This is a genomic window from Bacillus sp. JK62, assembly GCF_053663455.1.
In genome coordinates this window covers 803,967-1,014,698 of the sequence record NZ_JBSJQA010000001.1, presented here as the reverse complement: position 1 = coordinate 1,014,698, position 210,732 = coordinate 803,967, and the positions used below count along the sequence as shown (strand labels likewise).

General features: G+C 47.2%; 217 protein-coding genes, 1 tRNA gene, 1 rRNA gene, 4 pseudogenes and 2 riboswitches (1 of these 225 cut by a window edge). Of the genes and pseudogenes, 72 read left to right on the top strand and 151 right to left on the bottom strand.

Annotated elements, in window-relative coordinates:
- A 16S ribosomal RNA gene (locus ACWJJ4_RS05095) occupies window positions 1-90 on the bottom strand; the annotation flags it as partial.
- 430 nt (window positions 91-520) lie between these two features.
- A riboswitch (TPP riboswitch) is annotated at window positions 521-621 on the top strand.
- Between the two features lie 100 nt (window positions 622-721).
- Here ACWJJ4_RS05095 and thiT point away from each other — a divergent pair.
- A complete protein-coding gene (gene thiT, locus ACWJJ4_RS05090; protein ID WP_007410163.1) occupies window positions 722-1,303 on the top strand; it encodes an energy-coupled thiamine transporter ThiT in 582 nt (193 codons plus the stop codon).
- Window positions 1,304-1,333: 30 nt separating this feature from the next.
- On the opposite strand, the gene ACWJJ4_RS05085 is transcribed toward thiT, so the two are convergent.
- Both ACWJJ4_RS05085 and ACWJJ4_RS05080 read right to left on the bottom strand, forming a co-directional pair.
- A complete protein-coding gene (locus ACWJJ4_RS05085) occupies window positions 1,334-2,863 on the bottom strand; it encodes a flotillin family protein (RefSeq protein WP_024085720.1) in 1,530 nt (509 codons plus the stop codon).
- A gap of 19 nt (window positions 2,864-2,882) precedes the next feature.
- A complete protein-coding gene (locus ACWJJ4_RS05080; protein ID WP_326358903.1) occupies window positions 2,883-3,413 on the bottom strand; it encodes an NfeD family protein in 531 nt (176 codons plus the stop codon).
- Between the two features lie 146 nt (window positions 3,414-3,559).
- Between ACWJJ4_RS05080 and ACWJJ4_RS05075 the strand changes: the two genes are divergently transcribed.
- On the top strand, window positions 3,560-4,048 hold the full coding sequence (locus tag ACWJJ4_RS05075) for a DinB family protein (protein ID WP_070082256.1): 489 nt from the start codon (window positions 3,560-3,562) through the stop codon (window positions 4,046-4,048).
- Window position 4,049: 1 nt separating this feature from the next.
- Here the strand turns inward: ACWJJ4_RS05075 and ACWJJ4_RS05070 are convergent, their stop codons facing one another.
- The 3 genes from ACWJJ4_RS05070 to betB all read right to left on the bottom strand — a co-directional run bounded on the left by ACWJJ4_RS05070 (window position 4,050) and on the right by betB (window position 7,400).
- Window positions 4,050-4,631 (bottom strand): MOSC domain-containing protein, encoded by a 582-nt coding sequence (locus tag ACWJJ4_RS05070; RefSeq protein ID WP_103526677.1) that lies wholly within the window; start codon window positions 4,629-4,631, stop codon window positions 4,050-4,052.
- A 71-nt stretch (window positions 4,632-4,702) separates the two neighbouring features.
- The gene (gbsB, locus tag ACWJJ4_RS05065; protein WP_003152181.1) at window positions 4,703-5,911 is read right to left on the bottom strand and encodes a choline dehydrogenase; all 1,209 of its coding nucleotides are present in this window, start codon (window positions 5,909-5,911) and stop codon (window positions 4,703-4,705) included.
- A 16-nt stretch (window positions 5,912-5,927) separates the two neighbouring features.
- Window positions 5,928-7,400 (bottom strand): betaine-aldehyde dehydrogenase, encoded by a 1,473-nt coding sequence (betB, locus tag ACWJJ4_RS05060; protein WP_003152180.1) that lies wholly within the window; start codon window positions 7,398-7,400, stop codon window positions 5,928-5,930.
- A 200-nt stretch (window positions 7,401-7,600) separates the two neighbouring features.
- Between betB and cudC the strand changes: the two genes are divergently transcribed.
- The 3 genes from cudC (at window position 7,601) to ACWJJ4_RS05045 (ending at window position 9,686) form a co-directional block, all read left to right on the top strand.
- Window positions 7,601-8,155 carry a choline uptake/conversion transcriptional regulator CudC gene (gene cudC, locus ACWJJ4_RS05055; RefSeq protein ID WP_071392220.1) on the top strand — a complete coding sequence of 185 codons (555 nt, stop codon included), beginning with the start codon at window positions 7,601-7,603 and terminating at the stop codon, window positions 8,153-8,155.
- Window positions 8,156-8,314: 159 nt separating this feature from the next.
- Window positions 8,315-8,854 (top strand): biofilm surface layer hydrophobin BslA, encoded by a 540-nt coding sequence (gene bslA / locus ACWJJ4_RS05050; RefSeq protein WP_070082729.1) that lies wholly within the window; start codon window positions 8,315-8,317, stop codon window positions 8,852-8,854.
- Between the two features lie 163 nt (window positions 8,855-9,017).
- Window positions 9,018-9,686, top strand: coding sequence for a potassium channel family protein (locus ACWJJ4_RS05045; protein ID WP_058906302.1), 669 nt, complete (start codon window positions 9,018-9,020; stop codon window positions 9,684-9,686).
- Window positions 9,687-9,719: 33 nt separating this feature from the next.
- On the opposite strand, the gene ACWJJ4_RS05040 is transcribed toward ACWJJ4_RS05045, so the two are convergent.
- Entirely contained in the window at window positions 9,720-10,565 is an 846-nt protein-coding gene (locus ACWJJ4_RS05040) for a glucosaminidase domain-containing protein (protein WP_070082259.1), read from the bottom strand.
- A gap of 141 nt (window positions 10,566-10,706) precedes the next feature.
- On the bottom strand, window positions 10,707-11,882 hold the full coding sequence (gene hmpA / locus ACWJJ4_RS05035) for an NO-inducible flavohemoprotein (RefSeq protein WP_094247926.1): 1,176 nt from the start codon (window positions 11,880-11,882) through the stop codon (window positions 10,707-10,709).
- Window positions 11,883-12,098: 216 nt separating this feature from the next.
- Between hmpA and ACWJJ4_RS05030 the strand changes: the two genes are divergently transcribed.
- Window positions 12,099-12,740: a cupin domain-containing protein gene (locus tag ACWJJ4_RS05030; protein ID WP_454021482.1), complete on the top strand. Its 642-nt coding sequence runs from the start codon at window positions 12,099-12,101 to the stop codon at window positions 12,738-12,740.
- A 67-nt stretch (window positions 12,741-12,807) separates the two neighbouring features.
- Here ACWJJ4_RS05030 and ACWJJ4_RS05025 read toward each other — a convergent pair whose 3' ends face one another.
- Both ACWJJ4_RS05025 and ACWJJ4_RS05020 read right to left on the bottom strand, forming a co-directional pair.
- Window positions 12,808-13,128, bottom strand: a complete 321-nt coding sequence (locus ACWJJ4_RS05025) for a hypothetical protein (protein WP_454021481.1) — start codon at window positions 13,126-13,128, stop codon at window positions 12,808-12,810.
- 1,090 nt (window positions 13,129-14,218) lie between these two features.
- On the bottom strand, window positions 14,219-15,346 hold the full coding sequence (locus ACWJJ4_RS05020; RefSeq protein WP_377802808.1) for a response regulator aspartate phosphatase: 1,128 nt from the start codon (window positions 15,344-15,346) through the stop codon (window positions 14,219-14,221).
- A gap of 320 nt (window positions 15,347-15,666) precedes the next feature.
- Between ACWJJ4_RS05020 and ACWJJ4_RS05015 the strand changes: the two genes are divergently transcribed.
- The 3 genes from ACWJJ4_RS05015 (at window position 15,667) to ACWJJ4_RS05005 (ending at window position 16,525) form a co-directional block, all read left to right on the top strand.
- Complete coding sequence (locus ACWJJ4_RS05015; RefSeq protein WP_015387806.1) at window positions 15,667-15,870, top strand: hypothetical protein; 204 nt, start codon at window positions 15,667-15,669, stop codon at window positions 15,868-15,870.
- Window positions 15,871-15,996: 126 nt separating this feature from the next.
- Complete coding sequence (locus ACWJJ4_RS05010) at window positions 15,997-16,122, top strand: hypothetical protein (RefSeq protein ID WP_265737371.1); 126 nt, start codon at window positions 15,997-15,999, stop codon at window positions 16,120-16,122.
- Window positions 16,123-16,276: 154 nt separating this feature from the next.
- A complete protein-coding gene (locus tag ACWJJ4_RS05005) occupies window positions 16,277-16,525 on the top strand; it encodes a hypothetical protein (protein ID WP_454021480.1) in 249 nt (82 codons plus the stop codon).
- A 129-nt stretch (window positions 16,526-16,654) separates the two neighbouring features.
- Here the strand turns inward: ACWJJ4_RS05005 and ACWJJ4_RS05000 are convergent.
- The 3 genes from ACWJJ4_RS05000 to ACWJJ4_RS04990 form a co-directional block, all read right to left on the bottom strand.
- Window positions 16,655-16,727 (bottom strand) — tRNA-Ala (locus ACWJJ4_RS05000).
- Window positions 16,728-16,855: 128 nt separating this feature from the next.
- A complete protein-coding gene (locus ACWJJ4_RS04995) occupies window positions 16,856-17,686 on the bottom strand; it encodes an undecaprenyl-diphosphate phosphatase (RefSeq protein WP_454021479.1) in 831 nt (276 codons plus the stop codon).
- A 91-nt stretch (window positions 17,687-17,777) separates the two neighbouring features.
- Window positions 17,778-18,938, bottom strand: a complete 1,161-nt coding sequence (locus ACWJJ4_RS04990) for an AI-2E family transporter (RefSeq protein WP_014305691.1) — start codon at window positions 18,936-18,938, stop codon at window positions 17,778-17,780.
- A 179-nt stretch (window positions 18,939-19,117) separates the two neighbouring features.
- Between ACWJJ4_RS04990 and ACWJJ4_RS04985 the strand changes: the two genes are divergently transcribed.
- Window positions 19,118-20,104, top strand: a complete 987-nt coding sequence (locus tag ACWJJ4_RS04985) for a Gfo/Idh/MocA family protein (protein ID WP_063637073.1) — start codon at window positions 19,118-19,120, stop codon at window positions 20,102-20,104.
- A gap of 31 nt (window positions 20,105-20,135) precedes the next feature.
- Here ACWJJ4_RS04985 and ACWJJ4_RS04980 read toward each other — a convergent pair whose 3' ends face one another.
- The 5 genes from ACWJJ4_RS04980 to tlpB (ACWJJ4_RS04960) form a co-directional block, all read right to left on the bottom strand.
- Entirely contained in the window at window positions 20,136-20,660 is a 525-nt protein-coding gene (locus tag ACWJJ4_RS04980; RefSeq protein WP_003152143.1) for a type 1 glutamine amidotransferase domain-containing protein, read from the bottom strand.
- Window positions 20,661-20,725: 65 nt separating this feature from the next.
- Window positions 20,726-22,732: a methyl-accepting chemotaxis protein TlpB gene (tlpB, locus tag ACWJJ4_RS04975; RefSeq protein WP_454021478.1), complete on the bottom strand. Its 2,007-nt coding sequence runs from the start codon at window positions 22,730-22,732 to the stop codon at window positions 20,726-20,728.
- Between the two features lie 115 nt (window positions 22,733-22,847).
- Entirely contained in the window at window positions 22,848-24,833 is a 1,986-nt protein-coding gene (gene tlpB / locus ACWJJ4_RS04970; protein WP_094247551.1) for a methyl-accepting chemotaxis protein TlpB, read from the bottom strand.
- Window positions 24,834-24,960: 127 nt separating this feature from the next.
- Window positions 24,961-26,949: a methyl-accepting chemotaxis protein TlpB gene (gene tlpB, locus ACWJJ4_RS04965; RefSeq protein ID WP_173612853.1), complete on the bottom strand. Its 1,989-nt coding sequence runs from the start codon at window positions 26,947-26,949 to the stop codon at window positions 24,961-24,963.
- A gap of 184 nt (window positions 26,950-27,133) precedes the next feature.
- Entirely contained in the window at window positions 27,134-29,119 is a 1,986-nt protein-coding gene (tlpB, locus tag ACWJJ4_RS04960; RefSeq protein WP_025650348.1) for a methyl-accepting chemotaxis protein TlpB, read from the bottom strand.
- 141 nt (window positions 29,120-29,260) lie between these two features.
- Here tlpB (ACWJJ4_RS04960) and ACWJJ4_RS04955 point away from each other — a divergent pair, with 141 nt between their 5' ends.
- The gene (locus ACWJJ4_RS04955) at window positions 29,261-29,998 is read left to right on the top strand and encodes a protein-glutamine gamma-glutamyltransferase (RefSeq protein WP_070082268.1); all 738 of its coding nucleotides are present in this window, start codon (window positions 29,261-29,263) and stop codon (window positions 29,996-29,998) included.
- A 17-nt stretch (window positions 29,999-30,015) separates the two neighbouring features.
- On the opposite strand, the gene ACWJJ4_RS04950 is transcribed toward ACWJJ4_RS04955, so the two are convergent.
- From ACWJJ4_RS04950 to ACWJJ4_RS04920, 7 genes are all read right to left on the bottom strand, one after another.
- Window positions 30,016-30,267 carry a hypothetical protein gene (locus ACWJJ4_RS04950; protein ID WP_070082269.1) on the bottom strand — a complete coding sequence of 84 codons (252 nt, stop codon included), beginning with the start codon at window positions 30,265-30,267 and terminating at the stop codon, window positions 30,016-30,018.
- A gap of 25 nt (window positions 30,268-30,292) precedes the next feature.
- On the bottom strand, window positions 30,293-31,324 hold the full coding sequence (locus ACWJJ4_RS04945; RefSeq protein WP_070082270.1) for an NAD(P)H-dependent flavin oxidoreductase: 1,032 nt from the start codon (window positions 31,322-31,324) through the stop codon (window positions 30,293-30,295).
- The gene (locus tag ACWJJ4_RS04940; RefSeq protein ID WP_070082271.1) at window positions 31,321-31,737 is read right to left on the bottom strand and encodes a secondary thiamine-phosphate synthase enzyme YjbQ; all 417 of its coding nucleotides are present in this window, start codon (window positions 31,735-31,737) and stop codon (window positions 31,321-31,323) included. Before ACWJJ4_RS04940 ends, ACWJJ4_RS04945 begins: the two co-directional genes overlap by 4 nt.
- Before the next feature lie 121 nt (window positions 31,738-31,858).
- Window positions 31,859-33,517, bottom strand: coding sequence for a glycoside hydrolase family 13 protein (locus ACWJJ4_RS04935; protein WP_070082272.1), 1,659 nt, complete (start codon window positions 33,515-33,517; stop codon window positions 31,859-31,861).
- Window positions 33,518-33,606: 89 nt separating this feature from the next.
- Window positions 33,607-34,896, bottom strand: a complete 1,290-nt coding sequence (locus ACWJJ4_RS04930; protein ID WP_007408640.1) for a hemolysin family protein — start codon at window positions 34,894-34,896, stop codon at window positions 33,607-33,609.
- A 42-nt stretch (window positions 34,897-34,938) separates the two neighbouring features.
- Entirely contained in the window at window positions 34,939-35,616 is a 678-nt protein-coding gene (locus tag ACWJJ4_RS04925; RefSeq protein WP_003152125.1) for a zinc metallopeptidase, read from the bottom strand.
- Window positions 35,617-35,662: 46 nt separating this feature from the next.
- Window positions 35,663-35,926 (bottom strand): hypothetical protein, encoded by a 264-nt coding sequence (locus tag ACWJJ4_RS04920; RefSeq protein ID WP_014305698.1) that lies wholly within the window; start codon window positions 35,924-35,926, stop codon window positions 35,663-35,665.
- Window positions 35,927-36,058: 132 nt separating this feature from the next.
- On the opposite strand from ACWJJ4_RS04920, the gene ACWJJ4_RS04915 reads away from it, so the two are divergent.
- Both ACWJJ4_RS04915 and ACWJJ4_RS04910 read left to right on the top strand, forming a co-directional pair.
- Window positions 36,059-36,313, top strand: a complete 255-nt coding sequence (locus tag ACWJJ4_RS04915) for a protein mistic (RefSeq protein ID WP_003152123.1) — start codon at window positions 36,059-36,061, stop codon at window positions 36,311-36,313.
- The gene (locus tag ACWJJ4_RS04910) at window positions 36,310-37,296 is read left to right on the top strand and encodes a potassium channel family protein (protein WP_015240465.1); all 987 of its coding nucleotides are present in this window, start codon (window positions 36,310-36,312) and stop codon (window positions 37,294-37,296) included. Before ACWJJ4_RS04915 ends, ACWJJ4_RS04910 begins: the two co-directional genes overlap by 4 nt.
- Here ACWJJ4_RS04910 and ACWJJ4_RS04905 read toward each other — a convergent pair.
- Genes ACWJJ4_RS04905 through ACWJJ4_RS04895 form a run of 3 tightly spaced genes read right to left on the bottom strand, consistent with a single transcriptional unit; the run spans window position 37,293 to window position 39,492 of the window.
- Window positions 37,293-37,697 (bottom strand): YugN-like family protein, encoded by a 405-nt coding sequence (locus ACWJJ4_RS04905; protein ID WP_077722753.1) that lies wholly within the window; start codon window positions 37,695-37,697, stop codon window positions 37,293-37,295. The genes ACWJJ4_RS04910 and ACWJJ4_RS04905 overlap by 4 nt on opposite strands.
- Window positions 37,698-37,719: 22 nt before the next feature.
- Window positions 37,720-38,118, bottom strand: a complete 399-nt coding sequence (locus tag ACWJJ4_RS04900; RefSeq protein ID WP_454021477.1) for a transporter — start codon at window positions 38,116-38,118, stop codon at window positions 37,720-37,722.
- A gap of 21 nt (window positions 38,119-38,139) precedes the next feature.
- The gene (locus ACWJJ4_RS04895; RefSeq protein WP_077722755.1) at window positions 38,140-39,492 is read right to left on the bottom strand and encodes a glucose-6-phosphate isomerase; all 1,353 of its coding nucleotides are present in this window, start codon (window positions 39,490-39,492) and stop codon (window positions 38,140-38,142) included.
- A gap of 397 nt (window positions 39,493-39,889) precedes the next feature.
- Here ACWJJ4_RS04895 and ACWJJ4_RS04890 point away from each other — a divergent pair, with 397 nt between their 5' ends.
- Window positions 39,890-40,456 carry an NADPH-dependent FMN reductase gene (locus tag ACWJJ4_RS04890; RefSeq protein ID WP_003152115.1) on the top strand — a complete coding sequence of 189 codons (567 nt, stop codon included), beginning with the start codon at window positions 39,890-39,892 and terminating at the stop codon, window positions 40,454-40,456.
- 124 nt (window positions 40,457-40,580) lie between these two features.
- Window positions 40,581-41,225 carry an isochorismate family cysteine hydrolase YcaC gene (gene ycaC, locus ACWJJ4_RS04885; RefSeq protein ID WP_003152112.1) on the top strand — a complete coding sequence of 215 codons (645 nt, stop codon included), beginning with the start codon at window positions 40,581-40,583 and terminating at the stop codon, window positions 41,223-41,225.
- 301 nt (window positions 41,226-41,526) lie between these two features.
- Here the strand turns inward: ycaC and ACWJJ4_RS04880 are convergent, their stop codons facing one another.
- Together ACWJJ4_RS04880 and ACWJJ4_RS04875 are read right to left on the bottom strand one after the other, a co-directional pair.
- On the bottom strand, window positions 41,527-42,699 hold the full coding sequence (locus ACWJJ4_RS04880) for an iron-containing alcohol dehydrogenase (protein WP_003152109.1): 1,173 nt from the start codon (window positions 42,697-42,699) through the stop codon (window positions 41,527-41,529).
- 85 nt (window positions 42,700-42,784) lie between these two features.
- A complete protein-coding gene (locus ACWJJ4_RS04875) occupies window positions 42,785-43,948 on the bottom strand; it encodes an iron-containing alcohol dehydrogenase (protein ID WP_326358872.1) in 1,164 nt (387 codons plus the stop codon).
- A gap of 230 nt (window positions 43,949-44,178) precedes the next feature.
- Here ACWJJ4_RS04875 and ACWJJ4_RS04870 point away from each other — a divergent pair, with 230 nt between their 5' ends.
- Window positions 44,179-44,415 (top strand): DUF378 domain-containing protein, encoded by a 237-nt coding sequence (locus ACWJJ4_RS04870; RefSeq protein WP_003152104.1) that lies wholly within the window; start codon window positions 44,179-44,181, stop codon window positions 44,413-44,415.
- A gap of 47 nt (window positions 44,416-44,462) precedes the next feature.
- Here ACWJJ4_RS04870 and yugI read toward each other — a convergent pair whose 3' ends face one another.
- The 3 genes from yugI to ACWJJ4_RS04855 form a co-directional block, all read right to left on the bottom strand.
- Window positions 44,463-44,855 carry a S1 domain-containing post-transcriptional regulator GSP13 gene (gene yugI, locus ACWJJ4_RS04865; protein ID WP_003152102.1) on the bottom strand — a complete coding sequence of 131 codons (393 nt, stop codon included), beginning with the start codon at window positions 44,853-44,855 and terminating at the stop codon, window positions 44,463-44,465.
- A 195-nt stretch (window positions 44,856-45,050) separates the two neighbouring features.
- Window positions 45,051-46,220 (bottom strand): aminotransferase, encoded by a 1,170-nt coding sequence (locus tag ACWJJ4_RS04860; protein ID WP_003152100.1) that lies wholly within the window; start codon window positions 46,218-46,220, stop codon window positions 45,051-45,053.
- Window positions 46,221-46,721 (bottom strand): Lrp/AsnC family transcriptional regulator, encoded by a 501-nt coding sequence (locus tag ACWJJ4_RS04855; protein WP_003152098.1) that lies wholly within the window; start codon window positions 46,719-46,721, stop codon window positions 46,221-46,223.
- Between the two features lie 152 nt (window positions 46,722-46,873).
- On the opposite strand from ACWJJ4_RS04855, the gene ACWJJ4_RS04850 reads away from it, so the two are divergent.
- Entirely contained in the window at window positions 46,874-47,695 is an 822-nt protein-coding gene (locus tag ACWJJ4_RS04850) for an alpha/beta fold hydrolase (protein WP_003152096.1), read from the top strand.
- A gap of 25 nt (window positions 47,696-47,720) precedes the next feature.
- On the opposite strand, the gene ACWJJ4_RS04845 is transcribed toward ACWJJ4_RS04850, so the two are convergent.
- On the bottom strand, window positions 47,721-47,981 hold the full coding sequence (locus tag ACWJJ4_RS04845) for a DUF1871 family protein (RefSeq protein WP_003152094.1): 261 nt from the start codon (window positions 47,979-47,981) through the stop codon (window positions 47,721-47,723).
- Between the two features lie 86 nt (window positions 47,982-48,067).
- On the opposite strand from ACWJJ4_RS04845, the gene ACWJJ4_RS04840 reads away from it, so the two are divergent.
- The 3 genes from ACWJJ4_RS04840 (at window position 48,068) to ACWJJ4_RS04830 (ending at window position 51,071) form a co-directional block, all read left to right on the top strand.
- Entirely contained in the window at window positions 48,068-49,231 is a 1,164-nt protein-coding gene (locus ACWJJ4_RS04840; RefSeq protein ID WP_448197455.1) for a MalY/PatB family protein, read from the top strand.
- A gap of 122 nt (window positions 49,232-49,353) precedes the next feature.
- Complete coding sequence (locus ACWJJ4_RS04835) at window positions 49,354-50,637, top strand: sensor histidine kinase (protein WP_003152088.1); 1,284 nt, start codon at window positions 49,354-49,356, stop codon at window positions 50,635-50,637.
- Window positions 50,638-50,684: 47 nt separating this feature from the next.
- Window positions 50,685-51,071, top strand: a complete 387-nt coding sequence (locus ACWJJ4_RS04830; protein ID WP_003152087.1) for a kinase-associated lipoprotein B — start codon at window positions 50,685-50,687, stop codon at window positions 51,069-51,071.
- Between the two features lie 24 nt (window positions 51,072-51,095).
- Here the strand turns inward: ACWJJ4_RS04830 and kapD are convergent, their stop codons facing one another.
- Window positions 51,096-51,713, bottom strand: coding sequence for a 3'-5' exonuclease KapD (gene kapD, locus ACWJJ4_RS04825; protein WP_003152084.1), 618 nt, complete (start codon window positions 51,711-51,713; stop codon window positions 51,096-51,098).
- 150 nt (window positions 51,714-51,863) lie between these two features.
- Here kapD and ACWJJ4_RS04820 point away from each other — a divergent pair, with 150 nt between their 5' ends.
- The 3 genes from ACWJJ4_RS04820 to ACWJJ4_RS04810 all read left to right on the top strand — a co-directional run bounded on the left by ACWJJ4_RS04820 (window position 51,864) and on the right by ACWJJ4_RS04810 (window position 55,507).
- A complete protein-coding gene (locus ACWJJ4_RS04820) occupies window positions 51,864-53,108 on the top strand; it encodes a multidrug efflux MFS transporter (RefSeq protein WP_032862488.1) in 1,245 nt (414 codons plus the stop codon).
- Between the two features lie 89 nt (window positions 53,109-53,197).
- Window positions 53,198-55,072 (top strand): transglycosylase domain-containing protein, encoded by a 1,875-nt coding sequence (locus ACWJJ4_RS04815; RefSeq protein ID WP_454021476.1) that lies wholly within the window; start codon window positions 53,198-53,200, stop codon window positions 55,070-55,072.
- 21 nt (window positions 55,073-55,093) lie between these two features.
- A complete protein-coding gene (locus ACWJJ4_RS04810) occupies window positions 55,094-55,507 on the top strand; it encodes a thiol-disulfide oxidoreductase DCC family protein (RefSeq protein ID WP_003152080.1) in 414 nt (137 codons plus the stop codon).
- Window positions 55,508-55,521: 14 nt separating this feature from the next.
- Here the strand turns inward: ACWJJ4_RS04810 and ACWJJ4_RS04805 are convergent, their stop codons facing one another.
- Window positions 55,522-56,079, bottom strand: coding sequence for a YufK family protein (locus ACWJJ4_RS04805; protein ID WP_003152079.1), 558 nt, complete (start codon window positions 56,077-56,079; stop codon window positions 55,522-55,524).
- Window positions 56,080-56,253: 174 nt separating this feature from the next.
- On the opposite strand from ACWJJ4_RS04805, the gene malK reads away from it, so the two are divergent.
- From malK to nupQ, 6 genes are all read left to right on the top strand, one after another.
- Window positions 56,254-57,855, top strand: coding sequence for a malate sensor histidine kinase MalK (gene malK, locus ACWJJ4_RS04800; protein ID WP_003152078.1), 1,602 nt, complete (start codon window positions 56,254-56,256; stop codon window positions 57,853-57,855).
- Window positions 57,848-58,555, top strand: a complete 708-nt coding sequence (locus ACWJJ4_RS04795; RefSeq protein ID WP_003152077.1) for a response regulator — start codon at window positions 57,848-57,850, stop codon at window positions 58,553-58,555. The genes malK and ACWJJ4_RS04795 overlap by 8 nt, the downstream gene beginning before the upstream one ends.
- Window positions 58,556-58,956: 401 nt before the next feature.
- Window positions 58,957-60,030, top strand: coding sequence for a BMP family lipoprotein (locus tag ACWJJ4_RS04790; RefSeq protein WP_454021475.1), 1,074 nt, complete (start codon window positions 58,957-58,959; stop codon window positions 60,028-60,030).
- 141 nt (window positions 60,031-60,171) lie between these two features.
- Entirely contained in the window at window positions 60,172-61,704 is a 1,533-nt protein-coding gene (locus ACWJJ4_RS04785; protein ID WP_278269278.1) for an ABC transporter ATP-binding protein, read from the top strand.
- Window positions 61,697-62,743 carry an ABC transporter permease gene (locus ACWJJ4_RS04780; RefSeq protein ID WP_012118308.1) on the top strand — a complete coding sequence of 349 codons (1,047 nt, stop codon included), beginning with the start codon at window positions 61,697-61,699 and terminating at the stop codon, window positions 62,741-62,743. Before ACWJJ4_RS04785 ends, ACWJJ4_RS04780 begins: the two co-directional genes overlap by 8 nt.
- Entirely contained in the window at window positions 62,744-63,703 is a 960-nt protein-coding gene (gene nupQ, locus ACWJJ4_RS04775; RefSeq protein WP_003152071.1) for a guanosine ABC transporter permease NupQ, read from the top strand.
- Between the two features lie 44 nt (window positions 63,704-63,747).
- On the opposite strand, the gene ACWJJ4_RS04770 is transcribed toward nupQ, so the two are convergent.
- Entirely contained in the window at window positions 63,748-63,966 is a 219-nt protein-coding gene (locus ACWJJ4_RS04770; protein ID WP_070082282.1) for a hypothetical protein, read from the bottom strand.
- Window positions 63,967-64,208: 242 nt separating this feature from the next.
- Here ACWJJ4_RS04770 and ACWJJ4_RS04765 point away from each other — a divergent pair, with 242 nt between their 5' ends.
- From ACWJJ4_RS04765 to mnhG, 7 genes are read left to right on the top strand one after another with little or no spacing between them, the layout of a single operon-like run.
- Window positions 64,209-66,611, top strand: a complete 2,403-nt coding sequence (locus tag ACWJJ4_RS04765; protein WP_454021474.1) for a Na+/H+ antiporter subunit A — start codon at window positions 64,209-64,211, stop codon at window positions 66,609-66,611.
- Window positions 66,608-67,039, top strand: coding sequence for a Na(+)/H(+) antiporter subunit B (locus ACWJJ4_RS04760; protein ID WP_007613424.1), 432 nt, complete (start codon window positions 66,608-66,610; stop codon window positions 67,037-67,039). Before ACWJJ4_RS04765 ends, ACWJJ4_RS04760 begins: the two co-directional genes overlap by 4 nt.
- On the top strand, window positions 67,039-67,380 hold the full coding sequence (locus tag ACWJJ4_RS04755) for a Na(+)/H(+) antiporter subunit C (RefSeq protein ID WP_003152063.1): 342 nt from the start codon (window positions 67,039-67,041) through the stop codon (window positions 67,378-67,380). Before ACWJJ4_RS04760 ends, ACWJJ4_RS04755 begins: the two co-directional genes overlap by 1 nt.
- Window positions 67,373-68,854, top strand: coding sequence for a Na+/H+ antiporter subunit D (locus tag ACWJJ4_RS04750; protein WP_454021473.1), 1,482 nt, complete (start codon window positions 67,373-67,375; stop codon window positions 68,852-68,854). The genes ACWJJ4_RS04755 and ACWJJ4_RS04750 overlap by 8 nt, the downstream gene beginning before the upstream one ends.
- A gap of 5 nt (window positions 68,855-68,859) precedes the next feature.
- Window positions 68,860-69,336, top strand: coding sequence for a Na+/H+ antiporter subunit E (locus ACWJJ4_RS04745; protein WP_077722767.1), 477 nt, complete (start codon window positions 68,860-68,862; stop codon window positions 69,334-69,336).
- The gene (locus ACWJJ4_RS04740) at window positions 69,336-69,620 is read left to right on the top strand and encodes a Na(+)/H(+) antiporter subunit F1 (RefSeq protein ID WP_012118311.1); all 285 of its coding nucleotides are present in this window, start codon (window positions 69,336-69,338) and stop codon (window positions 69,618-69,620) included. Before ACWJJ4_RS04745 ends, ACWJJ4_RS04740 begins: the two co-directional genes overlap by 1 nt.
- Window positions 69,604-69,978: a monovalent cation/H(+) antiporter subunit G gene (mnhG, locus tag ACWJJ4_RS04735; protein WP_003152056.1), complete on the top strand. Its 375-nt coding sequence runs from the start codon at window positions 69,604-69,606 to the stop codon at window positions 69,976-69,978. Before ACWJJ4_RS04740 ends, mnhG begins: the two co-directional genes overlap by 17 nt.
- Window positions 69,979-70,017: 39 nt before the next feature.
- Here the strand turns inward: mnhG and ACWJJ4_RS04730 are convergent, their stop codons facing one another.
- The 5 genes and pseudogenes from ACWJJ4_RS04730 to degQ all read right to left on the bottom strand — a co-directional run bounded on the left by ACWJJ4_RS04730 (window position 70,018) and on the right by degQ (window position 74,865).
- On the bottom strand, window positions 70,018-70,401 hold the full coding sequence (locus ACWJJ4_RS04730) for a hotdog fold thioesterase (RefSeq protein ID WP_007613430.1): 384 nt from the start codon (window positions 70,399-70,401) through the stop codon (window positions 70,018-70,020).
- 21 nt (window positions 70,402-70,422) lie between these two features.
- Window positions 70,423-71,067 carry a response regulator transcription factor gene (locus ACWJJ4_RS04725; protein WP_003152052.1) on the bottom strand — a complete coding sequence of 215 codons (645 nt, stop codon included), beginning with the start codon at window positions 71,065-71,067 and terminating at the stop codon, window positions 70,423-70,425.
- Between the two features lie 80 nt (window positions 71,068-71,147).
- Window positions 71,148-73,455: pseudogene (locus tag ACWJJ4_RS04720) on the bottom strand (histidine kinase).
- Window positions 73,456-73,607: 152 nt separating this feature from the next.
- Window positions 73,608-74,540, bottom strand: coding sequence for a class 1 isoprenoid biosynthesis enzyme (locus ACWJJ4_RS04715; protein ID WP_025650217.1), 933 nt, complete (start codon window positions 74,538-74,540; stop codon window positions 73,608-73,610).
- 184 nt (window positions 74,541-74,724) lie between these two features.
- Window positions 74,725-74,865 (bottom strand): degradation enzyme regulation protein DegQ, encoded by a 141-nt coding sequence (degQ, locus tag ACWJJ4_RS04710; RefSeq protein ID WP_003152043.1) that lies wholly within the window; start codon window positions 74,863-74,865, stop codon window positions 74,725-74,727.
- 464 nt (window positions 74,866-75,329) lie between these two features.
- Between degQ and ACWJJ4_RS04705 the strand changes: the two genes are divergently transcribed.
- Window positions 75,330-75,671: a hypothetical protein gene (locus ACWJJ4_RS04705; RefSeq protein WP_014305721.1), complete on the top strand. Its 342-nt coding sequence runs from the start codon at window positions 75,330-75,332 to the stop codon at window positions 75,669-75,671.
- Between the two features lie 6 nt (window positions 75,672-75,677).
- On the opposite strand, the gene ACWJJ4_RS04700 is transcribed toward ACWJJ4_RS04705, so the two are convergent.
- The 11 genes and pseudogenes from ACWJJ4_RS04700 to essA all read right to left on the bottom strand — a co-directional run.
- Window positions 75,678-76,898 carry an EAL and HDOD domain-containing protein gene (locus ACWJJ4_RS04700; protein ID WP_070082287.1) on the bottom strand — a complete coding sequence of 407 codons (1,221 nt, stop codon included), beginning with the start codon at window positions 76,896-76,898 and terminating at the stop codon, window positions 75,678-75,680.
- Window positions 76,899-77,027: 129 nt separating this feature from the next.
- On the bottom strand, window positions 77,028-78,494 hold the full coding sequence (locus ACWJJ4_RS04695; protein WP_014305722.1) for a nicotinate phosphoribosyltransferase: 1,467 nt from the start codon (window positions 78,492-78,494) through the stop codon (window positions 77,028-77,030).
- A 17-nt stretch (window positions 78,495-78,511) separates the two neighbouring features.
- The gene (locus tag ACWJJ4_RS04690) at window positions 78,512-79,063 is read right to left on the bottom strand and encodes a cysteine hydrolase family protein (RefSeq protein ID WP_025853916.1); all 552 of its coding nucleotides are present in this window, start codon (window positions 79,061-79,063) and stop codon (window positions 78,512-78,514) included.
- Window positions 79,064-79,159: 96 nt separating this feature from the next.
- Window positions 79,160-79,558 carry a YueI family protein gene (locus tag ACWJJ4_RS04685; protein WP_003152031.1) on the bottom strand — a complete coding sequence of 133 codons (399 nt, stop codon included), beginning with the start codon at window positions 79,556-79,558 and terminating at the stop codon, window positions 79,160-79,162.
- A 65-nt stretch (window positions 79,559-79,623) separates the two neighbouring features.
- Window positions 79,624-79,872, bottom strand: a complete 249-nt coding sequence (locus ACWJJ4_RS04680) for a YueH family protein (RefSeq protein ID WP_003152028.1) — start codon at window positions 79,870-79,872, stop codon at window positions 79,624-79,626.
- A gap of 72 nt (window positions 79,873-79,944) precedes the next feature.
- Window positions 79,945-80,166, bottom strand: a complete 222-nt coding sequence (locus ACWJJ4_RS04675; protein ID WP_003152026.1) for a spore germination protein — start codon at window positions 80,164-80,166, stop codon at window positions 79,945-79,947.
- A gap of 61 nt (window positions 80,167-80,227) precedes the next feature.
- Complete coding sequence (locus ACWJJ4_RS04670) at window positions 80,228-81,334, bottom strand: AI-2E family transporter (RefSeq protein WP_014305723.1); 1,107 nt, start codon at window positions 81,332-81,334, stop codon at window positions 80,228-80,230.
- Window positions 81,335-81,469: 135 nt separating this feature from the next.
- Entirely contained in the window at window positions 81,470-81,706 is a 237-nt protein-coding gene (locus ACWJJ4_RS04665; protein ID WP_003152023.1) for a DUF2642 domain-containing protein, read from the bottom strand.
- Window positions 81,707-81,843: 137 nt separating this feature from the next.
- Entirely contained in the window at window positions 81,844-82,374 is a 531-nt protein-coding gene (locus tag ACWJJ4_RS04660; RefSeq protein WP_003152022.1) for an HD domain-containing protein, read from the bottom strand.
- 164 nt (window positions 82,375-82,538) lie between these two features.
- Entirely contained in the window at window positions 82,539-83,270 is a 732-nt protein-coding gene (locus tag ACWJJ4_RS04655; protein ID WP_007408685.1) for a (S)-benzoin forming benzil reductase, read from the bottom strand.
- Between the two features lie 60 nt (window positions 83,271-83,330).
- Window positions 83,331-83,474 (bottom strand): annotated as a pseudogene (gene essA / locus ACWJJ4_RS04650) (type VII secretion protein EssA); the annotation flags it as partial.
- Window positions 83,475-83,556: 82 nt separating this feature from the next.
- On the opposite strand from essA, the gene ACWJJ4_RS04645 reads away from it, so the two are divergent.
- The 3 genes from ACWJJ4_RS04645 to ACWJJ4_RS04635 all read left to right on the top strand — a co-directional run bounded on the left by ACWJJ4_RS04645 (window position 83,557) and on the right by ACWJJ4_RS04635 (window position 86,814).
- Complete coding sequence (locus ACWJJ4_RS04645; RefSeq protein ID WP_070082292.1) at window positions 83,557-84,786, top strand: PucR family transcriptional regulator; 1,230 nt, start codon at window positions 83,557-83,559, stop codon at window positions 84,784-84,786.
- Between the two features lie 103 nt (window positions 84,787-84,889).
- Window positions 84,890-86,020, top strand: a complete 1,131-nt coding sequence (gene ald / locus ACWJJ4_RS04640; RefSeq protein ID WP_070082293.1) for an alanine dehydrogenase — start codon at window positions 84,890-84,892, stop codon at window positions 86,018-86,020.
- A gap of 116 nt (window positions 86,021-86,136) precedes the next feature.
- Window positions 86,137-86,814 (top strand): DUF2278 family protein, encoded by a 678-nt coding sequence (locus ACWJJ4_RS04635; RefSeq protein WP_454021472.1) that lies wholly within the window; start codon window positions 86,137-86,139, stop codon window positions 86,812-86,814.
- Window positions 86,815-86,858: 44 nt separating this feature from the next.
- On the opposite strand, the gene ACWJJ4_RS04630 is transcribed toward ACWJJ4_RS04635, so the two are convergent.
- The 8 genes from ACWJJ4_RS04630 to ACWJJ4_RS04595 all read right to left on the bottom strand — a co-directional run bounded on the left by ACWJJ4_RS04630 (window position 86,859) and on the right by ACWJJ4_RS04595 (window position 100,606).
- Complete coding sequence (locus ACWJJ4_RS04630; protein WP_039254037.1) at window positions 86,859-87,074, bottom strand: MbtH family protein; 216 nt, start codon at window positions 87,072-87,074, stop codon at window positions 86,859-86,861.
- Window positions 87,075-87,092: 18 nt separating this feature from the next.
- Window positions 87,093-94,220, bottom strand: a complete 7,128-nt coding sequence (locus ACWJJ4_RS04625) for an amino acid adenylation domain-containing protein (protein WP_454021471.1) — start codon at window positions 94,218-94,220, stop codon at window positions 87,093-87,095.
- A gap of 14 nt (window positions 94,221-94,234) precedes the next feature.
- Window positions 94,235-95,161, bottom strand: a complete 927-nt coding sequence (locus ACWJJ4_RS04620) for an isochorismatase family protein (protein ID WP_454021470.1) — start codon at window positions 95,159-95,161, stop codon at window positions 94,235-94,237.
- Window positions 95,162-95,179: 18 nt separating this feature from the next.
- Window positions 95,180-96,805 (bottom strand): (2,3-dihydroxybenzoyl)adenylate synthase, encoded by a 1,626-nt coding sequence (locus ACWJJ4_RS04615; RefSeq protein WP_353575229.1) that lies wholly within the window; start codon window positions 96,803-96,805, stop codon window positions 95,180-95,182.
- Window positions 96,806-96,823: 18 nt separating this feature from the next.
- Window positions 96,824-98,020: an isochorismate synthase DhbC gene (gene dhbC / locus ACWJJ4_RS04610; RefSeq protein ID WP_101562390.1), complete on the bottom strand. Its 1,197-nt coding sequence runs from the start codon at window positions 98,018-98,020 to the stop codon at window positions 96,824-96,826.
- A 23-nt stretch (window positions 98,021-98,043) separates the two neighbouring features.
- Window positions 98,044-98,829: a 2,3-dihydro-2,3-dihydroxybenzoate dehydrogenase gene (locus ACWJJ4_RS04605; RefSeq protein ID WP_160249221.1), complete on the bottom strand. Its 786-nt coding sequence runs from the start codon at window positions 98,827-98,829 to the stop codon at window positions 98,044-98,046.
- Window positions 98,830-98,964: 135 nt separating this feature from the next.
- Window positions 98,965-99,834, bottom strand: coding sequence for an alpha/beta hydrolase (locus ACWJJ4_RS04600; protein ID WP_160249220.1), 870 nt, complete (start codon window positions 99,832-99,834; stop codon window positions 98,965-98,967).
- A gap of 175 nt (window positions 99,835-100,009) precedes the next feature.
- Window positions 100,010-100,606, bottom strand: coding sequence for a sulfite oxidase-like oxidoreductase (locus tag ACWJJ4_RS04595; RefSeq protein ID WP_070082300.1), 597 nt, complete (start codon window positions 100,604-100,606; stop codon window positions 100,010-100,012).
- Window positions 100,607-100,705: 99 nt separating this feature from the next.
- Between ACWJJ4_RS04595 and ACWJJ4_RS04590 the strand changes: the two genes are divergently transcribed.
- On the top strand, window positions 100,706-101,299 hold the full coding sequence (locus ACWJJ4_RS04590; RefSeq protein WP_003151994.1) for a biotin transporter BioY: 594 nt from the start codon (window positions 100,706-100,708) through the stop codon (window positions 101,297-101,299).
- A gap of 45 nt (window positions 101,300-101,344) precedes the next feature.
- On the opposite strand, the gene ACWJJ4_RS04585 is transcribed toward ACWJJ4_RS04590, so the two are convergent.
- Window positions 101,345-102,673: a Na+/H+ antiporter NhaC family protein gene (locus ACWJJ4_RS04585; RefSeq protein ID WP_003151993.1), complete on the bottom strand. Its 1,329-nt coding sequence runs from the start codon at window positions 102,671-102,673 to the stop codon at window positions 101,345-101,347.
- 132 nt (window positions 102,674-102,805) lie between these two features.
- Window positions 102,806-104,296 carry a leucyl aminopeptidase gene (locus ACWJJ4_RS04580; protein ID WP_003151992.1) on the bottom strand — a complete coding sequence of 497 codons (1,491 nt, stop codon included), beginning with the start codon at window positions 104,294-104,296 and terminating at the stop codon, window positions 102,806-102,808.
- Between the two features lie 147 nt (window positions 104,297-104,443).
- On the opposite strand from ACWJJ4_RS04580, the gene ACWJJ4_RS04575 reads away from it, so the two are divergent.
- On the top strand, window positions 104,444-104,920 hold the full coding sequence (locus ACWJJ4_RS04575) for a divergent PAP2 family protein (RefSeq protein WP_003151991.1): 477 nt from the start codon (window positions 104,444-104,446) through the stop codon (window positions 104,918-104,920).
- Window positions 104,921-104,948: 28 nt separating this feature from the next.
- Here ACWJJ4_RS04575 and ACWJJ4_RS04570 read toward each other — a convergent pair whose 3' ends face one another.
- The 4 genes from ACWJJ4_RS04570 to ACWJJ4_RS04555 all read right to left on the bottom strand — a co-directional run bounded on the left by ACWJJ4_RS04570 (window position 104,949) and on the right by ACWJJ4_RS04555 (window position 107,600).
- On the bottom strand, window positions 104,949-105,590 hold the full coding sequence (locus ACWJJ4_RS04570; RefSeq protein ID WP_003151990.1) for a 3D domain-containing protein: 642 nt from the start codon (window positions 105,588-105,590) through the stop codon (window positions 104,949-104,951).
- 100 nt (window positions 105,591-105,690) lie between these two features.
- A complete protein-coding gene (locus ACWJJ4_RS04565; RefSeq protein ID WP_003151989.1) occupies window positions 105,691-106,011 on the bottom strand; it encodes a YuiB family protein in 321 nt (106 codons plus the stop codon).
- 68 nt (window positions 106,012-106,079) lie between these two features.
- Window positions 106,080-106,205 (bottom strand): YuiA family protein, encoded by a 126-nt coding sequence (locus ACWJJ4_RS04560; protein WP_007408708.1) that lies wholly within the window; start codon window positions 106,203-106,205, stop codon window positions 106,080-106,082.
- A gap of 174 nt (window positions 106,206-106,379) precedes the next feature.
- A complete protein-coding gene (locus tag ACWJJ4_RS04555) occupies window positions 106,380-107,600 on the bottom strand; it encodes an NAD(P)/FAD-dependent oxidoreductase (RefSeq protein WP_007408709.1) in 1,221 nt (406 codons plus the stop codon).
- Window positions 107,601-107,911: 311 nt separating this feature from the next.
- Here ACWJJ4_RS04555 and yumC point away from each other — a divergent pair, with 311 nt between their 5' ends.
- Window positions 107,912-108,907, top strand: coding sequence for a ferredoxin--NADP reductase 2 (gene yumC / locus ACWJJ4_RS04550; protein WP_003151984.1), 996 nt, complete (start codon window positions 107,912-107,914; stop codon window positions 108,905-108,907).
- A gap of 40 nt (window positions 108,908-108,947) precedes the next feature.
- Here the strand turns inward: yumC and ACWJJ4_RS04545 are convergent, their stop codons facing one another.
- Window positions 108,948-109,091, bottom strand: coding sequence for a hypothetical protein (locus ACWJJ4_RS04545; RefSeq protein WP_003151982.1), 144 nt, complete (start codon window positions 109,089-109,091; stop codon window positions 108,948-108,950).
- 217 nt (window positions 109,092-109,308) lie between these two features.
- Here ACWJJ4_RS04545 and guaC point away from each other — a divergent pair, with 217 nt between their 5' ends.
- Window positions 109,309-110,289, top strand: a complete 981-nt coding sequence (guaC, locus tag ACWJJ4_RS04540) for a GMP reductase (RefSeq protein ID WP_102422009.1) — start codon at window positions 109,309-109,311, stop codon at window positions 110,287-110,289.
- Window positions 110,290-110,351: 62 nt separating this feature from the next.
- On the opposite strand, the gene ACWJJ4_RS04535 is transcribed toward guaC, so the two are convergent.
- The 6 genes from ACWJJ4_RS04535 to ACWJJ4_RS04510 form a co-directional block, all read right to left on the bottom strand.
- Window positions 110,352-110,573, bottom strand: a complete 222-nt coding sequence (locus ACWJJ4_RS04535; protein WP_003151978.1) for a DUF5970 family protein — start codon at window positions 110,571-110,573, stop codon at window positions 110,352-110,354.
- 16 nt (window positions 110,574-110,589) lie between these two features.
- A complete protein-coding gene (locus ACWJJ4_RS04530) occupies window positions 110,590-111,117 on the bottom strand; it encodes a stage II sporulation protein M (RefSeq protein WP_070082304.1) in 528 nt (175 codons plus the stop codon).
- Window positions 111,114-111,818: an ABC transporter ATP-binding protein gene (locus ACWJJ4_RS04525; RefSeq protein ID WP_003151975.1), complete on the bottom strand. Its 705-nt coding sequence runs from the start codon at window positions 111,816-111,818 to the stop codon at window positions 111,114-111,116. Before ACWJJ4_RS04525 ends, ACWJJ4_RS04530 begins: the two co-directional genes overlap by 4 nt.
- Window positions 111,811-113,466, bottom strand: a complete 1,656-nt coding sequence (locus tag ACWJJ4_RS04520; protein WP_003151974.1) for a hypothetical protein — start codon at window positions 113,464-113,466, stop codon at window positions 111,811-111,813. The genes ACWJJ4_RS04525 and ACWJJ4_RS04520 overlap by 8 nt, the downstream gene beginning before the upstream one ends.
- 82 nt (window positions 113,467-113,548) lie before the next feature.
- Entirely contained in the window at window positions 113,549-113,884 is a 336-nt protein-coding gene (locus ACWJJ4_RS04515; protein WP_003151973.1) for an uberolysin/carnocyclin family circular bacteriocin, read from the bottom strand.
- Window positions 113,885-113,951: 67 nt separating this feature from the next.
- A complete protein-coding gene (locus tag ACWJJ4_RS04510; protein ID WP_014305740.1) occupies window positions 113,952-114,524 on the bottom strand; it encodes a hypothetical protein in 573 nt (190 codons plus the stop codon).
- 379 nt (window positions 114,525-114,903) lie between these two features.
- Between ACWJJ4_RS04510 and ACWJJ4_RS04505 the strand changes: the two genes are divergently transcribed.
- The gene (locus ACWJJ4_RS04505) at window positions 114,904-115,260 is read left to right on the top strand and encodes a MerR family transcriptional regulator (protein WP_274596864.1); all 357 of its coding nucleotides are present in this window, start codon (window positions 114,904-114,906) and stop codon (window positions 115,258-115,260) included.
- Window positions 115,261-115,298: 38 nt separating this feature from the next.
- On the top strand, window positions 115,299-116,060 hold the full coding sequence (locus ACWJJ4_RS04500) for an SDR family oxidoreductase (protein WP_454021469.1): 762 nt from the start codon (window positions 115,299-115,301) through the stop codon (window positions 116,058-116,060).
- A 143-nt stretch (window positions 116,061-116,203) separates the two neighbouring features.
- Here the strand turns inward: ACWJJ4_RS04500 and ACWJJ4_RS04495 are convergent, their stop codons facing one another.
- From ACWJJ4_RS04495 to ACWJJ4_RS04480, 4 genes are all read right to left on the bottom strand, one after another.
- Window positions 116,204-116,566: a HesB/IscA family protein gene (locus ACWJJ4_RS04495; protein ID WP_454021468.1), complete on the bottom strand. Its 363-nt coding sequence runs from the start codon at window positions 116,564-116,566 to the stop codon at window positions 116,204-116,206.
- Between the two features lie 77 nt (window positions 116,567-116,643).
- The gene (dapF, locus tag ACWJJ4_RS04490; protein ID WP_012118345.1) at window positions 116,644-117,498 is read right to left on the bottom strand and encodes a diaminopimelate epimerase; all 855 of its coding nucleotides are present in this window, start codon (window positions 117,496-117,498) and stop codon (window positions 116,644-116,646) included.
- A gap of 123 nt (window positions 117,499-117,621) precedes the next feature.
- Window positions 117,622-118,839: a NupC/NupG family nucleoside CNT transporter gene (locus ACWJJ4_RS04485; protein ID WP_024085753.1), complete on the bottom strand. Its 1,218-nt coding sequence runs from the start codon at window positions 118,837-118,839 to the stop codon at window positions 117,622-117,624.
- A gap of 134 nt (window positions 118,840-118,973) precedes the next feature.
- Window positions 118,974-119,210 (bottom strand): YuzB family protein, encoded by a 237-nt coding sequence (locus ACWJJ4_RS04480; protein WP_007408721.1) that lies wholly within the window; start codon window positions 119,208-119,210, stop codon window positions 118,974-118,976.
- Between the two features lie 266 nt (window positions 119,211-119,476).
- Between ACWJJ4_RS04480 and ACWJJ4_RS04475 the strand changes: the two genes are divergently transcribed.
- Window positions 119,477-120,544 (top strand): NAD(P)/FAD-dependent oxidoreductase, encoded by a 1,068-nt coding sequence (locus ACWJJ4_RS04475; RefSeq protein ID WP_454021467.1) that lies wholly within the window; start codon window positions 119,477-119,479, stop codon window positions 120,542-120,544.
- A 37-nt stretch (window positions 120,545-120,581) separates the two neighbouring features.
- Here the strand turns inward: ACWJJ4_RS04475 and ACWJJ4_RS04470 are convergent, their stop codons facing one another.
- Window positions 120,582-120,908 carry a YuzD family protein gene (locus tag ACWJJ4_RS04470; RefSeq protein ID WP_173612837.1) on the bottom strand — a complete coding sequence of 109 codons (327 nt, stop codon included), beginning with the start codon at window positions 120,906-120,908 and terminating at the stop codon, window positions 120,582-120,584.
- 79 nt (window positions 120,909-120,987) lie between these two features.
- Between ACWJJ4_RS04470 and ACWJJ4_RS04465 the strand changes: the two genes are divergently transcribed.
- Window positions 120,988-121,323, top strand: a complete 336-nt coding sequence (locus tag ACWJJ4_RS04465; RefSeq protein WP_169510385.1) for a NifU family protein — start codon at window positions 120,988-120,990, stop codon at window positions 121,321-121,323.
- A 40-nt stretch (window positions 121,324-121,363) separates the two neighbouring features.
- Here the strand turns inward: ACWJJ4_RS04465 and ACWJJ4_RS04460 are convergent, their stop codons facing one another.
- From ACWJJ4_RS04460 to yutH, 5 genes are all read right to left on the bottom strand, one after another.
- Complete coding sequence (locus ACWJJ4_RS04460; protein ID WP_454021466.1) at window positions 121,364-123,340, bottom strand: S9 family peptidase; 1,977 nt, start codon at window positions 123,338-123,340, stop codon at window positions 121,364-121,366.
- A gap of 103 nt (window positions 123,341-123,443) precedes the next feature.
- A complete protein-coding gene (gene thrB, locus ACWJJ4_RS04455; RefSeq protein WP_003151940.1) occupies window positions 123,444-124,373 on the bottom strand; it encodes a homoserine kinase in 930 nt (309 codons plus the stop codon).
- Entirely contained in the window at window positions 124,370-125,428 is a 1,059-nt protein-coding gene (gene thrC / locus ACWJJ4_RS04450) for a threonine synthase (RefSeq protein WP_015387765.1), read from the bottom strand. The genes thrB and thrC overlap by 4 nt, the downstream gene beginning before the upstream one ends.
- Complete coding sequence (locus tag ACWJJ4_RS04445; protein ID WP_326375015.1) at window positions 125,428-126,729, bottom strand: homoserine dehydrogenase; 1,302 nt, start codon at window positions 126,727-126,729, stop codon at window positions 125,428-125,430. Before ACWJJ4_RS04445 ends, thrC begins: the two co-directional genes overlap by 1 nt.
- 201 nt (window positions 126,730-126,930) lie before the next feature.
- Entirely contained in the window at window positions 126,931-127,947 is a 1,017-nt protein-coding gene (gene yutH / locus ACWJJ4_RS04440) for a spore coat putative kinase YutH (RefSeq protein ID WP_156735736.1), read from the bottom strand.
- A gap of 154 nt (window positions 127,948-128,101) precedes the next feature.
- Here yutH and ACWJJ4_RS04435 point away from each other — a divergent pair, with 154 nt between their 5' ends.
- A complete protein-coding gene (locus tag ACWJJ4_RS04435; RefSeq protein WP_003151934.1) occupies window positions 128,102-128,602 on the top strand; it encodes a phosphatidylglycerophosphatase A family protein in 501 nt (166 codons plus the stop codon).
- Window positions 128,603-128,628: 26 nt separating this feature from the next.
- Here the strand turns inward: ACWJJ4_RS04435 and ACWJJ4_RS04430 are convergent, their stop codons facing one another.
- The 4 genes from ACWJJ4_RS04430 to lipA all read right to left on the bottom strand — a co-directional run bounded on the left by ACWJJ4_RS04430 (window position 128,629) and on the right by lipA (window position 131,283).
- Window positions 128,629-129,399, bottom strand: coding sequence for a TIGR01457 family HAD-type hydrolase (locus ACWJJ4_RS04430; RefSeq protein ID WP_003151932.1), 771 nt, complete (start codon window positions 129,397-129,399; stop codon window positions 128,629-128,631).
- A gap of 33 nt (window positions 129,400-129,432) precedes the next feature.
- Window positions 129,433-129,867: a DUF86 domain-containing protein gene (locus ACWJJ4_RS04425; protein WP_003151930.1), complete on the bottom strand. Its 435-nt coding sequence runs from the start codon at window positions 129,865-129,867 to the stop codon at window positions 129,433-129,435.
- A gap of 25 nt (window positions 129,868-129,892) precedes the next feature.
- A complete protein-coding gene (locus ACWJJ4_RS04420; protein WP_003151928.1) occupies window positions 129,893-130,168 on the bottom strand; it encodes a YutD family protein in 276 nt (91 codons plus the stop codon).
- Between the two features lie 218 nt (window positions 130,169-130,386).
- A complete protein-coding gene (gene lipA, locus ACWJJ4_RS04415) occupies window positions 130,387-131,283 on the bottom strand; it encodes a lipoyl synthase (protein ID WP_003151923.1) in 897 nt (298 codons plus the stop codon).
- A 201-nt stretch (window positions 131,284-131,484) separates the two neighbouring features.
- On the opposite strand from lipA, the gene lytH reads away from it, so the two are divergent.
- Complete coding sequence (gene lytH, locus ACWJJ4_RS04410; protein WP_003151918.1) at window positions 131,485-132,462, top strand: L-Ala--D-Glu endopeptidase; 978 nt, start codon at window positions 131,485-131,487, stop codon at window positions 132,460-132,462.
- A gap of 37 nt (window positions 132,463-132,499) precedes the next feature.
- Here the strand turns inward: lytH and yunB are convergent, their stop codons facing one another.
- The 6 genes from yunB to ACWJJ4_RS04380 form a co-directional block, all read right to left on the bottom strand.
- Complete coding sequence (gene yunB / locus ACWJJ4_RS04405; RefSeq protein ID WP_039253993.1) at window positions 132,500-133,258, bottom strand: sporulation protein YunB; 759 nt, start codon at window positions 133,256-133,258, stop codon at window positions 132,500-132,502.
- Between the two features lie 126 nt (window positions 133,259-133,384).
- Window positions 133,385-134,779 (bottom strand): bifunctional metallophosphatase/5'-nucleotidase, encoded by a 1,395-nt coding sequence (locus ACWJJ4_RS04400; RefSeq protein ID WP_326375016.1) that lies wholly within the window; start codon window positions 134,777-134,779, stop codon window positions 133,385-133,387.
- A gap of 17 nt (window positions 134,780-134,796) precedes the next feature.
- On the bottom strand, window positions 134,797-135,618 hold the full coding sequence (locus ACWJJ4_RS04395; protein ID WP_003151913.1) for a sulfite exporter TauE/SafE family protein: 822 nt from the start codon (window positions 135,616-135,618) through the stop codon (window positions 134,797-134,799).
- A 19-nt stretch (window positions 135,619-135,637) separates the two neighbouring features.
- Window positions 135,638-136,489 (bottom strand): DUF72 domain-containing protein, encoded by an 852-nt coding sequence (locus ACWJJ4_RS04390; RefSeq protein ID WP_326375017.1) that lies wholly within the window; start codon window positions 136,487-136,489, stop codon window positions 135,638-135,640.
- A 26-nt stretch (window positions 136,490-136,515) separates the two neighbouring features.
- Window positions 136,516-136,857, bottom strand: coding sequence for a YunG family protein (locus ACWJJ4_RS04385; protein ID WP_070082315.1), 342 nt, complete (start codon window positions 136,855-136,857; stop codon window positions 136,516-136,518).
- 73 nt (window positions 136,858-136,930) lie between these two features.
- The gene (locus tag ACWJJ4_RS04380; RefSeq protein WP_454021465.1) at window positions 136,931-138,295 is read right to left on the bottom strand and encodes an allantoinase; all 1,365 of its coding nucleotides are present in this window, start codon (window positions 138,293-138,295) and stop codon (window positions 136,931-136,933) included.
- Window positions 138,296-138,474: 179 nt separating this feature from the next.
- Between ACWJJ4_RS04380 and ACWJJ4_RS04375 the strand changes: the two genes are divergently transcribed.
- A complete protein-coding gene (locus tag ACWJJ4_RS04375; RefSeq protein ID WP_204529920.1) occupies window positions 138,475-140,070 on the top strand; it encodes a PucR family transcriptional regulator in 1,596 nt (531 codons plus the stop codon).
- A gap of 108 nt (window positions 140,071-140,178) precedes the next feature.
- Here ACWJJ4_RS04375 and ACWJJ4_RS04370 read toward each other — a convergent pair.
- From ACWJJ4_RS04370 to allC, 5 genes and pseudogenes are all read right to left on the bottom strand, one after another.
- Window positions 140,179-140,313: pseudogene (locus tag ACWJJ4_RS04370) on the bottom strand (XkdF-like putative serine protease domain-containing protein); the annotation flags it as partial.
- A 61-nt stretch (window positions 140,314-140,374) separates the two neighbouring features.
- Window positions 140,375-140,653 (bottom strand): hypothetical protein, encoded by a 279-nt coding sequence (locus tag ACWJJ4_RS04365; RefSeq protein WP_077722787.1) that lies wholly within the window; start codon window positions 140,651-140,653, stop codon window positions 140,375-140,377.
- A gap of 1,285 nt (window positions 140,654-141,938) precedes the next feature.
- Entirely contained in the window at window positions 141,939-143,135 is a 1,197-nt protein-coding gene (locus tag ACWJJ4_RS04360) for an MFS transporter (protein ID WP_007410110.1), read from the bottom strand.
- A gap of 121 nt (window positions 143,136-143,256) precedes the next feature.
- The gene (locus tag ACWJJ4_RS04355; RefSeq protein WP_217365457.1) at window positions 143,257-144,468 is read right to left on the bottom strand and encodes a pyridoxal-phosphate-dependent aminotransferase family protein; all 1,212 of its coding nucleotides are present in this window, start codon (window positions 144,466-144,468) and stop codon (window positions 143,257-143,259) included.
- 60 nt (window positions 144,469-144,528) lie between these two features.
- Window positions 144,529-145,770 carry an allantoate deiminase gene (gene allC / locus ACWJJ4_RS04350; protein WP_326375019.1) on the bottom strand — a complete coding sequence of 414 codons (1,242 nt, stop codon included), beginning with the start codon at window positions 145,768-145,770 and terminating at the stop codon, window positions 144,529-144,531.
- A gap of 220 nt (window positions 145,771-145,990) precedes the next feature.
- Between allC and ACWJJ4_RS04345 the strand changes: the two genes are divergently transcribed.
- Complete coding sequence (locus ACWJJ4_RS04345) at window positions 145,991-146,860, top strand: endonuclease I family protein (protein ID WP_204529923.1); 870 nt, start codon at window positions 145,991-145,993, stop codon at window positions 146,858-146,860.
- Window positions 146,861-146,908: 48 nt separating this feature from the next.
- Here ACWJJ4_RS04345 and ACWJJ4_RS04340 read toward each other — a convergent pair whose 3' ends face one another.
- Window positions 146,909-148,015: an ABC transporter ATP-binding protein gene (locus tag ACWJJ4_RS04340; protein WP_043867399.1), complete on the bottom strand. Its 1,107-nt coding sequence runs from the start codon at window positions 148,013-148,015 to the stop codon at window positions 146,909-146,911.
- Between the two features lie 155 nt (window positions 148,016-148,170).
- Between ACWJJ4_RS04340 and ACWJJ4_RS04335 the strand changes: the two genes are divergently transcribed.
- A complete protein-coding gene (locus tag ACWJJ4_RS04335; protein ID WP_012118372.1) occupies window positions 148,171-148,899 on the top strand; it encodes a GntR family transcriptional regulator in 729 nt (242 codons plus the stop codon).
- Between the two features lie 24 nt (window positions 148,900-148,923).
- Here the strand turns inward: ACWJJ4_RS04335 and ACWJJ4_RS04330 are convergent, their stop codons facing one another.
- From ACWJJ4_RS04330 to ACWJJ4_RS04310, 5 genes are all read right to left on the bottom strand, one after another.
- Window positions 148,924-149,778, bottom strand: a complete 855-nt coding sequence (locus ACWJJ4_RS04330; protein ID WP_014305764.1) for a PfkB family carbohydrate kinase — start codon at window positions 149,776-149,778, stop codon at window positions 148,924-148,926.
- Window positions 149,779-149,791: 13 nt separating this feature from the next.
- A complete protein-coding gene (locus tag ACWJJ4_RS04325) occupies window positions 149,792-150,676 on the bottom strand; it encodes a carbohydrate ABC transporter permease (RefSeq protein ID WP_003151895.1) in 885 nt (294 codons plus the stop codon).
- 3 nt (window positions 150,677-150,679) lie between these two features.
- Window positions 150,680-151,570, bottom strand: coding sequence for a carbohydrate ABC transporter permease (locus tag ACWJJ4_RS04320; RefSeq protein WP_415873121.1), 891 nt, complete (start codon window positions 151,568-151,570; stop codon window positions 150,680-150,682).
- A gap of 24 nt (window positions 151,571-151,594) precedes the next feature.
- Window positions 151,595-152,860: an ABC transporter substrate-binding protein gene (locus ACWJJ4_RS04315; RefSeq protein WP_071392604.1), complete on the bottom strand. Its 1,266-nt coding sequence runs from the start codon at window positions 152,858-152,860 to the stop codon at window positions 151,595-151,597.
- Window positions 152,861-152,932: 72 nt separating this feature from the next.
- The gene (locus ACWJJ4_RS04310; protein ID WP_070082323.1) at window positions 152,933-153,919 is read right to left on the bottom strand and encodes an SIS domain-containing protein; all 987 of its coding nucleotides are present in this window, start codon (window positions 153,917-153,919) and stop codon (window positions 152,933-152,935) included.
- A gap of 196 nt (window positions 153,920-154,115) precedes the next feature.
- On the opposite strand from ACWJJ4_RS04310, the gene ACWJJ4_RS04305 reads away from it, so the two are divergent.
- On the top strand, window positions 154,116-155,042 hold the full coding sequence (locus ACWJJ4_RS04305) for a MerR family transcriptional regulator (RefSeq protein ID WP_454021464.1): 927 nt from the start codon (window positions 154,116-154,118) through the stop codon (window positions 155,040-155,042).
- Between the two features lie 33 nt (window positions 155,043-155,075).
- Here ACWJJ4_RS04305 and ACWJJ4_RS04300 read toward each other — a convergent pair whose 3' ends face one another.
- From ACWJJ4_RS04300 to ACWJJ4_RS04290, 3 genes are read right to left on the bottom strand one after another with little or no spacing between them, the layout of a single operon-like run.
- Window positions 155,076-155,666, bottom strand: a complete 591-nt coding sequence (locus ACWJJ4_RS04300; protein ID WP_007410098.1) for a sporulation delaying protein family toxin — start codon at window positions 155,664-155,666, stop codon at window positions 155,076-155,078.
- Window positions 155,659-156,603, bottom strand: coding sequence for a sporulation-delaying protein SdpB family protein (locus tag ACWJJ4_RS04295; RefSeq protein ID WP_146275453.1), 945 nt, complete (start codon window positions 156,601-156,603; stop codon window positions 155,659-155,661). The genes ACWJJ4_RS04300 and ACWJJ4_RS04295 overlap by 8 nt, the downstream gene beginning before the upstream one ends.
- Window positions 156,600-157,130: an SdpA family antimicrobial peptide system protein gene (locus ACWJJ4_RS04290; RefSeq protein WP_025285231.1), complete on the bottom strand. Its 531-nt coding sequence runs from the start codon at window positions 157,128-157,130 to the stop codon at window positions 156,600-156,602. The genes ACWJJ4_RS04295 and ACWJJ4_RS04290 overlap by 4 nt, the downstream gene beginning before the upstream one ends.
- Window positions 157,131-157,253: 123 nt before the next feature.
- Between ACWJJ4_RS04290 and ACWJJ4_RS04285 the strand changes: the two genes are divergently transcribed.
- On the top strand, window positions 157,254-157,526 hold the full coding sequence (locus ACWJJ4_RS04285) for a DUF1648 domain-containing protein (protein WP_007410095.1): 273 nt from the start codon (window positions 157,254-157,256) through the stop codon (window positions 157,524-157,526).
- 38 nt (window positions 157,527-157,564) lie between these two features.
- On the opposite strand, the gene ACWJJ4_RS04280 is transcribed toward ACWJJ4_RS04285, so the two are convergent.
- The 3 genes from ACWJJ4_RS04280 to ACWJJ4_RS04270 all read right to left on the bottom strand — a co-directional run bounded on the left by ACWJJ4_RS04280 (window position 157,565) and on the right by ACWJJ4_RS04270 (window position 159,860).
- Window positions 157,565-157,939: a nucleotide excision repair endonuclease gene (locus ACWJJ4_RS04280; protein WP_007410094.1), complete on the bottom strand. Its 375-nt coding sequence runs from the start codon at window positions 157,937-157,939 to the stop codon at window positions 157,565-157,567.
- Between the two features lie 66 nt (window positions 157,940-158,005).
- Window positions 158,006-159,121: an NAD(P)/FAD-dependent oxidoreductase gene (locus ACWJJ4_RS04275; protein WP_326375022.1), complete on the bottom strand. Its 1,116-nt coding sequence runs from the start codon at window positions 159,119-159,121 to the stop codon at window positions 158,006-158,008.
- Between the two features lie 37 nt (window positions 159,122-159,158).
- On the bottom strand, window positions 159,159-159,860 hold the full coding sequence (locus ACWJJ4_RS04270; protein ID WP_094247516.1) for a class I SAM-dependent methyltransferase: 702 nt from the start codon (window positions 159,858-159,860) through the stop codon (window positions 159,159-159,161).
- Window positions 159,861-159,937: 77 nt separating this feature from the next.
- On the opposite strand from ACWJJ4_RS04270, the gene ACWJJ4_RS04265 reads away from it, so the two are divergent.
- Together ACWJJ4_RS04265 and csn are read left to right on the top strand one after the other, a co-directional pair.
- The gene (locus ACWJJ4_RS04265) at window positions 159,938-160,399 is read left to right on the top strand and encodes a DUF2691 family protein (protein ID WP_173612831.1); all 462 of its coding nucleotides are present in this window, start codon (window positions 159,938-159,940) and stop codon (window positions 160,397-160,399) included.
- A 135-nt stretch (window positions 160,400-160,534) separates the two neighbouring features.
- The gene (gene csn, locus ACWJJ4_RS04260) at window positions 160,535-161,371 is read left to right on the top strand and encodes a chitosanase (protein ID WP_173612830.1); all 837 of its coding nucleotides are present in this window, start codon (window positions 160,535-160,537) and stop codon (window positions 161,369-161,371) included.
- 35 nt (window positions 161,372-161,406) lie between these two features.
- Here csn and sufB read toward each other — a convergent pair whose 3' ends face one another.
- The 19 genes from sufB to ACWJJ4_RS04165 form a co-directional block, all read right to left on the bottom strand.
- Window positions 161,407-162,804 (bottom strand): Fe-S cluster assembly protein SufB, encoded by a 1,398-nt coding sequence (gene sufB / locus ACWJJ4_RS04255; RefSeq protein ID WP_003151878.1) that lies wholly within the window; start codon window positions 162,802-162,804, stop codon window positions 161,407-161,409.
- Window positions 162,805-162,823: 19 nt separating this feature from the next.
- Window positions 162,824-163,267 carry a Fe-S cluster assembly sulfur transfer protein SufU gene (sufU, locus tag ACWJJ4_RS04250; RefSeq protein WP_007613601.1) on the bottom strand — a complete coding sequence of 148 codons (444 nt, stop codon included), beginning with the start codon at window positions 163,265-163,267 and terminating at the stop codon, window positions 162,824-162,826.
- A complete protein-coding gene (sufS, locus tag ACWJJ4_RS04245) occupies window positions 163,257-164,477 on the bottom strand; it encodes a cysteine desulfurase SufS (protein WP_173612829.1) in 1,221 nt (406 codons plus the stop codon). The genes sufU and sufS overlap by 11 nt, the downstream gene beginning before the upstream one ends.
- Window positions 164,477-165,790, bottom strand: coding sequence for a Fe-S cluster assembly protein SufD (gene sufD / locus ACWJJ4_RS04240; RefSeq protein WP_003151874.1), 1,314 nt, complete (start codon window positions 165,788-165,790; stop codon window positions 164,477-164,479). The genes sufS and sufD overlap by 1 nt, the downstream gene beginning before the upstream one ends.
- Before the next feature lie 17 nt (window positions 165,791-165,807).
- Window positions 165,808-166,593: a Fe-S cluster assembly ATPase SufC gene (sufC, locus tag ACWJJ4_RS04235; protein ID WP_003151872.1), complete on the bottom strand. Its 786-nt coding sequence runs from the start codon at window positions 166,591-166,593 to the stop codon at window positions 165,808-165,810.
- A 176-nt stretch (window positions 166,594-166,769) separates the two neighbouring features.
- Window positions 166,770-166,922, bottom strand: coding sequence for a hypothetical protein (locus tag ACWJJ4_RS04230; RefSeq protein ID WP_003151857.1), 153 nt, complete (start codon window positions 166,920-166,922; stop codon window positions 166,770-166,772).
- 192 nt (window positions 166,923-167,114) lie between these two features.
- Window positions 167,115-167,492, bottom strand: coding sequence for a carboxymuconolactone decarboxylase family protein (locus ACWJJ4_RS04225; RefSeq protein ID WP_031306536.1), 378 nt, complete (start codon window positions 167,490-167,492; stop codon window positions 167,115-167,117).
- Window positions 167,493-167,583: 91 nt separating this feature from the next.
- A complete protein-coding gene (metQ, locus tag ACWJJ4_RS04220) occupies window positions 167,584-168,399 on the bottom strand; it encodes a methionine ABC transporter substrate-binding lipoprotein MetQ (protein ID WP_012118382.1) in 816 nt (271 codons plus the stop codon).
- A 13-nt stretch (window positions 168,400-168,412) separates the two neighbouring features.
- Window positions 168,413-169,081 (bottom strand): methionine ABC transporter permease, encoded by a 669-nt coding sequence (locus tag ACWJJ4_RS04215; protein ID WP_003151851.1) that lies wholly within the window; start codon window positions 169,079-169,081, stop codon window positions 168,413-168,415.
- Entirely contained in the window at window positions 169,074-170,099 is a 1,026-nt protein-coding gene (gene metN / locus ACWJJ4_RS04210) for a methionine ABC transporter ATP-binding protein MetN (RefSeq protein ID WP_003151850.1), read from the bottom strand. The genes ACWJJ4_RS04215 and metN overlap by 8 nt, the downstream gene beginning before the upstream one ends.
- Before the next feature lie 105 nt (window positions 170,100-170,204).
- A riboswitch (SAM riboswitch) is annotated at window positions 170,205-170,311 on the bottom strand.
- A gap of 110 nt (window positions 170,312-170,421) precedes the next feature.
- The gene (locus ACWJJ4_RS04205) at window positions 170,422-170,772 is read right to left on the bottom strand and encodes an SCP2 sterol-binding domain-containing protein (RefSeq protein WP_003151848.1); all 351 of its coding nucleotides are present in this window, start codon (window positions 170,770-170,772) and stop codon (window positions 170,422-170,424) included.
- A 96-nt stretch (window positions 170,773-170,868) separates the two neighbouring features.
- Complete coding sequence (locus tag ACWJJ4_RS04200; RefSeq protein ID WP_003151847.1) at window positions 170,869-171,189, bottom strand: thioredoxin family protein; 321 nt, start codon at window positions 171,187-171,189, stop codon at window positions 170,869-170,871.
- 2 nt (window positions 171,190-171,191) lie between these two features.
- Complete coding sequence (locus tag ACWJJ4_RS04195) at window positions 171,192-171,557, bottom strand: toprim domain-containing protein (protein WP_007410083.1); 366 nt, start codon at window positions 171,555-171,557, stop codon at window positions 171,192-171,194.
- 69 nt (window positions 171,558-171,626) lie between these two features.
- A complete protein-coding gene (locus ACWJJ4_RS04190; protein WP_003151845.1) occupies window positions 171,627-171,863 on the bottom strand; it encodes a YusG family protein in 237 nt (78 codons plus the stop codon).
- A 54-nt stretch (window positions 171,864-171,917) separates the two neighbouring features.
- Window positions 171,918-172,301: a glycine cleavage system protein GcvH gene (gcvH, locus tag ACWJJ4_RS04185; protein WP_003151844.1), complete on the bottom strand. Its 384-nt coding sequence runs from the start codon at window positions 172,299-172,301 to the stop codon at window positions 171,918-171,920.
- Window positions 172,302-172,360: 59 nt separating this feature from the next.
- On the bottom strand, window positions 172,361-172,717 hold the full coding sequence (locus ACWJJ4_RS04180; RefSeq protein ID WP_454021463.1) for an arsenate reductase family protein: 357 nt from the start codon (window positions 172,715-172,717) through the stop codon (window positions 172,361-172,363).
- Between the two features lie 113 nt (window positions 172,718-172,830).
- On the bottom strand, window positions 172,831-174,615 hold the full coding sequence (locus ACWJJ4_RS04175; RefSeq protein ID WP_182069480.1) for an acyl-CoA dehydrogenase family protein: 1,785 nt from the start codon (window positions 174,613-174,615) through the stop codon (window positions 172,831-172,833).
- A gap of 19 nt (window positions 174,616-174,634) precedes the next feature.
- Entirely contained in the window at window positions 174,635-175,810 is a 1,176-nt protein-coding gene (locus ACWJJ4_RS04170; protein WP_003151841.1) for an acetyl-CoA C-acetyltransferase, read from the bottom strand.
- A gap of 10 nt (window positions 175,811-175,820) precedes the next feature.
- Window positions 175,821-178,190 carry a 3-hydroxyacyl-CoA dehydrogenase NAD-binding domain-containing protein gene (locus tag ACWJJ4_RS04165; protein WP_454021462.1) on the bottom strand — a complete coding sequence of 790 codons (2,370 nt, stop codon included), beginning with the start codon at window positions 178,188-178,190 and terminating at the stop codon, window positions 175,821-175,823.
- Between the two features lie 190 nt (window positions 178,191-178,380).
- Between ACWJJ4_RS04165 and ACWJJ4_RS04160 the strand changes: the two genes are divergently transcribed.
- Window positions 178,381-178,521, top strand: a complete 141-nt coding sequence (locus ACWJJ4_RS04160; protein WP_003151836.1) for a YuzL family protein — start codon at window positions 178,381-178,383, stop codon at window positions 178,519-178,521.
- Between the two features lie 29 nt (window positions 178,522-178,550).
- Here the strand turns inward: ACWJJ4_RS04160 and ACWJJ4_RS04155 are convergent, their stop codons facing one another.
- The gene (locus ACWJJ4_RS04155) at window positions 178,551-179,459 is read right to left on the bottom strand and encodes a proline dehydrogenase family protein (protein WP_077722805.1); all 909 of its coding nucleotides are present in this window, start codon (window positions 179,457-179,459) and stop codon (window positions 178,551-178,553) included.
- An 89-nt stretch (window positions 179,460-179,548) separates the two neighbouring features.
- Here ACWJJ4_RS04155 and ACWJJ4_RS04150 point away from each other — a divergent pair, with 89 nt between their 5' ends.
- The 4 genes from ACWJJ4_RS04150 (at window position 179,549) to ACWJJ4_RS04135 (ending at window position 182,364) form a co-directional block, all read left to right on the top strand.
- Window positions 179,549-179,806 carry a hypothetical protein gene (locus tag ACWJJ4_RS04150; RefSeq protein ID WP_003151832.1) on the top strand — a complete coding sequence of 86 codons (258 nt, stop codon included), beginning with the start codon at window positions 179,549-179,551 and terminating at the stop codon, window positions 179,804-179,806.
- Window positions 179,807-179,817: 11 nt separating this feature from the next.
- A complete protein-coding gene (locus tag ACWJJ4_RS04145; protein WP_003151830.1) occupies window positions 179,818-180,150 on the top strand; it encodes a spore coat protein in 333 nt (110 codons plus the stop codon).
- Between the two features lie 137 nt (window positions 180,151-180,287).
- Window positions 180,288-180,749, top strand: a complete 462-nt coding sequence (locus tag ACWJJ4_RS04140; protein ID WP_003151828.1) for a MarR family winged helix-turn-helix transcriptional regulator — start codon at window positions 180,288-180,290, stop codon at window positions 180,747-180,749.
- Between the two features lie 19 nt (window positions 180,750-180,768).
- The gene (locus tag ACWJJ4_RS04135; protein WP_007410079.1) at window positions 180,769-182,364 is read left to right on the top strand and encodes an MDR family MFS transporter; all 1,596 of its coding nucleotides are present in this window, start codon (window positions 180,769-180,771) and stop codon (window positions 182,362-182,364) included.
- Window positions 182,365-182,469: 105 nt separating this feature from the next.
- Here ACWJJ4_RS04135 and ACWJJ4_RS04130 read toward each other — a convergent pair whose 3' ends face one another.
- Window positions 182,470-183,357: a LysR family transcriptional regulator gene (locus ACWJJ4_RS04130; protein ID WP_173612828.1), complete on the bottom strand. Its 888-nt coding sequence runs from the start codon at window positions 183,355-183,357 to the stop codon at window positions 182,470-182,472.
- Between the two features lie 121 nt (window positions 183,358-183,478).
- Here ACWJJ4_RS04130 and ACWJJ4_RS04125 point away from each other — a divergent pair, with 121 nt between their 5' ends.
- Window positions 183,479-184,225 (top strand): acetoacetate decarboxylase, encoded by a 747-nt coding sequence (locus ACWJJ4_RS04125; protein WP_454021461.1) that lies wholly within the window; start codon window positions 183,479-183,481, stop codon window positions 184,223-184,225.
- A gap of 13 nt (window positions 184,226-184,238) precedes the next feature.
- Complete coding sequence (locus ACWJJ4_RS04120) at window positions 184,239-185,279, top strand: ketopantoate reductase family protein (RefSeq protein ID WP_454021460.1); 1,041 nt, start codon at window positions 184,239-184,241, stop codon at window positions 185,277-185,279.
- Window positions 185,280-185,455: 176 nt separating this feature from the next.
- Here ACWJJ4_RS04120 and ACWJJ4_RS04115 read toward each other — a convergent pair.
- From ACWJJ4_RS04115 to ACWJJ4_RS04100, 4 genes and pseudogenes are all read right to left on the bottom strand, one after another.
- Window positions 185,456-185,723: pseudogene (locus ACWJJ4_RS04115) on the bottom strand (YusU family protein).
- Between the two features lie 2 nt (window positions 185,724-185,725).
- Window positions 185,726-186,550 carry an ABC transporter ATP-binding protein gene (locus tag ACWJJ4_RS04110; RefSeq protein ID WP_003151820.1) on the bottom strand — a complete coding sequence of 275 codons (825 nt, stop codon included), beginning with the start codon at window positions 186,548-186,550 and terminating at the stop codon, window positions 185,726-185,728.
- Window positions 186,551-186,705: 155 nt separating this feature from the next.
- Window positions 186,706-187,143 (bottom strand): YusW family protein, encoded by a 438-nt coding sequence (locus ACWJJ4_RS04105; RefSeq protein ID WP_070082336.1) that lies wholly within the window; start codon window positions 187,141-187,143, stop codon window positions 186,706-186,708.
- 119 nt (window positions 187,144-187,262) lie between these two features.
- On the bottom strand, window positions 187,263-189,044 hold the full coding sequence (locus ACWJJ4_RS04100) for a M3 family oligoendopeptidase (RefSeq protein WP_412838378.1): 1,782 nt from the start codon (window positions 189,042-189,044) through the stop codon (window positions 187,263-187,265).
- Between the two features lie 132 nt (window positions 189,045-189,176).
- Here ACWJJ4_RS04100 and ACWJJ4_RS04095 point away from each other — a divergent pair, with 132 nt between their 5' ends.
- Both ACWJJ4_RS04095 and ACWJJ4_RS04090 read left to right on the top strand, forming a co-directional pair.
- Window positions 189,177-190,019 carry an oxidoreductase gene (locus ACWJJ4_RS04095; RefSeq protein WP_154303082.1) on the top strand — a complete coding sequence of 281 codons (843 nt, stop codon included), beginning with the start codon at window positions 189,177-189,179 and terminating at the stop codon, window positions 190,017-190,019.
- An 88-nt stretch (window positions 190,020-190,107) separates the two neighbouring features.
- A complete protein-coding gene (locus tag ACWJJ4_RS04090) occupies window positions 190,108-190,572 on the top strand; it encodes a Dps family protein (protein WP_007410071.1) in 465 nt (154 codons plus the stop codon).
- Between the two features lie 46 nt (window positions 190,573-190,618).
- Here ACWJJ4_RS04090 and ACWJJ4_RS04085 read toward each other — a convergent pair whose 3' ends face one another.
- On the bottom strand, window positions 190,619-191,980 hold the full coding sequence (locus tag ACWJJ4_RS04085; protein ID WP_454021459.1) for a S1C family serine protease: 1,362 nt from the start codon (window positions 191,978-191,980) through the stop codon (window positions 190,619-190,621).
- A gap of 276 nt (window positions 191,981-192,256) precedes the next feature.
- Here ACWJJ4_RS04085 and ACWJJ4_RS04080 point away from each other — a divergent pair, with 276 nt between their 5' ends.
- Together ACWJJ4_RS04080 and ACWJJ4_RS04075 are read left to right on the top strand one after the other, a co-directional pair.
- On the top strand, window positions 192,257-192,934 hold the full coding sequence (locus tag ACWJJ4_RS04080; protein WP_007410069.1) for a response regulator transcription factor: 678 nt from the start codon (window positions 192,257-192,259) through the stop codon (window positions 192,932-192,934).
- Window positions 192,931-194,286 (top strand): ATP-binding protein, encoded by a 1,356-nt coding sequence (locus ACWJJ4_RS04075; RefSeq protein ID WP_436335198.1) that lies wholly within the window; start codon window positions 192,931-192,933, stop codon window positions 194,284-194,286. Before ACWJJ4_RS04080 ends, ACWJJ4_RS04075 begins: the two co-directional genes overlap by 4 nt.
- Before the next feature lie 27 nt (window positions 194,287-194,313).
- Here ACWJJ4_RS04075 and spxO read toward each other — a convergent pair whose 3' ends face one another.
- Window positions 194,314-194,478, bottom strand: a complete 165-nt coding sequence (gene spxO, locus ACWJJ4_RS04070; RefSeq protein WP_003151811.1) for an anti-adapter protein SpxO — start codon at window positions 194,476-194,478, stop codon at window positions 194,314-194,316.
- A 178-nt stretch (window positions 194,479-194,656) separates the two neighbouring features.
- Between spxO and ACWJJ4_RS04065 the strand changes: the two genes are divergently transcribed.
- The gene (locus tag ACWJJ4_RS04065; RefSeq protein ID WP_454021458.1) at window positions 194,657-195,532 is read left to right on the top strand and encodes a TetR/AcrR family transcriptional regulator; all 876 of its coding nucleotides are present in this window, start codon (window positions 194,657-194,659) and stop codon (window positions 195,530-195,532) included.
- Between the two features lie 36 nt (window positions 195,533-195,568).
- Here the strand turns inward: ACWJJ4_RS04065 and fumC are convergent, their stop codons facing one another.
- Window positions 195,569-196,957: a class II fumarate hydratase gene (gene fumC / locus ACWJJ4_RS04060; RefSeq protein WP_077722815.1), complete on the bottom strand. Its 1,389-nt coding sequence runs from the start codon at window positions 196,955-196,957 to the stop codon at window positions 195,569-195,571.
- A gap of 67 nt (window positions 196,958-197,024) precedes the next feature.
- The gene (locus ACWJJ4_RS04055; protein ID WP_003151806.1) at window positions 197,025-197,210 is read right to left on the bottom strand and encodes a YvzF family protein; all 186 of its coding nucleotides are present in this window, start codon (window positions 197,208-197,210) and stop codon (window positions 197,025-197,027) included.
- A 116-nt stretch (window positions 197,211-197,326) separates the two neighbouring features.
- On the opposite strand from ACWJJ4_RS04055, the gene ACWJJ4_RS04050 reads away from it, so the two are divergent.
- The 3 genes from ACWJJ4_RS04050 to ACWJJ4_RS04040 are packed head-to-tail and all read left to right on the top strand — an operon-like array spanning window position 197,327 to window position 200,953.
- A complete protein-coding gene (locus ACWJJ4_RS04050) occupies window positions 197,327-198,769 on the top strand; it encodes a spore germination protein (protein WP_109567188.1) in 1,443 nt (480 codons plus the stop codon).
- Window positions 198,744-199,844: a spore germination protein gene (locus ACWJJ4_RS04045; RefSeq protein ID WP_070082343.1), complete on the top strand. Its 1,101-nt coding sequence runs from the start codon at window positions 198,744-198,746 to the stop codon at window positions 199,842-199,844. The genes ACWJJ4_RS04050 and ACWJJ4_RS04045 overlap by 26 nt, the downstream gene beginning before the upstream one ends.
- Complete coding sequence (locus tag ACWJJ4_RS04040; protein WP_454021457.1) at window positions 199,841-200,953, top strand: Ger(x)C family spore germination protein; 1,113 nt, start codon at window positions 199,841-199,843, stop codon at window positions 200,951-200,953. The genes ACWJJ4_RS04045 and ACWJJ4_RS04040 overlap by 4 nt, the downstream gene beginning before the upstream one ends.
- A 42-nt stretch (window positions 200,954-200,995) precedes the next feature.
- Here the strand turns inward: ACWJJ4_RS04040 and ACWJJ4_RS04035 are convergent, their stop codons facing one another.
- The 11 genes from ACWJJ4_RS04035 to ACWJJ4_RS03985 all read right to left on the bottom strand — a co-directional run.
- Window positions 200,996-201,628, bottom strand: coding sequence for a response regulator transcription factor (locus ACWJJ4_RS04035; protein WP_003151798.1), 633 nt, complete (start codon window positions 201,626-201,628; stop codon window positions 200,996-200,998).
- On the bottom strand, window positions 201,606-202,688 hold the full coding sequence (gene liaS, locus ACWJJ4_RS04030; RefSeq protein ID WP_003151796.1) for a two-component system sensor histidine kinase LiaS: 1,083 nt from the start codon (window positions 202,686-202,688) through the stop codon (window positions 201,606-201,608). The genes ACWJJ4_RS04035 and liaS overlap by 23 nt, the downstream gene beginning before the upstream one ends.
- Entirely contained in the window at window positions 202,685-203,416 is a 732-nt protein-coding gene (gene liaF, locus ACWJJ4_RS04025; RefSeq protein ID WP_003151794.1) for a cell wall-active antibiotics response protein LiaF, read from the bottom strand. Before liaF ends, liaS begins: the two co-directional genes overlap by 4 nt.
- Window positions 203,417-203,442: 26 nt before the next feature.
- Complete coding sequence (gene liaG, locus ACWJJ4_RS04020) at window positions 203,443-204,312, bottom strand: LiaG family protein (protein ID WP_146284084.1); 870 nt, start codon at window positions 204,310-204,312, stop codon at window positions 203,443-203,445.
- A gap of 105 nt (window positions 204,313-204,417) precedes the next feature.
- Entirely contained in the window at window positions 204,418-205,095 is a 678-nt protein-coding gene (liaH, locus tag ACWJJ4_RS04015; protein ID WP_003151791.1) for a stress responsive protein LiaH, read from the bottom strand.
- Window positions 205,096-205,108: 13 nt separating this feature from the next.
- Window positions 205,109-205,489, bottom strand: a complete 381-nt coding sequence (locus ACWJJ4_RS04010; RefSeq protein ID WP_003151789.1) for a protein liaI — start codon at window positions 205,487-205,489, stop codon at window positions 205,109-205,111.
- Between the two features lie 166 nt (window positions 205,490-205,655).
- The gene (locus ACWJJ4_RS04005; RefSeq protein ID WP_070082346.1) at window positions 205,656-206,924 is read right to left on the bottom strand and encodes an MFS transporter; all 1,269 of its coding nucleotides are present in this window, start codon (window positions 206,922-206,924) and stop codon (window positions 205,656-205,658) included.
- A gap of 163 nt (window positions 206,925-207,087) precedes the next feature.
- A complete protein-coding gene (locus tag ACWJJ4_RS04000) occupies window positions 207,088-207,657 on the bottom strand; it encodes a cob(I)yrinic acid a,c-diamide adenosyltransferase (protein ID WP_102422523.1) in 570 nt (189 codons plus the stop codon).
- On the bottom strand, window positions 207,654-208,880 hold the full coding sequence (locus ACWJJ4_RS03995) for an ABC transporter ATP-binding protein (protein WP_146275478.1): 1,227 nt from the start codon (window positions 208,878-208,880) through the stop codon (window positions 207,654-207,656). Before ACWJJ4_RS03995 ends, ACWJJ4_RS04000 begins: the two co-directional genes overlap by 4 nt.
- Window positions 208,877-209,923, bottom strand: a complete 1,047-nt coding sequence (locus ACWJJ4_RS03990; protein ID WP_146275481.1) for a FecCD family ABC transporter permease — start codon at window positions 209,921-209,923, stop codon at window positions 208,877-208,879. The genes ACWJJ4_RS03995 and ACWJJ4_RS03990 overlap by 4 nt, the downstream gene beginning before the upstream one ends.
- Window positions 209,886-210,732: the 3' portion of an ABC transporter substrate-binding protein gene (locus ACWJJ4_RS03985; protein WP_017418938.1), read on the bottom strand. Its footprint extends 98 nt past the window's final position; only the last 847 of its 945 coding nucleotides appear in the window; its start codon lies off the right edge, out of view; its stop codon occupies window positions 209,886-209,888. Before ACWJJ4_RS03985 ends, ACWJJ4_RS03990 begins: the two co-directional genes overlap by 38 nt.

Here is a 210,732-nt window from a genome sequence, read left to right as displayed (position 1 = left end):
AGGGAGCAAGCTCCCATCTGTCCGCTCGACTTGCATGTATTAGGCACGCCGCCAGCGTTCGTCCTGAGCCAGGATCAAACTCTCCGATAAATGGATCACAGACTAAGTTCACTGCATCCTGCAGTAACGTCTGTGTGATCCGCATCGTGCAGACCTTAGTTTGACTGACTACGCACATCGCTGTGCGATTTATTTAAAACTTTGAATTAACAGGTACGTTTTGTCTTGTTTAGTTTTCAAAGATCATTACCGCTTGTCGAAGCAGCTTTATCATCTTACCACTCAGCTTCTTTTATGTCAACAACTTTTTTCAAGTTGTTTCCGAAGCTTTTCGTTGTTGTCTGCTGTTCATCAGCGACGTTTAATAATATAACACCCTTTTGAAAATATGACAATAGTTTTTTTAAAAAATCATTAATTATTTTCTTTCATGCCTTATTTCAGTTTCTCTTCTATAGAAAGATAAGCTGTCTTGTGGTTTGGCCTATTTTCTTGTATAGTAAGATTGAACTAAATACTTGATGACCACAAGGGGAGCATTAAAGCTGAGAGTGAACGTTTTGTTCTGACCCTTTGAACCTGTTAGTTAACGCTGGCGTAGGGATGTGGCAAAGCCAAATGATTTGCAGTTTATGTAAGCAGCGCGCGGACCTTTTCCCATCCTTCCCCGCGCTGCTTTTTTGTTTATCCTTGATACGGTTGTCTGACCAGGGGGAAAACTATGAATCATTCAACACAGCTTGTGCGCTTAATTGAAATAGCGATTATGACCGGGGCGGCTGTCATTCTGGACATTGTCTCAGGTATGTTTCTCCGGATGCCCCAAGGCGGTTCGGTCTCTATTATGATGATTCCGATTTTTTTGATTTCATTCCGCTGGGGAGTGAAAGCCGGGCTTACGACAGGCTTTTTGACAGGGATTGTCCAGATCGCCATCGGCAATTTGTTTTTGCAGCACCCGGTGCAGCTATTTCTTGATTACATCGCGGCATTTGCAGTCCTCGGTTTCAGCGGCTTGTTTGCTTCCGGTGTACGGGAATCGGCATTGAATAAAAAAAGAGGCGCTTTAACGATGTATGTTATAGGCGGTGTTTTCATCGGCAGTGTGCTGCGCTATGCGGCACATGTAGTCTCCGGAGCTGTCTTTTTCGGAAGCTATGCTCCGAAGGGTACGCCGGTCTGGATTTATTCGTCCGTCTATAACGCGACTTATATGATTCCTTCTTTTATCCTTTCGGCCATTGTCCTTATCTTATTATTCATGACTGCGCCGCGGCTTCTTGAAGCTAAGCGGACGAACTGAAACAGCAGGCGGTTTACGCCTGCTGTTTTTTTATTCCGGGCTGTGCCGTTCGTTTGAATCACTCAGTTCTTTTGTAAGTTCATTTATGCTTTGTTTTATGTTTCCTTTGCCTGAAAAATTCTCAATCAGCTCTTTTACATTGATTCCGGAAGATGCTTTTAAGCTTTCCTGGAGACCGGCCATTAAATTGGTTGCGTAGCCTGTGACTTTATTGGCTCCGCCGTTTTCACCGCTTCCTCCCGTATCCACGACGGTAATTTTATCAATGTTTGAAAGAGGCGCTGAGACTTGTTTTGCGTATTCAGGCAGCATTTTCACAATCATATCAAGGATTGCAGCCTGCCCGTATTTTTCGAATGCGTCGGCGATTTTTTCTTTAGCTTCCGCTTCTGCGAGACCTTTCAGGCGGATGACTTCCGCTTCGGTTTCTCCTCTCGCCTTTTCAGCCTCCGCTTTAGCAAGACCGTCAATTCTCACGCGTTCCGCTTCCGCCTTGGCCATCGCTTCGATGCTGTACTGCTCGGCATCCGCTTCGGCGAGCTGCTTCGCTTTTGCGGCCGCGGCCGCTTGTTCCACCGAGTAACGGTCAGCATCGGCTTTTTTCTTCACTTCAGAGTCATATTGGCGCTCACGGCGCAGAATTTCTTTTTCCTCCAATTCAATCTGCTTTTGCCGCTCAATAATTTTAATTTGCATTTCCTGCTCTGTCACCTGCTGGCGCGCTTTTGCGGTTTCAAGATCATATGCCTGGTCGGCATTGGCTTTTGCTGTATCCTGCTCTCTTCTGTATTCCGCCATTTTCAGCTGATTGATTTTTTCCGCTTCAGCTATTTCCGTCGCCCGCTCCAGCTCTGATTTTTTTGCGTCTTTATCAGCGGCCGCGCGTTTAATCCTCGTCTCTTTATCCGCTTCTGCCGTGGCAATGTCCGCATCCCGCTTGACTTGGGCGATTCTCGGCTTACCTAATGATTCAAGATAGCCGTTTTTATCCCGGACGTCTTTAATCGTAAAAGAAACGATCATCAGCCCCATTTTAGCAAGATCCTGAGACGCGACCCGCTGGACTTCCTGAGAAAACTTTTCCCTGTTTTTATAAATCTCTTCAACGGTCATGGAGCCGAGGATGGAGCGCAGATGGCCTTCCAGCACCTCCCGCGCCTCCTGCTCACGGTCGTCCTTGGATTTCCCCAAAAATTGTTCAGCTGCTGTGGCGATTTCACCGATGGAGCCTCCGATTTTAATAATGGCGGTTCCGTCGGCCATTACCGGCACGCCTTGCTCTGTATAGACTTCAGGTGTAGAGACATCAAGTTTGCTTGACAGTAAACTGAGAGGTTCTGCCTGCTGGAATACCGGGAGCACAAACGTTCCCCCGCCCCGGACGATTTTCAGACGATTTCCGCCTTCATCAATGTGGACGTTCTTATTTCCCAAATAACTTCCGGTCACGATAAGGGCTTCATCCGGCCCCGCTGTCCGGTACTTCGTAATAAATACAGCAATAAGTGCGATGAGTAAAAAGAATACGATTCCGATAACAATGATAATCGGCATAGTCATAACAGTTCCCCCTTAGATATCAGATTGGTTCATGCGGCGTCACAAAAAGCACTCCGTCTTTCACGTCAATCACTAATACGGCCGTTCCGTACTTGATCTGTTCTTGATCAAAGCTGACGGCTGATTTAGAAATGGCGCCCCCTATTCCCTCTATGATCACTTCCCCATAGCCGTCTTTCGGGACGGAAGTAATGACCCTGCCGACTCTGCCCTTTAAATCTGTCTCCCGATATACGAGCGATTCTTCCGCTGATGAAAGCGGGACAAGGACGAAGAAGTGAAGCAGGCTGACCAAAAGAACCGAAAGAACAAATGAAATTAACGCAATGACAGGACTTGATAGCGGAGCGGCGATTTCGCCGATATAACCTGAGGCTGAAAAGATTGTTAAAAAAGACAGAATCAATGCAGGGTTTAAAAATGAAACTGGAATGGCTTCCGAGAGGCCGTGAAACACATCTTGAAAAAACAGAATCAAAAGCGTGAGACTTCCCGAAATAATCAATGTGTAAAGATAGACCGTTTCAAGCGGCAGATGAAATATGTCCACATTCTATCCTCCTTTCGGCTGAGGTGTCGGAGTGTTACTTTATATACGGATGGAAAGGTAAATGGTTTCAATTTTCTGATAAGGAAGGCTGATTACATGATTATCCAATCCGGATATGATATGTTTACTCTAAAGGAGGAGATAGGATGAGCATTTTTAATGAAGCCAGACAGCAGACCTGGGAAGTACTGAAAGGACTCTCTGATGAGGAATTCAACCGAAAGCCCGCGGCTGATGAGTGGAGCGTGCGGGAAGTCCTTGACCATTTAAAGAAAATTGACGAAACAGCGCAGACCCTTTTATCAAAGCAGGCAAAAGACGCACCGTTTAAAAAAATCGAAGACAAACCGATGGAGTTTATAGAGGACAGATCAAATAAACGGCCGGCGCCGTCACACCTCGAACCTGAGCAAAACCGAATATCAGTCATTGAGGCAAAACAAGAATTAGATACGGCAAGACAGCAGCTGACCGCAGTTATTTCATCATTAAACGAGGAAGACTTTGAACGTGTGCTTCCGCATCCTGTTTTTCAAGAACTGACGATCCGCCAGTGGATTGATTTTATCGGCCATCATGAAAAGCGTCACATCAATCAAATAGAAGAAATCAAACAAAAAATCGAGAAGGTCTGACTCAGACCTTCTCGATTTTTTTCTTGGCGCGTTTCGGTTCATAAGAATGGATGGTGACCGCATCGCCCGTGCATATATCACCCGGGCGTTCAACAATACAGACAATTCCTCTTCTGCCCATCGCGTGCCTCACAAACGCCGCGGCGAGTTTTGGCTGATCCGGATAAAAGGATTGAATGACTTCTCCCGGCTGAATGCACGGATCATTTTCTCCTTCGCACAACAGAGACGCGCCGCTTGGAAATATCAATCTGCTTCCTTCTTTAAGCGGCGTCAGCGCAGAAAAACCGCTGATTGCAATGTTAGCGCCGAGCCATTCGGGAAAGATATGAGAAATCCCCATCTTCTCCGCAATGTCATCACATTCCTCCATGGACACGATTGAAATTTGTCTCCGGTTAAAAATTTCCGTTCCTCTTTCATACATCGGCTCACGCGCGCCGGCCTTTTTTGTCAGTCCGAAATGCAGGTCACCGGGAAACCCGCCGTATTCCGCGCGAAGCTTGTCCATCTTTTTAGTAACAAATTGTTCGGTATCCGCTATATATACGCCTTCCGACTTTGCTGTTATGCGTTTCCACATCAGCCACCACCGCCTTTTTCTTGACATTATCCTTAAAAAACCCCGCTCTGTAAAGGAGCGGGGTTCATTTATTATACCGTTTTCGGCGTTAAGTCAAAGCAACGTTTGTAAATCCAGTTGTATGCTTTCTCATTCAAATCTCTTGGATTTCCGAATGTTTGCGGATCTTTCATGGCTTCTTTTGATAACCGTTCAATCATGTCCGGAGACACACCTTGTTCTTCTAAACTCGGCACCTCTAAATCTTTTACAAGATCATACATCCAGTTGACGGACGCTTTTGCCGCTTCTTCAGTTGTCATGTTGCTTGTATCGATTCCGAATGCTTTGGCGATGCGGGCGAATTTTTCCGGATAGCCTTTCCAGTTGTATTCCATTACCGGTCCCATCATAGCTGCGACGCATTGTCCGTGAGCGACAGGGATGATGCCGCCGAGCGTCTGGCTCATCGCATGCGCCGCGCCTGCTGATTCACTGCCGTATGAAAGGCCGGCAAGCATCGCCGCCTGCGCCATGCCGTATCTTGCTTCCAAATCCTCTCCGTCCGCAAACGCGCGCTTAATATAATGCGCCGCATATTCAATGGCCATTAAAGCGACGGCATCAGTGATCGGCTGCGCGAATTTCATCGTATAGCACTCGATGGCGTGCGCAAGTGCATCAATACCTGTCATGGCCGTCACATGCGGAGGCATGGACGTGTGCAGCTCAGGGTCAATGACCGTTAAATGCGCGGCGATAAGCGGTCCGCCCGTATTGAATTTAAATTCTCTTTCCTCATCTGTAATGACCGCCCATTGTGTGACCTCTGAACCTGTTCCCGCAGTCGTGGGGATCGTTGTCAGCGGAGGAATACGGTTTTCCAGCGGCTTTTTCCCTTCCGCGGCTTCATAATCAAGCACGCTTCCTTCGTGTGTCGCTTCTACCCCGATCGCTTTCGCCGTATCCATGGAGCTTCCGCCGCCGACAGCCACAAGACCGTTGCAGTTTTCTTTTTTATACAGTTCTGATCCTTCGTTCACAAGACGTACAGGCGGGTTCGGCTCCACTTTGTTAAACAGGACGACTTCGATGCCCGCTTCCTGCAAAGATTCAATGACCGGGTTTGCCACTCCCGCGTTATAAATTCCCGGGTCTGTTACGAGCAGCGCTTTTGTGACGCCAAGCGCTCTGACTTCACTTCCCGCGTGCTGAATCGCGCCGATTCCGTGTTTAATGACTGTCGGTATTTCGAATGTATGGAATTTATGCATGCTTTCTACTTTCATATTTAATGTCATATTTATCTCCTCCTAATTATGCTTGAAACCAGTTCACAGCCGCAGGTTTCGTGTTGCGGTAAATATGTTTGATTTCCGTGTATTCTTCCAGGCCGATTTTACCGAGCTCACGGCCGAAGCCCGATTGTTTGTACCCGCCCCATGGCGCTTGCGCGAAATACGGGTGGAAATCATTGATCCATACCGTTCCCATCCGCAGTTTGGCGGCTACGCGTTCGCATTTTTCAATATCCTTTGACCATACCGCTCCGGCCAGCCCGTAAATGGTATCGTTGGCAAGTCTGATCACTTCTTCTTCAGAAGAAAATGACTCAACTGTTAAAACGGGGCCGAAGATCTCCTCTTGGACTATCCGCATATCAGACTTGCAGTTTGAGAAAATAGTAGGTTCATAGAAGAAACCGTTTTGAAGGGCGGGATCATCAGGACGTTTGCCGCCTGTTTCCAGTTTTGCCCCTTCTTCGATACCGATTTCTACGTATTTTTCGACTTTGGCCCGATGCTCGGCGGAAATCAGCGGACCGCTTTCCGTATCTTCATGAAAACCGTTTCCTAATTTGATGCGTTTCGTGCGCTTGATCAGCTCGGCTAAAAATTCATCATGAATGGCTTCGTCCACCAAAAGACGGGACCCTGCCGAACAAACTTGGCCGGCATGGAAAAACACGGCGTTCAGCGCTTGATCTGCAGCTGTTTCGAGATCTGCATCTTGAAATACGATATTCGGATTCTTGCCGCCAAGCTCCAGGGCAATCTTTTTCACGTTGCCGCTTGCCGCCTGCATGATTTTTTTGCCTGTTTCAATTCCGCCCGTAAAAGAGACCAAATCGACGTCAAGGTTTCTCGCCAGCTCGTCGCCGACAGAAGCGCCCGGCCCCAGCACGAGATTGGCGGCCCCTTTCGGAATACCGGCTTCTTCTATTAATTGAAAGACTTTAATGGTTGTCAGCGGAGTAATCTCGCTCGGCTTTAAAACGATCGTGTTTCCGGCCGCAAGAGCGGGAGCGATTTTCCAGCTCGCCTGAAGGAGCGGATAGTTCCACGGCGTAATTTGTCCGCATACGCCAATCGGCTCTCTGACGATTTTACTTACTGAATCGGGAATCGGAGATGAAATGACTTCGCCTCCGTCTTTATCCGCCAAACCGGCATAATATTGAAATACATTTGCGATATCATCCATATCGGCTTTACTTTCTTCAATCGTTTTTCCTGTATCAAGCGATTCCAGCTCAGCTAATTCGTTCAGATCGCGTCTGATTAATTCCGCAATTTTCAGAACAAATTGTCCGCGCTCGAGCCCGGAAAGCACCGGCCACTCCCCTTCATCAAATGCTTTTCTGGCTGCGGCGATGGCTTTCACCGCATCATCCCGGTCTCCTTCGCATACCGTTGCAATTTCTTCTTGATTAAATGGATTAATGATGCGGCGGGTCTGTTTTTTTTCTGCACTGATCCATTCGCCGCCGATATAAAGCGTTTTGCTCATAAGAGTCCTCCTTACCGAGAAGTAAGTTTGTTAAATAAAAATTTAATGTTTTTAACAATGTTAATTTAACACATGTTTTTTTGCCTGTCAAAACCCGGTCAGTCCGTTTAGATTTTGACATTTTGTCATGATTCGTTAAGATTAAGAACATAAAGAAATGACTTAACAAATTTAAACTTCAAGAGGAAAAGAGGGACAGTATGGATGAGAATCCAGAATTCACAGCTATAGAACAAGCCAGGGATCTTGTCATTGATTCCATTGCAGAGACGATGGATCTTTACGGAATCACCCGGAGTGTCGGGATTTTATACGGAACAATGTATATGAGGGATGAAATGACGCTTGACGAAATGCGTGAGGAGCTGCAGATGAGCAAACCGAGTATGAGCACAGGCGTCAAAAAGCTGCAGGATTTAAATGTGGTCAAAAAAACCTTTCACCGCGGCACACGGAAGCATACGTTTGTAGCGGAAAAGGATTTCTTTACGTTTTTCACGAATTTCTTTCCGCCGAAATGGGACCGTGAAGTTCAGGTGAATTTGTCCGCCATCGTACAGGCCCAGGCGGATTTGCAGTCCGTTTTGCTGGCCGAGGAAGGCAGCGCGGAATTACAGGAAGAAGCGCGGCAGTTATATGATCAGCTTGAAAGCTCGAAAGCTTATTATCATTGGCTGAAGCGGCTCGCCGACTCGGTTCAGAGCGGGGAGATTTTTAAATTTATTCCGATAGAAACAGACGAAAAAAACGCCTGATTTTGATTCAGGCGTTTTTTGTCGTGATTTGATTATTTTTGAGAAAATATAGGAACATAACCCCATTTACTTCCATTAAAATTGATGGTAAATTTTTATAGGTATGGTCGTTCTTTTTTAAGAACAATCAGCAAATTTTTTTTAGGGGGATTTATGAAAATGAAACAGAAATTTTTCTCAACTGTCATGGCAAGTTTATTCGGCCTGGTTTTGCTTCTTTCTCTGCCGACAGCGTCATTCGCCGCTGAGTCAGGCTCAACCGTTCACGAGCCGGAAATGTCCGCGAAAGCGACTGCTACCTTATTTGCAAAATATACAGGTGCCAGCCAGCAGGAATGGTCATTTTCTGATATCGAATTGACGTACCGTCCGAACACGATCCTGAGCTTAGGCGTTATGGAATTTACCCTTCCTAGCGGATTTGCGGCTACAACAAAAGATACAGTCAACGGACACGCTTTGCGTGAAAGACAGATTCTGAATAACGGCAAAACAGTCAGACTTCCGTTAAACATTGATTTGCTCGGCGCAGCGGAATTTAAGCTTTCTCTTAATAATAAAACATTGCCTGCTGCAGGTACATATAAGTTCCGTGCAGAAAATAAATCATTAAGCATCGGCTCTAAATTCTATGCTGAGGACACAATTGTTGTTCAAAAACGCAGCACACCGCCGACACAGCCTTGCAACTGCAAATAATTGCGAAAAACGGACCGGCACAAGCTCATCGCTTGTCAGCCGGTCTTTTTTTGTGCTGTTTTCTTTCTTCCGGCCCTCGCATTGACAAACCCCTGAAACAGGAGTACATTCTTGTTTGTTGTATTTGGAGTGACGAAAACAGTTTCTTAAGGAGTTATGAGGATTGGGAAAAATCAAAAATAAACAATTTGCCGTCATCGGACTCGGCCGTTTCGGCGGAAGCATCTGTAAAGAGCTTTTTAAAATGGGGCATGAGGTGCTTGCGATCGATATCAGCGAAGAGCGGGTCAACGCATACTCCTCTTATGCCACGCATGCCGTGCGGGCAAATTCAACGGAAGAAAGCGAGCTTCAGTCGCTCGGCATCAGAAATTTTGAATATGTCATCGTAGCAATCGGCGCCAACATTCAGGCAAGCACGCTGACGACGCTGTTATTGAAGGAGCTGAACATCCCTAATATTTGGGTGAAAGCGCAAAACTATTATCATCACAAAGTGCTTGAAAAGATCGGTGCTGACCGTATTATCCATCCCGAAAAGGATATGGGCGTGCGGATTGCGCAAAGCCTTTCAGATGAAAACGTCTTAAATTACATCGATTTGTCAGATGAATACAGCATTGTGGAGCTTTCAGCCACGAAAAAGCTGCATTTAAAATCCATTCTTGATCTCGGCGTCCGGGCCAGATTCGGCTGCACCATTCTCGCCGTGAAACATAATGGAGACATTCAGCTGTCCCCTTCTCCGGAGACTGTCATTCATGAATGTGACTGCCTTGTGCTGATGGGGCATAAACGTGATATTAAAAGGTTTGAAACTGAAGGAATGTAAAAAAGCCGGCAAGCTGCCGGCTTTTTTTGATGCTTATGTTTCTTCACTTAACTGGACGGCGGTTTGGTCTACCCAACCGATCAGCTCATCTTTCACTTGAATTTGGTACCAGACGGATTCTCCGTTTTGTTTTTCAGATACGACTTTAATATGCTGGCCGGTAAACTTTTGCGCCGATGCCAGTTTTATAGAATGCCGCTCTTTTGACGGCTTGGACCACACGTCTTCAATGACGTGGTCTTTGATGGCGCCTTTCATATCAACTGCTTTAAGAGAGGCATTGATTTTGTCATATTCATTCAGGTTATAGGTTTCTATGACATCTTTAATTTTTTCAGCATAGCCGGGGTCTGTGGCGTAGCCGGATTTTTGAAGGGCAGCCGCCGCTGTTTTATAATTGTCCGCTTCAATGACGGGCTTGTACTTCTTTTTATTCCAAGACGTTCCGTTGACAAATAATTTGGCATGGTCATCCATTGATTCAAAAAACGTGCTGTATTTACGGAATTTTGCCCGAATCGTTTTTCGTTTTCCTTTTTCAAATTCATCCGTTTTCATCGTGACGTGTTTTCCTTTATAATCACCTTTTACACCGAACAGGTTGCGCGCTTTCCCCGCAAGCTCACTGTTCCCCCAGTCCGATTCGAGAATGGCCTGTGCGAGGGTGATGCTCGGAAGGACATGATATTTCTCATATAAAATCTGAGCATGCCCGGAAAGGCTGTCAATAAAGACCTGCTGCTCGTCCACCTCTTCAGGCGGTTTTTCTTCCGTCACTATGAATTTCGAAAATACCATTGATACCAGAAATAATCCGAATATAAGAGATACAGCAAAAAGGCACCCAAGCACCCTTTTGGTCTTTGCTTTCTTTTTCATATCAACCTTCCTTTAATTCCGGAATCACTAGATTTATAATTTTACTGGTCATTGATGAAAATTTCAATAAAATAGGGAAAAAGACGGAGAAAGAACACATTGTGCAAATAAAAAAGACCCCTCTTTGAGGAGTCTTTTTTGTTATGCCATGCTCAGCTGAGGGCCGAACAATTCATATTGAACAGAATCAGAGTCAAACCCGAGTGCAAGAATCATATCTTTCATTTGCGTCATAAACTGCGCTGACCCGCACAAGTAACATTCAGCATCTTGATTCAGATGAAGCTGCTCCAAGAAGGTTTGATCAATCCGGCCGCTGTAAAAAGGCTTGTCTCCTGAGCGGTCTTGTTCTGCCGGTTCACTGTAAACATAAATGACGTTAATATTCGGATGATTCTCCGCAGCTTGTTCAGCCTCTTTGCGGAACGCGGCGTACTCTCCGTTTTTCGCGGCATGAATAAAAGTAACGGAACGCTCCGGCTGTTTTTCGGCGGCTGTTTTCAGCATGCTCATCATCGGCGTGATTCCGGAACCGGCACTGATAAGAACAACCGGTTTTTCGGCAGCAGACAGCTTGAAATCTCCGGCGGGTGCGCTGACTTCAAGTTTATCTCCCTCTTGAACTTCATTGTGGAGATGAGAAGAAACCGCTCCGTCCTTTTTCACAGAAATCCGATATGCGCCTTTTCGAGAAGCATCAGACAGACTGTACTGGCGAATGTGCGTATAAGGCGAATCCGCAATCCGCACTTTAATGCTGATATATTGTCCCGCTTCAAATCCAGGTAGCGAAGAGCCGTCACTCGGTTTGATATAAAACGATGTGATATCTTTGCTTTCTTTTGTTTTCTGTATAACCGTAAATTCTTTATACCCCTGCCATCCGGCTTCATTGTACATGTCTTTTTCAATGCCGATGAAAGCCTCCGCAATAACACCGTAAGCTTTTTCCCATGCCTGCATAATCTCAGGAGTTGCGGCATCCTGCAGCACATCCTTAATCGCCAGAAGCAGATACTTTCCGACAATCGGATAATGTTCCGGTTTTACACCGATGCTTGTGTGCTTATGGCCGATCTGTCTGACCGCCGGAATGATTTGTTCTAATTGATCAATATTCGCCGCAGCCGCAATGACTGCATTTGCCAATGCTGCGCGCTGAGTCTGTTTCTTTTGGTTCGTTTGGTTAAACATATTTAACAGTTCGGGATGATCTTGAAACATCAGGTTATAAAAGCGCCCGGTGATGTTTTCTCCATGTGTTTTCAATACAGGTACTGTGCTTTTGATGATGTCTATTGTTCTCTCATCCAGCATGTTCATCCTCAACCCTTCTAAAGATGTATTTTCAATATATCTTTATAGTAAGAGATATTTCGAATAAAAGATATATCTAAAATGAATCTTTAAAAAGTCGTCACAATATTGTGTTGGATTTGGAATTTATGGATTTCACCTCCTTTTTTATCACCCGGTGAAACAGGGACACATATATTTGGGAATATACGTTTAAAGATGAAAGCGGGGGATTGCATGGTTTCCGATATTGATTACACGTCTCCGAATACACAGTTCACTTATGATGTGAATGAGAGCCGTTTTTTTACGAAAGATGCTCGGAACTTTATCAATGTATTGGGGATTAAACAGTTAAACACGCTTGAAAATATTTCATTATTAGATATCTTTCTGAGTAAAACAAATGTGATTGAACCGCATACCCATCAAAACGCCGCTGAATTGGTGTACTGTATTTCGGGTTCCGCGGTGGTGTCGATGCTGAATCCGTTCACCCAGAAAATACGTAATTACCCGATTACCCCCGGGCAAGTGGCGAATATTCCGCAGGGGTGGTGGCATTATGAAGTCGCCACTTCAGACAAAACCCATCTTTTGGCCATATTTGACGCCCCTTCGCCTGAAGTGATATACGGCTCGGATATACTCCGTCTGACGCCGCCGGAGATCATGGCGCATACGTACTGTCTGAATGAGCATGAGTGGGAAAAAGCCGTTTCACCGATCCGGCAATCAACTGTGATAGGCCCCGATAAATACTGCGGACAGTCTGAAAACACGGGTATTCATGATATGAATAAGCCTTATCAGCCAAATACGCATTATCCCAATGATCCGTATCAGCATTATGTTCAGCCGTTCTATCGGGGGTATTAAATGGGAAACGGAGCGGCATTCAAGCTTTGACGAAAAAAGCCCCTCATTGGAGAGGGGCTCTTGATCATTACGGTCCGGTTCCGCAGCTTACTTTGTACTCGCCTTCGGACGATTTTTTTGAATAACATACGTGCGGCGTCTGTCCGGTTTCATCTTTCCAATTGAACCAATTTACATAATAAAGGTTCCCGGCCTCTCCGCCTCCTTCTTCTTTTTGAAGAATCGCAAAGCAGCTTTGATACGGATATCCTTTTTTATAAATGTCATGCCTGATGGCTCCTTTTTCTGAAGCAGACGTGAAAATGATGGGAGAAAGAGCCGGGAGCGCTGTTAAAAGAAGTGCCACTGCCGCTGAAAGAGTTAGTATAAGATAGATTTTCTTTTTCATTTTTCCTCTTATTCCTTTCATTTAGTTGTTAGAAACGAAGCGGAACACAGAGGCTGCTGCAGAGGATTAAAAACTTATAAAGGTATGGAGCCAAGGGGGCTCGAACCCCTGACCTCTACGCTGCCAGTGTGGAGATGAGTTTCTGATACGAACAGACGTTTTGTTTCAAACCCTAATCTTTTATTTGGCTAAAAATGAATAAGCTGGTCCCAAAATAGGATTATAAATTAAAGGTTAATTTTCCACTAGACCTGCCATCAAAACGCCCATCACAATCAATAATAATAGTAAAAGTAAACAAAGTGCTAGGATAACAAAAGAAATATTCTTTGCAATTCCTTTAGGGGATTTGATTGCTAGAATACTCCCCACGACAATTCCTAGGATTCCAAGCGCCCAATGAATATGAGGCAGAAAGCACAATCCGAATAAAAGGATGATAAGCGACACGAACCCAAAATACTTTCTCATTTCTCTCCTTTCTATTTTCCCTCCCTTAAATTGAAAAGAAAATTGAACTTATAAATATTGAGTGCCATATTTTTTAAATATTAGCATAGAATTATCGTTCGAGCTTTATGACGGCGGATACATACGCGAGGTTATCTGCGCAGTTCATTACGGGACCACCTACGGAAGGAATTTCGTGTGAAGAACTTAAAGGGGGATACATTATTGTATTTGATTCTCTTTTATCCGTTGAGACTTATGAAGTTGGGAGATGATCAAATGACTGATTTTGAATGAAAAGTGCACCGGATTATCTTTAGATCCAATTCAGGAAGAACCCCTCCTTGGATGAATTGAAGAGAAAAACTGGCAAGGATGAACGCGCTATCCGGGAAGCAGTGAAGAACCTCATGAGGCAGTGTGTGCTGAAGTGGGATAAGCATAAAAACAAGTGGATGTTTTGAAACAATATAATGAAGAAAGGAAAAAAGCCTTTTCCGAAGAAAAGACTTAAGCTGTTCAAGTTTGAAGGCGATCAGAAGCTACTTTGATTGTATCTTGTGCTTGTTTTTCTACTGAGCTCATACCCAACCCACATACTAAAGTCAATGACAGACCCAGGACGATGAAAATGCTCTTTTTAAAATTCATACTGGCACTCTCCCCTTTGAATTTGTGTTTGTGTATCAACCATTTTTTTATGATAAAAATAAGAATTCTCAAACTCCCTTGAATCTGCGTAAACAGATGCAGTTTCGCAAGCAATATCTTCAACATATGAGTAATTCTTATTCTTCTCCAGATACTCAATTGTTTCATTAACTCCCTGTTGATCCACTGCATCCACATAAAGAGCCTTCAGATACCCCTGTAGATTTTCGAAAAGCTTATCGCCTTGGTATACCGCGGCCGACAAACCTTTTTTGCTTACTTGGATACCCTCAGCCATTTTCCCTTGTTTAAAGAGGAATTTTGCATAAGAAAATAAAGAGTGCGGCAAGTTGCTCAGTTTTGCTTTTTCGGTTATCTCTACTGCTTGCCTTAAAAATATCTCAGCCTTTTCATAGTCGCCCCTATCTCCGAAATTTGTACCCAAATTATAAAGAGCAGAACTAATCAACCTCTTGTTATCTAACTCTTTTGATAAATCAAGAGCCTTTTCAAGATGCGGCTGACTCTTCTCATAACGCTTAAAATCAATATAATTCCCTGATATAACAAATAGACATTGAATTTTCCGGACCTTATACAACTCATACTGATCGTAAATATCGAGCGCTTGCTTTACGTGATGCATGGAGACGTGGCTTTGTTTCATACCGTAATATGCTTCAGCCAGTTTAAAATGAAACTCCGCTCTCTCAATTTCATCATGCACATGAACGAGTTGTTTTTCAGCCTCTCTATAAAAGCCGATCGCCTTTACATACTGCTTTTGATCAAATTCATACATGCCGCGGAAAAATAAAGAGTAATAGCACAGCAGGCCGGAAATTCCTTTATTTGATGCTTCGATTTTTTCCAGCAGCTCGTCAATTGTCGGTCTCACACGGGTAGTCACCGGTTCTAAATAATCCAGCATGAGCTGATGGCGGAATTTCATGAGGGTGTAGTAAATCAGTAGATACTCGTCTTCTTCCATCTCATTTATTTCTTGCTCCACTTCCGCTTTCAAAATCTCCGCATCCGGAACACTGAACTGACGTATCATTTTGTACCATTCATTAATTTTAACGCCTACCTCTGATGAAGGTAAAACAGAACTCACAAGGCCACTCCTCCTTTTATATAATATTCTAACATTTCCATAATATGTTTGGACGAAAAAAAACCTCAATTTGTTTGCAGTTGCCAGATTACTTATTTTCACATAACTGTTGGAAACGTCCATTCTATTTGCGATAATAAAACTAATGTATGGGGAATATAAATGGGAGGGATTAAGGATGTGTCATTTAAAATGAGCCTTACTTTATCACTCAAATGTTTTAAGCTGTATGAAAATGTGTACTTTGGGATAGCGTTTATAAGTAGACTCTCTACAAGTCTACTTTATTTTTTTCTCATAAATAAACGAGGTGAAAATCAATGGATGGTATAGAATTTTTAGAAAATATGACACGACTCGGAGTACTCATTTTGGTGTTCTCAGGATATGCTGTTTATTGGAAATTAGGTAAAACAAAAAGAGAGCGAGGGCTTACAAAATTTGAAGCTTGTCTTAGGTTCTCTGTCATGTTCGGTATATTAGCTTGGGGGGGTTCGACTCTTGCTTTGAGTTTATGGTCATAATCTTTTTTGTCGATATTTTACTTATCCTGTCTAAACAGATTAAAACTAGATAAATGTACCCTTATTTAAAAAAATGTGTTACCGTGTAGTTTCTTGTACAAGTTTCTAAAAGAGGAAGTTATAATGTTGAAAAGATTAGTTTTTCTGGCGTTGACCCTACTTCTTGCTATTGCTACAATAGCGCCAACAGTTTCAGCAGAGGAAGAGAACGGGTTAGATGGATTAACTAAAGAACAAATTGAAAAATTTTGAAAAGAAGTTGAGTACATCTTTACTAAGATTGTAATTTTTGAAGAAGAGACAGGCTACACAGTTAATGAGGATGAGCTTGAAAAGTCTCCTTATACCAAAGGTCAAAAAGAGGGTATGATCGCTTTCGCTAAATATATGAATAAGGAATATAAGTATGCAAGTGTCCAAAAGAACACTGTTCGAAGATGCCTTGAAGATGCTATTGGTATCTCTTCAAAAGGCAATTGAAAAAGGAGATTGGTGGACAGTATTAGAATATCTGGGCAAATTAGGCGTAGCAATTTCTCCACCAGTATTATTTACATTCTTCCTGTTCTGCGGTGCTGCACCAGCAAAGGTTGCTCCGCGAAAATTGATAAACAACAAAGCCGCCTTTAGAGGCGGCTTCTTCAATCCTAATTGAAGGCGAAAAGCAACTAAACTTCCTCAAAATAAATTTTTCGTCCCCAAATTGTCCCCAATTGCTTTTTTGGGCTATTGGCTCTGTTCCTGACAAATAAAAAAACCCTTATAGAATAAGGGTTTAAAGGTATGGAGCCAAGGGGGCTCGAACCCCTGACCTCTACGCTGCCAGCGTAGCGCTCTCCCAGCTGAGCTATGGCCCCGTGCTGTAACGTCATGTTTTATTATAGACGACTCTTCTATGAATTTCAAGCAGAAAATTCAGTTTGCTCATATTTTCCTGAGACGTTTTTCGAACATAAAAAGAAGACCCTCCTGGGGGCCTCTTCGTTTATCGCACGAGCATGATTAAAATGATGCCGAGGATGACACGGTAAATGGCGAACGGGACAAGCTTAATCCGGTTAATGAGCCGAAGAAAAAATTTGACGACTAAGAGGGCGACGACAAAGGCGCAGATAAAGCCGACAAGAAAAAACGGAATCATGTCATAAGAAAGACTGCTCCAGTATTTCACGAGCTTCAGAAGGCTTGCGCCCGCCATAATCGGAATCGCCATAATAAATGTGAAGTCTGCGGCTGCCCGGTGATTCAAGCCCACAATAACACCTCCGGCAATCGTTGAGCCTGATCGGGAAAATCCGGGCCATAAGGCGAGACACTGGAATAATCCGACACAGAAAGCCTGTTTGTAGGTGATTCTGTCCACCGTATCGATCGTTTCTTTCCTTTTATTGATCCAGTCCGCTATAAGCATAAGCACGGCTCCGGCAATTAATCCGTAAGCGACCGTTCTGACGGAGAATAAATAGCGGTCAATGAAATCCTCAAATAAAAAGCCGAGCACCGCCGCCGGGACAAGACCGACGGCGATTTGCGCGATGGTCAGCCTGTATCCCTTCTGCTGATCGCGCGTGACGTTTTTTTTGAGGCCGAGTAAATGTAATATCCGATCCTTAAACACAATGGCCACCGCCAGAATCGAACCGAGCTGAATCACCACTTTGAAGGAATTGGCGGCTTCCGGATTCATCAGGCTTCCGGATTTCAGCCAAATGTCATCCGCTATGATCATATGTCCCGTGGAAGAAACCGGCGCGTATTCCGTCAGCCCTTCCACGATTCCCAAAAAAGCTGCTGTGAACATCTCCCATAGTGTCATCCCATTCTTCCCTTCATTCATCATTTACAAAAGAGAAGCTCTCCTTTGAAGGAAAGCCTGTCTTATAATAAATATCATGTCCGTTCCGATTTTATGACTTCGATACAGCATCATTTTTTTCTTCTTCATATAAATGCGAACGCATTTTGAACCAATCAAACAGATGGGTCGTGACCACTTTGATGACCGCATACCCCGGGATGGCTAAAATAATGCCGACAACCCCGAACAGCTTTCCGGCGGTTAAAAGAACAAAGATGATGGTAATCGGGTGAATGTGAAGATTTTTCCCCATGATCTGCGGCGAAATTAATTTACCTTCCACGAGCTGGACAACGGTCCAGACAATCGCAAGTTTCAGCAGCATAAGAGGCGAAGTGACCAACGCGATAATAATCGCCGGCGTGATGGCAATGGTCGGCCCTAAATACGGAACAACGCTCGTACAAGCGGCAATGACCGCAAGCAGGGAAGCATAATCAAGTCCGATAATCAGATAGCCGATAAATAATAAAAACCCGATGCAGAAGCTGACGATGACCTGTCCTCTGATATAGGAGCTTAATCTGTGGTTCATTTCACTAAGCATCGTATACGTTTGTTCTTTCAGACGGGTGGGCACAAACTTTAAGATATAGATCGGCAGTTTTTTGCCGTCTTTCAGCAAATAGAACAGAATAAACGGCACGGTCACAATTGAAATGATCACTTCAGTCAGCGCGCCGATAAAATTCCCGACTCCGGTAAATGTGCTGTTTGCAATTGTCGCCGCCTGCGCCGATACTTTATTAGCAAGATCGGAAATGTTGATATTCATCGTCTTTTGCGCCTGATTTACAAAATCGCTTCCGATCAGGCTTTTCGTCTGATCTTCAACGATGTCCACATATTTCGGCAGGTTGTCGATCAGGCTCATGATCTGTTCCTTTAAAAACGGAATAATTGAAACGACCGTAATCGAAATCAGCCCTATAATAATGAGGTAAAGGAGCAGGATGGAATAGACTCTTTTCACTCTTATTTTTTCCAATATATCTACGATCGGATTAAGCAGATAATAAACAATTCCTGTCAAAATGACGGGGAGCGCAATCGTTTTGAGCAGGACGATAATGGGTGTGAAAATAAATGATGTCTTCATAAAGACAAGGATATTGAGACCGATGAGCAGCAATACAAGCAAAAACAAGACAAATTTATTGTCTAAGAAAAACTGTTTAAATCTGCCGCCCCATGTTTGCAATGTTTCCACTATTGTTCCTCCATCATATGTATTTTACTTAAATTGTACACTATCGTTCCTGTAATGAAAAATAATAACCGGTCTCTATGGGAATTTTTCCTACCCCTTTAGCTGGCAGCCTTTTTTCCATTTATGTTTCCCAGAAAAAAAGCTATAATGTAAGCCAATACATAGAAGGAGCGATAGCAATGATTCGATTTGCAACAGTCGGAACGAATTGGATTACAGAACGATTTCTGGAGGCAGCTTCTGCTATTGATGATTTTCAATTAACGGCGGTTTATTCCAGAACTGAAGAACGTGCGGCGGAATTCGCCGGCAAACACGGCGCTGCTCATTATTTCACCAGCCTGAAAGAAATGGCGGAAAGCAAAGCCTATGACGCGGTGTATCTCGCCAGCCCGAATGCATTTCACAAAGAGCAGGCGGTCCTTTTTATGGAACACGGCAAGCATGTTCTATGCGAAAAACCGTTTGCGTCTAACGCGAGGGAAACGGATGAAATGATTCACGCAGCCAAAACGAACGGCGTTCTCTTGATGGAAGCCATGAAAACGACGTTCCTGCCGAACTTCAGCATGCTTCAACACCACTTACATAAAATCGGACCCGTCAGGAGATTCACGGCAAGCTACTGCCAATATTCATCACGATATGATGCATATAAAAACGGTACGGTGCTTAACGCGTTTAAGCCTGAATTATCGAACGGTTCGTTAATGGACATCGGCGTGTACTGCATTTATCCGGCCGTCGTCCTGTTCGGCAAACCGAAAAACGTCATTGCGACCGGTCATAAACTAGCATCCGGCGTTGACGGCGAAGGCACGGTCATTCTGTCATACGACGGATTTGAAGCGGTGCTGATGCATTCGAAAATCTCAAATTCGTTTGCCCCGGCGGAAATTCAGGGTGAAGACGGCACGATCGTTCTGGACAGCATTCACGGACCGGAACGGGCGGAAATCCGCTATCGTGACGGCCGGACGGAAGACATTTCAGTCCCTGATCTGAAACCTTCGATGTACTACGAAACGGCTGAATTCATCAATCTTCTTCGAAACGGACAGCGGGAGTCTTCCGAAAATACATTTGAACGTTCTTTCATTACGGCGAGCATTATGGAAGAAGCGAGAAAACAAATCGGAATCGTCTTTCCCGCCGATCAAAACTAAAAACATCCGCCCGGATTCGGGCGGATGTTTTTTATTTGGACGCTAACAGGTCAGCAAACGCTTTTGCATACTGCGGAAGGTCGGGCGGGCGGCGGCTTGATACAATGTGGCCGTCAGTTACGACAGCTTCATCCAGCCACTGTGCCCCTGCATTTGTCATGTCGTCTTTGATGCCGGGCGTGCTCGTTACTTTTTTTCCTGCAAGAATTCCGGCAGATATAAGCACCCAGCCCGCATGGCAGATCTGGCCGATCGGCTTTTTCTGCTCGTTCATCGTACGGATGATGTCCAAAACTTCGGGATATCTTCGCAGTTTGTCAGGAGCCCAGCCGCCAGGCACGAGCACGGCATCATACTCCTGAATAATCAGGCTCTTAAAATCGTAATCCGCCGTCGCGGGCACTCCGTATTTTCCTTTGTATGAACGGCCCGCTTCTTCTCCTATTAAATGAACGATCGCGCCTTCCTCTCTCAGCCGGTAGACGGGATACCAAAGCTCTAAGTCTTCAAAATCGTCACTGACAAGCGCTATAACTTTTTTGCCTTCTAATCTCATCACTGCCACTCCCTTCTTTTATATTAGTGTATCGCTTTTTTCAGATGAGGAAAAGAAACAGCTCGTTACAGCTGTTCTTCGTCTTCAGACTGAATCGTAAATTTCCGTGTGACCTGCTGCAGTTCTTCAGCCATATGCGCAAGCGTTTCGGCGGATGAACTGATTTCTTCCATGGAGGCCAGCTGCTCTTCAGCTGAGGCGGCGATGTCTTGAATGCCGGCGGACCCTTCTTTGGCGACTGAGGTAATGTCCTCCACTGCGTTTGTCACATTTTGCGACCCGGCTGCAAGCTGCTCAAGCGTTCCGTTCATATGCTGCAAGGCGCCTGAAATCTGAGTCGTCATTTCTGAGATTTTTTTGAAGCTTTCGGCCGTTTGATCCGTAATATCGAGGCCTTCCTTCACATCTTGATTCACCGCTTGGAATACAGAAAGCGATGTGGCGATTTCTTTGACGATTTCCTGAATCAGCGTTTCGATTTCCTTTGCGGAGCCGGCTGATTGTACGGCAAGCTTCCTCACTTCTTCCGCAACGACGGAGAAGCCCCGCCCGTATTCGCCTGCTCTTGCCGCTTCAATGGCCGCGTTTAAGGCAAGCAGATTTGTTTGATCGGCAATGCCGTTAATGACGTTCAGAATGCTCTTAATGTCGTGCGACTTCGTTTCCAGCCCTTTTACGACCGCTTCCGCCTGCTGTACGGAACGATCAATTGTTTTCATCTGGCCGACCGTTTTCGCCACTAATTCTTCTCCGCTTCCGGCCGTTTCAGAGGTTTGGATGGCGGATTCAGTGATTTCCGCCGATACATTCGCCGTCTCGGCAATGCCGGCATTCATTTGGGAAAGGTGATCAGCACTTTCTTCCAATTTCTCGCTTTGTGATTCGTTTCCGTTTGAGAATTGTTCAATCGCCAGAGTAATATGCTCTGTCGCCTTGCTTGTCTGTCCGGCGGATGCCGTCAGCTCTTCGGATGAAGAAGCGACATGTTCGACGGATGATTGGATGACGCCGATGACAGACCGGAGTGATGCCGACATCTCATTGAAGCTTTGGCTGAGCTGCCCGAATTCATTTTTTGACTTGATGTCAATGACTTCCGTTAAATCGCCGTCACTGATTTTAGCTGATGTCGAGACAAGTTTTTTGAGCGGTTTTGCAATCGAGCGAATGATAAAAAAGATTAAAATACCGCCGACGATAAGAGAAACCGCCAGGATGATCAGCGCCATTTTCATGACAGGCGAGGCTGCGTCATGGATCTCACTGACAAAAAATGTGCCGGCGATTTTCCAGCCCGTCAGTTTGTTTGTCGTGAAGGCCATTTTCTTCTGCTGTCCTTCAAACATGTATTCAAACGATCCGCTTGATTTGGAAAATACCTCTTTCATCCACTCTCCGGAGCCTTCCGTTCCCGCTTTTATAGTCGGATGGGCGATGTATTTTTTATCCCCCGTTGTAATGAAGGCAAATCCTTTATGACCGATCTGGACGCGTTCGGAAGCGTTCAGCAGGTCGCCCAGATTAATATCAAGCGCCACAACGCCTGATCCGTCTTTTGTCTGCTGGGCAATCGTAACGACCGTCTGTCCGGTTGCAGCGTCTTTATAAGGCTCGGTAAACACCGGCTGTCCGCTTTTTTCAACCGCCTTTGTATACCACTCGCGCGTGAGCGGATTATAATCGGACGGCATGTCAGCGGACGGATATTTCACAAACGCTTTGTCGCGAGACGCGGCGTAAATTGACGCGACATCGCCATTTACGGTGACATACTGCTTCATATTGTCGAGCAGTACCGATTTATTTTTCGTGTTCAGTTTTTCCTTTGTGATTGATTCGCTGTAGTAGTCAATCGCTTTCAGCTTGCCTTCGAGCATGTTTTCCAGCACGCTGTTCAGTTCGCTGACATTTCCCTGGGCGCTGTGGGTCAGTTCTCTTTCTAATGTACTCCCCGCCGTTTGGTAGCTGAAGTAGGCGAGTATGCCGACCGGAAGCACCAATACGGCTAAAAATGCCGCGATCAGCGGCTTGCTGATGGATGGCTGTTTGATCCAATGTATCAGTTGTTTCATTTTTTCAGTCTCCTTCTTTGAAAAGCTAAATCTAATATCGTCAGATAGGACAAAAGATTTATTAAAAAAACTAAAAAAAACACCCAAACAGCACATTTGGGTGTTCTATGACCTATTAATCTATTTTAAATCGTTTCGTCATATCACGTAATTCTTCCGCCATCTGGGATAACGTTTCCGAAGACGAACTGATTTCTTCCATTGAAGCCAGCTGTTCTTCGGCAGAGGCCGCGATATCCTGAATGCTGGCGGAGCTTTCTTTTGCGATGGACGCGATTTGCTCAGAAGCTCCTGAAATCTGCTGTGATCCTGCTGTCAGCTGTTCTACCGTCGCATTCATATTTTGAATTTCTCCGGCGATCTGGTTCGTCATTTCAGAAATCCGTTTGAAGCTCGTTTCGGTCTGATTCGTAATATCCAGTCCGCTCTCCACCTCTTTATTGACCGATTGGAACATGCCGAGAGATGTATTGATTTCGTTGACGATTTCTATAATTAAGCTTTCGATTTCTTTCGCTGAATCGGCAGACTGGACCGCAAGTTTTCTGACCTCTTCGGCGACGACTGAGAAGCCCCGGCCGTATTCACCCGCACGCGCGGCTTCAATTGCCGCATTCAGCGCAAGAAGGTTTGTCTGATCAGCGATTCCGTTAATGACACCGAGAATGTTTGTAATGTCTTTTGATTTTGTCTCAAGTCCGCGCACCACTTGTTCAGCTTCTTTCACTGACCGGTCAATGACGTTCATTTGGCCGACCGTCTGGTGGACGAGCTTTCCGCCTGAATTGGCGACTTCCGCTGATGTGACGGAGGATTCGGTAATGACGGCAGATGCTTTCGCCATATCTTTAAGCCCGCTGTTCATTTGATAAATATGTTCCGCCGCGCTTTCGATATTTTCACTTTGGCTTTCATTTCCGTTAGAAAATTGTTCGATCGCCAGTGTGATATGTTCCGTTGCCTTGCTTGTCTGCTCCGCTGAAGCCGTCAGCTCCTCTGAGGAAGATGCGACGTTATTCACGGAATCCTGGATGGCATGGATGAGAGACCTGAGTGAAGCGGCCATATTGTTAAAGCTTTTGCCAAGCTCGCCTAATTCATCTTTTGACTGAATCTCGATCGTTTCTGTTAAGTCGCCTTCACTGATTTGTTTCGATGATGTCACAAGCTGCTTGAGCGGTTTTGTGATTGAACGGATAATCAGCACCATGACGATGGTTCCGATGACAATCGCTAATACGAGAACGAGCAGGGACAGATGAAGGATCGGCAGGGCCGCTTCATGAATTTCGTCCAGATACATTGTTCCGGTAATCTTCCAGCCTGTCAGCCCGTTCGTATCATAAGCCATTTTCTTTTCCTGGCCGTCGTATTTGTATTGAAAATCACCTTTTTTGCTGGTGAACAGCTGTTCAGCCCACTCCCCGTTTAGTACTGTGCCTGACGCACGGTTCGGGTGGGCGACCACTTTTTTGTCTTTCGTAAGGATAAAAGCGTAGCCGGATTTTCCGATGTTCACTTTCTTTGTCGTTTTCAGAAGCTCATCGATTTTCATATTGATGGCGACGACCCCTGAGCCGTCTTTCGTCTGCTGAACGACCGTCACGACCATCGTATTGGTGGAAGCCGTGCGGTAAGGATCTGTTACAACAACTTTCCCCTTATTTTCCACGGCCTTTTTATACCAGTCTCTTTCAAGCGGATTATATCCTTTAGGCATCTGCAGATCCGGATACCGTGTGAAATGTCCTTCCGTGTCACTCGTATAGATGGATTCCACGTCTTTATTAATCTTCATGTACTCTGTGAATTTATCGGTAATTTGCGATTGGTTTTTCGGCTTGTACCGATCCTTTGTGAGCCAGTCGCTGAAATATGCCGTTCCGTCTTCCTTTTGGCTGATGCTTGTGTTGATCATATCGTTAATCTGCTGCACATTATCTAGTGCGCTTCCCATCATCTGCCTGTCAAGCGTACTTACCGCCGATTGATAGGCGATAAAAGCCAGCGTTGAAATAGGAAGAATGAGAATGGCCAAAAAAGAAATGAGCAGTTTTCTTGTAAGCGATCTCTGCTTGATGATTTGCACAATTTTTTTCATCTGCTATATCTCCTCTTGCGTGTTTACCCTTCATATCGGCAATTATGGGTAAATATACACATCAAAAAAGAAGAAATATACCAAAACATACTTTTTACCTATTGCAAAATTAGTCTTTTAGACTTAATTAAGAGTTTATCTTAAAACGCTTTGTCAGTTCGCGTAATTCTTCCGCCATTTTTTCCAGCGTGACGGCTGAGGAACTGATCTCCTCCATGGACGCAAGCTGCTCTTCAGCTGAAGCCGCGATGTCCTGAATGCCGGCCGCGCTTTGTCTGGAGACTGCCGCGATATCCTCTGAAGCGTTTGATACTTCCTGAGATCCGGCAGAAAGCTGTTCCACGGTTGCATTCATATTTTGCAGTTCACCGGCAATCTGATTTGTTTTAGCGGAAATGTCCCGGAAGCTTTTTTCCGTTTCGTCCGTTAACTGAAGTCCGCTTTTCACCTCGTGATTGACGGATTCCAGCATTCCGAGCGAAGTATGAATTTCTTTGACGATTTCATGAATTAAGGATTCGATTTCTTTCGCTGAATCTGCGGATTGGACGGCAAGCTTTCTCACTTCTTCGGCAACGACTGAAAAACCGCGTCCGTATTCTCCCGCTCTTGCCGCTTCAATGGCTGCATTTAAAGCAAGCAGATTCGTTTGATCGGCAATGCCGTTAATGACGCGCAAAATGCTGGTGATGTCCTGCGATTTGAGTTCAAGCCCTTGTACGACTTGCTCCGCTTTACTTACGGATTGGTCAATGGCGCCCATCTGGCCGGCTGTTTTCTTGACAAGCCGCTCACCGGCGCCGGATATCTCCGCCGATTCAATTGACGTTTCCGTCACCACGGCTGCCGCTTCCGCCAGATCGCTGAGCCCGTCTTTCATCTCATTCACTTGTGCTGTCGCTTTATCAATACTCTCACTTTGGTCTTCCGTTCCATTAGAAAACTGTTCAATCGCAAGGGTGATATGTTCCGTTGCTTTGCTCGTCTGCTCAGCCGAAGCCGTCAGCTCCTCTGAGGAAGAAGCGACATGTTCAACAGAGTCCTGAATTCCCTGAATAAGCGAACGGAGTGAATCTGTCATATGATTAAAACTTTTACCGAGCACGCCGAGCTCATCTTGAGAGCCGACATCAATGGTTTCCGTCAGATCCCCGCTGCTGATTTTTTCCGCTGAAGCTACGAGACGTTTTAACGGTTTGGTAATTGAGCGGATGACAAAATAAATGAAAATCATCCCTGCGGCGATGGCTATCGCCAATATGATAACGGCCAGAGTCAGAACCGGTCTTGCCGCATCTTTGATTTCATCCACGGACATGGTTCCGCTGATCTTCCAGCCCGTCGCTTCATTGGTCACGTACGCCATTTTTTTCGCTTTCCCGTTCAGCGTATATTCATAGTCGCCTTTTTGCCCGCTGTATAATGTATCAACCCATTTTCCCGATACCGCCGCGCCGGCTTTTTCATCACTGTAAGCAACGGCTTTTTTATTTTTGCTGAGGATAAAGGCGTATCCTTCTTTTCCGATGTTCACTTCTTTTGTCATCGTGATGAGATCGTCGATTTTTATATCAATGGCGACGACGCCTGATCCGTCTTGCGCCGCGCGGGCCATGGTGACGACCATCTTTTTGTTTGAGATAGACTCATAAGGGTCCGTGATGATGGTTTGGCCTTTATTCTCCATGGCTTCCTGATACCAGCTTCTTTCAAGCGGATTGAAATCGGCCGGCATATCGGCATGCGGATAACGGGTAAACGTTCCTTCCTTGCTGCTAGAAAATATGGCGGACGCTTTATCATTGCTTTCAATAAACTGTTTGAACCTTTCTTGCATTTCCGTTTGGTTTTTTTCTTTAAATTTAGCGCTTGTCGCCCATTCGCTGAAATATGCTGAGCTTTTTGTAAACATTCCGATCCGGTCATCAATCATATTGTTTAAGATTTGCACATTTCCTTCGGCGCTTTCCATCATTTGCTTTTCAACGGATGAAGCCGCCGAACGGTAGGCGCCGGCAGCCAATACTGCTACCGGAATAATTAAGATCAGTAAAAATGAAATAATAAGTTTTTTGGCTATTGATTTTCTGGCGATTTTTTTTGCTGTTTTTTTCAATTTTGTAAACCTCTTTCAATCATTTACTGTTTATATCGGCCGACTCCCTTTTTATTACATTGAAAATTAAGTCATAAATGAAAAATAGTTCTATGTACTCCCTTTGTATGTAAGACTTTTTATTTAATTATCCGGCTGTCACTATAAAAAAGGACGCCTTCCACCTGGAAAGCGTCCTTTTTTACTAGTTGATTTTAAATTGTTTCGTTAATTCCCGCAGTTCTTCGGCCATTTGCGCCAACGTATCGGCGGATGTGCTGATTTCTTCCATTGATGCAAGCTGTTCTTCTGCGGATGCGGCAATATCCTGAATGCTTGCTGCGCTTTCCCGTGATACGTCCGCAATATCCGTCACTGCGGCTGAAACGTGCTGAGAGCTGTCTGACAGCTGTTCAACCGTGCCGTTCATCGATTGAAGCTTCTCGGCGATGTCGTTCGTCATGCCGAAGATATTCTGGAAGCTTTCTTTCGTGCGGTCCGTTACGGCAAGTCCTGATTGAACTTCTTCATTGACGGATGTAAACATGTGAAGCGATGTATTGATCTCAGCCGTGATTTCCTGAATGAGTTTTTCAATCTCTTTGGCAGAACCGGCGGATTGGACGGCAAGCTTTCTCACTTCTTCGGCTACTACTGAGAAGCCCCGCCCGTATTCACCCGCTCTTGCCGCTTCAATGGCTGCATTTAACGCAAGCAGGTTTGTCTGATCGGCAATACCGTTGATGACTCTTAAAATATGAGTGATGTCTTTTGATTTGGCCTCAAGGCCTTTTACAACCGCTTCCGCCTGCTGGACCGATTGATTGATGAGATTCATCTGCCCGACGGTTTGCTGCACATATTCTTCCCCGGTGCCGGCAGCTTCCTTCGATTGTTTAGATGCTTCCGTAATGGATGATGATGTGCGGGAAACGGCGGCGAGTCCGTCATTTATATGATTCAGCTTGGCTGAGCTTGAATCGACTTTTTCGCTTTGCTCTTCGTTCCCGTTTGAAAACTGCTCAATCGCCATTGTAATATGTTCCGTCGCTTTGCTTGTCTGCGAAGCTGAAGCGGTCAGCTCTTCCGATGACGCGGCCACGTTGTCGACAGAGTTTTGGATCGCGCTTATCAGTCCGCGCAGAGATTCTCCCATTTCATTAAAGCTCGCGCCGAGTTCGCCCAATTCATCTTTCGAGCGGATATCAATGGTTTCAGTCAAGTCTCCGCCGCTGATTTGTTTAGAAGAGCGGACAAGCCGTTTCAGCGGTGACGTAATGGATCTGACAATCAACAGAATTAAAATTCCCCCGATGATAATGGATGCTGCAAGGACAATCATCCCCATCGTCAGCACCGGTTGTGAGGCGTCTTTAATTTCGTTGAGCTCCATGCTCCCCTCTATTTTCCACCCGGTCAGTTTATTTGTCGTAAACGCCATTTTTTTATTTTGATCATCGAGCTTGTATGAAATAATGCCGCTGTCTTTGCTGTATACCTCATTCAGCCACGGGGTTGAAACTTTATCGCCCGGTTTGTGGTCTTTATGCGCGACATAGGTTTTATTTTTGGACGTGATAAACACGAATCCTTTTTGTCCGATTTTGATTCCCTGCATCTGCTTCAGCAGCTGGTCAATCGTAATATCCATGGCCACTACGCCTGTTCCGTCCTGCATCTGCTTTGCCACGGTAACGACCATGCTGCCGTCGCTTGCCGCGGTGTAAGGGTCGGTGACAACGAGCGTGCCGCCGGCCTTCACAGCGTCTTTATACCAGGTGCGTGTTCTCGGATCGTAATCGGCCGGAGTATTCTCCTTCGGCGCCTGTGCGTAGCTGCCGTCTTCCGTACCTCCGTAAATGCGGGCTACGTCCTTATGAATAGACGTGTATTGCCCGAACTTTTCTTCAAGAGCAGACATGTTTTTCTTTGAGAAGGATGACCCTTTTAACGTTTCACTGAAAAATTCAATCGCCTTTGCTTTTGCGCCGATATCATTTGTAATGGTTGTGTTAAAAGATTCGATGTTATTTTTCGCGTTGCCTGAAATCTGATCATCCAGCGAATTGCTCGCCGTATGGTATGAACTGAATTCTAACACGAGAATCGGTATGATTAAGATCACGATAAATGAAATGATTAATTTACGTGAAATCGATGCCTTTGTGCACCAATTAATGAATTTTTTCATATTAAGCTGCTCCCTCAAGTGTGATACCTTATATATCGGCTCAGTCTTCACATTTTGTTAACATTTCCTCCTTTTTTATGACTTGATTTTCATTGCCCAAGCTTCCTGCATATCTTATAAAAAAAGATAGGGGGCGCGCAGATGATTATCATATCCGGCCAAGTGCTTCGGCCTCAGGACATCGCGAACTGGCAGACGGAAGAAAGCCTTGTTCCGTATATAAATGACCTGCTCAATTCTCCCGTACAATTCGATTACGGGTCGATTGCTGAACTGATGTTCGAGGTGCGGCTGCGCCGCCATATTGTGGAAGCCGCAAGAGAACTGCACGGATCAGGTGTGAAATTTGCAACTTTCGCCAAAACATACGGAAATACGGCTTATTGGAGACTGACGCCGGAAGGAGCCCTGGAGCTGAAGTACAGGATTCCCGCTTCAAAAGCGATTCGGGACATTATTGAAAACGGGGCGTTTTACGCATTTGAATGCGCTACCGCCATTGTTGTGATTTATTATCTGGCCGTCTTAAAGACAATCGGTGAAGAACGGTTTAACCTGCGTTTCCGGAATATCACTTTGTATGACTGGCACTATGAGCACCTGCCGATCTACACGGAAACCGGCAGCCACTTTTTACGGGGAGATTGTTTATATTTTAAAAATCCTGATTTTAACCCTGCAAAGGCTCAGTGGCGGGGAGAAAATGTCATTGTGATGGGGAATGATCAATATTTCGCCCACGGTCTCGGGATTCTGACCGCTGAACAAATCATCCAGAGATTGAATTCTTTAAGAAAAAAAAATGCCGTGCAGCCGGCTTATCTGCTTAACCAGGCAACAAGGCTTGATGCACCCGCGCTTTATCAGATCATGCATTAAAACAATCCCATCGTCTGTCATTGTGACGATGGGATGTGAAATGCTTTTCTTTTCCGGTAAAAAGCCGTCGTGCCGAGCGCTTGATTTGCAGCCCATTCAAACTTCTCTAAATCATGGCGGGTGACGGCTCTGTCCCGTCTGCTCCATTTAATGGCGCGGACAAAATAATACCCTTTAATCGGCGCCATGGTGACTTTGGAATGTGGAAAATCTTCAAAGACAAACTCAATAATCCCTCTTTTTTTATAGGACATTTGAAGAATCTTCATCATCCATCACCTCACGATTTCTGGATTATGATTCGCACAATCCGTCCAAAACGGTTTTCACGTCTGTCGGCCCTTCAAGTTTCGCGGCGGACTGGCCGGCCCATAAAGACATATACTCCGCGTCTCCTGATTGAGCCGCGTGCCCGCGCATCGGCTTTGTCAGCGTATTATGCAGCGGATAAGGCAGCGTTTTTCCCTCATCAGCTTCATATGTTTTCATGAACTGATTCACGATTCCCCGCGCCTGTTTTCCCGAAAACAGGGTGGTCAGCCGCGTATCGGCTCCTTTTGATTCGGCAATGGCTTTTTGGTATGCCGGTGAGGCGCTGCTTTCTTCACAAAGGAGAAACGGTGTTCCTACTTGAACGCCGTCCGCACCCAAACATCGGGCCGCCTGCACCCCGCGGCGGTCAAAAATGCCGCCTGCCGCAATCACCGGGATATCCAGCGCGTCTTTAGCCTGCGGAATCAGCGCCATAAGGCCGAGAGCCGGTTCTCCTTTAACCGGCAGAAACGACCCGCGATGCCCGCCGGCTTCTATTCCCTGAAGGATAACGGCGTCCATTCCCCGTTCTTCAAAAGCCTTCGCTTCCTCCGGCGTTGTCGCCGTGCCGAAAAGGAAACAACCGCTTTTCTTCAGCTTTTCCGCCGTTTCTTCCGGCGGCAGGCCGAAGGTGAATGAACACGCTTTGATTCCGTAACGGATCAGAAGCTCCGCTTTTTCCTCGAAATCATTCCATTCTTCTTTCAGATCAGAGAACGGCTTGGCGTCTTTTGCCCTCGGGATGCGGGCTTTCCATTTTTCAACGAGTTCCGCCTCAGGCATCTGTCTTTCTTCCGGGACGAAAAGATTTACTTGAAAGGAGCGGTCCGTCAGCTCTTTCATCTCGATAAGCTGTTTTTCAAGCGCTTGCGGGCTGACGTATCCTGAAGCGAGGCTTCCGAGCGCCCCTTCATTTGATACCGCCGAAGCCAGACGCGGCGTGACCAGTCCGCCGGCCATCGGCGCCTGAATGACGGGCTTTGTTAATGATAATGGACCCATCCACTCACTCATTTGTTTTCCTCCGTTTCAGCCTGTATTTTGATATAACATGTTCTGTTTCGCGGACCGTCAAATTCGCAAAAATAAACGCCCTGCCATGTTCCGAGTATCAGGCGCCCGTCTTCTATGATGACATGCTGAGAGGCGCCGGTTGTACTCGCTTTCATATGTGCCGCCGTATTTCCCTCCATATGCCGGTCCAGTTCGTGCTCCCACGGATACACTTCGTCAAACCTGCGGAGCATATCCCTTTTCACATCCGGGTCGGCATTTTCATTGATGGTAATGCCGGCGGTGGTATGGGGACAGTATATGAGCGCCAAACCGTTTTTTACGCCTGTTTCGCGGAGAAAAGATTCGGCTTCATGTGTGATGTCGATCATTTCATCCCTTTTTTTTGTTTGAATCTGCAATTTTTTCAGCATATGAATGCCTCCTTTCTTTTTCTCTTCCTTTCCCATATTCGTTTCTGTATTTGTCTTTTCCTGTCGGATCGCGATGATAAACGCAGATCACAAAAAACTTCAGCCTCGGGACTGAAGTTTTTCACCATATATATACGCGGGCCTCATAAGGCTTTAAGAGGAAGGATGTCACATGGCGGTGCGCTTCTGTTTCCGCGTTTGCAAGCACGAGAGAAGCGGAGTCAAGCGGATAACCGGGATGCCTGTATAAAGCGGGGGTTCGGGACAGATTTGTGATGATCAGGGCGGTTTTTGTTCCGTTTTTTCTTAGATAGGCATAAATCTGCCGGTCATTCGGAAGCAGCAATTCATATGTGCCGCTGATCAATACGCCGTGTTCTTTTCTGAGGGCGATCAGCCGTTTGTAGAAATGGTATACGGATGTTTCATCCTGCAATTGTGATGCGGCGTTCAGCCATGTGTGGTTCGGATTCACTCCGAGCCACGGAGAAGCATCAGAAAACCCGCCGTTCGCCTCATCGCTCCATTGCATCGGTGTCCGTGAATTATCCCGGCCCTTCTTCCAAATGATCTTCATCACTTGTTCACGCGGAACGCCGCGGGACGTCTCTTTTTCATACATATATTTAATTGCGGCGTCATCATAATCTTCAATGGATGGGAACGAAACATTGGTCATTCCGAGCTCCTGCCCCTGATAAATAAACGGCGTGCCTTTCATCAGTATATACATCGCGGCGAGTGCCTTGGCGCTTTCTGTCAAAAACCGTTCGTCACCCCATACCGAAACGGAACGGGGCTGGTCGTGATTTTCCATAAATAACGCATTCCAGCCCTTTCCTTCAAGGCTGTTCTGCCAGTCGGACAAGACGCGCTTAAGCGCCGGAATGGAGATGCTTTGATCATCTTCCGTATCCCAGAGGCCGAGATGTTCAAATTGAAAAATCATTTGAAAGACGCCGTTTTCTTCACCGGCCCAATCAGCCGCCTCCCAAGCCGCCACTCCGTTCGCCTCGCCGACCGTCATGATCGGATAGCGAGAAAATGTTTCCCGCTTCAGCTCTTTTAAGAGATCCATTATGCCTTCCCCGTTCATATGATACGGGAAAGACGGGACGTACGGGAGACCGTCCGGGTTCGGCATGTCAGGGAGCCCTTCTTTTTTCTTAATGTGAGAAATGGCATCCACCCGGAAGCCGTCTATGCCTTTATCAAGCCACCAGCGGACCATCTCATAAACGGACTGCCTCATCGCTTCGTTTTCCCAATTTAAATCAGGCTGTTTTTTGTCAAACAGGTGCAGGTAATACTGGCCGGTCTCTTGATCATATTCCCACGCTGATCCGCCGAAAATGCTTTCCCAATTGTTCGGCTCTTTGCCGTTTTTTCCGTCTCTCCAGATGTACCAGTCCCGTTTTTCGGAATCTTTCGCTGAGCGTGATTCGATAAACCAAGGGTGCTCGTCGCTTGTATGGTTGATGACGAGGTCTATAATCAGCTTCATGCCGAGCGCATGGACATCCGCAAGGAGCCTGTCAAAATCCTCCATCGTCCCGAATTCGCCGGCAATTTGTTTATAATTCCGAATATCGTAGCCGTTGTCCGCGCCCGGCGAGTCAAAAACGGGACAAAGCCAGATCACATCCGCCCCCAACTCTTTTATGTAATGAAGCTTTGCTCTGATGCCGTTAATATCGCCGATTCCGTCCCCGTTCGAATCCATAAAGCTTCGGGGATAAATTTGATAGACGGCCGCCTTTTTCCACCAATCCGTTTTCATACCGACACTCCTTTCTTTACAGCATATGAAGGAGCGGGACGAAGAAGCATTTTTTCTATAAAAAAAGCCTCATTGCAAAAGCAGGAGGCTCAGAAATCAGTTTTTTTAATTTCAACGAAGCGGATATGATGGTCTTCCGCTTCCAGCACCTTAAATTCACACCCTTCGGCATGAAACACATCACCATTTTTCAGCTCCATTTTTTGTGTTAAGAGCCAGCCGGCAATCGTGTCAATGTCTTCATTTTCGATGGCGATATCAAGGAGATCATTCACCTCTTCTATGAGCGCCTTGCCGTCCATCACATAATGGTGTTCGCCTTTTTTGACGATGTGGGGCATTTCATCCTGGTCATATTCATCACGGATTTCCCCGACGATTTCCTCCAATATGTCTTCGACGGTCACAAGTCCCGCCGTGCCGCCGTATTCGTCAACGAGAATCGCCATATGAATCCGCTCCTTCTGCATGCGGATCAAAAGCTCCTGAACGGGGATGCTTTCAATGACTCTGATGACCGGACGCATAATTTCTTTTAATTCAATGGAGCGGCCGAGAAAATACGCTTTAAATAAATCCTTATTGTTAATAATGCCGAGAATGTGATCTTTGTCTTCCTTAATAACCGGATATCGCGTATACCGTTCGTTGATGATCAAATGTATGGCTTCATCAACTGACTGTTCAAGCGAGATGGCGGCGATTTCGGTGCGCGGCACCATGATTTCTCTGGCGACCCGGTTATCGAATTCAAATATTTTATTAACGTAACGGAATTCAGATTGATTGATTTGACCTTTTTTATAGCTTTCGGACAAAATCAGCCGCAATTCTTCTTCACTGACCACGACCTCATGTTCTTTCACCGAATGAAAACCGAACAGCTTGACCAAAAATCCGGCTGAGCCGTTTAACAGCTTAATAAACGGATACATCACTTTATAAAACAGAATGAGCGGTTTCGCCGTCCACAGACTGACGGCTTCGGCTTTTTGAATGGATATCGTTTTCGGCGCAAGCTCTCCGATGACGACGTGCAGATACGTGACGGCAATAAACGCCGCAATAAACGTGACGACGTGCGTAATAGATGACGGCATTCCGATCAGGCTGAAAACAGGATGAAGAAGCCGCTGAATCGTCGGTTCACCGAGCCAGCCGAGTCCGAGCGCCGTAATCGTAATGCCGAGCTGGCACGCTGATAAATATTCATCGAGATTTGAAATCACCCTGTGCGCCGCGAGCGCCCGGCTGTCTCCGGTTTCAACCAGCTCCGCGATTTTTGAACCGCGGATTTTGACAATCGCAAATTCCGCAGCGACAAAGATGGCCGTTAATCCGATTAACAGCATAATGAGAATCAGTTTTAATATAAGCAAAAAAACCCCTACCGCAAACGGTAAGGGGCCACCTCCTTCGTGTTAATTCTCATCACGACCATTTAAGAAAATCATCACAAAACGAAGCAGCTCGAATAATGAAACGAGCGCCGCAGCCACATACGTCAGCGCGGCGGCGTTCAGCACTTTATTCACGCCGTGTTCTTCACTGTTGCGAATGAATCCTTCCGACACGATAATCCGCTTCGCCCTCGCGCTGGCATTAAACTCGACAGGCAGTGTGACAAGCTGGAAAAAAACAGCGGCCGAAAACAAAATAATGCCGAGTCCGATTAAGTTCAAGCTGCCCAGGAGCATCCCGCCCAAGAAAAGCAGAGGGGCAACCCCGGAGGCAAAATTGACGACCGGAAAAATTTTGTGCCTCAGCACAAGCGCGCCGTATGATTCCTGATGCTGCAAAGCATGTCCGACTTCATGAGAAGCGACGGAAATGGCGGAAATGGAGCGGCCGTAATATACCGGCTCAGATAAACGCACCACCCGCTCCGTCGGGTCGTAATGGTCTGTTAAAGTGCCTCTTACCGGTTCTACCGGCACATCATATAAACCGTTAATATCAAGAATCCGTCTTGCCGTTTCCGCCCCCGTCCGCTGACTGGAGGCTTCCACGTCTGAGTATTTCTGAAAATTGCTTTTCACTTTAAATTGTGCCCAAAACGACAATCCCAATGCAGCAATTGTTAAAAAGATAAACAGCATATTATCCTCTTCCTTTTTCTCTTATATCGTACGATCTGCTTATATATTATTTTAATGATTGCCCGCTTTCCTGTACAGAAATCCGCTTCTTTTTTCTGACAGGAATCAATCCTCCGAGCATGATGAGGATACACCCGGCCATTCCGATGTAAAACGGAAACGTGCCTGCGGTCTCTTTTGCAAAAACAAGCCATGAAAATCCGCCGGACATGTGATTGTATCCATTCAAATCGAAAATAAGCAATACGGCCGCCGAAGCGAGCAGCTGCGCTCCGGCCAGCGCCGCCAGCAGTTTTTGAATGACCGTCATTTGACTCACCCTTTTTCGGTCCGCTTTCTTTATCATATGAAAAAATAAGGGTGAATATGTTTTCGGCGATTTTTGAAAGACATCAAACGAACTGGGACATACTGTATAAAAAAAGATACAGGTGTGATCGACATGAAAGTGACAAATGGCGAGAAAGAACAGCTGAGCAATGCGATAGACAGAATGAACGAAGGGCTTGACGCCTTCATCCAGCTCTATAATGAATCGGAAAACGACGAACCTCTCATTCAGTTTGAAGATGAGACGGCCGATTTAATCAGACATGCGCGTGACTCATACGGCCAGGAACAGCTGGACGAAAAACTAAACACCATTATTAAGCAGATTTTATCCATCTCTCTGTCGAAAGAAGAGCCGGACGAATGAAATCAAACCGTATTTTTATTTCCTGGCTGAGATGGCCGTTATATGTTCGGATCGGGCTGATCATTATCGCCTTGATTTTATTGTTCGGCCAACTCATATACATGCTCGAACCGAAGCAGTTCACGTCTGTGTTTGAAGGGGTTTGGTGGGCGGTGATTACGGTGGCCACAGTCGGCTACGGCGATTACGTTCCGCAGACGCCGCTCGGGCAGATTGCCGGCATGGTGCTTGTATTAAGCGGAGCGAGTTTTGTGACCGCCTATTTCGCCACGCTTTCTTCAGCCGTATTCAGCAAACAGCACCGCTATGTCGAAGGGAAGGTCGCCTTTAAAGGCAAGGGGCACGTCATTCTTATCGGATGGAATGAAAAATCGCATATGCTGCTGAAAGAACTGCAGCACATCGCACCGTCAAAAACTGTCGTCCTGATTGATGATTCATTAAGGGAAGGGCCGCTTATTGAAAACGTCCATTTCATCCGCGGACATGCCGCTGATGACAGCACGCTCAATAAGGCGAATATTACGGAAGCTGATACCGTCATTCTGACAGCGGACCAGCAGAAAAATGAATCCGAAGCTGATATGCTGTCGGTATTAACACTTCTCGCCATCAAAGGGCTGCATCCGTCCGTTTATTGTATCGTAGAAATTTTAACGGAACGGTATGTCAAAAACGCCGAGCGCGCAGGAGCCAATAAGATTCTGTGCACATCACGCCTGTCGAGCCGGGTGATGTTTGAGCATTACCGGGTCAAGCTGCAGCTTGCCAAACCGCAAACGCTGTCAGATCTGACGCTGGAGAAAAAGGTGCGCATCATTCCCGTCCCCGAGGAACTGAAGGGCTCATCTTATCATGACTGTGCGCTCTATTATCTCAAACGGAATACCACGATCATCGGCATACAAAAAGAAGAGGGGCCGATGCTGACCCCTCCCCTGTCATACCAGGTGCTCGATACTGATCTGTTTTTGGCTCTTTAATGCAGCAGGACGTCTTCCAGCTCTTTCACAAGCGAGATGCCGATATCTGTATATGAGCGGTCAATTGCCGCATCCCGCCGTTTCGGCTCGGAGAATTGGTTGAATAATGACTCAAAAACACCGCCGCCTGCTGCATCATCCGTTTCCTGTTGATAAACGTGCCTCAGCAAAAAGGGTGTGCCGATTGTAACGGCGGCCCCCCGTTCATCCATGTGTCCCTTATTTGCTTCAACAGGGATACGGAGAAATAAATAGCCGTCCTGATCGGAAATTTTGTAATCAAAGAACCCGCGGTCATACTCCCAGCCGCCTCCGATGGTATAACCGATCGGTTTCATCACCTGTTCCAATTCGCGGAGTAAAAACGATTGCCCTTCAAGTGAAGATGGTATGCTGATCATGTGCATATGCTCCTTTTTGTCTTTAGCGTCCCCGCTCTGCGGTATCTTCATACGGCGTCCGGGAAGAACCGGGAGCGGCAGACAGACGCTGAAAAGAGGTGACGGCGCATTCAATCAGAACATACGTCACAATTGCGGAGAGAACGGCTTCCGTTGAAATATAGAAAACGGCGGCATAGAGACAGCACTTCGTGATCAGCGTATGCATCCGGCCAATTTTCAGTTTCAGCCGGACCATGTCCGTAAACAAGCCGAGAGGGAAAGCGAAAAACAGGATGGTTTGCAAGAGGGATTCAGGAGACAGTTTTAGTGCCGAATAGACGACAGCGGCGGAACAGACGGAAATGAAGACATGCTTACATAAAAGCCGCATCAATTCATCATCACACCTTTCACGGTTTAAAAAAGGCTGACCCGTCATGCTGAGGGCCAGCCCTTCTTTTTATTTTTCAAGGCGTTTTTCAAGCTCTGCTTTTTTCTCTTCAAAGCCCGGTTTGCCGAGAAGCGCGAACATATTCACCTTATAGGCTTCAACACCCGGCTGATCAAACGGGTTGACTCCGAGCAGATAACCGCTCATCGCCACCGCTTTTTCAAAGAAATAGACGAGATATCCAAATGTATATGCGTTAAGCTCCGGAATATTGACAATTAAGTTAGGCACTTTTCCGTCTGTATGGGCAAGCATCGTGCCTTCAAACGCTTTTTTGTTGACGAAATCGATCGTTTTGCCGGCTAAGTAATTTAAGCCGTCGAGATCATTTTCCGCTTCTTCAATTGTCAGCTCATGCTTCGGTTTTTCAACGTTCAACACGGTTTCAAACAGATCGCGTCTGCCTTCCTGCACGTATTGACCGAGAGAGTGAAGGTCAGTTGAGAAGTTAGCGGAAGAAGGATAGATGCCTTTTTCATCTTTTCCTTCACTTTCGCCGAAGAGCTGCTTCCACCATTCCGCAAAGTATTGCAGCGCAGGCTCATAGTTGATGAGCATTTCAATGGTTCTTCCTTTATTATACAGAACGTTGCGGACGACGGCGTATTGGTAAGCCGCGTTCTCTTCTAATTCCGAGCTGGAAAAGTCTTTGCTTGCATCAAGAGCGCCTTTCATCATTTCATCGATATCAGCCCCGCTTACCGCAATCGGCAGAAGGCCTACCGCAGTCAGAACGGAGAAACGTCCGCCGACATCATCAGGAATAACGAATGATTCGAAGCCTTCTTCATTAGAAAGCGTTTTTAAAGCGCCGCGCTCTTTATCTGTTGTCGCGTAAATCCGCGCTTTCGCTTCTTCTTTTCCGTATTTTTCTTCAAGAAGTTTGCGGAAAATCCGGAAAGCGATTGCAGGTTCCGTCGTCGTGCCTGACTTAGAAATGACATTGATAGAGAAATCAGCGTCTTCCAAAAGATCCATAACATCTTTCATATAAGTTGAGCTGATATTATTGCCGATAAAGATAACTTGAGGGTTTTTGCGCTTATCTTTCGGCAAAACATTATAGAAAGAATGATTGAGCGCTTCAATCGCCGCGCGGGCGCCTAAGTATGAACCGCCGATACCCACGACGAGAAGCACGTCAGAATCTGATTTGATTTTTTCAGCGCTTTTTTTAATGCGCGCGAATTCTTCTTTATCATAGTTTTCAGGGAGGTCCACCCAGCCTAAAAAGTCGCTTCCGGCGCCTGTTTTTTCATGGATATTATGGTGTGCCGTTTTTACGAAATCACGTGCGTATGTAAGTTCATGTTCATTGAAAAAAGGTAACGCTCTTGAGTAATCAAAGCGTACATGCGTCATTTGCTTGTCCCTCCATCACGGTGAATTGTTTTCTCTTTCACTTTATATGAACTCACCCGCTAAATCAAGTCATGAAGAAGGCATGATGAATACGGGATTTGCGCTAAAGATGCGTTCATTTTTTATACAATATCCCGGATTCGAAATAGTTATATTTGTAATAATCGTGAAAGAAGTAACGAATCGAATGTTGGTGATCCAGGAACGTATCACCTTTACTTTGGAGCAGGTTGACATCCATCGCCAATACCGATGGGACGGTTCTTTTTATATAGTACTCCTCTTGAGAGGATGCCGTGCAGGTATATTAAGGAATAAATGTCCATTTTTAAAAATAGTGTCTATATTTGGGGTATCATGTTAAGATGAAAATAATTTTAAACCGGGAGGTGATTTTATGACTAAAACCATTGGTCTTATTTGTGGAAGTTTACGAAAAAACTCGTATAATCGAGTGATTGCTCAATCATTGATTGACTTCGATAATGCGGCTCAATTTCGCTGGGTTGAAATAGACAGTCTTCCTTTTTTTAACGAAGATTTAGAAATCGCCGGAGCACCAGACTCCGTAACATCCTTTAGAGCTGATATACGAGACGTTGACGGCGTCATCATTGTAAGTCCAGAGTACAATTCAGGAATTCCGGGGGTATTAAAAAATGCATTGGACTGGGCATCGAGACCGCGGACCTCTTCTGTTTTAAACAGAAAACCGGTTGGCTTAATCGGAGCAACCCCCGGAGGGTTCGGCACCTCTTTTGGTCAAATGCAAATGAGAGAAGTACTCGAAGCTATGCAAGTCAATGTTCTGCCCTTTCAAAAAATGCTGATTTCGCAAGTCCATGAGAAAATTGATTCCGCTCAAAACATACTTACGGATGAACAAACAAAACGTTATCTTCAACGCTATTTACAACAGTTCATCCATTGGATTGATCATGCTCCGGTTCCCGTTCCGGATTAATTGAAGGATCATCACCCTCACGAAAAGTCACCTCAGAAATAACTTTCTATCTATACAGCATATGAATAGATTTACCGTTTTCCATTGACCAACTGACTTGCCTTAATTCAAGGAGGATGATAAAATGTCTGATCTTTATTCCCGTCTTTCAAAAGATGATGCTGCTGTGCTTTTAGTTGACCATCAAACCGGCCTTATTTCCGGTCTCGTGCGTGACTATGGCGTTGATGAATTTAAAAACAATGTATTGGCTCTCGGTGATACGGCTAAATTCTTTGATTTACCGGTTATTTTAACAACCAGCTTTGAAAATGGACCCAACGGACCGCTCATGCAAGAACTCGCTGATCTCTTTCCTGATGCGCCAAAAATAGCCCGTCCCGGACAAATTAACGCATGGGACAATGAAGACTTTGTTAAAGCCATTGAAGCGACCGGCAAAAAACAGCTGATTATCGCGGGGGTGGTAACAGACGTCTGCGTTGCTTTTCCTGCGCTTTCTGCCATTAAAGCAGGCTACGAAGTGTTTGTTGTGACAGATGCTTCGGGGACGTTTAATAAGCAAGTAGCAGATGCTTCATTAACCCGTATGGCTCATGGCGGCGCGCAGCTGATGAACTGGTTTAGCGCAGCATGCGAGTTACAGCGTGATTGGCGCAACGACGTTGAAGGTTTTGGCGCATTAATCTCCAGTCATCTTCCCGGTTATCAAAACTTAATGGGAAGCTATATGGGGGCGCAGCGGGACCTTAGTACACAAAATGCATAAAAAGGAGCGCTGATTGAATCAGCGCCCCTTTTTTAAATTCGCGGCTCTTTATCTTCATGATTTAGATTTCGTGTAAATAGATGACAGGCAATCGCAAAGTTAATTGGTCCTTTTCTGCTAAATGTACAGAAACAGGGAGTCAAATCCGCATCATGTGATACGGATGAAACGATTTCCATAGTTGTCTCATGGCAAAGGGTGTTTCACTTGCTCCTAATGAACTAATAGAAAATCCGGAAAGAGGGAATCCCAAAACGGTTACATCTGCAGCTTGAAAATCACTCCGGCCTGGAATGTGATCTTACAGTGACGCCTTTAAGATGGCAAGTACGTCATCTTTGTTCAGTTTTTGGAAATTGCCGAATCCGCCGTATTCCATTTCTTTTGCGGCGATGTCTGCGATCAGCTCAAGCTTGTCTTCGCCGATGTCATAATCCGCAAGGCGGGACGGTGCGCCGAGGCTTGTCCAGAACGCGGACAATTTATCGATTCCTTCAAGCGCAATTTCTTTATCCGTTTTGCCTTCAGTATCAATGTCAAACATATTAAGCATGAGGTTTTTAAAACGGTCTACATTTGTATCAAGCGTGTATCTCATCCAGTTCGGGAACAGAATCGCAAGTCCTCCCGCGTGAGGGATGTCATAAACCGCTGATACGGCGTGCTCCATCGTATGGGAAGCCCAATCGCCGAAATAGCCCATTTGCAGCGTGCCGTTTAATGCGATCGTACCCGCGTATAAAATCGTTTCGCGGTGCTTATAGTTCTCAAGGTCTTCCAAAAGTTTCGGCGCTGTTTCAATTACCGTCTGAAGGACCGCAAAACACATTCTGTCCTGAAGCGGCGTGTTTTCAACATTGTGGAAGTATTGTTCAAATACGTGGCTCATCATATCCACCATGCCGTATACGGTTTGGTTTTCCGGAACGCTGAAAGTATTCTCAGGATCTAAAATGGAGAAACGCGGATGAGTGACATTGCTGCCCCATACGAATTTTTCGTTTGTTTCCCAATTTGTGATAACGGAATCAGGGTTCATTTCAGAGCCTGTCGCCGCAAGCGTCAGCACCGTGCCGAACGGGAGCGCGTCCTGCGCCGTTACTTTTTTGCTGTAAATGTCCCATGCGTCGCCGTCATATTTCGCACCGGCCGCAATCGCTTTTGTACAGTCGATGACACTTCCGCCGCCGACTGCGAGAAGGAAATCAATCTCATGCTGTCTGCACAGCTCAATTCCTTTATTTACCGTTTCCAGACGCGGATTCGGTTCAACGCCCGCAAGCTCATGAACGGTTGCGCCTTCTTCTTTTAAGATGCCTGTTACTTGGTCATACAGGCCGTTTCGCTTAATGCTGCCGCCTCCGTAAACAAGCAGCACGTTTTTCCCGTATTGCTTCAGCTCTTTTTTCAATTGGTCGATTTGACCTTTTCCGAAAATCAGTTTCGTCGGATTGTAGTACGTAAAGTTCTCCATTTATCATGACCTCCAAAAAAATCGTAAGGGAATTACTATAACACAGAAAAAAAGGAGCTGCCAATCCGGCCGCCCCTTTATGTTATTACAATGATGCTTTCAGTATCGCAAGCACATCTTCTTTCTGCAGTGACTTGAACTGTCCGAATGCTCCGTTTGCCATCGCTTTATCTGCAATCGTATCCAGCTTCTCATCAGAAATATCATAATCAGCGAGTCTGTTCGGAGCGCCGAGACTCGTCCAGAAATCAGACAGCCTGCTGATTCCTTCAAGTGCGATCTCTTCATCTGATTTGCCTGTCTCGTCAATATCGAAAACACGGACGGCAAGCTGTTTAAAGCGGGCCGGATTTTCTTTGAGCACATGTCTCATCCAGTTCGGGAACAGAATCGCTAAACCTCCGGCGTGCGGTATATCGTAAACCGCTGATACCGCATGCTCGATGTTGTGTGTGGCCCAATCCCCTCTTGCGCCCATTGACAGCATTCCGTTTAATGCGATCGTGCCTGTATATAAAATCGTCTCACGAAGCTCGTAGTTCTCCAGATCATTGATCAGCTTCGGCGCTGTTTCAATCACCGTGCGCAGAAGCGATTCACACATCCGGTCCTGATACGGCGTGTTTGACGTGTGGTGGAAATATTGTTCAAACACATGGCTCATCATATCGACCATGCCGTAAATGGTGTGGTCTTTCGGAACGGTAAAGGTGTTTACCGGATCGAGAATAGAGAATTTAGGGTAAACGAGCGGGCTCCCCCATCCATATTTCTCTTGTGTCTCCCAGTTTGTGATGACTGATCCGGAGTTCATCTCTGAACCGGTCGCCGCAAGTGTCAGCACTGTTCCGAACGGCAGCGCTTCTTTCGGCTGGTGTTTTTTCGTGACGATATCCCACGCGTCGCCGTCATATTTAGCGCCCGCCGCGATGGCTTTCGTGCAGTCAATGACACTTCCGCCGCCGACGGCCAATAAGAAATCGATGCTGTTTTCTTTACAGATCGCAACACCTTTGTTCACCGTTGAGACACGCGGATTCGGCTCTACGCCTGCTAATTCATGTACGGTAACTCCTGCTTTTTTCAGCAGGTCGGTTACTTGATCATAAAGACCGCTGCGCTTAATGCTGCCGCCTCCGTATACGAGCAGTACGTTCTTTCCGTACGGCTTGATTTCTTCAGGAAGTTTTTCGACCTCTCCCTTTCCGAAAATCAATTTGGTCGGATTCCAATATGTAAAGTTTTGCATGACATCTCCTCCTTTGGATTTATATTATGCAGAAAGTTGACGTTCAATGTAAAGCAATCCGCTTTTTTGACGGCACATCACACGGTTTACAGACAGCGGTTTCCCGGGAAAGGCACTTGTACAGCTTGAGACAGTGTGTGATTTACACGGCGGAGAATGTAGTATGCATAGATTCTTTGCTTTGTCACAATCTATAACTGTTTCACGAATTTATAGAGGAGGTTGTTTACATGAGTGTTATTCAGCGTATCTGTCTCGTATTAACGATTATCGGCGCTATTAACTGGGGACTGATCGGATTTTTCCAATTTGATTTAGTAGCAGCCATCTTCGGCGGCCAAGGATCAGCTCTGTCGCGGATTATTTACGGTCTTGTCGGCATCGCCGGTCTGATCAATCTCGGCCTGCTGTTTAAGCCGAACGAAGAAACATCCCGCGAGGAAGCGGCAAATCCGGAAGTCAGATAAACATAAAAAAAGCACCGAACATACATATCCGGTGCTTTTTTTGATGGTTATTTTTTGATAAGGTCTTTGCGGTTGGACTGTTCGATCCACTCTTCAAGCTTATCTTTCAATGTGTTGAAACCTTGCGGAGCAGATGTTTCTTCAGAAACTTGTGCCGCTTTCGGTTTTCTTGGTTTGCTTTCTTTTCTTTCAGGCGCCGCTTGAGTCGCACGGATAGAAAGGCTGATTTTGCCTTTTTCTTCGTCAACTGCAAGTACTTTTACTTGTACTTCGTCACCGATAGAAAGGTGTTCATTAATGTCTTTTACGAAACCGTGAGTGACTTCAGAAATGTGAACAAGTCCTTGAGTTTCTTCATCTAATGCAACAAACGCACCATACGCTTGTAATCCTGTTACTTTACCAGTGTAAACACTGCCCACTTCAAATTTTGCTGCCATTCATAACAACTCCTAAGTTAAATTAAATACAGATTATACGCAATTTAAAATTATATCATACAAGTTTGTTTTTCGCAAAGAGAACTTTTTTACATGATCATGTTTAAGCACAGATAAAGGGGGTATACTATGATTACGAAGGCTTTCTAGTATTCCCCCCTTTTATTTGGATGCGAACCGGGTTCGTATCTTTTTTTATGCCCTTTTTTCAACAAACCGTTTGATTCTGACGAGCGCTTCCTGAATCTGCTCAATGGATGTCGCATAGGAACATCTGATGTAGCCTTCGCCGCTCGGGCCGAATACATTCCCCGGAACGACGGCTACTTTTTCTTCAATGAGCAGCTGTTCCGCGAATTCTTCTGAACTCATGCCGGTCGATTGAATGGAAGGAAAGGCGTAAAACGCTCCGCCGGGGTGGTGGCAGCCGAGTCCGATCTCGTTCAATGTTTCCACAATCAGGTTTCGGCGTCTCCGGTAGCTTTTTTTCATTCTTTCGACGTCTTCCTGACCGTTTTTCAGCCCTTCAAGCGCCGCGTACTGAGCCATGGAAGGCGCACACATCATCGCGTGCTGATGAATTTTGAGCATGGCATCCCTGATCACGGGAGGCGCCGCCGTAAATCCGAGTCTCCACCCCGTCATGGCAAATGCTTTGGAGAAACCTGAAATCAAAATCGTCCGCTCCTTCATGCCGCGGATGGCCCCCATGCTCGTGAATGGCTCATCATATGTCAGTTCGGCATAAATTTCATCGGCAAGCACGATCAAGTCGTGTTTTTCAGCGAAAGCAGCGATGGATTCAAGCTCTTCTTTCGAATAGACGGAACCAGTCGGATTTGACGGCGAGCATAGAAGCAGCGCTTTTGTTTTGTCCGTCAGGGCCGCTTCAAAATCGGCTGCTGATGCTTTGAAACCTTTTGCAGCTACAGTCTGAATCGGCACCGGCTTCGCCCCCGTCAGGGTCACGAGTGATTCATATGCGACAAAACACGGTTCGGGAATTAACATTTCCTCTCCGGGATTCATAATAGCGCGGACAGCGAGATCAAGCGCCTGGCTTGCCCCTACCGTAACGATCAGTTCACTGTCAGGCGAATAACTCAGCCCGAACCGCTGATCTAAATAGCGGCTGATTTCTTCTCTCAGTTCATAAAGACCCGCATTTGCCGTATAGGCCGTATAACCCTGTTCTAAAGAAAGAATACTCGCTTCCCTCACGTTCCAGGCCGTCACAAAGTCAGGCTCTCCCACTCCCAATGAAATGACGCCTTCCATCGTAGCAGCCAGATCAAAGAATTTGCGGATGCCTGACGGTTTAATCTGCTGCACGTAGTCAGATAAATAAGAAGTCTTCGTTTCCATTTACGGAGACACCACGATTCTTTTGTCATCGTCTCCGCTTTCAAAGACTTTGCCGTCATGCTTATATTTTTTCAGGATAAAGTGCGTTGTCGTGGAAACGACAGACTCAAGGGTGGACAATTTTTCAGACACGAAGCTTGCCACGTCTGACATCGTGTTGCCGCGAATAACGACAGATAAGTCATACACCCCTGACATCAGGTACACTGATTCAACTTCCTGGAATCTGTATATCCGTTCAGCGACTTCATCAAAGCCGACATTTCGTTTCGGAGTGACTTTTACGTCAATCATCGCCGTGACGCCTTCCAGCCCGTCGACTTTGCGCCAGTCGATCATCGCCGCATAATCAATGATGACTTTTTCCTTTTCAAGCTTTTCAATGATGCTTTTGACTTCTTCGGCGGGAATGTTCGCCATTTTCGCGATCGTTTCCGCATCAACGCGGCTGTTTTCGTCTAAAATTTCTAATATTTCTGTTTCTTTTTCGGTCAGCTTCATACGTTTCACACCTTTGCATTATCAAAAATCTTCATGACATTATATCACGATTTTCGACAAATGCTAAGAAAAACCCGAAAGAAATCAGAGCTAAAATCTGACAATCAAAAAAGCCTTTACATTACAACAAAGAAAGGACGGCGAAGGCTCTCATGGAAGCTGTTTCACCGATTAAACGGGCCGCGATAGACGGAGTTGAGCTGTATTACGAGCATTATGAAAATCCCGGCAGACAGACACTCGTCTGCGTACACGGTTTTTTATCTTCGGCATTCAGCTTCAGAAAACTGATCCCGCTGCTCAGAAACCATTATGATATTATCGCCGTTGACCTGCCTCCTTTCGGGCAATCGGAAAAGTCACGGACTTTCGTATATACTTACGCAAACCTCGCCAAGCTTCTGATCGGACTTCTGGAAAAGCTCGGTATCAGCCGGGCCGCACTCATCGGCCATTCGATGGGCGGCCAGATTTCCTTATCCGCGTCTCTTCTCAGACCCGAGCTTTTTTCAAAAATCGTCCTGCTGTGCAGCTCGGGGTATTTAAAGCGCTCGCACCCGTCGATTATATTCGGGACGCACCTCCCTTGTTTTGACCTGTATCTTAAGTATTGGCTTTCAAAAGACGGTGTGCTGAAAAACCTGTTAAATGTCGTTCACGACCGGACGCTTATCGATCAGGAAATGATTGACGGTTACGAAAAACCATTTACAGACCGCCAGATTTTCAAAGCGATGACAAGGTTCATCAGACACAGGGAGGGCGATTTAGAGCCCGAGGATTTGAAGAAAGTGCAAAACCCCGCTCTTTTAATATGGGGAGAAGAAGACCGGGTCGTTCCGGTCTCAGTCGGAAAACGGCTTCATGACGACCTGCCGGATTCCATTCTGTATTCACTCAAAGATACGGGACACCTCGTACCCGAAGAGCGCCCGGAGTTTGTTTCAGAGCGGATTTTTGAATTTATTCAATAAAAAAACCGGCGGGAACCGCCGGTTTTCAAGGGGTGCAGGAGCTGCTTTCTTTTATGAACAAAAGCTGCTCGGCGGCCTTTTGGCAGCCTTCGATCGGAAGCTTTTGCTCAAATGAAGCTTCAAAGATATCCTGAATGGCTGCTGCCAGCTTGTCGGCACGGTCTTCACTGTAGACGGCCTGAACGATGTCGACGGCTTCTGTCTCATAAAAATCTTCTCCATATTTAAACGGGTCCCACTTGGCAATGATTTTCATCATTTCCATGACCGCTTGGCTTTCTTCCATTTTCATCACCGCTTATAATAAAGTTTGCAAATCTATTTTATCATAGATACGCTGTGCAAAATAATGATACTACAGGAGTGACATACATGAACTTTGATCTTCGAGAAAACCGTCTTGGCACACAATCGGTGAAATGGGACAAGGCGGAAGCGTTATTCGGCGTATCGGATGCACTTCCGATGTGGGTTGCCGATATGGATTTCCGCGCTCCCGAAGCGGTCACTGACGCCTTAAAAGCCCGCCTTGACCACGGCATATTCGGTTATACGTCTCCTGACGAAAACACAAGAGAAGCTGTCGCTTCATGGCTTGAGACACGGCACGGCTACCGGCCCGATCCCGCAAGCATCACGTTCAGTCCCGGAGTTGTCACGGCAATCAGCATGGCAGTACAAGCCTTTACCGAACCGGGCGATCAGGTGTTGATTCAATCACCGGTGTATACGCCTTTTTATCAGATGATCAAGGAAAACAAACGGCAGGTTTTACATAACCCATTACGGGAAGAAAACGGCGTCTACTGCATGGATTTTGAGGATCTTGAGAAAAAGCTGAACGATTCTGAGGTCAAGCTGATGATTCTTTGTAATCCCCACAATCCGTCCGGCAGAGCGTGGAGCCGGGATGAGCTTATGAAGCTCGGATCGCTGTGCGCCGCCCATAACGTCACCGTCGTTTCTGACGAGATACATTCCGACTTGATGCTGTACGGAAAGCCGCATACGCCTTTTGCTTCTCTGTCTGAGGAGTTTGCGCGGATTTCCGTTACTTGTGTCGCGCCGAGCAAGACGTTTAATATTGCCGGCATTCAGGCATCCGCCATTATCATTCCCGACCGTTATAAGCGGGCGAAATTCTCCGCCGCATTGCATCAGAACGGGATTTCCAGCCTCAACACATTTGCGGTTGCAGCAATCGAAGCGGCTTATACAAAGGGAGGCCCTTGGCTTGACGCGCTGATTCCTTACATTGAAGGGAATATGAAATTGGCTGAGGACTTTTTAAGAAAAGAATTGCCGAAAGTCCGCATGATGAAACCTGACGCTTCCTATTTGATCTGGATGGATTTCAGCGGATACGGATTTTCGGATGCCGAGCTCAAAGAAAGAATGCTCAAAAAAGGGAAAATCATATTAGAGCCGGGAACGAAATACGGACCGGGCGGCGAAGGATTTATGAGACTTAATGTCGGCTGTTCAGCCGCAACCGTAAAAGAAGGGCTTGAGAGAATGAAAGCAGCGCTCGCTTAGCAGCGGAAAGAACGCCTTTATCAGACGAGATAAGGGCGTTCGCTTTAGAGAAATATATACTTTTTTTGCCGGTAAAGATGTTATAATAGATTCATATTTACATAGGAAAGGATTTCGCATAAATGGAGATTGTAAAGGATTACCTGCTTCACTTCTCTTTTATTTTATTCCCTATTTTTCTTTATCAAGTCTTCTGGCTCAGCAAGCCCGATTTGCTTGTACCGAGAGCGAACCGCCTGCTGGTCGCCGTATTTGCAGCGTCATCTTCATTATTATGTACGGCTTTTCCCATTCAGGAGCTTCATTCCGTCCGTTACGGTTTGCAGCTGATTCCCATTATCGTCTGCCTGCTTTATTCCGGTACCGCAGCAGGACTTGCCGCAGGGGCGGCATCCGTTTTTTTTCAGCTCATATGGTTTGAACCTTCCGCTCTTTTTTTCTTATCCTTAATTCCTTTTTTAATCATCATCCCTATCCAGCTCCAAACGAAATGGCCTTTTTTCTCAAAGCGGAAGAAACTGCTTTTCGCTCTTCTCATCGGCTGCACTGAAACCGCCTTATTAACCGCATCTGTCTTCATCTATTCCGCGACCAATATTTTCAATTTTCAAAATCTATCTTCCGTTTATTATGAGGCGGCAGTATCCGTTTTTTTTCAAGTCAGCGCCCTTTTGCTGTGCATTTATTTGATTGAGATCATCGATGAGAATGCGTCCATGCGGGCAAGGCTGATTCACTCAGAAAAAATGGCCGTCGTCAGCGAGCTTGCGGCAAGCGTCGCCCATGAAGTCCGCAATCCGCTTACGGTCGTCAGAGGTTTTGTGCAGCTGCTGTTCAGCGGCGAGCAGCTTCAGGACAAATCCCACTCCGGATATCAGAAACTTGTGCTGTCCGAACTCGACCGGGCTCAGACGATCATTACGAATTATCTCGATATGGCGAAGCAGGATGACTATGAAAAAGAAAAGTTTGATATTTCTCTGCTCGTAAAGGAAACAGGTTCCTTAATGGAGTCTTATGCCAATTTTAAATCGGTGACCGTGACTGTTCAAAGCGAGCCTGATTTATATGTGTTCGGCGATGTAAAAAAACTGAAACAGGCCTTCATTAACCTGATTAAAAACAGTATTGAAGCCGTGCCCTCTGAAAACGGCCGAATCGAGGTCTCCGTCCAAAAACAGGAAGAGATGATTCTCATTCAGATTACGGATAACGGAATCGGCATGTCCGATGAAGAACTGCAGAAACTCGGCAAACCGTATTATACGCTGAAAACGAACGGCACCGGGCTCGGGCTTACCGTGACATTCTCGATTATTCAGCATCATGAAGGCTCCGTCTATTTCACCAGCGGCGAGCACTCGGGCACAACGGCTTCAGTCAGGCTTCCGGCAGCTGTTCACTAGCCAATCGCGTTGATCTTTTATAGAATAACTAGAGAGAGGTGAACGCTATGAATTCGTTTGAAATCGGCACAATCGTAAAAGGGTTTTATAAAACAGGAGCATACATAGGGGAAGTGACAGACGTCAGGCCCAATCACTATTTAGTGAAAATTAAAGCCGTTCTGACGCATCCCGCTCAAGGAGATCTTCATCATCCGAAGCAGGCGGATGTTCCGTTCTTTCATGAAAGAAGAGCGCTTGCATTCGGGGAACAGACAAACATACCGCATCAGATGGTCAAACCGTTTGATGGCGAAGTTCCTGATTATACGGCTTCCTTACAAGCGGCGTCTGCCCGGCTGAAAGATCAGCTTACAGCGGACGGCTCAGAATGGGCGGAACGTTCGCTCGCCAACTTGGCCGCGTTAGAGCGTGACTATTTTAAAAGAACTTGACCCAGTCGGCATGATTGGGTTTTTTTATGTGGCCCGGCGAAACAGTTCAGTCAGATCGACGCGATCACCGATCGTCGGAGGTTTCGGTTTTTCAAGATATTGTTTATCCCGCTCGACAAGCTTGAATAATTTGTATGTCGTCCGCGCATCATCCAGCGCTTTGTGATGCGTGCCCGTTCCTTTATCGCCATACTCTTCCGCCGCTTTCCAAAGGCCGGTCAATGTTCTGTCGCCGAAGAAGTTTTTGTATTCAAGGGACAGATCCCGAAGTTCTCCTTTGAACGGAAAAGGGATGTGGTTAAACATGCAATTTTGCTTTAACACTTTCATATCCATATTGCCCCAGGTGACGATCGTGCAGTTTTTATCAGGATCAAGCTCATTTAATTTGCGGATGAATTCATTAAACGTGATTCCGCCGTCCACGTCTTTTTGGGTGATGTTCAGAAAGGTTTTGCATCGTTTCGTCAGCTTTGGAAATTTTTTCGGTTTGATATAACTCGAAAACGTTTCAGTCACTTCATCATTCACCGTCTTGACAATCCCCGCTTCAATAATCTCGGGAAAGAAATTTTGCGGGCTGTATTTTCCGTCAGGCATCGTAAATTCAAAATCAATAATGAGCAGACTGCGCTGATCCACTTTTTTACACCTGCCTTTCCTCCGATCAAAAATGATATTTTATGATAGTATATCAGTTTCCCCTCTGAAACTTTCTTCATTTTCTAAAAATAATGAATTTTCCTATATCCGCATCGAAAATACAAATACCGGATTCATTCCTATATACTAATGATTAGACACACGAAAATTAAAGAAGGTGATGTTATTTCTGTCCGTAAGAAGAACTTCGTCGTCATTTGGATTACAAATTTCTTTATTTCCGCCAGCATGACCATGATTGTTCCGTTTCTTTCGTTATATATCGAAACGATCAGCCCCCATTCGGGCGGGTATGTGCAGAGATGGAGCGGGTATGTGTTCGGCGTCACGTTTTTAATGGCGTTTGTGATTTCCCCGTTTTGGGGCAGATTCGGCGATAAGCGCGGCTACAAAAAAATTCTCTTGATCACAGGCACCGGCATTGCCGTCAGCATTTTATTAATGGGGTTTGTGACATCGGTTTATCAGCTGTTTGTCCTGCGGCTGCTTATGGGCCTTGTAACAGGCTTTGTTCCGACATCGCTTGCCATGATTTCGGCGCAGACGCCGAAAGAGACTGCCGGGAAAACGCTCGGCACGCTGCAGATGGGTCAGGTGTCAGGCACTTTATTCGGACCGATGCTGGGCGGGCTGCTCGCTGACAGCTTCGGGTTTACGTACACATTTTTTATTACGTCTTTTGTTATTTTCGTATCCGTGCTTCTCGTTTTATTTCAGGTGAATGAGCAGCCGCTCGGCGAGAAACAAAACAAGCGGAAAACCTATTCCAGAAAACAGGTGCTCTCCTATATTTTTCACCAGCCCGCGCTTTGGGCGATGATGGTGCTTACCATGATCGTGCAGACCGGCAATTTCAGCATCCAGCCGCTGCTCGCTTTATATGTCAATGAGCTGCACGGACCTGTTAATTTAGCCTTTTTCTCCGGAATGGCGTTTTCAGCGACCGGACTCGGAAGCTTATTGCTTGCCCGGAAATGGGGGGACTTCGGCGACCGCTTCGGCCACAGCCGGATCTTAATCGTGCTTTTGATTGCATCAGCGGTGTTTTTTATTCCGCAGGCGCTCGCCTCCTCCCTCTCCATTCTGTTAGTCTTCAGATTTCTGTTCGGCATGGTCATGGGCGGCACGCTCCCCTGCATTACGGCCGCGATCCGCGTCAGGGCGCCGGGCAGCATCCAGGGAGAGGTGCTCGGCTATAACGTCAGCTTTCGTTTTCTCGGAAACGTGCTCGGCCCTCTGCTCGGAGGTGCGGTCTCAAGCGGTTTTTCTATTTCGGCTGCTTTCTACGTCACCGCCTTTCTCTTTTTAATAGGCGCGGGGCTTTTATGGATGGCGGGACATCTGCAAAAGGATACAGCGTCAAATGCGGGCTGACCGGCAGCGATCACGATTTCTTCTAAATTTAACCTTCTCGTATTCTTAAAAGAATGATACGATATGGCTAGAAATCAGGAGAAAAGAGAGTGACCATGGTACGTAAAATAATCGGATGGATTTTGCTGCTCGGCATTATCCCGTTGTGTGCATTTACAGTTATTGCTTCCGGCAAAGAGGTAAAACAAATCAAGCCTTTTGATCAGGTGCTCGATAAACATATTGACTTAAAAGCGATCAACCTGGTTCAAAACAGTTACATGTATGACAGGGACGGAAGCCTTGTTTCTGAGATTGTCAGCGATCATGAGAACCGCGTGATCGTGCCCTTTAATAAAATACCGAATGAGGTAAAACAGCTGTTTTTAACCTCTGAAGACCGCCATTTTTATGAGCATAAAGGGTTTGACTTTATGGGGATGGTCAGGGCGGCCGCCTCCAATTTCAAAGATCATAAAATTGACCAGGGCGCCAGCACCATCACCCAGCAGCTGGCAAGGAATGTGTATTTAAGCCATGAACGCACCTTCAGCCGAAAACTGACGGAGCTGGCCTATTCCTATCAGCTTGAGAAAAAATACAGCAAAGATGAGATTTTAGAAGGCTACTTAAATACGATTTATTTTAATAACGGTGTATACGGTGTCGGTTCGGCGGCACAATTTTATTTCAGCAAGCCGCTGAAATCTCTCACTTTGGGAGAGATGGCTTTTATCTGCGCCATCCCTAATAACCCTACATTATATGATCCTCTCAAGCATTTTGATTATACGAAAAAACGACAAGTCAGATTGCTTAACGGATTGAAAAAAGCAGGCGTTATATCCGGGAAACAGCTGAAAAAAGCCGAAAAGGAAAAGATCAAGCTTGATATAAACGAAAAAACAAATAAATATCCTGACTATGTTTCCTATGTAAATGATGAATTCACACAGCTTGTTTCCTCATCCGAAGGCTATGACAAACGTCTTGAAAAAGCTTCCGGAAAGGCGAAACAAAAAATACAGAGTGAGCTTTCCGACAGAGTCAGCACATTGTTAAAAGACGGCGTGAAGATTTATACGGCGCTGAATCCGTATATGCAAAACCAGGTCGTCGCCCAAGTGAATCAAAATCTGCCGTATGCAGGCGTCCAGGGCGGAGCGGCCGTGATTAATCATCAGACACATCAGATTATCGCGCTTTCAGGCGGGAAAGATTATCATAAATATGATTTCAACCGTGCCTATCAAGCATACAGACAGCCCGGTTCATCCATTAAGCCGCTGCTTGATTACGGACCTTACATTGAAAAGACCGGCGCAACGCCACACAGCAAGATTGACGCAAGCAAATTCTGCAGTGCGGATTACTGCCCGCAGAACTATAATAACCGCACGTACGGCACGGTTACCCTGGAAACGGCGTTTAAATACTCGTACAACACACCGGCCATCAGAATCATGGACCGCGTCGGCGTCAATAAGGCGTTCAGCTACCTTGAACCGTTTCATTTCGCGAAGCTGGTCAGCGCGGATTACCGTCTGCCTGCGGCGCTGGGCGGTTTTACAAACGGCATGACGCCGCTTGAAATGACCAATGCGTATACCACGTTCGGCAACAACGGTGTTTATACGCCGAGTCACGCGATTACAAAAGTGACTGATTTAAAAGGAAAAACGATATTAAAATGGAAAGATGAGCCGGCGCAGGTATTCAGCATGCGGACCAACATGCAGATCAAAGAAATGATGAAAGCCGTCGTCAAAAGCGGAACAGGAAAGAAAGCGAACTTTAAAGCTCCGTACGTCGGCGGAAAATCAGGAACGTCAAATGACTATCACGATATGTGGTTTGTCGGCCTGACGGATGCTTATACGATGGGGGTATGGGTCGGCAAGGATACACCGTCAAGCGTCGAATACCTTCATGACGCAAGCCCTCAGCTTTCGATCTGGAAAAACACGCTGCAGGCAGCTTATTAAAGATAACGGAGGGGATCCGCTTTGAAACCAGCTCAGCTTCCGGACCGCGTGCTTTTGTTTGACGGCGTCTGCAACTTATGCAGCGGCGCCGTTCAATTCATCATTAAACGCGATCCGGCCGGCAAAATCTCATTTGCATCATTGCAATCAGATACCGCCCGGGAGCTTTTGGCATCAGAAGGACTTCCGACAGAACAATTTGACAGCATGATTTTCATCGAAAACGGGCGGATATACAAAAAATCCGCAGCCGTGTTAAAGGTTTCCCGTCATCTCCGCGGAGCCTGGCGGCTGTCAGCGATTTTTTTCGCAGTGCCCCGCCCCCTCAGGGACAGAGCCTATTCTTTCATCGCCCGGCGCCGTTACAAATGGTTCGGAAAAAGGGAAGCATGCATGCTCCCCTCCCCTGAGATCAAAAACAGATTCCTGTCTTAACAAAAATGGCTAGCTTACACAGGTAAGCTAGCCATTATGCTATTATAAAGCTTGATAAAGATGTACAAAATACCGATAACAAAAGTAAACCAAAACAGAATCTCAAGCAATATAAAACCGATCAGCGAAACGATCGAGAGTGTCGAATAGATTCTGTACACCATGAAAATCAAATAAACGAGCGTAACAACGGTAAATAACGCCGCAATCCAAAAACCATTCTGCACGAGCGCAAAGGAAAGAATTCCTCCGCCTACATAAATTAAAGAGCCTAATCTGATTTTTTTCAGATTGTCCCCTTCAGGGTCATTTGTGAAAAACAAAAGAGACAGCTCTGTCACTGTGTTTGCAATCAGCTTCAAAGCCGAAAAAAGCATAAAATACACAAGGGCGAACGCTGCAAAAAGCGCCAGTCTGATCCCTTTCTCAGAGAAATAATCCAGCATCCCCTGATACATGCCGAGCGTCTGAAGTATCTTCATGACATAAAGCGAGGTAGAAATGGATAATGACGAACTAAAAAGCAGAATCGCAACGAGCGGAAAATAACCCGTCCAATAAGTATTTTTCATATAAAAAGTCCCTTTCTGTAATCTACCTCACTTATTATGGAGGACTTAAAACACATTGACAAGATAAAAAATTCCATTTTTCCTCACTTTTACGAAATAAGGGCCTGATCTTCACAAACAGGCTTTTTCGGAGTAAAGTAGAACGCGGGAATGATAAACGTAAGGAAGGCTGTTATGAAAAAAACATTAAAATTGCAAACCCGATTAACGATATTCGTCTGTATTGTCGTCCTTATCGCACTTTGTATCACCTTTTTCACGATCAGCGTCCAGACCGCAGACCGCGTGAAAGAAGAAGAACGGACAACCGCGCTGCGCACCGCAAAGCTGGTTGCGGAAACACCGAGTGTCGCGCAGGCATTGCAAACAAGAAAAGGGCTGAAAGAGCTCCGGAATTATACACTGGATGTCCAGCATACGACAGGAACCGAATTTGTCGTGGTGATGGATATGAACAGCATCCGCCTCACCCACCCCGACGCAAATAAAATCGGGAAGAAATTCACCGGCGGAGACGAACAGCCGGCAATGCACGGCCATATCAAAACGAGCACATCAGCGGGCACTCTCGGAAAATCCATGAGAGCCTTCGTACCGATCTATGGAAAAGATAAAAAACAAGTGGGCGTCGTTTCGGTCGGAATTTCGCTTAACAAAATACAGGATGTCGTCAGCCACAGTTTGAGACCGCTTTATTTCATCATCTGCGTAAGTATTTTTGTCGGCGTCATCGGAGCCGTGATTGTCGCCCGCACCGTCAAAAACATTATGTACGGTCTTGAGCCTTATGAAATCGCCACCCTCCTGGAAGAGCGGAGCGCCATGCTCGAATCAACGAAGGAAGGCATCCTGGCGGTTGACGCGCGGGGAAAAATAAAGCTCGCCAATGCGGAAGCGAAACGGCTTTTTATTAAAATGGGTATTCCGACTAATCCGGTCGATCAAGATGTGAACGATATTCTCCCGAAAAGCCGGCTGAAACAGGTGATTGAAACGAAAAAACCGCTTCAGGACAGGGATATCCGCATTAACGGACTTGAGCTGGTCTTTAATGAAGTTCCGATTCATCTGAAAGGACAAACCGTCGGAGCGATCGCCACGTTCAGGGACAAAACGGAGGTCAAACATTTAGCAGAACAGCTGTCCGGTGTTAAAATGTATGCAAACGCATTAAGAGCCCAGTCTCATGAATTCATGAATAAGCTTCATGTCATTTTAGGGCTTGTCCAGTTAAAAGAATACGATGATCTCGGCACTTACATTAAAGACATTGCCATTCAGCAGAAGACGGAAACAAGCGAGATTATAAGTGATGTCAAAAGTCCGGTTCTCGCAGGATTTCTTCTGGGAAAACAAAGCTACATACGCGAGCAGGGCGCTGATCTGGACATTCAGCTCGGCAGCCTGATTCCGAATGCGGCGGATCCGGCCGTCATCCATGAGCTCATTACGATTATCGGAAACCTGTTAAACAACGCGCTCGACGCGGTGGCGCAGATGCCGAAAAAAAACATTACGTGCTCGATGCGGTTTCAGGATCGCCAGCTTGATATAGAGATTACGGACACGGGAGCCGGAATGTCTGCGGCAGACCAAGCCCGTATTTTTGAACAAGGTTATTCCACGAAAGGGACAAACCGGGGGTTCGGCCTCTATTTCACCCAGCAGGCAACAGAAAATTTAAAAGGCCATATGATTGTGACAAGTGAAAAGAATGAAGGAACGACTTTCAGTCTTCGCATTCCGTATGAACCGAAGGAGGAAAATGATGATTAATGTACTCATAGTTGAAGACGACCCCATGGTGGGTGAATTAAATAAGCGCTATCTCAGCCAGATTGAAGGATTTCAGCTGAAAGGGATCGCATCATCCTTTCAAAGCGCGCTGCACGTGCTGAGCGAGCATCATATCGATCTCATCCTTCTTGACATTTACATGCCGGGAAAAAACGGGCTTGAGCTTTTAACGGAAATCCGCAAGCAGAATGAATCGGTTGATGTCATCGTCATTTCGGCCGCAAGCGAGCTGGACGTCATTAAAAAAACGCTTCGGTACGGCGCCGTCGATTATTTAATCAAACCATTTGAATTTGACCGCTTTCAAACCGCTCTTTCCGACTACAGACGCAAGCAGAAAGTTTATCAATCACACAGAAGCATGACACAGAAAGAATTGGATGCCGAGCTTTTTCAAAAGAAAGAAGCGGCGGAAAAGGTTCACCTTCCGAAGGGATTGACAAAGAGCACGCTTAAACTCATCTGGGCGAGCATTGAGTCTTTCGGCGACGGCTCTTTTACCACGGAAGATCTCGCCAAGCATACTGAAATCTCGCAAGTCTCCATCCGGAAATACCTTAAATTTCTGGAAGACATACAAGTGCTGAATGTAGAGATGGCGTACGGCACGATCGGCAGACCCGTCTTTCAATATCATATCAACACCGGCAATGTCAGCAGCATCAAACAATATTTATAATGTCAAAAAGCGCCGTTTCGCTGTGAACGGTGCTTTTTTACTGTCATATCCCGTGACAAAAGGCTTGAGATTCCTTTTTGATATGCTATATAAGGATAATGACCCGGCTGATCCTCCTCTGTTTTAACCAGATGAGGAAGCCGATTCATAAAATTGATATTTTTTAAAAAATAAGCAAATTTCTATTTATTTATGGCGGGTAAAATGATAAATTATGATTGGTTAGCAGATCTTTTCAGATAAGTCATAAGTCCCGAACCCGGAAGAGACAGCCGCTCAAGGCGGGAAAAAGAGAGACGTCTCATCATTATTATCAGAAAGTTTTTTCGATTCTGCATCCGGCACGGGGACTCAAGTCTGAATTGAACGGCACAGCCATATTTTACAGGGGGGTTATATCTTTGAAAAAACGCAAAATCGGAATGGCGATGGTGCTCATCGCAGCGGCCGGAACCATATTAAGCGCATGCGGTTCAAGTGACAAAGCAAACGGCTCCGGCAGCAAAAACTTTACCGTCGGCATGGTAACGGATATCGGCGGTGTTGATGACAAATCATTTAACCAGTCCGCCTGGGAAGGCATCCAGGCATTCGGAAAAGACAACGGGCTTACAAAAGGCAAAAGCGGTTTTGACTATCTTCAATCAAAATCAGATGCAGATTATACAACGAACTTAAATAAATTAGCGCGGGAACACTTTGACCTGATTTACGGCGTCGGGTATCTGATGCAGGATTCCATCAGCGAAATCGCCGATCAGCGCAAAGACACAAATTTTGCGATCATTGATGCCGTTGTCAAAAAAGACAACGTGGCGAGCCTTACATTTAAAGAGCAGGAAGGCTCATTCCTCGTGGGAGCGGCCGCTGCGCTATCGAGCAAAACGGGAAAAGTCGGATTCGTGGGCGGAATGGAGTCTGAATTGATCAAAAAATTCGAAATCGGCTTCCGCGCGGGTGTACAAGCCGCAAATCCGAAAGCGACCGTCGAAGTGAAATATGCGGGCGGGTTTGACAAAGCCGATGTCGGCAAGGCGACGGCTGAAAGCATGTACAAATCAGGCGTTGACGTCATTTATCACGCGGCCGGCGCAACGGGAACCGGCGTCTTCACAGAAGCGAAAAATCTGAAAAAAGAAGATCCGAAGCGGAACGTATGGGTTATCGGTGTTGATAAAGACCAGTACGCGGAAGGCCAAGTCAAAGGCACAAAAGACAATGTCACTCTCACATCAATGGTCAAAAAAGTGGATACTGCCGTGGAGGACTTAACGAAAAAAGCGAGTGACGGTAAATTCCCGGGCGGCAAAACATTAACATACGGTTTGGCGCAAGATGCAGTCGGCATCTCGGATCATAAGGAGAACCTTTCTGACGATGTCATCAAAGCAACAGACGATTGGAAGAAGAAAATCGCGGACGGACTCGAGATCCCTTCAACTGAAAAAGAATTGAAATCCTTCAAGGCTGAGTAAGAACCAGGGGATAAGGAGACTTCCGTGCTTATCCCCTCTCTTTTTTGAAAAGAGCGGTGAAGGAAAAGCTGCATCTCTTGCAGCTTTTCTTTTGCCAAGCTCTTTCTCATCAAAGTATCTCTGAAAAGGAGCGACAAATCGGTGGATTATATCATTGAAATGCTTAATATACGCAAGGAATTTCCCGGAATCGTCGCCAATGATGACGTCACGCTTCAAGTGAAAAAAGGCGAAATACACGCCCTTCTCGGTGAAAACGGCGCCGGAAAATCGACACTCATGAACGTTTTATTCGGCCTGTATCAGCCGGAAAAAGGCGAGATCCGGGTGCGTGGCGAACGCGTTCACATCAACAGCCCGAACAAAGCCAACGATCTCGGCATCGGGATGGTGCACCAGCATTTTATGCTTGTGGATACCTTTACCGTCTCAGAAAATATCATTCTCGGAAAAGAACCGAAAACTTTCGGCCGAATTGACAGACAGCGCGCCGACCGGGACGTGCGCGATATTTCCGACCGTTACGGCCTGCACATTGATCCTGAAGCCAAAGTTGCCGATATCTCCGTCGGTATGCAGCAGCGGGCGGAAATATTAAAGACCCTCTACCGGGGCGCCGACATTCTCATTTTTGACGAGCCGACCGCGGTGCTGACTCCGCACGAAATTCAAGAACTGATTCAGATTATGAAAAATCTTGTCAATGAAGGAAAATCAATTATCCTCATCACCCACAAATTAAAAGAGATTATGGAAGTCTGCGACCGTGTCACCATCATCCGGAAAGGAAAAGGCATTACAACACTTGATGTCGCACATACGGATCAAGATGAACTGGCAAGCCTTATGGTCGGACGCGAAGTGTCATTCAAGACGGATAAACAGCCGGCCGAACCAAAACAGGAAGTGCTTTCGCTTTCTGATGTAACGGTGAAAGACGCGCGCGGCGTTGAGGCGGTCAAACAGCTCTCCCTCTCTGTCAGAGCCGGTGAAATCGTCGGCATTGCGGGCGTTGACGGAAACGGCCAGTCTGAATTAATTGAAGCCATTACAGGTCTCAGAAAAACAAATGCCGGCACGATTACGTTAAACGGCAAACAGCTGCAAAATATGCCGCCCAGGAAAGTCACTGAAGCCGGCATCGGGCATATTCCGCAAGACAGGCATAAACACGGGCTCGTCCTTGATTTTCCGATCGGAGAAAATATCGTGCTGCAAAGTTATTACCAAAAGCCTTACTCTTCTTTCGGCATATTAAATAAACACACGATTTATGACAAAGCGCGAAGCCTGATTGAAGAATACGATGTCAGAACACCTGATGAATATACGCCTGCGCGCGCTCTCTCCGGGGGGAATCAGCAAAAGGCCATTATCGGCCGGGAAGTGGACAGAAATCCGGATCTTTTAATTGCGGCCCAGCCGACGCGGGGACTCGATGTCGGCGCGATTGAATTCGTCCATAAAAAGCTCATTGAGCAGCGTGATGCCGGTAAAGCGGTGCTTCTGTTATCTTTTGAACTTGATGAAATAATGAATCTCAGCGATCGCATCGCCGTCATCTTTGAAGGCAGCATCATCGCAAACGTCAATCCGCTTGAAACAAACGAGCAGGAGCTCGGACTTTTAATGGCGGGAAGTAAGCAAATGGAGGCGGGGAAAACACATGATTAATCGACTTTCTCATCTGGCTGTGCCGCTGATTGCGATCATCCTTGGATTAGCTGCGGGTGCGGTCATCATGCTCGCCAGCGGCTACAATGTCGTAAGCGGGTATTCGGCTCTTTGGAGCGGCATTTTCGGTGAAGTATATTACATCGGGGAATCGATCCGGCAGATTACGCCATATATTTTGTCCGGATTGGCCGTGGCATTTGCATTTCGGACCGGCCTTTTTAATATCGGGGTTGAAGGACAGCTCCTTGTCGGCTGGACCGCCGCGGTGTGGGTCGGCGCTTCCTTTGACGCCCCCGCTTACATCCACCTTCCGCTTTCATTATTGGCGGCTGCGGCTGCGGGCGGCATTTGGGGCCTGATTCCCGGATTTTTAAAAGCCCGTTTTTTTGTCCACGAAGTGATTGTCACGATCATGATGAATTATATCGCTCTTCATTTAACCAATTATCTCATTTCCGATGTCATGACGGACCACCGGGACAAAACAGACAAAATTCATGAAAGCGCGTCGCTCCGCTCGCCGTTTTTAGAGCAGCTGACAGATTACTCCCGCCTTCATTGGGGCATTCTGATCGCTCTGTTTGCGGCAGTCCTCATGTGGTTTATCATTCATAAAACAAAAAGCGGATTTGAATTCCGGGCTGTCGGCTTTAACCAGCACGCCGCACAATACGCCGGAATGAGCGTCAGAAAAAATATGATGTACGCCATGATGATTTCCGGCGCCTTCGCAGGGCTTGCCGGCGCGATGGAAGGACTCGGAACCTTTCAATATGCGGCGGTTAAGGGCGCCTTTACCGGCGTCGGCTTCGACGGCATTGCGGTTGCGCTTCTCGGCGGCAGCACGGCAATCGGCGTTGTTCTGGCGGCATGTCTTCTCGGCGGCCTTAAAGTCGGGGCATTAAATATGCCGATTGAATCCGGGGTGCCTTCTGAAGTCGTTGACATCGTCATCGCCATTATTATTTTGTTTGTGGCATCAAGCTACGCCATCCGTCTCATCCTTGATAAATTGAAGAAAAAGGGGGCGAAGTAAGTGGACTTCCTGCAGATTTTATCCATTATTGTCCCGGCAACACTCGTATATGCGGCTCCGCTTATTTTAACCGCTCTCGGCGGCGTGTTTTCTGAAAGATCGGGAGTTGTCAACATCGGTCTTGAAGGACTGATGATTATAGGCGCCTTTACAAGCGTCATGTTCAACTTATTTTTCGGACGCGAGCTTGGCGCCGCCGCTCCGTGGCTCGCTCTGGCTGCGGCTATGATTGCCGGCGGACTGTTCTCACTGATCCACGCGGCTGCCGCGGTTTCTTTCCGCGCCGATCAGACGGTAACCGGTGTGGCGATCAATATGCTCGCGTTAGGAGCGACACTGTTTATCGTCAAGCTGATTTACGGAAAGGCGCAGACTGATAAAATCCCGGAGCCCTTTTACAAAACGAACATTCCCGGGTTAAGCGATATTCCGGTTTTAGGAAAGATTTTCTTTTCTGACGTATATTATACGTCGATTTTAGCCATCGTACTGGCCTTTGTTTCCTGGTTTATTTTATTCAAAACGCCGTTCGGCCTCCGCATCCGTTCTGTCGGGGAACATCCGATGGCGGCCGATACGATGGGAATCAACGTGTTCGGCATGCGCTATATCGGCGTCATGATCAGCGGGCTGTTCGGCGGGCTCGGCGGCGGTGTATATGCTTCCACGATCGCGCTTGATTTCACGCACTCCACCATTTCCGGGCAAGGCTTTATCGCTCTCGCCGCGCTTGTTTTCGGCAAATGGCATCCGATCGGCGCGCTCGGGGCTGCGCTGTTCTTCGGGTTTGCGCAGAGTTTGAGCATTATCGGCTCGCTTTTGCCCCTGTTCAAAGACATTCCGAATGTATACATGCTGATGGCTCCTTACATTCTGACCATTCTCGCGCTTGCCGGCTTCATCGGCCGAGCGGATGCGCCTAAAGCCAACGGCATCCCTTATATTAAAGGAAAACGCTGATTGTGACACAAAAAGAGTTCCGCACCCTGGTGCCGGAACTCTTTTCATCTATATACGATTCTGATATACTCACGCGGCTGAAACGGCGTTTGCATTGATTCAGCCGCACTCAGCTTGTCTTCTGCGTATTCCGCACCGAGAAAAAAACGCTCCCAATCATCTGCCTCCGTCTGCTGCCGCGTTTTGCAGAAATCATCCGCTATGAATGTTCCTGCAATAATAGAACAAAATATTCCAATACAGGCCGCCGCCTTTCTCTTCATCTGACCAGCTCCTTTTGTAAAGCTTGATCTGAAAAAGAAATGTATATACAAAGATCCGGATATTTGATAAATTTATTTTGGGTTCAAAAGACCACAAAAACACAAAGAGGAATACATTATGCCGTAGCAGGGTAAAAAAAAGTGCGATATAATTTGTACTGGGTCCTATGACCGTGAATTGATTGATTCATTCTTACATAAAGCAGTTGCTTGATAAAAAAACAAGCAAAGGAGGTCTTCTGTTGCAGCTGTTACATTTCGCGATTTTGGCGCCTTTTTTATTTGCATTTATCGTTCCCTTTCTTTATAAACGGGTAAAACAAGTCCATACAGGCTGGTTTGTGCTGATAGTGCCCGTTGTGCTGTTTGTTTACTTTATCAGCAAGCTCCCTGTCACAATGGCTGGGGAAACCGTCCGGTATGCGGCCGAATGGATTCCGTCCCTCGGTATTAACTATACCGTTTATATTGACGGACTCGGGCTGTTATTCGCTTTATTGATTACGGGCATCGGCTCTTTGGTGACGCTTTACTCTATTTTTTACTTATCGAAGGACAAAGAAAAGCTCGGCCCCTTTTATGTGTACCTGCTGATGTTTATGGGCGCGATGCTCGGCGTTGTGCTCGTCGATAACGTCATCGTGCTTTATATGTTCTGGGAGCTGACAAGCCTGTCATCCTTCTTATTAATCGGGTATTGGCATAAGCGGAAGAAATCACGCAACGGGGCGGAAAAATCACTGCTGATTACCGTCGGCGGCGGGCTGTGCATGCTCGGCGGCTTTATCCTGCTGTATCTGATGACGGATTCTTTCAGTATCAGGGAAATGGTCAACCAGGTGCATATTATCGCAGGCCATCCGTTCTTTATTCCGGCGATGGTTCTCCTGTTATTGGGGGCCTTTACGAAATCAGCGCAGTTTCCGTTTTATATCTGGCTGCCTGATGCCATGGAGGCGCCGACTCCTGTCAGCGCCTATCTGCACTCGGCTACAATGGTGAAAGCGGGTATTTATCTGATTGCCAGATTCAGTCCGGTTTTTGCTTTTTCACCCGTCTGGTTTTGGACGGTTGCCTCAGTCGGTCTGATCACGATGGTATGGGCTTCCTTTAATGCGATTAAACAAACCGATTTAAAAGCGATTCTGGCATTTTCCACAGTCAGCCAGCTCGGTATGATTGTATCGATGCTCGGCGCAGGAGCCGCCGCGCTTCATTATCAGCATTCAGAGTATTTTACGGCGGCTGTCACCGCGGCTGTGTTTCACTTAATTAACCATGCTACTTTTAAAGGAAGTTTATTCATGGCGGTCGGCATTATCGACCATGAAACGGGAACGCGGGATATCCGCAGGCTCGGCGGCCTGATGGCGCTTATGCCGGTAACGTTTACCGTTTCACTGATCGGAACGTTTTCCATGGCCGGCCTCCCTCCGTTTAACGGCTTTTTAAGTAAAGAAATGTTCTTTACAAGTATGCTGCGGATTGCTCATGCAGATATTTTCAGCCTGGATACGTGGGGCGTGCTGTTCCCCGTTCTCGCATGGATCGGGAGCGTCTTCACTTTCATCTACAGCATGAAGCTGTTTTTCAGAACGTTCAGCGGCGCGCGTAAATCTGCTCAGCTTGAAAAGACGCCGCATGAAGCTCCGCTCGGCATGCTGATTTCGCCGGTGATTCTTGCCGCTTGCGCCGTCAGTCTGTTTTTTGCCCCGAACGTTTTGTCTTACAGCCTGATTGAACCGGCGATGAACTCCATTTATCCGGCTCTGTTAACCGGCGGAGATACATTCCATGTCCATATTTCCCAGTGGCACGGGGTGACGGCTGAGGTAATGATGACCCTCGGCATCATCATTGTCGGCACGATCGGTTACGTAACGCTGTCTAAATGGGAGCGTCTGTACGGTCTGTTTCCGAAAAAACTGACGCTGAACAAGCTTTACGATGCGGTGACGGGCAGTATGGAAAAAAGATCTTACCAGCTGACGTCATCTTATATGACCGGATTTTTGCGGGATTATCTGCTGTATATTTTTGCGGCGTTTATCATTCTCATCGGAGCGGCGTTCGTCATGAAAGGCGGCTTTTCCATGACAGCGAAAGGCATGGCTGAGATCGGCCTGTATGAAATCGTGCTGTCCCTCGTTATGGTGAGCGCAACGATTGCGACTGTGTTCGCCAAATCGCGGCTGACGGCCATTATCTCACTCGGTGTTGTCGGGTACACACTCGCGCTGTTTTTCGTGATTTTCAGAGCGCCCGATCTGGCGCTCACGCAGCTTGTCATTGAGACGATATCCGTCGCCTTGTTTCTTCTTTGTTTTTACCATCTGCCGAAAATGCGGCGGAAAAAGAAGACAAGAACATTCCGGATGACGAATTTTATCATTTCTCTCGGTGTCGGCGTCATCGTGACAATGCTCGGAATCGCGTCTTCCAGCGAAAAAACAAAAGACAGCATCTCCTCCTTTTTCACCGCTTACAGCCATAAGCTCGGGGGAGGAAACAATATCGTCAACGTCATCCTCGTTGATTTCAGGGGATTTGACACGATGTTTGAAATCACGGTGCTGTCGATCGCCGCACTCGGGATTTACGGCATGATCAGAACAAAAGTAAAAGAGGAGGGAGAAGAGCGTTGAGACAGCAAAAAACAAACGACATCATCCTTCAGACGGCAACGAAGCTTGTATCTTTTATCATTCTGCTTTTCTCTTTCTATTTATTTTTATCGGGGCATAACGCTCCCGGCGGAGGATTTGTCGGCGGACTGATTACGTCTTCGGCCATCGTACTGCTGCTTTTGGCCTTTGATTTAAAAACCGTCAAATCGATTTTGCCCGTCAATTTTATTTATGTGGCGGGCGCGGGTCTGCTTATCGCGATTGCAACGGGTGCAGGTTCGTTCTTATTCGGAGCGCCCTTTCTCACCCATACATTCGGCCATTTTCATCTCCCGGTGCTCGGGAATACGGAGCTTGCGACGGCCACTTTGTTTGATTTAGGTGTGTATCTCGTTGTTGTCGGCGTGACGATGACCATTATTCAAACGATTGGAGAGGAAGAATAGTGGAAATCTTAATGTCTGTCATTGCCGGTATTTTGTTTATGGCGGCAACCTACCTGCTGCTTTCTAAAAGTCTGCTGCGCGTGATTATCGGCACCGCGCTTTTGAGCCACGGCGTCCATTTGCTGCTCCTGACCATGGGCGGACTGAAAAAAGGCGCTCCTCCCATACTGGGCGGAAAAAGCACATCGTTTGTCGATCCGCTGCCGCAGGCACTCATACTGACGGCGATCGTTATTTCGTTCGGCGTCACGTCCTTCCTGCTTGTGATGGCGTTTCGCGCCTATCAGGAACTGAAAACGGACGATATGGATCGAATGAGGGGAAATGATCAACATGAATAACTTTGTGATATTGCCCATTCTGGTGCCGCTGCTTGCCGCAGTGCTGCTGATTTTTATGAACAGGCACGTGATGCTGATGCGGATATTCAGCACTGCCGCTTCCTGTGTCTCCATCGTCATCAGCGCCGCTCTCGTTCAGACGGTTTTCACACACGGGATTCAGACGCTGACACTCGGCGGCTGGAAAGCGCCGTACGGCATTGTGCTCGCCGCGGATCAGCTCGCCGCACTGCTTGTTTTGACAACCGCCATAATCGGGCTGCTCGTCATCCTGTACTCCTTCCGCTCCATCGGAGAAAAAAGGGAGCGCGCTTTCTATTATTCAGGGGTGCAGTTTCTTCTGGCCGGCGTAAGCGGAGCGTTTTTGACGGGTGACCTGTTCAACATGTACGTCTTTTTTGAGCTTCTGCTTATCGCGTCCTACATGCTGATCGTGCTTGGCGGAACGAAAATTCAATTAAGAGAATCATTGAAGTATATCGTGTTTAACATTGTGTCATCCGCGTTTTTTGTCATCGGCGTCGGTTACTTATATGCGGTGACGGGCACGCTGAATATGGCTGATCTAAGCGTAAAAATAAGCGAATCGGGCCAGACCGGGCTAATAACCGTGATCGGCGTCCTTCTTCTCGTCGTTTTCGGTTTAAAGGGCGGGATATTCCCGCTGTATTTCTGGATGCCGGGCTCTTATTACGCCCCGCCGGCTGCAATTTCGGCTTTATTCGGGTCTCTTTTGACGAAAGTCGGCCTGTATGCCATTTTAAGAGTATTCACCCTGATCTTTATTCACGATACGGGCTTTACCCACCAATTGATGATGTGGCTTGCGATGCTGACGGTGCTATTCGGCGTAATCGGATCTATCGCCTTTTCGGATGTCATGAAAATCGTCATCTACAATATTATTACAGCCGTCGGCGTGATTTTGTTCGGCATTGCCATGAACACGCCGGCCTCCATTCAAGGAGCGGTTTATTACTTGATTCACGATATGCTGATTAAAGGAGCGCTGTTTATGCTTGCCGGCTCGCTTATCGCATTGACAGGCACTGCCAGCCTGCATAAAATGGGCGGACTGATCAACCGATATCCCGTTTTAGGATGGATGTTCTTTATTTCAGCCATATCTTTGGCCGGCATCCCGCCGTTCAGCGGATTTGTGGGCAAGCTGAAGATCGCGGAAGGCGGGTTCGATAAGGGGGAAACATTGTTTTCCGTATTGATTCTTGTATCAAGCCTGCTTGTGCTCTATTCGGTGCTGAAGGTTTTTACGACGGCTTTTTGGGGGGAAGAAAAAGAAATCCCCGGCGCAGGCGGACGGTCCGCAAAAGGACTTCTTTATCCGGCAGCCGCTTTTCTCCTTTTGTCGCTTCTGTTCGGGCTCGGAACCGAATGGGTTTCGCCGTATGTCAATCAGACGGCTGAGAATCTGCTGAATCCGGCAAAATACATAGAAGCTGTTTTGAAGGAGTAGATGGCATGGCTTTTCAACTATTATTAAATGTTCTTCTCGCTGTTTGCTGGATGTTTCTCACAAACAGCCTCAGCACGGCGGGTTTTATAACCGGATTTATCGCGGGCTTGGCGGCGCTGTTTTTTTTCCGGCGCTTCTTCTCGCGGCCGTTTTACATTTGGAAAATATGGTCGGTCATCAGACTGGCGCTGATCTTTATAAAGGAATTATATTTGGCCAATGTCAGCGTGCTGAAAACCGTTATATCGCCGAAACTGAACATCCGCCCGGGCATTTTCGCGTTTAAGACGGAATTGACGGAGGATTGGGAGATCACACTGCTCTCGCTGTTAATTACTTTAACACCGGGTACGCTCGTGATGGATATCTCCGATGACCGGTCGATTCTCTATATACACGCCATGGACATTGAAGATGCGGAGAAAGCGATCCATGACATCCGCGTCTCTTTTGAGAAAGCCATTCAGGAGGTGAGCCGCTGATGTTTACGTTTATTCTGCAATTATCACTCGGCATTATGGCGGTTTCGACTCTTCTGTACGTCATTCGCGTCATAAAAGGGCCAACGATACCGGACCGGGTCGTCGCGCTTGATGGGATCGGCATTAATCTGATTGCCATGACCGCACTTGTATCCATTCTCTTAAACACATCGGCCTTTTTGGACATCATTCTGCTGCTTGGCATTTTATCGTTTATCGGCACGATTGCCTTTGCTAAGTTTTTGGAGAAAGGAGAGATTATCGAAAATGATCGAAATCGTTAAATGGGCCGTCGCCGTTTGTATTCTGATGGGATCGCTGATCTGCCTGGTCGCGTCTTTCGGCACACTCAGGCTTCCTGATGTGTATACGCGCGCCCACGCCTCTTCAAAAGGCTCGACACTCGGCGTTAATTTGGTATTGCTCGGGGTGTTAGGCTACTTGTGGATGCTGACCGGAGAAATTTCTGTAAAAATACTGCTCGGCATCATTTTTATCCTGCTGACGGCGCCGGTCGGAGCGCACCTCATATGCAGGGCCGCGTACAATTCAGGAGCGGCGCTTGATAAAAGAAGCGTTCAGGATGATTACAAAGGGATCAGAAACTTTGTGATCAAACGAAAAGAAGATTCATATTTGTAAAAACAAACAGCCGGACGATTCAGGGTTCCGGCTGTTTGTTTATTTTGTTATAACAGCCAGCGTGCAGCGGGAAACACAGATCAGCCTTTCTCGTTCATCGAAAATGTTAATCCCGTACACAATGGTTGCCCTGCCTGTGTGAACGGGTTCCGCTATCGCCGTGACCGTTCCGCCCTCTTTCACGGACTTTAAATGATTGGCATTAATCTCAAGCCCGACACACGCCTGTTTCGACCGGTCGATAAAATGCTGGGCCCCCACACTTGCAACAGTCTCCGCCAGCGCTGCTGACGCGCCCCCATGCAGATATCCGAAAGGCTGCACCGTCCTCTTATCCACCGGCATCACCGCCACGCATCTCTCCGGCGTGTTTTCAGTGATTTCAATACCGAGTGCGCCGAGCAATGTATTGTTCAGATTCATAGGTCATTCTCCCTTCAAGATTTATAGTACGTTATCTGACTTGGCGATCAGCACCGCTTCAGTTCGGGAGCCGACATTCAGCTTATTAAAAATGGATGTCAGGCTGTATTCAATCGACCGCTTGCTTAAGTGAAGCGCATCTGCGATTTCCTGATTGGTCAAACCTTTTTCGACCTCTTGGAGAATATGGCGCTCTCTCGGGGTTAACCGATCCTGCTCACTTTGAGGGGAAGAAGACGTTTTTGTTTTTTGCTGGGTCATCAGCTGTTTGAAATAGGAGAAATCAACTAAAATCTGTCCGTTCAGCACATGATATATGTATTGCATGATTTTCTCTTTAGATTCGGTTTTGCTGATGGCGCCATGCAGGCCCGCGCGGATGGATTCTTCAAAATAATCTTCAACCTCATAGCCTGTGTAGACAATGATTTTGCAGAGAGGATTCTCTTTTAAGATTTTCTTGGAAAGCTCTATGCCGCTGATGTCATCACCCAGATTTAAATCCATTAATATGAGATCGTAAGCTGAAAAATCATGCCGGAGAACGAATTGTTCACTGGCATCAGGACTAAGGCAATCGACAGAAAGATTCGTGTCCGTTTCCAGAATCGTCTTGGTGCCCTCCATGACAGCCGGATGATCATCAATCACTAGTATCTTTTTCATGGTTTCCTCCCTTTTACTCACTCATTTCCATTTTATTAAAAAGACTTGGCTTCTGCCAAGTCGATTTGGTGATAAATTGGTTACAATTCCATTTCAATATCCGCTTTAAAACCGTTTCCTTCACTTGTGTCGATTTTCATCCGTCCGTCAAGTGCACGGACGCGTTCCTTAATACCCGAAAGACCCATGCTCATCGACTGTCCGCCGCCTTCTTCCTGATTGCAGCCGACACCGTCGTCTTCATAATGGAGAATCACTTTATTTTGAATGCTGATCAGCATAATCAGCACCTCATTCGCCTGTGAATGCTTCATGGCGTTCGAAAGAAATTCCTGAATAATGCGGTACAAATTCAGCTGGGTATCCAAATCCAGCGCCGCCGTAAACCGGCCCGTATTCAGACGGATATGAAACGGCGCACGCTCCTGCTGCTGCGCGGCAAGCTTGGATACCGCCTTGACCAGACCCAAATCATACAGCAGCTGAGGCCGAAGCTCATGGCACGTCTCCCGGGTCATCAAAATGACATCCGACATCTGCTCATTCATCTGATGAAGCTTGTCCTGCACCTCTATGTGGCAGGGCTCCTCTTTCTTAAAATCGGCCAGAAACAGCTCACACTGGCGCTTCAAAGAAATCAAATCCTGCAGCACTGAATCATGCAGATCCCGGGCCAAATCCGACCGCTGCTTTTCCTCGATTGTAAACATCAGCTTTTTGAGCCAAACCGGGTTTGAACCTTGTTGTTTCAGGTCTTGTAAATGGTTCATGAGTTCTTCGATCTGTATCACATTTTCCATAGAGACACTCGTATAGAAAGACAATGTCTTCAGCCATGAAATCTCATCTCGTGTCAGTCTCGGTGTATTAATAGTAGACAAACAAAGCAAAACATAAGAACTTCCTCCGCGTTCTCCTATCTTGATTAAAAAACCGCGGTTTAGCTCAATGATTTTTCCAATCTCTGAAGTAACTTTCTTAAATTCTTTTGAATACATTTCCCAGTCAGGCTCATTATCCTTTTTATCATGATATAAAATGTCACCCTCAGAGGTAACTTCAAAGACATAAGCTTTACTGACAAGTAGAACATCCAGAATCGTCTTTTTTAGTTCTTTAAACATTTGTTTTAAAGATGTTATGCTTCTGATAAGCTGAGTATATTTGAATATACTATCTTGATAATTAAATTTTTCAGAAAAACGTTTTAACCGAAATTTATAATCCATTACTTCTTTAAAATAAAAAATGACAAATATCACAATAAAGAAAAATACAGTTTGCTGAGCAGGATTCATTTGTATATCTATTGACTCGAACCAAGCTGAAATCCCAACAATAAAAAGGGCTGGAACTAAGGCAAGCAAGCAAGCCATAGTACCTCATCCTGCCTAAAATGAATTCAATATCAAAAATTTTGTTAGCTACGAACTGGTATACCAATCCCAATGGGATAAGTACGAGCAGGGATGCCGCTGCCAACGCATCTAATATATAACTTCCTGTCAAAATAATTGGGATTACATAAAAAAGCAAAAAAGGTAAAAAAGAGAGCGTGTTTGTTAAAATTAAAATCTTAAGAATATAAGCATGTTCTGAATACTTGAATTTATACAGATGATAGAAAACAGATATAAATGCATAGAGAGTCACGAAGAAAAACGATACTAAATTTAAATTTGTTGTGAAGTCATATGAATAAATATGTCGAAACGGTTCGTTTAAGAGATTAATTATCGGTATGATATATAGAAAAGAAATCAAGCGATTGGCAAATTTTTTACCTAATTCCTTGAAATACTCTTGAATAAACTGGAGATAAAATATAGGTGAGGCAATGAAGGTAAACAAATTTATATATCTGTTAAATTCATGACCTCTTGAGGGACCACCAGCACTCATATAAGCTATTGAGATATCTAACAGGAAGAGAATTAGGACATACCCAGCTATCGATTTTCTGGTTTGACTCACCTTTACAATATAAAATATACATATTAAACTCAAAAAATAAAATACAAGGGGAAGGACAAATAAAAAGTAACTGTAGTATCCATTTAAATTAACAATATCAAAATCATCTAAATGAATTTGCTGTCCATTTCTTTTTATATCTAAGCTCTTAACGTGATAGAGAGTATCCCCTTTTAGATATTTTAAAGATGGTTTTTTATTATTAATTTTGACAATCATATCACCTTGTTTTAAACCTACAAATTTTCCATACGAGGTTTTTGACATTTCAGCAACTTCGAGTACTTTATGCTTATTTTCTACAATTTTCGTGCCTACAATAAGTCCATTCATGTTAATAAAAGCGACATAACAAACATAGATAACACTTAAAATAATAATGGATATTGTAAATGGCTTTATAAGCTTCTTCAAGATTTACACCCTTCGCTTATTATTCATTATCCCATTTTTTATTGTCCGAACCCATCATTAAATAATTCTCAAACCCTTTAATGATAATTTGCGTTTGTATAGAGTCATAACCGATAAGGCTAGCTTCATTGCTTTTCAGTTTCTTTAATACATCAGGATAATTCAAAAAATAATTTATTAAATTCTGCATCTTCATCATCCTTCTTATTATTCTTATTATTCAACAAGTGTTTTTTTATTATTTTTATCTTCTTTATATCTAAATTTAAATTTTCAACTTCAGTTCCACACTTATGCATGTATAGTTGGTATAAAACCGAAACATATTGAGATGCTCCAGAATCATACAGCTTTTGAATAAACTCTTTTTTATTAAGCCGCAGTTGCGAATATAATTTTTGATCTGAGAATATACGAAGCAATTCTTGAGAAGACTTATTAAACAAGCGCTTAAGATATAAATTAATCAATGTATGTTTATCTTTCAGAATATCACTAGTATTATCCTTAAAAATAGCATGATAATCACCGGAAATTTGTTCAAATATCCCTTTATAATAGGAATAACTTTCAACAGACTTATTGAATTCTCCAGTTGCTAAAAGCGTACCAGTAACATTTGCTAACGCAAATAAACTTCCGCATTTTAACTTGATTACCTCTAAACATTCATCTTCTGTCTCTGGTTTATTAATCAAATCATCATGTTGACCCTGCATTGCATCTTGAATATATTTTAATACATACTTAATCACTAAAGGATTCGTACTAATCGAATTAATGCTTTGCAATCCTGCTGTGTATAATGAAAATGCTGCACTTAATGCTAGTGAACGATCTATCTTCATCCAAGGAGCATCTCGATTATCCTCATCTTCCAGATCATCAATTATATCGGAAGTAAGTGTAAGAATTTCAATAGCGGCACCTAAGTTCACTGCGGTTTCTTGATTTTCGCCGTCAAAGATCACATAATGCAAAACAGCTGATTCAGCTAGAGAAAAATTTTTTTTTGGTTCAATAAAACGAAGAAGGAGCTGCATTAGATGTTCATTAAATATGTTCCGCTCTATTATACTCTTCATTCTATTCTTGATTTGGTTGGCATCTAAACACATTTGCTCAATAATTGTCTTCACCCTCCCATTCTATTTTACTAAATGCAGGTGATGAAAGACAGCAGGTTTTTTGTTTTTTAACAATCGTATAATACTTTATCCATGAAATGGATAAAAAATGCACAAAAAAAAGACTTGTTTCCAAGTCTTTTTAAGAAATTTTCATTGCATATGAGAATTTATCGAGCTGATCAATGCTTTTGTTAATGTTTCGTAATGAGTCGGTTGTTTCTCTGATATCATTTTCAAGTCGGAATAATAATTGCTTTACTTCTTCTAATTTGTTTTCCACCGTTTCCACACTCCTTTTTTTGAAAGATCAATGAATTGTGTATGGTGAACGAGTCCTAGGTATTTGATCTGTTACTAATAGTGTAAACGTTTTTGCGGGATTTTTCACCGAAAAGTATGTGTAAAAGTATCTGCGTGACACCGCAAACCATGGTAATCCCATAGTCCCGAACAAGGCATTTAGCGAACAGGACTATATAACTACCATAAAGGCAGACGTTTAGGATAAAGCAGACCAATCTGGCGGTTCTGCTGTTTTTTCAACGGTTTTCCGACAAACCGGCAGGGACTATAGTCCCTGCCGTCGCAATTTCAAAACAGAATGGGCGAACAGCGTCGCATAACCACCGACAAACACCGAAAAGACCGCAACCCCGCATTGTGGTCTTTTTGCATGTCATAACTCGTTATCACGCCGCCTATACTCATGTATAACGAATGTTTTCTCAGGAAGGAGGCCGCCGTATGCATTATGTGTATCCATGCTGCCCTGTTTTCGCCGCGCCATACCGGCATCCAGCGCCCAGTGCCCCGGTTCACGCAGATATTTTGACAGCGTCCGCAAAAGAAGCTGCGGGCATGCTGGAGGATGCGCGCCTGCTCCTTGCGCGGCTGTCGGCGTCAAAAGAGCTTGCGCGCAGCATCCTCACCGCAGCGCAATCATCTGACACCGCAGCGGTCAAGCGGCTCATTAAGCAGACCGGCATCAAAAATGACTTTGACGTGACGTATAATCCCGACGGCATCCGTGTCAGTCTGATCAGAGAGCAAAGCCGGTTTATCATCGCCCTCAGGTGGTCGGCTTAAAGCGGCTCAATCGATCAGCTGCCGGCACCATTCGATCGCCTGTAAGTAACATTCATACGCTTCTTCTTTGTTCAGTTCTTTTCCCCACTCGTCACAGTCCCAGTTGTTGCATTCAATGGCTTTGACGAGCGCGAGCATCTGATAATAATCGTTTTCATAACCGAGCAGCGCCTGTCCGACTTCATCGATTAAAGGCAGTTCTTTGATGATATCCTCCAGCTCCCTGTGGAGAAGCGTATCGATGAGCGAAAACATGCCGATCAGCATGTAAGAAGAGGGCTGGGGCCTTCCGGTTCTTTTCGCCAGCAGTTCGCACAGTTTGGCCCTGATTAAGGAAATCTTAATGATTTCTTTTTGGCTTGAGTGGCTTTTCGCCGTTAAATCTCTGAATGAAAGAATGTAAATCAAGCGCTTAATCTCATTCAGCCCGAGCATCATGATGGCCTGCTGGATGCTGTCTATCTTTTTTTTCAGCCTTGTTTGCGATCCGTTTAAAAAACGCAGAATCTGATACGATAAGCTGACGTCCCGCTCTATGTATTCCGTCACGCGCTGTATATTAGGCTGGTCATTGTTTAATTCGCTTAAAAGCTGGTAGTAAGAATGAAAATGAAACGTCAGATCATTTCCGCTGATGACACGCGGTTCACTGAAAAAATATCCTTGAAACAGGTGAAAGCCGTCTATGGCCGCCTGTTTATAATCTTTTCTCGTCTCCACTTTCTCCGCTAAATAAATCAGACTTTTACAGCTGTACGTCTGAATGATTTTTTTGCGCTCCAGACGCGAGGATTGCAAAAAGTCGATTTTTAAAATATCAATATATTTCATCAGCTGTTCCACTAACTCTTCATTTTCCGGATTGATGGCGTAAAAATCATCAAGTGCTAATGTATATCCTAATTTCTTCAGCTGTCTGCATCTTGAGATGAGTGCCGGAGTGATCGGTATGTCCTCAAGAATTTCGATAATAAGCTGGTCAGGATCAAAGGAGGTAGGGAGATCTGAAAACATCAGGCTTTCTGTAAAATTCACAAAGCAGCGTTTCCCCTCAGTCAGCTTTTCGATTCCGATGTTGATAAAGCTGTTAATAATGAGATCCGTCGTAGCTTTATCTCCGTCCGCGGCCGAATAGCGGTTCTCTTCGCTCTCCCGGTAAAGAAGTTCATAAGCAACAACCTGTTCGTTTCTGTTGAAGATAGGCTGTCTCGCAACAAACACCTTCATTCATTTACCCCCTTAGATGCGGCCTTCGAACATAAGTATATCAAATAACTTGACGAAATTTGTCTAAATGTGAAAAATATTATCACAACAAAAAAGCCTTTCCAGAGATAGGAAAGGCCGCTTTGTTTTCTATTCAAGTTCCCGTTTCAGCTTGCTTTTGATTTCATGAATCCGCTGCATCTTGTTGCTCCAGCAGTCTTCGCTTAAATCGACCGGATATTCTTCCGGCTTGCTGATCCGTTTGTATTCCTCCCACAGAAGTTTGAGGTTATCCTGCACGTATTGCTGGATGTCGGTAATTTCGGGATTATCATAGCATAAAACGCCGTTTTCAAAGATCGGCTCATGCAAGTCTTTCGCATAGAAATCAGTGACGAATTTGCTGACGAACGTGTGGACGGGATGGAACATTTTTAAGCGTTTCTGATCATTTACCCGCTCGTCATAAAGCGCGATATAATCACCTTCCGAGTGGTGATTCAGCTTGTTGATAATTCGGTATACTCTCTTTCTTCCCGGCGTTGTCACTTTTTCAGGGTTTGACGAAATTTTAATGGTGTCGGTCAGTTTGCCGTCTTCTTCAATGGCGACAAGCTTATAAACCGCGCCGAGAGCCGGCTGATCGTATGCGGTAATCAGCTTCGTGCCGATGCCCCACGTATCGATTTTCGCTCCTTGGGATTTCAGATTTAATATCGTGTGCTCATCAAGATCGCTTGAAGCAATGACCTTTGCGTCTGTGAAACCCGCTTCATCAAGCATTTCACGGGCTTTTTTTGACAGGTACGCCAAGTCCCCGCTGTCCAGGCGGATGCCGATGAAGTTGATCCGGTCGCCGAATTCCTTTGCGACTTTAATCGCATTCGGCATGCCCGAACGGATCGTATCGTACGTATCTACGAGAAATACACAGTCTTTGTGGGTCTCCGCATATTTCTTAAATGCCGTATATTCATCGCGGTACGCTTGTACGAGCGCATGAGCGTGCGTGCCGGATACCGGTATATTAAAACGCTTTCCGGCTCTTACATTACTCGTCGCGCTGAAGCCGCCGATCAAAGCCGCTCTCGCTCCCCACATGGCCGCATCCATTTCATGGGCGCGCCGCGTTCCGAATTCGAGGGCGTCTTCATCACCGACAACGCCTTTAATGCGGGCCGCTTTCGTGGCGATTAATGTTTGGTAATTCACAATGTTAAGCAGAGCCGTCTCAATCAGCTGCGCTTCAATCAGGGGCGCTTCGACCCGCATAATCGGTTCGTTGTTAAAAACGAGCTCGCCTTCTTTCATGCTGTAAAGAGATCCGGTAAAAGAAAGATCCCGTAAATAATCAATGAAATCATCAGCATAGTGCAATTCCGTTTTTAAATAATTCAGATCGCTGTCGGTAAATTTGAAGTTCTCCAAGTATTCGATTGCTTTTTCTAAGCCCGCAAATACCGCATAGCCGTTTTCAAAGGGAAGCTTTCTGAAAAAAAGCTCAAAAATCGCTTTTTTCTCATGAATGCCGTCTCTCCAGTACGTTTCGGCCATATTAATTTGATAAAGATCTGTATGTAAAGACAAACTGTCGTCTTTAAAACCATGCTCCACCAAAATTGTTTTCCCCTTCCTTACTCTGCCACTTGCGCTCCGATGCTGTTCTTAAAATGGGACAGGGCCCATTCATGCCCTTCCGGATTAAAGCTGGCCACAGCGTTTTGATGAATGACGATCTGAAAGCCCTTGTTGTAGGCGTCAACCGCCGTGTGAAGAACGCAGATGTCGGTGCACAGGCCCGCAAGATGCAGCTCAGTGATCTGCCGTTCCCGCAGTTTCAGCTCTAAATCCGTTCCCGCAAAAGCAGAATATCTCGTTTTTTCCATATAATTTACGTTTTTTGCGTGTTTATGTTTCTCATAAAGAGGCGATAGCCTTCCGTACAGCTCTTTGCCCTCCGTGCCGTTAATATTATGCGGAGGAAACAGGTGTGTCTCGGGATGAAAGTCATCGTCTGCATCATGCGAATCTACCGCAAAGACAACGTAATCACCGTTTTCTATAAATGCTTGCGTCAAACTGACAATCGTATCTTCAATCTGTCTCGCGGGTTCTCCGCAAGTTAATGCCCCGTTCTCAGCTGCAAAATCATTCGTATAATCAATGCATATAAATGCTTTTTTCATAGCCGGCCTCCCCGCCATTCATATGAAAACCATTATATCCTATCTCCACTTGTAAGTGAATTGGCATTGTAAAATGACAAACGGTGTTTTGCCCTTTTAAGATTTCAGGAGTGAGCGCTGAAAAATGTCATCCTGCACGTAAATGCCGTCAAGGTTCACGGCATAATCGGCGGCAAAAACCAGGCCGAGCGGCGTTTCGAATTGAAGGTCCGAGATGACGGAGCTTCGGACACCGGCAAGTGCGGCAAGCTTCATATATGGTGAATAAGCATGATACGGGAGCCTTCCGTTTATATAGAGCACCGCGTCTTTTCGGCTTTTCAGCGCCTGTTTCACTTCTTCATACGGCTGCTTTTGCAGCACCTGTCCCTTCGTCAGGGCAATGATGACTCTTTCACGCAGCGAGCCTAAAAATAAATGGCGTTCATCCGGTTTCGTCTGCAGAGGGCCGTACATCCCCTGCTGTAAATAAAGGTCAACCGTTTTGTCGCTCATCGGCCTGTCCCTCCCAGCTTGTTTTACAATTATCGCCCCGGACGGGACGCGGTAAACCGTTTTCGTTACATTTCAGCCACCCAATGGGAGATCTTGCCGGCGAGCTCTCCGGCGGGTTCTTCTTCAATCAGCTTGCTGAATGATTGTAAAAGCCGCTGCGCCAGCGCCTTTTTCTCTTCCTCATAGGAAATGATCGTGCTCCACTCAAGTTCCGGAACGGCTACAAGGGTATGCTGTTCTTTTTTATTTTCATGCAGATATACATCACCGATCATTCCGGACTGCACGGTAATATTCGCTTTTCTGATTTTCATAAAACATTCCCCTTTTATAAAGACTGATTCTATTATACTACAAAAAAGCGACAGCCTCCTAAAAGGAGGCTGTCACGCGTTAAACCAATCAGGTTCGTCAAACACATCGATGTCTTCAAAGCGCGTTTTGCTGAATTTATTAGTAATTTTGACAAAATCTCCGGAATGAAACGCCCCTGCCCCCGCGCCTGAGTGGTCAACGGCTTTGGGAGAAATGGCAAACACGTCACCGAAGCTCGCCGCAGCGTCTCCGGCTAAACTCATAATATAAATCGGTCCCACAATTGCAGGCATACCCACACCTCCGCTTTTCTTTACAGCATTTTATGCGCTGCACCGGGAGTTGTGCCCGTTTTTATTTCGGCTTGCGGCTGTCTTCGAGCTTTGACCGCTGACGAAGTTTGATAAGCCGGACGATATTTAAGACGAAAGCTTTTAAAACTGCGTAAACCGGCACGGCCAGAATCATTGCGAGAATGCCGCCGAAACTGCCCGCTCCGATAAGCAGAAGAATAATGGTGAGCGGGTGGGTATTCAGCCGTTTCCCAATCACAAGCGGAGAAAGCAGGTTCCCGTCAAGCTGCTGGACGACAACGACAACAATAACGGCAAAGAGCGCCTTAGCCGGCGAATCCATAAACGCGATAATCACCGCGGGCGCCGCCCCGAGAAACGGCCCCAGGTACGGAATGATATTGGTGACGGCGATCACCATCCCGAGAATTAACGCATACGGCAGGCCGATGATCCAATATCCGATAAAGCATGCCGTTCCGACAAAGAGACAAATCAACAGCTGGCCTTGGAAATAGGCGGCCAATGTGACATATAAATCGTTAAATATTTTCCGACCTTCCGCCCGATAGGAAGAAGGCAGGATTTTGACTGCCAAGAGCGGAAACCGCCGGCCGTCCTTCAGCATATAAAACAAAATGAACGGAACGGTGATCACGACAAGCGTGATATTCGTAACGACGCCGAACACGGCCGACAGGCTTGCCGTAATATTTTGCGGAAGGCTTTGTAAAAACCCCGTCAGAGACTGCTGGATTTTTTCTATCGACACATAATCCTGCGTCATCATCCACGTAAACCATTTGGAATGGGATAATTGCGCCGTCAAGACTTGAATCTGATGAATGTAATCAGGGAAATTGTTAATCAGCCCCGTGACCTGAGAAGCCACAATCGGCCCGATGGCGGTGAACATAAAGGCAATCAGGCCTATGAAAACGAGATAAATGAGCAGGATTGCCAATGTCCGGGGGATTTTTTTCTCAAGCAGGCGCACGATCGGATTAAAAATGAAAAACAAAATGCCCGAGATCAAAATCGGAAAAAACAGAGTGGTGATAAAACCGAAAAACGGCTGAAAAATAAACGAGACTTTCGTTGATACGTAAATAATGAGCAAAACGAGCAAAATTTGCAGCGTCCAAAAATGGACCTTTGATTTCAACAAGCGATTTCCTCCTATTGTCGTGTGAACTTGTACTGTGATTGTACCAAAAAAAGCCGCCGTGCATCTATGTATCTCAAAAAAGAAGACGCACCGGGGTTCTATAGTGCCGCCTCCGGTTTGCGCCTTTTCGGGCTGTTACACGCGTTCGGTATAATCAGGCATGACGGAAACCACATGGCGGTTTCTGATATAAAATACACGGTCATGCGTCTCTTCAATGGCGATGTGATCCGGAGTGGCATCAATCAGCCGTCCTCTGACAATGCGTCTGACGGTTTGAATGATAAACCTTGATCCGATAAGCTTATGGATGGTCTGATAAACGTAAGGATCCACTAACGAGACGATTTGCGGGCTTCCTTGATGGGCCATTTTCGCTGATCCCCTTTACTATGTTTTCCTTCAGCATATGCAGCGGACAAAGGCTTTGACACAGTACGTCTATCGGAGCGGAAAAGGTGTTAGTGAGCATGCGGAGTTATGTAAGCGGAAAAGGCCGCATGAGTGGCCTAGACTGAGCTTCTTATGGGATATTGGGCTCGGTCAATTAACTGATCAAGCTTTTGGATTTGTTTGAGCGCGGCCGTGTGATCCATTTGGCGGTAATGGTGATGTCCGCCGGGTTCTTCATCGAGTTCATCCGCTTGTTTCACGATTTGCTGGAGCGTATTCTTGTCCAGTTCGCCTTCAGGCAGATAGGAATCGGTGTGAAGCAGAATCGCCAGCGCAATGTCCTTCGCCGCTTTCGGTTCTTCACCGAGCCGGATGAGCAGCTTATGCGCCCGTTCCGCGCCTTTAATGGCATGGATATCGTTTCTTCTGTACTTTTCATAATCCCATTTGCCGTCTGTGTACCATTCATAATGGCCGACGTCATGCAGTAATGCCGCTTTCGCCGCCAGATCCGGGCTGACACCTGCTTTTACGGCAAGACGGTATGCATGAAACGCGCAGGCGATCGCATGGGCGACACCGGAACGCTGTAAATACTTTTGTGCGATTGGATGGGTGAAGACATCCATTAACGTTACATTTCTCATGGAAACCCCTCCTTCATATATTTTTAGAATCCTAACATAAATCGAGAAGAAACTCAATTCATCTGATACATTTCTTATACCCCTTATATGTTGTTTCATTCATCATATGCCGCCGGACCCCTAAGTGATTGTACAAACAAAAAAAGAGCAGCGTGAAAGCTGCTCTACAAAAATTCTTTGATATCGTATATCCGTCCGTTTTCCGGCTCGCCCGCGATCAGTGAGTGAATGACGCCGGCGATGTATTCAGGACTTCTGAGGTTTTTCGTTTCTTTCAGATTGCGGAACCGTTCGATGTCATGGAAATCTTCTTTTGACGAAGAACGGATGACAGCCTGCATGTCTGTATCCATCACTCCCGGCGAGAATGAGATCATGCGGACCGGCAGCTCTTCATCTTCCTGTTCAAACCCGAATGTTCTCGTAAACATATCAAGCCCCGCTTTTGAGCTGCAATATGCGCTCCAGCCTTTATAAGGATTTTTCGCCGCGCCCGATGTGATGTTGACAATTGTTTTGCTGCCGCTGAACGCTTCGAAACGCTTTGTGAACATTTGGCTGAGCAAAACGGGCGCCGTCAGGTTAAGGGTGTAATGGCGGTTCAATTCTTCGGCGGAAGCCTCTTTCGCCCGCTTGATCGGTTCCACCATTCCGGCATTGTTGATCAGTGTGACGGCGGAGTACCCCTTCTCCTCTGCTTGATCAAGAATCGCCTTCATCTGCCGCCCGGTATCTGCGAGATCGGTTAGATCAACACTGTATTCTGTCAGTCCCTCGCGCTTTTCCCCGCTTATCGTTCTTGAAAGCGCGGCGACTTCGGCTCCTTCTTGAAGCGCCTGTTCCGTAAGCGCCCGGCCCAAGCCTTTTGACGCGCCTGTTATAAGAAAAAACTGCATGAAACTCCTCCTTTTTTTCTTATTTTACGGGCTGTCTTCCCGCAAACACAAGCGATCCGTTTACCGCCTTGCCTTTTCCTGCGCCGTGACTTTCGGGATCAGATAGATCATCGCCGCAATCCCGAGGAGGATCAAGACGGCATAAATAACAGGAAGCAGATAAGAAGTCTTTTTCTCTTCCGTTTCCATATCTGCTATAGAGTGTTACCGGTAAATCATTATCTTTCAGTCTGAAAAGCAAGATGGTAAGATCAAGATATGAAGCTATGAAAAAGTAGGGATACAGATGACCAATCCAAAGGATCCATTTAAGTACAGTTTCGACAGACTTGAAGATGTTGCCGACCATATCAGTGAAGTTCTTCAATGCCCCATTACAATAGAAGACGTTAATCATAAACTGCTTGCATACAGCACGCACAGCGATTGTACAGATCCGGCCCGGACGTCGACGATTATCGGGCGGAGGGTGCCGGAAAAAGTCATCAACAAACTGTGGAAAGACGGAACCATTCCGGCCCTTTTAAAAACGGACCAGCCGATCAAAGTGAAAGAAATTGACGAGGTGGGCCTAAGCAACCGCGTGGCGATTTCCATCTGGAAAAACAGCCAGGTTCTCGGATTTATTTGGGCGCTTGAGATCAAAAAAAAGCTCAATGACGAAGATCTGAAGACACTTCAGCTGGCCGCCAAAGCGGTGCGGAACAAGCTTTTGCACCTGCAGATCCGCAAAACGAAAATCGAAGAGCGGGGCCAGGAGTTTTTTTGGAAAATGCTGACCGGCCATATTTATCAGGAAGCCGAGATGGCCGAAGGGTTTCATAAGCTCGGAATGGCGCTGCCGTCCGTGTTCAGCGTCATGATCATCCGTTTACATGATGAGCTGACTGAAAAGACGGAACAGCAGCTGCAATATTTGCAGGAAACGACACAGCAGATTCATGTCATGCTGGCGACTGTTGATTCAAATGAATTAATCTTATTAGCCGCGCCGAAAACCGATCAGCCTTTTAAAGATTTAAAGCACTTCGCTCTTCATATTCAAAAACAGCTGAAGGAACGATATAAAATTGAGGATGCGTCGATTGCTTTCGGCGGTATTTACGAATCGATTTCTTACGTTTACCGATCCTATCAGGAAGCGCTTTCCGTATTAAAAGCGAAAGAGCGGTTTGTGAGAGAAACCAAACACCTTTTCAGCTTTTCTGAACTCGGCATTTATCAGTACCTTGATGTGTTGGATGAAAAACGCAAGCACAGCGGCTATATGAACTATTCCCTGTCAAAGCTTGAGCAGTATGACAGGGAGCACCAAGCCGATATGGTAAAAACGCTCGAACATTTTATTGATGCCGACAGCAACGTCAACACCGCCGCTAAAGCGCTTAACATCCATGTCAATACATTGAATTACAGGCTGAAAAGAATCAGCCAGATCGCAGAAATCGACTTAAAAAATGTGAATGAGAAGTTTACGATTTACCTTGATATCAAACTTCGCAGCATGGGTTCGTGAAATTTCACAAATCCGTGTTTTTTTATTTTCTGTTTCAAACAAAGAATTTTCGCAAAAATCGCGCTACACTTGAAGCATCACACAAACATTGGGGGAAACAGACATGATTATCGGGGTTCCAAAAGAAATCAAAAACAATGAAAATCGAGTGGCATTAACACCTGGAGGCGTTTCACAGCTTATCGGAAACGGCCATCGGGTTCTTGTGGAATCCGGAGCGGGACTCGGAAGCGGCTTTACAAATGAAGATTATGTATCAGCAGGGGCGGAAATTCTGGAGGACAGAAAGCAAGTATGGGATGCGGAAATGGTCATGAAGGTAAAAGAACCGCTGGCTGAAGAGTATGCGTATTTCCGTCAAGGTCTGGTCTTGTTCACTTACCTTCATTTAGCTGCAGAGCCGGAATTAGCTAAAGCGCTTACAGAAAAAGGTGTGACAGCTATCGCGTACGAAACGGTAACGGACGGACGTTCCCTTCCGCTGCTTACGCCGATGTCCGAAGTGGCCGGCAGAATGGCCGCGCAGATCGGAGCACAGTTTCTTGAAAAACCAAAGGGCGGAAAAGGAATTTTATTAGCCGGCGTACCGGGTGTATCCCGCGGAAAAGTCACGATCATCGGAGGGGGCGGCGTCGGAACAAATGCCGCGAAAATGGCTGTCGGACTCGGTGCCGATGTGACAATGATCGATTTGAACGCAGACCGCCTGCGTCAGCTTGATGATATTTTCGGGCATCAGATTAAAACATTGATGTCAAACCCTGTAAATATTGCAGATTCCGTCGCGGAAGCGGATCTTCTGATCTGCGCCGTGCTCATCCCGGGAGCCAAAGCGCCGACTCTCGTTACGGAAGAAATGGTTAAACAAATGAAACCGGGTTCCGTCATTGTTGATGTTGCCATCGATCAGGGCGGCATTGTGGAAACCGTCGATCATATTACAACCCACGATAATCCGACTTACGAAAAACACGGCGTCGTTCACTACGCTGTCGCCAATATGCCGGGCGCCGTACCGCGTACGTCTACGCTCGCATTAACGAATGTAACCGTTCCTTACGCGCTTCAAATCGCCAATAAAGGCGCGGCACAAGCCATTGCAGACAGCCCTGCGCTTAAAGCGGGCTTAAATACGGCTAACGGACATGTCACGTATGAAGCGGTAGCCAGAGACTTAGGCTATGACTACGTGCCTGCTGAAAAAGCAATGCAAGGTTCGGCTGCAAAAGCTTAATAGATATGAAGAGGACAGCCTGATCAGCGGGCTGTCTTTTTCCTTTCTCATAAAAGGAAAAACGGCCCCCTGTCTCGAATATCAATTCATATCCCGGAAGAAAAAGGAGGATTCATATGGCTGTTCAGCACTATGGTGTATTAAAAGGCACTGTGTTAGATATGAGAAGGGAAACAGATGATGATTCTCCGCATTTTCAAGTCGAGGTGCTAGGCGAGCCTGATACGCGCTATCGCTGCGCGATCAATGTCATGTCAAGTTCAAAAGAATCAGAGGTTCTGTATGCGGCACGCGATCATTTTGACGCAAGCGCGATCACCCTGCTGCCGAACATTCCGTATGGATATACCCCAATTGATGAAACCAGCCGTGAGCTGGCGCTGGATTATGTCCGCGGCGGATTGTTTGATCCCCGGAACATGGTGCCCCTCCCGCATGAAGTCACCGGTCCGGATAATGACTTAAATGACTTTATTGAGACGTACATGCAAAAAGCCAAATCAGAAAAAGCCACCGTCTATATTTACGGCTCTAAATTCGGGCCGGAGCCGGGCGCTGATAAGATTTTCGGTTTCAAGCCGACAAACGGCATGCATAATATTCATATGAATCAGGGAAACCCAATTGATACACGCTGGAAGAAGGATAACGGAACGTGGCACGACGGCGGTGTTTTAATCCAGTTTGCAGACCAGTGGGCCGCGGTCTTTTTGGCTTTTCTGTCTCAGTCATGGTGCACGGATGAAGAAGGCCACCCTTATACATTTTGTGATCATACACAGCTTAACGGCTGATGTCCGCATAAAAAGCCTGCCGAGATAACGGCAGGCTTTTCTTATTACATTTTAGCGGCTTCGGTCTGTTTCAGGCTTTCCGGCCTCATATCACGCCAGTTTGTTTCAATATATTCGAGACAAACGGGGCGGGTTTCATTCGTCAGGCGGGTTTCCCAGCCGTCCGGCACATCCAGATAGGCCGGCCACAGTGAGTACTGGCCTTCAGCATTGACGAGCACATGGTATGAACCGTCTTCCCGTTCAAATGGATTTGTCATATCATCTCTTTCCTTTCTTTACCGGACTGTACGCCGTCCGTTTAATTTCTCTGCCAGAATCGCGCCGATGTCGGCAAGCGGGCCCGGCTGGCACATATCTTTATGGCGGCAGTCTAGGTCATACCGCTCGATTTTCCCCGTAATATACGGTTTCCAAGTATCCGGCTCGATCGGGTCAAACCACTCCGGAATAATCGTGGATCTGAAGAACAGCACATCTCCGTGGAACGGCTTCGGCTTGTATGTTCCTAACAGCCCGACAGAATTTACGTACGTGTCTTTCAGATTCATCATCACTGACTCGTCCAGGCTGGCTAATGCGCTTCCCTCACGGCGGAGAATGGTCAGCGCGGTGTCAAAATCAAGCGGCTGATCCCCGAGGCTGTCCGGGTCGTACCCTCCCAGGGCAAGCAGCGCAATGACGGCTTCCTCGTCATCAGGCGCATTTTTTATCGGCAGAAAATGATTCGGATACGCGTCAAGCATCACCAAAAGCGAAACCTCTTCGCCCCGGCTCTGTAATTGTGTCGCCATGGCCTGAATGACATTCCCTCCGAGAGACCAGCCGAGCAGACGGTACGGCCCTTTCGGCTGCACGGTGCGGATTTTTTCAATATAATCCGCCGCCATGTCATCTAAGCTTTGCGGAAGCGGTTCTTTTTTTCCGATGCCTCTCGCCTGTAAGCCGTATATCGGATAATCAGCCTCTAAAGAAGACATCAGCCCGGCATAACACCAGCTGAGACCGCCGGCCGGATGGACACAGAACAACGGTGTTTCTTCTCCTGCCGTTCTGAGCGGAAGAAGAACATCAAGCGCGCTTGTGCCCGTTCCTGACTCAAGTCTTTCAGCAAGGCTTGCCACCGTAGGAGCTTCAAATAGTGTTCCGATACTGAGCTCGGCTCCCATCGCTTCCCGAATACGGCTCATTAAATGAACCGCAAGCAAAGAATGGCCGCCTAAATCAAAAAATCTGTCATCAATACCGACACGCGGCAGATGAAGCACCTCTGCGAACAGCTCACACAGCATTTCTTCCTGCGGCGTTCTCGGTCCCCGGCCGGTGATCTCCGTTTGGAAGTCAGGCGCAGGGAGCGCTTTTCGGTCAAGCTTTCCATTCGGTGTCAGCGGCAGTTCATTCATTTGGACAAAAGCTGACGGAATCATGTAATCCGGCAGGCTTTCTTCGGCAAACCGGCGCACGTCCCCAGTGTCCAAAGTGCTGCCGGCAGATCGGACAAGGTAGGCGGCCAGCCGTTTATCTCCCGGCCGGTCTTCACGGACGAGTACGGCGGCATCCTCGACATCCGGATGTTTGACGAGAACCGCTTCGATTTCTCCCAATTCAATCCGGAAGCCGCGGATTTTAATCTGGTGGTCCGCCCTGCCCATATAATCAAGAGAACCGTCCGTCCGCAGACGGGCTAAATCCCCCGTCCGGTACATTCTCGTTCCCGGCGGGCCGTACGGATCAGCCACAAAGCGTTCGGCGGTCAGGCTTTGCCGCCCTAAGTAGCCTCGTGCCACGCCCCCTCCGGCAACATACATTTCACCCGTTATGCCCGGAGGCACAGGCTCCAGCCGGTCATCAAGCACATATACGTTCAGATCAGGAATGCCGCAGCCGATGAGGCTGTTTGCTCTCAGTTCGGCAATGTTTTTGTCTAATTCAAGGTAACTGACGTGTACCGTCGTTTCCGTAATGCCGTACATATTCACGAGCACCGGCTGATTGTCCGCGTGGCGGCTGTACCAATCCTCAAGCCGGCTCAGCTCAAGCGCCTCGCCGCCGAAGATGATATATCTGAGTGCGAGCTGACGCCCCAGCTCTTTGTGTTCTTTTTCCGCATGCATCAGCTGGTAAAACGCTGACGGCGTTTGGTTAAGTACGGTCACTCGCTCTTTCACGAGGAGATGCAGAAACGCTTCCGGCGATCTGCTGATGTCATGCGGCACGACGACGAGACGTCCGCCGTGAAGCAGCGGCCCCCATATTTCCCAGACAGAGAAATCGAAAGCGTAGGAGTGAAACATCGTCCATACATCATCAGAATTAAAGTGATACCAATGCCGCGTCGACTCAAACAGCCGAATAACATTGCTGTGCGGAATGATGACACCTTTCGGCACACCTGTTGATCCCGACGTGTAAATGACATAGGCCGGGTGAAGCGGTGACAGCGGACGAATCCGGTCGGCATTCTCAGGGTTCGTGACGGCATATTGCCGAAGTGTTTCTTTGTTCTGCGGATCATCCAGGATGAAGCCCGGCATGCCGTTTTCGCCAGAGAGCTTACTTGCGGCTTCACGATTGGTGAGCATAAATACAGGCTTGGCATCATGTAACATAAAAGCGATGCGGTCCGCGGGATAATCAGGATCAAGCGGCAAATACGCTGCCCCCGTCTTCAGGACGGCTAACAGCCCGACAATCATATCTAAAGAACGCGGCAGCGCCAGTGCGACAAACTGCTCCGGGCCGACGCCGCGGGCAATCATCATGTGGGCGAGCTGATTGGCTCTTTCATTCAGCTCTTGATAAGTGAGTCCGCTCTCTTCAAATACTGCCGCCGTTTCATCCGATTTTGCGGCGGCCTGTATTTCAAACAGTTCAGGCAGTGTCTGCCGAGGCTGAATATGCTGTTTTGCCTGTTTAACCGGCAAAAGCTTCCGGCGCTCTTCATCAGAAAGAATGGTTAAGCTTCCGATCGGTTTATCCGGATGTGATGCGGCATCTTCGAGCAAAAGAAGCAGGCGTCCGGCAAGTGCTTCAGCCGTTTCTTTTCTGAATAAGTCCGTACTGAACTCCAGCAGGCCTTCAATACCGGCAGGCGTGCCGTCGTCATGGCGCTGTTCAGCCAATTCCAGCGTCAAATCAAATTTGGACGATCCGACACTGCTGATTTGCAGGCTTGTTTCCATATCAGGAAGACTGAGTACAGGGTCAGGCGTATTTTGGAATGCGAGCATCACTTGGAACAGCGGATGTCTTGACCGGGAGCGAACCGGATTCAATTCTTCCACGAGACGTTCAAACGGCACGTCCTGATGTTCATATGCTGCGAGATTCATTTCCCTGACCCTTTCAAGAAGCTCACAAAAGCTCGGATCGCCAGAGGTATCGGTTCTCAGTACGAGTGTATTAATGAACATACCCACAAGGTCTCCTAATGCGTCATCACTGCGGCCGGCTATCGGACTGCCGATCGGAATATCGGTTCCCGCCCCGAGCCGGGTCAGCAGTGCGGAAAGCCCTGATTGAAGCACCATAAACAGGCTTACGCGCTGATTTCTGGCAAGTGAGAGAAGACGGGCATGAAGCTCTTGGCCGATGTTGACCGGAATGACGCCGCCCCTGTAGCTTGATTCAGCGGGACGCGGAAAATCAGACGGCAGCTCCAGCTGATCCGGTACATTTTCAAGCGTTTTCTTCCAGAAATCCAGCTGGCGCGCAATTAAGCTCTCAGAATCAGACGCGCTGCCTAAAAGCTGCTGCTGCCAAAGCGCATAATCAGCATATTGAACCGCCAGCGGCGCCCATTCTGCTTTTTCACCTGTTTGCCGGGCGATATAGGCTATGGATAAGTCACGCATGAGCGGATTCAAGGACCAGCCGTCGCCTGCGATGTGATGCAGGAGAACCATCAGCGTATATTCGCCGTCACCAAGATCAAACAGCTCAGCCCGGACGGCCGGCTCTTTAGCGAGATCAAACCGGTATCGTGCCGCAGCGGCAAGCATGTCTTGGAGCTCGTTTTTGTCTGCTTGTGTCACTGTAAACACAGGGCGGGCTTCTTCAGCAGGTAAAATGAGCTGATGGGATGATCCCTTATTTTCCGGAAAAACGGTGCGCAGGCTTTCATGACGGCTGACAACATCGTAAAAGGCGTGTTTCAGCGCTGATTGGTCAAGCTTGCCTGACATGCGGACAATCACCGGAATGTTGTAAGTCGGGCTCGGCCCTTCAAGACAGTAGAGAAACCAAAGACGCAGCTGCGCAAATGACAGCGGGATGTGCTCCGGCCGGTCAAACGGCTTGAGCTTAGGGCGCGCACTCTTTGCGGTGTCAAGCTGTGCGGCGAGCCCGGCAACGGTCGGCGTATCAAACAGACGGCCGATGCCAAGCTCTGCGCCCATCGTCTCCCGGACCCGGCTCATCAGGCGTCCGGCTAAGAGCGAATGTCCGCCCAATTCAAAGAACCCGTCATCAATTCCGACCCGCGCGAGACCGAGAACTTCGGCAAACAGATCGCATAATATTTCTTCCTGCGGCGTCCGCGGCCCTCTGTCAGACAGGACAGCGGAAAAATCAGGTGCAGGCAGAGCGCTGCGATCGAGCTTCTTATTCGGCGTCAGCGGCAATTCTTTCAGCTGTACAAACGCGCCCGGCACCATATAATCCGGCAGGCTTTCGCCCATATATTCACGAAGTCCGCCGATATCAAGGGGCTGATCCGCGACAGCATAAGCCGCCAGCCGCTTATCTCCCGGCTGGTCTTCACGGACAATGACGGCGGCCTGCGAAATACCCGGGTATTTCGACAGCACTGACTCAATTTCTCCTAATTCTATCCGGAACCCGCGGATTTTAATTTGGTGATCGGCTCTGCTGATATAATCAAGCGAGCCGTCCTCACGCCAGCGCACGAGATCTCCCGTCCGGTACATCCTCGCGCCCGCGGGTCCGTACGGATCGGCAATGAATCTTTCAGCTGTTAAATCAGGACGATTATAATAACCTCTGGCAAGCCCCTCGCCCGCTATATAAAGCTCGCCCGCAATTCCCGGCGGGACTGGCTGCAATGCGGCGTCCAGCACGTATACCCGCGTGTTCCAAATCGGCTTTCCGATCGGAGGCGCCCCTGTAAGGCCTTTTGCGAGCGGCTGTGCGGCCGACCAGATTGTTGTTTCAGTCGGCCCGTACAGATTCGTCACCGTACAGCCTGATTCAAGCAGAGCATGCAAAAGCGCGTTCGGAAGCGCCTCACCTCCGACAAGCACCTGCAGCTCCCGGAGTGAATCCGGTTCATTGGTGACTAATGAATGCCACAATGTCGGCGTTGCCTGCATGATTGAAATACCGTATGAGTGAATCATGTTCGCAAGCGCCCGCGGTTCCTGAATCGTCTCTTTACGTGCGATGACGCACCCCGCCCCGCTGATGAGCGGAAGGAAGAGCTCAAGTCCGGAAATATCAAACGCCGCAGTCGTAACGGCAAGCAGGCGGTCTTGTGCGCCGAGCGGGAACATTTCCCGCATGGATAAGAGGAAATTGCTTACGCTTTTTAATGTCACGACTACGCCTTTCGGTTTGCCCGTTGAACCCGATGTATAGATGATATAAGCGGGGTGCAAAGGCGAACATTCCGCCTGAGCGGGACAGTCAGCATTTTGAGCGGCAACGGTTTTTACCGTATCGGGGTCATCGAGAATGATCCTTTTTGCATCACTGTCTTCCGGCATGCGGCCGGATAATTCCATTGTTGTAATCAGGCATGCAGGCTGTGCATCTTTGAGCATGTATGTGATCCGCTCAGAAGGAAAATCAGGATCAAGCGGCAGGTATGCGGCTCCCGTTTTCAAAACGGCCAGCATGCTAACGGCCAACTCCTGTGACCGCGGAAGCAGCAAAGCGGCAAATTGTTCCGGTCCGAGCCCCTTTTCCTTTAGCATGCCGGCAAGCTGGTTCGCGCGCTTGTTCAATTCAGCATAGCTGAGCTCTTCGTTTTCGGTGATGATTGCCGGCCGGTCCGGTGTTTTTACGGCCTGTTCGTAAAACAGCTCCGGCAGACTTTTCTGCTTCCCGGCCTTGCGCGTGTCATTCCAGCTTTCCAGTACGCAGAGACGTTCACTTTCAGGCAGAAGGTTGAGTGTGCCGATTTTTTGTGTCTGGTCTTTCACAGCGGATTCCAGCAGAAGCAGGAATCGTTTTTGATGGTTTTCAATATCTTCGGCGCTGTGCACTTCCGGATTCGCATCAAAGTCCACACGCATTCCGCTTCCGTCCGCTCTGTCGTAAACGTTAATTGACAAATCATCAACGGGCCCGGCTGATAAGTTATGGACGGTGCCTGGCGCTCCGGCGAAATCAAGCGCGTAGTCAAACGGCATCACATTGACTTGCGGGCCGAACAGCCTGCGATTTTCTCCGAGCAATTTAAGGTCGCGGCGCATGTCTTCATGGCGGTATTTCTGATGGCGCCGAATGTTTCGGATTTCTTTTGCCACTTGGCTGACGGCCTCATGAAAATTCATATCCGGGCGGAGAGAAAGCCGCAAAGGCAGAAGATTCATGACCATACTCGGAATATTCAGTGAAATCGATCCGATCCGCCCCATCATCGGTAAACCGAGCACGATATCCCCTGCGTTTGTCATCCGGTGGACATATACCGCCGCTGCGGCTGTGACGGCTTCATGCCAGTTCGGAATCGCTTTTACATGCTGCCAAGCCGTTTCAGAAAGATAAGCCGTGCTTCTCCGAAAGCTTGTTGACGTTCTCGGCGCTCTTTCTGCCAAACTGACGACATCAGGTTCATCCGCAAATTTCTCCATCCAAAATTCCCGATCTTTCAGGAATTGATCAGACGCGCGGTATTCTTGTTCTTCTTTTACCAGTTCCTCCAAAGAGCCGAAGGAGCGCCCGTTATCCGGACGTCCTTCCCGTATTGCGGTGTACATTTGCGCCGTACGCCGTGCCAGCAGTGAAAAACCGTAGCCGTCTATCGCAATGTGGTGAATGCGCTGATACCAGAAAAAGCGTTCCGGTCCCGCCTGAAATAAAATGTCGCGGAACAAAGGCCCGGCCGCCATATCGACGGGCTCAGCCAAATCTGTCTGCATGAGTCTGAGTGCGGCCTGCTTCGGATCAGCTTCTGAACTCACATCTATGACATCGATCGCAGCCTCAAATGGAGGATTGATGATCTGCTTCGGCCCGTCTGCTCCCTCTTCGAAGCGGGCGTGTAATGACGCAGCTTCCGTCAGCACGCGTTCGAGAGCTGTTTTAAATATGTTCACATCGATCGCGCCGTTTATCTCAACGTACTCGCCTGTATTGTAAATCGGATTATCAGGATCAAGCTGCTGCGCAAACCAGATACCGGCCTGTGCGCCTGTCAGAGGCAGCTGTTGTGTATCATGCATTCTATTCTCTCCCTTTATAAATAATCTGCGTTCGGCAAGACTTTTTGAGATCGGGAAGAAAGAAGTCTCCACCACTCTTCAAGCGTCGGGTTCTCCGCCAGTTCCACAAACGTCACTTCAGCTCCGTCACGGCGCCATTGTTCGACAAGGCTCATGATTCTGACGGAATCAAGGCCTCTGTCCAGCAGGTCTTCATGATCCGGAATATCAGACGGTGATTCTTGAAGAATCACCGCAATTTGTTCCCGCACCCGGTCTTTTGTCAATACGGCGGAAGTCTTCCCTTCTCCTTCAGAAACCGGCGCGCCGCCCAGCAGCTCCAACACTTCGTTTGTCAAAGCCGTGTAAGCGCAGCGCTGAGACGCATATTCGATGGCCATCTTATGTTTTTCTGAAGAAAAATCAGCAACGGCGTCTCCGATAAAGAAGCTTTGGATATCATCCATAAATGCTTCACAGGCTGTGACGAGACAGCCGATGTGTGCATAAATTCCCGTAATCATGAGCTGGTCTCTGCCGCTTTCACGCATGATGTCAAGGAGATTCGTCCGTTTAAACGCGCTGTATCTCCACTTTGTGAGGACTATGTCCTGATCATCCGGGGCAAGCTCCGGAATGACCTTTTCTTCATAAGGCCCGCTTTTCAGCCCCGGTCCCCAAAAATCCGTCAGCAGCGCGCGGTCCGCCGGGTCTTGGCTGCCCGGCTGCGCGGTGTACACCACCGGAATGCCGAGCGCTTTGCATTGCTCTTTTATTTTCTTGATATTCTGAGCCGCCTCCGTGATCGGAGCCTCACCTTTCGCAAAAGCATCGACGAAATAATTCTGCATGTCATGAATCAGAAGCACCGCTCGTTTCGGATTCAGCGTCCACGATACTTTATTTTCAGGCATATCTGACGCTGTCGGCAGCGCATATGCGGGAATAGACGGTATAGCCAATGTAAACACTTCCTTTTTTTAAGATTGTTTGATTTCAGCCGGCTTTACTTTTTGGGCGATCGTTTCGCGAAGATCCTTTTTACTGACCTTGCCGACGCCGGTTTTCGGGAAAGAAGCGATAAATTCAATCCGGTCGGGGATTTTATATGCCGCCAATCCGCGCTCACGTAAAAATGCTTTCAGCTCTCCCGGTTTCGGGGCTTCTCCTTTCGGGATGACGAACACACAGGATCGCTCTCCGAGAAAATCATCCGGCATTGAAACCATGGCCGCATCATGAACGGCAGGGTGCGCAAGAAGGTGATTTTCCACCTCCTCAGCGGCTATTTTTTCACCGCCCCGATTGATTTGATCTTTCGCACGTCCTTCGACGATGATATAGCCGTCCGCCGTCAGTTTGACGATATCGCCGGTCTGATAAAATCCGTCGGCTGTGAATGATCTTTCATTATGTTCAGGCGCTTTATAATATCCGCGAATCGTGTAAGGGCCGCGTGTAAACAAATGTCCCGCTTCACCGGGGGCGACATCCCGCCCGTCATCGTCTAAAACCCTGACCTCATCAAAAGGTGACATCGGTCTGCCTTGCGTATTGACAATGATCTCTTCAGGATCATCCAGTCTCGTATAATTCACCAATCCTTCCGCCATTCCGAAAACCTGCTGAAGGGTGCATCCGAAAGCGCTCTTTACGCGGCGGGCCGCCTCAGCACTGAATTTGGCGCCTCCCACCTGCAGCACTTGAAGGCTTGATAAATCATCACTTCGTGAACCGGATGCGTCCATCCACACCATCGCAAGCGGCGGGACGAGCGCTGTAATCGTGACACGTTCTTTTTCAATTAACGGGAAGCAGTCATCCGGACTCGGCGTCGGTGACAGAACAACCCGGCCTCCAGCATATAAAGTTCCCAGCACACCCGGCGAGCTGAGCGGATAATTATGCGCTGTCGGCAGAGCGGCCAAATAAACGCTGTGATGATCCAAGCCGCATATTTCCGCGCTGATGCGCAAACTGTATATGTAATCGTCGTGTGTTCGCGGAATCAGCTTGGACAGCCCCGTACTGCCTCCTGAAAGCTGTAAAAAAGCGACTTCCGCCGGGCTTACCTCTTCCAGCTGAACAGGCTCTCTATGCAGGCTGCTCAGTTCCTGAAACTCTTCAGCTTCGCCGGCCACAATGACATGCGCCAAATCCGGAAGTTTGTCTTTCACCTGTCTGGCCAGCGCCCTGTAATCAAAACCTGAATGCGTATCAGGAATGATGTATGCTTTCGCCTCTGCAAACTCGCAGAAATACGTAATCTCACTGCTTCTATGAGAAGGCAGCGCGAAAACGGGCAGTGCTCCGAGTCGGAACAGCGCGAAAATCACTTCAAAAAACTCAGCGATATTCGGCAGCTGAACGACAACGCGGTCTTCCTTTTGAATTCCGAGCTTATGCAGCCCCGCCGCTAAACGATCGGCCCTTTCATCTAATTCTTTGTAGGTCCAATGTACATCTTTACACGTCACGGCAGTTTGATTTCCGTATAAAGCCGCACGCTCTTTCAGCATTCCTCCGAACGTCTCACCCTTCCAGCAGCCGTCTTTTCGGTATTTGTCAGCCCATTCTTCCGGCCATGGCGTAAATCCAGTCAGCACGATCCGTCCCCTCCTTTTTTACAACTCATCTTGGTAAAGCCCCATCGCTCGGAGCATGGTGCGGAATTTCGCCGATGTCTCGTCCAATTCATCCTGCGGCTTTGATCCGGCGACAATCCCGGCACCCGCAAAGAGCCGGAGAGACCTTGTTTCCGCTTCGGCGCAGCGGAGTGCGATAATCCATTCTCCGTCACCTTCAGCATCACACCAGCCCGCCATTCCCGTGTAGAAATTGCGGTCAAACGGCTCTATATCCTGAATCGCTTCTCTCGCCGCATCCGTCGGCGTTCCGCATACAGCGGGCGTCGGATGAAGAGCGATGGCCAGCTCAAGTGATGTCGTTGACGGATCACTAAGCTCTCCCTTTACCTCGGTGGACAGGTGCCACATCGCCTCAGTTTTAATGAGTGACGGTTTTTCCGGCACATCAAGCACACGGCAGAACGGTTTTAGGGCGGCGGCCACGGCGGCCACGACTACGGCATGTTCATGCAGATCTTTTGCTGATTGCAGCAGTTCTTCCGCTCTTCTCTGATCCTCGGCGGGATCTGTGCTGCGAGGTCTGGAACCTGCCAGCGGATTGGACAGAATCGATGTTCCGTTTTTGGACAGCAGCAGTTCAGGACTTGCGCCGAAAAGCGTTTTTCTTGTTTCTGACGTTCCCGTCACATCGGCAGCGAATGTATAGCCGCGCGGGTTGTGCTGCGCCAAATGCTTGACGGCCTGAGGAATGTCGATATCCTTTTCAGCGGTCAGATGAAGCGTCCTTGACAGCACGATTTTGCTGAGCGGACCGTCCGTAATGTTGAATACGCCTTGTTCCACACCGCTCATAAAGCCCTCAGGCTCCGGAACAGGGCAGATGTCATATGTATTGGATTGCGGCTTTTCTGCGGAAGATTCCGCAAACGAAAGCGGGCCTGCCGTATGGACATTCTTCGGTACAAAAAGCCGGGAAGCTTTTCTGCCGTCAAAAGGAATGGCGCCGGCCGCAATCGGATGTTTGATGCCGGCTTGCTTTGCCTCAAGAAGCGTCTGTCTCACACGTTCAGGCAGTGAGTCCAGCTGATTCTCCGCGTCTGCATCCGGCACTTTTGCAAACACACCTTCTGCAAGGAGCGTACTTTTCGGGGAAGCTAAAAAGAACGCGCCGGGCTTGTAAGCGTCCAGCACCTCTTTTGCAGACACTTCCGTCAATACATGTTGATTTGTCATGATTATCCCTCCTTCTCGTTACATCAAACGCCTAAAGTAGCGCCGCCATCCACGCATAAATCATGCATCGTGATATGGCTTGCCTGTTCAGAGGCCAGAAACAAAACGGCATTTGCAATATCAGAAGGCTTTGCCAGCTTTTGAAGCGGAATTCCCGTTTTATATGTATCAAGCGAACCTCTGATAACGTCCTGTGCTCCGTTTTCATCCCGCCACAGCGCCCGCTGCATGTCGGTTTCCGTTGAACCCGGAGATACGATGTTGCAGCGGATATGATGGGCCGCAAGCTCCAGTCCGAGGCATTTCGTAAACATGGCGGCAGCCGCTTTTGACGCCGCATAAGCCGCCATGGAAGCACGCGGAACGCCGGCTGCATTCGAACCGACCGTAACGATGGCGCCTTTTTGACGCTCCATCATGTACCGGCTGACAGCCCGCGATACATGAAATACGCCGGTCGTATTAACAGAAAATGTTTGATCCCAATCTTCATCACTGAGGGATTGCACCGGACCCGGCCGCAGCACGCCCGCAACGTTCGCCAATATTTCAATAGGCCCCATGTCGCGTTCAACGGCGGCGATGATATCATTGACAGCCGCACTGTCAGATACATCTGCGGCAAACCCCTGCGCCTGCACGCCTTTTTGCCGGAGTCTGTCAGTAAGCCTAGGAAGCAGGTCTTCATTTGTATCTATAGCTGCCACATTTACGCCTTGTTCAGCAAGGGCAAGCGCTGTTGCTTCCCCGATGCCTTGAGCGGCGCCGGTGACAACGGCTGTTTTCCCTTTCATTCCCAATGCGTCCATATTATCATTCCCTTTCTATATTGATAATGATTATCATTATCAATTATGATTCAAGACAATCATATCCAAATCAAAACACGCAGTCAATTAGAAAATTAGAATCAGCCGCATTTAGTTCGAAGGGCCTGTTTTTTCTCATGCGGGAGAATACGGGGTATGCGGCCCTCCCGGATTCAGGCAGAAACGCAGGGCTCTGCTGATTAAAACGGGCAGGACAGAAATATGGCCCTCTCCTTCAAACTCGCTGTATTCAGCGCGGACTCCATCATCTTCAAATCCGGATAATAAAGCGTACAGCGCCTCTGCGTGCTGCGGGATTCTGCTTTTATGTGTTTTTTCAATTTCTCCCGCAGCCAGCAATACGCTGACTTGAAGATTTTCCGCAGAGAGCCGGTCTGACAAACGTTCCGCGTTTTCCTGAATAAAACGCTTGTTCCAATGAATTGACGGACTTCCCGCAACATAGGTCTGGAACATGTCCGGCCTCGTCAAAAGCACTTGCAGCACAAAAAGACCGCCCAGCGAATGGCCGAAAATCGTCTGCCTGTCTCTGTCGATCGGATAATCCCGCTCCATCGCGGGCTTTACTTCTTCTTCTATAAACTCCAGAAACGCTTCCGCCCCTCCCTGTTCGGGCCATGCCGCGCCGCGCGGATGCACCGGCAATTCTGATTCAGAAAGCGGCATCGTAAAATCACTGTGCCGTTCGGCGGAAAACGGCTGATCTGTCGGGTAACCGATTCCGACAATCACCGCCGGAACAACGCCTGTTTTTTCAGGCCGCCGGCTTTGTACCCGCAAAGCTTCGGCCATTGTGCCGAACACGGAATTCGCATCGAGCAGGTATATGACGGGGAAGCCGGATGCAGGCGGTTCTTCCTGAGGAAAAGAGACAAAGATACGATACTCACGGCCTCCTTTTGAGCGCATTTCTCTTACTTCTGTGCCCGGAACCGCGTATCGGCCGGCCGGCGCGAAACCCCGCTTTATTTGTTTTCCGTCCATTATGTGTTCATCCCCTTTGTGGCAATTGCTTTATCTATCCTTATTGATAATGATTTTCAATATCAAAAGACACCTCAAATAATAGGTTTTTTGCCAAACAAAGTCAATGGATTTTTGATATAAAAAAAGCACCTTATTTCAATAAGGTACCTAAGAACTATATAGGGATAGGGGCTTAATCCCATGTAAAGCGCTCATTCTTCCATGGATCTCCCCTCATATGGTAGCCGTTTTTCTCCCAAAAGCCGGGGTGGTTTTCCTTTGTGAACTGAATGCCGCGCAGCCATTTTGCGCTTTTCCAGAAATAAAGATGGGGGAAAACGCCTCTGAGCGGATAGCCGTGCTCTGGCGTTAACGGCTCGCCGTTATGCGCATATGCCAGCAAGGATGTTTCCCGCGTAAAATCAGAAAGCGGCAGGTTGGCCGTCCAGCCCTCTTCAGCGTGCAGAATGACGAATCCCGCTTCTTTGTGCACACCCGCTTTCTCAGCGATGTCTTTGGCGCGTATTCCCTGCCAGATATTATCAAGACGGGACCAGCCCGTGACGCAATGAATATCATTTTTCACTTCGGCTTCCGGAAAGGCTTTGATATCTTCAAAGCTTAACAGCATAGGACGGTCAACAAGCCCGTACACTTGCAGATTCCATTTTGACATATCTTCATAATAAGGAACATTTCCGGCGTGAAGCACGGGAAACTTCGTTGTGACATTTTGATTTGGCGGAATCCGTTCCGACTGTTTTGTTTGTCTCGTTTTCCCGAAAAACATATGGCTCCCTCCATTTAGTAAACCTGTATTAAATCTTTGTTGACAATCAATCACCCTTCGATTACGCTAATCTGGTACAAGTGTAAGGGGGAAAAACAAATGAAACAACGCAACCTTCGCGCGGGCGATATGGCGCTTATCGGCATGTTTGCCGCCCTGATGGCCGTCGGCGCCAACATTACATCAATGGCTCCTTTTTTGCAAGTTGCGGGAATCCCGTTATCGCTGCAGCCTTTTTTTTGTCTGTTAGCCGCGATGCTTCTCGGCGCCAGACGGGCAGCCATTGCAATGACGGTATACGCATTGGCCGGACTCGCGGGGGCGCCTGTTTTCGCTCAATTCTCAGCAGGCTTTGCGCCGTTTATCGGAAAGAGCGGCGGATTTATTCTCGCTTACATCCCGGCGGCATTTGCAGCCGGATGGCTGCTGGAAAAAACAAAAAAACCCGGCCGCCTGCATTATGCATGGGCCTCTTTGATCGGTACCGCCGTCATTTATATCATTGGCACGACCTATACGTATATTGCGCTGAAATTATGGCTTCATGCTCCGATCAGCTACGGAATGGCCTGGTTTTACATGATATGGTTTTTCATAAAAGATATCATTTTAGCACTGTTATTGGCATCTATCGCGCCTGCCGTATACAGGTCTATTCATAAAGCGACGGGGTTCAGCAGAAATCCGGCGTAAGATGTTCTCAGCATACAAAAAGGCTCCCCTTTCCGGGAGCCTTTTTTACAGAACAAGCGCGGCAATCCACCCGAATATCACAAGCGGAATGTTATAGAAAATAAATGTCGGTACGCACGTATCCCAAATGTGGTGGTGCTGTCCGTCAGCGCTGAGGCCTGACGTCGGCCCGAGCGTACTGTCACTTGCAGGAGAACCCGCATCACCGACCGCGGCGGCCGCTCCGATTACGGCGATCGTCGCCATCGGGCTGAATCCGAGCTGAGCGCACAGCGGGACAAATATGGTCGTAATGACGGGAACGGTTGCAAATGATGATCCGATTCCCATCGTGATTAATAAACCGACCACCAGCATCAGGAGCGCGCCTAATGATTGACTGTGACCGATAAAGCCTGTTGATGCTTTGACCAAGGAAGCCACATCGCCCGTTTTGTTCAATACATTTGAAAAACCGGCCGCAACAAGCATGACAAACCCGATAAAAGCCATCAGAATCATGCCGTCCGTGATCAGCTTATCCGCTTCATTGCGCTTCATGACTCCGCTGATAAACAGCGTAAACAAACCGGCAAGCGCGCCCATGATCATACCTTCCACTCCGAGCACTTGTGACAGATAGAGCTGAACGGCAAGCGACACGGCAATGGAGATCAGGGCGATGGCAATGCTTTTTTTCGTATAAGGAGAAGACGACAGTCCGGCAATCTCCTTCGTCTCATATTTCTTCGGTTTCCGGAAGACGATGACGGATAAAATTAATCCGACTACCATCCCGGCCGTCGGGATGATTAAAGCATACGGGATATCACTGAGCGGCACCTTTAAACCGGCTGACGCCATATTATCTCTCAGCATCCCTTGGAAAATCTGTCCGAATCCGACAGGCAGAACGATATACGGCGCAGTCAGTCCGAATGTCATCACACACGCGATCAGTCTGCGGTCTATTTCAAGTTCGTTAAATATTTTTAAAAGCGGCGGAATCAATACAGGAATAAACGCAATGTGAACGGGCACCACGTTTTGCGAGAAACAGGATATGATTAAAATAACCAGTACGATTAACACTTTTGACAGTGCTTTTTTCCGCGAATCTTCCTTTTTTCCGATTAGTTTGACAGACGCTTCCACCATTGCATCGGGAAGCCCCGTCTTCGTCAGCGCCGCGGCAAATGCTCCGAGCAGCGCGTAGCTGACCGCGACGGTGGCATTTCCGCCGAGACCGTCCGTAAAAGCCTTCACCGTCTCTCCGAGGCCTAAGCCGCCGGTCAGCCCGCCGGCAAGCGCGCCGATCATTAAAGCTATAATAATATTGACACGCAGCAGGCTTAAGACGAGCATAAGCAATACTGCGACAACAACAGCATTCATTGATGAGTCCCTCCAAAAATCCTTTAGTTTGCTAATGTAGTAGATAATTAAAGTTAACATACATTCCGCGCTTTAGTCAACTAAAGATTTTGGAAATCAAAAAACCCGCTGCATCAAGGCAGCGGGATGCTGTTATCTTTCGGGCGTAAACCGCTCAGTCAAAACAGCCAACGTCCTTGCCATGACGCCTGTTGCGCCGGCAGGGCCGAAGCATGTCGCTTTATTCGCCGTCGCGGTTCCCGCAATATCGAGATGAACCCACGGCGTGTTTTCCGCGAATTCACCAAGGAATGCCCCCGCCATAATCGCGTGGCCTTCTCTTCCCGGGGAATTGTTCAAATCAGCCATCTGACTGTTTCTCACCCGTTTTTTATCCTTTTCTGTAATCGGAAGCTGCCAGATCGGCTCGCCGGATTCTTTCGCCGATTCCGCCACTTGTTCATAAAACGCGGCGTGATTGGTCATGGCGCCCGTCATTTCGTTCCCTAAGGCGACAATGACACCGCCCGTTAACGTTGCGACGTCTACAAGGACAGAGGCTCCGTGCTGCTTGGCGTATGTGATGCCGTCGGCAAGCACGAGACGCCCTTCCGCATCGGTGTTCAGGATCTCAATGGTTTTTCCGCTGAGCGAGACGATGACGTCATCAGGCTTCATAGCATCGGACGAAATCATGTTGTCCGTAGACGGTATGACGGCGAGCACGTTTTGTTCAGGCCGGAGTTCGCCGATAATTTCCATTGCGCCCAATACCGAGGCGGCCCCTCCCATATCGCTTTTCATGCCGACGATGCCGGTTTTCGGCTTAATTGAATATCCGCCCGTATCAAAGGTAATTCCTTTACCGACCAGGCCGATGACGTCTTCCCACTGATCTTTGCCCTGATACTTCAGAACGATCATTTTCGGCGGTTCGGATGAGCCTTTGTTAACAGCAAGCAGCCCGCCCATGCCGAGCTCTTCCATTTCATCTTTTTCTAAAATTTCACACTCGAAATCGTATTTTGCCGCAAGCTCAGCGGCATATGACGCCAAATCAGTGGCCGTCAGCATATTACCCGGCATATTCACAAGCGTGCGGGCTGAATTCGTCCCTTGGCCGTATGCCGCGCCGACGTTCAGGCCGGCCTGCACTTCCCTCAGGTCTTCTTCGGTCACGGCGCAGACTGATTTCAGTTCCTGATCCGGCTCATTCGATTTATGTTTATAATCCTGCACTTCGTAAACCGCAAGCAGACAGCTTTCCGAAAGCGCATGAGCGGCATCGGCGGCAGGCACTTCCCCGGAGACGAATGTATCGAGCAACACGGATACTTCCTGTTTTTTATCTTGATGAATCTGCTGAAATACTCGTGCAAAGCATTCTTTCGTATCTTCAAACGAATAATCCGCTTCTCTTCCCAGGCCGATAAAATAAATACGTTTCATACCGGTCGCAGCCGGAGGGTATACTTTTGATACACGATTGCGTTTGGCGGACACATCACCATCCTTTAACAGCTGGGTCAGATGACCGTCCAATTTATCATCCAATTCCTTCGTAAATCCGTTCAGCGTGCTTTTTTGAAAAAGACCGATGACCAGTGTTTCGGGATGCCGCAGTTGATCAGATGCATAAAACATGAGTACACACTCCTTATGTGGGTATTTGTTATGTAAAGTGGTATAATGAAAAAACATTTTTCATTGATTTTATTTTACCAAACTAAGGGCGTTTTCTGCAGTTTTTCGATACGATCGGAATCAGCAGATACAGAAAGGATGTCGCATATGGATGTACTTATGAATTTTCCTTTACTGGCGAGTTTTGCCGCCATTATTTTTGCCCAAGTTGTAAAAGTGCCTATTCAATTTATCGTATCCAAAAAACTTGACTGGTCTCTTGTGACGAGCACCGGCGGCATGCCGAGCTCCCATTCCGCCGCCGTCACCGCGCTGTCAACCGGAATCGCTTTGGAACAGGGACTGGACTCGCCCCTGTTTGCAGTCGCCGCGATTTTCGCCGTCATTACGATGTTCGATGCTACAGGTGTCAGGCGGCATGCGGGTGAACAGGCGACAGTCATTAATAAACTGGTCATCGACTTTAATCGGTTTGTCAGCGAAGCGAAGGACTTTCAGAAAGCGGAAGAGAAAGAAAAACAGAAGAAATTGAAAGAGCTGCTCGGCCATCAGCCGATTGAAGTGTTCTTCGGCGGCGTCACCGGTATTGTGCTGACATTGATTTTAGATTATTTCTTTATGTAAAAACGCTTCAGCGGATGCTGAAGCGTTTTTATTCTTTTACCGTTTTGTATTGATTTCTGAACACTTGCAGCGACTTTGTTTCGTTCAGCTTTACAAGTTCGTCCTCAGTCACTGTGCCGTTCCCTTTTTTAATAATGTAGACTTCAAGTGTTTTTTTGCCCCAATTGTTATAGACGTCCTTGACAGTGTCAAAGTAGAGGTCAAGGCGGCTGCCTTTAATTTTTGAGCCGGTATCGGCGACAACCCCGTAACCGTAATTCGGTATAAACAGAATCGTCCCGATCGGGAAAACAGACGGATCGGCCGCAACAGTTGAATATAAATCGCGTTTGACCTTCACGCCTGAATATGTAATTCCGTACTGCGGATGACCCGGAGATTTTCCGGTAGATTCCGCTCCGGCGGTATAACCGGTGGCCGTCACCTTTTGTGACGGATAGCGTTCCCAGTCAAAAGCTTCTTCCAGCGGCTTTACCCTGCCTGATGCCTTCTTTTCCGGCTGATTCTGTAAGGATTGAAACGGAGTGCCGATGTTTTTCAAAACGGCGCCGCGATGTTCCGTCATCCAATTTGTCAGATCCTTTGCTTCAACACCGGTTATGGAAAAGTATGTCGCATGGCATGCGCCCAAAAAGAGCACGATCATGAATACGCGTCTGATTATCGTCAATCTGAAATCACTCTCCTCCGAGTCATTGTTCCCAACTCGGTGAGGTGCTATACAAAAAGCGCCGCGACACAAAAAAAGCTTTCTTGAATAAGAAAGCGGCTTAAAACATTTGATATCCTCTTTTTCTGAGCGCCTTTATGGCAATGCCTGACATGATGGCTCCCGCCAGTCCGCCCGCCAAAATCACGACATCCGCAACCGCTAATGACATGATGCGCTGAAACAGGCTTTGAAAGGATTCCCCCGGCGCCTGCACGTAACTGATCATCTTTTTATTGCTGATAATGAAAAGGCATACAATCGGATAGACAACAGCCATAATCCACGACATTCTAAGCAGCATGTTCAACAGAAAGCCTATGCCGAAAAACAGTACAAAAAATAGTACGATTGAGATCAGGACAACCGGCAAACTAATCACAAACATCCACCCCCTACAGCACTTTCAGTGTACCTCGGGGGCGGTAAAAAAGTCAACGTCTGGAAAAATCAGCGTCTCTCTTTGCCGCTTCCCTGGCAGGAGGGACATGTTTCGGAGCCGCCAAGAAGCAATTGAAAATACCCTTTACCTGAGCAGAACGGACACGCCGCCGTGCTTTTTGCTGTCGTTTTCATGCGGATCACCCTTTTTTCTTAATTTTCTGATAATATATCATATTTACTTGTCAAGCAACAAGTCAGAATATGTAACATAACAACTCATGTAAGCGGAAACATTCATTTTTTTCTTTTACATGCTTTTTATAGCGCTCTTTTTTAAAAGAAGAGAAAACCCGCGGCTGCGGGTTTTCAGAAGAATTTAAACTTCCCTTTTTTCAGCGTCAGGCCCAGCCCGCCGATCATAAAGAGCGAGCGGTTATCAATGACCTTTTTCATAAAGGACGCCGGCATGCCTTTGAGCTTCCTGCCGTATACGACTCCGACAGCGTTATGCTCACCGAGGGAGGCGACGGTTCCTTTAATGTCAGGCTTGAACTCTTCAAGCTGGCCTCCTTTAATCAAACCGCCCAGATTTTTAGCGACCGTTTCTCCTTGCTGCATCGCGATCTGAGCAGTCGGCGGGTACGGCCGTTCCGTCTCTTCATTGATAAAGAGCGAGCTGTCGCCGAGAATAAAAACGTCATCATGTCCCGGCGCCCGAAGATCAGGGTTGACCTTGACACGGCCGCGCATATTTTCAAAACCCGCTTCCTCCACGATCGGATGTCCGCGCACGCCCGCGGCCCAGACAACGGTCTGCGATTTGATTTCTTCCGGCTCTTCATCTTTCTTGCCGACTGTGACACCGTCTGCGCGGCATTCTTGAACCGCGGTGCCGATTTTAAATTCAACGCCTTTGCTCTCAAGGTATTGAACGGCGTAATCGACAAGCTCCGGATCAAATCCCGGCAAAACCGTCGGGGCGGCCTCGACACAGACGATCCGGACGAGACTTTCATCTATATCATAATATCTGCATAACTCCGGCTTGCGGTTCGCAAGTTCACCGAGAAATTCAATTCCCGTAAAGCCCGCTCCGCCGACAACGATGGTTAAGCGGTCAGGGCGTTTTTCGGCCTCCGTATTGTATGTCGCAAATTGGAGCTCAATATGGTCTTTCAGCTGGCGCGACGTATTAATATTCGCGATCGGAAAAGCGAATTCTTTTAAGCCTTTAATCCCGAATGTTTCAGGGACGGCGCCAAGCCCGATGACGAGATAATCATAAGGGATGTCCCCTTGTGAAAGCGTCACCTTTTTATTTTGCACATCTATCGCTTTTACGGTATCCTGCACAAATTTGACCCGTGATTCATTGATTACATCTTTTATTTGATATCTGCAGCGGTCATGATGCAGCGTTCCTGCGCTCGCTTCATGCATCCATGTCGTTTCATAATGATAATTGTGTTTATTGACCAAAGTAATGTCGGCGTCATTTGCCCCGATATGCTTCGGAAGCCTTGTTACTGTCATTAATCCACCATAACCTGCACCTAAAACCACGATTTTGGGTTTATTCAATGCCATCACATCCACCTTCTTTTTTTTGCTGTTAGACGCATAATCAAATCAACATTTGTATTAGCTTCAGCTTATTGGCGGGATTTTATGAAATGAAATATAAAATTTTTTAGAAAACCGCACATGTCTGCATATCACCATACTATCCGGAAGAATCGGAAAACATTCAGGAAAAAACAGATTGGAATTTGTCCCCATCTTAGCGGCGGCCGCAATTTTTTTCAAGAATGAAGCGGCCGGGCGGTTTTCGGCACTCGTCATCCTTTCAAATTCTATGTTATAATTAATAACAATTTTCAATTAGGAGGCAATTTGGTATGCAAGAGGATTCAAAGGTTTATGATATTACGGTCATCGGCGGCGGCCCGGTCGGCCTGTTTACCGCTTTTTACGGGGGAATGAGACAGGCGAGCGTCAAAATCATCGAGAGCCTGCCTCAGCTTGGCGGCCAGCTCAGCGCGCTGTACCCTGAAAAATATATTTATGATGTAGCCGGATTCCCGAAAATCCGCGCCCAGGAACTTGTGAATAACTTAAAAGAGCAAATGGCAAAGTTCGATCAGACCATCTGCTTAGAGCAGGCCGTCGAATCTGTTGAAAAACAGGCGGACGGTGTGTTTAAGCTTGTCACGAATTCAGAAACGCATTATTCAAAAACGGTCATTATCACCGCGGGAAACGGCGCATTTAAGCCGAGAAAGCTTGAGCTGGAATCAGCGGAACAATATGAAGGCAAAAACCTGCACTACTTCATTGACGACCTCAATCAATTCGCAGGCAGACGCGTTGCCGTTCTGGGCGGCGGCGATTCCGCTGTTGACTGGGCGCTCATGCTTGAGCCGATTGCTAAAGAAGTCAGCATCATCCACCGCCGTGATAAATTCCGCGCGCATGAGCACAGTGTCGAAAACCTGCATAATTCTAAAGTCAACGTGCTGACACCGTTTGTTCCCGCTGAACTTGTCGGTGAAGACCGGATCGAACAGCTCGTTCTCGAAGAAGTGAAAGGCGACCGTAAAGAAATCATTGAAATTGATGACCTGATCGTAAACTACGGCTTTGTTTCTTCTCTCGGCCCGATTAAAAACTGGGGCCTTGACATCGAGAAAAATTCCATCGTCGTCAAAAGCACGATGGAAACGAATATTGAAGGCTTCTTTGCCGCCGGAGATATCTGCACATATGAAGGCAAAGTCAAGCTGATCGCCAGCGGTTTCGGCGAAGCTCCGACAGCCGTGAACAACGCGAAGGCTTACATGGACCCGAAAGCGCGCGTCCAGCCACTGCATTCTACAAGCATGTTTGAAAAATAATATAAAAAAGAGTCTGTGTCATACCGGCACAGACTCTTTTTTATTTAAACATCCAAATATAATTCATGACGGTTCCGACAACGAGCGCAATGACAAGCGCCGACACGACCCAAATCGTGCCTAAAATAATCCGGTCCTGAATTTTCTGGGCTTTCGGGCTGTGCCCGGGCTGTTTTTGTTCCACACCGGCCCCTCCCTTCTTCTGCAAATCTATCTATCGTAACAAATGTCTTACAACAACCAATACTACTATGATAACCAAACTGCAAATGGATGACAAGCTGACCGCATATGAGGCAGCATGAAATCATTTGACATTCCTGACAAAACGAAGTACATTATAAAAAGACGAACATTTTAATTTTATTTAATTATATTATTCGCTTTTAGGGGTGTTATATATGGAAAATGTATTTGATTACGAAGATATTCAGCTGATTCCTGCAAAATGCATTGTTGAAAGCCGATCTGAATGTGATACATCAGTTACGTTGGGCGGACACACGTTTAAACTTCCGGTCGTACCGGCCAACATGCAGACGATTATAGATGAAAACATCGCGGCCTGGCTCGCGGAAAACGGGTATTTTTATATCATGCACCGCTTCGAGCCGGAAAAACGCCTGGCTTTTGTCCGGGATATGAAAGCGCGCGGACTGATTTCTTCCATCAGTGTCGGCGTGAAGGAAAATGACTATGAATTCATCCAGGAGCTGAAAGAACAGGAGCTGGTGCCGGATTATATTACCATTGATATCGCGCACGGCCATTCCAATGCCGTGATCAGCATGATTCAATTTATTAAAGAACATGTCCCGGAAAGCTTTGTCATCGCAGGGAATGTCGGGACGCCTGAAGCCGTAAGGGAGCTGGAACGCGCGGGCGCTGACGCGACAAAAGTGGGAATCGGCCCCGGGAAAGTCTGCATCACAAAAATTAAAACCGGCTTCGGAACCGGCGGGTGGCAATTAGCCGCGCTTCGCTGGTGCGCAAAAGCTGCGAGCAAACCGATCATTGCTGACGGCGGCATCCGCACGCACGGCGATATCGCGAAATCCATCCGATTCGGCGCGTCTATGGTCATGATCGGATCATTATTCGCCGGCCACGAAGAATCACCGGGACAAACAATTGAAATCGACGGAAAGCTGTACAAAGAATATTTCGGCTCCGCTTCTGAATTTCAAAAAGGCGAAAAGAAAAACGTCGAGGGCAAAAAAATGCATGTCGAACATAAAGGGTCTTTGCAGGACACGCTGGTTGAAATGGAGCAGGATCTGCAATCTTCCATCTCTTACGCCGGCGGCAATACACTCGAAGCCATCCGTAATGTCGACTATGTAATCGTAAAAAACTCTATTTTCAACGGCGACAGATTTTAACACGCAGCAGAGCCGCTCGAAGATAAAAAAAATGACATTCAATATGAATGTCATTTTTTTTATTAAATACCGAAATAAAGAGCCGCACTGGCTAACAGATTAATCACAAAAATAAACAAAAAGATGTAACGAATGAATTTATTTTGCACCGGAGCAAATATAAAGAGATATAGTCCTGCCACCCCAAAAGTAAGAACAGGAAACAGCCACTCAAAGGATAAAGAAATGATATAACCGATAATCATAACAATCGGCACACCGATTAATGATAATTTACTTCTCATATGATTTCTGCCCCTTTTACTTAAAAATTGGTGTGATGTAAGCTTCAATAATGGCAGCGGCGATCAGCAGACAAATAATAAGCAGCACCAATATTCCAATATGCCTGAACATTGAAGCCATTATCTTTTTTTCCTTAGAAAAACACAGCCTGATGACCAATTCAACGCCCTTAAAACCAATGGCGCCACTTAATAATAACGCGGGAACTTCAAATATACCATGAGGAATTAGCAGTAAAAAAATCTGATAAAAAGGAACCCCGCTATGCAGATTTTCTATAATAGAGCCGCTTAAAATAAACCCGTTGGTGAATAAATAAAAGATTGAGGTCAACCCAAAGGTAAAAAAACCCGCGGCTAAAAACAGACAAGCGATTGCATTATTTTTCAGCAGTTCAACCGCGCCTGACGAGCCGTTGTAAGCCGCTGATGAAACAAAGTGATCGGAAAAAAACGCAGCGACCACACCGCCTGAAAAAAACAGCACTGACGCGATTAACGGAATGGCGGACGTTCTGATTGCCGGCAACATGCGGTTCATCATGTATAGATACGCTCAGCCAATTCTTCAATCTCTTCTAATGAATGCTCGGATGACTGATACTCCGCCGCAAAAACGCCTTCATGTATAATACCGATCGTATCGCACAGCGAATGCGCCAGCTCCAGCAGGTGAGTCGATAACAGGACCGTATTTCCCTGCTTGACGTACTCCTTTAATAACGTCCGTATCGTTTTACCGCTGATTAAATCAATGCCCGTCAGCGGCTCGTCAAGAATTAATATCTTTGGCTGATGAATGAGCGCTGCCGCAATTGATAATTTTTGTTTCATTCCATGTGAATATGTTTTAATCAGCTGATTTCCGTCTTGAGAAAGCTTCAGCGTCTCCAACATATTCTTTATATAATCATTTGTCCGCTGAGACGGCACTTGAAACATCTCCGCTGTAAAACGCAAGTATTCGACTCCCGTTAAGTAATCATATAAAAAAGCATGGTCGGGCACAAAACCGATATCAGCCGATATTTGCCCCCCCTCTTCTGAATCCAGTTCCTTGCCGTCAATCATGACGCGGCCTGAAGTCGGTTTAAGCAGGCCCGAAATGATTTTCAAAGTCGTTGTTTTCCCGACTCCATTAGTCCCCAGCAAAGCATAGATTGAGCCTTTTTTCACCTCAAACGAAATATCTTTCAATACCTGTTTTTCACTATAGTTTTTTTGTATATTCACTAATTTAATCATTGTTTGCAAACCTTTCCGCCATATTGATTCTGCGAAGAAACAGAAACATGACTCCATAGTTTAATAGTGTGAACAGGACAAAAATACCTGATGCAGAATGAATAAGCATCGTTTCAAGTTCCGGCTTTTTATAGATAAAATAGGACGTGATCGCAGCGATTTGAAGCGACACAATGAAAATGAAAGAACTGTATAAGTTGTTATACGTCTTTGCTTTCCCCGCTTCTCCAATTTCGTACAGATGCTCCCAGTTTTTCTTAGGATACAGGGCGGTGCTTGAAATCTGGACAAGACTGTATAAAAAACCCGAACATAAAAACACAATAAACAAGTAAATCGTCAGCGCCGCGGAAGACGGAAAAAACACCGTAATCAAAATGGTGATGATGAACGAATAGATAAGAGCGGCGAGATTATAAATACATACTTTCGGAAACACCAGCTGCCACGCATGTTTGATATTCCGGTGAAACAGATGCTGATTTTTTATTTCCCCGTCAACTGATAATACTGTTTTGAGCGCATCTCCGACGAGCTGATACGAAAAGTTCGCAATGATAACCGCCGCAGACACGATGGCGGCTGCCGAATACCCGATAAAGTGATGCGATAGAAGCGGAATACAAAAACCTAAAAACAGCATGAACAAATACAGCATACTGCCGAAGTTCCTGATAAAAAACCCGTCAATTCTCGATAAAAACAGCAGATCCTTTTGAAAAACGGCATGAAATATTTTGTTATTTCTATATAATTTCAGCTTTGGCGCAAAATCTGCGTTTGTCAAAAACATATAAGGAATAAGGTCCATTTTCTTCAGCGTGGCCGACCACAGTTTAAACATCCCCGCCGTTAAAAGGACGGCGGCCGCAAACACCGCAGCGAAAACGAGCACGGAATGTGAGCGGAATGCTAACCATACATACGGCGTATTCATGAGGATGTTCCGGAAAGCCGGTGACTCCGTAAAGCTTGAAATATCCTTTGCGGTATACTCCCCAAACACGAGAAGATAAACGGCATACCCGACTGCAAGCGGAACCAGCAGGCTGACGCTGAATAAAATGCCTTTCAGGATTTTCAAGTAAAACAATTTGCTCCATATATTTGTAAGAAGATAAACAACATAAGAAAACAGCATAGATAAAAATAAATTGAGAAGAAAATAAACGAAGCCCAAGAAAAATACGATGATCGCCGCAGACCCGGTCATGCCTGCGCTTGATAAAAACAAAAAGACCGGAAAAACAAAAAGATACCATACGAAAATGGTTTTTTTGATCGCCTGGCCGGCAAAAACAGAAAACAGCTGTAAAAAACGCACCTTTTTTAATTGATGAATGACCTTGCGCGTATCCAGCAGAAAGGCATTGTGATGTTCTTTAAAGAAGCCGGCAGCCCAAAAAAGCTGCTCAAGTGAAACGGCGATTAAAACAAATTGCCCCCATGCGCTGAGGGGCAGCTGAATCAGTTTTGTCCCGAATACAACACCGCATCCCAGGAAAACGAGATATAAACATAACAGAGAAATAATAATGGCAGACAGCAGTTTGCTGTTGAGTTGAGGAATGCCCCAATCTTCCTTTCTTTTTCGAAACGATGACAGGGTATTATATTTGATAAGAGCCGCAATTTGTTTGACTATCATACTTTCAATCCTTACATATGTATTTGGGAGAGAGGCTCTTTTTGCAGCTTGTACAAAAAGAGCAATTATTTATTGGTCGATTTTACCAAGCAGCTGCGTATTTTTTGCCGTATTTCTTAATCATTGTTTTTGCTGTTGCAACGATTGCATAAGAAATCGCGCCTGCGCCTGTAACGATACCGATGAGAGAAATGATAGAAGCAATTGTTGATGCCGCATCAATAATATCAATTGCTTTTTTAGCTGCTGCTGTAGAGATACCCAAAGTCGAAGCTAATTCAGCATTGGCTGAGAATGCATGAGCCGCCGCCACGTTTAATTCAGTTCCCGTTAATAATAGTGCATAAACCAATGTTGCTGCAGCAAGAGCCGCGCCAAACAAAATGAAAGACTTTTTATTAGATTTTACTAAGTTCATCATAACATCTCCCTACTCTGTTTTTTTAATTTATAATAAAATTCAGCTTAATTGACTCTCTCCCGAGCTAAATTTTATCCGCCATAAAATAATTAAAGAAAATAGTAAAGAGTTTTAATAAAACAAAACATCCAGTCAAAATGATTCTCTTGCCTTTACTGAGATCGGTAAGTTTTCCTGCGGCAGCATAAAGAGCCGCAATTGATATGAGCAGAAATGGATCCAGCAGCTGCAGACTCAAGCTGGTGCCGCCGGCAGAATATATAAGCGAGGAATCAGCCGTTAAGTAGTTAACAACTGAAAGAATCAACATTTTAAATGCCGAGATTAAAGAAGTCAGCGTATATAGAAGCAAATATATTTTTTTCGGTTTTTTTGTACCGAGAATAAAAGCGGCAACGAATAATAGAAATCCGCCTATCAGAATTTCCACAAAAGTTGTGAAGATCATAAACCCTTGCAGAAACATGACAATCGTACGAACACTTTTCTCCCCGATATCGTAGGTACTTTCTCCGACGGAAGAATAATATGACTGCAGAACTTTATCTGAAATACTGAATTGGAAGAGTAATGAACAGATCAAAATGATGAAAAAAGAACTTAAAAATATTTTTTTATTGCTCAATTGACCTATCATATTATCATCCTTTTCTTACAAAATAAATTAACTATTCTATACTTTTACAATTTAGTTTATTCCTATCAAAAAATCAATATCCTTTCGAAAAATATGACTTTAGAACGTGTTGACTAAGAGCACATCTTTCAGAGTTTTTAGTTCTATATCCCCTTTATTTTTTTCCGAATTTGCAAATAGTATGATTTGAACCGTTGATTTGAGGATTTTTGTGAAGGCCGTCACTCCTAAACCTATTGAAAATCTGCCCATTTCCTTTTGTGACATATGTCTGAATTCATCACATTTTTTTATTGACTTAAAACATGGTTTAAGTCGTATCATCACCCAGTGACAAGGAAAGAATACTGTTGGAGGTCTTTCGAAGACATGTTGTTCAATTCGTGAAGCAGCAGCAAAGTGTAATATGACAGAATCAACGTTACGTTATTATGAAAACAAGGGACTGCTGCCGCTGATTGAACGTGATGAAGCCAGCCGGCGGTTATTTTCAGAAGATCAAATGCCGCTCCTTGAAATCGTGATTTGTTTAAAAAATACCCACATGACCATCAAAGGCTTTAAGCAATATATTGATTGGGTAATTGAAGGAGAGAGTCCTATTAAACTCCGGCTTGACATGATGAGGAGACACAAGCGGTCAGTACTGGATGAAATGTCGTCAATGACAAAGGCTTTAAAAGGGATTGAAATGAAAATTGCACGTTATATCAAAAGCTCTGTTCAAGAGACGTAAGTTTGTTGAAGTAAAAACAATCGGAAAAGAGGAGTAATATGAAACTGACGGGAAATACAATACTGATTACGGGCGGAAATTCCGGAATAGGATTGGCTTTCGCAGAACGGTTTTTAAAAGCGGGAAATAAAGTCATCGTGACCGGACGGCGTGAGCACGCTCTTCAAAAAGCAAAGGAAACATTCCCGGATCTTATTACCTATGTCAGTGATTTGAGCATTCCATCTGAACGTATATCACTGTTTGATTGGGTGAAAGAAAATTATCCGGAAGTGAATGTGATAGTAAACAACGCGGGGATTCAACAACGTTTTCATGTGCTGAAAGCGGATGCGAAGGACAATTGGGACTATTTTAATAAAGAAATCACAACGAACATTGAAGCTCCCTTCCACCTGTCTATGCTGTTCGCTCCGTTTTTTGTGGGAAAAGAAGATGCGGCTGTCATTAACGTCTCTTCGGGATTGGCTTTTACACCGCTTGCCATTGCACCGATCTATTCAGCAACGAAAGCGGCGCTTCATTCATTTACAATGAGTCTGAGACATCAGCTTTCTGATTCATCTGTAGAAGTGATTGAAGTTGCGCCTCCGGCGGTGAATACAGATTTAGGCGGAGCAGGGCTGCATACTCAAGGAGAACCGCTGGATGAATTCGCTGATGGGATTTTTAAAGGACTGAAAGAGGGCAAACTAGAAATCGGATACGGTTCTTCAGCGGAACGGCTGCGCATGTCACGGGATAAAGCCGATGAACATACCGCTAATATGTACAATGCGATGAAACATACAATTGAATAACATCTTTGAAAAAGCAAAACCCGCTTCTATTGAGCGGGTTTTGGCTTTTATTAAACAGATAAACGCCTTTCTTAACAATGGTGCAAGCGCCATCGAAAAGAAAGACGTCCTATTTTTTCATCCTGAGAATGGCGGGCTGACCCTTAGCACTCTTCCGGCGTACCGGCGTTTTTGGCCGTGCGGAAAGAAGATCCGCAGCCGCAGGAAGCGATGGCATTCGGGTTGTCAATGGTGAAACCGCCGCCCATCATGGACTGTTTGAAGTCAATGATCGTGCCGGTCATAATATCAAGGCTTTCGCTGTCGATCAAAACGGTGATTCCGTGCTGTTCAAACATGCTGTCTTTTTCGCCTTTTTCATGCTCAAATCCCATTCCGTAAGACAGGCCGCTGCAGCCGCCGCCTTTTACGCCCACACGGAGAAACGCGTTTTCTTCTTCATGCTCTTTCATCATATCTTTTATATGCAAAGCCGCTGCTTCAGTGATGGTTACTGGAACACTCATAGGTAGACCTCCTTTTTTAAAAACGGATGCTGATATCTATTATAAACCTTGAGGAGCGTATTTCTCAAACGAGCTGTTTACAAATAATAGACGCCGCTGCATACGGTTTCGGCGGGTCCCGTCATCAGCACGTGCCCGTTGTCCTGCCAATTAATCACAAGATCGCCCCCCGCTAAATGAACGGTGATATCCCGGTTTCGTTCGGAAACACCGTTCAATACGGATGCGACAGCCGCCGCACAGGCGCCCGTTCCGCAAGCCTGTGTAATGCCGGAGCCGCGTTCCCATACGCGGAAATGAAGTTCATCGGCGCTGACGGTTTCCACAAATTCGACATTGACGCCTTCCGGAAATCTCGGGTCTTTTTCAATGACGGGACCGAGCGTTGTAAGAGGCGCTTGATTGATATCCGCAACCGGAAAAACAATATGGGGGTTTCCCATTGATACGGCTGTTCCGGAAAGCTCCGTTTCTCCAAAAACAAAGGTTTCATCGATCGTCCGTTCATCTTCATTGCCGAGCATCGGCAGCTCTTTTTTGGTGAGGCGCGGTTCGCCCATATCGACGGCGACTTCACGCACAATCCCGTTGTCTTCCGTAATATCTGCTTTCACAAGGCCTGAAAGCGTCTCAATGAAAAAGGACGTTTCTTCTGTCAGCTTATGTTCGTATGCGTACTTTGCCACACAGCGAAGGCCGTTGCCGCAATTTTTCCCTTCTGAGCCGTCATTATTAAAAATCCGCATTTTGACCGGCGCTTTTTCAGACGGACAGATGAGGATCATTCCGTCAGAGCCGATGCCCGTGTGAATGCTGGACACTTTAACGGCAATCTCAGCCAGCCGTTCTTCCGGCAGCTGTTCTTCAAATTGATTTACATATATATAACTGTTTCCAAGACCGTGCATCTTGGTAAAACGGAATGAATTCATATCGGCCTCCAACTTTTTTTCTTTTACTTAGTATAAAAGCTCTTCCCCTCGGACACAATACAAATATCCCCCGTTTTTCATACATAAAAGCTCCCTGCATATGCAGGGAGCTTTTATCGTTTACTAAATAAACATGCCGGCAATCGCCGCGCTGAGAAGGTTTGCGAGTGTTCCCGCAATAACCGCTCTTAATCCGAGGCGCGCAATGTCCGAACGGCGGCTTGGGGCCAAACCGCCCAGTGTGCCGAGCATAATCGCAATCGAAGAGAAGTTGGCAAATCCGCACAGCGCAAAGCTGATAATCGTAGACGTTTTTTTAGAAAAGTCCGCAATATGCGGACCGAAGTTTGAATAAGCGACAAACTCATTCAGCACAAGTTTCTGTCCGATATAGCTTCCCGCTCCGAGCGCTTCATGCCAAGGAACGCCGATTACAAATGCGATCGGTGAAAACACGTAACCGAGAATGGATTCTAATGTAATATGTTTGAAACCGAACCAGCCGCCGATTCCGCCGAGAATTCCGTTCACTACGGCGATGAGCGCGACAAACGCAAGCAGCATGGCGCCGACATTTAGAGCAATCTGAAGGCCCGTGGACGCGCCTTTTGCCGCTGCGTCAATCACGTTAGCGGCGCCTTCGCCTTCTTCGTCCATATTAAAATCGCCTTTTATCGTCTGCGTTTTTTCCGTTTCAGGTATTAACATTTTTCCGAACACGAGACCGGCGGGAGCCGCCATAAAGCTGGCCGCCAGCAAGTATTCGATCGGAATGCCTAACAGGGCGTAACCGAAAAGCGTCGAACCCGCTACAGCCGAAAGGCCGCTCGTCATAATCGTAAACAGCTCGGAACGGGTCAATCCCGCAATCAGCGGTTTAATGGCAAGCGGTGATTCAGACTGTCCGACAAAAATATTCGCAGCCGCCGCAAGCGATTCCGTTCTGCTTGTCCCAAGAAGTTTTGACAGTCCGCCTCCGATAACGCGAAAGATGAGCTGCATGATTTTCAAGTGATACAAAACGGCAATCAGCGCTGAGAAAAAGATAATGACCGGCAGAACGCTCAGCGCGAAAGCCGGGCTGCTGCCCACTTTTAACAGCGGGCCAAAAATAAAGCTGATGCCTTCGTTCGCATAATCAATGAGAAGCTGCACACGGCTTGAGAACCATAAAAATACGGCCCGGCCGGCGTCCCACTTTAATACGATGAATCCGAAGGCCATTTGTAAACATAAACCGACAATGACGGTTCGCAGGTTAATTTTGCTTTTCTTCTCTGATAACAAAAAAGCAATGGCTAATATAGCAACTGCCCCGAGCAGCCCCCAAACGATATTCAATGAATCCACCTCTAAAATTTTATTTAAAAAAAGTCTTTATTAAGATAACAATATTTATTTTTGCTGTCTACAAATTTTTTATTTTGCCAAAACCCGGGGCGCAATAAAAAAGAGACCCCGTTCGGAGCCTCTGATTAAAACATCGGATTTTCTTCTATGAATGTATATATGTTGTCAACCAATTCAGCAGGCGTGCCCCCTGTGACCACTTCGCCGTTAACCAAGGCGAACAGGGACTCCATGCATTTTCCGCAGTAGCTTAAACAGCCGTACTCAAGCACGTCCAAGTTCGGATCCTTCTCTAAGATCTCAAGTGCTTCCTGGGAACCGCGCGCTAAATTGCTGACACAGAATTCAATCATCGGATTCATGCGGTTTCACCTCACATATGTACCTTATCCTAACGGAATTTCCTCTATTCGTCAAAGATCCGGTTTCACGCTCAATGTTATCGTAACATATTAATTCAGGTTAAAGGTTTTACTATTACGTGTTTTCTGGTCAATTTGTAGGTTATTTTAAAACTATTATTGTGGTTTTAGATCAAATTCGATATAATTCTAGATGTTATTTTACATAGTTCGTTATTTTGTAACAACATTGACTACCATATTTTTCGGGCAAAAGGGGAATCATTATGAAAAAATTGGTCTTGATCGGCGGGGGTTACGGAAACATGAGGGTGCTGCACCGCTTACTGCCGAACCAGCTTCCGTCAGATATATCCATCACGCTGATTGACAGAAACCCGTATCACTGCTTAAAAACAGAATATTATGCGCTCGCAGCCGGCACGATTTCTGATCATCATATCAGGGTGTCTTTTCCTGAGCATCCGAATCTGGATGTTCAATACGGTGAGGTGGCTTCCGTCGACACGAAAAACAAACAGGTTCTGTTTCATGACCGCGAACCGATTTCTTACGATGACGCGGTGATCGGACTGGGCTGCGAGGATAAGTATCATAACGTGCCCGGCGCGCTGGAACATACTTACAGCATTCAGACCATTGATCAGTCACGCGAAGCCTATCAAAAGCTGAACAACCTCGGCGCCAATGCATCTGTCGCTATCGTCGGAGCGGGATTAAGCGGCGTGGAGCTTGCCAGTGAATTAAGAGAGAGCCGTGACGACCTGAAGATTATGTTATTTGACCGGGGCGACCTGATTTTATCAAGCTTTCCGAAAAGACTCAGCAAGTACGTTCAGAAATGGTTTGAAGAACACGGCGTCACCATTATCAATAATGCGAATATTACAAAAGTGGAAGACGGCATCGTTTATAATCATGATGAAGGAATACCGGCCGATGCCATCGTGTGGACGGCGGGAATTCAGCCGAATAAAGCCGTCAGAGAACTGGATGCTGAAAAAGACCCGCAAGGCCGCATCGTTTTAACACCGCATCACAACCTTCCGGGCGATGAGCATGTTTACGTCGTCGGTGATTGCGCGAGCCTGCCGCATGCGCCGAGCGCCCAGCTGGCCGAAGCGCAGGCGGAACAAATTGTGCAGATCCTCCTGAAACGCTGGAACAACGAAGAGCTGCCGGAAACAATGCCGCAATTTAAGCTGAAAGGCGTTCTCGGTTCACTCGGAAAAAAAGCGGGCTTCGGTCTTGTCAACGACCGTCCGCTCATCGGGCGTGTGCCCCGTTTATTAAAATCAGGCCTTTTATGGATGTACAAGCATCATAACGGCTGATAAGAAAAAAGCCGCTGATTGCGATCAGCGGCCATTTTTAAGAGCCCGCAACATAGCCGCGCTTTTCCATTTCTTCATATATATCTTTTAAATGCGGATTCCCTTCCCCCACAATGACATCCTCCACCAGCACGAGCGGATAGAAAAATTCATCGTTTCTGATGCGCTCCGCAAGCTCTTCTGTCTCCTTTTGCTGAGGCGGTGCGTCAATATCAATATACTGCATGTTAAAAGGCTGCTCCGGGTATTTCCGTTTCAGCGCCGCCTCCAGCCATTCAAACGTATCTTTGGCGCTCGGCATATTCACGCAGCTTGCGCAAAGCGTTTCAGCGCCGTAAACACTGAGCGTAACCGGCTTTGTCATGTATATCATCCCCTTTACACCAGTATACAAAGGACGGGGCAGCTTTTGTATAAAAAACGGTTTTTATGTTCAAGTTTAAATATGCTATAATGGAGAAAGCAGCTTTGCAAACCAAACATTAGATTTTTACCGTTACTGTGAATATAATGGTTTTATGTATATGAAAGGAGCGAATCTCATGACTGAGGTTGAAATGAAAGAGCAAGTACAGGAAGTATTGGATAAATTACGTCCGTTTCTGCTTCGTGACGGCGGTGACTGTGAGCTTGTTGATGTAGACGAAGGCATTGTAAAGCTTCGCCTCCTTGGCGCATGCGGCAGCTGCCCAAGTTCAACGATTACGCTGAAAGCCGGAATTGAACGCGCCCTTCTTGAAGAAGTACCGGGTGTCGTTGAAGTAGAACAAGTATTTTAATCATAAAACCAGGCTGCATGACAGCCTGGTTTTTTTATTTTTACAAATAGTCATCAAACCATGAACAAATATAACGGATGCGTTTCATCCGCTGTTCGGGATGGCCGCTTCTCGACAGCTCATGCGTAGCTTTCGGAAATCGGATGAACGACGTCGTTTTGTTCAGTTTCTTCAACGCGGTAAAGAGCTGCTCCGCCTGCTCTATCGGACAGCGGTCATCGCGCTCACCGTGCAGGATCAAAAGCGGCGTCGAAACGCGGGATACATATTTTACAGGAGAACGATCCCACAGCTTATCCGCTTCCTCAAACAAATTATGTTCGAGCTGCCAGTCGGTAAAAAAGAAGCCGATATCGCTGACACCGTGGAAGCTGTACCAATTTGAAATGGAGCGCTGCGTGACGGCTGCTTTAAAACGGCCTGTCTGTCCGACAACCCAATTCGTCATAAACCCCCCGTAGCTTCCGCCCGTAACACCGAGACGGCCGCTGTCAATAAACGGATACGCCTGAACGGCTTCATCCACCGCCTGCATGACATCACGGTAATCTCCGCCTCCGTAATCACCCCTGACACGATTGACAAAATCCTGCCCGTAGCCGTGGCTTCCTCTCGGGTTGACATACACGACAGCATATCCTTGTGCGGCCAGCACTTGGAATTCGTGAAAATACGTATGGCCGTACATCATGTGAGGCCCGCCGTGTATGTATAGAATGAGGGGATATGTTTGACCCTCTTCAAAAACGGTGGGCTTTAAAAACCAGCCGTTTACCGTCAGCCCGTCCTTTGTTTCATATTGCAGCTTTTCCGGCACGGATATGATACGCTCCTCTATAAATCGATCATTGTCAAATGTCAATTGCTTTTCTTCCCCATTTTCAAGTGAAATGCTGTAAAGCTCGGAAGGCTGTGCGGGTTTGGCAATGACAGCGATACAGCTTTTCTGATGGGGATGAAAAGCAAAACCGTTCACGTATTCTTCTTCTAATCGGATCGGATATACGAGGCCGTCAATCGAGATATAATAAATACCGGTGCTTCCCTGCTCGCTCCCGAGAACGTAAAAACCCTGCCCGTCGTTTGTCCATACCGGCCGGGGCGTCACTCCTCCTATGATTGAATCCGCAATCAGCGCATCGCTCAAATGAACATCCAGCATGTCGGTCAGGCAGGACAGCCGCTCAGTTTTCACGTCGTACAGCCACGCTTTCTCTAAAGTCGCATTGCGAAATTCATTCTCATGGCCCAGCATCGCGATATAAGAACCGTCCGGTGAAAACACGCAGGAACCGAAAGAACCGCGGTGCGGCGTAATCTGCTTCAGGCTTCCGTCCGCCAGATTCATCAGATAGACATCGCTCGGCTTTCCGGCGTCACCCGGCTCGCATAAATTGGCGGTAAACGCAAGCTGCCTGCCATCCGGTGAAAAGGCCGCGCCATAATGATCCGCTTCATGATCCGTCAGCTGCTGAATCTCACCCGTTTCAAGATGAATCAGCACAAGCTGGGCCCAGCTTCCGTTCAGCAGGCCTTTCCCGTCACGTTTATATGTTAATGACTGAATCTCAACCGGCTCATACTCGTCATGCTTCTTTTTTTCTTTCTCCTCGGCGCGCTCCGCTGATGTCAGACTGACGGACACAAGCACGGATCTGCCGTCGGGCGCCCATATCGGATCTGATACGCCCCAAGGAATATCGGCCGCCTGTTCCGCCTCTCCGCCGGCAGCGTCGATGATGTACAGCTGAGGGATGCCGTCCTCCCTGTCAGAAACAAAGGCGAGGCGCCGTCCGTCAGGCGACCACCGCGGACTTGTATTTTTATCGTCCCCGAAAGTCCACGGGTTTGAGATGCCGGATTCTGTGTCATATACCATAATGGCTGAGGAATAGGAATCCCGCTTATGATTGACTGTTGTCCGGACGTAAGCGGCTCTTCTGCCGTCAGGGGCATATTGCGGGTCTGTCACGGATACGAGAGACGCAATGTCCTCCTCGGTTATGAGTTTTTTCAAATCGTTTCTCCTCCTTTTCTTTTTTATTTCGCTTCCCTAAATAAAAATCCTTCTCCAGAAAAAGAAAGCGTCCTTCTCTGATGGGAAGAACGCTTTTTTATCATTATACACTTTTCACCTGTTCTAAAGGATTCCGTTCAATTACGCTTCCTTCTGACGGGACAGTAAGCGCCGCAATCTCACAGTGAGGGAAATGCTCAGAAAGCTGCTTTCTCAGCTCTTCTCCCTTTCCTTTTTCAATCAGGACAAGAATCGTCGGTCCCGCTCCGCTCAGCGCCGTTCCGTAAGCGCCTTTCATTTCGGCCGCATGTTCCACCTTTGAAAGCTCAGGAACAAGCATGGCACGGTACGGCTGATGGAGGATGTCTTTTCTCATCATTTTCCCGGCGAGCGCCCAGTCATTTGACATGATCGCAGCAACGAGAAGGTTGCTGACGGCGCTTGCTTTAACGGCGCGTCGGTACGGCAGCTCTTTCGGGAGCACATCTCTTGCGTCCCTGGTCAGAACTTCGTAAAACGGAATCACTGCCACAACGTCGATATCCGCTTCGGCAACACGCACGATATGTGTTTCATCTTCTTCGTGAAGGCCGATTACAAGCCCTCCTGCAAGGGAAGCAGCGGCATTATCAGGGTGTCCCTCTTCAAGACTGGCTAAGTGCAGCTTGTCGCTTTCCGACAGCTGCAGGCCGCATAACTCATCCGCAAGCTCAATGGCGGCGACGATAGCGGCCGCGCTGCTTCCGAGACCCCGCGCAAGGGGGATGTCACTCCATACTTTGACATGGGCGGGCGGCAGCTCTTTCTGATAGCGGTCAGCCGTCCGTTTGGCGACTTGGTAGATGAGGTTGTCCGTTCCTTGAGGGATGCCCGCGACAGTTTCGGTTTCCGCCGAGAACTGCCATTCATCGTTTCGGAAAACGGAAAGCTTCAAATATCTGCTGAGCGCCATCCCGATGGAATCAAACCCAGGCCCTAAGTTGGCAGTGCTTCCCGGAACCGTAATGGAAAACAGCATCTCCGCCTCATTCATACACGCGCCGCTCCATTTAAGTATTCCAGAATACTGTCCTCATCTGTCGGCAGCGTGATCGGTTTTATGTCAGATACGTCCACAGCCGTGTTCGGATCTTTCAGGCCGTTTCCGGTCAAGACTGCGACAACCTTGCTTCCTTTTGGAATTTCACCGGATTTCACCTGTTTTAAAACACCGGCGATGGATGCACAGGAGCCCGGCTCGGCAAATACGCCTTCTTCACGGGCAATCAGCTGATAAGCGTGAAGGATTTCTCCATCTGTGACTTCATCAATTTTTCCGGCTGACTCTTCCGCTGCAAGCACAGCTTTGTCCCAGCTGGCAGGGTTCCCGATCCGGATTGCCGTCGCAACGGTTTCTGGATTTTTAATGACCTCGCCGCGGACGATGGCCGCAGAACCTTCCGCCTCAAAACCGCGCATCTTCGGAAGTCCGGTGCCGTTTTTCTCATGATATTCTTTGAATCCTTTCCAGTAGGCCGTGATATTCCCGGCGTTTCCTACCGGGATCGCCAGAATGTCCGGCGCTTCGCCGAGCTGTTCGCATACTTCAAAGGCCGCTGTTTTTTGCCCTTCAATCCGGTAAGGGTTTACTGAATTCACTAATGCAATCGGTGATTTTTCACAAATCGACCGGACGATGGCCAGCGCGTCGTCAAAGTTTCCGTCAATCGCGATGATTTCCGCACCGTACATGACGGCTTGCGCAAGCTTTCCGAAGGCGATTTTCCCGTCCGGGATGATGACGATGCATTTCATGCCTGCTCTCGCCGCGTATGCCGCAGCCGCAGCGGATGTGTTGCCTGTTGAGGCGCACATGATGGTATCATTGCCTTCTTCTTTCGCTTTGGCGACCGCCATGACCATGCCGCGGTCTTTAAAAGATCCCGTCGGATTAACGCCCTCTGTTTTCACATGCAGTTCAATTCCGAGCTTTTCAGAAAGCTTCGGGAGGTGAATCAGCGGCGTGTTGCCTTCATGCAATGTCAGGGCCGGCGTCCGATCCGTCACCGGCAGAAATTCTTTATATTGATGGATGAGTCCTTTCCACATTAGCTCCAACCGTTCCCTTCTACACGATATGTGCTTTTTACTTCTTGTACAACTTCGAGATCATTTAAGTTTTGCAGAATGTCACTGAAATCTTCTTCCGATGTATGATGCGTGACGATAACGATTTCCGCGAGATCCTCATGGCCTTTGATCGGCAGCTGCAGAATTTTTTCAAAGCTGACGCCGCGCTCTGAGAAGGCTGATGTGATTTTTGAAAAAGAGCCGACCTGGTCTTTGACATGAATTCTTAAAAACTGCTGGGCGTAGATATCAGACGGCTGCTTCAGATTTCTTTCAAACTGCGGGGCGACAAAGCTGTTTCCGTTTACGCCGAGACGCATGTTTTTCATGACCGCGACCAGATCGGAAACGACTGATGTCGCAGTCGGCATGCTTCCGGCTCCGGGGCCGTAAAACATCGTTTCGCCTACCGCTTCTCCGTACACGTAAACGGCATTAAACTCGTTATGCACCGCAGAGAGCGGATGATGATCCGGGAGCAGTGTCGGCTGAACGCTGACTTCGATTTTATTGTCATCACGCTGGGCGATGCCGATCAGCTTCATCGTATAGCCGAGCCGTTTGCTGAAGCTGATGTCTTCATCCGTAATCCGGGAAATTCCTTTTACTTTGACATCGTCCAGATCGACGTTCATAGAGAAGCCGAGACGGGCTAAAATCGCCATCTTGCGTGCGGCATCGAGTCCTTCTACATCGGCGGTCGGGTCCGCTTCCGCGAATCCGAGATCCTGCGCTTCCTTCAGCACTTCTTCATACGGGCTTTTTTCTTTAATCATTTTCGTTAAGATGAAGTTCGTCGTTCCGTTGACGATTCCCATCATTTTTGTGATCCGGTCAGAGGAAAGGCCTTCTTCGAGCGTGCGTAAAATCGGGATTCCGCCGGCGACACTCGCTTCATAATACAAGTCACAGCCATTTTCCTTTGCGGCGGCTAAAAGCTCTGACCCGTATACGGCGATCAGATCTTTATTTGCGGTCACAACATGTTTTTTCGCTTTCAAGGCATCAAGAAGATATTGCTTCGTCTGTTCGACACCGCCGATGACTTCAATAATCACGTCGACCTCAGGGTCATCGATCACATCATAGACTTCTGTCGTCAGCACTTCTTTCGGCAGGTCTGCGTCTCGTTTTTTATCAATATCTTTAACCAGCACTTTTTTGATCGTCACCGGACAGCCGACCTGGTGCATAAGCTTATCCTGATGATCTTGTATAATTTTGACGACTCCGCTTCCCACGGTTCCCAGTCCTAACAGTCCAATACGAATCGCTTCCAAAGAGAAACTCCACCTTTCTTCCTTTTGTCCACTAGAAAAGGACAATTGTTAACCCTTCACAGACATTTAAGTTACAAATATTATATAAGCCCGCATTTGTTTTGACAAGCGGCTGAATATTGTTTCTGCGGCTATGAAAACGCTTAACACACTGATATGACAAGATTCCTTATTTTCTAAATATTTTTACGTCATATTTTCTTACGAACTGATTCCTTTTCCGAGCCACGCCACAGGCGGGACAAAAACCTGCGCCGCTCTGACATTCAGCATGTCGTGACATGTCTGCAAAAACTGTTCATAGCGGGTGCAGTCGGCAAGAATGTAGTCAAGCTGCTCTTCGTAAAACTGTTTTTCAGAATCATGAGAAATGTAATAGCTCTCCACCGTCTCAAAGAAATGAAGCGGAAACAGCAGGCGGCTGTAAAACAGGCGCTTGGAAAAGGAGGATAACGGCGTAACTTGCTCATATTCCTGCAAAAACAAAAACCCTTCGTTAAGCAAGTCGTCACGATGATACAAATATGTGCTGCGCATATATTCCGCAATATCACGGGCGGCATGGTCGAATACCCAATCGCCCGGGATGCGGATCAATGATTCCTCCGACCAGGTATCCCGTTCCATCCGCTGATGGCAGATTGTCCCCGAGTCTTCTGCGCCGGGATTGTCATCCAGCTCCGTATCCACTAAATATTGAATCGCATTTTCCGCTAAGCCTGAATAATAAGGAAATGCTTCGATCATTTTCTTTTCGAACGGTTCGAGCGGAGACATATGAATTTTCTGCATCCAGAATGATTCCAGCTGATCCACCCGTTTTCCCCATAAGTCCTTCCATTGGCCGATCCTGCCCGCTTCTTTCACTTCGTACGGAAAACCCCGCCCTTTTCTGTGAAATTCGGCAAGCTCCCCTCCGACAGAAAACGACCGGTTTGCGACGGGGATCGGCGCTTTTAAGAGCGCATACGTTTTGCCTTCGTCCTCAAAGGTCAGTTCTCCTTCCTTCGTAAAGATAAACACTGAAACGTATGGGTCACTTTGTTCTTGTAAATACTGACTCATGTAGTAAAGCTCCGTCAGCTCTGATTGCGAAAATCCGGAAACGGGAATAATAAGAAAGAAGGAATTAGGCGTCTGGAAGCATTGGTATTTCTGATAAACGGAAAGCTGTCTGACGTGGATGCCGTACTTTTCTTTAATGATGCTTTTCATCATAATCACCTGCCTGAAAAATTAGAGCTATTCACATCGTAGTCATACGCCGGCGGAATTATGAATACATATTGTAATCCTTTGAATCAAGTGGAGAAACATCGTACACATCGGAAGGGTGTTGTATAAACTAGTAAAAAAAGATTGGGTGAAGCAAATGTCAGAAAAGGAACAACTGAATCAGGTGGAAGCTGTCGCCAGAGCGCGTTTAAAAGAACGGGGGGTTGAGACGGACGATATTGCCGAGCTGGTATATTTCCTTCAGAAAAAATATCATCCTGATTTGACGATGGAAGTATGCAGGCTCAATGTGGACCGTGTCATCGCAAAACGCGAGGTGCAAAACGCCATTTTAACGGGAATAGAATTAGATGTGCTCGCCGAACAAAAAAAGCTGTCTGAACCGCTTCAGACCATTCTGGCGATTGATGAAAGCCTGTATGGGGTTGACGAGGTGCTCGCCTTCTCTATCGTGAATATATACGGCTCAATCGGCTTTACGAATTACGGCTACATTGACAAAGAAAAACCCGGCATTCTCGGGCGTTTAAATGATAAATCTACGGGCGAATGCCATACGTTTCTTGATGATATCGTCGGCGCAATCGCAGCAGCGGCTTCAAGCCGGCTTGCCCACAGCGCCAGAAATACAGAATAAGGACGGCCGTCATGGCCGTCCCTTTTTTATAGATGTTCAATCCATTCGGTTAAAGAGTCAATCGCATATGTCGGTTTCCGGTCGTAATCTGCCATATGCTCACGCTTTGTCACTCCGGTATGAACCAGCAGCGTATCCATGCCCGCATTGATGCCGGCCATAATATCCGTTGCATAGTTATCGCCGACCATGAGTGTTTCGGAAATATCCGTTCCGAGCACACGCATCGCCTGTTCCATAATAATCGATTCAGGCTTGCCGATAAAGACAGGCTCAACGCCCGTTGACACCGTCAAAACGGATGTGAGCGAACCGTTCCCTGGTAAAAGCCCTCTTTCAGTCGGAATGGCGACGTCGCCGTTTGTTGAAATGAACCGGGCGCCGTTTCTGATCGCAAGGCATCCCGTTGCCAACTTTTCATATGTAATGCCGCGGTCGATTCCCACAACGACAAAGTCCGCGTTTTCTTCTCCGAAGCTCAGCCCATTTTCTTCAATAGCCTGACGGATGCCTTCTTCGCCGATCACATACACCGACGCGTCTTTTTTCTGCTGGGCGATATGCTGCGCAGTCGCCATGCTCGTCGTGAAGACCTGCTCTTCAGTTGCCGGAATGTCAAAGCTCATCAGCTTGTCCGCCACCTGCTTCGGCGTCCGGGAAGAATTGTTCGTCACGAATAAATACGGAATGCCGCGCGCTTTAAGCGTTCTCACGAATTCACACGCTTCTTCGATTTTTTCCGTCCCGTTGTACATTGTGCCGTCCAAATCTATCAAATATCCTTTATAATCCTTCATACTCAACACTCCTGTGGATTTTCTCACTCGTTGTTATTTAAATGCGGAAACAGGCCCTAATTCTGTTTCCAGGTAGGTTCTTACACGGGCCGGAAAGGCTTTCAGCACATCCCTGTTTGACGTGATCAGCGTAAACAGTTCCTGATGATCGGCTTGCTGATATTCCTGAACAAGCCGCTTTCTGGAAGAGATCAGCTGCTTGAGCTTATTCGCTTCATCCTCAGCTACCACCTTTTCATCCGTCAGAATATCCATGATGTCGTCATAACTCCCCGGATCGCGCATGATAAAGCCGTCAATCATATCATTTCCGACATCGAGAATGCATTCGATCATAAGATGGCTGATCCGCTCAAGCGCCCTTTTTTCGATTTCGCTCTGCCATGCAGGCGTGCTGTCAAACAGCGCCAGCTGGGTCTCAAAAAAACGGAGTGTTTGTTCGATATTATTTCTGTCAACAAAATACACGTGACAGCATCCCCTTCTGCATCAATTATTTTCTGATTCGTTTTAAAACAAAATACGCGCAGCCGAAATTGCAGTATTCATAAATGTATTCGTCCAATGTGCTGATTTTCGTTTCAAAGGTTGCTTTTTGATTCTGGTCATCAAAGAAGCCTTTGAGCCGCAGCTGACTGTATCCCCAGTCTCCCACAATGTAATCATATTTATTTAATATGTCCGAATAGCGGGCTTTGAACGCTTCTTCATTAAAGCCGTTTTTAAAATCGTGTACGAGTTCAAACTCGGCATTTTGAATAAGAATCATGTCTTCACCTCTTTTATCACTCTTTACTATCATAATTCATTGACTTCTGTCCATCAATTGCAAAATGAGACGGTTCTGACGGACGGAAAAATTTTCCCCTTTTATATCCAGTGTAGCGGTTCTGACGATCCTTATTCAAGAATGACTTTTTCCCTGCACAGACGGCTCCATCACAAAAAACCCAAAACCTGCGGCGTTTTGGGTTTTTTCGGCTTATCTTATGCTTGGGCCTGGCGTTTTTTAGACGCTTCGTTCACTTGTTCATCCGCATGGTAGGAAGAACGGACAAGCGGGCCTGCTTCACAGTGGCTGAAGCCTTTTTGCATCGCGATTTCTTTCAGTTCGGCAAATTCGTCCGGATGATAATATTTTTGGACTTTTAAATGTTTTTTCGACGGCTGCAGGTATTGGCCGATCGCCATGATGTCGACATTGTTCGCAAGCAGGTCGTCCATCACTTCAATAATTTCTTCCTTCGTTTCGCCGAGACCGATCATAATGCTTGATTTCGTCGGGATGTCAGGCTGCATTTCTTTCGCACGGCGCAAGAATTCCAAAGAACGGTCATATGTTGCACGGGCGCGGACTCTCGGTGTCAGGCGGCGCACGGTTTCAATGTTGTGGTTCAGAATATCAGGACGGGTATCCATTAATGTTTTCAGGTTGTCGTAATTTCCGCCCATATCGGATGGCAGCACTTCAATTGTCGTGAACGGGCTTTTTCTGCGGATCGCCCGGACAGTTTCCGCAAAGACGCCTGCTCCGCCGTCTTTCTGATCATCACGCGCCACGGCCGTGATGACGGCGTGTTTTAAGTTCATCAGTGCAACCGAATCAGCTACGCGTTCCGGTTCCTGCAGATCCAGCTCAGTCGGCAGACCCGTTTTGACAGCGCAGAAGCGGCATGCTCTCGTACAGACGGAACCGAGAATCATGAACGTCGCCGTACGTCTGACAGCCCAGCATTCATGGATGTTCGGGCATTTTGCTTCTTCACATACGGTATGCAGATTATTTTCACGCATTAATTTTTTCAGACCCGTATAGTTTTCATTCGTGTTCAGCTTTATTTTGAGCCATTCCGGCTTTCTCAGATGCTCGTCTTTCTTTGCCATTTCCCCATCATCTCCATTATCCCTTTATTCATGTTCGTGTGCGAAAAATTTCTATTTCACGATGGATATAAAACTTGCAGATTTCTATTCAATAGTCACTTTAACATAGGAAAAATTTCTCGACAAGGGAAGAGAATTACTTACATTTTCTCGGATTGTTGCCGCAAACTATTTGTATTAATCCTGAAAGGAGATCATGTTGTGAAAGTTCTGTTATCTGCTCTTCTCCTTTTATCATTTTTCTGTCCGGCTGCAAGCGGGAAAGAACAATCGGCTCCTGTTTACGGCGAACGGATGCAGTTGTACCGCAAAGCCGAAGCAGTCACGCAGATTCCTTGGTATGTACTTGCGGCGGTTGATCAATATGAAGAAAATGTCCGCTCGAACCGAAAGGATCTGCCGGAAAAAGCGGGAATCATCAGCATTTATATTCCGGATCATTTGTGGAGCGGGCCTGAAAATCCAAATCCTAAGGACGAGGCGCCCCTCAGCATTAAAGTATTTGACGGGATCGGCCTGGACGGCGACGGCGACGGAAAAGCCGAGGTCAGCAATGATGAGGATATCCTTTATACATTTGCACAGTATTTAGCGGGATTCGGAACGGATCTTGACCATATCCGCATCGGCCTCTGGAATTATTACCGCCGTGATCAGACGGTCGGCATTATCACCGAATTCATGACACTGTTTAAAACGTTCGGCCGCCTTGATCTCGGAGAGCACGCTTTTCCGCTTCCCGTGAAGACGGATTACAGCTACCGCAGCACATGGGGCGCCGCACGGGGTTTCGGCGGGCGCCGGATTCACGAAGGAACGGATCTGTTCGCCCATTACGGGCTCCCCGTCAGATCGACCTGCTACGGTATTGTTGAAATGAAGGGCTGGAACCGTTTCGGCGGCTGGAGAATCGGCATCAGGGATATCAATAACACGTATCACTACTTCGCTCACCTGAACGGCTTTGCAAAAGGTGTGCATAAAGGCCAGATCGTCAAACCCGGAGAGGTGATCGGCTCTGTCGGCAGTTCCGGATACGGACCGCCGGGCACCGCGGGAAAATTTCCGCCGCATCTTCACTACGGGATGTATAAAGATAACGGCAGATCGGAATGGTCTTTTGACCCGTATCCCCATTTAAGGGCATGGGAGCGAAAAGAAATCCGCAGGAAAAAGTAAACACACAGCCGCCAGGAAAGATTGCGGCTGTGTGTTTTTATTTATCTTTCTTCTGTTTTTCATTCGGCAGCTGAATGGAAGGCGTCACACCTGATCCGCCGCTTCCGTTATAAAACTGCGGCACCTCTCCTTGAATCGCTTTAATGGAGACCGGAATATTATTTGTCACGACTGATGTTTTACTGGCAAACGGGATAATAACCTTTACCTTAATTTCCACAAAAATACTGATATCGATCAGGGCATTGTTAATGCCGTACGGCTTTATTTTTGTTTTCACATCAGTTAACGCATCACCGATCAGGTTAAAGCGCACGGGGATTTTCGGCCCCAGATTTCCGAGAATGCTGTTTCCCGTGACCTGCCCTAAAGGGATGTTAATCATAATTTCATCGGCCGTTTTGGCGCCTTTTTCCGTTTCATGCTGCTTATTGTTCGACTCCGCTTCCTTCAAATGAGCCTGAAGCTGCTTTGTCACTTTCGCCTTCATACTGTTGACCATTTGTGTATTAAAATCCATCGTTGTGACTTTTCCGTTTTCATCCGTTTTCATATCGACCATATCTTTCACATTGTCGCTGTGAGACATGTATTCTTCAATGGATTCCGTAATGACCTCTGTCGCCACCCGTTTGGTTTCCATTTCTCCTATGTTCATCAGCACCGGTTTGATTGAGGAGTTGATCATCCAGAGGCTGATGACCGTCGATATGATAAAAAAAGCAAACGACAGAAGAAGCACATATCGAAAAGGCAAAGGCCCTCTCTTGCGAAGAGCGCTCCGGTATCTAGGCAAGAAAAATCCCCCCTTACATATCACAATGTATGCTTGTAAGGGGGGACATAGTATTTTATTTTTACTCTTAAAAAGTCAAGCTTACCTTCACTCAAATGAGATGGAACGGCGGGCAGCTATTTGACATTACGGCTGCCGCGCGAGCTCCCAGGCGAGCAGATCTCTTAAAAACTCCGGCATAAAGTATTGTTTTTCTTTTGAATCGCGGATGTAAGGGAACAGCTTGCCGAGTGTAAACATGTCGAGAACGGCAACCGAGTATATCCGCTCCGGATCCACCTCTTCTCCGTTCACTTTCACATTGAGGAGATGCGTCACACCGTCTTCAAGAATGCCGGCCTCTGCCTCCGCTCCGGCATATACCATCCTGCCCATCACTTCCCCGCGGAAGCCGAGGCCTTTAATCCGCAGCTGCTCCATTTGTTCCGAGGCGGCCTGGCTGATTGTTTCCTGGAGTTCCCTGCCTGAAAGACGAACGGCGACCGGATTGATCGGATGAGGGCAGATGCGGTGCAAGTCAAGCTTTGTGACAGGCCCCTTCTGTAAAGGCCCCAAAATGACGCCTGAATTCACCATGCTGACTTCACAGCCGCACCAGCTTTTCAGCGCTTCGGCTAATAGAAGCGGGAGCGGCGATTCCTCAAACCACTTCACGCCGGCTTCTTCATTCAGATTGGCGACTTGTACGGAGAGCAGGTTTTCCGCTTCCCGTTCTTTCTCTTTCAGAAAAGCCGCCGTATCTTCAGATTCCCCGTGCCAATCAGCCATTTTCTGTACAGATGCCTGTTTGCTGACAATGGTTCGTGATTCACTTTCTATCGTGAGCTCGACACAGCCGACATAGTTCCCGTATTTCTCCGCACATGCAAGCAATACGCCGTTTATGTCCTGTCCGTCCTCAAGAAGGTGGTGCGTATGTGATTCAAGAATGACATCGATATCGGGAAATTTTTCCGCTGCGGCCCGGTCATCGATCAGGCCTAAATGAGAAAGCAGAATGATGATGTCCGCTTTGCCCTTGATATCGTCAAGTGATTCTTGAATGCTTTTTTCCGCATCCGTCACTGTCCAGCCGAGTTTCTGATAGACGGGATAATACGGCACCGTGACGCCGAGTATGCCGGCGGTCATCCCGTTTTTCAGCGTTTTGATCACGTAGGGCTCGGCCCATTCCGGGCGCTGTCCGTCCGCGTCAAACAGGTTGGACACAATGACGGGAAACGCGGCATGAGTATATAAACCCGCCAGCTCATCGTGAGGCAGCGTAATTCCTTCATTATTCCCGACGGCAGCCGCATCGATCTCAAGCCGGTTTAACAAGTCGACATTCGCTTTGCCGAAGGTCGCTTCCGTTATCATTTGAAATCGGTCCATATGATCGCCGATGTCGAATACGAGTGTTTCCTCCCCGTTTTTTTCATGCTCTTTTCTCTTCTGCTCAATATAATGTACGATTTTCGGCCAATTTTCGAAATGGCTGTGCAAATCATTCGTATGATATAAAAGGAGCTTCTCTAACATACCATCTCTCCTACCTTTTAGCTGAATATCCCTTGATAAATCAATTCACAGCCGATCAAAATCAAGACGACCCGCATGAAAAGCACGATCGTTTTCGTCTGCACCCGCTTATTGACCCACGCGCCCATTTTGCCGCCGAACCACGCGCCCGGAACGAGGCACAGCGCATACAGCCAATTGACATGGCCTTCTGCGATATGTGACACGGAACCCGTCACGGAGGATAAGAAAATAATGAGCATTGACGTCGCCACAGCCACTTTCGGCGGGAACAAAAATAACAGCATCATGGCCGGAACCATAAGAGAGCCGCCGCCGATGCCGAAAAGACCGCCCAATAAACCGACGAAAAAGGCAATGGCGATACCGGTAAAAATACGGTACGAATATGTATAAAGCTCACCCGATTCATCCTCATAAGTCCGGATCATGCCTTTATGCGCTTTATTGACCGGTTTTGCTTTCGCCTTCAGCATTAATGTAATAGAAATCAAAATCATAAAAAGTCCGAACCAGACGGAAAACGTATGCGCATTAAAAAGTTTAGACAAATACGCGCCGATGATGCTTCCCGGGCCGGAACCGATAAAAAAGATCAGTCCGCTTTTGTAGTCAACGGTTTTATATTTCATATAGGCCAGAGTTGATGACAGGCCCGTAAAAATAATCACCAAAAGGGACGTGCCGATGGCAGTCTGCGGTGTTACGTCATGGAAAAACGGGGTCATCGTGCTTAAATAGAGCATCGCCGGCACGATGATAATTCCTCCCCCAAGCCCGATCAGGCTGCCGACCGTTCCCGCGATAAATCCCAATATGATCAAAATAAGATAAGACATGTGTCTTGAAACCTCTTTTCTAGCTGAATAGGTCGAGCTGCTTCGGAGCAAGCCCGGTATATGAGATATCTAACATTTCAAGCATCTCAAGCCCGTTATCGGCGGCGTCTCCGCCTGAGTTATTGTTGAAGAGCACATACAGATTGCGCGACTGCTTTTTCAGCTCCTGAAGATTGTTTTTCCAATCTTTGAGCTCCTGTTTGTTATAGCGGTATAAATATCTGACCTCACGCCAGTTTTGTCCGCCGTCAGGTTTGATCCAGCCCTGCTTGTTCCGTCCGTGAAAACGGACAAGCGTTTTTTCTTCATCCGTTGCTTTCAGGACGGTCGGAATGCTGCCCTCGCCGATCTGCGGCTCGTCACATATGCTGTGAATCCAGCCTTCCTCCTTCATAAAGGAAAGGGTCTGCTCGTAAAATGGCGGGGAAAACCAAGACCGGTTGCGGAATTCAAGCGCGCACGGGATATCCCCCATCTGCTGCCTGCACCATCTTAAATATGCGACGTTTTCTTTCTTGCAGTCAAACCACGGCGGGAATTGGAACAGCACCATGGCAAGCTTTCCATGCTCTATATACGGCGATAATGACAGCTTAAACGCCTCAAACATTTCTTCCTTCGATTCAAAGGGAATATCGCCGCGCTGATGACCCGTCATTCCTTGATATGCCTTAATGACGAATTGAAAAGATTCCGGCGTCTCTTTGACCCATCTTTCGTTATTGCGGGCGGGCTGTATGGCGTAAAAGCTCGCGTCCAGCTCAACGATGGGAAAATGGGAGGAATACGCCTGCAGTTTTTGCGGGCCCGCTGTTTTAAGCGGATAGATGCTGTCATGATCCCCCCACCCCGTCAGTCCGATATAAATCACAATCCTTCACCTCTCATTCTAGTTTATCACAGGTGCGTTTCCATGTTTTTTCTGAATGCACTTTTCAGGTAATGGTACTGATGTTCATTGGTGTCCGAAAATGCCTCATCTCTGGAAGAAAGAATATGCTGATAGACGATCGGCTCTGAAAACTGACCGCTCGTGAAATCATATATCTCCCCGTCTATTCGATTATAAAAATGCCAGCTTGTACCGGTTTTTGTTTTGAGAATGTCACCGCCGTAAACATCTTGGATGACTAAAGCCGTCACGCCGCACTGGCCTTTGGCCGGGCAATCTTCCGTCCATTTTGTACTAGTCTTGCGCGACCAGGATGCCGTTAATATGTTCAAGATTTGATTATACAATGTGTTTTACTCCTTTTTATAAAAAGATACCACGAGACCCGCTTTCCAAACGACAAAAAAGAGCCGATTCTCATCAGAGAATCGGCTCTTTTATTTCAGAAGGCTTCAGGAATGTTCCGAAAGCCCCGCTCTGCTTCCCACCGCCATCCTGATACACACAGCGTCCCTTGCTGTAGGTCGCAGCGATTCGGTATGGAAAGGTGCGGCCTTCATACAAGCTTTGCTTATGTTTGGAAAACATCGTTTCTTTTGTGACGGTAAAAGGTTCCGGCCGGACAATGGCAAAATCAGCGTCAAATCCTTCTTCAAGCCGGCCTTTATTCGTTAAACCGAAGCGCTTGGCAGGTGCTTCGGCCGTCCATCGGGCCACATGTTCAAACGGAATCCCATGATCGATCGCTAATTGAATCATGCCGAGAAGCGTAAATTGGCCTCCGCTGATCCCGCCCCACGACAGGAACATATTATCCTCGCGTTTCAAAGACGGATGACAGGGAGAATGATCCGAAGACACCATATCAATCAGGCCCTCAGCCAAAACCCCGATCAATTCCTCTTTATCAGCCTCTGAGCGGAGCGGCGGAGCGCATTTGGCGGCCGCCCCTTTTTTGAGGAAGTCTTCAAAGCTGAATAATAAGTAGTGCGGACACGTTTCAACGGTGACATCCAATCCGTCTTTTTTCGCCTGCTGAATGGAGAGCACGGCCCGTTTCGTGCTGATATGTACAAAATGAAGCGCGCATCCCGTCGCTCTTGCATATTCAATTGCCCGCTGCACAGCCTCGCATTCGGCTTCTTCCGGACGGGAGGAAGCGTAAGCGCGGGCATCAATTTTCCCTTGGAGCGCGTACTCGGCTTCAAGGAATCGGGTGAGGGCGTCGCTTTCTGCGTGCAGGGCCAAAATCTTGCCGCACGCCGCGATTTCCTTCATTCCCTTTAAAAGAGTCCGTTCATCGGCTGATTGAAATTCATCCGTTCCCGATTTAGACAGAAACGCTTTAAACCCGATTGCTCCCGCTTCTGCCATCGGCCGGATATGTTCGGTATACCCGGGCATCAAACCGCCCCAAAGCGCAAAATCAACCGCTGACTTCCGTTCGGCGATTTCCGCCTTTGCCAGCAGGTTTTCAGCAGTTACCGTCGAAGGAATGCAGTTAAGCGGCATGTCAAAATATGCCGTACAGCCGCCGGCAGCAAGCATGTTTGAGCCGGTTTCAATGCCTCCCCATTCTTCGCGTCCGGGTTCATTGAAATGCACGTGACAATCGACCGCGCCCGGAAACACATACATGCCGTCTGCCTGCACCACTTGGTCCGCGTTTTCGTCAATGCCGGGCTCGATCAATGCGATTTTCCCGTCCTTGACGGCGATATCGGCCCGCTCTGTCCCGCCTTTTCGCACAGCTTTCGCACCCTTTACAATTACGTCATAGGCCATTTTATCTTCCTCCCTGTAAGGATGACGATTTTCTGTCAGTTTTTATCACAACATGCGTCTATGATTGCCAGTTTACTGCTACTATGATCGTAATACATCAGCAAAACCGCTATAATTTTTGATGATTTTTATTCATATTAACTAATGGTTGTCTTTAGAACCTGAAAGGAGATTGACTGATGAACATTTATGATGTGATGAAGATTCCCGCTTATGAGCGGGCGGCATTAATCGCAGGCAGATCCGGCGGCTGGAGGGAGGTGCAGCACGTCAACATGATGGATGCGCCGGACATCGCTGATTTTTTACATAAAAATGAACTGCTCGTCACGACGGCTTACCACTTGAAGGACCGCCCGCAGCTGTTGATAGATTTGATCCGCCTCATGGCAAAACGGGGCTGCGCGGGACTGGGGATCAAAACGAAGCGCTATCTTAATGTCATTCCGAAAGATGCCGCGGAGCTTGCCGACCGGTATGAATTTCCGATTATTGAGCTGCCGGAAGACATCAGGCTGGGAGATATCGTCAACGCTACACTGAGCCATATTCTTGATATGCGTTCAAATGAGCTGCAGCAGGCCATTTACGCCCATAAAAAATTTACAAACCACATCATGAGCGGCAAAGGGCTGCAATCCCTGCTTAAGAAGCTCTCAGACATTCTCCGGCTTCCCGTGCTGCTTTTGGATCAGCATACAAAACTCTTATCATCGTCCCACAGCATACCCATTGACACGTCTTTATTGAAAAACATCTGTTATTCCCTTTCCGGTCCTTATTTCACCTGCTTTTCCATGCTCTCCGACAGAAAGGCGTATTCTGTCCTGCCGATTCTGAATGTTGAAAAAAACTGCGGTTATCTGGTGATTCCGGAGCTGGTGCAGACCGCTGATAAAGGCATGATTTTGACAATTGAACAGGCGGCCAACGTCATTTCCTTTGAACTGCTGAAAGAAAATGCCGTCAAACAATTCGGCAGACGGGCGCGCAATGAATTTTTCAGCAATTTCATCGACCGCTCGTTTACCGGCCATGAAGAAATCAAAAGCCGTGCCAAAGAATTCCGGCTCCGCTGGGATCAGAAATACATGTGCATTTGCGGAAAACTCGACCGAAATGAGAAAACGATCAGCTTTACCGAAAATCAGCTCGTTTCCGATCATGTATTTGATCTGCTTGAAGGGGAGCTGTCATCCTTTCCGTTTCCCCCTCATCTCTTTATTAAAGGAAATGTCGGTATTCTTTTAATTGAAGCGACAGACAGCTGGAATGAAATGCACGCGTCTGTCATCAGCTTTTTGGAGCAGTTTCAGAAACAGGTCCGGACGCAGTTTAAACGGACTGTTTCCTTCGGCATCTCAAACATATGCCAAAAGCTGATCGATGTCCCTGACGCTTTTACTGAAGCTTCAGACGCCATTTCATCCGGGCATTTGTCCAGAAGCGCGGAGTTTATTCAAATCTATCATGCCAAAGACGTGCCGGAACTGCTCCGCCTGCTTCCGGCGGAAGATGTGAAGAAGTTTTACGAAGCCACCCTCCAAAGCCTGGCCGATCGGCAAAAGGAGGACCAGAGCCTGCTTCATACACTGTCTGTTTACCTGGAGACCCACTGCCAGATTTCAGAAACAGCTAAGCGCCTGTACGTCCATCGAAATACGGTGATCTATCGTTTAGAAAAATGCGAGGAACTGCTCGGCAAAAGCTTAAAAGATCCGGAGACGACGATGCGCCTGCGGCTCGCGCTGAGAATGCAGCGGCTGATCGGTTAAAATTTAGCCATAGACCAGGATGCGGGTGTTCTCCCGCATCTTATTTAAGGGGGATTCATTCAGCTAAATCCTCAAAAAATGCTGCCATCAAAATCCTGACGAGTATCCTTTCAGGAAGCCGTGAGCGGCCTTCTCAATTTCTGCAGCTGTCATGAAATCCTCGTGAGCATCCACTGTGTCCGGCTCATAAACGATACCGTAAACAAGTTTTTGTGCGTCTGCTTCTTTCGCAAGGATCTTCACTTACCTCTCTTCCTCAAAATAAATAAGTATCATCTCAAACGATGATACTTAAATTAGTATTTTATCTAACTGTTTGGATTCCTCCAGGAGTGAGTTGACTAGCCGAAACTACAGCTGAACCAGCTATACAGTTTCCGCCAATAGACAAAGGAAATACTATAGTAACAAATTCTTGACCTGCTGGTGTATACTCAGACCTGTGTATAAACACACGTGTACCAGCAGTAAGCAACCGTCCATTTGGCAAAGTTAGATTAAAAAGGAGAGTGTGAAATTGACCAATTAAACCTTCAAAAGCACGACTTTCCCCAAAATATGGGTAATAATAATTTGGATACATTGAACATTTACCTCTTTCCTATATAATGAATTCACCTTACAATAATTGTATATTCCATATATTGAAAATTCGTGTGTGGAACAAAAGGCTCATTTCCTACGTATACAGCCGCCTATACGTCTGAGGTGTCACGTCTCGTTCCCATGATTTCTTCCCAATTCCTGTTCATCTGCCTTTGTAGAAGGACTTAACACTTTTTTAAGCTGCTGTTTCGTGTCAGCAGATAAAACGTCTCTCATCTTCATCTTTCTTTCATTTCTCCTTGCCGAATAAGCACCGCCTTACGCTATTCGCTTTTATTTATTTGCGGCCCGCCGCTTTATTCCTCAGAAGGTAAGCAAAGAAAATGAAGAGCCGGTTTAAAAAGACTTTCCTTGCAATGAGATTTCACTGCTTGTGTTCCCCGTGACTATCGCGCACAATACTGCATACTTCAGTCGCCCTCCCGAGAAGGCACTTTCATTGTTTAAATTTTGATACGCAGAAATGACCTCCTCCTAAAGGAAAGAGGAAATGCTCTTTTCCTTTTTCACGCGGAGTTTTGGCTACGCTGATACATTCTCCGTTCACAGCGGAAAAAATCTCTCCAAAAAAGGAGGGGCGCTTCCCCTCCGTGAACCGTAATAAAGCTTCGTGTGTTGACTAATGGCTGTCTGGATAATGGTCTCACTGTCATCTTGGAAAGATCACTTACTTCTATAAGTCTTTCTTTTTAACAGAAACCGCAGATATAGCAACAGAAATAACTATCCGCTCCGCTTCTTATGCACTCTCTGTAACATGGAGAATTATAAAAAGGAGGGCGCGCGGAAACATAGGGAGAGCTCCCTGAATGAGTCAATTGATGGGCCCATGGATAATAATTAAATTCTTGCCGCTGATACAAATGGAATGACGGGTAATAATACAACATTTTCAACTCCTTTTCCGTACACCATATTGTACTTACCGACACCCTTTTTAGATGATTGTCTCTTGCATAATTGTGTGTTGGCCTAATTGCGGGTTTTAATCTGCAAAATTCGTGCAGGAGAACCATCACAACATCTTCCATGAGAGGTTTTATAAGATAACCTCTCCTTGTTGTCACCAATCGCCCCTTTCTGAACAGTTCGTATTATTTCAATGACCCGGTTTATCAGAATGCTCTCCCCCCTGCATACGGAACAACTGGTTCGATATGATTTTCCCTCTATGCGCATCCCTGCAATTTCAGAGATGCAGACCGCCGCAGAATAAACGACAATCAACAAAAAGCCTCCGGATACCCGGAGGCTTTTGATTCTTATCCTTGCTGCGTGAACGGCCGGGTCTGTGTCTTTTTGCCCCAGCCAAGCGCGGCCAGAAAACTGATGGCGAGAATGGCCGCTCCCAGCATATACGGAAATTCCATATTTACATCAAAGAGAAAACCGGCGGCTGACGGTCCGGCGATATTCGCTAAGCTGATGAATGAGGTGTTCATCCCGCCGGCAAACCCCTGCTGGTCACCGGCGAGCTTCGACAGCATCGTATTAACGGCCGGCCGGAGCAGCGATGTCAGCGTCAGGAAAAAGATTGCCGCGGCAAAAACGGCCCAATATGAACCCGCAAACCGGCACCACACAAGTCCTGCAGCAGCCCCGATCAACGTCACGTTAATGACGCGCTTTTCCCCGAACCTGCGGACGAGATAACTGACGCCGACCGCCTGCACAAACACGCCGATGAGACCCGCAGCCGTAATAATAAAGGCAATATCAGAGGCTTTAAATCCGTGTTTATGGTCAACGTAAAGGCCGAAAACGGATTCAAAGTTCATAATTCCGAAGTTCAGCACAAAAACCAGAATCAGCATAAACGCGAACGGCGATTTGAGCGCGCGTGACATTTGCTTAAACAGATGCTCACGTTTTTCCGTTTTTGCCCGGGCTTCCAGCTGCTTTTCACGTCCAAGCGTTTCGGGCAGAAAGAAAAATGAAAGCACCGTTGAAAAGCAGGCGAGACTTGCGGACACGATAAACGGCACAGACATGCCGTAATGAACCAAATAGCCGCCGACACCGGGTCCGATGACGACACCGAGCGTCATCGCCGCGCTGAACAGCCCCATTCCTTTCCCGCGTTCTTCCTCGGTCGTAATATCCGCAATGTAAGCGAACATTGACGGCATTAAAAACGCCGCGCCCATTCCGCCCAAAAGGCGGGATGCGAACAATTGCCACAGGCTTCCGGCAAAGGCGAAGATCAATTGTGACACGGCAAAGGCGGCAATGCCGAAAATAATCAGTTTCCGCCGTCCGTATTTGTCGGTTATTTCCCCGGCAATAGGCGCAAATAAAAGCTGTGTAAGCCCCGCCGCCGCAACAAGCAGACCCATCGTGCTCCCCGTCGCTCCGAATTCGGTAATATATGCGGGCATAATCGGAATAATCAATCCGATCCCAAGCATCGCAATAAACATATTCAGCATTAAAATTGACAATCGCCCCATGTACGCCATGATTTCTTACCTTCTCCCCAGACAAACAGATGATCATTCCATATTTGTCATTTTTTATACCATTCAGTATAACGGGGAAAAGGGAAAAAAGTCCAGATGATTTCAATCTCGTTTTCATATCTCATGACAGCACACCGGTTTCAGCCGGCAGATCATATATGTTAAGGGCCGCCTGCAGCGCTTCCCCGGCTTTAACTGCAACTCCGTGTCTGATCAGAACCGCTTCAAGTCCGGCCAGCACAAACAGCACATTTTCCTTTCTGCAGCTGTAGCCCATCGTTCCGATTCTCCAAATTTTCCCCTGCAGCGGACCGAACGAGCTGGCGATTTCAATTCCGAATTGAGACAAAAGCATACTCCTGATCGATTCGCCGTCTGCTTCCGGCGGAATCTTCACACATGTGACGACAGGCAGCTTCGCCTCCGGATCGCCGAATAAATCAAGGCCCATCGCTGCAAGTCCCGCCGTAAGCGCTTTTTCATGACGCTGATGCCTACGGAACCGTTCTTCAAGTCCTTCTTCCAGGACAAGGCGCACACCCTCCCGCAGCGCATAAAGCATTGCTGTCGCTTCTGTATGGTGATTCAGCCTTCTTTCACTCCAATAATCTTCGAGCTGGCTCAGATCAAAATAGTTGCTCGTAACCGGCCGATGACCGGACAGCATTTTACCGTCAGCTGCCGTCGCAATGCCACGTTCTACCTTTTTACGCGCGGCAATGACAGCTGCCGTCCGGTCATTATAAGTAATCGGCGCCATTCCGGAAGGGACCGATAGGCATTTTTGCGTTCCCCCGATAACTGCGTCAATCTTCCATTCATCCGTTTTTACGGCGCAGCCTCCGATCGTGGCCACGGCATCCACGATAAAGAGTGCGTCTTGGGCGCGGCACGCTTCCCCGATTTCTTTCAGCGGGTGAATCCGCCCCGTTGATGTTTCTCCGTGCACCATAGCGACGATTTTCGGGGAAATCTTTTTCATCTCGCTGATAATCTCTTCAGGCCGGAAGACCGTTCCCCATTCACACTCGATCGTATGAACGTCCGCTCCGTACCGCTCGGCGATTTCAGTCAGCAGGTGTCCGAAGCGTCCGTATATCGGAACGAGCACGCTGTCGCCCGGTTCTATCACACTTGCGAGAACAGCCTCAATCCCCGCTCTTGATGTGCCGTCAATCGGATAGGCCCAGCGGTTCTCAGTTTGAAACAATTCACGGAGCATTTGCATCGTTTCATTCATGATGCCGGTAAATGCCGGGTCAAACTGGCCGAGGATCGGAGCGCCCATCGCCCTCAGCACTCTCGGTTCAGCTTCTGTCGGTCCCGGTGTCATAATCGTTCTTTGCGGAATGCACAATTCTTTTCTGGTCGGCACGCCGATTCCCCCTTTACGTTAATAGGCAAGTTTATGTAATACATTCGCCAGCGTAAGGACGCCGGTTTCAAGCTGATGTGCGGGTGTGAATTCAAGCGGCGAGTGGCTGATCCCGCCACGGCTCGGCACAAACAGCATGCAGGCCGGAAAGGTTCTGCCGAGCATCTGGGCGTCATGTCCCGCTCCGCTTACGATCTTCTCCGGGTCCGCCCCCTGCTCTTTTGCAGCCTCTGCTGCGGTTCGTGTCAGTGTCTGATCCATTTGAACCGGCTCTATCCTCATATATTCATCAATAACAGGTCTGACTCCTTTGCTGCGGCTGATGTTTTCAATAATCGACACCAGTTTCTGACGGAAGGCTGCCAGCACGTCTTCCTGCTGGTGGCGAATATCAACGGAAAACTGGATACGGCCCGGAATGACATTCGCCATATTCGGCTCAACCGTCATTTTCCCGCACGTCAGGCGGAGCTCTTCCGGCTGTCTTTCCGCTGAGAGCATGAGTTCGTGGATGATGCTGCTTCCCGCCGCGAGCGGATCTTTCCGCCATTTCATTGAAGTGGTCCCCGCATGGTTGCATTCACCGTCAAGCGTAACGGTATAGCGTCTCTGTCCGGCAATCCCGGTGACAATCCCGATATCCTTTCCCGATCGTTCAAGCGTTTGCCCCTGTTCTATATGAATTTCCAGAAAGGCACTAATATCAGTGCGCAGCGGCGCCGGATAACGGCCTGCACCGAAGCCGTTATGCCGCATGGCTTCTTTCAGAGAAATGCCGGACGCGTCTTTCGGCATTTCCGCATCTGAAAGCGAGAAAGCACCGGTGATATTGCCTGAGCCCCAATAGGTGATGGGAAAACGGCTCCCTTCCTCTTCACAGAGCGACACAGCCTCCAGCGTTTTTTTCGGACGCCCGCACGTCTCATGCAAATGCCGGATCGCCAGCATGCCCGCCAGCACGCCGAATGCACCGTCATATTTGCCGCCGTCAATAACGGTGTCAATATGCGACCCGGTCAGAATCACCTCATCAGGCGATTCTGTGCCGCTCAGCCGGCCGAATACGTTACCGACATCGTCAAATGCCGTTTCCAGCCCGAACGCCTCCATTTTCTTTTTGACGGCAAGCTGGGCGTTCATCCATTCTTTCGTATATAAAAGCCTCGTCACTCCGCCGGAAGCGGAAGCGCCGAATTGAGACAGCCATTGTATGTTGTCGGAAATCCCGATATTCGCCGCCGAAAGCTGCTGATGTTCCATACACGCCCTCCTTTTTAAACTGAAAAACTGACAAGATGATCTTCATTATAGAAGGAGCGCATTATGAGTTCATTATCATAACCTCTAAAAAATCAATGATTTTCCGGATACTTTGACCAAGAAACCGCCCCTCTGTCCCATAAGCCGAAGGAACCATTTTTCAAAAAAGATAGAATATTAGATTTATTTTTTGGATAATAGAGGTAAAGGAGGGCAAGTCATGACAAAAAAACTTTGGTTTCTGCCGATTGTCTGCCTGTTTTTCATTTTTGGATGGGCCGCGCCGTCAGTCTCTGCGGGCGCGCCGACTGACACGAATCTGTACAGCCGGCTCGCGGTTTCAACTTCCGGCGGCACAACTCTTTTTCCGCAAACTGCCTCAGCTGTCATCACTCCGTCTGCGGATACGGACACATATTACAAAGAAGCTTCCGGAAAAAGCGGAACAGCCTTAAAGAGCGCCCTGCACCGCATCATCAGCGGACATACAAAGCTGTCTTACAGCCAAGTATGGAATGCATTGAAGGAAACTGACGAAGATCCGGCAAACCCGAACAATGTCATCTTGCTCTACACCCAGGAATCACGGGCCAAAAGTAAAAACGGCGGCAGCGTCGGGGACTGGAACCGTGAACACGTGTGGGCAAAGTCACACGGAAACTTCGGAACAGCTGCCGGCCCCGGGACGGACATTCATCATCTGCGCCCTGCAGACGTCCAGGTGAACAGCGCCAGAGGAAACATGGATTTTGATAACGGCGGCTCAGAATACCCGAAAGCGCCGGGCAATTATTACGACGGTGATTCCTGGGAGCCGCGCGATGAGGTCAAAGGAGACGTCGCCCGCATGCTGTTTTACATGGCGGTGCGTTATGAAGGCGGCGACGGGTATCCCGACCTTGAGCTGAATGATAAAACCGGAAACGGCTCAGCTCCTTACATGGGAAAACTGTCCGTTTTGCTCAAATGGAATAAACAAGACCCCGTCGACAGTAAGGAAAAACGGCGGAACGAAATCATTTACGAAGACTATCAGCATAACCGCAATCCGTTTATCGACCACCCGGAATGGGCGGACGAAATCTGGTAATCGTATCATAAGAAGTGATAAGGGAGCCCCATCATCAGGCTCCCTTTTTCAATATACGGCGTTTTCAGTGTCGGCATCAAAAAAGACGGCCCGGTTCATATTGACCGCAAGCAGAATGGCATCGCCGGGTTTCACCTCTGAAGCGCCGTCAAGACGGATCGTCATGCGGTCATCTCCGCTCACCGCATGAACGTACATCTCCGCGCCTAAGTTTTCACATACTTCCGCCACAGCGCGGCACACCGCTTCAGGCGGGTGCTCTGATTGTCCGGCAAGCGTCAAATGCTCCGGACGCAGCCCCGCAGTCATCTCCTGACCGCTGTATCCTTTCTGGACAAGAACGGCCGCTTTTTCTTTCGGAATGGGCAGACGAACGGACGAACCGGCAAAATACCATTGCCCGTGACTTTCTTCTATGACGCCTTTTATAAAATTCATACTCGGAGAACCGATAAAACCCGCCACAAACATATTCGCCGGATAATGATAAATCTCATGGGGGCTTGCGGCCTGCTGAATATCTCCTTCATTCATCACGACAATCCGGTCGCCCATTGTCATCGCTTCCGTCTGATCATGCGTCACGTAAACGATGGTCGCTTTCAAACGCTGATGGAGCTTGCTGATTTCGGCGCGCATCGTCACACGCAATTTCGCATCTAAGTTGGAAAGCGGCTCGTCCATCAGAAACACTTTCGGCTCCCGCACGATCGACCGGCCGAGCGCAACCCGCTGCCGCTGCCCGCCTGAAAGAGCCTTCGGTTTCCGCTTGAGCAGATGCCCGATTTCCAAAATATCAGCGGCCGTCCGGACTCGCTCTGCGATTTCTTTTTTCGGCAGCTTTCTGAGCTTCAAACCGAACGCCATATTGTCAAACACCGTCATGTGGGGATACAGCGCGTAATTCTGAAAAACCATTGCGATATCACGATCCTTCGGGGGCAGATCGTTCACCGCGTCTCCATCGATATAAAGCTTCCCTTCAGAAATGCTCTCCAGTCCGGCAATCATTCTGAGTGTCGTAGATTTGCCGCAGCCGGAGGGACCGACAAGCACCAGCAGCTCCTCATCCTTTACATCTAAGTGAAAATCCTTCACTGCCGCCGATTGGGCGCCGTATGTTTTTTTGATATGGTCAAATGTTAATGATGCCATTCGAAACCTCCTCCAATACTGGAAACCGCCACATCTTTCTGTTATGTTAAAAATGTTCGGGGTTTCTGACAGATTCATAAATGAAAAGCAAATTTGTATTATAACGTCATAATACATATAATAGTACTACTACTTGACAAAGGAGGTCCGTCCCATTGTTAAATAACGGGAGCTCGAAACCTTTATATATTCAGCTGAAACAAATTATCGCGGACGATATCAAGAAGGGCGTTTATTCGCCGTCCGTAAAACTGCCGACTGAAAATGAGCTGTGCGAAACGTACAACGTCAGCCGCATAACGGTCAGGAAGGCCATCCTTGATCTTGTGGAAGAAGGCTGGCTCGTCCGGCAGCAGGGAAAGGGAACGTTCGTTAAAAGCCCTAAACTGAAGCGGGAGCTCATCGCGGTCAACGGCTACTCTGAATTTATGGAATCAACGGGAAAAAAACCGAAACACCAGATCCTTTCCCATGAAATCATTGAAGCGCCTAAATCCATCGCTCAAAAACTTCGCGTCGCTTCCGAAAGTCCCGTTCTTGAATTAAAACGCATTTTATTTCACGACGACCAGCCGCTCTCATTCGAAATCGCCCACTATCCGCTCAGTTTATTTCCCGACATCGGCAAGCATATTAAAGGCGGCGTGTCGATGCATGACATTTTGAAACAGCACTATCAGGTGGTGCCCACCCATAATACGAAGCTGTTAAATGTCGTATACGCCAAGCAGGAAGAAAGCCGCTATCTGGCTTGTGATATCGGGGATGCGCTTTTTGAAATTGACAAAACCGCTTTTATGTCAAAAGACCAGCCGATATACAGCTCGCTGTTTTTAATGCATACCGACCGCGTTACGTTTACCATTAACAGCCCCTATGCGTAACAAGTATAAAAAACGAGACAATGCTTATCGTATTCTCGTTTTTTCACTGCTTTTCCCGCCGTCCGGCCTGTAGGGATGCCCGTAACCGAACGCTCCGAACCCTCCGCATGTTTTGGCAGCCGTCCCGGCGGCCGCAGTAAGCGCTCGCCGAATATCCTGATGCTCGAAGAAATCGGTAAGAAACCCGGCAATAAAAGAATCACCCGCGCCCAATGTATCTATTATATCAGCTCTTACCACCGGCTGATGATAGACGCGTTCCCCATCCGATAACACCGCGCCATGTTCTCCCCTTGTCAGACAGACGATTTTCGCTCCGAAACCGCGGGCTTTTTCGGCAAGCCGCACACATTCACTTTCACTCAAATCACTCCCGGAAAAAAATGCATACGTTACGTACGGACAGACCGCTTCTAAATAGGCTTCGTCACGTTTTACAGAGAAGTCAAAGGAAATCGGCACATGGCCGCTCAGCATCGGAAGGTCACGTTCTATCCTGCTGTATACGCTCGTATGCAGCAGATCATGTCCGGCGATAAATGAGATGTCATTCTCCTGAAAAGCGAGCGTCAGACGCGATTGCACGCCGCCTTTATTTGATCCGGCAAATATCCTGTCCCCTCTTTCATCAAGCGTGACGACCGCCATCCCGTTTTCTCCGTATGCCCGGCGGATCAGATCGGCATTCACCTTCTCCAGTTTCAGCACATTCAATACGTGATCCGCCGCTTCATCACTGCCGAGAATCCCGATATAAGAAGTTTCGTGGCCTAAGCGCCGGGCAAGCACGGCTACATTTAACGCATTTCCGCCCGGGTAAAACGTCTCCTGATCCTGATAATAATCTACTACATTATCTCCGGCCGCTATCAGTTTCATCTTTTCATCCCCCTTATCCTTTCACGCTTCCCGCTGCAATGCCGCGGATAAAATATCTCTGCATCAATAAAAACAGCGCGATGATCGGAGCAGCAGAAATCGTCAGCCCGGCCAGCAGCACGCCCCAATCCGTCTGCAGCGCATCTCTGAACTGCATCAGCCCGGCCGGAATCGTCCGTAAATTTTCATCATCGATAAAAATAATCGCAAACATAAACTCATTCCATGTATGGTAAGCCGTCAAAATGCCTGATGTCACCAGAATCGGCACGCTCATAGGTAAGAATATTCTGAAAAATATTCCGAAACTTGTACACCCATCCAGATAGGCCGCTTCCTCAAGCTCTTTGGAAATCGACAAAAAATAGGAACGGATCAGAATCACGGTAAACGGAATACGGTAGGCTGCGTACGGAAGAATCAATGCCCAATACGTATTGTACAGTCCCAATGACTGGATAATGGAGTACAGCGGCACAAGACTGACCTGCGGCGTCAGCATCAAGCCGCCAAGACAAATGATCAGCACAAACCCTTTTCCTTTAAATTGAAAACGGGCCAGCCCGTATGCCGCCCAGGCGCTCACAAATACGGTGATGAGACAAGTCAGCACGGTCACAATGACGCTGTTCATAAAATAAGCGGAAATCCCTTGGTTCCATGCGGATACGAAGTTTTCGGGATGCCAGACAGAGGGCAGCGACCAGCTGTGCTCAAAAATCTCATCCGAGCTTTTAAAGGCGCTGACCGCCATCCATAACAGCGGATAAGCAACGGCAATGAGGTAGATAAAGAGAAACAGCCACACAGACGTTTCCCCGACATACCATTTTCTCGGTTTTCCGCCTGTTCTGACGGCCTGACGGGCATGACGCAAATCCGTCTTTTCAGGAAGCATCGGCTACTCCTCCTTTCCGGTCTTAAAGAATTTCATCTGAATAAGCGACAGAGCAAGCGTCAGCAAAAGCACCACCGTGGCGATCGCAGAAGCGTAGCCCATCATATCCTTTGTAAAAGCGCTCTTATACAAAAATGTGCTCAGCACTTCTGAAGCATTGCCCGGCCCTCCGCCGGTCAGAATATACGGTTCATTAAATACAGTAAATGCGCCGGTCAGCGTCATCACCACGGCAACAAACGACATTTCTTTCGTCTGCGGCACCGTAATGTGAAAAAACTGCTGGATTTTTCCGGCTCCGTCCAGCTGCGCCGATTCATATAATTCAGCGGGAATGCTCTGAATCGAGACAATGTACAGCATGGCGATGTAACCGACAGACTGCCATTGAGACACAAAAATGACAGACAGCATAGCGGTGTTTTCATCGCCCAGCCACGCGCGGGTCAGTTCATCAAGTCCGACCGCTTCCAGCAGCTGATTCAAAAGCCCGATTTCCGGGTTATAAATAAAATCAAACAACAGCGCAATGACGGTCATGGAAATGACGACCGGAAGAAAAAATACCGTACGGAAAAACGGCGACCATTTTCTTACCAATTTGTCTTCCAGCACGGCCGCCAGAATTAAGCCGCCGCCAACCTGGCAAATCAGCGATATGACCGCATACAGCACATTGTTGCGGAGTGCTGTAAAAAACACGGGATCGTGAAACAGGTCAATATAATTTTTCAAACCGATAAACGTCTTTTCGGGTTGAAATGAGCTCCATTCAAACAGACTGAAAAACACATTCTCAATAATCGGAATGTAAACGAACAGCAGAAAAATCAGCGCGGGCGCGAGAAACAGATACGGAATGAAACGTTTTCGGCTGACCAAGGAAATCCTCATCTCCTTTCTCCAAAGAAATCTGTTCTATTCAGATGACGCTTTGACCTGACGCGCCGCTTTCTGCACGGAATTCATCACCTCGCGCGGTGTCATTGTGCCGCCGAGCATCTGCTGAACGCCTGCCGCATACACATCGGCGATTTCAACATCAACATCCATATCAAACCACGGCACCATTGTTTCGGCGCGGACGATATCCTGCACGGCTTCGCGCTGGATCGGGGTGGAATTGTTTTCTGTCGCCGTTCCCTGAACCGCGCTGTATTTACCGACGTCTTTTATCAGCTTCTCTCCCATTTTTTTCGAGGTTAAAAACTGAAGAAATTCCATAGCTTCTTTCGGGTGCTTCGTTTTTGAGGAAATCATAAATCCTTCGGGAGATCCGGTCAGTGCACGGGGAGATCCCTTTTCGCCGCTGATTTTCGGGAAAGGAAACAAGCCCAGATTGACCGGTTCGACGAGCTTAATTTCTGCCGTTTCCGCATAAATCATCGCCGCTTTGCCGCTCGTAAACTGCTGGCGCACGTATTCGTGATCAACGGAGTTCACGTGCTTTGTAAAGTACGGCAGAAGTTCCTGAAGCTTTTCAAGCGCTTTGACATAGCCTTCGTCCGTAAACTCCCCGGTTTCCGGGCTGTAATCCTTCGCCCGCGTTTTTTCATCCACCATACGCTGGTTCAGCGTCCCGATATAATGAGAAATGGTCCAAGGCGCTTTTGTGCCGAAACTGATCGGAATATATCCGTTCTCTTTCAATTTCTCACAGACTGTGATCAGTTCATCCCATGTCGCCGGGGGCTTCAAATGTAATGTATTAAAAATGTCTTTATTATAAAAGAATGATTTAGCGTCCATTTGCCACGGAACACCGTACTGTTTTCCGTCATGCGTAAAGGGTTTGATTTGTGACTGCACAAGCTGTGAGGACCAATCTTTATCCTGCTGATAGTAAGACGACAGATCGAGGGCTTTATCTCCTTTGATGAATTTATAAGCAAACCGGTCGCTCCAAGAAAAGAAAATATCAGGGGGGCTCGTTGTTCCGAGCATGACTTTCACCTTGTCTTTATAAGAATCGTTCAAGACCGCTTCCGTTTGGATATGAATATCCGGATGAGCGGCTTCAAATTCTTTGACCGCTTCTTCAAAATAGCTTTTTTCCGGCTCCTTCGGCCACCTGTGAAAAAACTTCAGGGTCACTTTTCCGTCAGAGGAACTGCTTTGGCTTGAACAGGCGGCGGCTGACAGACATACAGCTAACAGAACGAACAGGCAGATGAGCTTTTTCAGATGCTTTTCCTCCTTTGCACCGGACTATAACGTTATATATCATTATAGTCCGGTGAAATATAATGCGCGTTCTTAATATTCGACTTTCCACATGTAACGCCGCTGGCTTAACGGATGGTTCCTTGCTTCCGCCAGCGCATCCGCATAGCTTCTGAGCACCCGGTTTAATACGAGAGGAGCCAGGTAGCCTTTTACAGAATCGTCAATTCCGGAAAAATCATATGCTGCCGCATCAAGCACAGTCAGTTTTTTGCCGTATCTTTTTGAGAAGGAAAGCGCCCGCTCTTCAAGGGGTCTTGTTTCGTCTAAGCCGAGCAGGATAATAAATGGAACGGATTCATCAATGATTTCGAACGGTCCGTGAAAATATTCTCCGGCATGAATGGCGTGGGAATGAATCCATTGCATTTCCATGAGAATGCAGATGCTGTAGGAGTAAGCGACGCCGTAGTTCGCACCGCTTGCCATCGTGTAAATGATATCTTCTTTTTCGTGGGCTTTCGCGAATGCCTTTGCGTGATCCGCTTCTTGTTTAAGCGCTTTGTCATATACGGTCTGGAGTTTATTGAGTCCGTCGATCGCCTGCTCAAACGCGGAATGGTTTTCCAGCACGTGTAAAGCGCCGAACACGATTTGATACAGAACCCCGTAATTCGTATTTATCGCCTGTGCGTTCTCACCCCAGTCATACACCGCGACATATTCGGCTTCTTTCGCTAACGGCGAATCAGGCTCAAAGGTCATCGCAATCGTAAGCGCGCCTTTTTTTCTGGCGAAACCGGCGGCTTTCACCGTTTCCGGCGTATTGCCTGACTGAGAACATAAAATCACGAGAGAATTCTCTCCGAGCTGAATGGGATTGCGCTGAATAAATTCATTTGAACTGTAGAGATCAGAGCTGATGGCTTTCGCCTCTCTGTCAAACACGTACTTGCTCGGATACATAATGGCTGAAGAACCCCCGCAAGCGACGAAAAAGACGTGGTCAATCGTTTTTCCTTTCAGATCATCCAAGAAAGCCTGAACCTTGTGATTCACTTGTGCGGCAGTTTGACTCAAATCCTTCACTCCTCAGTGTTTTATTATATAACGTTATATAACATTATATAACGTTATATTAATCGCAACAAAGGTGCGTTGTCAATCATATTTTCTGAAATTTCTAAAATATAAAATAAACCCGTCTTATTTCCCGCCCTCTCTTGACCTGACCCTTAGAGACACGTTTAGAATGAAAAGCAGGGAGTGATTCAGAATGAATATAAAAGAAGCCGCCAGGCAGACGGGTCTCACGAAAAAAGCCATCAAATATTATGAGCAGGAAGGTTTAATCACCGTCAGCAAAAACCCTGATAACGGATACCGTGAGTATTCCGCTCAGAACGTGAATACGCTGAAAATGATTGCCGCCCTCCGCATGCTGGCACTGTCTGTAAGTGATATTAAAGCGTTCCTCTTAGAGGGCAGCAGTCTGCATGATATACTGCGCCAGCAGCATCAAAAGCTCAGCCGGCAGATTGAAGAGCTTGAGCAGGAACGGAAACTGACTGAAATGCTGATCAAGCGCGTGGAAGATGCGGAAAATGTCGATTCAATTCTGCATGATATCGGCGATGTCAAAATAGATGAACCGAAGTATATGGGACTTCAGCTGAAAAAACTGTTCCCGGGAGATTTCGGAGAATTTATCGCCGCGCTGTTTGAACCGTTCCTCGACTTTTCTATTGATACAGATGAGAAAAAAACGATATGGGCAAAGCTTATTAAAGTATTGGATGATATGGAAGAAGTTCCGGCTGCACACCCGATGATGCAGCTGGTCGGCAGGGAGGATCCGGCTCAGCTCCAGCAGCACAAAGTCCAGCATGACCAATTTATCGAGCGGATTTTGGAGAGAGACCCCGCCACTTGGGACACTCATAAAAACATCATCATTCAGCTTGTGAAAAGAGTGCAGACAGATGAAGAATACAGAGAAAACCTGATCAAGGTCGGAGAATCCGCTTCTGATCTGCCCGCGCTGAAGGAAGGATCGCCTTTCAGCAATCTACTTCAAAAGCTCAGCCCGAAATATGACACGTATGTGCGACTTCAGCTTGAACTGAAAAAAGAAGCCGACGAGGAACTCGGCTTTGATTCAGAAGCATATTTAAAACAGATGCTTCAATCAAAAAAACGCTAAGGTTCGTCTCCTTAGCGTTTTCTTTCTTCAGCCTCAGTGCTGCGCGTTAATGCGGTCAACGACATTAGCGATAAGCTGCTCTTTTCCTAAATCGGAATCTTCGTCAACGCTTGCTACTGTCAAAATGATAGCCGCTACCGCAAGAGCGATCGTCTCAATGGCGGCCGCCGCGTTTAAGAATACCCATACAGCCGTTGCGCATTGGCCGATGGCCGTTGATTTTCCTTTGTCCATGCTCTTTTTGTCAAACTCTTCTTTCAGCACTTTCGCCATAATCTGCGAACCTTGATCAATGACGCTGTTCACTTTCTCATAATCGCCGCTGTAGACCGCCGCTTTTAACTCTTTAAAATAATCCGGCGATGACTTTTTAATATCAGCAATCACCTGATCGGAAACTTGCTTTAATTCATCCTGATCAATCTTTTTAACAGCCTTGGTATCCCATACTTCAGGAAGGAGCTTTGCGACCTCACCTTGTCCGAAAAAGATGCCGGAAAAAATGTCTTCACCCGAATAAGAGACGGACGGCTCAGTTTTTGCCGCGGCATGCGGGCCGACTAATGCGACCATTAAAACAAACACCAGCATCATGGCAGCTGCGGACTTCTTGCTTTTAACCATATAATTTCCTCCTTTTCCTTTTATTGAAAAAATTGTATCTGATAAAAAGGGGATTGTAATGGTTCAAAGCTACTGTTTTCTCTGCCGGCACCAAAAACAGGACCAAAATACCAGCCACCGTAATGGAAAACGAGGTCAGCCCCAGCATAACGGCAAAGATTTCGTGCATAAAAATGGATATAAACAATATCGGACGCCAATATGTTTTCGGAGCGAACAAAGCGCAGAACATAATGGTTTGCACAATGAGCGTGCCCCAAGTCGGGATGATGACAAGCTTGGACTGCAGGATAAAGTCAAACAGACTGTGAAGCGCATCCGGCAGACCCAGCATCGGATCATTCAAATAGTAATAAACGGCGGTCCCGTTCTGCCACTCTTCTTCCATCAGTTTGGCAATGACAGAGTTAAAGTATAGCATCGCGACCTGTATTCTGATGATTGTCAGTGTCGCCCAGCATAAGGAGCGGTAATAAGGCTCAAGCGGCCTTTTCTCAAAAGACGCCTCGTACGGAGACCAGTGCCATTTCCGCGGATCGGTTGATGTCAGCGGGAGCAGCAGCAGCGTAAAAACGGCAGCCACTTGATCTCCCCCGTCAAGGGTAACGGCGGAGTTTTGGAAGCTGTACGAAATCCACCAGTGAAAAAAACCGGTGAGGCGGGGCCGCCAGCCAATGACGACAAGGATTAACATACAGATACAGACGGCTTTGACGATCTCAATGTAACGGAAATCGGGAAACAGCAGAAACAGGCTGAACGTGTCGGAAAAGCTGAGCATTTGATTTTGCGTTTTGAAGAAGACAGACGCCGGATTGAACAGCAATGTCAGCAGCGTGCCGAGCGCGATTAAGCTTCTGGCAAGCCCGTACACATTTGTCCAAGGCGGATTCTTCATCATCCATAAGGTGAGCTGCTTTTTTGCATCCTGAATCAATTGACATCCACTCCGATGTATTTTTTGATGGTTCTTTTCGTTTCGGTATGCTGGCTCCATGCCCATGGGGTAATGCGTTCATATGTAATGATCATTTTCCCTTTCAGCCTTGGGGAGGGAGACTCATTTTTCATTTTCAAAAATGTGGTATCCTTAATGTCTTGGCCAGTCGTGAAGTCGTTCCACTTCTCTTTGGAAGGCAGCTTTTCCAGCATAAGGCCGAGCTCTATCCCTTGCGTCCGGCCGTAACGGTTTAAGCCGATGACATTTTTCAGAGAATTATTCGGCCATCTGAGCTCCTCATCGGCATCAAGAAGATAGATGTTCAAGCTGTCTTCTCTCGGATCTTTACTGAAAAATCCCCAGCTTTGCGGATAAATCATGGAAACGGTTTTGGATTGGTGCTTGGTTAATTGGATGGCGGAGCTTGGCAGTGCCGCGATGATGGTAAAAAACAAAACGATGATCCAGGCGGCCATGATAAAAAGAAAGAATGAAAACATGCTGGTTTGCTTCTTGTCAGTCAATTGAAACCCTCCTAGCGTATGGAAATTTCATTGACATGATTATACACCATTCAACAGGTAAAATATTGATAAATTAGATTTTTCGGACTAATATACTATTATATGTAAAAAGGGAGTGTTCATATGTTTTTGATGAATGATAAGGTGCTGTGGGGAGCTGTGGTTCTCGCCTTTATTCTGTCGATTGTGTTTTATCCGTTTCTTCCTGCTGATATGGCCATTCACTATGACGTGTCGAACCGTCCGAATACATCAATCAATAAAACGGCCGGCGTCCTGATTTTTCCTGTGCTCATGATGATCTGCATGTTATTCAGAAAAAAGGTCGTCCAGCTGTTCCTCGTCGTTTACTGTCTGCTGATCGTGCATATCGCAGTGATGTGGCTGGCACTGTAAACATAAAGAAAACCGGAGCCCTTAAGCTCCGGTTTTTCTTATTTATAAAATACTTTCTCAATGTTGTATTTCGACTGAAGGGTATTGATCGCGTACGTTTCGTAAATCTCCCTTTCCATCGGATCATTGACGACACATACTTCAATTTTATACACTTCGTCCCTGTGATGTTTAACAGGCGACACATTGTCTTCAAAATGCTTTTTGATTCTTTGTCTTAATTTACGGGCTTTCCCGACAAACAGCAGCTCATCATGAATGTTATAAAACATAAAGATGCCGCCTTTGTCTCTCGGAATTTGGTGAAAATCAATGAAACCGTAAATCGCTTTAATCGCCGGTTCATTTTCCGACGGTGACTGCTGCCGTTCCGTAATGGTTACATCAGGAGCAGGAAGGTTTATTTTTATCAAAATGGGTCACGTCCTCTTATTCATTAAAGCTCCATCCTATCATAAGAATGCGCCAAAAGCTATTTTTTATTCAAGCGCCCCGGCCGGATCATAAAGGCTCAAATCAATTTCCGTCTGCTGCCCGAGCGCGAGTTTCGCCAGTTCAGCCCCCAGATACGGCCCGCTCGTCAGTCCTGAGGCGCCCAGCCCGTTGGCAACGAGGAGTCCGCTGATATTCGGCACTTTGCCGATGACGGGAAGAAAACCGGGAGTAAACGGCCTGAAACCGACTCTTGTCTCTATCATAGTACTGTCTGAAAGCCCCGGCGCCACGGTTAATGCTTTGTCAAAAATCTCGCGGAGGCCGCCGGCCGTCACCCGCAAATCCATGCCGGTATCGTTTTCATGAGTCGCACCCGCTATGATTCTGCCGCTGTCAAAGGCGAGAATGTATTGATCGTTTGGGGGCATGACGACGGGCCAGCCGCCCGTCTCCTCTCCCTGAAGCTCTAAATGAACGATCTGCGCCTTTTGGTATGATACTGAAAAACGGATGCCGAGCGGTTCAAGCAGCTCTCTCGCCCAAGCGCCGGCCGTTACGAGAACCTGGTCGGCAGTAAGCGTGCGTTCTGCGGTTTTCACACCGATGACGGCACCGTCCTCTGTCAATATTGACGCTTCTTCATTGTAAACAGCCGCGCCGTGCTTAACGGCCGCGTTTAACAGCGCCTTACGAAGCGCCCTCCCGTTCACCCGGGCCGCGCCGCTGACATGAACCGCACCGTATTCCTCCGACAGCGCGGGAAACAATGCCTTCGTTTCTGCCGGTTTCAGTCTTGTAATGTCACCGATTTCAGGGGCGTCCTCTCTTCTTTTATAAGCCCTTTCCTCCATTTGGCTGAGCTTTTTTTCATCCGTATGGAGGCTGACGGCACCGACCTTTTGATAACCGGTGTCCGTTTCTCCGTCAGCTTCAAGCTGCTGTATCAATTGGTTATAATAGCGGGCTCCGCCTTTTGCGATCGCATACCATGCCTGATTGCGGCGCTGCGACAGCCACGGGCAGACGATCCCTGCCGCGGCGTCAGTCGCCTGCCCCGGGTGTTTCCTGTCAAAGACCGTTACATCCGCACCGGCCTTTGCGAGATGATAAGCCGCGGACGCACCGAGAATGCCGGCTCCGATAATTATATAAGACTTCATGTGTAACACCTTTTCTATCTGTTTTGTCTTATTTATTTTAACAAATGGAGCGCCCGGTTCCTACCGGAGTCCTGACGGCGACAATGAGTTTTGAAAACGGAAACGTATAATAAAAGGAATATGTTCTTGTGTGAAAGCCGTTTTCCTCAAGAATTGCTCTGTATTGTGATGTATTTTTTATATCTGACACGGCCAATGTGCCGCCAGGCTTCAGCACCCTCACCATTTCCGTGATCGCCCGTTCCCTCTCTTTTCTGCCTGAAATGTTGTGTACGACAAAATGCGAAATGACAAGGTCAAACGATTTATCAGGAAACGGCATGGCTTGCGCGAGTCCGTCATACAAATCAATTTCCAGCGCTCCTTCTGCCCGTCTGTTCTTTTCAAATGCGTCTCTTCCGTTTCCGCCCAGATCCCAGCTTGACCATTTGTCAATCGCTGAGACGTCAGCGCCTTTTTGAGCCGCGGCGATGGCTAGCAGCCCCCGTCCCGTCCCAATATCAAGCACTTTCATGTCCGGCTTTAACCCGGAAAGCGCAAGAATGCGATGGCGGTGTGAAAGTTTAATGGCCGTTGAATACAAGAGCATCCAAAGACCGAGCACTAAAAACAAGGCACCCGTCAGCCAGCCCCAGAAAAGAGGAATCATGCCGTATAATGTGCCTGCGGCATAAAGGAGCGCAAGAAAGATAAATCCAAACGCTCCATAAGGCGCATCAATTCCGTATCTTGTTGTCATAACACTCACCCCTTTCAATATTTATCCAAATGGCATACCATATTATTCTAGCAAAAGCCGAAAGGAGATACGACCATATGAAACGCGGCATCACTTTTGACATCCCAAATGAAATCGGACGGTTTGCGGCAGATATATTACAACCGTTCCCCATCTCTTCCTATACATGGTTTATCGGTGATGGAGAGGCGTATACTGAATTCAATGAAGACACCGATACAGACCTGTTTCCGCAAAATCAGCGCATCATTCAGGGCCAAGAACTCCGTCAGCGTCTGGAAGGAGACCCTTATTATATGATTTTTGCTGAATTGAAAGCTTTCCCGAGCAGGATGGTAACGGAAATCAATACGTATGAGGAATATTTGGATAGTTCCTGTGAACTTGTGCTTCTCATTGCAGATTGCTCGTATGTAACGTTATATTGCAAAGATCCGGACATGCTCGAAGCCCTTTTTCAGCAGGCTGTACAATGCGGGTTTCACCGCGTTGACTATGTTACAGATGAGAATGACGCGAGAACGGGATTGTCTGTCTGATGAAGGTGCGTTCTTTTTATGAAGCGCCTGATAGGGCTTAGGATTCAAAATATTGACAAATTCATGTGTTTTCAACAAAAAAACAACCCCTCATGTATACTGAGTGTGTAACTTACATATGAAAGGGGTATGGCAATGAAAATCAGTTTGAAGAAAAAAGCAGGTTTTTGGAAGAAGACGGCGGTTTCATCTCTTATTTTCACCCTGTTTTTTGCCCTGATGATGAGCGGTACGGTTTTTGCGGCCGGGCTGAATAAGGATCAGAAGCGCCGGGCGGAACAGCTGACCAGCATCTTTGAAAACGGAAAGACGGAAATCCAATACGGCTATGTTGAAGCATTGGATGACGGAAGAGGTTACACCTGCGGGCGGGCCGGCTTTACGACGGCTACCGGAGATGCGCTGGAAGTAGTCGAAGTATACACGAAAGCGGTGCCGAATAACAAATTGAAAAAGTATTTGCCTGAATTGCGTCGTCTTGCGAAGGACGAAAGCGATGACATCAGCAATCTGAAAGGATTCGCTTCTGCCTGGCGCTCACTTGGCAATGATAAAGCCTTCCGCGCTGCTCAGGATAAGGTAAATGACAGCTTGTATTATCAGCCGGCGATGAAACGTTCAGAAAATGCCGGACTGAAAACGGCCTTGGCCAAAGCGGTGATGTACGATACGGTGATTCAGCATGGCGACGGCGATGATCCAGACTCCTTTTATGCCCTGATTAAACGCACGAACAAAAAAATGGGCGGGTCACCGAAAGACGGAACGGACGAGAAGAAATGGCTCAATAAATTCTTGGATGTGCGCTATGACGATCTGATGAATCCGTCAGATGAGGACACCCAGGATGAATGGAGAGAATCGGTTGCCCGAGTCGACGTTTTCCGCGATATTGTCAAAGAGAAGAACTACAATTTAAACGGGCCGATTCATGTCCGGTCAAGCGAATACGGAAGTTTCACTATTCAATAAATAAAAAAACCCCGCCATATGGCGGGGTTTTACTATTAACCGATAGAACCTTCCATTTCGAACTTAATCAAACGGTTCATTTCAACTGCGTATTCCATCGGAAGTTCTTTTGTGAACGGCTCGATGAAGCCCATAACGATCATTTCTGTTGCTTCTTCTTCAGAAATACCGCGGCTCATCAAGTAGAAAAGCTGTTCTTCAGAAACTTTTGATACTTTCGCTTCGTGCTCCAATGAAATGTTGTCGTTCAGGATTTCATTGTAAGGGATTGTATCAGAAGTTGATTTGTTATCCATAATGAGCGTATCACACTCGATGTTTGAACGGGCGCCGTCCGCTTTCCGTCCGAAGTGGACGATACCGCGGTATGTTACTTTTCCGCCCTGTTTCGAAATCGATTTTGATACGATTGTGGATGACGTATTCGGTGCAAGGTGAATCATTTTCGCACCTGCGTCCTGATGCTGTCCTTTGCCCGCAAGAGCGATAGAGAGCGTCATGCCGCGCGCGCCTTCACCTTTCAGAATGACAGCCGGATATTTCATCGTCAATTTAGAACCGATGTTTCCGTCAACCCATTCCATCGTCGCGTTTTCTTCACAAACCGTACGTTTCGTTACTAAGTTGTAAACGTTGTTCGCCCAGTTTTGAATTGTTGTATAACGGCAGTAGCCGCCTTTTTTAACGATGATTTCAACAACCGCGCTGTGAAGCGAGTTTGTTGTGTACACAGGAGCCGTACAGCCCTCTACGTAATGAACGCTTGCTTCTTCGTCAACGATGATCAGCGTACGTTCGAACTGACCCATGTTTTCAGAGTTGATGCGGAAGTAAGCTTGAAGCGGTGTTTCAACCTTCACGCCTTTAGGCACGTAGATGAAAGATCCGCCGGACCAAACAGCTGAGTTCAGCGCCGCAAACTTGTTATCAGTCGGCGGAATGACTTTCGCCCAGTGCTCGCGGAAAATGTCTTCATTTTCTTTCAGCGCGCTGTCTGTGTCTTTGAAGACAATGCCTTGCGCTTCAAGATCTTCTTTCATGTTGTGGTACACAACCTCAGATTCGTACTGTGCAGAAACACCGGCAAGGTATTTTTGCTCAGCTTCAGGAATACCGAGTTTGTCGAATGTCTGTTTAATTTCCTCAGGCACTTCATCCCAAGAACGCTCTGAACGCTCAGACGGTTTTACGTAGTACGTAATTTCGTCAAAGTTTAAAGAGTTTAAATCCCCGCCCCACTGCGGCATCGGCATGTTGTAGAAATGCTCAAGAGATTTCAGGCGGAAATCAAGCATCCATTGAGGCTCTTCTTTCATGCGTGAAATTTCTTCTACGATTTCTTTTGTCAATCCGCGCTCTGAACGGAAAATGGAAACGTCCTTATCGTGAAAACCGTACTTGTATTCACCAATTTCAGGCATTTTTTTAGCCATCCATTTTCACTCCAATCTTTTAATTGCCGCCTTTTTCGCCAGCGACTCCTTTTTCAAGTGCTTTCCATGAAAGGGTGGCACATTTAATCCGGGCCGGGAATTTCGAAACGCCTTGAAGGGCTTCAATATCCCCGAGATCTATCGAGTCGTCATACTCTTTCCCTTGCATCATGTCTGAGAAAACCTTAGACATGGAAAGGGCGGTATCAATATCTTTTCCTTTAATCGCCTGCGTCATCATGGAAGCTGAAGCCATGGAGATGGAGCAGCCTTCCCCTTCAAACTTCGCTTCCTGAACGGTATCGCCGTCAAGCTTCATTGTCAGTCTGATCCGGTCGCCGCAAGTCGGGTTGTTCATATCGACGACGATGCTGTCATCCAAAACCCCTTTGTTGCGCGGATTTTTGTAATGATCCATGATCACTTGTCTGTATAATGTATCTAAATTTGCATTAAAAGACATTTGTAAAGTACTCCTTTGTCTTTTGGAGGGCTTCCGCGAGCTTATCGATCTCTTCCTCTGTATTATACAGATAAAAACTCGCTCTCGCAGTAGCAGATACATCCAGCCATTTCATGAGCGGCTGGGCGCAATGATGGCCGGCTCTGACCGCAATGCCCTCAGCATCGAGGACAGTCGCGACATCATGAGGGTGAACCTCATCAAGATTAAATGTCACAAGTCCCGCCCGCTCTTTCGGACCGTATACCGTCACGCCGTCCAGCTGCTCGAAACGGTCAAGCGCATAGGCTGCAAGTTTATGCTCATGCCGGGAAATCTCGTCGAGTCCGATCTCTTCAAGAAAATCAATCGCGGCTCCCAATCCGATCGCGCCTGCGATAATCGGCGTGCCTGCTTCAAATTTCCACGGAAGCTCTTTCCAAGTTGATTCATAAAGCCCTACAAAGTCGATCATTTCGCCGCCAAATTCGGCCGGCTCCATATTCTCAAGCAGTTCTTTCTTGCCGTACAGCACGCCGATTCCCGTCGGGCCGCACATTTTATGGGAAGAAAGCGCGAAGAAGTCGCAATCCAAGTCCTGAACGTCGATTTTCATGTGCGGTGTGCTTTGCGCCCCGTCCACCACGATGACCGCGCCATTGTCATGAGCGATTTTGGCGATCTCTTTAATCGGGTTGATCGTGCCGAGCACATTTGACACATGAGCGACTGCCACGATCTTCGTATGGCTTGTGACAGTCTGCCGGACGTCGTCCAGTGAAAGCGTGCCGTCTTCCTGCATCGGGATATATTTTAAAGCCGCGCCGGTTGCTTTTACTGCCTGCTGCCACGGAATGATATTCGCATGATGCTCCATTTGGGTGATGACCACCTCATCACCGGGTTTTAAGCTGGCGCGGGCATAGCTCAGCGCCACCATATTCAGTGAAGTTGTCGTGCCTTTTGTGAAAATGACCTCAGCCATTGACTTCGCATTGATAAACTTACGGACTTTTTCACGCGCACCTTCATAGCCGTCTGTCGCTCTCGTGCCAAGAGTATGAACGCCTCTGTGGACATTGGAATTGTATTTGCTGTAATACTGATCAACTGCTTCAATGACAGCCCGCGGCTTCTGGGAAGTCGCCGCGCTGTCAAGGTACACGAGGTCATGTCCGTTCACTTGCTGATGAAGGATCGGGAACTGTTCACGAATATCGGTGATATTCATTATTTTACTTTCCTTTCGATGACGGAGACGAGCTGTTTCTTAACTCCTTCAATCGGAAGCTCTTTTACCACCGGAGCAAGGAATCCGTAAATGACTAAGCGCTCCGCTTCTTCTTTCGGAATTCCGCGGCTCATTAAGTAGTAAAGCTGGATCGGGTCCACACGGCCGACAGATGCCGCATGTCCTGCAGTTACATCGTCTTCATCAATTAAGAGAATCGGGTTTGCATCTCCGCGTGCTTTTTCACTCAGCATCAGGACGCGGGATTCCTGTTCAGCGTTTGCTTTAGACGCGCCGTGCTCGATTTTGCCGATTCCGTTAAAGATGGAAGATGCGGCATCTTTCATGACTCCGTGCTTCAGGATATAGCCTTCAGAAGCCTTACCGAAGTGGATGATCTGCGTCGTAAAGTTTTCCGTCTGTTCTCCTCTTCCGACAACTACGGTTTTCGTATCGCCGTATGTGCCGTCTCCGTAGAGGTTTGTCGTATTTTCAGAAATCGTGTCGCCGTCGTTCATCAGTCCGAGCGCCCACTCGATTTTGCTGTCGCGTCCGCGCGCGGCTCCGCGGCGGTTGACGTATGTTGTGACACCTGCTGACAGGTTGTCAACGGCGCCGTACGTCACGCTGGCATTATCACCTGTGACCACTTCACTGATAATGTTGAATACCGCTTCTTTCGGATTCACCGTGCTGATGTAGTTCTCAACGTAAGTGACGGAGCTGTGGTCTTCAGCGACGATCAGCACGTGGTTGAACAATGCCGTGTCATTGCTTTCATGAACGTAAACGGCCTGAACAGGCGTCTCCACCTGAACGTTTTTAGGAACATAAAGGAATGCCCCGCCGTTCATTAATGCCGCATGAAGCGCAGTCAGTTTATGTTCGTCGACCTTTACGCCGTCTTTCATGAAGTATTTCTCAACGAGGTCGCTGTGCTCACGGGCAGCCGTTAAGATGTCCGTGAAAATGACGCCTTTGTCTTTCAGTTCTTTGGAAAGAGAAAGGAAAGCAGGCGTTTGATCACGCTGCACATATAACGTTTTGTCTTCGTTTTCGATATCGATCAGCGCTTTTGCTTCATCAGCTAAATCTTCTAAAGAAGCAAGCGGCGCGTTTTCTACTGTATGCTTGTTGAACTTTGTAAAGTTCCAATTTGTGATTTTTGTTTTATCAGGCTTAGGCAGCGGCAGATCTTCAGCTTTTTCAAGAGCCTGTAAGCGCAGGTTTTTCAGCCAGGCAGGTTCTTGATGCTTTTCGGAAAAGCCTTTGACATATTCCTGATCTACGGATAGTTTCGTTTCCAATGTCATGATTATCCCCCTAACGCTTACGCTTCTTGGCCTACAGTTTCGTCTTCAATGCCTAGTTCTTGTTTAATCCAGTCATAACCTTCCGCTTCAAGGCGCTGTGCAAGCTCCGCGCCGCCGGATTTCACTACGCGTCCCTGCATCATAACGTGAACGACATCAGGCGTGATGTAGTTCAGAAGGCGCTGGTAGTGAGTGATCATTAAGCAGCCGAAGTTTTCGCTGCGCATTTTGTTGATTCCTTTAGAAACGACTTTAAGCGCATCGATATCAAGACCTGAATCGATCTCGTCAAGAATGGCGATTTTCGGCTCGATCATCATAAGCTGAAGGATTTCGTTGCGTTTTTTCTCCCCGCCTGAGAAACCTTCGTTCAGGTAACGCTGCGCCATTTCAGGGTCCATTTCAAGGAACTCCATGTTTTCGTCCATTTTGCGGATGAATTTCATAAGAGAAATTTCATCGCCTTCTTCACGGCGTGCGTTAATCGCAGAGCGAAGGAAATCGGCATTTGTCACACCGCTGATTTCGCTTGGGTACTGCATCGCAAGGAAAAGACCCGCCTGAGCGCGCTCGTCCACTTCCATTTCCAGTACATCTTTGCCGTCAAGCGTGATGCTGCCTTTTGTAACTTCGTATTTCGGGTGTCCCATAATCGCTGCTGAGAGCGTGGATTTACCGGTACCGTTCGGCCCCATGACAGCGTGGAATTCGCCGCCTTTTATTTCAAGGTTTACACCTTTTAAGATCTCTTTTCCTTCGATTTCAACGTGAAGATCCTTGATCGTTAATGTTGAAGCAGCCATATCTATACCTCCAAAATATATAATCATTATTCTCAATTTATTCTCATTCTAATTTTATAACAAATGAAAAGTAAATACAACTTTTTATATTACCCGGAACATTCCTAAAGTTTATCAAAGATCAAGGCGTAATTAAAGCTGTTTGAAACAGAAAAAGGGCGGAAATCCACCCTTTTTTACTGACCGATTTTCTCATTAAGCTGCGCTGCGAGGAACTTGCTTTTTTGATATTCAAGCTCCCTCTGCCGTTCGACTTCCATCCTTTTTGAAAGACGCCGTCCGTATTCCTCGTAGCCGATGCCGTGTGACTTCTGCATCGCTTTTTCCATTTCAGGCGTATAGTCAAGGTCCAGTCTCTCGTGGCTGGTGCAGATAATGAATCAATCCCTTCATATATTTGTTTCTATTGTAACAATGATCCGCTGCTCCGGCCAAAGAGGGTGTGCCCCTGAATCCTTTCGAATGTGCCGGAAACCGGCGCTCGCTTTATCTGAAAAACGGTATTCACACGATTGCTCATTCTAATGCGTCGTATGTCCGAATTCCTGAATACACTGCTGCACGAGGGTCACTCCCTGACTGAGAGCCGCGCCGCCCCCGAATGCCGCCGCGACGCTGATGACCTCAAGGATGTTTTCTTCTGTGGCCCCTTGGTCAAGGCAGCCCTTCGTATGATAAATCATGCAAAATTCATCTTGAGCGCTGATGCTGATGCCCAGAGCGATTAATTGTTTCTCTTTTTCAGTTAATGAATCCGCTGAGAAACACTGCTCAGTAAATTCATTAAACTTCCGCCCCATCATCGGCATTTTTTGCTCGAATATGCCTAAACCTTCTTTATATTGTTTCAATGCGTCATGCACGCTTTTTCCGTTATCCTGGTATTGAGCCACTGCCATTCCTCCAATCGTTAACCTTCCTTTTTATTATGGACAGTTCTCCGATTAATACCCGAAAAAAACCCCGGATGATTCATCCGGGGTTTTCGCTTTATTCAGATACGGGAAGCACGGCTCCGTCGTATTTTTTCTCAATAAAGTCTTTGATTTTCTTAGAGTGAAGCACTTCCATAAGCGCTTTGATTTTCTCTGATTTTTCGTCACCTTTGCGTACGGCGATGATGTTTGCGTACGGGTTGTTTTTCGTTGATTCCACTTGAATCGCATCTTTTAACGGATTCAGTTTGTTTTGAATCGCATAGTTGACGTTAATGAAGACTGCATCGCCTTCTTCTTCATTATATGCTTTCGCCGTTAATTCAGGGGCGATTTTTTTGAATGTCAGGTTTTTCGGGTTTTTCGTAATGTTTTTCGTCGTCGCTTCAATCGTTTTTACCTTCGGATCAAGTGTGATCAGTCCGGCTTTTTCAAGCATCGCCAGCATACGGCCTTGTTCAGCGACATTGTTAGTCATGATGATGGTCGCGCCTTTAGGCAGGTCTTTCAGCGATTTGTATTTTTTCGTGTAAATTCCGAATGGCTCAAGGTGAACGGCTCCGGCATTCACGAGTTTGTAATCTTTATTTTCTTTCATTTCCTGTTCAAGGTAAGGAACGTGCTGGAAGTAGTTCGCATCCACTTCATTATCAGCTAACGCTTTGTTGTACATTTTGTAATCGTTCAGCACTTTTACTTTTAATGTGTAGCCTTTTTCCTTCAAGAGCGGTTCCGCTTCTTTTAAGATTTCAGCATGCGGTGTTTTTGTCGCGGCGACAACGATTTCCTTTTTATTCGAGCCGTTTGATCCGCAGGCGGCTAAAACTCCCGCGAACACAAGCAGCAGCGCACTTAATACAATCTTTTTCAATGTAAATCCTCCCTTATCTTTTGTCTATTATATTTGTAATTACATCACCGATAATCTGAATGATAAAGACGATGATGAGTATAAATACTGTCGCTACAAACGTTACATCCGTATTATTGGACTGGTAGCCTTCTACATATGCAAGGTTTCCGAGTCCGCCTGAACCGATGGCGCCGGCAATGGCGGTAGATCCGATCAGGGCGATGGCCGTCACGGTGATGCCTGAAATTAACGCAGGCATTGATTCAGGAATCAGCACTTTGAAGATAATCGTCGATGTCTTTGCTCCCATTGATCTGGCAGCTTCGATGACTCCTTTATCGACTTCCCGGAGCGCAATTTCCGCAAGACGGGCGTAAAACGGCGCGGAGCCGATAATCAGCGCCGGCAATGCGGCATTCGGTCCTAAAATCGATCCGACCAAAATCTTAGTAAAGCCGAGAAGCAGAATAATTAAAATAAGAAACGGAATAGACCTGAAAATATTAACGACCGCCGCAATCACGGTGTTAATGATTTTATTTTCCCATAAGCTTCCCTTGCCCGTTAAAAAGAGCAGAAGACCGAGAATCGCTCCGATGATAAATGAAAAAACTAAAGCGATGACCGTCATATAAAGGGTCTCATATGTGGCCGTCCACAGCTCGGTTATATCAACGTTCGGGAACCATTTTTCAAACATTTGTGATCACCTCTGCTTCTACCTGTTTGTCTTTGATGAACCGGATCACGTTTTCTACTTCTTTTTCCTGACCGTCAATATGAATGAATAATGAACCGTAGGCTCCGTCCTTCGTCTGTGAAATTTTCCCCTGCAGAATATTAACGTCCACATCAAAGTTTCGGATCATTTCCGTAATGAGGGGCTGCTCGGCGGCCTGCCCGACAAATGAAAGCTGAATCGTTTTCCCTGTCGCTGTTTCCTGCAGAAAATGCTGGATGGTTTCTTTCGTCTCCTCCGGTTCTGTCACCTGCTGAACGAAACGCTTGGTCATCGGTTCGCGCGGGTTTCTGAAAACTTGGAGTACTTCGCCTTCTTCAACGACTTTCCCGTTTTCCATGACGGCGACTCTGTTGCAGATTTTTCGGATGACGTGCATTTCATGGGTAATGAGCACGATCGTCAGACCGAGTCTGTCATTTATATCGGATAAAAGATCCAAAATTGAATCGGTCGTCTGCGGATCGAGCGCTGATGTCGCTTCATCGCACAGAAGGACTTTCGGATTATTGGCGAGCGCCCGGGCGATGCCGACACGCTGCTTTTGACCGCCGCTCAGCTGCGACGGATAAGATTTTTCTTTCCCCTCTAATCCGACCAGTTTAATCAATTCATCAGCGCGGCGGACCCGTTCACTTTTTTTCACGCCGGCGATTTCCAGCGGGAACATAATGTTCTCCCGGACGGTGCGCGACCACAAAAGGTTAAAATGCTGGAAGATCATGCTGATTTCCTGGCGCGCTTTTCTCAGCCCGCGGCTGCTTACTTTATTTAATTCCGTCCCCGCGACTTCCACGGTTCCCGACGTCGGCTTTTCAAGGCCGTTCAGGAGACGGATTAAGGAACTTTTACCAGCTCCGCTATATCCTATAATTCCAAATATTTCGCCCTTTTTGATATCAAGAGTGACATCTTGGACAGCATTGACATCCCCATGCTTCGCTTTGTAAATTTTTGAAACATTTTGAAGATGGATCAAAGCAATCACCCGCCTTACACTATTCTAAGAAATCTTCCGGGTTTCTCCGCAAAAGAAAAGCCTTTCTGCAAAAATGAGCAGAAAGGCTTATTGAAAAAGGCCTTTCTCTCATCTTTCAAAGCAGACCGCTTCGAGTGAATTGGCACCATTTCAACATTGTTGATGGTTGCCGGGCTTCATAGGGCACTTCCCTCCACCTCTCTTGATAAGAGAAAACATATCGTATTTTCGTCCGGAAATTCTTACTGTAGAATAGCACGGCGAATGATAAAAAGTCAATAAAATAAATATTGGAAGCTATTGTCACATAGTAGATTGGCAGTTACGGCCGTTTACTGATCGCCTGAAAAAATCCGTTTGTCAGCCAGAGGATGGCCTCCAGCTTCAGCAGGGCTCTGAATGATCCTTTCACTTTGAGTTTTCCGCTTTGGATAAGCTTTTGCAAAGAGACATCACCATGCAGGAGATGGATGATTTCCGTCTGGTTTCCGTAAAAGGTCAAATTAGATTTTTCCTTTGAAGCCGACGTTTTTCTCATTTCTCCCTGTCCGTTAATTGAGACCGTTAAGGCTTCTGTTTCTCCTTGGAATGTAATCAGCAGCGTTGAGGCGTTTAATAGCGGTTTCAAAAACAGATGCTGTCCGTCATTCTCTGAAACTTCTATTTTCTCCACTCGTATAACCTCCCGTTTTAATGGCCATACATACACTTTCTCTTTTTAACGGACAGAACCCTTTATAAACCGCACGACATTTTCCTGTAAATATTGTCACATCGGGAACGTTTGCGATGTTTTTTGTTTAATCAGCTCATATAAATAGGAAACGGAGCGGAAGGCGTATCCTTTCTCAACAAGCTCTCCGCCTTTAAACAGCAAAAAGCACGGAACGCTTTCAATCTGATAGGCTTTGGCGAATGCGGGGGAATAATTCACGTTGTTTTTATAGAAGGCGGCGCCGGGCAGCATTTCTTCGACGACAGTAAGCATTTTGGACGCCAGCTGGCATGTGCCGCAAAACGGGGTGTACAAATACAGGAGATAAACGTCATCCTGAATCGATTCGAGTTCATTTTCTTGGAGTTCTTTCATGATTACCACCTCAGGTCGTTCTTTTTCAAAAATACAGTGTCAGCATCAAAGCCGGCTCTGATCAGCACAGATGCGAGATGATGGCCCGGGCACGACTCGACTTGCCTGTATGTTCTGTCTATATAAATATGTCGCGCTTCGGGAAGCTCCCGTTTCAGCTGTTTTCTTAGTTTTTCTCCGGAGTCATCTGCGTCCGTTAAAATATAGACGTCTCTGTCAAACAGGCGGTCCGCCAAATCTTCCAGTTCGGTTTGGCCGATCGTCCCGTTTGTACAGACGATTTCCGCGGGTTCGATGAGCACTTCCCTGACTTTGATTTTATCAGATTTTCCTTCTACGATAATGACCTTTTCATCTCCGTTGTACATAAGCGCGTCACCTGCCGATTGTTTTAGCGTCAGATTGAAAAAGAAGGCAGTGAAATTCACCGCCAACTGTTAACACCAGCCATTCTCATAATCGCAATCGACATATTTCGGATCGCTGCCGTTTATGACATCGGCTGTTTTATAAAATTTTTGATTTTCAAATGAAAAGCCCTGTTTGAGCTCGTACTGGTCCATGCCTGTCATCTCGCCGATGGCTTCATTTTCATGAAACAAGGAAAACCGGCCGTTTTGAAAGCGGCCCGTGACGTTCTCCGTCACATCGACCTTTTGTTTATCAAAAGCCATTTTAGACACCTCCCGTTACAGATAGAGTGTCCAAATGGCCCCTTTGCTATCCGATCAGTCTTCCTGTGTCATTTCGTCATATTGCTCAGAAGTCATGAGGTTTTCGATTTCTTCAGCATCAGCCGGTTCCACGACGATCATCCACGCTTTTTCATACGGAGACTCGTTTACGAATTCAGGACTGTCATCAAGGTCTTCGTTCACTTCCGTCACCGTTCCGTTAATCGGTGCGTACAGTTCGGATACGGTTTTGACGGATTCCACGCTGCCGAATGGCTCGTCCGCTTTAATTTCGGCGCCGACTTCCGGAAGCTCGACAAATACGATGTCGCCAAGTTCGGCTTGCGCGAAATGTGTAATCCCGATACGGGCTTTTCCGTCCTCAACTTTGACCCATTCGTGCTCTTTGGAATAACGCATATCTTTCGGTGTGCTCATCTAAATCCCTCCATTTTTTTCTTATAATAAGAAGATACCATAATTCTTTGAACCTGGCATTACATCCAATATTTTTCGAATTGGTCTTCTTTAAAGCCGACAGTGACTTTTTCGCCGTCTGTCGTAATCGGGCGTTTCAGGAGCATACCGTCTGATGCCAGAAGTTCGAGCTGTTCATCCTCTGACATATGATACAGTTTTTCCTTTAAGTTCAGCTCGCGGTATTTCATTCCGCTCGTGTTGAAAAACTTTTTCAGCTCAAGACCGCTCTTTTCATAGAGGTCTTTAACTTCTTCTTTCGACGGAGTTTCCTCCGCGATATGTATTTCGTTTATTTCCTTACCGCGGTCTTCCAGCCATTTTTTCGCATTACGGCACGTTCCGCATTTAGGGTACCAGTAAAAATTTAACGACATCTTCTTCACCCCTTGTAAATGATCGTCGTTATTTTAACACAATCACTTGTAAAAACCTATAACGTTGCTTCATGAAAAAGCGCCCCTGATGAAGGAGCGCTTTCAGCATGTGATCAGACTGTATATTTTTCTTCACGGAAGACGGCTGCTGCCGCTTCACGTTTTTTCTGAATGAGGTTTTTCGGCGTCAGGCGCGTCAGTTTACGCAGCACGGAAAGCATCATGCGGAGGGAATCTCCTTCCTCCATGGCGATCAGTGATTCTTTGGCGTGCGCTTCAATGTTCTGAAGGGCTTCCTGGGCAAAGATTTCTGTATATAACAGCTTCTGCGCGGCTTTTTCGGCACCGTCCGCCGCAATTGCTTTTTCCGTTCTGAGGACGGCGGATTCCAAAGCGTACAGCGCGCTGACAATATCGGCAATGTTCACCATGATTTCCTGCTCGCCTTCAATCTCTTTGCCGTATTTCTGCGCCGCGAGGCCCGCTGTCAAGAGGGCGATTTTTTTCGCCTGTCTGACAATGTATTTTTCCTGTTCAAGAGGTTCTGAGCCCGGCTCTTCAGGCATCAGCATCATGAGTTCATCTTGGAGCGCTTTTGCTTTTTCAAAGAGCGGCAGCTGACCTTTTACGGCTTTTTTCAGAAACGTGCTCGTTACGATCAGGCGGTTGATTTCATTTGTGCCTTCAAAAATCCTGTTGATTCTTGAGTCGCGATAGGCGCGCTCCACTTCATATTCCTGCATAAACCCGTAACCGCCGTGAATTTGAACGCCTTCGTCGGCAATGTAATCAAGCGTTTCAGAACCGCACATTTTGTTGAGCGAGCATTCAATCGCGTACTCGGCGATGGACTTCGCGACTTCGCGTCCGTCTTTTTGCTCCTCTTCCGTCAGTCTGCTCATATTATCTTCGAATAAGCCCACTGTTCTGTATACAGAGCTCTCCATGGCGTAAAGCCGGGCTGACATCGTCGCAAGCTTTTCCTGAGTGAGCGTGAAGCTTGCGATCGGCGTTTTAAATTGCCGGCGCTGGTTTGCATAAGCGGCAGACAGCTCAATCACCCGTTTTGAAGCGCCGATTGTGCCGACGGCAAGCTTGTAGCGCCCGATATTCAGGATATTAAAGGCGATGACATGGCCTTTTCCGATTTCGCCGAGAAGATTTTCTTTCGGGACTTCCGCCTGATCTAAAATCAGCGTTCTTGTCGATGAACCCTTAATCCCCATTTTTTTCTCTTCCGGTCCCGTTGATACGCCCGGATAGTTCTTTTCTACGATAAATGCGGAAAACTTATCTCCGTCCACTTTAGCGTAGACGACAAAGACATCTGCAAAGGCGGAGTTTGTAATCCATTGCTTTTCCCCGTTAAGAATATAGTGTGTGCCCGCTTCATTCAAAACAGCCGTCGTTTTCGCGCCGAGGGCATCTGAACCTGAACCGGGCTCAGTTAAGGCGTATGCCGCGATTCTTTGTCCTGAAGCCAAGTCCGGCAAATAGGTTTTTTTCTGTTCTTCCGTTCCGAAGAACACGATCGGCAATGAGCCGATACCGACGTGAGCGCCGTAAGATAGCGAAAAGCTGCCGGCACGTGAAAACTTTTCCGTAATGAAGGCTGAACTGATTTTATCCAGGCCGATTCCGCCATACTCTTCAGGCACGTCTGCTCCGAGGAGGCCGAGATCCCCGGCTTTTTTCAGCAGTCTGACCGAATGCTCAAACTGATGGTTTTCAATTTCATCTATATAAGGAAGCACATCGTTTACGACATAGTCTTCTGTCGTTTTGCCGATCATTTTATGTTCGTCTGTAAAGTCCTCCGGAGTGAATATTTGATCATATCCCGTCTCTTCAATCAGAAAGCTGCCGCCTTTTTTGACGTTGACCGTTTCCTGTTTCATGCTTCGTTTCCCCCTTGTTTTAAATGAGCTCAAATACGCCGGCAGCGCCCATGCCGCCTCCGATGCACATCGTCACCACGCCGAATTGCTCGTTTCTCCGTTTCATTTCATGAATGAGTGACAGGGTCAGCTTCGTCCCCGTGCATCCGAGCGGATGTCCGAGCGCGATGGCGCCTCCGTTGACGTTCACCTTTTCTTCATCAATCCCGAGCGATCTGATGACTTGAATGGCCTGTGAAGCAAAGGCCTCATTCAATTCAAAAAGCCCGATATCCTGTAATTCGAGTCCGGCAAGCTTGAGCGCCCGCGGAATGGCTTCAATCGGACCGATCCCCATTACCTCAGGGGGAACGCCGCCTACGGCAAAGGAACGGAATTTGACAAGCGGGGCCAATCCGAGCGACGAAGCTTTTTCGCGATCCATCAGCATGACAGCCGCCGCGCCGTCACTCGTTTGTGAAGAGTTCCCGGCCGTCACGGTTCCCGTTTTAGAAAAAGCCGGGCGGAGCTTCGCCAAGACGTCAGCCGATGTGCCGGGGCGCACGCCTTCATCCTGAGAAAAGGTAAATTGTTTTTTCCGCGGCTTATGGTCATCCCCGACTTCTGTCAGCGATACTTCAACCGGCACGATTTCGTCATTGAATTTCCCCTCTTTAAGGGCTTTCGCGGCATTCTGATGGCTGCGGACTGCAAATGCATCCTGGTCTTCTCTGGATACGCCGTACGTTTCGGCGACCTGCTCCGCCGTATGCCCCATGCTCATGTAATACTCAGGCGCATGCTCCGCCAAAGCGATATTCGGCCGTGTCACATGCCCCATCATCGGAACTTGCGACATGGATTCCGCACCGCCCGCAATGACGGTGTCACCCGCGCCGATCATAATTTTTTCAGCACCGTAAGCGATGGATTGGAGCCCGGAAGAGCAGTAGCGGTTCACCGTAATGGCCGGCACCGTATGAGGAAGCCCCGCCAGCGCACCGATATTCCGCGCCATATTTAATCCTTGTTCGGCTTCAGGTGTTGCACATCCGATAATTAAGTCATCGATATTTCCTTCATAGCCGCCTGCCCGTTTCAGCGTTTCTTTTACACAAAGCGCGCCTAAATCATCAGGACGAACGGCTGCAAGCGATCCTTTTTTCGCTTTACCGACCGGGGTTCTCGCACCGGCCACAATGACTGCTTCTCTCATAAACACCCTCCTAGTTCCGTAAAGGTTTGCCTTTGACGAGCATATGCTGCATTCTCGCTTGAGATTTCGCCTCGCCAGCGAGGCTTAAAAAGGCTTCTCTTTCAATCTCGAGTAAATATTCTTCTGAAACCTCCGTGCCGAACGGGACTCTTCCGCCGGCAATGACATGGGCCAGCTTCTTCGCAATCTTCATATCGTGATCGGATAAATAACCCGACCGTCTCATTTGGTCTGCTCCGAGCAGTAATGCCGCACAGCCGGTTTCTCCGGTGACTTTCACTTTTTTGCGGGCAGGCGGACGGTATCCGCTGTCATATAAGGAAGCAGCCAGCTGTTTCGCATCGTGCAGCAGGTGATCCTGATTCATGCTGATACGGTCTGCCGCGGACAAAATCTTCATGTCACGGGCTTCGTGTGCCGAACCGGACACCTTGGCAAGCGCGATTGTTTCAAAGGTTTTAATCGCTGCGTCCATCAGTTCACTTCCGCCGTCCAAATAATTGATGTACAGCTCTTTGTTTCCTCCGCCGCCCGGAATAAGGCCGACGCCGGTTTCAACGAGACCCATATACGATTCGCTCGCCGCCTGAACGCGTGCCGCCGGGAGACAGACTTCCGTGCCGCCGCCGAGTGTCATCCCGAATGGCGCCGCTACAACGGGTTTAGCGCTGTATTTGATGTTCAGCATCGTCTGCTGAAAACGGCGGATGACAAAATCGACTTCCATGAAGTTATCATCCTGGGCTTCCATTAAAATCATCGCAAGGTTTGCTCCCGCGCAGAAATGTCTGCCTTGGTTACCGATGACAAGACCTTTATAATTCCGCTCCGTTTCCTCAAGCGCATTGTCAATCATCTGAATAATGTCTAAGCCGATCGCGTTGCTTTTCGTATGAAATTCCAGCAGCGCGACATCATCGCCGAGATCAATCAGACTTGCGCCGCTGTTTTTAGTGATAACGCCTTTTGTTTCTTTTAACGTCTGCAGGCTGATCCGTTTCGGATTTTCTTTCACAGCCCTGTATTGGCCGTCTGAATAATAAAATTGTGTTCCGTTTTCCTTCATATAAAATGTTTCATGGCCCTGATCAAGCATTTCTTTCACCCAGCCGGGGAGTGCTGCGCCTTCTTCTTCGAGCCGCTCCGCTGATTTTCTGACGCCGATGGCATCCCACATCTCAAACGGTCCGAGCTCCCATCCGAAGCCCCATTTCATGGCGTCATCAATTGCTTTAATATCATCAGCGATCTCACCTAAAAGCCGGGCTGAGTATAAGAGTGTTTGCGATGTGATATTCCAAAGCAGGCGTCCGGCGCGGTCATCGGAATATACAAGCGCTTTCATTTTGCCTTTGGCACCCTTTGCCTGTTTGGCGGCTTCTAAAGCGGGCGTCTTCATTTTCGAGCGCTCACCGTATGTCATGGTCAGCGGATCGAGTTCATATATTGTTTTACCTTCTTTTTTGTAAAATCCTTGGCCTGATTTGCTGCCCAGCCAATTGTTTTTCAGCATGTCATTCATAAATTCAGGAAGCTTAAACATGTCTTTTTCAGCACCGTCGGCTTTATCATACACATTTTTTGCCACATGAGCGAAAGTATCAAGCCCCACAACGTCAAGGGTTCTGAAGGTCGCGCTTTTCGGTCTGCCGATCAAAGGCCCGGTCACCGTGTCCACCTCGCCGATGCGGCAGCCGGAAGAAAGCATTTCTCTTACCGTGACCAGCAGGCCGTACGTACCGATGCGGTTGGCGATAAAGTTAGGCGTGTCTTTTGCGATGACGACACCTTTCCCAAGCGTGTTTTCTGCAAATGAAGTCATAAACTCCAGCACGTCAGGATCTGTTTCCTGAATTGGAATGATTTCCAGAAGCTTCAAGTAGCGGGCCGGATTAAAGAAATGGGTTCCTAAGAAATGAGCTTTAAAATCGGCAGATCGGCCTTCCGCCATTTTTGTGACGGAGATACCGGACGTATTGCTCGACACGATGCTTCCCGGTTTCCGGTATTCATCAACGAGTGAGAAAATCTGTTTTTTTACGTCAAGATTTTCGACGACGACTTCAATAATCCAATCAGCATCCTTCAATTGAGCTGCGTCATCTTCCAAATTCCCCGCCGTTATATAGTCGAGATTGGCAGCCGAAGTCAGCGGCGCCGGTTTTTGCTTCAGCAGCTTTTGCATGGCCGATCGGCTCAGTCTGCTGCGGACCTCCGGGCTTTCTAATGTCAGCCCTTTTTTCGTCTCATCCTTTGTCAGCTCGTTTGGCACAATATCAAGCAGCAGGACGGGAATTCCGATGTTAGCCAAGTGCGCGGCAATTCCGGACCCCATAACGCCTGATCCGAGAACGGCTGCTTTCTTTATAAACTTGTGCATGAGTCATCCCCCTTGAACTTTGAATGAATAGTCATTCATTTTTTCGGCAAAAAAAATGAAACCCTTTTCTTCTTTCATCTTAAAAGATTTTCAAGATGACTTCAATAGCAAATATGGAATTTTTTAAAATTTTTCGGCTTCCGCATGTTCCATGGCGCGGGCGGGAAACTTAAACCCGGAGGTGAAGGGAATGGTGCGAGGGAGAAAAGATCCGTCTTCTGCCGCAGTGAGCGCGGCCAGCATGAAAGGAAATGCGGGACCGAAGCAAAAATACGGCGGCGGCAAACGGACGAGCCAAAATCAGCAATATAAAAAAGACAACATGGAATAACATACTGCGGCTGCTTTTTGGAGCAGCCGTTATTTTTTGAAGATCCCTTTCAGCACAAACGCCGCATTTGCCGGGCGCTCGGCAATTCTTCTCATCAAGTACCCGTACCAATCGGTTCCGTACGGGACATACACCCTCATCCTGTATCCTTCTTCGGCAAGCTCCTTCTGGCGCTCCGTTCTGATGCCGTACAGCATTTGGAATTCAAACTGCTCCCGGGGAATCTGATGCTCGCTGATGAGTGTTTTCGTATAAGAAATGATGTCATCATCATGTGTTGCCACCGCCGTTTCATGGCCGCTCAAAAGCTGCAGCTTAATCAGCTGCTGAAAATGAAGATCGGTTGCTTTTTTATCAGGGAACGCAACGGCCGCCGATTCTTTATAAGCGCCTTTTACAAGCCTGAGCCGCGGCTTATATGGCATCAGACCGCTGATGTCTTCAGCTGCCCGGTACAAATAAGCCTGAATGACGGTGCCGAGCATCGGAAAATCCGGCTTGCACCGCTTATACAGCTCAAGCGTACGGCCGCATCTTGAATAGTCCTCCATATCAATCGTTACAGGCACGCCGCGTTCTTTTGCCTCCGTCAATATGTCTCTGACATGCTGTTCCGCGAGTTCCTCGGAAATATCCAGACCGATGGATGTTAATTTCAGCGACAGCTCACAATCCAGTTGATTCTCGGCAATCGCCCTGATTGCTTTTTTACATTCTTCCGCCGTCCTTTTCGCATCCTTCTCTGAACCCGCATATTCACCTAGATAATCAATCGAAGCCGACAGCCCTTTTTGGTTCAGCCGCTTTACCGTTTTCACAGCTTCCGTGAGCGTTTCCCCTGCAACGAACCTTCCCGCGCCGAAGCGGATTCCGTAAGCCTGGGCGAATTTTGTAAGCATTTTATTTTTCGACAAAAATAAACATATGCTCCGCAGCAAGGATGAACTCCCTCCTTTTTCTTTTATTCGTGTATGAATTTCCGGTCGCAGAGAAAGCTAAAAAGAACAGAATTGAAGGAGGCGTTTATATGAACAACCAAGAGCAGCACGGAAACTTGCCGCCTGCCGTCATCTCAACGAAAGACCATTTGTATCTTGAGGACATGCTGAACTGGAATCTGCTTGCCATGAAAAAAGCGCATTTTATGGCGGAACACTGCCAGAATCAGACGTTAAAACAAGAGCTTGATCAGATCGGCCGGATGCATGAGAAGCATTATCAGCACATATTAGGCCGCTTGAACCCCGATCAAGGCGGACAGACAACAACAGGCTACATGCAATAGGAGGACAATACATGGAACAGCAAAATCAAAAAATCACGAATCCGCAAACGCCCGTGCCCAATACGGCGCAAATGAATGACAGAGACTTGGTCAATGAGCTGCTGACGACGGAAAAATACATCACGGCTTCATATTGCACAGCCCTGCACGAGTTCAGCCACGAGTCTCTTTATCAAGATATTCAGGCGATTTTCGATGAGTCACAAAAAGCGCAAAGAAGATTATACGATGTGATGTTTCAAAATGGCTGGTATTCCATTGAAGCCGCCGATACCCAAAAGCTTCAGCAATCGTATCAGAAGTTCCGGCAGACCATTCAGCAGCAGTCTCCTTACCAGCAGTAAAACGAAGAAGGATTTGATGTTTTCGCCAAGCATCAATCCTTTTTTATTTTTGCACAAAAAGATTGACTTATCATTAATCCTTATTTATATTTAACTAATGTTAATTATTTTCTCGAGGAACAAGATGAGGAGGAGTTATGAAAAACGCGGATCAATATGTGTCTGACATTCAGAAATCCCTTCAGACGCTGCTGCAAAACATACAGCCTGAAATGGTGGAAAGCATGGCAAAACACGAGGTGACGCCTGCCCAATTATTTGTTTTAGCCAGCCTGAAAAAACACGGGAGCTGCAAAGTTTCCGAAATTGCGGAACGCATGGAGGTAAAGCCGAGCGCAGTGACGCTGATGGCCGACCGCCTCGAACAAAAAGGACTTATCGTCCGCAAACATAACCAGCAGGACAGACGCGTCATCGACATCAGCCTCACCAAAAAAGGCGAAACAAAATTCGAAGATGTAGTGGAAGGACGGAAAGCGATACTGGCGCGAAACCTGTCCGTTCTGACTGACGACGAACTGATTCAGTCCGTGAACATCATCCGCAAAGTAGCGGAAGCCGCCGAGAAATACGCGGCTGATCAAAAAGAAAACGAATAGAAAGAGGAGCTGCCGAAACATGAGCATTGAAAAGAAAGATCCAAAACGCACATTATTAATAACAGGCTTAATCATCGCCATGTTTTTCTCAGCCCTTGACGGCACCATCGTAGGAACAGCGATTCCTAAAATCGTGGGTGACCTCGGGGGATTAAGCATGATGACGTGGCTGACCACGGCATATCTTTTAACTTCGACGACGATCGTTCCGATTGCGGGGAAACTTGCAGATTTATTGGGGCGCCGCGTCGTTTATGTGTCAGGTTTATTGATTTTTATGGGAGCTTCCGCACTGTGCGGAATGGCCAGCAACATGACGGAACTGATTATTTTCCGCGGACTTCAGGGAATCGGCGGCGGTGTCATGATGCCGATGGCCATGATCGTCATCGGGGATTTGTTCACAGGGAAACAGCGTGCTAAGTTCCAAGGGCTTTTCGGAGCGATTTACGGCCTTGCTTCCGTTATCGGCCCGCAAATCGGGGGCTGGATTGTTGACTCTTTAAATTGGAAATGGGTTTTCTATATCAACCTGCCAGTCGGAATCTTAGCCGTGATCTTTATCGCAAGAGGACTTCAAGGCAGAAAACAGACTGGGCCGATTAACTTTGACATCGCCGGCATTTTCACAATGATTGTCGGAATCGTCAGCCTCCTTCTCGCGCTCAGCTTCGGAGGAAAGGATTACGCATGGGGCTCTTGGCAGATTCTCGGTCTCTTTGCGCTTGCGCTTGCCGGGATTGTCGGATTCATTTTCGCTGAAATCAAAGCAAAAGAACCGATTCTGCCGATGTACCTGTTTAAAAACAGAACGTTTACCGTACTGAATCTGATCGGCTTTTTCATGAGTATCGGCATGTTCGGCGCCGTTACGTTCGTTCCTTTCTTTATGCAGGGAATTATCGGAGTCAGCGCCACCGCGTCCGGCACGATTATGACGCCGATGATGGTATCTATGATTATCACAAGTATTATCGGAGGCCAGCTGGTTTATAAGATCGGTATTAAACCGCAAATCATGATCGGCATGCTGATCATGGCCGTCGGCTTCTTCTTATTAACGACCTTGCAGCTGGATACAAGCAAGCTCGCGGCTACATGCTATATGGCCGTGATCGGTCTGGGAATGGGGCTTGTCATGCCGCTTCTCACACTCGCTCTGCAAGAAACGTTTTCAAAAGAAGAGCTGGGCGTTGTGACTTCATCAAGCCAATTTTTCCGGATGATCGGGGGAACGTTCGGCATTACGGTGCTCGGCGCTGTCATGAATGCCAGATCAGGAAGCCTTTTAACCGACAGACTGGTGCCTTACTTAGATTCACTCCCGAAACAGGCAAGTGCCTTTGCCGCCCAGTTTAAAGGGATGATTGACAAGAATCCTGAAGGGCTGCTTCAATCCTTGTTCAGTCAGGAATCGATTAAGCAGATTCCGGCCGCATTTTCTTCCCATATCGTGCCGGTTTTGAAAACGTCACTGATGGATTCGCTTCACAGCGTGTTTTTCACAGGCCTGGCCTTTATCGCTGCCGGATTGATCCTCACGCTGTTTGTTAAATCAATTAAGCTGACAAACAAAAAGACAGGCAAACAAGAAGAAAAGGCGAAAGCCGTTTAACAAAAAAACCCCGCGGATGCCGCGGGATTTTTTTATATCATCTTGGCCTCTCCGTTTCCGAATGACCAGTCTTCCGCCTCATTGGAAATCGGGGGTGAAAATTATTTAATAAACCTTAAACATTTCATCGTTATCTTTATAGTACGACATAATAAAGTCACGAAAATTTCTTACCGAAGAAGATAACAGCCTATGTCTCATCCAAGATAAGCCGACTGGATATGAAGCAGAGTGATCAGTCACTTTTATAAAATTCAGCCCCAATGTTCTGCAAACTGAAATAGGAAGCAACGCAACACCTCGATCCAGCTTTATAATCTCGACAAGTAAATGAGAATCCGCCTCAAATGCAATATTTGGGGTGAAACCGGCTTTTTCACAAAGCGAGGCTGTAAAACCGCTATACTCTTCATTATTAGCAAGGGTAATAAATGGTTCATCGGCGACAAGACGTAAAGAAATTTCGGTTTTACCCGTAAATCGGTGGTTTGAGGGCAAAGCCAGAACAATATCTTCATTTACCAGCACACAACTCTCTATCTCTTCATCTTGAATCGGATGACCTGTTATTCCTAAATCAATGTCCCCTTTTTTTAAACTTGTTAGGATCCCGCTTTTAACTCCGATGGCTTGGAGAATTTTTGATTGAGGGGAGCGGTTGATATATTCACTCATCAGTCCTGCAAGGAATCTTGGATTGGAAATAGATATTCTTATGGTATCAGAAATTTGATGTTCCTCCAATTGAATCTCCGTTTGTGCATTTTCAATCTCAGTAAAAATCCTGTTTACATGTTTTAAAAGAATCTTCCCTGATGAACTCAGCTTAATATTTCTGCCTTTTCTCTCAAACAAAGCTGTTCCCAGTTCATTCTCAAGTCTTTTTATAGTGAGACTTAAAGAAGGCTGGGCAATCTTTAATTGTTCTGCTGCTTTAGAAATATGCTCAGTATAGGCAACTGTCTGAAAGTATTTTAGCTGCAGCAATTCCATCTGTCTGCATCCCCCTCATTTATTTCAATAAATATATATATAACTTATTATGTATTAGATTAAATGTAAATGCGGATGTAAGATAATAGCATAGTTAAAGAAAAGGAAAGGGTGTCATGCAATGAAAATTGATGTGAAAGATATAGCAAAAAATTTAAATACGCCACTAACGGCTCCTGCTTATCCTATCCCAAATTATAAATTTGTTAACCGTGAATATTTAAATATTATTTACCGAACGGATGAAAAAGCTTTACGTGCGGCAGTGCCAGAACCTCTTGAAATTACTGAACCTTTTGTGAAATTCGAAGTGATGCGGATGCCCGATGTTTCCGGACTTGGTGCCTATACAGAGGCGGGACAAGTCATCCCTGTCAGCTTTAATGGTGAAGAAGGAGATTATGTACACTCTATGTATGTAGACAATTTCCCGGCTATTGCAAGCGGACGGGAACTTACTGCATATCCAAAGAAATTGGGCGCCCCTAAGCTGTATATAGACTCTGATACTCTCGTTGGCACATTAGATTATGGCAGTCTTCGTGTGGCAGCTGCGACTATGGGATATAAACATTTCGAAATGGACAAGGAAAAAGCGAAAAGGGAAATTTGCCGACCTAATTTTATGGTTAAGATGGCTACTGATTACAATGGTGATTTAAGGGTTTGCGATTTGGTGCGGACGCAAATAACGAATATAGAAGTTAAAGGTGCCTGGTCTGGACCGGCGCGGCTTCAATTATTTGAACATGCTCTGGCGCCTCTTGCAGATTTGCCTGTATTAGAAGTCGTTTCAGCATCTCATATTATTACGGATTTAACCTTAAATGCAGCACAGCCGGTTTATAACTACTTAGAGGAAAAATAAGGAGACGTTTACAATGAGAATTGCAATTTTAGGAGCAGGTTCTTTAGGAACCATAGTTGGAGCATATCTGTCTGCTGGCGGAATGGATGTCGAATTGATTGATTCATACAAAGAACATGTAGATACTTTAAATCAAATAGGTGCTAAAGTAGTTGGTACAACGGCATTTCAGGCAAAGGTGAAAGCCATTACACCTGAAAACAAGTCAGGCAAGTATGACTTAATATTACTTCTGACGAAACAATTATATAATGACTCCATTCTTAAAGAGTTACTGCCTTTTTTAAAGGATGATAGTGTAGTATGTTCCTTGCAAAACGGTATACCTGAACAGAAAGTTGCTTCGATCGTTGGTGATGAACGTGTTATTGCGGGTTCTGTTGAATTTGGTGCTACGTTTATTGAACCAGGCGTATCCAGACTTACAACTGAGTATACTCAATTTAAAGAGTACGCTTTTCAAATTGGAGAATTAAATGGTGAAACAACAAAAAGAATCCAGCGTATTAAATCGGTTTTAGACCTTATCGGCGGAACACATATTTCCGATAATTTAGTTGGAACGAAGTGGTCAAAATTACTTATCAATAATGCGTTCAGTGGTTTATCGGCAGCATTAAACGGAGAATACGGAGACATTCTTGACCATGAAATCGGCATTGTCAGCGCAGTTCATATCGCAGATGAGACGATTAAGGTTGGACACGCCAATGGTGTCAAATTTGCGAAAATGGGCGGCCTTGATTTAGAATCTTTGGAATTAAGAAGTGAAAATGAGATTCCTGAACGTATTCAAACATTTAGGGCAGCCATGGAACCATCCAGGCTTTTAAGAGCAAGTATGCTTCAGGATCTTGAGAAGAAACGCAAAACTGAAATTGATTATATTAATGGAGTCATTCCCAAAATGGCAGAAGGTACTGGAATTTCAACACCTTTTAATGATTTGGTTGTAGCACAAGTCAAATGTGCCGAGGAATCTCAAACAGTGCCCAATTTTGATACAAATATAAAAGCATTTGAAGGGTTATTACGTATCCGAAAGGAAATGTGATATATAGGAAAGAGAGAAAGGGATTGCTGCGGCGGTCCTTTTTTCTTGGTCCAGCAAGTAAACAAACGGGTGTGTTAGTTACATAAAAGTTCTTCGTTATGAATTGAACGGCGCCTTTATTGATTCCTTTTCAGCAAAAAAAGCTTCCGGCACCTCTCTTTGATGCCGAAAGCTTTTTATTGTTTTTTTCTGTGAGCTTCATTGAGCTGTTTAATGTGCTGTATCGCAGCTTTGATGCCCTCTTTGGCGTCCGGGTAGGATTGATTCCAATGTTTGACGAGCGGCGGCATGCTTTTTGCGATATGTGTATACAAAATCCACTGCCTGACTTCTTCCTTTACATCCGGGTTTGTTTCGCCAAGCAATAGTTCCGTGTATTTCTCAAGCAGGCCGTCCAGCTGCTGCTGCAGTTTTTCTTCCATACCGTTTCCTTCCCTTTTTCATGATTATGACAATCGGGCGGTGAGGGCCGCTTCCTGCACGATACATCTGCCGCGTCCGTGCGGAATGCAAAGCGGCGTGCCGAACAGCGGATCTTGCGTTACCTGGCAGTTCATCGCAAAGACCTGCTGTACAAGCTCGCAAGTGATGACTTCTTCGGGACGGCCCTCTGCGTAAATCTGTTTATCCTTAATGGCGACCAGATAATGGGCATAACGGCATGCCAGATTGAGGTCGTGCAGCACCATGACGATTGTGCGTTTTTCTTTTTCATTTAATTCAAACAGCAAATCAAGAATTTCAATTTGATGCGTCATGTCGAGATAAGTTGTCGGCTCGTCAAGCAGAATGATATCCGTATCCTGAGCGAGTGTCATCGCAATCCATGCACGCTGGCGCTGTCCGCCTGACAAGGAATCCACAGGACGGTCGGCCATTTCCTCAAGCTTCGTCGCTTTTAGCGCTTTTGTGACTGCGTCTTCGTCCTCTTTGGACCATTGCTTCAGCCAGCTTTGATAAGGGTATCTTCCCTGCTTCACAAGCTGATGCACCGTCAGGCCTTCGGGAGCTGACGGACTCTGCGGCAAAATAGCGAGCTCTCTTGCCACTTCCTTCGTCGGAAGCTTAGCGATGGCTTTTCCTTCTAACAGCACAGAACCGCCCCTCGGTTTCATCAGCCGGGCCAATGAACGTAAAAGCGTCGATTTTCCGCAGCCGTTGCTTCCGATCAATACAGTGATTTCGCCTTTTGGAATCGCGACATCCAATTCGTCAATGATAACAGTCTCTCCGTACCCTAAGCTCAGCGTCTCTGTAGAAATTGCACTCATACCGCTAACCGCTCCTTTTTTGAGTTTCCCAACACTATGTATATAAACAAATTGCCTAAACATTCAACGTGAGATCATGATTATATTGTAACAGAAATTAATGACTCTGAATATCATTATCAATTAGTTTTGGGCAAAAAAGCAGCGGACGGCGGTTATTTTTTTATTTCCGTCATTTCTCCGTCGTTCTTTTTCAGTTTCAGATAAAAATGGTCATAGCGGCTGTCTAAATTAAAAGCCGAGAGCACCTGCCGGACGACCTCGCTTTCCTGCATCCGGCCGTTTACGGCAAGTTCTCCGAGGATCATCTTCATTTCATCAAGCGCTTCCTCGCCCTCTCTGTGAACCCCTGAGAGCTTGTCCCGGATGTCCGCCTTTTCATGACCGCTTTTTCTTTCATACAAACCTTCATAGCGGTTATGCTCTCCGGCTCCGTAGCTGACGCGAAGGGAAAAGCTGCTGTAAGGAACCGGCTTCGCGGATGACACGGGTGTGCTGTCTTGTTCCGCTTCCCGTTTTTCTTCATTCAATCGGCAGCCGGCAATCAGCATCAGCGTAAGACATAAAACGCCCGCCGTTCTGATCCATTTCATGCGATTCACTCCCATTCCATTCCGATCGTTTTTAGGTATTTCCAAGGGAGGCGGCTGTCATTCACGGAACAAAAAAGAACCGGAGCGGTAACAGCTCCGGCCGGTTCATCTCCAGATTATCATTCAGTCAGCTCTAAAAATTCCTGCACATCCTGTACGGCAAGGCGGACCGCGTCTTCCCAAAACGACCGTTCCGTGAGATCCGCTCCAAGGTGCTTCATCGCCAAATCCTCAACGGTCATCGAAGCCGTGTCACACAAAAGCGCGATATATTTTTCTTCAAAATCCGCTTTTTCCCGAAGAGCTCTTGCGTATATTCCAAGCGAAAATAAATAACCGAACGTGTACGGAAAATTGTAGAACGGCACTCCCGTAATATGAAAATGCAGTTTTGACGCCCAGAAATGAGGATGGTATTCCCCTAATGAATCGCAAAATGCTTCTTTCTGCGCCGCTTCCATCAATTCATTCAATTTATCAGCCGGAACGACGCCCTGCTTCCGCTCTTCATAAAAACGCGTTTCAAATAAAAATCTCGCATGAATATTCATAAACATGGCTACGCTTCTTTGAATTTTATCTTCAAGCAAGAACAGCTTTTCATCCTTTGTCTCCGCTTGTTTCAAAGCGGCGTCGGCGACGATCATTTCCGCAAAGGTCGAGGCTGTTTCAGCCACATTCATGGCGTAGGCTCTGTTCAGCTGCCGCACTTGAAGCATGGCCTCCTGATGGAACGCGTGACCGAGCTCATGCGCCAGCGTCGATACATTCGAAGCGCTTCCGGAAAACGTCATAAAAATCCGGGATTCTCCGCTGTCGGGAAAGCTGGTGCAGAAACCGCCGACCCGTTTGCCGCTGCGGTCTTCCGCTTCTATCCACCGATCGCGGAACGCTTTTTCCGTGAATGCGGACAGCTTTTTGCCAAACGTCGAAAATTGGCTGACGATCAGATTAGCCGCTTCATCATATGTGTATTCTTTCGGCGCCTCGCCGATCGGCGCGTCCACATCATACCAATTCAGGCGCTCAAGCCCTAAAAGAGACGCCTTTCGATTCAGGTATTCGGCAAAAGGCTTTTTATGATCGGTAATGACCTGCCACATGACATCCAGCGTTTCTTTTTTCATCCGATTGATCGCAAGCGGCTCTTCCAAAGCGCTTTTCCAGCCCCGCGCTTTATAGATTTCCGTGCGGAAGCCGGCCAGATGGTTCAGCGTGCTGCCGAAAAGCTCCTCTTCTCCTTTCCAGGCTTCATTAAGCTCTTTGAACACTTGACGTCTGATGCGGCGATCCGGGTGCGCCATCATATTTTCCGCTTGGCCGACCGACAGCTCTTTATCCTCAAACGGAATCTTCATTCTGCCGACAGCCGCATTATACAGGTCGCCCCATGCATGGTAGCCGTCAACGGCCAGGCCTTCAATCAGCCTTTCTTCTGAAGCGCTGAGCTTCTCTCTGACCCGGTCTCTTCTCTCATTTAAGACATATGTGAGATCCTGAAGTTCCGGTTTTTGCAGCAGCTCCTCCCAGACCCGCTCGTCAATCCGGGCAAGTGTATCGTCAAGGGTCACCAGAGCGGATTTAAAATCACTGCTCAGCTGATTGATCCGCGCTCTCCATTCATTCGCTTTCTGATCATGAGTGTTCTGAGCCTGAAGACAGCCGACGAACGCTCCCGCCTGCCTGATCATGATCGCTGACCGTTCAAACCTATCAATCAGATTGATCAGCTCCCGGCTTTCATCCGCGTGCGTCGGAACTGTAAATGCTTCAACCGCATGTTGAAAAGCGCTTAGATGCTTTTTGAGCTCTTGTATGTATTGCTGAAACTCTTCCGACCGGCTCCCGCCCTCAAAAATGGAGTTTAAATCCCATGTTTCCTTCAATCCCTCTAATGCCATCTTTTCTTTACCCCTTTCTATCCGAAGCTGACTCCATTATAAAACAATTCTGACATATTTCCGAACGATTTCTCCTTCTTTCCGCGAGATGTTATACACTATGAGATAAGAACAAACGGGGAGGATTATAAGATGAACAGAAAAGTTGCCATTGTAACCGGCGCAACGAGCGGATTCGGGATGCTGACAGCGCTGAAGCTCGCCCGGTCTTATCACGTCATCGCAACAGCCAGACAGCCGGAGAAAGCTGTAATACTGAAAGAGGCCGCCGCTCAAGCGGGTGCATCCGAACATATTACGGTCGTTTCTTTAGATGTGACAAATGAGCAGTCGGTGTCTGACTTCGGGAACACCATCAGCGGTTTCGGACCGATTGACCTGCTTGTCAATAACGCCGGCACTGCGTACGGAGGGTTTATTGAAGATGTGCTGATGGAACATTACAGACAGCAGTATGAAACAAATGTATTCGGTCTGATTCATGTCACAAAAACCGTGCTGCCTTATATGCGGAAACATGGCGGGGCGAAAATCTTCAATATCAGCAGTATCAGCGGACTGACCGGTTTCCCGGCTCTATCTCCGTATGTCTCTTCCAAATTCGCGGTTGAAGGGTTTACAGAGTGTCTGCGCCTCGAGCTTCTGCCTTTAGGAATTGATGCCGCTTTAATAGAACCGGGCTCCTATAAAACGTCTATTTGGGAGACGTCTCTCTCCAGCCATATTACGGCGCCCGGCAAAGACTCGCCTTATTATCGCTTTTATCAGCCCCTTGAAGCTTACTTCAAAGCCAACGCATCCAAAAGCGGCGATCCTGATGACGTAGCGGAGCTGATTTATCAATTGGCACAAAGGAAACGGCTGAAGAAACTGCGGTATCCGATCGGCAGAGGCGTTAAGCTGACATTGGCTTTCCGCTCACTCTTTCCGTGGTCCGCTTGGGAATCGATTATAAAGAAAAAGCTGTTCACTTAAACTAAATTATAATAATTATAATTTAGTATTGATTTTTATTTGATACGTGATATAATTAAATTAACAGATCACAGGGAGGACGATGAATATGAATACACAAAACGCGAAAAAAACTGAAACTCTTGTTGAGAAATCAATGAACACACAATTATCAAACTGGTTTATCCTTTACTCTAAGCTGCACCGCTTCCATTGGTATGTAAAAGGCCCTCACTTCTTTACGCTTCATGAAAAATTTGAAGAACTGTATAACGAAGCGGCGGAAACGGCGGACGCCATCGCAGAGCGCCTTCTGGCCATCGGCGGACAGCCTGCGGCGACTTTGCACACTTACCTTGAACAAGCTTCCATTACGGATGAAGGTCAGGAAAAAACGGCGTCTGAAATGGTGGAATCACTGGTTCAAGACTATAAACAAATCAGCCGCGAATCAAAATTTGTCATCGGCATCGCCGAGGAACAAAATGACCCGTCAACTGCCGACCTGTTTGTCGGATTAGTTGAAGAAGCGGACAAGCATGTGTGGATGCTGTCAGCCTACTTGGGAGAATGAAGAAAAAAGCTGAACCTCAGTTGAAGGTTCAGCTTTTTTTATGCGTTCAGCTTGCGCTTTCAGTTTGTTTCGTTAATGTGACGTTCAGCGTCTTTTTGCTTCCGCTTCTGAGCACTTGAACAGTCGTTTTATCGCCGATTTTCAACTGGTTATATAAGATCTGTCTGATATCGGCGCTGCTGTCGACATCTTTGCCGTTCAATTGTACAATGACGTCATTTGATTTGATGCCCGCTTTCGCAGCCGGTGAGCCGGATTGCACTTCTTTTACATAAACACCCTTAGACAGCTGGTCGCCGAACAGTCCGAGCGTGTTTTCCTGATAGGTTTCCGGCACTTGCGCCATGTCAATCATCTGCACACCTAAAAATGGGCGCTCGACTTTTCCTTTTGCAAGCAGCTGGTCGACTATCGGTTCTACATCATTGCTCGGAATGGCAAAGCCCAGTGACTCCACGCCGTTTTCACTGACTTTCATGCTGTTGATCCCGATGACCTGGCCGCTTGAGTTGATTAACGGGCCGCCGCTGTTTCCGGGGTTAATCGCCGCATCCGTCTGAATTACGTTCATTTCCACCGTGCCTTGGGATGTATCGGCGTCCACCGTTCTGTTCAGCCCGCTGATGACACCTTGTGTGACGGTGCCGGAAAACTGCTGGCCGAGCGGGTTGCCGATGGCAATCACTTTATCAGCAATGCGGAGCTTGGAGGAATCCCCGAAGCTGGCCGCTTTTTTGACATTGGACGAGCTGATTTCCAATACAGCCAAGTCACTGATGGCATCCTTTCCGACAAGCTTTGCCGTTTCGGTTTTCCCATTGTAAAGAGTGACCGACAGTTTGTTCGCCCCTTCTACGACATGATTGTTTGTAATGATGTACGCTTTTTCGCCGTCTTTTTTGAAGATGACGCCTGACCCCGTGCCGCTTTCCGTTTCAGAGCTTGAACCGCCGTCAAGTCCGAACTGGCTGCTTTGCGAAGCTTGGTAGTTGGACACTCCGACAATCGCAGGCTCCAACTCTTCTACCATATCCGCTACGCTTGAGGTATTTTTCAAAGGCGTTGACGTAAAATTCGAAGACTGAACTTGTTTCGTATCAGAAACGGCTTCTGTCTTATGCTGCTCACCCGGCAGGTTCGGCACGATGCCAAGCACGAGGCCGCCGCCGATAATGCCGCCTAAAATCGGGCTCAGCCAAGCGGCTCTCCGTTTTTTTTCTTTTTTCACGGCAGCCTTTTTTTCAAATTCCGTACCGGCAGCCGTCTCGTTTTCCGGTTCTTTCGAGACGGGCCCTTCAAGCAGCTCGGGCTCCTGATGGCTGATCTGCTGCTGTTCATTTCTGTTTTGCTCCGTATGTGAAAGATCTGACTGATCGCGGCTTCTGCCGTCATCTCGATGATCGTTCATATTCACGCACACTCCTTCAGCATGTTTTCATTCTATCGATTACATATTCATCGCATGTACAAGTTCTATTGTCCCAATAATAAGGAGAAAAGCAAAGCTCCAAAACAAAATGTGTTTGAACATGTTATCTTCCCCGCTTTTTTTCTTCCTTTCTTCCCTTATACACATCATAAACAAACATTGTGGGATAAAAATGAAAAGAATATGTGAAATTATGAAAATGCGGCTTGAGTATGTTAAAACTAGTATAATGACGTTGAAAGGATGTGAAATGCCTTGTCATACACCATTTATCTAGTTGAAGATGAGGATAACCTGAATGAACTGCTCACAAAATATTTAGAGAATGAAGGCTGGAACATTACATCTTTCACAAAAGGCGAAGATGCCAGAAAGCAGATGCAGCCGTCTCCCCACTTGTGGATTCTTGACATCATGCTTCCGGATACGGACGGCTATACATTGATAAAAGAAATAAAAGAAAAAGATCCCGATGTGCCGGTCATTTTCATTTCCGCGCGGGATGCCGATATTGACAGAGTCCTCGGGTTAGAGCTTGGAAGCAATGATTATATCGCCAAGCCTTTTTTGCCGAGAGAGCTTATTATTCGGGTCCAGAAACTGCTCGAGCTCGTGTATAAAGAACAGCCCGCCGCAAAGAAAACCGGCATCACCGTTTCTTCCTACAATGTGATCGAAGATGCCCGTGAGGTTTATGATGAAACCGGCAGCCTGGTCAATTTGACATCTAAGGAATTTGATCTGCTGCTTTTATTTCTTCACCATAAAGGACACCCCTTTTCCAGAGAAGATATCCTGCTGAAAATATGGGGCCATGATTATTTCGGCACTGACCGGGTGGTCGATGATCTTGTGCGGAGGCTGAGAAAAAAAATGCCCGGGTTAAAGGTTGAGACCATTTACGGATTCGGCTACAGGATGATGACGTCATGAAAAATAAGCCGCTTGCTTTTCAAATTTGGGTGGTCATCTCAGGCATCCTCTTAGCCATTTCGATTCTGCTTCTCGTGCTGTTCTCAAATACGCTGCGTCATTTTTTCACGGATGAAACGTATACGACCATTGAAAATGAACAGCATGTACTGACGGAGTACCGGCTGCCCGGATCGATCGAGCGGGGATATTACAGCGAGGATGCGACCGCTCCGACGACTTTCCGATCCGTTCAGCACGTTCTTCTGCCGGAACGGGAGGAATCGGCCAGTGACAAAGACTTGAACTATTTTTCTTCTTCCTTTATCCATAAGGTTTACAAGCTCGCGGGCCGCCAGCACAGCGTCACGAAACGATACAGCGCGGACATCAGCGGTGAAAAAGTATTTTTCGTCATTAAAAAAGGCCTCACCATTAACGGCCAGGATGCGATGATGCTGTCTTACGCCCTTGATTCTTATCGTGATGATCTGGCATTCACCCTGTTCAAGCAGCTTCTCTTTATCATTGCCGGCGTGATTTTGTTAAGCTGGATTCCGGCGATTTGGCTTGCCAAATATCTCTCGCGCCCGCTCGTTTCCTTAGAGAAGCATGTCAAACGGATTTCCGAACAGGATTGGGATGATCCGGTCATCGTCGACAGAAAAGACGAAATCGGAAAATTAGGCCATACCATTGAAGACATGCGGAGCAAGCTGGTGCAAAAGGATGAAACGGAAAGAACGCTCCTGCAAAATATCTCTCATGATTTAAAAACGCCTGTCATGGTGATAAGGGGCTATACTCAATCAATAAAGGACGGGATTTTTCCTAAGGGGGATCTGGAAACCACAATTGATGTCATTGAAGGCGAAGCAGAAAAACTTGAGAAGAAAATTAAGGATTTATTATATTTAACGAAGCTTGATTATTTAATGAAGCAGCGGGTGCACCATGAGACATTTGACATTGTGAAGGTCACGGAAGAAGTCATTGAACGGCTCAAATGGGCCCGGAAGGAATTATCGTGGACCGTTGATACAGAAGATGTATTAATGATGCCCGGTGATCCGGAACAATGGAGCAAACTTCTTGAAAACATTCTCGAAAATCAAATCCGCTATGCAGAAACGGCGATTCACATTCGGATCAGCCAAAATCAGCAGCAGATTGTCATGACGGTTAAAAATGACGGGCCTCCGATTGAGGATGAGATGCTATCCAGCTTGTACGAGCCTTTTAATAAAGGGAAGAAAGGCGAGTTCGGCATAGGACTCAGCATCGTAAAACGGATTTTAACCCTGCATAAAGCATCAATTTCAATTGAAAATGACCAATCGGGTGTAATCTACCGAATTATCATACCAAAGTAGACTGTAGTGTTTCATTGCAGTCTTTTTTTATGTGAAGGAATAGCCGTTAAAATCTCTGTAGTTTGCTTTCAGCGGTTTTTGGCATTGATGAACCCATTTCTTTTCACAAATTGTCTTTTTCGGATATTTCACCTTTTCGACTTTAATTCCTCTGTTTCGCAAGCGGCTGATCATTTCATCTAATTCTTTCATTTTCAGATTCACCCTTTCGCCAGAACTTTGACCATTCGGTCAGCTCACTTTATAATATAAATAAAACAAAACAAAAAAACAAGTTACAATCAGGTTAAATTTACGGAATATCAATATGACCATATAGTCATACATGAGAAGCACAAGCCAGCCTCCTGGCTCCGAAAGGGTGGAACCATTGAAGGAAAAAGAAAAGCTGATCATTGAAGCAGCAATCAAACTGTTTGCCCGAAAAGGGTACAAATCTACATCGGTTCAGGAAATCGCCGATGAATGCAAAATCTCAAAAGGCGCTTTTTATCTTTACTTTCCTTCCAAAGAAGCACTGCTCCTATCCATGCTGAATTACTACTATGATAAAACGTTTACCCGAATCACGACGATCCAAACGGAGGGTGACAGTCCGAGAGCCGCTTACCAAAAACAGCTTGCGGTGTTTTACGAATCGATTCTCGCCCATCAGGATTTTATTACCATGCAGATGAAAGACGGTTCACTTCCTTATACCGAAGAAGCGGCGCAGTGCGGAAAGAGAATCCGCCGGTCGATCCTGCAGTTTCATATCGACAGTCTTCTTGCTGTTTACGGAGAAAAAGCTGAACCATACACAGCCGAGCTTTGTTTTTTAATAGAAGGAATCAGTCAGATGTATCTTGAGTATCTGATTCTGACCGGCCGGTCCGTACAGCCTTCGCTTCTGGCAAATACCGTGATTCACAGAATTGATGACATCGTAAACGGAATGGCGGACAGACATGATGAAGCGTTTATTTCTCTTGATGAGGCAAGCTCACTGTTTGGGCCCCTTCATAACGGGCAGCCCGATCCTTTAAGTCAATCGATCTTGCAGACCCTCCGCACGCGCATCGGCACGATGGACAAGGCGCAAGCATCTGAATTCACCGAGAGCTTGGATATTCTGGAAACGGAAATGAAGAAAAAGTCACCGAAACCGGCAATCATCAAAGGAATGATTTTGAATTTGAAGGAATCCGATCTGCTGGCTGAAGATGCAGAACAGCTCAGATTTTTACTGAAACAGCAGTTTATTTAGAAGAACGGCCGCAATAACTGCAGCCGTTCTTTCTTTTTATGCTTTCGGGTGCACCATATCTTCCGGACGCACCATTTCATTAAATTGTTCTTCTGTCAGAAGGTTCAGCTGTAATGCCGCTTCTTTCAGTGTCAGGCCTTCTTTGTGGGCAAGCTTGGCGATTTTCGCGGCGTTTTCATAACCGATGTGCGGGTTAAGCGCCGTAACAAGCATTAATGAGTTAGAGAGATTTTCCTGAATCGTCTCTTGGTTCGGCTCAATACCGACAGCGCATTTGTCATGGAAGGAATTCATTCCGTCACTGAGCAGCTGCACGGTCTGCAGGAAGTTATAAATAATAACCGGTTTGAAGACATTCAGCTCGAAGTTTCCTTGGCTGGCCGCAAATCCGATTGTCGCGTCATTTCCCATCACTTGCGCGGCGATCATTGTCAGCGCCTCACTTTGCGTCGGGTTGACTTTGCCCGGCATGATAGAGCTTCCCGGCTCATTTTCAGGAATGACGATTTCGCCGATTCCGCAGCGCGGGCCGCTAGCCAGCCATCTGACATCGTTGGCAATCTTCATCAGGTCGGCAGCCAATGCTTTTAACGCGCCGTGAACGTGAGTGATTTCATCATGGCTTGTGAGCGCGTGGAATTTGTTAGGCGAACTTTTGAATGTCTGCCCCGTTACTTTTGTGATTTCTTCCGCGACGTATTCACCGAACTGCGGATGGGCGTTGATTCCCGTGCCGACTGCCGTGCCTCCGATGGCAAGCGCGCGGATTTTTTCCGTTGACTCAAGAATCATTTCTTTCGAACGGTCAAGCATGTATACCCAGCCGCTGATTTCCTGTCCGAGCGTCAGCGGAGTGGCGTCCTGCAAATGCGTGCGTCCGATTTTCACAATATCCTGATAAGCTTTCGCTTTTTCATCAAGCGTCGCGCGCAGCTGATCAAGCGCCGGAACGAGCTGCTCATATACGGCAAGAACCGCCGCAACGTGCATCGCCGTCGGGAATGTATCGTTTGAGCTTTGGCTGCGGTTGACGTCATCATTCGGATGAATCTTCAGCTCGGAATTTTTTTCTTTCAATAAAGCAGTCGCGCGGTTGGCCACCACTTCATTCATGTTCATGTTGCTTTGCGTGCCGCTTCCCGTCTGCCAGACAACGAGCGGAAAGTTATCGTCGTGTTTGCCGTTTAAAACATCGTCACATACAGCGGCAATCGCTTGTGCTTTTTCAGACTCTAAGTTGCCGAGGCGTTCGTTGGCGATCGCTGTGCTTCTTTTCAATATTGCAAACGCCTTCACAACACGCTGAGGCATTTTTTCTGAACCGATTTTGAAGTTCTCCTTGCTGCGCTGTGTCTGAGCGCCCCAAAATTTATCTGCCGGAACTTTAACTTCTCCCATGGTGTCTTTTTCAATTCTGTAGTCCATTTATGTATCCCTCCATAACAGTTGCTTCACCCTGAGTATTATTCGCCAGTAACAGATGAAACCCTTTTTATTTTTCGGCCTTGGCCGTTTTTAATTTCAGCTCAAGATAGACGCGCGAATCCTTAGAGTATTTATACTTCGGATTTGTTTTACGGTATTCTTTCGACGTGTAAGCCACTTCGTAATGCGCTTCAAATGATTTGATGAGCTGTTCAATTTCTTCGGCATTCCCTGCCAGTCTGACTTGTGCCACATCTCTCCTCCGCTTTCATAAAAAAACTTGTACCATTAAATACTTTATCATAGTATATCATTTTTTTAACAGGAAAAGATAACCTCAATTAAGGATTGGAAGGCGGGTGACTGTCCATGGCGCAATCGGAATTCAAGGAATACATACACGTTAATCTGGCACTGGTGCTTCCCCACGTAGAGCAGAATGATGACCTGGTTCAAAATAAAAAGATGCTTCCGAACGGGCTTGTTTTTTATTATATGTATCTGAGTGAAATGAACGACGAAGACAAAATAAAAGAAGCGATTGAAACGCTGCTTCGTGAGGAAGACACTCTGACGCTGGATACGGTGACGAAACGTCTTGATAAGATCGACGCCCGTCCCGTCTTTACGTCGAAGGAAGCCGTCATCTCCATTCTGCGGGGAAAATGCGCCGTGTTTATTAACGGACTTGACAGCGTATACATTTTGTCCACGGGAAAAAGAGAAAAAAGAAGCGTGAATGAACCCACATCCGAAAAGGTCGTAAGAGGTCCGAAAATCGCCTTCATAGAAGATTCTGATACAAACATCGCCATGATCAGGCAGCGCACGAACCATCCGAAGCTGAAAACGAAAAAGGTTCCGATCGGAGAAAACAAGTTAAAATACGCCACGGTCATGTACATAGATGATAAGGCGGACCCGTCTGTCGTCAGCGATGTTGTAAAGCGCCTCAGCGAAGTGAAGATGGACGACATCCAGGATTCCGGAACGCTTGAGGAGCTTATTGAGGATAATAAGTATTCGCCCTTTCCGCAAATACAAAATACGGAACGGCCTGATAAAGTCTCTTCCGCCTTGTTCAACGGCCGCGTCGCCATCCTTGTCGACAACTCGCCGTTTGCGCTGGTGGTTCCGGCTTCTTTAGGAATTTTAATGCAGTCTCCCGATGATTATTATGAACGGTGGATTTCCGCCTCGCTCATCCGGGCGCTCAGGTTTACGTCTATTTTTATTACGCTGTTTTTTTCGTCCATTTATATCGCCCTCGTTTCGTTTCACCAAGGGCTGCTGCCGACGTCGCTTGCAGTCACCATCGCGGCGAACAGAGAAAACGTCCCCTTCCCGCCTATCATTGAAGCGATGGTGATGGAAATTACGATCGAGCTGCTGAGGGAAGCGGGCTTGAGGCTTCCCAGCCCGCTCGGCCAGACGATCGGATTGGTGGGCGGAGTCGTCATCGGCCAGGCAGCCGTTGAAGCGAATATTGTCAGCTCCATCATGGTCATCGTGGTCAGCATTGTCGCGCTCGCTTCATTTACGGTGCCGCAGTACGGGATGGGTCTGTCGTTCCGTGTGCTCCGTTTTATTTCGATGTTTACCGCGGCAGCTTTCGGGCTGTACGGCATGATTTTATTTATGCTGGCGATCTACACTCATTTATCGAGACAGCGCAGCTTCGGTTCTCCGTATTTCTCGCCGAATGGATTTTTCAGCTTAAAAAACGCAAACGACTCTATTCTCCGTCTCCCTATTAAAAATCAACCAAAAGAGGCGAAAAACGTAAATGAGCCAGAAAACAACTCACAATAAGCTTACAAGCTATCAAGGGACAGCATTGATTGCAAACACGATGCTCGGCGCGGGGCTCCTCACCATGCCGCGGGCGCTGTCATCCAGGGCAAATTCGCCGGACGGCTGGATCGCGTTATGTCTGGAAGGCGTCATCTTTATCTTTTTGATTTATCTCAATACGCTCATTATGAAAAAGCATCAGTACGGATCATTATTTGATTATATGAATGAAGGACTCGGCAAATGGGCGGGAAATATCGTCAATCTGATGATCTGTCTCTATTTTATAGGAGTCGCCAGCTTCGAAGCCCGGGCGATGGCGGAAATGGTCAAGTTCTTTTTATTGGAAAGAACGCCCGTGCCGGTCACGCTGTTTATCTTTATTGCCTGTTCCGTTTATTTAATTATCGGCGGCATGAGCGATATCGGCAGGCTCTTTCCTTTCTATTTAACGATTACGATTATTATTTTGCTGGTGGTGTTTTCCTTCAGCTTTAAAATATTTGATATCGACAACCTGCGGCCGGTGCTCGGACAGGGGTTTTCTCCCGTTATGGCCTCCTTGACCGTCGTTTCTGTTTCCTTTTTGGGGATTGAGATTATGCTGTTTCTCCCCGAGTACCTCAAAAATAAAAAGCACACGTTCGGCATGTCGGCCATGGGCTTTGGCATCCCGATTATTTTATACATTATTACCTACGTGCTCGTCGTCGGCGCCTTAACCACCCAGGATGTCAAAACAATGATTTGGCCTACGATCGCGCTCTTTCAATCATTTGAAATCAAAGGGCTTTTTATTGAAAGGTTCGAGTCCTTTTTGCTTGTTGTCTGGATTATCCAATTTTTCGCCACCTATGTATCATACGGATATTTCGCGACATCAGGCCTTCATAAAATTTTCGGGCTGAAGCAGAAAAAGGGCGTCATCTTCGTCGGGATTGCGACATTCTTGGGGTCATTGATGCCAAAGGATGCGAACAAGCTGATGCTGTTCAGTGATATTCTCGGCTATATCTTCTTGGTTTTCTTTTTGCTGCCTTTACTGATATTTGCAGTCGTCGCTGTGAAAAGGAAGGTGAAAAAAGCGCAATGAAGAAATACATCGTAATCATATTTTGCACATTGCTTTTGGCCGGGTGCTGGGACAGCCGCAATTTAGAAGACTTGAGCCTCGTTATCGGAGTCGGGCTCGATAAACCCGCGGAAGAAAATGTGGAAGTGACACAGCAGATTCTGGTTCCGCAAAAAGCAAGTGCCCAGCAGTCGTCGTCAGGTGACACGACAAAGGTGACTTCCACTCCAGGGGAAACCGTCCATCAAGCATTAAGAACGGCATCGTTAAAAAATCACCCCGCCTTCTCCCAGCATTTGCGTATCATGCTGTTTTCCGAAGCGCTGTTAAAGGATGACATTCCGCTTGACGCAGTGATGAACCAATTTATCAGAGACAACGGTACGAGAAGAAGCTGCAATGTGATGACGGTGCCGGATAAAACGAAAGATATTTTCAATATCAGTGACCAGGGAGAACCCGCGTCAAATACGATCTATGACTTAACGGAGAATAATTCGGTCACCATCCGGATGATGGAGCCCGTGACATTGGGGGAAATATCAGAGAAAATCGCCAAGGGCGAGACCTTTGCCCTTCCTCAAGTGCGCAAAGTGGGCAGCAGACTGGAAATCTGGGGCGCTACCATTATTAAAAATAAATTCTGGTATGCGAATTTAACGCCTTTACAAGTCCAGAATATGAACCTGTTCACAGGCACGGTAAAGGGAGGCGTCACGTTTGCAAAGCATGACAATTATTATTTATCCTTCGAGGTATTTTCCAGCAAATATGATGTGAAAACACAATATAAAAACGGAAAATTCAAGTTTATCGTCACCCGGTTTGTTGAAGGCCGTCTGTCTGAGGATTGGAACCCGAAAGAAGATTCCTTCAAGGAGTCCTATATAAATGAAATCAAAAACGCGGTAAAACACCGCATTCATTCAGATGTTATGGCATTCATTGATTACATGCAGCATGAGTTGAAAGTGGATATTACCGGGTTAGGCGATCAAGTCCGGATTCATTATCCCGATAAATGGAAAAAGATATCCTCTGACTGGGATCATCACTTCAGTGAATCGGATATTGAATACAAAGTCAAAGTCGCCATCAGGGATTTCGGAACAAAGGGGATGTCCCAATGACCCCGTCCCTCGGGAGAGTGTGCCGGCGCCGCTCTCCTTTTCTTATGTCACGAGATGATTGCGGTGGGCATATACGGCTGCCTGCGTGCGGTCACTGACATCAAGCTTTGACAATATATTCGTAATGTGGGTTTTCACCGTTTTAATCGTAATGAAGAGCTCTTCACCAATCTCTTTATTCGTCTTGCCTTCCGCGACGAGACAGAGGATTTCCAGTTCTCTTTTCGTCAGCGTTTCATGCGGAAGCTGATTCTCTGAATGGCGCAGCCTTGACAGCACTTTTCCCGCCACTTTCGATTCAAGCTTCGGTTCACCCTTGGCAGCCGCTCTGATGGCTTCGGCTATTTCTGCCGCCTTGGACGTTTTCAGCAAATAGCTGAGCGCTCCCGCTTCGATCACCGGATACACTTTGTCGTCATCAATAAAGCTCGTCAGCACGATGATTTTCGGGTCATTGAGTTTCGCGCAGATCTGTTTTGTCGCTTCGATGCCGTCCATGCCGTCCATGACAAGGTCCATTAAAATCACATCCGGCAAAAGCTCTGCGGCCAGATCGACGCCCTGCTGCCCGTCTGATGCTTCACCGGCGACTTCAATGTCCGGCTGTGCTTCTAAAAATGCGGCCAGACCCATCCTGACCATCTCATGATCATCAATCAGTAACACTCGAATCACTGTCGTTCTCTCCTTTTGTTTTCTGATAAATCGGGACTTTCACGTCGATCTGCGTGCCTTTTCCCTTTACGGAGATAATTTCCGCTATGCCGCCGATTTCACTCGCTCTTTCCTTGATGGAATGCAGCCCGTATGAGGATGCTTTCACTTGATCCATCGTAAAACCCGCCCCGTTATCAATGACCTTAAGCTGCAGCTTTTGATGTTTCGCGCCGAGTCTGACGGTGACCTTGGTCGCCTTTGAATGTCTGAAAACGTTGGAAAGCGCCTCCTGCACGATGCGGAACAGATGGTCTTCAACGCCTTTTGACACACCCGTATCGCTGATGTCCCACTCAATATCCAGCGGCTGCTTCGCTTTGAACTCTTTTAACAGCTCAATCAGCCCTTCTTTTAAGCCTTTTCCTTCTAAAGTGACGGGCCGCAGATGCAATAGCAGCGCTCTCATCTCGTTTTGCGCTTCCCCCGCCATATGTTCAACCATGCGAATCCGTTTGACGATTTTGTCATCCGCATCTTTCACCTGCTCTAAGACGGCGGATGTCATCATAGAAATGGCAAAGAGCTGCTGGCTGACGGCATCGTGCAGATCGCGCGCCAGCCGCTGGCGTTCTTCAGTGATGACCGATTTTTTCATTTGATCCTGCCATTCCGCCCGCTCGTTGGAGAGCTTTTGCAGCGATGTGACCTGGAGCTCGACCCGCTTGGCCATTTCGTTGAGCTGATCTGCCGCCAGACCGATTTCATCATCGCCGAGCGGCGGCACCCGATAAGCGAAATTGCCGTTTTCAAATTTCAAAACCGCTTCAATCAGTGTATCCATTCTTGTTTTCAGTCGGCCTCCGTATACATAACCGGAAATCAATCCGGCCGAAAGTGACGCCAGAAGCAGGATGACCACAAACGGAATACCGAACCAGCCGGAAGAAAACAGCAGCATCGGGTCAAGCCCGTAATACAGCAGCATCAGCGTAATAAACACCGCGCAAAGGAGCAGACTGAGCCCCGCGGTCATCCGCATGGCGCGCCACTGAATATTGGCGAGTAATTTTTTCCTCATAAATACTTCACATCCACATCGCCGATGAATAACGAAATTGAAATTTTAATCCGCCGCGGCGAGTCGCCGTACTCAGACGATACTTTATAAAGATTCGGGCTCATGCCGCTTTTCTTAGAGCCGAGCAGGTTCATATCGCCGATAAAAGCCGATGAACTGACGGACACTTCGATATCCGGCGGGACGTACACATCGACATTGCCGATGACACCGCTGATGGTCATCGTGCTTTCTCCTTCGGGAATCATCGCTTTTGACAAATCAATTTTCACATCGCCGATGAATCCGGAAACATTTAAATCATTCAGCTCAAATGGGTCCTTCATCATCCGCAGCTCGCCGATAAAAAAGCTGCGGAGATCCGGCTGTCTGCTTTCCGTCTGGGCGGAAGGCTTTGGCTGCTCTTCTTTTTCAAGATTGATTTTCTTCTCTTTATGTTCATACACGCGCTTTCCTTTCAGGAGCCTGTAGCCCGCGTATATGAGAAAGGCGGCGAAGGCATAGCCGAACAGGTTAAAGGTGGCGCTGAACAGGTTCCTCAAAAATAAAAAAGCGGCGAAGATATACAGGACGGAGCCGAGCCAGCCGCGGGAATATTTATTAAAAATATAGCCTGTGATCAGAAAAAAGAGCGGCCAAAACAAGAAGTCGCCGATGCCGATAATACGCAAAAACATGCTGACGCCTAATAAGGCGATGATAAGTCCGAGAATCTGTTTTTTTGCCATCAGCTGCCTGCCCCTCCTTTCCTTGACTATTGCAGTGCAATATTGCCGCTCGTCACTTTTATATCAATCGGCCTGGCGCCGCTGCCCTTCATACCGGTGAATGCCCCGCCGTCCTTACTCGTTTTCTCAAAGAAATAAGACGGCTGAATCCTTCCGCTTGCCGTCTCGGCGTTCACCGTAAAACTTCCGTCTTTCGGCAGGCTGATCGCTGCGCTGCCGCTCGCAAGCCTGACGGATACGGGAGCATCCGCCGTCTCAAGCGAGGCGTCGACACTGCCGGAAGCGACCCGCACGTCAAGGGCGCCCGCCGCATGTTGAAGCCCGACATGTCCGGAGGATAAGCGGATATCCCCCGTTTTCGCCGCAAGGCCTGATGCTGTGAGGTTGCCCGACAGCCCCTTCGCTTCAAACACATCCGTCTTCACGTGCTTCAGCGACATATTCCCGCTTACAGAACGGACGCCGAGGTGCGCAAGAGACAGCCCCTTGTTTCCGTCAACGGCAATGGTGCCGCTTGACGTATGGACGGTGATGTCCCGATGATAATCATACGGAATGCGGACAATCAGCAGAGGACGCTGAAAGAGATTCAGAAATTGAAACCCTTTCTCCTTCGTTTTGAGATTGAGGGTTTTTCCCCTGCTTTGGACAAACATTTTCCCCGCCGGTCCCGCCATGTTTGCCGCGATATCATTCCGCGCTTCCGCGATGATTTTTACATCCGTCTGTTCCGATGAAACCGACAGGCTGTTGACGGCACGCGGCGGTATGCTTGCCGATTCCGCTTCTGTTTCGTACAGCGGAAAAAAACGCCCGGCAAACACTTCTTTCACCAAAAACAGACAGCAGATCAGAACGGACGCCGCCATCAGTCCTTTGGCAATCTTACGCTTCATTACGTTCCATCCTTTTTCATTCATTTTATTATAAAGGAAAAGCCGGAGAATTGATACGTGCGTATAGGGAAGAGGCGTAAAAGCGCCGATCTTCCCTTGTGCACATTATTCATGAGCCGCTTTTTGATGCTCTGTTTTCTCCAGAGAAAGCGAGCGCATTTTTTCAATCTCAGCTTCCACCTCATCTGAATATTGGGAGCGGCTGTATTCTGTGTTCGCCTCAGCTGAAGTGCCGTATTTGACGCGGACTTCCATTTCTTCAATGCGGCTTTCCATCCGAAGAAACTCCCTGTAGGCGCTTTCGCTGTCAATTTTGTCGAAAGAAGCGTTCATATGTTCCTTCGCTTTTGCCGCGTTGGCGCGGGCGATGAGCGCCTGTTTTTTATCCTTTACGTCGCGGAGGCGCGTTTCTAAAGTTTCCAGCTGCTCTTTCAGCTCTGCCAGCTGTGTTTTCGCCTGTTCATACGCTTTTTCATGTTCGGCCGCTTTTCCCTCAAGGTATTTCATTTCAGTCAGCGCCTTTTTCGCAAGCTCCTCTTCCCCGGCGTCAAAAGCAAGCTGAGCCTGGTTTTTCCGTTTTGCCGCCGTTTCGGAGGCGTCTTCCTGTTTTTTCTTAAACTGATGGACGATCGTGTGCTGTTTGACAATCGTTTGTTTCGCCTTAGCGATGTCACTTTCCATATCACGCACATATTGATTCAGCATGACTTTCGGATTTTCTAATTTATCAAGCCCTTCGTTAACAGATGCGACGAACATATTTCTTATTCTTTTTAAGACCATTTTGTCTTCCTCCTTATTTTTTCTTCAGAAATTCTTCCCATTCAGTGTCAAATCCGGATTGATAGCCCGGTGATGCCGCTTCCGGTTCATACTGGCGGGAAGCGGTGTCTGAGCCGCCCTGCTTCATCATCTTCCACCCGAAATACACCATGGCGCCGGCCAGTCCGATGGCAACGATAAATGGAAGAGAACCGACGAGAATCATAGCTCCGATGAAGCCCGCGATGATACCCGATACCGCCCGGCCTTTTGAAAAACGTTTGATTCCCCAGTAAAGCATCAGGCCTCCGATCGCCAGCGGGATGATAAATGCGAAATGGCCTCCTCCGAAAAAGACAGAAAGTCCGAACACAATCAGCAGAAAGCCGCCTGCCGTTTTTACATTTATATTCATGCAGATCCTCCTTTCGTTTTCCTTGTCTTTACTATAAACAAATCCCGCGGCCGGCAAAACGAGTCAGAGATTGATTTTCATATCAGACCGGAGTCGTATAACCCCCCGGACCTTCGCATAAAAAAACGCCGCTGCACCGGACGGCGCAGGGCGTTTCACGAAAAATCTATATTCTGATGCTCGCTTCTTTTTCCCTGATGAGATCTGAGCGTTCAGCTTTGGCCAGCTTCGTAAAGATCAATATTCCGAGACCGGACAGGACTTCAACGAGACCGCCGGCGGCAATGACTTTTCCGGGACCGAAGGCGTTAGCCGCGTATCCGCAAAGAACCGCGCCGAGCGGAATGGATATGTTTGAGATCATGTGGATGACGGCATAGACTTGCGGCTGGTCATCATGGTCCACAGACGTCTGAATAATCGTATATTCCGGCACATTAATCGCGCTGACGGCAGATCCGAACGCAAACGCGGCGAGGAAGACGAGCGGCAGAAAAGTGTTGAGGCCGGTGATGAAAAATGCCGCCCCTTCTATGATTCCCGCTGACACAAACAGGAGACCGTATTTGTTCACCTTCACCTTAGCCAAAATAAAACCCATTAAAAAGGCTCCTCCCGTGCCTGTCGCTTTCAAAAGCGAGTAGATGATCGGCGGCATGTTTAAATCTTCGGCGACATAAACGGCAGAGAGCGCCTCCCACGGAGCGGCCGCAAAATTCATGAAGATACAATAGATGGCGAGCGGGTATAAAATCTGGTGTTTCCTGACAAGAACGAACCCCCGTTTGAGCCTTCCGAAATACGTCCCGCGCTGTCTGACGGCGACGGTATCCTGTTTGGCATGCTGGACTTGGTATGACATAAAGAGTACGAGAAAACCTGATAGAAGATAGAATATAAGAGCGATAAACAAAGAATAAGCGGGACTGATAAATGTTAAGAACACCCCGCTCAGCGTAATGGCGGCAAGCCTGACGATCTGCCCTGATGACTGGATGACCGCATTCGCTTTCTGCAGGCTGTTTTCTCCGACAATATTGGGGATTAATGAGATAGATGCAGGATTATAAGCGGCTCCCGTGGCTGAATGCAAAATCATGAGAAGCATGACAAACCATAAAGGAGAAAAACCGTTAAAGTAACAGACCGGAATGATCAACACGACCGCCGCGCGCGTGAGATCGGAGAAATACATCCAGAATTTCAGCGTATGCTGCTTCATAAAAGGCCCGGTAATCGGCGCCAGCATCGCCTCCGGAAGGAACGTGACCGCAATGAGCAGGGACGTGCCGATCGCGCCTTCCCCGTCAAAAATCAAAAACCACAGAATGGAATTAAAGGCAAAACCGTCGCCCGACAATTTAACAAGCCTCGAGATAAACAGAAGGGTGAAATTTTTATTCCAGATGCTCTCGCTCTTATTATATGTATCCATCTATCAAATCCCCCATTATTTTACAATGTTTCTTATAATATCTCATTTTTTAATTTTTCAGTCAATAATGCATAAGATACATTTTCCTTCTGTCAATAAAGGTTCAATTGATGGATATCTCTATAAAAAACAGCCGGCTTGCTGCTGCCGGCTGAACAAAACGTTATTCATCATCACGGAATACCGCGGCGCTTCTTTCATACTCTATATCCTGAACGCCCTGTCTTGCGTTAACTGCTCTTGCCGCCGCGAAAAAATAATCAGACAGGCGGTTCAAGTAACGCATCACTGTATCGTTTATCTCTTCTGTTTTGCCCAGTTTCACGACGAGACGCTCAGCCCGTCTTGTGACGGTCCGCGCGATATGAAGCTGAGCAGCCGCCTTATGCCCGCCCGGAAGAATAAATTTCTCAAGCGGGGGCGCTTCAGCCGTGTAACGGTCTATGCAGTCTTCCAATGCGGAAATAGATGTCTCTCTTAATGTATAGTTTCTATGTTCAGTGACCGTCGCCAAGTCGCTGCCGCAGTCAAACAGCTCATGCTGAATGTTTCGGAGTTCGGCTTTCACATCACCGCAATTCTCACAATCATCTAGCTCCGCAAGCGCAAGCCCGATAAAGCTGTTCAGCTCATCGATCGTCCCGTAGCTTTCAACCCGCAGACTGTCTTTATCCGTTCTGCCGCCGATCAGGCTTGTCTGTCCTTGATCGCCGGTTTTCGTATACAGCTTCATCGTTGTATTCCTCCTTCTTCCGCCGCTTTTACACATGCCGCGGTTCCTCTTCTGACGGCTCTTTCCGCGTGAGGGACGTCCATTGCCTCTCCTGTCTGCAAGGCACAAATGACAATGTCGCCTTTTGCCTGTCTGCCGGAAAGGGCCTGCATTCTCGCTTCAGCCGCTGCCGTTAACAGCCGAACAAATCCCTGTTCCGATAAACGTCCGCTGATCAGCACCCAAACGGTATACTGCGCAGTCACGGCTATCGTAACCGAATCAAACGTACGGCAGATCAAACCAGCTGCCGCTGAGCCGGAAAGCCGGCGGCTCCACGAAAAGCCCGGGCCGTCAGATGCGGTTGACAGCATTCTGAACGGCCGTTCTGTATGAAGCGTTACGGTATTTCCGCTTTTGTTTATCAGAGAGGCGAACGGAACGCCGGCGGGCTCTCCTTCCTCCCGCGCTTCCGGCATAAAAGAGATCAGCGGTTTCGGCGACGATTGCCGGGCAACAGCGCTGACGGTGATGCCGTAAATGTCTTCAATCGTCTCTTTTTTTAAAGCCCGATCCGGCGTCTGCTTCGGAAAAGCGCGTCCGTCTTTCATCATCAGGAGCTGATCACAATATTGGCTTGCGGCGTTGAGGTCGTGAAAAATACTGATGACCGTCAGGCCTCTTTCTCTCGTCAGCCGCTTTACCGTATCAAGCAAGTCTTTTTGATATTTGAGATCAAGAAAGGTCGTCGGCTCATCCAGACACAGCACCTCAGGCTGCTGAGCCAGCGCCTGCGCCAGATAGACGCGCTGCCGCTCCCCTCCGCTCAGATTACGGACGGATTGCTGTGCATATCGGTCGATGCCCGTCATTTCCATCGCTTCCCGGACGATGTCCTCGTCATGTTGATCCATCTGTCTGAAGAGTCCTTTTTGATACGGGTATCTGCCGAAGGACACCGTTTCCTTAACGGTAAATGTAAAAGCTTGCTCCGTATGCTGCGGCAAAACGGCCATAATTTTCGCAAGCTCACGCGGCTTGTATCTGCCCGCGGGCCTGCCTGCGACGAGCACCTCGCCCTTTGAGGGAGAGAGCATTCCCATCAGCAATTTCATCAGCGTTGTTTTTCCCGAGCCGTTCGGACCGAGTATGCCGACAAATTCACCTTTTCCGGCGGTAAAACTGACATCTTCTACAATCATCCGGCCTCCGTACCCGCCGGACAGGCTGCTCACTCTGATCATAAGCGGTTCCCTCCATGATGCTGGCGAAGCAGAATCAAGGCAAAAACAGGCGCTCCCGCCAAGGCCGTCATAATGCCGATCGGCAATTCGACAGGCTCAATGACGGTGCGGGAAAACAAATCCGCCAAAATGAGAAATCCGGCGCCCGTCAATGCTGACAGCGGCAGTAAATGGCGATGATCCGTCCCCCACAAAAGCCGAGTCACATGGGGAATGACAAGGCCGACAAACCCGATCGTCCCCGAGACGGCAACCGCGCCTCCCGTCAGCAGAGATCCGGCGGCGATCATCAGCAGTTTTCTTTTTCCCGTACTGACGCCTAACAGCCTTGCCTTTTCTTCTCCATAAGTCATAATGTTTAATTCTCTGCCATTGATAAGCAGAAGCGCCGTCCCGGCCAGAAAAAAAGGCAGAAACAGCGCGACATAGCCCCAGCCCCTCATTGACACGCTTCCCAACAGCCAGCGGACAATCGGGAGCAGATCATTTCCCGTTAAAGCAATCACAAGCGAAATGAGAGCCCCGAGAAAAGAATTCATAATGATGCCTGTCAAAATGAGCGTCGAAACCGACATCGACGTATGAACGAGGCGGCTGAAAAACAGAACCGCCGCCATAACCGCAATGGCAGCGGCGATGCTGACAACCGGAAGTGTGAACCGGCCGATGACGGGAATCTGAATGCCGAAAAACAAGGTGATAACAGCTCCCGCCGAGGCTCCCGAAGATACCCCGAGTGTATAAGGATCGGCGAGCGGATTTTTCAGAAGTCCCTGAAACGCCGCCCCCGCAATGGATAACGCGGCTCCGACAAGAGCGGCCAGAACGACTCTCGGCAGGCGGATATTGATCATAATATTTACATTCATGGGATCAACAGAGGATGTCCGGCCGATCCCGATCCAAAAAACGTCGGATAAAGGAATATGCAGACTGCCGATTGAAATGCCGAGTGCCGTACAAACGGCTAAAAACAGCAGGCTGACCGTGTAGGCCAGCGGGCGGTTACTTTTTAAACGTTTCAGGATAAACGCTTTCTGCAAGCTTCTCGACCCCTTTGACAAGGCGCGGGCCTGAGCGTGTGACAAGGTCAGGATCAACAGAATAGACATTGTGGTGTTTGACCGCATTGACGGCACCCCAGCCGGCGCGTTTTTCCACTTCAGCGGCCTTTACGCCGTCTGTCGTGATGATGACGTCCGGATTCATTTTGACAATCGCTTCATCCGTCAGCTGCACCCAGCCGGTCTGGCTGCCGGCGGCGTTTTTCGCATGTATATCTTCAAGCATTTCGTTCATAAACGTGCCTTTCCCCGTCGTGTAACCGTCAGGAGACACTTCGACGAATACTTTCTTTTCGTCTTTTTCAGAAATGGCCGCCGCTTTCTTTTCTATGCCGGAAAGATCGGATTTCATCGATTGGATCAGCTGATCCGCCTGCTTTTCTTTGCCGGCCGCTTTTCCGATCATGCTGATTGATTTGTACACATCTTGGAACGATTGCGCATCATTGACCGTTAAGACGGTGATGCCCGCATCTTTCAGCTGCTTCATCGCATCGGCGGAAGCGGACATAGAGGACGCGTGGGCAAGCACGAGATCCGGCTTCAGCGCGATGACTTTTTCAGCGTTCACATTCATATCTCCGACTTTCGGTTTTTTTACGGCTTCTTTCGGATATGTATCATTTGTCGTGACGCCTGCGACCTTATCTCCCAGTCCGAGCGCGTATGTAATTTCCGTATTACTCGGCATGAGGGAAACGATTTTTTCCGGTGCCTGCTTTATGGTTACTTTTTCGTTCGCGGCATCCTTAATGGTTACCGGGAATGCTTCGGTTGAGACGGCTTTT

What these genes read in the sequence shown, in the direction of transcription:
- ACWJJ4_RS04435 (WP_003151934.1), top strand. Translation starts at nt 128,102, where the DNA reads ATGTCAGAAAAGGAACAACTGAATCAGGTGGAAGCTGTCGCCAGAGCG.
- ACWJJ4_RS04935 (WP_070082272.1), bottom strand. Translation starts at nt 33,517, where the DNA reads ATGAAAACGGATTGGTGGAAAAAGGCGGCCGTCTATCAAATTTATCCC.
- ACWJJ4_RS05075 (WP_070082256.1), top strand. Translation starts at nt 3,560, where the DNA reads ATGAGCATTTTTAATGAAGCCAGACAGCAGACCTGGGAAGTACTGAAA.
- ACWJJ4_RS04835 (WP_003152088.1), top strand. Translation starts at nt 49,354, where the DNA reads ATGGAGATTGTAAAGGATTACCTGCTTCACTTCTCTTTTATTTTATTC.
- ACWJJ4_RS04275 (WP_326375022.1), bottom strand. Translation starts at nt 159,121, where the DNA reads ATGAAGTCTTATATAATTATCGGAGCCGGCATTCTCGGTGCGTCCGCG.
- ACWJJ4_RS05005 (WP_454021480.1), top strand. Translation starts at nt 16,277, where the DNA reads ATGCAAGTGTCCAAAAGAACACTGTTCGAAGATGCCTTGAAGATGCTA.
- ACWJJ4_RS04850 (WP_003152096.1), top strand. Translation starts at nt 46,874, where the DNA reads ATGGAAGCTGTTTCACCGATTAAACGGGCCGCGATAGACGGAGTTGAG.
- liaG (WP_146284084.1), bottom strand. Translation starts at nt 204,312, where the DNA reads ATGAAGCGTAAGATTGCCAAAGGACTGATGGCGGCGTCCGTTCTGATC.
- ACWJJ4_RS04575 (WP_003151991.1), top strand. Translation starts at nt 104,444, where the DNA reads ATGGATGTACTTATGAATTTTCCTTTACTGGCGAGTTTTGCCGCCATT.
- ACWJJ4_RS04355 (WP_217365457.1), bottom strand. Translation starts at nt 144,468, where the DNA reads ATGACACCGGGACCGACAGAAGCTGAACCGAGAGTGCTGAGGGCGATG.
- ACWJJ4_RS04665 (WP_003152023.1), bottom strand. Translation starts at nt 81,706, where the DNA reads ATGGCCCATCAAGGAAGCCCGCAAATCGTCTCGTTAGTGGATCCTTAC.
- ACWJJ4_RS04095 (WP_154303082.1), top strand. Translation starts at nt 189,177, where the DNA reads ATGAACAGAAAAGTTGCCATTGTAACCGGCGCAACGAGCGGATTCGGG.
- sufU (WP_007613601.1), bottom strand. Translation starts at nt 163,267, where the DNA reads ATGTCTTTTAATGCAAATTTAGATACATTATACAGACAAGTGATCATG.
- ycaC (WP_003152112.1), top strand. Translation starts at nt 40,581, where the DNA reads ATGTCTGATCTTTATTCCCGTCTTTCAAAAGATGATGCTGCTGTGCTT.
- ACWJJ4_RS04745 (WP_077722767.1), top strand. Translation starts at nt 68,860, where the DNA reads ATGGCTTTTCAACTATTATTAAATGTTCTTCTCGCTGTTTGCTGGATG.
- spxO (WP_003151811.1), bottom strand. Translation starts at nt 194,478, where the DNA reads ATGAAAGAATTAGATGAAATGATCAGCCGCTTGCGAAACAGAGGAATT.
- ACWJJ4_RS04140 (WP_003151828.1), top strand. Translation starts at nt 180,288, where the DNA reads ATGAAAAACGCGGATCAATATGTGTCTGACATTCAGAAATCCCTTCAG.
- dapF (WP_012118345.1), bottom strand. Translation starts at nt 117,498, where the DNA reads ATGAATTCATTCCGTTTTACCAAGATGCACGGTCTTGGAAACAGTTAT.
- ACWJJ4_RS04040 (WP_454021457.1), top strand. Translation starts at nt 199,841, where the DNA reads ATGAAGAAATACATCGTAATCATATTTTGCACATTGCTTTTGGCCGGG.
- ACWJJ4_RS04780 (WP_012118308.1), top strand. Translation starts at nt 61,697, where the DNA reads ATGATTAATCGACTTTCTCATCTGGCTGTGCCGCTGATTGCGATCATC.
- ACWJJ4_RS04010 (WP_003151789.1), bottom strand. Translation starts at nt 205,489, where the DNA reads ATGAATATAAATGTAAAAACGGCAGGCGGCTTTCTGCTGATTGTGTTC.
- ACWJJ4_RS04145 (WP_003151830.1), top strand. Translation starts at nt 179,818, where the DNA reads ATGGAACAGCAAAATCAAAAAATCACGAATCCGCAAACGCCCGTGCCC.
- ACWJJ4_RS04890 (WP_003152115.1), top strand. Translation starts at nt 39,890, where the DNA reads ATGACTAAAACCATTGGTCTTATTTGTGGAAGTTTACGAAAAAACTCG.
- ACWJJ4_RS04420 (WP_003151928.1), bottom strand. Translation starts at nt 130,168, where the DNA reads ATGATTCTTATTCAAAATGCCGAGTTTGAACTCGTACACGATTTTAAA.
- ACWJJ4_RS04910 (WP_015240465.1), top strand. Translation starts at nt 36,310, where the DNA reads ATGAAATCAAACCGTATTTTTATTTCCTGGCTGAGATGGCCGTTATAT.
- ACWJJ4_RS04995 (WP_454021479.1), bottom strand. Translation starts at nt 17,686, where the DNA reads ATGACACTATGGGAGATGTTCACAGCAGCTTTTTTGGGAATCGTGGAA.
- ACWJJ4_RS04300 (WP_007410098.1), bottom strand. Translation starts at nt 155,666, where the DNA reads ATGGTTAAAAGCAAGAAGTCCGCAGCTGCCATGATGCTGGTGTTTGTT.
- ACWJJ4_RS04985 (WP_063637073.1), top strand. Translation starts at nt 19,118, where the DNA reads ATGATTCGATTTGCAACAGTCGGAACGAATTGGATTACAGAACGATTT.
- sufD (WP_003151874.1), bottom strand. Translation starts at nt 165,790, where the DNA reads ATGACATTGGAAACGAAACTATCCGTAGATCAGGAATATGTCAAAGGC.
- ACWJJ4_RS04945 (WP_070082270.1), bottom strand. Translation starts at nt 31,324, where the DNA reads ATGAGTGAGTGGATGGGTCCATTATCATTAACAAAGCCCGTCATTCAG.
- ACWJJ4_RS05070 (WP_103526677.1), bottom strand. Translation starts at nt 4,631, where the DNA reads ATGTGGAAACGCATAACAGCAAAGTCGGAAGGCGTATATATAGCGGAT.
- ACWJJ4_RS04270 (WP_094247516.1), bottom strand. Translation starts at nt 159,860, where the DNA reads ATGACAACAAGATACGGAATTGATGCGCCTTATGGAGCGTTTGGATTT.
- ACWJJ4_RS04325 (WP_003151895.1), bottom strand. Translation starts at nt 150,676, where the DNA reads ATGCTTCCTGAAAAGACGGATTTGCGTCATGCCCGTCAGGCCGTCAGA.
- csn (WP_173612830.1), top strand. Translation starts at nt 160,535, where the DNA reads ATGAAAATCAGTTTGAAGAAAAAAGCAGGTTTTTGGAAGAAGACGGCG.
- ACWJJ4_RS04625 (WP_454021471.1), bottom strand. Translation starts at nt 94,220, where the DNA reads ATGCATGATACACAACAGCTGCCTCTGACAGGCGCACAGGCCGGTATC.
- ACWJJ4_RS04915 (WP_003152123.1), top strand. Translation starts at nt 36,059, where the DNA reads ATGAAAGTGACAAATGGCGAGAAAGAACAGCTGAGCAATGCGATAGAC.
- thiT (WP_007410163.1), top strand. Translation starts at nt 722, where the DNA reads ATGAATCATTCAACACAGCTTGTGCGCTTAATTGAAATAGCGATTATG.
- ACWJJ4_RS04630 (WP_039254037.1), bottom strand. Translation starts at nt 87,074, where the DNA reads ATGACAAATCCATTTGAACGGGAAGACGGTTCATACCATGTGCTCGTC.
- ACWJJ4_RS04400 (WP_326375016.1), bottom strand. Translation starts at nt 134,779, where the DNA reads ATGTTAGAGAAGCTCCTTTTATATCATACGAATGATTTGCACAGCCAT.
- malK (WP_003152078.1), top strand. Translation starts at nt 56,254, where the DNA reads ATGAAAAAAACATTAAAATTGCAAACCCGATTAACGATATTCGTCTGT.
- ACWJJ4_RS05025 (WP_454021481.1), bottom strand. Translation starts at nt 13,128, where the DNA reads ATGAAAAAGAAAATCTATCTTATACTAACTCTTTCAGCGGCAGTGGCA.
- tlpB (WP_094247551.1), bottom strand. Translation starts at nt 24,833, where the DNA reads ATGAAAAAAATTGTGCAAATCATCAAGCAGAGATCGCTTACAAGAAAA.
- ACWJJ4_RS04165 (WP_454021462.1), bottom strand. Translation starts at nt 178,190, where the DNA reads ATGCACAAGTTTATAAAGAAAGCAGCCGTTCTCGGATCAGGCGTTATG.
- ACWJJ4_RS04105 (WP_070082336.1), bottom strand. Translation starts at nt 187,143, where the DNA reads ATGAAATGGATCAGAACGGCGGGCGTTTTATGTCTTACGCTGATGCTG.
- ACWJJ4_RS04050 (WP_109567188.1), top strand. Translation starts at nt 197,327, where the DNA reads ATGGCGCAATCGGAATTCAAGGAATACATACACGTTAATCTGGCACTG.
- ACWJJ4_RS04340 (WP_043867399.1), bottom strand. Translation starts at nt 148,015, where the DNA reads ATGGCATCATTAACATTTGACCATATCAAAAAAACATACGGCGCCCAA.
- ACWJJ4_RS04160 (WP_003151836.1), top strand. Translation starts at nt 178,381, where the DNA reads ATGGTGCGAGGGAGAAAAGATCCGTCTTCTGCCGCAGTGAGCGCGGCC.
- ACWJJ4_RS04690 (WP_025853916.1), bottom strand. Translation starts at nt 79,063, where the DNA reads ATGAAAAAAGCATTTATATGCATTGATTATACGAATGATTTTGCAGCT.
- ACWJJ4_RS04845 (WP_003152094.1), bottom strand. Translation starts at nt 47,981, where the DNA reads ATGGAAGAAAGCCAAGCGGTCATGGAAATGATGAAAATCATTGCCAAG.
- ACWJJ4_RS04200 (WP_003151847.1), bottom strand. Translation starts at nt 171,189, where the DNA reads ATGAAAGAACTCCAAGAAAATGAACTCGAATCGATTCAGGATGACGTT.
- ACWJJ4_RS04320 (WP_415873121.1), bottom strand. Translation starts at nt 151,570, where the DNA reads ATGAGGATTTCCTTGGTCAGCCGAAAACGTTTCATTCCGTATCTGTTT.
- ACWJJ4_RS04580 (WP_003151992.1), bottom strand. Translation starts at nt 104,296, where the DNA reads ATGTTTTATGCATCTGATCAACTGCGGCATCCCGAAACACTGGTCATC.
- ACWJJ4_RS04600 (WP_160249220.1), bottom strand. Translation starts at nt 99,834, where the DNA reads ATGGACGGAAAACAAATAAAGCGGGGTTTCGCGCCGGCCGGCCGATAC.
- yugI (WP_003152102.1), bottom strand. Translation starts at nt 44,855, where the DNA reads ATGGCAGCAAAATTTGAAGTGGGCAGTGTTTACACTGGTAAAGTAACA.
- ACWJJ4_RS04645 (WP_070082292.1), top strand. Translation starts at nt 83,557, where the DNA reads ATGACCAATCCAAAGGATCCATTTAAGTACAGTTTCGACAGACTTGAA.
- ACWJJ4_RS04655 (WP_007408685.1), bottom strand. Translation starts at nt 83,270, where the DNA reads ATGCAGTTTTTTCTTATAACAGGCGCGTCAAAAGGCTTGGGCCGGGCG.
- ACWJJ4_RS05085 (WP_024085720.1), bottom strand. Translation starts at nt 2,863, where the DNA reads ATGACTATGCCGATTATCATTGTTATCGGAATCGTATTCTTTTTACTC.
- ACWJJ4_RS04555 (WP_007408709.1), bottom strand. Translation starts at nt 107,600, where the DNA reads ATGGCATTGAATAAACCCAAAATCGTGGTTTTAGGTGCAGGTTATGGT.
- ACWJJ4_RS04480 (WP_007408721.1), bottom strand. Translation starts at nt 119,210, where the DNA reads ATGAATCCGATGATTGAATTCTGTGTCAGCAATTTAGCGCGCGGTTCC.
- ACWJJ4_RS04180 (WP_454021463.1), bottom strand. Translation starts at nt 172,717, where the DNA reads ATGTCGTTAAATTTTTACTGGTACCCTAAATGCGGAACGTGCCGTAAT.
- ACWJJ4_RS04000 (WP_102422523.1), bottom strand. Translation starts at nt 207,657, where the DNA reads ATGAAGCTGTATACGAAAACCGGCGATCAAGGACAGACAAGCCTGATC.
- ACWJJ4_RS04605 (WP_160249221.1), bottom strand. Translation starts at nt 98,829, where the DNA reads ATGGACGCATTGGGAATGAAAGGGAAAACAGCCGTTGTCACCGGCGCC.
- ACWJJ4_RS04920 (WP_014305698.1), bottom strand. Translation starts at nt 35,926, where the DNA reads ATGACGGTCATTCAAAAACTGCTGGCGGCGCTGGCCGGAGCGCAGCTG.
- ACWJJ4_RS04980 (WP_003152143.1), bottom strand. Translation starts at nt 20,660, where the DNA reads ATGAGATTAGAAGGCAAAAAAGTTATAGCGCTTGTCAGTGACGATTTT.
- lipA (WP_003151923.1), bottom strand. Translation starts at nt 131,283, where the DNA reads ATGGCAAAGAAAGACGAGCATCTGAGAAAGCCGGAATGGCTCAAAATA.
- hmpA (WP_094247926.1), bottom strand. Translation starts at nt 11,882, where the DNA reads ATGCTGGATGAGAGAACAATAGACATCATCAAAAGCACAGTACCTGTA.
- thrC (WP_015387765.1), bottom strand. Translation starts at nt 125,428, where the DNA reads ATGTGGAAAGGACTCATCCATCAATATAAAGAATTTCTGCCGGTGACG.
- fumC (WP_077722815.1), bottom strand. Translation starts at nt 196,957, where the DNA reads ATGGACTACAGAATTGAAAAAGACACCATGGGAGAAGTTAAAGTTCCG.
- ACWJJ4_RS04470 (WP_173612837.1), bottom strand. Translation starts at nt 120,908, where the DNA reads ATGACAAAGCCGGTTACGCTCAGTGTTTACGGCGCTGAAACGCTTTGC.
- ACWJJ4_RS04705 (WP_014305721.1), top strand. Translation starts at nt 75,330, where the DNA reads ATGCATTATGTGTATCCATGCTGCCCTGTTTTCGCCGCGCCATACCGG.
- ACWJJ4_RS04635 (WP_454021472.1), top strand. Translation starts at nt 86,137, where the DNA reads ATGGCTGTTCAGCACTATGGTGTATTAAAAGGCACTGTGTTAGATATG.
- ACWJJ4_RS04125 (WP_454021461.1), top strand. Translation starts at nt 183,479, where the DNA reads ATGAAAATTGATGTGAAAGATATAGCAAAAAATTTAAATACGCCACTA.
- ACWJJ4_RS03995 (WP_146275478.1), bottom strand. Translation starts at nt 208,880, where the DNA reads ATGATCAGAGTGAGCAGCCTGTCCGGCGGGTACGGAGGCCGGATGATT.
- ACWJJ4_RS04330 (WP_014305764.1), bottom strand. Translation starts at nt 149,778, where the DNA reads ATGAAACTGATAGCGGCCGGAGATAATGTAGTAGATTATTATCAGGAT.
- ACWJJ4_RS04595 (WP_070082300.1), bottom strand. Translation starts at nt 100,606, where the DNA reads ATGTTTTTCGGGAAAACGAGACAAACAAAACAGTCGGAACGGATTCCG.
- ACWJJ4_RS04005 (WP_070082346.1), bottom strand. Translation starts at nt 206,924, where the DNA reads ATGGATACATATAATAAGAGCGAGAGCATCTGGAATAAAAATTTCACC.
- ACWJJ4_RS04680 (WP_003152028.1), bottom strand. Translation starts at nt 79,872, where the DNA reads ATGAAAATCAGAAAAGCGAATATTACCGTGCAGTCCGGAATGATCGGT.
- ACWJJ4_RS04715 (WP_025650217.1), bottom strand. Translation starts at nt 74,540, where the DNA reads ATGAAGAGTATAATAGAGCGGAACATATTTAATGAACATCTAATGCAG.
- ACWJJ4_RS04870 (WP_003152104.1), top strand. Translation starts at nt 44,179, where the DNA reads ATGAGTGTTATTCAGCGTATCTGTCTCGTATTAACGATTATCGGCGCT.
- ACWJJ4_RS04955 (WP_070082268.1), top strand. Translation starts at nt 29,261, where the DNA reads ATGATTATCATATCCGGCCAAGTGCTTCGGCCTCAGGACATCGCGAAC.
- ACWJJ4_RS04380 (WP_454021465.1), bottom strand. Translation starts at nt 138,295, where the DNA reads ATGGCCTATGACGTAATTGTAAAGGGTGCGAAAGCTGTGCGAAAAGGC.
- ACWJJ4_RS04855 (WP_003152098.1), bottom strand. Translation starts at nt 46,721, where the DNA reads ATGAAGCTGACCGAAAAAGAAACAGAAATATTAGAAATTTTAGACGAA.
- ACWJJ4_RS04170 (WP_003151841.1), bottom strand. Translation starts at nt 175,810, where the DNA reads ATGAGAGAAGCAGTCATTGTGGCCGGTGCGAGAACCCCGGTCGGTAAA.
- ACWJJ4_RS04700 (WP_070082287.1), bottom strand. Translation starts at nt 76,898, where the DNA reads ATGAAGGTGTTTGTTGCGAGACAGCCTATCTTCAACAGAAACGAACAG.
- ACWJJ4_RS04090 (WP_007410071.1), top strand. Translation starts at nt 190,108, where the DNA reads ATGAATACACAAAACGCGAAAAAAACTGAAACTCTTGTTGAGAAATCA.
- ACWJJ4_RS04500 (WP_454021469.1), top strand. Translation starts at nt 115,299, where the DNA reads ATGAAACTGACGGGAAATACAATACTGATTACGGGCGGAAATTCCGGA.
- ACWJJ4_RS04215 (WP_003151851.1), bottom strand. Translation starts at nt 169,081, where the DNA reads ATGTTTGAAAAATGGTTCCCGAACGTTGATATAACCGAGCTGTGGACG.
- ACWJJ4_RS04520 (WP_003151974.1), bottom strand. Translation starts at nt 113,466, where the DNA reads ATGATAGTCAAACAAATTGCGGCTCTTATCAAATATAATACCCTGTCA.
- ACWJJ4_RS04120 (WP_454021460.1), top strand. Translation starts at nt 184,239, where the DNA reads ATGAGAATTGCAATTTTAGGAGCAGGTTCTTTAGGAACCATAGTTGGA.
- ACWJJ4_RS04940 (WP_070082271.1), bottom strand. Translation starts at nt 31,737, where the DNA reads ATGCTGAAAAAATTGCAGATTCAAACAAAAAAAAGGGATGAAATGATC.
- ACWJJ4_RS04830 (WP_003152087.1), top strand. Translation starts at nt 50,685, where the DNA reads ATGAATTCGTTTGAAATCGGCACAATCGTAAAAGGGTTTTATAAAACA.
- ACWJJ4_RS04075 (WP_436335198.1), top strand. Translation starts at nt 192,931, where the DNA reads ATGAAAAATAAGCCGCTTGCTTTTCAAATTTGGGTGGTCATCTCAGGC.
- ACWJJ4_RS04085 (WP_454021459.1), bottom strand. Translation starts at nt 191,980, where the DNA reads ATGAACGATCATCGAGATGACGGCAGAAGCCGCGATCAGTCAGATCTT.
- ACWJJ4_RS04560 (WP_007408708.1), bottom strand. Translation starts at nt 106,205, where the DNA reads ATGAAAACGACAGCAAAAAGCACGGCGGCGTGTCCGTTCTGCTCAGGT.
- ACWJJ4_RS04195 (WP_007410083.1), bottom strand. Translation starts at nt 171,557, where the DNA reads ATGTACAACGGAGATGAAAAGGTCATTATCGTAGAAGGAAAATCTGAT.
- ACWJJ4_RS05040 (WP_070082259.1), bottom strand. Translation starts at nt 10,565, where the DNA reads ATGAAAAAGAAAGCAAAGACCAAAAGGGTGCTTGGGTGCCTTTTTGCT.
- ACWJJ4_RS04900 (WP_454021477.1), bottom strand. Translation starts at nt 38,118, where the DNA reads ATGACGGGTCAGCCTTTTTTAAACCGTGAAAGGTGTGATGATGAATTG.
- ACWJJ4_RS04135 (WP_007410079.1), top strand. Translation starts at nt 180,769, where the DNA reads ATGAGCATTGAAAAGAAAGATCCAAAACGCACATTATTAATAACAGGC.
- liaH (WP_003151791.1), bottom strand. Translation starts at nt 205,095, where the DNA reads ATGGTCTTAAAAAGAATAAGAAATATGTTCGTCGCATCTGTTAACGAA.
- ACWJJ4_RS04475 (WP_454021467.1), top strand. Translation starts at nt 119,477, where the DNA reads ATGAAAAAATTGGTCTTGATCGGCGGGGGTTACGGAAACATGAGGGTG.
- gcvH (WP_003151844.1), bottom strand. Translation starts at nt 172,301, where the DNA reads ATGAGCACACCGAAAGATATGCGTTATTCCAAAGAGCACGAATGGGTC.
- allC (WP_326375019.1), bottom strand. Translation starts at nt 145,770, where the DNA reads ATGGAACATCAGCAGCTTTCGGCGGCGAATATCGGGATTTCCGACAAC.
- ACWJJ4_RS04585 (WP_003151993.1), bottom strand. Translation starts at nt 102,673, where the DNA reads ATGAATGCTGTTGTTGTCGCAGTATTGCTTATGCTCGTCTTAAGCCTG.
- ACWJJ4_RS04175 (WP_182069480.1), bottom strand. Translation starts at nt 174,615, where the DNA reads ATGAAACAGGAAACGGTCAACGTCAAAAAAGGCGGCAGCTTTCTGATT.
- ACWJJ4_RS04430 (WP_003151932.1), bottom strand. Translation starts at nt 129,399, where the DNA reads ATGAAGGATTATAAAGGATATTTGATAGATTTGGACGGCACAATGTAC.
- ACWJJ4_RS04875 (WP_326358872.1), bottom strand. Translation starts at nt 43,948, where the DNA reads ATGCAAAACTTTACATATTGGAATCCGACCAAATTGATTTTCGGAAAG.
- ACWJJ4_RS04730 (WP_007613430.1), bottom strand. Translation starts at nt 70,401, where the DNA reads ATGAATCTGAACAATACATTGCTCGGCGCACTCGGTATTGAAATCACT.
- dhbC (WP_101562390.1), bottom strand. Translation starts at nt 98,020, where the DNA reads ATGACAAATCAACATGTATTGACGGAAGTGTCTGCAAAAGAGGTGCTG.
- ACWJJ4_RS04820 (WP_032862488.1), top strand. Translation starts at nt 51,864, where the DNA reads ATGATTAGACACACGAAAATTAAAGAAGGTGATGTTATTTCTGTCCGT.
- ACWJJ4_RS04660 (WP_003152022.1), bottom strand. Translation starts at nt 82,374, where the DNA reads ATGAGAAATGTAACGTTAATGGATGTCTTCACCCATCCAATCGCACAA.
- ald (WP_070082293.1), top strand. Translation starts at nt 84,890, where the DNA reads ATGATTATCGGGGTTCCAAAAGAAATCAAAAACAATGAAAATCGAGTG.
- ACWJJ4_RS04360 (WP_007410110.1), bottom strand. Translation starts at nt 143,135, where the DNA reads ATGGCGTACATGGGGCGATTGTCAATTTTAATGCTGAATATGTTTATT.
- ACWJJ4_RS04100 (WP_412838378.1), bottom strand. Translation starts at nt 189,044, where the DNA reads ATGGCATTAGAGGGATTGAAGGAAACATGGGATTTAAACTCCATTTTT.
- bslA (WP_070082729.1), top strand. Translation starts at nt 8,315, where the DNA reads ATGAAACAGAAATTTTTCTCAACTGTCATGGCAAGTTTATTCGGCCTG.
- cudC (WP_071392220.1), top strand. Translation starts at nt 7,601, where the DNA reads ATGGATGAGAATCCAGAATTCACAGCTATAGAACAAGCCAGGGATCTT.
- ACWJJ4_RS05015 (WP_015387806.1), top strand. Translation starts at nt 15,667, where the DNA reads ATGGATGGTATAGAATTTTTAGAAAATATGACACGACTCGGAGTACTC.
- ACWJJ4_RS04840 (WP_448197455.1), top strand. Translation starts at nt 48,068, where the DNA reads ATGAACTTTGATCTTCGAGAAAACCGTCTTGGCACACAATCGGTGAAA.
- gbsB (WP_003152181.1), bottom strand. Translation starts at nt 5,911, where the DNA reads ATGACATTAAATATGAAAGTAGAAAGCATGCATAAATTCCATACATTC.
- betB (WP_003152180.1), bottom strand. Translation starts at nt 7,400, where the DNA reads ATGAGCAAAACGCTTTATATCGGCGGCGAATGGATCAGTGCAGAAAAA.
- ACWJJ4_RS04590 (WP_003151994.1), top strand. Translation starts at nt 100,706, where the DNA reads ATGAAACAACGCAACCTTCGCGCGGGCGATATGGCGCTTATCGGCATG.
- ACWJJ4_RS04110 (WP_003151820.1), bottom strand. Translation starts at nt 186,550, where the DNA reads ATGAGTGCAATTTCTACAGAGACGCTGAGCTTAGGGTACGGAGAGACT.
- ACWJJ4_RS04880 (WP_003152109.1), bottom strand. Translation starts at nt 42,699, where the DNA reads ATGGAGAACTTTACGTACTACAATCCGACGAAACTGATTTTCGGAAAA.
- ACWJJ4_RS04365 (WP_077722787.1), bottom strand. Translation starts at nt 140,653, where the DNA reads ATGTATCCAAATTATTATTACCCATATTTTGGGGAAAGTCGTGCTTTT.
- ACWJJ4_RS04525 (WP_003151975.1), bottom strand. Translation starts at nt 111,818, where the DNA reads ATGATTAAATTAGTGAATATACAAAAAAACTATAGTGAAAAACAGGTA.
- ACWJJ4_RS04515 (WP_003151973.1), bottom strand. Translation starts at nt 113,884, where the DNA reads ATGAACTTAGTAAAATCTAATAAAAAGTCTTTCATTTTGTTTGGCGCG.
- tlpB (WP_025650348.1), bottom strand. Translation starts at nt 29,119, where the DNA reads ATGAAAAAATTCATTAATTGGTGCACAAAGGCATCGATTTCACGTAAA.
- ACWJJ4_RS04375 (WP_204529920.1), top strand. Translation starts at nt 138,475, where the DNA reads ATGAACATTTATGATGTGATGAAGATTCCCGCTTATGAGCGGGCGGCA.
- ACWJJ4_RS04345 (WP_204529923.1), top strand. Translation starts at nt 145,991, where the DNA reads ATGACAAAAAAACTTTGGTTTCTGCCGATTGTCTGCCTGTTTTTCATT.
- ACWJJ4_RS04895 (WP_077722755.1), bottom strand. Translation starts at nt 39,492, where the DNA reads ATGACGCATGTACGCTTTGATTACTCAAGAGCGTTACCTTTTTTCAAT.
- ACWJJ4_RS05030 (WP_454021482.1), top strand. Translation starts at nt 12,099, where the DNA reads ATGGTTTCCGATATTGATTACACGTCTCCGAATACACAGTTCACTTAT.
- ACWJJ4_RS04225 (WP_031306536.1), bottom strand. Translation starts at nt 167,492, where the DNA reads ATGGCAGTGGCTCAATACCAGGATAACGGAAAAAGCGTGCATGACGCA.
- ACWJJ4_RS04805 (WP_003152079.1), bottom strand. Translation starts at nt 56,079, where the DNA reads ATGAAAAATACTTATTGGACGGGTTATTTTCCGCTCGTTGCGATTCTG.
- thrB (WP_003151940.1), bottom strand. Translation starts at nt 124,373, where the DNA reads ATGAATGAGGCGGAGATGCTGTTTTCCATTACGGTTCCGGGAAGCACT.
- liaF (WP_003151794.1), bottom strand. Translation starts at nt 203,416, where the DNA reads ATGGCAAAAAAACAGATTCTCGGACTTATCATCGCCTTATTAGGCGTC.
- ACWJJ4_RS04230 (WP_003151857.1), bottom strand. Translation starts at nt 166,922, where the DNA reads ATGGAAAAAGCGATGCAGAAGTCACACGGCATCGGCTACGAGGAATAC.
- mnhG (WP_003152056.1), top strand. Translation starts at nt 69,604, where the DNA reads ATGATCGAAATCGTTAAATGGGCCGTCGCCGTTTGTATTCTGATGGGA.
- ACWJJ4_RS04795 (WP_003152077.1), top strand. Translation starts at nt 57,848, where the DNA reads ATGATTAATGTACTCATAGTTGAAGACGACCCCATGGTGGGTGAATTA.
- ACWJJ4_RS04950 (WP_070082269.1), bottom strand. Translation starts at nt 30,267, where the DNA reads ATGAAGATTCTTCAAATGTCCTATAAAAAAAGAGGGATTATTGAGTTT.
- ACWJJ4_RS04535 (WP_003151978.1), bottom strand. Translation starts at nt 110,573, where the DNA reads ATGAGAAGTAAATTATCATTAATCGGTGTGCCGATTGTTATGATTATC.
- ACWJJ4_RS04750 (WP_454021473.1), top strand. Translation starts at nt 67,373, where the DNA reads ATGAATAACTTTGTGATATTGCCCATTCTGGTGCCGCTGCTTGCCGCA.
- ACWJJ4_RS04495 (WP_454021468.1), bottom strand. Translation starts at nt 116,566, where the DNA reads ATGAGTGTTCCAGTAACCATCACTGAAGCAGCGGCTTTGCATATAAAA.
- yumC (WP_003151984.1), top strand. Translation starts at nt 107,912, where the DNA reads ATGCAAGAGGATTCAAAGGTTTATGATATTACGGTCATCGGCGGCGGC.
- liaS (WP_003151796.1), bottom strand. Translation starts at nt 202,688, where the DNA reads ATGAGGAAAAAATTACTCGCCAATATTCAGTGGCGCGCCATGCGGATG.
- guaC (WP_102422009.1), top strand. Translation starts at nt 109,309, where the DNA reads ATGGAAAATGTATTTGATTACGAAGATATTCAGCTGATTCCTGCAAAA.
- ACWJJ4_RS04860 (WP_003152100.1), bottom strand. Translation starts at nt 46,220, where the DNA reads ATGGAAACGAAGACTTCTTATTTATCTGACTACGTGCAGCAGATTAAA.
- ACWJJ4_RS04190 (WP_003151845.1), bottom strand. Translation starts at nt 171,863, where the DNA reads ATGGCTTTTGATAAACAAAAGGTCGATGTGACGGAGAACGTCACGGGC.
- sufS (WP_173612829.1), bottom strand. Translation starts at nt 164,477, where the DNA reads ATGAATATCACCGATATTCGTGAACAGTTCCCGATCCTTCATCAGCAA.
- sufC (WP_003151872.1), bottom strand. Translation starts at nt 166,593, where the DNA reads ATGGCTGCTTCAACATTAACGATCAAGGATCTTCACGTTGAAATCGAA.
- ACWJJ4_RS04770 (WP_070082282.1), bottom strand. Translation starts at nt 63,966, where the DNA reads ATGAAGAGAAAGGCGGCGGCCTGTATTGGAATATTTTGTTCTATTATT.
- ACWJJ4_RS04045 (WP_070082343.1), top strand. Translation starts at nt 198,744, where the DNA reads ATGAGCCAGAAAACAACTCACAATAAGCTTACAAGCTATCAAGGGACA.
- ACWJJ4_RS04675 (WP_003152026.1), bottom strand. Translation starts at nt 80,166, where the DNA reads ATGCCTGCAATTGTGGGACCGATTTATATTATGAGTTTAGCCGGAGAC.
- ACWJJ4_RS04265 (WP_173612831.1), top strand. Translation starts at nt 159,938, where the DNA reads ATGAAACGCGGCATCACTTTTGACATCCCAAATGAAATCGGACGGTTT.
- sufB (WP_003151878.1), bottom strand. Translation starts at nt 162,804, where the DNA reads ATGGCTAAAAAAATGCCTGAAATTGGTGAATACAAGTACGGTTTTCAC.
- ACWJJ4_RS04530 (WP_070082304.1), bottom strand. Translation starts at nt 111,117, where the DNA reads ATGATGAACCGCATGTTGCCGGCAATCAGAACGTCCGCCATTCCGTTA.
- ACWJJ4_RS04130 (WP_173612828.1), bottom strand. Translation starts at nt 183,357, where the DNA reads ATGGAATTGCTGCAGCTAAAATACTTTCAGACAGTTGCCTATACTGAG.
- ACWJJ4_RS04285 (WP_007410095.1), top strand. Translation starts at nt 157,254, where the DNA reads ATGTTTTTGATGAATGATAAGGTGCTGTGGGGAGCTGTGGTTCTCGCC.
- ACWJJ4_RS04925 (WP_003152125.1), bottom strand. Translation starts at nt 35,616, where the DNA reads ATGCTGTTTATCTTTTTAACAATTGCTGCATTGGGATTGTCGTTTTGG.
- tlpB (WP_454021478.1), bottom strand. Translation starts at nt 22,732, where the DNA reads ATGAAACAACTGATACATTGGATCAAACAGCCATCCATCAGCAAGCCG.
- ACWJJ4_RS04510 (WP_014305740.1), bottom strand. Translation starts at nt 114,524, where the DNA reads ATGATAGGTCAATTGAGCAATAAAAAAATATTTTTAAGTTCTTTTTTC.
- yutH (WP_156735736.1), bottom strand. Translation starts at nt 127,947, where the DNA reads ATGATGAAAAGCATCATTAAAGAAAAGTACGGCATCCACGTCAGACAG.
- ACWJJ4_RS04395 (WP_003151913.1), bottom strand. Translation starts at nt 135,618, where the DNA reads ATGTCTTATCTTATTTTGATCATATTGGGATTTATCGCGGGAACGGTC.
- ACWJJ4_RS04305 (WP_454021464.1), top strand. Translation starts at nt 154,116, where the DNA reads ATGAATATAAAAGAAGCCGCCAGGCAGACGGGTCTCACGAAAAAAGCC.
- ACWJJ4_RS04740 (WP_012118311.1), top strand. Translation starts at nt 69,336, where the DNA reads ATGTTTACGTTTATTCTGCAATTATCACTCGGCATTATGGCGGTTTCG.
- ACWJJ4_RS04725 (WP_003152052.1), bottom strand. Translation starts at nt 71,067, where the DNA reads ATGAAAAAGATACTAGTGATTGATGATCATCCGGCTGTCATGGAGGGC.
- ACWJJ4_RS04905 (WP_077722753.1), bottom strand. Translation starts at nt 37,697, where the DNA reads ATGATCAGCATACCATCTTCACTTGAAGGGCAATCGTTTTTACTCCGC.
- ACWJJ4_RS04685 (WP_003152031.1), bottom strand. Translation starts at nt 79,558, where the DNA reads ATGAGCGACAAAACGGTTGACCTTTATTTACAGCAGGGGATGTACGGC.
- ACWJJ4_RS04150 (WP_003151832.1), top strand. Translation starts at nt 179,549, where the DNA reads ATGAACAACCAAGAGCAGCACGGAAACTTGCCGCCTGCCGTCATCTCA.